Origin of the sequence: Caproiciproducens faecalis (genome assembly GCF_019448085.1) — a bacterium.
Lineage (GTDB): Bacteria > Bacillota > Clostridia > Oscillospirales > Acutalibacteraceae > Caproiciproducens > Caproiciproducens faecalis.
The window spans coordinates 57,672-282,493 of the sequence record NZ_JAGFNZ010000005.1; the positions used below are offsets into that span (position 1 = coordinate 57,672).

Sequence of the window (224,822 nt, forward strand, 5' to 3'; positions counted from 1 at the left end):
ACTAAGAAAGCGGAGCGTTATTTTAAAGAACGGAAAATAAAATATCAGAGTATTGACGTAGCGAAATACGGGATGAGCAAGGGCGAATTCAGCAGTGTGAAGGCGGCTGTCGGCGGCCTTGAGAAGCTGATTGAAGAAAATTCCAGGGACAGCGCCGCCGCGCTCATCAAATATCTTGCCGGGGATCAGGCAAAAGAGGAAAAGCTGCTTGAAAACCCAAAGCTGTTCAAAACCCCCATCGTCCGCAACGGAAAACAGGCGACCGTGGGCTATCGGCCAGAGGTCTGGCAAACATGGGAGTAGGAATCATCAGGAGTAGTGTTTCCCTTTGCGTTTCGGCCTGAAGAGGCCGCGCAAGCCCGAAAAAATTAAGTAGGCCAAAAGACAGCCAGCCGCATTCAGCAGAATGTCCTCCGTTTCCACAGCCCGAATTGCGGAGCCGTACAGAATATTGCCCAGAAGCTGCAGCCCTTCAATTGCAGTCGGCACCAGAAGGGAAAGGGCGAGCATCCGGCCAAAATGAAAATGCGGGTTGCTCAGCGGTACGAGTACCCCGAGCGGCATCAGCAGAATAAAATTTCCGCCGATGACGCGGAAAAACTCTTTGAAGCTGCCGATTCTGACGGAATTGTGAAAGATGTTAGCCGCGGACTCAAACGGAATCCAGTCAATCTGGCTCAAAGCCCACGCGGTTGATTTTGCGCTGATATGCCATTTCTGCGGCAGCGGAAGAGAAACGGTAAGGCTGAGCACGACGGCCAGATACATAAATAGAACAGCCAGAAAGAAATTTTTCAGCGGCTTGATATGTCTGAAAAACAGAATCAGGCAGATAAAGTATAAAATGAGCCCGATCAGCATCTGTAAAACAAAGCCGGGTAAAGAGCCAAGGATCGTTTTAGACATAAAACCCCTTCTTTTTTCGAAATTGATATCATTATAACCTACTCATTCTCAAAACACAACGAATAAAAGCGATATTTTATGTCAATAATTCCCTTGCAACATAAACAAAGAAGGGGCTTACGTACATGAAATTGTTTGAAAAATCGCTTTGTCTGGCACTGATTTTAACCGTGCTGTTTTCCTTTACCGGTTTTGCCGCCGGGTGTGAAGATATACCGAACCATGTGCTTCGCCTGCATGTTCTTGCAAATTCCGACTCCGAAGTGGATCAGGCGCTGAAACTGAAGGTGCGCGACCGGATTCTTGCCGAGAGTAAGGGACTGATGGACAATGTCAAGGACAAAACTGAGGCACAGGAAGCGGTGCGTGCCGCTCTGCCGCAGCTGAAAGCGGCGGCACAGGATGAAATTAGCAAACAGGGCTTTGATTATCCCGTCAATGTGGAAATGGTTCATATGTATTTTACCACCAGAGAATATCAGACGGTGACGCTCCCGGCGGGAGATTATGATTCTCTGCGCGTGACCATCGGGAAAGCCGCGGGCCACAACTGGTGGTGCGTGATTTTTCCGCCGATGTGCCTGCCCGCCGCCGAGGAGCCCAAGGAACTGGGCGACGTGCTTAACGCGAATCAGCTGGGTATCGTAGAGGGAAAAGGCGAGTTTGAAGTGAAATTCAAGTCGGTGGAACTTTACGAACAGTTGAAAAATTATCTGGAAAAGAAATAATTGGTTTCTGTCAACCACCTGTGCGTGCTTTCTTATGCGCAGCATCTATGCTATAATGTTCAGTAGAAAATCAGGATACTGAATGTTTGGGGGCATATGATGCTGCGTTTTATTTTAGGCCGCGCGGGCAGCGGGAAAACCGAACTGCTTCGCACAGAACTGAAAACCATGGCTCAGGCCGCACAGAAAAAAATTATGCTGATTGTACCGGAGCAGTCCTCGTTTGAAAACGAGCGCGCCATGCTTCGGCTTCTCGGCGCAAAAGACGTGCAGCGCATTTCGGTTACCAGCTTTTCCCGTCTTGCGGATCTGGTGTTCCGCAGGTACGGCGGGGGGGCGGGGCGCCGGCTGGACGACGGGGGCCGCAGCATTTTTATGAGCCTCGCGCTGGAGCAGGTGAAGGATCAGCTCAGCTTTTACCGCAAAAACGCGGAAAGCACCGAGCTGGTGGGTCTGATGATCTCCGCTTCCACAGAGCTGAAAATGTGCGATGTGACCCCGCTCGATATTGAACGCGCGGCGGGGGATATGCCGCAGAGTACGCTCCGGCAGAAGATGACGGAACTGTCGCTGATCCTTTCTGCGTACGACGCGCTGGTTGCCCAAAGCTTCGTCGACCCTCTGGACGACCTGACAAGGTTGAAAAACACCCTGCAGGAACATCATTTCTTTTCGGAATATACCGTGGCGCTCGATTCTTTCCAGAGCTTTACGGTACAGGAATATCATATTATCAGCCTGATTCTCTCTCAGGCAGATGACCTTTCCATTACGCTCTGTACCGATCAGCTTGACGATCCGGAGCACGGCATGGGCTTATTTTCGCTTGTCCGCCGAACCGGCAAAAATCTGATGCAGCTTGCCCGCCGGAACGATGTGAAAATTGCTTCGCCGGTTGTTTTAGCGGGCGGGGCGCGCTTTCAAAGCAAAACGCTTGCCGGTATTGAAGCGGGAGTTTTCCGCTGCGGGCATGCGGCGCAGGAGTGTGAAAACGACGGGGATGTTGTTTTGTATGAGGCGAACAATTTGTATGATGAGTCCGCCTTTGTCGCCGCCACCATTCGCCGTCTGGTAATGGAAAAAGGCTTTCGCTACCGTGATTTTGCCATAATTACCCGTTCGACCGACCGCTACAGGGGGGTTCTGGATCTGGCTCTTGAACGCTGGGAAATTCCGTATTTTATGGACAGGCCGCAGGCAATCGACGCCGAACCGCTCATGCGCCTTGTGCTTTCCGCGTTTAAGACCGTTCAATCGGGATTTTCTTCGGATTCTGTTTTTTCGTATCTGAAAACCGGCTTGACGGCGCTTAGAACCGATGAAATCTCCCAGCTGGAAAACTATGTTTTCGTGTGGGGGATAGAAGGAAAGCAGTGGAAAGAGGATTGGACGGAGCATCCGCGCGGATTTGCCGAAACAATGACGGACAGCGACCTGCAAAGGCTGACGGAGATCAACGAAAGCCGGAAAGCGGTAATGAAGCCTCTGCTTCGGTTTTCGTCCAAGCTTCGCGATACCGACGGGGAAGGCATGGCGGCGGCAGTATATGAGCTGCTGCAGGATGTCGGAGCCGCCGAGCATCTGAAAAATCTTGCGCAGCATCTGGCTGAGTGCGGGGAGCCGGAACTTGCCGACCGCCAGCTGCGGCTTTGGGATCTTTTGATGACGATTCTGGACCAGACGGCGCTGGTGCTGCAAAAGAATCCCGTTACCGCCGCGCGTTACGCGGAGCTTTTGCGTCTGGTTATTCTGGCGAACCGAATGGCAAGTATCCCGCAGGGGCTGGACGAAGTGACGGTCGGAGCCGCAGACCGCACCAGAACCGGCGCGCCGAAGGTGGTCTTTCTGATGGGCACCGTACAGGGCGAATTTCCGCTTTCCCCCGGCGGCGACTGCGTTTTCAGCGACGGCGAACGGCGGGAGCTCATCCGTTTGGGGCTTCCTCTGAACGATACTCTTGAAGGCACGGCGGTGCAGGAGCGCTTTCTTGCCTACGCGGCAATGAGCGCCGCGTCTGAAAAATTATACATAACATATCCTCTGACCGGCCCTGCGGGGGAACCGAACACGCCTTCCTCCATTCCGAACGAAGTATGTTCGGTTCTGAAAAATACATCGGTCATCAATGAGCTCATTCTGCCGCAGACCTATTTTGCGAACGCCAAGGAGCCCGCCTTTGAACTGATGGCGCAGCAGTGGAAGCACAATACCGTGTTGTCCGCCACGCTGAAAGACCTGTTCGGCAAACGCGGCTGTGAACACCGCCTGTCCGCGATTGACCGCGCGGCGCAGAACCGCCCCGCCGTTTTTGCCTCTTCGGAAAAGGCAAAGGCGCTTTTCGGAGAAAACCTGCATGTTTCCGCAACACAGATTGAAAAATTCTATCTGTGCCGTTTCCAGTATTTCTGCCGTTTTGGCCTGAATGCGAAGGAACGCCGGGCGGCGGAGCTGGACGCTCTGGAGTACGGCAGTTTGATGCATTTTCTTTTGGAAAAGCTGTTCCGCGACGCCGGCAGCGCGGCGATTCTGCAAATGAGCCCGGAGGAGCTAAAAAAGGAAATCCTTCGTCTTTTAAATCTCTATGTGGAAACCAAAATGGGCGGCGCTCAGAACAAGTCGCCGCGTTTTGTGTATCTTTTTCTGCGTCTTGCCGATTCCGCACAGATTATCGCGTCCCATATTGCGAAAGAGCTTGCCCAGAGTGAGTTTCATCCTGTGGATTTTGAACTTGCCATCGGCGCGGACGGAATTCCCCCGCTGTGCATCCCACTTCCGGACGGAGGACAGGTGGAAATCGACGGAAAAATTGACCGAGTCGATCTTCTCGACCGTGACGGAATCAGCTTTGTCCGCGTCATCGACTATAAAACCGGACATAAGGAATTTAAATTATCGGATATTCTTTACGGCGTGAATATGCAGATGCTGATTTATCTGGCGGCGCTTCTTGAAAACGGCGGCGACCGCTACGGAGAAGTGCGGCCTGCGGGCGTACTCTACATGCCCGCAAACCGCCCTGCTGTTTCCGCTTCCCGCAGTACGGATGCGGAAAAAATTGAGCAGGAGGCAGCGAAAAAACTGCGGATGGACGGCTTGGTGCTGGACGACCCGGCAATGATAACGGCGATGGAACACAGCGGACAGGGAAATTACCTGCCGGTTGCGCTGAAAGACGGCGTACCAGCCAAACGCGACCATGTGGTTTCCTCCGGGGAACTGGCCAGTGTGATGAAACATATTAAGGAGCTGGTCGGCGCGATGGCCAAAGAACTTCACGGCGGCGACGTTTCCGCGGTACCGCTTTCCGGTACCTACGACGCCTGTGCGTGGTGTCCCTATGCCTCCGTCTGCGGTCATGAAAGGGATGACCCAACGCGGGAGATGCAGCAGTGGGACAGGGACGAAGTCATCAAAGAGCTTACGCAGGCAAAGGAGGGAATGAGCAATGAGCGCACGCACATGGACGAAAAGTCAGCAGGACGCGATTGAGGCGCGTGGCGGTACCCTGCTTGTTTCCGCAGCCGCCGGTTCCGGAAAAACAGCCGTTTTGGTACAGCGCGTGATTGAGCGAATTACCGACCCTCAAAATCCCGCCGATGCCGACCGACTGCTCGTCGTTACCTTCACCAAGGCCGCGGCCGCCGAAATGAGCAGCCGTATTGCGGCGGAAATTGCAAAGCTGCTGGAAGCCGACCCCATGAATGTGCGGCTTCAGCGCCAGCAGATTTTGCTGACGCGCGCTCATATCAGCACCATCCACAGCTTTTGCAGCGAACTGATCCGCGAAAATTTTTATAAACTGGGAATTTCACCGGATTTTCGCATTCTGGACGACAGTGAAATGAAGCTGCTGCGTGATGATGCGGTCTCCGCAGTGCTGGAAAAGTTTTATGCTCAAAACGACCCGGACTTTTACGCTCTGGTCGATGCGTTTTCCTCCGGCAGGGACGACGGGCGAATGATTCAGACCGTCAATACTCTTTACGATTTTGTCCGGTCGCATCCGTTCCCCAGCTGCTGGCTTCGGGAAAAATCCGCCATGTACGAGAAAGATGTTTCCGCTTCCCGCACCGTGTGGGGGCAGACTGTTTTAAGGTACGCGGCGGACGCGGTGGACTACTGTATATCCCTTACACGCAATTCCCTTGCCTTAATGCAGGAGGACGAAAAAATTTCCGGTGCTTATGCGGACGGGTTTAATGCCGATCTGGCGGGACTTTTGGCGCTGAAAGACGCGGCGGATTCGGGCGGATGGGACGCCGTTTCCTTCCAGACCGGCGGCTTCGGCTTTCAACGGTTAAAACCCCTGCGCGGCTACAGTGACGACCCGCTGAAAAACAAGCTTTCCGCGGGACGTAAGGAAGTACAGGAAACCGTCAAGAAGCTGGCGGAGCTTTTCAGTGCCGATGAGCGCGAATGCGGGGAAGAGATTGCCCGTATCGCTCCTTTGGTTAAAAAGCTTTTTGAGGTCACGCAAGCCTTCGGTGAAGAGCTGGACAGATTGAAGAAGGAGCGCCGCGCGGCGGATTTCAGCGATCTGGAGCATTACGCTCTGAAATTGCTTGTGAGGGAAACGGATGGCGGCTTTGTCCCGACGGAGGATGCCGCGGAAATATCGGCCCGGTTCGACGAAGTGATGGTCGACGAGTATCAGGATACCAACGAAGCGCAGGATATGATTTTCCGTGCCGTTTCTCAAAATGAAAGTAATCTTTTTATGGTCGGCGATGTGAAGCAGAGCATTTACCGCTTCCGTCAGGCGATGCCGCAGATTTTCCTGCGCCGCCGTGCGCAGTACCCTGATTACAGCAGAACAAAAGACGCATATCCCGCCTGTGTGGTGCTGGACAAAAACTTTCGCAGCCGGCGCGGGGTGACCGAAACGGTAAACTTTGTGTTCCGTCAGCTCATGAGTGAGCAGACGGGCGAACTGGATTATACAAAATCGGAGGAGCTGACCGCCGGGGCGGATTACCCACCTTGTGACGAACCTGCGGCACAGCTCGATATTATTGATCTTTCGTCATCCGAAGACGATGAGGAAATGATTACGGCGGAAAGCCGCCATATTGCGGAACTGATTTATCAGATGACCGGGGACGGCACCACCGTAACGGATCATGGCCGCCAGCGGCCCGTTGTGTACCGGGATATCTGCATCTTGCTGCGCAGCGCGAACCAGTACGCCCACGAGTACGCGCGGGAGCTGGCCGCACTTGGAATTCCAGCTTGGGCCGATACGGCAGGCGGCTTCTTCACGGCGGCGGAAGTGGGGGTGGCGGTCTCACTTTTACGCGTGATTGACAATCCCATGCAGGATATTCCTCTCCTTTCCGTACTGATGAGCCCCATTTACGGTTTTACAGCGGACGACATGGCGGATATCCGCATCCCGTCGCGCAGCACGGCGCTGTATCTTGCGCTGGTTTCCGCGGCGCAGGGCGGCAATGAGCGCGCGGCCGGATTCCTGAAAGATATGGACGCCTACCGCACGCTTGCGGCGACCATGCCGTCCGACAGGCTGATTCAGGCGGTCTACGACAAAACGGGTTATCTCAATTTGGTACAGGCAATGCCCAACGGCGAACTGCGGCTCGCAAATCTCCGCTTGCTGCTGGAATACGCGAAAAAATACGAAGCCTCCGGCTACAACGGACTTTCCGGTTTTATCCGGTTTATCGACAGGCTTCAAAAGAGCAGCGCCGACCTTGCTCCCGCCTCCACCATCAGCGAGGCGGCCAACGTTGTAAAAATCATGAGTATTCACCGCAGTAAGGGGCTGGAATTTCCGGTCTGCATTCTTGCCGGGTGTTCCCGGCGGTTCAACAGGGAACGGGGCGACGTGCTTTTGCACCCGTCCCTCGGGCTCGGAGTGAAGCTCAAGGATGACGCCGGACTCTGCCGCTATACCACCATGCCGCGCGAAGCGGTTGCGCTGGAGCTGGACCGCAATGAAATGAGTGAAGAACTGCGCGTGCTGTATGTCGCCATGACAAGGGCAAAGGAAAAACTGATTATGGTGACGACGGTCAAGGACGCAGGAAAGACGCTCGGAAAACTTGCCGCCCGGCTGACGGAGGAAAACAGGATTCAGCCTTATGTTGTCCGCAGCGTTTCCAGTATCTCCGACTGGCTCCTGCTCTGTGCGCTTCGGCACCCGGGCGGCGCCCGCCTGCGCGACCTTGCCTGTGCCCTGCCGGGGATCACCGTGGGTTCCGACGAGCCCTGGAGCATCAATTTGGTTTACCCGCCAAAAGGGGATACGGCCGTCCTGCAGCCGGAAGAGATCCTGCCCGAGCAGCCGGATAAAAAGCTTGAGGAAGAAATCTGTGCCGCTATGGATTACAATTATCCGTTTGCCGCCTTAAAGGGCATACAGGCCAAGGTTGCCGCCTCCGATCTGGCCGCGCGTGAATTTTCCGCGCAGTACGCCACGGTTTCCCGCCCCGCGTTTCTGAGCAGGACGGGCCTGACTCCCGCCGAGCGCGGAACGGCGCTGCATACCTATATGCAGTTCGCGGACTACGAAAAAGCGCGGGAAAATCCTCAGGGGGAGCTTTTGCGCCTTGTTGCGCAGGGATTTCTGACAGAAGAACAGGGTCAGGCGGTGGAGCTAGCCCGCGTACGGTCTTTCTTTGAGGGCTCGCTCGCAAAAAGAATTTTTGCCTCGGAAAACGTACTGAGAGAATATCGCTTTACTGTGGAGATTACCGCCGGTGATGTCCGGCCCGAACTGCCGGAGGAACTGAAAAATCAGCCTGTGGTTTTGCAGGGTGCGATTGACTGTGCGTTTGAAGAAAACGGAAAGCTGTTCATTGTCGACTATAAAACGGATAAAACGAATCATCCCTCGCAACTTTGGGAACGCTACCGCGCGCAGCTTGCGCTTTACCGACTGGCCATAGAGCAGTGTACGGGGAAAAAAGTTGCAGGGTGCCTTTTATATTCCTTTTACCTGAATGCAGAAATCACCAATTAATGCTTGACAAACGGTGAAATCACTGGTAGAATAATTCAGTAAAACAAAGCGGGGCACCATTGTGCTCACACCTGTGGGGTTTCGTCCGCCATGGGTCAATACGGAAAACGGCTTATATGAGCTGTCATTTTGTGTATTGTTGCGCGGGCGGATAATCTGCCCGCGCTTTTTATTGAAACTGACAACGTGTTTTGGAGGTGCTTAACAATTAGCAACAAGGAACTGCAGATTAATGAGGAAATTCGTGACAGGGAAGTGCGTGTCATCGGTTCGGACGGTTCTCAGCTTGGCGTCATGAGTTCGGCTCAGGCTATGGAAAAAGCGTTTGAACAGAATCTTGATCTTGTCAAAATCGCGCCGCAGGCAACGCCGCCGGTGTGTAAGATCATTGATTACGGCAAATTCAGATTTGAACAGGCAAAGCGCGATAAGGAAGCAAAGAAAAATCAGCGCATTGTCGACATTAAGGAAATCCGTTTGTCTTTGAACATTGACACTCACGACTTTAACACAAAAGTCGGTCACGCAACCCGCTTCTTAAAGGATGGCGATAAGGTCAAAGCTTCCATCCGCTTCCGCGGACGTGAAATGGGACATCCGGAGCAGGGTTACAGCATCATGCGGAATTTTGCTGAAGCACTCAGCGAGATTGCCAATGTTGAAAAACCGGCAAAGTTAGAGGGACGTAATATGCTCATGTTCCTTGCATCCAAACCCGCTAAGTAATCATCATAAGGAGGACAATACCATGCCTAAAATTAAGACACATTCCGGCGCGAAAAAGCGCTTCAAGCTTTCCAAGAACGGGAAAGTTATCCGCGGCCATGCAAATAAATCCCACATCCTCAACAAAAAGACAACCAAGCGCAAGAGAGGCCTTAGACAAACCACTGTTGCCGACAAGACAAATGTGGTACAGGTAAAGAGATTAATTCCTTACAAATAAGAGTTAATCGTAATCATTAAAATAACCATTTCAATGGAGGTAATAGAATGGCACGTGTAAAAGGTGCGTTAATGACACGCAAGAGAAGAAAAAAGACTTTAAAACTTGCGAAGGGCTACTGGGGTTCCAAGAGCAGACATTTTAAAATGGCCAAACAGGCCGTTATGAAATCCGGAAACTATGCATTCATTGGCCGTAAAGCGAGAAAGAGAGATTTCCGCCGCCTGTGGATCACCCGTATTTCCGCCGCATGCCGCGCGAACGACGTCAGCTATTCCGTATTTATGAACGGGCTGAAAAAAGCGGGTATTACGCTGAACCGTAAAATGCTTGCAGAAATCGCTGTTGCCGACGAAGCTGCATTTAAGAGTTTGATTGAAAAAGCAAAGGCAGCGCTTTAAAAAGCTGTAATTGCGCCCGGAAGAAACCCGGGCGCAAATTTTATATGGAGAAAAAATATGCCGGAACTGATTACAAGCCGTCAGAATGAAATCATCAAACGCGCTGCCCGCCTTTCCTCGGCTGCCGATTTTCGCCGGGAACAAGGCCTTTTTCTGGTGGAGGGCGCGCGGCTCTGCCGTGACGCGGCACAGAGCGGGGTCTGCATCAGAACTCTGTTCTATACTGCTCAGGCAAGTGAAAAATACACGGAATATCTCGGTGAAATCCAGCGGACGGCGCAAGAAATCTATATTGTCGAACCGCATGTCGCGGCGCTTTTATCCGACACAAAAACGCCGCAGGGCGTTTTCTGCGTCTGTCAAATGCGTGCCGGCAGTGATAAATTGGAAAACATAGAGCCGGGCTTTCACTATCTGGCACTTGAAAATATTCAGGATCCGGCAAATCTGGGCGCGGTGCTTCGTACGGCGGAGGCACTGGGCATCGGCGGCGTTATTTTGGGCGGCAGCTGCTGTGACGTCTATTCGCCGAAGGTACTGCGTGCCAGTATGGGCGCGGTTTTCCGTCTTCCGTTTTACCTGCAGGCAGATCTGGTTTCGGCCATCGGGCTTTTTAACAAACGTGGGTTTGTCACTCTTGCCGCGGTTCCGGATTCCGCCGCGCAGAAAATAACGTCGGTTGACTTCCAGAAGCCGACGGTGCTTTTTGTGGGCAACGAAGGAAACGGCTTGACCGCCGCGGTCATCGCCGCATGCTCCGGGTCGGTGACCATCCCCATGCTCGGCAGAGCGGAATCTTTAAACGCGTCGGCTTCCGCTGCGATTCTGATGTGGGAAATGATGCGCGAAAAATCTGGAGGCGCTTAAGAATGCCTGTTGACCAAAGATCATACTGGGTGTGGCTGCAGCACGCGCTTGGCGCGGGCAGTTCCAAGCAGAACCGTATTCTTTCCGGCTACCGTTCTTTAAGCGACTTTTATGCCGCAGGGATGGAAAGCTGGCTTCTTGAAGGCTGCTTTACGCAGAATGAACTGGGAAAGCTCGGTTCGTACTCTGTGCAGGACGCTGAAGCGTTGATGGAGTATTGTGAGAAAATCGGCCAGAAGGTTCTTACTCCTGACTGCGCCGACTATCCTTTGCTGCTGAAAGAGATACATAACGCACCCTGCGCGCTGTATGTCAAGGGAACCCTGCCCGATTTTTCAGCGGTACCCGGTATTGCCATCGTAGGTACCCGCAAGGCGACCGCGACGGGCGTGTCGGCAGCACGCAGTTTTGCATTTGAACTTGCCAAGCAGGGCGCCGTGGTTGTCAGCGGCGGCGCGCTGGGAATTGATACCGCGGCGCACAAGGGCGCTCTGCAGGCCGGCGGAAAAACCGTCTGCGTGCTCGGCTGCGGCATTGATTATAATTATCTGATGGGAAACGCGTCTCTGCGCGAAGCTGTCGCGCTTTCCGGCGCGGTGATTTCGGAGTATCCCCCGAACACCCCGGCCGTCAATTCCAATTTTCCAATCCGCAACCGTATTATCTCCGGTCTGACGCTGGGCACCCTTGTGGTGGAAGCCGCCGGAAAAAGCGGCTCGCTGATTACCGCACAGGATGCTCTGGACCAGGGACGGGACGTTTTTGCCGTTCCCTCCGGAATTTTCAGTCCTGTTTCTCAGGGGGTAAACGGTCTGATTAAAAGCGGAGCCAAGCCTGTGTCCAACGCGGGGGAGATTCTGGAAGAGTATCTTTACCGGTTTCCCGGAAAAATCAACTTGGACGATGAACAGACAAACGTGGTTCTTTCACCGGAACCGGAACCGGCAAAATCGGAATCGGCTCAGCTGGACGAAAAAGAATTCTCGCGGGACGCCGTACTTTTATATTCCAGCCTGACGGACTTGCCGAGGCACCTTTCGGAGCTGGAGCGCCTGACAGGGATTCCTGCGCCGCGCCTTTTAACTGCGGTGACGGAATTGGAGCTTGCCGAAAAAATCCATTCGCATTCCGGGCGGCGCTATAGCCTTCCAAACTAAATATTGTTAAAAATTGCCGAATGTTCGGCAAATTTTAAAAATGTTTAATATTTTAAGTGAAATCGTTATAATATTGAATACATTTAGAACTTAAGTAATGGGAAAACAAATATAGGACTGATGAGGTGGTTTTCATGTCAAAGCTAGTGATCGTTGAGTCACCGGCCAAGGCCAAGACAATTAAAAAATTTTTGGGCTCCGGCTACGACGTGATCGCGTCCATGGGACATGTACGCGATCTAGCGGAAAACCGTTTGAGCGTTGACGTAAAAAACAATTTTAAACCCAAGTATGAGATTATTAAAGGAAAGGAAAAACTGGTTCAGGAGCTGAAGGACAAAGCCGAGAAGAGCGACGGCGTCCTGCTCGCGACCGACCCCGACCGCGAAGGAGAGGCCATTTCCTGGCATCTGGCATACATTCTTGGGCTGGATACTGAAACAGACAACCGCATTACCTTTAATGAAATTACAAAAACCGGCGTAACCAAAGGAATGGAGAATCCCCGCAACATTGATATCGATCTGGTAAACGCACAGCAGGCCCGCCGTATTCTGGACCGGCTTGTGGGTTATAAACTGAGTCCTTTCCTGTCACAGAAGATTCGGCGGGGACTTTCCGCCGGTCGCGTACAGTCCGTTGCGGTGCGTATTATCGTTGACCGCGAAGAGGAAATCCGCGCGTTTGTTCCCGAGGAGTACTGGACGATCGACGCTAAATTCATTCCGCAGGGTTCCCGCCGTGTTTTCGGAGCCACCTTTTACGGTGACACCAACGGGAAAATTAAAATTTCAGACAAGGAACAGACAGACAAGATCCTTGAAGAGCTGAAAGATGCGGAATACCGTATTGTTAAAATGAAAAAGGGCACGCGCAAGAAATCCCCCGCACCGCCGTTTATCACCTCCACTCTTCAGCAGGAGGCTTCGCGCAGGCTGGGTTTTCAGGCCCGCCGTACTATGAAAGCCGCCCAGGAATTGTATGAAGGTATTGAAATTCAGGATATGGGCGCCGTCGGTTTGATTACTTATATGAGAACGGACTCCCTGCGTATTTCCGAGGACGCTATCAAGGATGCGGGCGACTATATTTTAGAGCGCTGGGGCAAGAAGTATCTGCCCGAAACGCCGCGCCATTTTAAAACGAAGGCAACCGCACAGGACGGCCATGAGGCTATCCGTCCGTCCATGCCGGGGCTTTCTCCGGATAAAGTGAAGGACAGCCTAACCAGCGACCAGTATAAGCTGTACAAACTGATCTGGGAACGCTTCATTGCCTGCCAGATGTCCAACTGCCTGCAGAGTACCACACAGGCCGACATTCAGGCGAAGGACTATATCTTTAAGGCTTCGGGCTATACCGTTACCTTCGACGGCTTTACCGTGCTCTATGAAGAGGGCAGGGATGAGGAAGCGGAGCGGGAAGGCTCTCTGCCGGTACTGGAAAAGGATATGCTGCTGAAACTGAAAGAAATCATAGGCAATCAGCATTTCACTCAGCCGCCCGCCCGTTACACGGAAGCTTCCCTGATTAAAGCGCTGGAGGAAAACGGAATCGGGCGTCCGTCCACCTATGCCGCAACTATTTCCACAATCACCGGGCGCGAATATGTAACGCGTGAGGGAAAGGCCCTGAAGCCGACGGAACTGGGAGAGGTATCTACACAGCTGATGCGGGAACGGTTCCCCAAAATCGTAAATATCAAATTTACCGCTCAGGTGGAAAATGATCTGGACAGCGTACAGAGCGGAAAGACCGACTGGATACAGACGCTGCATGATTTTTACGGCGATTTTGACAAAACGCTCAAACAGGCAAAGGAAGATATGCAGGGCGTAAAGATTCAGCTCAAAGAGGATGAAACAGACATCATCTGTGAAAAATGCGGCCGCAGGATGGTGATTAAGACCGGGCGGTACGGCAAATTTATTGCCTGCCCGGGCTATCCGGAGTGTAAGAACATTAAGAAGCTGGTGCAGGAAACCGGTGCGGAATGCCCCAAATGCGGCGGCAAGGTCATTGTGAAAAAGTCCAAAAAAGGCCGGGTTTTCTACGGATGCTCCGAATACCCGAACTGCGACTTTATTTCTTGGGACGAACCGAGTACGGAAAAATGTCCCCGCTGCGGAAAGACCCTGCTGAAAAAGAAGGGAAAGCATCCGAAATATTACTGCATTACGCCTGACTGCGGCTATGAAAAGACGGAGGAAGAATGAGTATCAGAGTCATAGGCGCGGGCCTTGCGGGATGTGAGGCCGCGTGGCAGATTGCCCGGGCCGGAATTCCGGTTGAACTTTATGAAATGAAACCCGCCCGGTATTCCCCGGCACACCACAGTCCGAATTTCGCTGAGCTGATCTGTTCCAATTCCCTGAAGGCGGAGCGCGTGGAAAGTGCCGCCGGGCTTTTGAAAGAGGAAATGAGGCAGCTTCATTCCCTGCTGATGCAGTGTGCGGATGACTGCCGTGTTCCGGCCGGCGGTGCGCTTGCGGTTGACCGCGAGCGGTTTTCACAGACGGTCACACAGAAGATATCCGTTCACCCGCTGATTCATATCCACCGCGAAGAAATCACGGAGATCCCGCAAGACGGAATCACCGTAATCGCCACGGGCCCCCTTACCGCAGACACGCTTGCAGCGAAAATTGCGGCAAGCTGCGGCGGCAGTTTGAGCTTTTTTGATGCCGCCGCACCGATTGTATCCGCGGAAAGCCTAAACATGGACAGAATTTTTGCCGCTTCCCGCTATGATAAGGGCGGGGATGACGCCTATTTGAACTGCCCGATGAACAAAGAGGAGTACGAGCACTTTTACGCTTCGCTGGTTTCGGCTGAACGCGCGCCCGTACACGATTTTGACGTAGCTGACCCGAAGGTCTATGAAGGCTGTATGCCGGTGGAGGTCATGGCGCAGCGCGGGGCGGATACCCTGCGATTCGGCCCGCTCAAGCCGGTCGGTCTGCGTGACCCACGGACAGGCCACCGCCCGTGGGCGGTTGTGCAGCTCCGGCGGGAAGACAGCCTGGGAACGCTTTATAATCTGGTGGGTTTTCAGACCAATCTGAAATTCGGGGAGCAAAAGCGTGTGTTCGGTATGATTCCCGGACTGGAAAACGCCGAATATTTTCGTTATGGTGTTATGCACCGCAACACCTTTCTGAATTCGCCCAAGGTTCTTTGCGCCGACTACAGTCTGCGCGAACGGCCCAACCTCTTTTTCGCCGGACAGATTACCGGTGTGGAGGGATACATGGAATCCGCTTCATCCGGGATCCTGGCGGGAATCAACGCCGTGCGCCGCAGGAACGGTCAAGATACGCTGGTTCTGCCGAACACGACCATGATCGGTGCGCTGAGCAATTATGCGGCCAACGGCAGTGAAGCTGATTTTCAGCCAATGGGTGCCAATTTCGGTGTAATCCCGCCGATTGAACCGCACATTCGTGATAAAAGGGAACGTTACGCCGCTTTTTCAGCCCGTTCCCTGCAAGATTTACAAAAGATCATTACAGAAAAGCAACTGTAATGAATGTCTAAAACAGAGGTGTTTCAAATGAAAATCATAGTTGATGCATTTGGAGGCGACAACGCCCCCCTCGAAATTTTAAAAGGCTGCGCAAAGGCCGTTGCCGAACTGGATATGGACATTTTGCTGACCGGACGCGAGGAGGAAATCCGCCGCGTTGCGAAGGAAAATGAAATTTCACTGAACCGAATGCAGATTATTGACGTACCGGACGTAATTACCATGGAGGAACATGCAGGGGAAATCATGAAATCAAAATCCAATTCCTCTATGGCGGAAGCCCTCCGGCGCCTGGCCGCGGGGGAAGGCGACGCCTGTATTTCCGCGGGAAACAGCGGCGCACTGGTAGTCGGCGCGACCCTGATTGTCAAACGGATCAAGGGAATTAAGCGTATCGCTTTTGCGCCGGTTATGCCGAAAAAAGAAGGCTGCTTTATGCTGATCGACTGCGGTGCGAACGTGGACTGCAAAGCGGACATGCTCCGTCAGTTTGGCGTGATGGGTTCCATTTATATGCAGAAAGTGATGCAGATCAATAATCCGCGGGTCGCTCTCGCCAATATCGGCACAGAGGATCACAAGGGCGGAGACCTCCAGCATGAAGCGTTTGCCCTGCTGAAAAAATCCGGTCTGAATTTTATCGGCAATATTGAAGCGCGCGACATCCCGCTCGACGCGGGCGACGTGATCGTTGCAGACGGATTTACAGGGAATTCGATTTTAAAAACATATGAGGGTGTAGCCATTCTTTTGATGGGTAAGCTAAAGGAGATCTTCACCAAAAATACTCTGAACAAGCTTGCGGCGGCCGTTGTCTTAAAGGACATCAAAGCGCTTCAAAAGACCATGGACTACAACGAATACGGCGGGGCTCCGCTGATGGGCTGCGCCAAACCGGTCTTTAAGGCACATGGCAGCGCAAAGGCAAAAACCTTCTACAACGCGCTGCGTCTGCTGAAATCTTATGTTTCCGCCGGAGTAGTGGATGAAATTGCAAGTTCCGTTGAGAGCTACAACAAAAATACCGCAAAAGAATCCGGCGATGAAGATGCACAAGAATGAGTTGAAATTCGCCTTACTGGAGCGTGAGTCTATGAAAGAACTGGAAGATAAACTGCAATATCATTTTAAAAATCAAAGCTACCTAAAAACGGCGCTGACCCATTCGTCCTACGCCAATGAAACCCGCGTGCAGGGCGGCAGCAACGAGCGGCTGGAGTTTCTGGGCGACTCCATTTTGGGTCTGGTCGTGGCTGATTACCTCTTTAAGCAGTTTCCCGATCTGCCGGAGGGTGACCTTACCAAAAAGCGGGCCGCACTGGTTTGTGAAAAAGCCTGCTGCGGATTCTCCACACAGCTGGATGTCGGGAAGTTTCTGCTTCTAAGTCACGGGGAACAGAATTCCGGCGGCCGTACGCGTTCCTCCATTCTGGCGGACGCGTTCGAGTCCATTATCGCAGCAATCTATCTGGACGGCGGTATGGAGGAAGCCCGCAAATTTATCCTTCGTTTTGTGCTTCCCCTAATGCAGGCGGCAAAACCGAAGGCCTTCAAGGATTATAAGACTGCCCTGCAGGAAATCATCCAGCAGAATCCGGAGGAGCATCTGGAATATGTTTTGACCGGCGAAAGCGGCCCCGACCACGACAAGCATTTTACCGTGGAGGTTCATCTGAACAGCAATGTAATCGGTAAGGGCGGCGGACGCAGCAAAAAAGAAGCCGAGCAGCAGGCTGCCCGCGAAGCGATGGAGCTGATGGGTTATTGAAACACGCCAACGTAGCGATTTTTGTTCCCCACAACGGCTGTCCGCACCAGTGCAGCTTCTGCAACCAACGCACCATTACCGGCCAGATGACACAGCCCTTGCCGCAGGATGTGCGAAACGCGGTTCAGATTGCAAAAAACAGTCTGCACAGCGATACGAAAAATGCTGAGATCGCCTTTTTTGGCGGCAGTTTTACGGCCATAGAACCGGGCTATATGGTTTCACTTCTGGAAGCGGCGGCGCCTTTTGTAAAAGACGGCACCTTCGCGGGAATTCGCATTTCCACCAGACCGGACTGTATTGACGAAGACGTATTAAAACTGCTGAAGGGATATGGCGTTACCGCAATCGAACTCGGTGCGCAGAGCATGGACGACCGTGTTCTTCAGCTGAACAAACGCGGCCATACCGCAGAGCAGGTTGCAGCGGCGTCTGAACTGATTCGATCCCATGGCTTTACGCTCGGGCTGCAGATGATGACCGGGCTTTATGGGGATACCGTGCAGGGCAGCAAATTGACCGCAAGAAAGCTTTCTGCGCTTCACCCGCAAAATATGCGGATTTATCCGACCATCATTATGCGGGGGACGGAACTGGGGGAAAAATATCTCAGGGGAGAGTACCAAACGCTGAATCTGGAAGAAACCGTGCAGCTCTGCGCCGAACTGCTAGATTTCTTCGAGGAGCAGGGCATCAGGGTCATTCGCCTGGGACTGCACAGTTCGCCGGAACTGGAATGGGACATGTTAGCCGGCCCGTGGCATCCGGCTTTCCGGGAGCTTTGCGAAAGTGCGCGCATGCTTCGCAATATCACCGGGTACTTAAAGCAAAATCCGCAGCTTCAGGGAAGTATTATGATTAAGGTGAACCCAAAAACGGTATCAAAGGCTGCGGGACAGAAAAAATGCAATTTAACCGCGCTTGCTCAGATGGGCTATTGTGTAAAAATAGTGCAGGATGCGGACGTTTTGGAAAATTGCTTTACGATAGAATAATGAGGTGAGAATATGCTGTTGAAGTCACTGGAAATTCAAGGGTTCAAGACATTTCCGGATAAAACAACTCTCAGCTTTGACCACGGAATCACCGCAGTGGTAGGCCCGAACGGAAGCGGAAAAAGCAATATCAGCGATGCCGTCCGTTGGGTTCTGGGCGAACAGTCCACCCGGGTGCTCCGCTGTACAAAAATGGAGGACGTTATTTTCAGCGGCACTCCTGTGCGCAAAGCGCAGGGTTTTGCCGAAGTAACCCTGAACATTGACAATACTCTTCGTCAGCTTCCGTTTGATGCCGACAATGTGGCTGTTACCCGCCGCTACTACCGTTCCGGGGACAGCGAGTACTTAATCAATAAAGTTTCGGTGAGGCTTAAGGATATTAACGAGCTTTTTATGGATACGGGTCTTGGTCGCGACGGGTATTCCATTATCGGGCAGGGCAAAATCGACAGTATCGTGGCAGCCCGTTCGGAAGACCGCCGCGAGATTTTTGAAGAGGCCGCAGGAATTTCCCGCTTTCGCTACCGCAAAGAAGAATCGGAGCGCAGGCTAAATCAGGCTGAGGACAACCTCCTTAGATTAAGGGATATTCTGACGGAACTGCAGGACAGGGTCGGCCCTTTAAAGGAACAGTCCGAAAAAGCGCAGCAGTACCTTTCTTATGCCGGTGAAAAGCGTACGCTGGAAATCGGGCTCTGGCTCAACACGCTCGATAAATCCGGCCGGATTCTGCGCGAGCACGACGATAAAATCCTGATTGCCCGTAACCAGCATGAAACGGCGGAGCGGGATCTGCAGGAAATCGATGAAAAAATCGAGCAGAATTTCAGGGAAGCCGGTGCCTGCACCGCAAAGGTGGATGAAATCCGTCAGGAAGCGGCAAAGCAGGAGGAAAGCGCGGTCAAAAAAGACGGCGAAGCATCGGTTTTACAGAATGATATTCAGCATAATCAGGAGAACATCGAGCGTATCCGGCGGGAAATTGAGCAAAGCACCGTTTCCAGTCAGGATATGGAAAAAGAAATCAGCGAGAAAAAAGCTCAGATTCAGCAAAAAACAGAGTACATAAATGAAAAGGATAAACTTACCCGGACATATACGGAAAAACTGGAAGAAATTCGCCGTGGCATGAGTGAAACCACCAGGAAAATCGATGGGTATACGCGGGAACTTTCCAATTGCGCCAGTCAGGCGACGGAGGCCAAGGTTGCGGAGATGACGGCGGTTTCGTCCATCACCGAAATACAGCTTCGCCTGACCGATATTGCTCAGACCATTCAATCAAAAAAGAAACAGGCAGAACAGCTCCAAAAGGAGTCCGGCGATTACGCCAAGATGCTTTCCGATACGGATGAACGCATTGCCGCGCTGACCAATTCGTCAAAGGGCTATGAGCTGCGTCTCAATACGCGCCGCCAGCGGATGGAAACCATGAAGCAGCAGTGCGACACACTCCGTCTGGATGCACAGGAGCACGCGCGCCGGGCGCATCTGCTGGAAGATCTGGAGCGAAATCTGGAAGGCTTCTCTCACAGTGTTAAAATTGTAATGAAAGAAGCCGGACGGGGTACTGTCAGCGGAATCCACGGACCGGTTTCCCGCCTTATTACCGTGCCGCCCCAGTACGCCGTCGCTATTGAAACGGCGCTTGGCGCGGCGATGCAGAACATCGTTGTCGGCAATGAGCAGGACGCGAAAAACGCGATCCGCCTTTTAAAACAGAAGGATTCCGGTCGGGCGACCTTCCTTCCCCTGACGACGATTAAGGGAAATGTTTTGCAGGAAAACGGCTTGGACGACTGTCCCGGTTTTGTCGGAGTCGCGGGCCGTCTGTGCGGCTGCGATGAAAAATATAACGGAATCCTGAATTCCCTGCTGGGGCGCATTGCCGTGGCGGAGGATCTGGACAGCGCCGTGGCAATTGCCAAGCGCTACAATTACCGCTTCCGTATCGTTACGCTGGACGGTCAGGTCGTCAATGCGGGCGGCTCGCTTACCGGCGGTTCCCTTGCCAAAAATTCCGGACTGCTCAGCCGCGCGGCGGAAATTGAGCGTATCCGGGCAGAGGCGGCCGAACTGCAAAAGAAAGCGGAAGCGGCCGCAGTTACACTGAAAACCGCGGCGGAAGAGGTTTCTTCCTGTGAAGCGGAACTTGCGGCGGCAAAAGCAGAACTCTCCTCCGCTCAGGAAGAGCGGGTGAATATCGATGCTGAGTACCGGCGGGCGACTGCCGATATGGCTGCCGTTTCCCGTGATTGTGACGCTCTCAATGAGGAAAACAAAACAGCCGGAGCAAGGCTCAGTGTTCAGCGGGAAGCGCAGCAGGCCGCACAAGCCCTTTCAAAAGAAATCGCTGAAAAGCAGGCCGCCCTGCAGGCGGAGCTCAGCGAAATCAGCGGCAGCCGCACGGAACTGAATCAGGCCAGCGACGACTTGGCTGCACAGCTGCAGGAAATTCGCATGGTCTGTCTCTCAGCGCAGAAAGACATAGAGTCTCTGCGTGCGGGCGTTGAAGACATGGAACGCAGAAAACAGGACCACGAGGGCCGGACAGAGACACTCAACGGAGAGATCATGGCTGTTCAGGCCGCAAGCGCCGCACTAACCGTTCGGGTGGAGGAACTGAAAAGTCAGGCAGCCGCTTTGCGCGAAGCCGCGAACCAGTGCGGCAGTCAGATTGAAGAACTAAACGCAAAACGGTTGGAGTACGAGCGCCTTTCCGTGGAACTGCGTGCAACAGAACATGAAAAATTATCCGAAAAAGAAAAAATAGGCCACGAGCTTGCCCGTCTGGAGGAACGCAAGGCCAACCTTCAGAAAGAATACGATGAAATAATCAGCCGCTTATGGGAAGAATACGAACTGACACGCCGTGAAGCGGAAGAAACAGGCGCAAAAATAGAAAACCCCGCACTGGCACAGAAACGTCTGAACGAGCTGAAAAATAAGATCAAGGCGCTCGGCTCCGTCAATGTGGCTGCGGTTGAGGAATACAAGGAAGTTTCCGAGCGCTATGAGTTTATGAAAGCGCAGATTGAGGACGTTGAAAAAAGCCGCGACGAACTCAAAAAGCTGATCGGAGAACTGACCCATCAGATGCGCGGTCTGTTTGTGGAACGCTTCGGGCAGATCAACGAAAACTTTAAGCAGACGTTCCGCGAACTGTTCGGGGGCGGGACTGCTGAGCTTGCGCTGAGCGCCCCGGACGATATTTTGAATTCGGGTATTGATATTTCCGTACAGCCGCCGGGCAAAATCATTACGCATCTGGAATCCCTCTCCGGCGGAGAAAAGGCGCTGGTGGCAATTGCGCTGTATTTTGCCATTATGAAGGTCAATCCGCCGCCGTTCTGTGTACTGGATGAAATTGAAGCCGCTTTGGACGACGTGAACGTCGATCGGTTTGCCGCGTATCTGCGCCGTATGAACAAGAACACGCAGTTTATTGTCATTACGCACCGCCGCGGCAGTATGGAGGAAGCGGACGTGCTTTACGGCGTGACCATGCAGGACGAGGGCATTTCCAAACTGCTGGAACTGCATGTGTCCGAAATTGAAACGAAGTTGGGCATAAAGGAACAACATTGATGAAGGAGACAATCAAATGGGTTTATTCTCAAAGATAAAAGAGGGATTAAAAAAGACAAGGGATAAGATGAGCTCCTCTGTGGAGACCATGCTCCACTCTTTTACCTCCATTGACGAGTCGCTTTTTGAAGAACTGGAAGAGCTGCTTGTGATGGGCGACGTCGGCGTATCTACTGCGGAACATATCTGCGATGCGCTTCGCAAAAAAGTAAAGGAAAAGGGCGTTACCGACCCTGAAGCGATTTATGGAATGCTGCGTGAAACCGTAGCGGAAATGCTCCGCGGCGGCGAAGAGCTGAACATTTCCACCAAACCCTCCGTGATTCTGGTCATCGGCGTCAACGGCGTCGGCAAAACGACCACCATCGGAAAAATCGCGTCCCGGTTAAAGGGCGAAGGGAAAAAAGTTGTGCTCGGCGCGGCGGATACTTTTCGCGCCGCCGCCGTGGAGCAGTTGGAGGTTTGGGCACAGCGTTCCGGCGCCGAGCTGGTGAAACAGCCGGAGGGCAGTGACCCCGCTTCCGTTGTCTATGATGCGGTTGCCGCCGCCAAAGCCAGAGGGGCGGACGTGGTGATCTGTGACACAGCCGGGCGGCTTCATAATAAAAAGAACCTGATGGACGAGCTTTCCAAAATCGGCCGCGTGATCGACCGGGAACTGCCGGATGCGGACAAAGAAGTGCTGCTGGTGCTCGACGCCACTACCGGCCAGAACGCCGTGAATCAAGCGCGCGAATTCCAGAACGCTGCGGGGATCACTGGGATTGTACTGACAAAGCTGGACGGTACCGCACGCGGAGGCGTGGTGCTTGCAATCCGCGAAAATCTGGGCATTCCGGTCAAATTCATCGGGGTAGGCGAGAAGGTAGACGACCTTCAGCCTTTTAACGCCGACGAATTTGCAGAAGCTTTATTTGCAAGGGAGAATCAGGAATGAAATTTGTCATGGCTACCCATAATCAAAAGAAGCTAGATGAGCTTGAACGGATATTAATGCCGCTTCACATCTCCGTTTCGGCGCCCTATTTGTTGGAAGTGGAGGAGACGGGCACTACTTTTGCAGAGAACGCGTTTCTCAAAGCGGATTCTGCTTGTCGGGAAACGGGACTGCCCGCCGTTGCGGACGACTCCGGTCTGATGGTGGACGCGCTAAACGGCGCTCCGGGCGTATATTCGGCCCGGTATGCCGGGGAGGACGCAACTGATCTTGACCGTATCCATAAGCTGCTGGATGCTCTAAAAGATGTTCCGGAGGAAAAACGCACGGCGAAATTCGTCAGCGCAATCTGCTGTGTTTTCCCGGACGGAAGTCAGATTACCGCACAGGGTGAATGTGCGGGAACCATCGCATTCGCTCCCGAAGGAGAAGGCGGCTTCGGTTACGACCCGATATTTCTTGTAAACGGAAGATCCTTTGCTCAGCTGACCGCAGAGGAAAAGGATGAAATCAGCCATCGCGGCCGCGCGCTAAGGGCGTTCGCAGAAAAATTACAGCACAGGAAGGAACAAAACGGATGACCAGTAAACAACGCGCATTTCTTCGCTCCCTTGCACACGATATCGATACGATTTTAATGGTGGGAAAATCCGGAGTCGGCCCTGACGTTGTCAAGCAGGCGGACGACGCTTTGACCGCACGGGAGATTCTAAAGGGAAAAGTATTGGAAACCTCTCCCGTCTCCGTCAGGGAAACCGCCGAGCAGATAGCCGCAGAGACGGGCTCGGAAGTCGTACAGGTGATCGGTTCCAAATTTGTACTGTACCGCAGGAACGAAAAGGATCCGAAAATCGCTCTTCCCAAAGCAGCAAAAAAGTAATATGATATAAGGTGGAAATATGCAGAAAATTGCCGTATTCGGCGGCACCTTCAACCCCATCCACAACGGGCACATTCATCTGGCAAAGCAGTTTGCACAAAGGATCGGCGCCCAAAAGGTACTGCTGATTCCGACTTATCAACCGCCGCATAAACGCGCGCCGGATCTTGCCCCCGGGCAGGACAGGCTTGAGATGTGCCGGCTTGCGTGTGAAGAAAGTAATTTTGAAGTCAGTGACATGGAGCTGAGACGGGGGGGCAGCAGTTACACTGCGGACACCCTGCGGGAACTGAAAAAGACCAACCCGGATTCCGAACTTTACCTGATTACCGGGGAGGATATGTTCCTTACGCTGAAGCACTGGTATGAGGCGCAGACTATTTTCAGGCTGGCTGTTCTCTGTGCGGCTCCGCGCAGCAGCGACGGGCTTCAGCCTCTTTTGGACTATGCGAAGATTCTGGAGAAGGAAGGGGCAAGAACCTTTATCCGGGATATTGAATATCTCCCAATTTCGTCAACAATGGTCCGCAATGCCGTTCGGGACGGACAAAATATCGCAGATCTTGTTCCGCCGAAGGTTGCGGATTATATAGCGGAAAATAAGTTGTATTTGGAGCAGAAAAATGAATAAAATCGATTATGAGGCGATTATAAAGCCATTTCTCAGCCAAAAACGGTATTATCATTCCCTTTGTGTCCGTGACGCTGCGGTGCATCTCGCTAAAAAGTATGAGGTCAATGAGGAAAAAGCAGAGATTGCCGGAATTCTCCATGATATTATGAAGGATGTTCCGCCGGATGAACAACTGAAAATGATGATGCGCTACGATATCATCCTGACCGATGTGGAGCGCAGTGCGCAGAAGCTGTGGCATGCAATGCTCGGCGAGGCTTATCTTGAAAAGGAACTGAAAATTACAGACGCTGAAATTTTAAGTGCTGTAAGATATCACACAACAGGGCGGGCCAATATGACCCTGCTGGACAAAATCATCTTTATCGCGGACTTTATTTCCGCGGACCGCGACTACGACGGCGTAGAAGAGCTGCGTAAAGCCGCGGAGGTCAGTCTGGAAGAGGCAATCATAGAAGGAATGGTCTATACGATTCAGGATCTGGCAAAAGACTGCCGGGCGATCCATCCCGACACGATTTCCGCTTATAATGAGGCAGTTCTGAAAAATAAATTTAGGTAAAAGAAAGGTTGTTGAGTATGACGTCGCTGGAACTGGCAAAGGAAACTGCTAAAATTTTAGATGTAAAGAAAGCCATGGACTTAAAGGTCATCGGCATTAAAGATATTTCTGTCATTGCGGATTATTTTATTTTTTCAACCGGTACCAGCAGCACCCATGTCAAGTCGCTTGCGGAAGAAGTTGAATTCCAATTAAAGCAGCTTGGTGTCAGCCCGGAGCATGTTGACGGCTACCGTTCCAACTCCTGGGTGCTTCTGGACTACGGCAATATCATGGTTCATATTTTTACGGCGGACGCGCGCGAATTTTACAATCTTGACCGCCTGTGGCAGGACGGCGAACAAGTCGATATTTCTGATATTGTAAAAGATTAATCAAAATATAGGAGCGAAGGAAAGATGAAATACGATCACAAGTCTATTGAGAAAAAATGGCAGGATAAATGGGAAGAAGCCGGTGTTTTCCATGCCTCCAACGCCAACAGCAAGCCAAAATACTATGCGCTGATAGAGTTCCCCTATCCGTCGGGGCAGGGGCTTCACGTCGGCCATCCGCGCTCCTACACGGCAATTGATATTGTAGCGCGAAAGCGCCGCCTTCAGGGCTACAACGTCCTGTATCCCATCGGCTGGGACGCGTTTGGCCTGCCGACAGAAAATTTCGCCATCAAAAATCATGTGCATCCGGCGGAAGTGACAAAGAAAAATATCGCGCGGTTTAAGCAGCAGCTTCAGTCTCTTGGGATCTCGTTTGACTGGTCGCGTGAAATCAACACCACCGATCCGGACTATTACAAGTGGACACAGTGGATTTTTCTTCAGCTGTTCAAACACGGCCTTGCCTATAAGAAGGAAATGGCCGTCAACTGGTGCACTTCCTGCAAATGCGTGCTGGCCAACGAAGAAGTCGTCAACGGCGTCTGCGAGCGGTGCGGCAGCGAAGTCGTGCGCAAGGTGAAATCCCAGTGGATGCTCAAAATCACCGAGTACGCCCAGCGCCTGATCGACGACCTTGACCTTGTCGACTACCCGGACCGCGTCAAGGCGCAGCAGAAAAACTGGATCGGCCGTTCCACGGGTGCTGAGGTAGATTTTACCGCCACAACGGGCGACAAACTCACCGTTTATACCACCCGGCCGGATACGCTTTACGGCGCGACTTACATGGTTGTTTCCCCGGAGCATCCCATGATTGAAAAATGGGCGGATAAGCTGAAAAATATTGACGAGGTGCGCGCATATCAGGCGGAGGCCGCCAGAAAGTCCGATTTTGAACGCACAGAGGTTGCCAAGGATAAAACCGGCGTCCGTCTGGACGGCGTAGCCGCGGTCAACCCGGTCAACGGAAAAGAAATTCCGATTTTCATTTCCGATTATGTCCTTGTTTCTTACGGCACGGGCGCCATTATGGCTGTTCCGGCACACGATACCCGTGACTGGGAATTCGCTAAAAAATTCGATCTGCCGATTATAGAAGTGGTTAAGGGCGGAGACGTGGAAAAAGAGGCCTTTACCGACTGTGCCACCGGAATCATGGTGAACTCCGGAATTCTGGACGGCCTGACCGTGGAAGAAGCCAAAAAGAAAATTACTGAGTACTTATCGGAAAAGGGACTGGGACATCCCAAGGTGAACTTCAAACTCCGCGACTGGGTGTTTTCTCGCCAGCGCTATTGGGGCGAACCCATCCCGATTGTATACTGCGAAAAATGCGGTTATGTTCCGCTGCCGGAAAGCGAGCTTCCGCTTAGGTTGCCGGATGTAAAATCCTACGAGCCGACCGACAACGGCGAATCTCCGCTGGCGCACATGACGGACTGGGTGATGACTACCTGCCCGCACTGCGGCGGAAAAGCCAAGCGCGAAACGGATACCATGCCCCAGTGGGCCGGTTCCTCCTGGTACTTCCTGCGCTATATCGATCCTCATAACAATGAGGCGCTTGCCAGTGAAGAAGCCCTGAAATACTGGACGCCTGTCGACTGGTACAACGGCGGTATGGAGCATACGACACTCCATCTGCTCTACAGCCGTTTTTGGCATAAATTCCTTTATGATATTAAGGTGGTTCCCACTCCGGAGCCGTACGCCAAGCGCACCAGCCACGGTATGATTCTGGGCGAAAACGGCGAGAAAATGAGCAAATCTCGCGGCAATGTCGTCAACCCCGATGAAATTGTCAACGAATACGGTGCGGACACCATGCGCCTTTACGAGATGTTTATCGGCGACTTTGAGAAGGCCGCCCCGTGGAGTTCCGCCGGCATCAAGGGCTGCCGCCGCTTTATAGAGCGCTACTGGAACCTGCAGAATGTTCTGTGTGAGGACAAGGGTGTCCGAAAGAGCCTTGAAATTTCCTTCAATAAGGCGATTAAAAAAGTCGGCGAGGATATTGAAGCGCTCAAATTCAACACTGCCATTGCCACACTGATGGCGCTGATGAATGATATTGCAGACGCAGGCACCATTACAAAAGACGAACTCAAAATTTTCACCGTTCTGCTCAATCCGTTTGCGCCACATGTTACGGAAGAAATGTGGGCACTGATGAAATTTGACGGCGCGATGGCCTGCCAGCAGGCGTGGCCGGAATACAACGAGGCGAAATGCACCGAGGATACCATTGAAATTGTTGTTCAGGTCAACGGAAAAGTACGCGCGCGTCTGAGCGTTGCGGCGGATATCGCCAAAGACGCGGCAATTGCGGCAGCGAAAGCCGACGAAAAGATTGCCGCCGAGCTCAGCGGGAAAACCGTTGTCAAAGAGGTCTACGTCCCCGGAAAACTGGTCAATATCGTCGTAAAATAATTTAATGAAATCAGCAAACGGCACCGGTAAAACCGGTGCCGTTTATTTGTTTGTTTTACTATTTGTTCTGGAACAGAAATGGCATACTGTATAAAAAACCAAGAAACGATTTATACAACATCACAAATTTTAAAAAGCTTGGGAAAAACTGTAACAAAACGCGGTTTGAATCGTTATATCTATAGGAAAGAAAGCTGGCTTTCGTTATTTACTGTGTTCATTGTGTCGGATTTTCAGAGGGATAGCCGATCGGCATGAGATGTGCGGGCAATCATACATTGTGTTGGCAATACCGGATTAAGCAAGAGAAAGGTCGATAGAGTTGCAGAAGCTTTTAAAACAGAGGAATGCATCCGGTGAAAATAATCCATCCGCTCTGGTACCGTTTGTATTGTTTGGGGTCGTGATGTTCAGTGTCAATATCATCCAATATAGTTATCGGTTTTATTCGCGTCAGGTATTTTTGGCACTTTTGTCTCTCCAAGAGCAAAACATTAAATCGCCGGAGTTGGACAATCTTTGGAAGACAATCAGCCATGCGGCAACGATGACTGAGATTATTTACTACATTACCGGAATTGCTTTCTTTATCTGGATAGGATATCAGTTGGTCAAATCTAGAATCTCAATTCAACAAGTGCTGTTATGTACTGTCCTTATGTATGCTCTTTCCATTGCCATTTTTTTGCCGCTCCAAATCAGTCATCAGGAAGGGAATCTGCTGGCTCCTGTGTTAATTTCTTTTGCATTCTCTTTATTGCAAATATTTTTTGCATGGATAAGACACAGAAAATGCCGGACATTGTCCGGGAACTAAAAATTAGACAAGGGGCTGTTGCAAATTCTTTTGCAACAGCCCCTAAACATTTTTATGAGGATGGATATCTGCCTTTCTTTCTTATCATCCAGACACGAATCTGAGGAAAGTGGAAGATTCGGGAACCCAGCCATCTCAGCAGGCGCGAATATAGAATTCCCAAAAACAACAGAACTGCAATGAGCTTGAACGCAGCCCAAACGTTCATACGAAATCCTTCCTTCAAACAGCTTCACCTGAAAAACAGGTAATATACAAAACAAACCTGCAGCGTGATAATCATGGGAATGCCGAGCATAAATTTTTTATGCTGGGTTTTATGACGGATTGCGTACATGGTGAGCAGCATGGCGGGGGATCCGCCGAGTGCCGCAATTAGGAGCAGCGTGTTTTCCGGAATGCGCCAGCGGTGCTTTTTGGCGTTGTGTTTATCCATCACGGTTGTGATGATCGCAATAAAATTAATAATAATTAAGTACCAAATCCAATATATATAACTAGGCATGTCTTACTCCTCCTCACATCAGCCGGGTGCCACAGTTTGGGCAGTACCTGCTGTTGGGATCAACCGCACACCCGCAGCTCGGACAGGTTTTGCGGCTGGCTCCCTGTACGACATACATTTTATCCGGATTGATTTCCGTCATGGGGTCCTTCTCAATTTTCCGACCCTCATCCTTTGCCAGTTCGTACACCGCGCCGCAGCTTGGACAGGTCACAAAGTATCTTTTTCCGAAGCGGAAAAGGGGAATAAAGAAAAGCGTGAATTGCTGGAATGTACAGGTAACTGCCGCCATTGCACCCCCGCCGGAGCAGCAGGGAAAGTAACCGCATCTCCGTAAGCCAAGGTCGTGTGCGCCGCTGGCTATTCCGACAATGAAGAACATCACACCGCCCCCCAAAAATGAATTTATTAAATTGTATCGTACACTATTCGGACGGGTCTGTCAAATATGTCACAAAATTACGGAATTATGACAAAAGGAAAGGAAGGGTCTCTCTATGGTGATTAAGCTTTTTGACAGGCACAGTATTTTTATCTGCGCCTGTATTCTGGCGGGAGTGATTGCTGTTACAATGTTGATAAACATTGCGCATAGCCGACCCGGTGAACAGCCGGTTTCATCAACGCAGGAAAATTCAGCTCCAACAGCCGCTTCCGTACCGGCTTCTGTCGGTGCCGCCGTTCCTGCTTCTTCCAATGAAATGCGGGCGGTGTGGGTACCGTATATGAATCTGAATATGAGCGGGGAAGAGGACAAGAGTGAAAAAGCGTTTCAAAAGAAGTTTGACGCGATTGTTGCCGGGGCGAAGCAGTACGGGATGAATACTCTGATTGTGCAGGTACGTCCTTTTGGAGACGCCCTTTACAAATCCGCCTATTTTCCGTGGAGTCATCTTGTGGGCGGAACCCAGGGAGTGAACCCCGGGTATGACCCGCTTGCCTATATGGTTACGGCCACTCACAAGGCGGGGCTGAAGCTTCACGCGTGGGTGAATCCGCTGCGTATTCAGGTGTCCGGAACACCGTCCATTCTGGCGCAGGGCAATCTTTATAATACATGGAAAAGTGATGCTTCCAAAGCGGGCTGGGTCGTGGACAGCAACGGCGGTAAATACTATAATCCCGCTTATGCGCAGGTACGCAAACTGATTGCGGACGGAGCGAAAGAAATCGCACAGAATTATGACGTTGACGGCATTCAGTTCGATGATTATTTTTATCCGACGCAGGATGGAGCATTTGATAAAAGTGCCTATGATGCATACTGCGCCTCCGCCTCTAAAAACGGTACGCCGCTCAGCCTGCTGGAATGGCGGTGCGGCAACGTTAACGCAATGGTTTCCCAGGTCTACAGCGAGGTTAAGTCAGTAAAACCGAATCTGCCGTTCGGCATCGCACCTCAGGGCAATGTGCAGAACGATAAGAATATGGGTGCCGACGTTGCCTCCTGGTGCAGCGCGCGGGGCTACGTCGATTATATCTGTCCGCAGCTGTACGTCAACTTTGAAAATCCCGTTCTTCCGTTTGACACCGCCGCCCAAAGCTGGCGCAAGCTGGTGGTCAACACAAACGTAAAGTTTTATCTGGGTCTTGCCGTTTACAAAAGTGGCTCCGACGCAGACAGCGGCACCTGGAAAAAATCGAACAATATCCTTGCGCAGCAGGTGGAGGTCGGGCGCAAAAGCTCCTGCGACGGGTTTATGTTTTATTCCTGGGACTATCTGAACAATGCACAGACAAAAGAGGAGGTACAGAATGTGATGAAGGTGCTGAATTCATGACATTCGCCTGTTCCCTCCAAAAATACAACTAGATAAAAAGGAAGCGCTTTGAAACGGTTTTTGCAGCCGTTCAAAGCGCTTTTTCTGTTATTATCCGCCTATGATTCCAACTCGGCAAGACAGCAGTCTGTCAGAGCTTCAGTAATGCGGGCGGAAAGGATTTCCCCGCTCAGGTTTCTGCCGCTGTGTGCTTTGACCGGCGTGTAATTCTCAGTATATCCCTCATAAACATTTTTATCGCATTCCCGTTCAAACAGCACCGGCTCGGTCAGCCCGATCTGTTCTTTGAAAAACGCCTCTTTGGTCTGCTGTGTTGCTTCAATCATCAGGCGGCTGCGCTGTTCCTTCACTGCCTGCGTCACCTGGTCGGGAGCGTCGTTGGCTTTTGTGCCGGGACGGCGGGAATAGGCGAAAACATGTACTTTCGCAAAAGCGATTTCTTTGGCAAAGGCCAGCGACTCCTGAAATTCCTCTTCGGTTTCACCCGGGAACCCTACCATGATATCGGTGGTGATGGCCGTGTTGTCAAAAGCTGCACGCAGGTTTTTCACGATCGTGCGGTATTCCTCCGTACTGTAATGCCGATTCATGCGCTTCAGTGTGGCGTCAGAACCGCTTTGCAGGGAGAGATGGAACTGGGCACACAGCTTTTTTTGCCGGCTCAGACGGGCGATGACATCCTCGCTCAGCTGTTCCGGTTCCAGAGAGCCCAGCCGCACGCGCGCAACGGAATCCGGTTCGCACGCGGCTTCCACCGCGTCGCAGAGATGCAGGCCGATCTCCTGCCCGTAAGCGGAAAGGTTGATGCCGGTCAGAACAATTTCCCGGTATCCGTTCGCGGCGATTTCCGCAATTTCTTTTTTCAGTTCTTCCATCGGCTTGGAGCGTACCCGTCCGCGCGCGTAAGGAATAATACAGTAGGAGCAGAAGCGGTTGCAGCCGTCCTCGATTTTAATGAAAGCGCGGGTGCGCTCAAAAAAGCTGCTCACGTTCATCGATTCAAAGCCGGGAGCTTTGTCGTGGGGAACAATGTCAACCACGCGGTGCCGGGACGACAGATACTTCATAATGTCCGGCAGAAGCGACGCTCGGTTGGAGTTTCCCAGCACAACGTCCGCGTCGTGCAGCTCTGCCGCCGCTTCCGGAAAAGCCTGCGGCATACAGCCGGTCAGGACAAGAACCGCGTCCGGGTTCTTCCGCCTTGCGCGATGCAGTGTCTGACGGACTTTGTGGTCGCTCATGGCGGTAACGGTGCAGGAATTAATTAACACCACGTCGCTTTCTTCAGCGGCGTCGCATACCGTAAATCCCGCAGAGGCAAGCTGAGCCAGCATTGCTTGTGATTCGTATTGGTTTACCTTGCATCCAAGGGTAATAACAGAGACTTTCATCTTTTCACCTTTTACAATTTTAGATATTTAAAATTACTTATTGACATAATGTATAGTAATATTTGATATTGAAAAAATTCCTGCTGTGCTATATCATGGGTTATGAATTTTGTAATACGGAGGTATCTTATGTATACAACTTCTATTTTACTTTCCAGCATTGAGGCTGTCAAAAAGTTTGTAACTCTGACAAACAGCTACACTTTTCCGATTAACCTGACTACAGATAGATACAAAATTGACGCGAAATCAATTATGGGAGTATTTAGCCTGGATCTGTCCAAACCGGTTACAATAGAGGTTCCGGGTGAAGAAGGAAAAGAGTTTATCTCCCAGCTTGAACAGTTTAAGCCACAGACACAAAACTAAATCATTCCTAAGCAGTTCGGTTTTCCGGGCTGCTTTTTTTATTCCTGATATTTTTGCGCAAGAACGCTCCAGCGCTGAAACAGTTCTTCGCTTTCTCTGGTGAGACAGTCTATTTTTTCTGTGATTTCCATTGCGGCCGCATAGTCACTGGCCACCTCCGGTTTGGAAAGCTCCTCTTTCAAGGCGTCGATTTCCGTTTCAATTTCGTCAATCTTTGCTTCGCTGCGCTTTAGTTCCGCCTTTTCCTTGCGAATGAACGCCTCACGTTCCTTCTGCAGCTTATATTCATTCGGTTTTGCCGCCGCGGGTTCCGCTGTTTCCACAGCCTGTACGCGGATTTTTTCAAGGTAGCTGTCATACCCGCCGATATATTCTGCAGCGCCGTCCTTATCAAGGTAATAGATACGGTCGGCGATTTTATTAATAAGGTAACGGTCATGCGATACGATCAGCAAAGTGCCCTCGTAGCTCTGCAGAGCCGCTTCCAGCGCTTCACAGGAACCGATGTCCAAATGGTTGGTAGGCTCGTCCAGCAGCAAAAAGTTGTCCATAGACAGCATCAGTCTCAGCAGCAGCACGCGCGCCCGTTCTCCGCCGCTTAAAGACTCCACGGATTTGAACACGTCGTCGCCTTTGAATAAAAAGACCGCCAGCGCGTTGCGAATATCGGTCTGGGTCATTTTCGGGTACGAATCCCAGATTTCGTCGATCACGGTTTTTTCCGGGTGCAGTCCGGCCTGAATCTGGTCGTAATAGCCGACGTCAATTCCCGCGCCAAAACGGAATTCTCCTTCGGAGGGAGTATTGATTCCCAGAAGCGTCTTTAGTAAAGATGTTTTTCCGCAGCCATTCGGCCCGATCAGAAAGATCCGTTCTCCCCGGTGAATTTCAAGGTCCACATTCCGAAACAGCTGGTTGCCGTCAAACTGAAGGGCAAGGTGTTCGGTGCTCAGCACGTCATTGCCGCCTCTCTGGCGGATCCCAAAGTCAAAATGGATGCTGTCCGGTTTTTCATCCGGCTTTTCCAGCGTTTTTTCCAGCCGGTCGATCACCTTCATTTTGCTTTCCGCGGTTCGGATACTTCGCTCCTTGTTCCATTGGCGCTGCTGAGCCACGATTCCTTCAATGCGCTTGATTTCCTTCTGGGTATTGTCGTATTTCCGCTGCGCCGCCAGATTATTTTCATCTTTTTGCGCAAGATAGGTGCTGTAATTCCCTTTGTAAAGCGTCAGACGCTGATTTTCCATTTCAAAGGTTCGGTTGGTTACCCTGTCCAGAAAATAACGGTCGTGGGAAATTACCACGAAGGAACCGCTGTAAGAACGCAGAAAATCCTCCAGCCATTCCACGGAGGAAATGTCCAGATGGTTGGTAGGTTCGTCCAGCAGCATCAGATTGGCACCGCACAAAAGCATTTTTGCGAGTTGAAGCTTTGCCTTTTGCCCGCCGCTCAGAACCCCGATCGGCAGTCCCATCTGTTCGTCGTCAAAACCCAGCCCCAGCAGCGCCGAACGGGCGCGGCTTTTACAGGTCAGACCGCCCTGCGCGACAAACCGGTCGTTCAACGCCGCCTGTTTTTCAATCAGACGGTCAATATCCTTTGGCTTGGTCTGGAGCTGCAGGCTGATGTTTTCCAGCTCTTTTTCCATTTCCAGCAGGTCGGAAAAAACAGTCAGTACCTCGCTGTAAGCGCTTCGCTCCAGATCCCGGCAGACGTGCTGTTCCATATAGCCCAGAACGGTGGCGTTTGCCTTAAAAATATCGCCGCCGTCCGGCAGCATTTCGCCGGTCAGCAGTTTCAGCAGCGTGGTTTTGCCCGATCCGTTGATCCCTACAAGTCCTATGCGGTCGTTTTGCTGTATTTCAAAAGAGACACCGCTGAAAATCACATCGGCGCCGAAGGATTTATTCAAATTGCTTGCACTCAGCAAACCCATAGCAGTAAAAACCCCTTATATGTAAAGTGCGGAGCGTTTGGGCCCCGCTCCCATATTATAATGAAATAGTACGGATAAATCAAGCGGTTCAAAGATGCTTCTTTAATTCGTCAATGTTTTTCTGCTCACTCATGATATAGTTTTCTGCCAGCTTCTTCACTTCCGTGTCGGCGCCGTCAAGACGGTTCAGGTTTTTAGTAATATCAGAAATTCCCATGTTCGTTCCGTTAATCATTAGTTTGGCAATGTGTGAAGAAGACTGGTTCATCATGGTGTTCAGCTGAATGGAGCCGTGAAGGATTGCTTTCTGCACCGCTTTTTCCGGCCGGGGCATCCGGCCGTCACTGCGGAGCATCTGTTTTGCTTGCGTACCGATATTACGATACTCCGCAGCCTGATCTTCTATTTTATTGCGCAGCAGAGGATTTTGAACTTTCGGTATCATCAGCTGTGTTGCCTCCAGGCCCATTCTGGTTGTTTTATAGATCTCTTCCAGCAGAGACGCATTTTCATTCATCATATTTCTACTCCTGTTATATATTGTAAATTTGTTTTCTGACACGGTAATAATAGAATATCCAGTTATGCTTTGATTAATCTGGACTTTTTTCCTGTGACGGGATATAATCTTAAAAAAGGGGTGATACTATGCGTTCCGGCATTTCTACGGCCTGCCTTTATCCTATGGAACTGGAACAGGCCCTTCCTGCATTAATCGCGCTTGACTTCCACCTTTTTGAGGTGTTTATCAATACAATCAGTGAATTAAAGCCGAAGTATATCAAAGAATTGAAAAAGATGGTTGACGACAGCGGCAGTACTGTAAAATCCGTCCATCCTTTTACCTCCGGTTTTGAAAGCTTTCTTCTTTTTTCGGATTATCAGCGCCGCTCCAAAGACGGCCTTGAGTTTTATAAACTGTATTTTCATGCCGCGAACCTTCTGGGCGCGGAAATTCTGGTGCTGCACGGACAGCGCAACGACAAACGCAGCAGAATCAGCGAGAAAGAGTATTTTGAGCATTACGCGCAGCTTTATGCACTGGGGAAAACGTTCGGTGTTACAGTGGCGCAGGAAAACGTCAACCTGTTCCGCAGCGACGAGCCTGCGTTTATTGAAAGAATGAGGGAATATTTGGGAGATGACTGCGCGTTTGTGCTGGATGTCAAACAGGCGGTACGCGCGGGGGAGGACCCTTATCAGATGTGCAGAGCCATGGGGGAGAAACTGGTGCATGTCCATATCAATGACAACAAACCGGGAGAAGACTGTCTGCTGCCCGGCAGCGGAAATATGGATTTCGCCGCACTGAAACAGCTGATGAGGAATTTCGGTTACGACGGTGACCTGATTATTGAAGTCTACCGGCGTAATTTTGGAGAACTGAACGAATTATTAGGGGCAAAAAAAGTTGTAGATAGTCTTATTTACTAATATTTTGTTTATTAAACGCTTGCTAATGGCTAAAAAAATATGCTATAATTATACAAATAGTTTACAGAGGTGATCTTACAATGCGGTGCCCCTATTGCGGCCATGAAGAATCAAAAGTGATCGATTCCCGCCCGACCGATGAAGGCGAGAGAATTCGGCGGCGCAGAGAATGCTTGAAATGCGCAAAACGCTTCACAACCTATGAGGTGATAGAAACGGTGCCCATTGTTGTGATTAAGAAAGATAAATCGCGCGAAACCTTCGACCGCAACAAGCTGTTGAACGGTCTTCTGCGCGCGTGTGAAAAGCGGCCGGTGTCCATTGACACTCTGGAGCGGATTGTGGATGAAATTGAGAACATGCTTCAGAATTCTCTTGACCGTGAAGTACCGTCCAGCTTAATCGGAAAGTATGCCATGGAAAAGCTAAAGGATATTGATGAGGTTGCCTATGTCCGTTTTGCTTCGGTTTACCGTCAGTTCAAGGATATCAACACCTTTATGGAAGAACTGAACCGAATGATTAAGAACAGATCCTGAAAAACAATGATAAATATGGAGAGCGGCAGGCGTACACCTGCCGCTCTTTATCTTAAAAGATATTTTCAAGAGTGGGAAGCTGAGCTTCGTTCAGATACATAATCTGTGTAATACCGCGGTCGCAGTCCGCCCCAAACTGATCCATTCCTTCAAAATAGCAGAGCATCGGCAGCCCGGAAAGCGTCTGGTCAATGGCCTCCAACTGGGCATGCGGCATAAAGGTGCAAAGCACCTCGTGGTAATTGTGCCAGTCATCCGCCGCTTTCTCACTCAGTTTCTGTGCTTTTTCAAGGTCACCCGCCTGTGCTGCCTGTCGGGCGCTTTCGATTGTCTGGGCCATTTGTTCGCTGACCTTTTTGGTTTCGACTGTTCCGTAGGTGCAAATCGTAATGAGCAGGACGAGTATGACCACACATGCCCATAAGCGTTTCATTGTTTCGCATCCTTCTTGATAATATTAAAATCTCCCTTTCTGTTTGCAGTCATAATAAAGATCTGGTCAGCACTGATGTTTTTTCCGCGAAGAACTCCTTCCAGCCATTCCCGGCCTTTATTACAAAGCTGGAGGGAAAAATCAGAAATAACGCCGTCACTGATTACGACCGTTTCCAGCCCGGTGTCAGGCAGCGCCACGCCCAGCATTCCGGCGGTCGGCTGTTCCTTGTCCGGCTTTTTGATGACGCTCATCTTGCCGTTGGTTTCCACAATTGCGTAGGCGACATCCTCAAAGCTGAATACGTTTTTCTGGCGCAGTTGTTCCGAGAGATCCTCGGTACTCATACGCAGCCGGCGCATTTCCTTTTGGTCTACTTTACCGTCGTTGATGACGATAATGGGCCTGCCGCAGATGATTTTCCGGAATTTTGTGCTTTTCAGCATCAGTGCCGATACAACGATTTCACACATCACCAGTACGGCGATGGGGATGAACCCGCTGGCTAGCGGCTGCCCCGTGTCCTGCATCGGAATTGCGGCAATATCGGAAATCAGAAGGGTTACAACGAGTTCGCTTGTCTGCAGTTCGCTGATCTGCCGTTTACCCATTAACCTTACCGCTAAAATAATAATGGTGTATAGAAGTAAAGTCCTAATAAATGAAATGGTCATTTTTTTATCACCGCAGATAGTATGTTCCTCCTGTTGCGGCTTATTCATTTGTCACGCAAGCAAAGAATCGCCGCAGAGCCAGAATCTGGAAAAATTCTTAGCAAAAAGAAAAGCGCCCGACAAACGCTGTTCCCAGCTCTGTCAAAGCGCATCGTTCATGCAATATTTTGTTATATCGGTTTGATCTGATTTGCGAAAGCGGCGAAATTATCCTGTGCGCAAAAGGTGCTCAGATAAACCGAGCGGCAGTTTTCCCGCAGCTTCTGTTTTTCCTCCCATGGCATTTCCGCCACCGAACGGATGGCATCAGCCAGCCTGCCAGGCGTGAAGTCCGCCTCGATCAGAAAACCCGTTTTGCCGTCGCATACGATCTCTCCGGTTCCGCCAACGTCTGTTGCAATCGTGGGAATCCCAAAAGAGCATGCCTCCATTACGCTGACCGGCAATCCTTCGGTGCTGCTCGTGTTGACAAACAGGTCGACCGGATGGTTTTGGTAGTAGGTCATCAGGTCGGAATTTTTGATTTCTCCCTGAAAATCACATTCCATGAACTGCAGATTTTCCGCGGCGTATTTTTTCAGATCCTCCAGCGCGTCGCCGCCACCGAAATGGGTCCATTTCAGTTGAAGTCCGCTGCCATTGAGTTTGTTCAGGGCTTTGGCAAGCATGTCCACGCGTTTAAGAGGGACGATATGGCAGCAGCTGGCAATATGAAAAGGCCCGTTTTCATCCGCTTCTGTTGTTCCGTAATCGCGTGTTCCCAGATAAGAGACCTGAATTTTATCCGCGTGCTGGGGGTACAGGCCAGTTAAATAATCTTTCCCGTTTTGGGAACAGGTGTAAACCTTGTCGATGTTTTTCAGAAGGTAGTTCCTGAGCGGCAGATAATTCATGGAATTGCGGTAGGCGTAAAGGTCATAGCCGTGCGCGCGGCAAACGGCCAGCTTGACTTTTGCCTGACAGTACCGTTTCAGCCTGACGGCCGCCATGGCAATGTCGTAGAACCAGTAGCTGTAAAACGTGACTCCGTCGTATTGCTGCAGCGAATATGGAGCCAGGATCTTCACCGTTTCATCGTATACAATTTCCGATTTTGCTATAAAATAACTCAGATAAAGTTTCTTTTTCAGGGAACCCTTTACGGCGGCCCGCTCGTCTTTCCCGGAATATCCCTTGTAGTCCTTAAAGGGGAACTGCCGTGCTACCGCACCGGCAAGACTGTGTTTGACTTTGGAAGCACAGATATGGTGAACGCACACATTTTCCGGAACGTCCCTTGTCTGCACGGGAACATCCGCGGTGCTTGTGGCCACGATGATGACCTGATCGAATGCATTGGCCAAAAGAGGAAGTTCGTCCTCTATAAATTCTTCCCCCTTGTCAAAGGGAAAGGTTTTTGTTAAAAATACCAGGCAGTTCTTCATCGGAACACAGCCTCCTGATCGATTAATATATAAAAGAATAGCATACAAAATGCTGCATTTCAACACGCTGCTACAAAATAATCTTGTATTGGTTCACAGGAAATGGTAATATAAGATGTATTTTTATATGCGAATATATTTAACTGACGAAGAAAAGGAGGTTCGATTTTGCCAAAAGTAAGTGTGATTGTACCCGTATACAACGTGGAAAAGTATTTGGCGCAGTGTGTCGAAAGTATTTTGGCGCAAACGCTGACGGATATAGAAATTCTTTTAGTGAACGATGCATCGACCGACGAATCGCTGAAACTTGCGCGTTCGTTTGAGAAGGATTCCCGTGTGAAGGTGCTGGACAAGCCCCACGGCGGGCTGGGCGATACGCGCAATTATGGAGCCGTCCGTGCCACGGGGGAATATCTGTCTTTTGTGGATTCCGACGACTGGCTTGCCCCGGAGGCACTTCAGAGTTTGTATTCTTCCGCGGAAAAATGTTCCGCTGATATCGTCGTCTTTAACTTTGTGCGTGAAAATGTCAAAGAAGACGAGCACCGTGTCTGTAAGCTGCCGGTAAGCTTTCCCGCCTTTGATCAGGAAACAAGGGACACCCTGCTTCGGGAACTGATTGGTCCCGACCCCACAGACAGTCCCTGGCGGCAGGTAGAAATGCTTGGCTGCGCGTGGCGCAGATTTTTCCGCCGGGAGTGGTTTTTGGAAAACCACCTTTCTTATTTCAATGAGCAGGAAATTATGCTGGAGGATCTTCCGGTGTCCATTATGGCACACTGCCTGACAGACAAAGTGCTTGTTCTGGGAGGAGCCTATTATCACTACCGCTATAATCCCGAATCGTTAAGCACCCGTTACCGTCCCCGCAAAATGGAGATGATGACTGCCTGCTACCATGTAGTACGCGAATTTCTGCAGAAAAAAGGACTTTACGGGCAATACGGGGAGCGCCACCTTGCGTGGCTTCTGCGCAGCGCGGCCCATTCCTCTCTGGTCAATTGCTTCAGCCCCAACAATGATGCCGATTTTGCAAAAAGGTACAAAGAGGTGCGCGGCATTCTGCGCAATCCGGTGCTCAGGGTCGCCGCCCATTCTGATTACCTCAAGAACGGCACCCGTGCGGACAGGATTATCCTCCGGCTGCTCCGTTTCAAAAACACACCGGCTGTTTATATGTTCTATCAAATATACTCCAATATGCTATTTAAAAACGCGGGGAAAAGATAATGTCAAAAAAACGAGTTCTTTTTATAAATTACAGTCTGCACAGCGGCGGTATTGAAAAAAGTCTGGTGACAGTGCTGTCCTTATTTGATTATGAGAAATATGAGGTTGACTTGCAGCTTTTCGCAAACGACGGGTTGTTTCTGAGCCGTGTTTCGCCGAAGGTGAATTTACTGCCGCCGCTTTTTCCGGCGGAGTATAAATTAAATATCCGTCAGGCTTTTTTTGCCCTGATAAAAAAAGGATATCCACGGATTGCGCTTTGCCGCCTGCTGGTTACCTTTGCGGGATTGCGCGGAACCATGGGTGACCGTTTGACGCGCATGTGGAATGTGGAAAAGTGCTTCATCAGACCCGCTCAAAAAGAATATGACGCGGTAGTGGCCTTTATGGAAGGCCAGCCGATTTATTACGCAGTCACAAAGGTGAAAAGTCCGATTAAGATCGGTTTTATTCACGGCGATTATACGGCGATGGGGTTATGTAGGGATTTTGACCGCGCGTTTATAGGAAAACTGAATGCGCTCTGTACGGTTTCCGAATCCTGTAAGACCGCGCTTGAGGATAATTTTCCCGAGTATTCCGATCGCTTTCATGTGGTTTACAATATTATTTCCTCCACCTTTATGCGCCAGATGGCCGAAGAACCGGCTGACTTTGAAGATGATTTTATCGGAGCGCGCGTGCTGTCCATTGCCCGCCTTTCACACCAGAAAGGGCTGGACATTGCGCTGCCTGCCATTGCGGCCTTAAAAAACAAAGGCCTGCGCTTCAAATGGTATATCATCGGGATCGGCCCGGAAAAGGAAAGTCTGGAAGCAATGATCCGGGAACTCGACATTGGCGATTACGTTCAATTTATGGGGGAACGTCCCAATCCTTATCCGTACTTAAAAGCGTGCGATATTTATATGCAGCCTTCACGGTTCGAGGGCAAGTCCATTGCCGTCGACGAAGCAATGGTGATGTGCCGCCCGATACTGCTCACCGATTTCTCTACCGCCGCCGATCAGATCGACTCCGGTAAAAACGGACTGATTGTCCGCATGGACAGCGAAGGTGTTGCGGCGGGGCTGGAAGATTTGCTGCTTCATGAGGAAAAACGCACGGAATTTTCTCAGGCTCTGGCACAGTGCGATTATACCAATGAAGACGAAATTCAAAAACTGTATGCACTGATCTGTGGCAGATGACAAAAAGGCTCTTGCTTTGATACCAAAGCAAGAGCCTTTTCTATATAGGATTTTCAGCCCGCGTTTTCCTGTTCGACGGGATGAGATTCCTCCCAGAGCTTTTCCGCGACCGGTGCCCAGTTTTCCGCGGCGTCAGCGCATTTGGCGCTCAGTTCCTCAACATCTTCGGGATGTGTCATGTCCGTGGATTTCGCGCCGGATTTGTGTACGATGTCGGTCAGCCTGCCCGGATTGTCAAGCAGGGGGCAGGGACGCAGATGATTTTCGTTGAAAGGCTGGTTTTTGCGGTACTGCATGAACAGCGGGGACTGGTACGCTTCCAGAAGTGTTTTGTCTTTGATGTTGGAGTCGGCGTAGTGGATAAACGCACACGGTTCTATATCCCCATTTGCGTTAATATGAAGGTAGCAGCGTCCGCCCGCAATGCATCCCTGTACATACTCGCCGTCGTTCCAGAAGTCCATGGTAAACAGCGGCTTTGTTTGCCGGAATTTGCGGATTTGGTGATACATGAATTCTCTCTGCTGTGCAGAGGCCATCAGCTCTGGTACTGCGTCGGCCCCGACCGGCATATAGGTAAAGAACCACGCAAATTTCGCACCCTTTGCGATCATGTCGTCAAAGTATTCCTCACTGCCGATTACATCTGTGTTTTTGCTGGTGTAGCAGCAGGAAATGCCGAACGGAAGTTTTTTCTCCTTCAGAATTTCCATTGCTCTGACCACTGCCTGGTAAGTGCCTTCTCCGCGGCGGAAGTCGGTGGCTTCTTCAAAGCCCTCTACGCTGATTGCGGGTACAAAGTTTTTGACCCGCAGCATTTCGTCCGCAAACGTCTCGTCAATGAGCGTGGCGTTTGTAAAGGCGAGAAATTCACAGTCGTTATGCTTTTCGCACAATTTGATGATGTCATTTTTACGCACCAATGGTTCGCCGCCGGAATATATGTACATATAGGTGCCGAGTTTTTTCCCCTGCTCGATGATACTGTCGAGCGTTTCAAAGCTCATGTTCATCTTATTGCCGTAATCCGCCGCCCAGCAGCCCTTGCAGTGGAGATTGCACGCGGAGGTGGGGTCCATCAGAATGGCCCACGGGATGTTGCAGTCATATTTATCTTCGTTCTGTTTTTTACGCTGACAGCCTACGATAGCGGAATTAATCAGGAAATTCTCAAACATTTTTTTCCTGACACCGGAATCAATATCGTCATAAAGGCTCATAATCAGTTTGTACCAGTTGTTTTCCGGGTTTTTCAGCGCTTCTTCAACCAGATCATAAGCGCTTTGATAATAGTTTTCTTTATCAAATCTGCGTACCCAGTTTAAAACCTTCGGTACGTTTTCCTCGGGATTGCTGTCCAAATAGCTCAGTGCTTTTTTTAGCCCGTAGGCTTCCAGTTTTTCATTTACAGTTCCCATTACGCATTGCTCCCTTTCATAGTTTGAAGTGCGGGTACGCTGTTTGACAATATGTTAACATGTTCGGGTACGGATGTATCTATACAAAACGGTGCCACAGTCCAATAATCATACACAACGGGGAAAGTGTCCTATAGCCCCGATGCAGGTTGCTTATCGGCTAATCTAATTGACTTTGCCAATGCTTTATTGTATCATCAGAAGAGTTTCTAATTTATGGATACGGAGGCTGGATTATGCAATTAAAAAATATGCTGGAAGGATTAAAATATACCTGCTCCGGCAGTGTGAATATGGAAATTACCGATATTGTCTACGATTCGCGCAAGGTGGTCAAGGACTGCGTGTTTGTCTGTCTTTGCGGCTCGTCCGTCGACAGCCACGACTTTGCGCAGCAGGCGGTAGATGCCGGCGCGGCAGCCGTTGTTGCGCAGCGCCCGGTAACCGTGCGGAACGCAGCGCTGATTACGGTGGAAAATACCCGCTACGCCATGGCGGTGATGGCGGCGGCCTTTTTCGGACACCCCGCCGATCAGATCCGGGTGGTAGGAATTACCGGCACGAAGGGGAAAACGACGGCTTCCTATATGATCCGTTCGATCCTTGAGGCGGGCGGGATCAAAACCGGGCTGATCGGAACCATCGGGACGGTTATTGGCGACGAAGTGATTCAGACGAACAATACCACGCCGGAATCCTACGACGTGCAGCGTTTTTTGCGCCTGATGGCGGACAGCGGCTGCAAAGCGGCCGTCATCGAAGCCTCTTCCATCGGACTTAAGGATCACCGCGTATCCGGCTTTGCTTTTGACATCGGTTTATTCACCAATTTTTCGCCCGATCATATCGGCGGCAGTGAGCATAAAACGCTGGAAGAATACATGCAGTGCAAGAACATGCTCTTTAAACAGTGCCGAACCGGGATTATCAATATTGATGATGAAAATTATCCGGGAATTATAGAGGGCCATACCTGTAAGATCGAGACCTACGGATTTTCTCAGGAAGCCGGTCTGCGTGCGTGCAATGAAAAGCTCATATCGCGTCCCGGTTATCTTGGCGTTCACTTTGACCTCTGCGGTCAGCTTGATTTCGGCGTGGATGTGGATATTCCCGGCAGATTCAGCGTTTACAACGCGCTCGCGGCGGTTGCTGTCTGCCGCCATTTTGACGTAACCCCGCAGGCGATTGCACAGGGGCTGAACACCGTCAAAGTCAAAGGAAGAGTGGAACCGGTCAAGGTTCCCGGAAATTATACGCTTCTGATCGATTACGCGCACAATGCGCTGAGTATGGAAAATATATTGGAAACCCTTCGTGAGTATCAGCCGAACCGTCTGGTCTGCCTGTTCGGCGCGGGAGGAAACCGTGCGCGCTCCCGCCGCTACGAAATGGGAGAAGTCAGCGGAAAGCTTGCCGATCTTTCGGTCATTACCGCGGACAATTCCCGTTTTGAGGATGTCATGGATATTATTGAAGATATCAAAGTCGGAATTGCAAAGACGAACGGAAAATATGTGGTGATTCCCGACCGCAAAGAAGCGATCAAATACTGTATGGAAAACGCACAGGACGGCGATATTGTTGTTCTTGCGGGCAAAGGCCATGAGGATTATCAGGAAATACAGGGCGTCAAATATCATTTGGATGAACGCGAGGTTATTGCGGACATTATTGATGGAAAAATATAGGTGATATGATGAGAATGAGAGTTGGAGAGATTGTCGCAGCCTGCGGGGGGAAACTGCTCTGCGGTGATCCCAATACCATTATTACGTCGGTCAGCACCGACAGCCGAAAAATCCAATTCGGAACCCTCTTTGTCCCGATTGTGGGGGAAAAGACGGATGCCCATTCCTTTATCAGCGCGACTTTCGCGGCGGGAGCCGCCGCAACGCTGACACAGGAGCACGACGGGATGAACGACACTCACGCGTGGATCCGTGTGCAGAATACGGAGCAGGCTCTGCAGAGAATCGCCGCCGTTTACAGGAAACAGTTTCATATTCCGTTTGTCGGGATTACGGGAAGCGTAGGAAAAACGACCACAAAAGAGATGGTTGCCCTTGCGCTTTCGGGTTCGCTCAATGTAATGAAAACCGAAGGCAATTTCAACAGCCAGATTGGACTCCCGCTGACTATGTTCAATGTTGCCGACCGGCATCAGGCTGCCGTGGTGGAAATGGGAATGAGCAATTTCGGCGAGATGAGCCGTCTTGCGCAGGTTGCCGCACCGGACTATGCCGTTGTAACCAATATCGGTATTTCCCATATAGAGCAGCTGAAAACGCAGCAGAACATACTCAGTGAAAAGCTGCATATCACCGATTGCTTTCACAAGGATTCCATCCTGTTTTTAAACGGGGACGATCCCCTTCTGGCGGGACTGCGCGGGAAACCGGGAATTAGAATCTCATGGTTCGGAACCGCTCCCTGGTGTGATTTCCGTGCCGAAAACATTCGTTCCGCGGAATCATCCACGCAGTTTACTTTTCTCATGCCGGGTGCATCTTACGAAGTGACGCTTCCCGTACTTGGCCTTCACAATGTCACCAATGCGCTGGCCGGACTGGCCGTTGCCAAAACGCTCGGCGTGCCTATGGAAAAGGCCATTGCAAAGCTGACGGAGTACCGGCCTCTTGCCATGCGCCAGCAGATTCATCACATCAACGGGATTACGGTGATTGACGATTCCTACAACGCCAGCCCGGACGCGATCAAAAGCAGTGTGAATGTCCTTTGTGAATTCCATACGGGTAAACGGATTGCGGTACTGGCGGATATGCTGGAGCTGGGTGATTTTTCCAGACAGGCGCATTTTGATGTTGGCGTGTACGCTGCCCGCACCGGCGTAGATCTGATTTTGACGGTCGGCGAGCGGGCCAGAGAAATTGCCGAAGGGGCGCACAGTGTCAATCCGGGCTTTGCCTGCTATTCCTGTGGGGACAACACAGAAGCAATTGCAAAACTGAAAGAATTGCTGACTGGGGGAGATGTGGTGCTGGTTAAGGGTTCCCGTGGGATGAGAACTGATCAGATTGTGAAATCCCTTCTGTAAAATGATTTTCTATAATAAGGCGGCGGATATTCCGTTGCCTTTTTTACATTATTGGGATGATAATTAATTAACAATTTTATGTTGAAAAATCTGTCTTGAATTGTGAATTTTTTCATAATTCTGCCCTTTTCCTGTTGCGTTGTGTGAAAACTTATGATAAAATGTTACTAATTTGTAATATATGTAACGAATGTGTATCATTTTTATAAGCAGGAAGTAAAAATAACGGAAGTGCAGCAGGAGGGTAACAATGAAAAAGGGGTTCGGATTTGTTTCAGCGTTCATCGCCGTAGTTCTGGTGGCCATACTTTCCATGAATGTCTCTTCAGCCGTCAGTGCGGCAGACGCGAAAACGGGTGCCGGTCTTTCCGAGCATGTCCTCAAAGCGTATAAGGAAGGGTGGAAATACCGTGCGGGCGGATACGGCCAGTTTTCCGGCGGAGTGCGCGGTACCGACTGTTCCGGTCTGATTAAGTCCTACCTGTGGTGGACCGGTGATTCCAGTGATCCCAGACCCAGCCTGGTTTCCGTAGCGGGCAGCTCTGGCGGGATGCTCGACTCTGCCAGTTCAAAAGGCAAAATCAATTATTCCGATTCCTCCTCACTGCCGCGAATCCACGGGCTGATCCTTTATCAGCCGGGGCATGTCGGCGTTTATGTCGGCAACAACATGGCGGTGGACAACCGTGCAACGGGCGTCAATATAAAATATGAGCAGGTTTTCGGACGGAATACGCCGAAATGGACCATGTGGTTCAAACTGCCTCAGATTACATATCCTACCACTGGCTTTGTTACTTTTAACGGCCAGAAATATTATTATGAAAACGGCCAGTATGTTGTAAGTACCACCCGAACAATTTCCGGCGTGACCTATACGTTCGGCGCTTCCGGCGCAATGACCGCTTCTTCCGCTGCGGCGGTGCAGAGTGCGGCCGGTACTGCGAATGGGAATACCGGTTCCTTTATAACGCTTCAGGCAGATTCCAAAGGAGCTGACGTTGAGAAGCTGCAGCAGCGTCTGAAGGATCTTGGGTATTATTACGAGTCGGTAAATAACTATTATGATTCTTGTGTGTCTGACGCTGTCTGCGGGTTTCAGAGCGCGGCGGGACTGACTTCCACCGGAATTGCGGATCAGGCGACGCAGGCAAAGCTGTTTGCTTCCGGCGCTGTGAAAAACCCGGAGCCGGGAACCATTACCCCCGGCATGCATTCTTCCCTGGTACTTTCTTTACAGAAAAGGCTGATTGCGTTAGGCTATATGATCGGCGATCCGACTATTTATTACGGTGAACTGACCAAAAAGGCTGTTCTGGCGTATCAGAAAGCTGCCGGTCTTGCTCAGACCGGAGTTTTGGATCAGGCTGCCCTGACCGTCCTGTATTCAGACACGGCAGTGAAAGCCCCGGCGCCGTCTGCTTCTTCCGTTGCGGAAAAGAATCTTTCTTCCTCTGTAACCGAAGAAAGCAAATCCCAAACAGTGGTTTTCAGAAACATGCTTCCTGCAGTTAATGCTGCTGCGGCCGAAAAAAACACGGCGGAAACCGCCGCTCAAAACGGTGATACGGCGTTCAGTGTCGTACTGCTTTCGGTGTTTCTGTCCGGTGTCTTTATGACAGGGAAAAGAATTCTGAGTATGCGGAAAAAAATGGCAGTGGCTATTGTCAAAAAATAAAGTACACTCAATAATATTATTGCAATCCCGCAGGGTACTGCGGGATTTTTTCATCCATTTAGCAATTATTTTGTACGGCGAAAAACAGAGTATTTCAGCGGAAATCAGAGGAAAATTAATTAAATTCATATATAATTTGAAAAATCAATAGAAATTTGATGAAATATTCAAAAAAATCTTGACAAACCATGTTTATACCACTATATTTGATATGTTGCGTTTGCATCTAATTCTATATTCGGCGACGCTTCACTGCCGCAGTCAGCAATGACCGCGAAAAATCCTTTGCGGAGGGCAGTGGCAACGGCGTGGCTGGGATTGCGTTTAACCGCTTGGCTTAACGTAACTAATTTTACCGCAAAGGGGATGCACTATTTGGGAAATCCATCTATCATTTCATTGAACAACATCGCAGTATCGTTTGACGGAGAAATTGTGCTGAAGGACTTTAACCTCAGCATCAGAGACGGTGAATTTGTCACCCTGCTCGGACCTTCCGGCTGTGGAAAAACTACAACCCTTAGGATCATCGGCGGCTTTGTCAAACCTGACACAGGCGATGTTTTTTTCAATGGCAAAAAAATCAACGATCTTCCGCCGCATAAAAGGGAGGTCAATACCATCTTTCAGAAATATGCCCTGTTTCCGCATCTGAACGTCTATGACAATGTCGCGTTCGGGATGAGGGTACACGGCAAGAGTGAAAGCCAGATTAAAACCACAGTAAAGGAAATGCTCAATCTTGTTAACTTGAACGGTTTTGCGCACAGAAATGTCAATCTGCTTTCAGGCGGTCAGCAGCAGCGCGTCGCCATTGCAAGAGCGCTTGCGAATGAACCGAAAGTTTTGCTCCTTGACGAGCCATTGGGTGCGCTGGATTTAAAACTGCGAAAGGATATGCAGGTCGAACTTAAAAAGATACAGCAGCAAACCGGCATTACCTTTGTTTTTGTCACCCACGACCAGGAAGAAGCGCTTTCCATGTCCGACACCGTCGTGGTGATGGATAAGGGAGCCATTCAGCAGATCGGCTCTCCCCGTGATATTTACAACGAGCCGAAAAATGCTTTTGTTGCTGATTTTATCGGCGAAAGCAATATTCTTGACGGCGTTATGCATAAAGATTACCTTGTGGAATTTGCGGGTCACCCCTTTAAATGCGTGGATAAAGGCTTTCAGCCGGACGAGCCGGTGGACGTGGTCATCCGTCCTGAGGACATTGACGTGGTGGAACCGGATACAGGACATTTGACCGGCGTTGTCACCAGCGTGACCTTCAAGGGCGTTCACTATGAAATTATCGTAGATGTGAGGGGTTTCAAATGGATGATTCAGTCGACTGATTTTCAAGAGGTCGGCAAAAAAATAGGAATGCTGCTTCAGCCCGATGATATTCATATCATGCACAAATCGGAATATTCCGGTATGTTCGGCGATTACAGCACGTTCAGCGATGAGATGGACGAGGACAGTCAGCCTCTGCCCGAAGAAGGGGAGGTTGAGAATAAAGAATGAAAGCAAAATCAGCTGCGGCTCCTTATGCTGCGTGGATGTCCATCTTTATTATTGTCCCGATGATTCTGGTGGTCATTTTTGCGTTCACCGATAAAAGCGGTGCGTTTACCTTGAAAAATATCGCCGAAGTCGGCCAGTACTCCAACGTGTTTCTGCGTTCTATCTGGCTGGGCGCTCTGGCTACCGTGATTTCTCTGGTGCTGGGGTATCCGCTCGCTTATATTATTTCCCACATCAGCGCACGCAGACAGAGTATGATGATTATGCTTGTCATGCTGCCCATGTGGATGAACTTTCTGCTCCGTACCTACGCATGGATGACTCTTCTGGAGGACAACGGCATCATCAACAGCCTTCTTGCCTCTTTCGGCATTGGCAAGCTGCATTTAATCAATACGCAGGGCGCGGTCGTACTCGGCATGGTTTACAACTACATCCCATATATGATCCTGCCGCTCTATTCGGTACTGACCAAAATTGATTCCAGCGTGATTGAAGCGGCACAGGATCTTGGCGCCAATCAGGTAAAGGTATTTTCAAAAGTTACATTCCCTATGAGTATGCCCGGGGTTATTTCCGGAATTACCATGGTTTTTGTGCCCGCGGTCAGCACCTTTATTATCTCCAAAATGCTTGGCGGCGGTGCTAATTTGATGATCGGCGACCTGATCGACATGCAGTTTTTGGGAAGTGCGTACAACCCGAATCTGGGTTCCGCCATTTCTCTGGTGCTGATGGTGCTGATTCTCATCTGCATGGGAATTATGAACCAGTTTGACGACGGGGAAAGCAATGGAGGAGGAATGATGATATGAAAACAATTTCAAGAATTTATTCCGCTATCCTGTTTTTATTCCTTTATGCGCCGATTTTTGTTTTGATTGTGTTTTCCTTCAATAATTCCACCACCATGAGCCGTTCGGTCTGGTCCGGCTTTTCATTCAAATGGTACGCGCAGCTGATTCAGGACGGAATGCTTTTGAATGCGCTGAAAAATACGCTGATTATTGCGGTCGTGGCAGCCATTATTTCCACCGTGCTGGGGACTGCCGCAGCCATCGGCATCAACGGCATGAACAAATGGATGAAGCGCATGGTGATGAATGTGACCAACCTGCCCATGGTGAATCCGGATATTGTTACCGGCGTTTCGTTGATGCTGCTTTTCGTTTTTGTCGCGAAAAGCATGGGAAATGTATCACTTGGAATGTTTTCCCTGATCCTTGCCCATATTACTTTTTGTCTGCCCTATGTGATTTTATCGGTGATGCCGAAGCTTCGCCAGATGGATTCCCATCTGTACGAGGCGGCTCAGGATCTGGGGTGCAGCCCTGCTTTGGCTTTTTTCAAAGTCGTTCTGCCTGAGATTGTACCGGGCGTTGTTACGGGCATGATTATGGCTTTTACCCTTTCCATTGATGACTTTGTTATCAGCTATTTTACAAGCGGAACCACACAGACACTTCCTATTTTTATTTATTCCATGACAAGAAAGAGAATCAGCCCGGAAATCAACGCACTGTCCACACTCCTGTTCGGCACAATCATGGTGCTGCTCATCATTGTCAATTTCCGTCAGTCAAAGGATAAAAAGGCGGAAGAAAACCTGATGGAGGAGGCGTAAGATTTGAAAAAAACGATTGCAGCTCTGGCAGCTGCCGTACTGCTGGCTACCTCTGTCAGCCCATTGGCGTTCGCATCCTCGGAAGAACCCGAGCAGCCCGCGGTACCGAACACTGGGGTGACCATCAATGTTTACAACTGGGGAGAGTATATCTCGAACGGCGTTGACGATACGCTGGATGTCAACAAGGAGTTTACCAAGCGCACCGGGATTAATGTGAACTACACCACGTTTGACAGCAACGAATCCCTTTATTCAAAGCTTGCCAACGGCGGAGCAAACTACGACATTATCATTCCTTCGGATTATATGATTTCCAAGTTAATTGACGAGGGAATGATTGAGAAGCTGGATTTCAGTAACATTCCGAATTTCCAGTATATTGACGAACAATTCCGCAACCAGAAGTATGACGAGACGAATGCGTATTCCGTGCCCTATACATGGGGCGTGGTCGGTATTTTTTACAACAAAAAATATGTAAAGGAGCCGGTAGACAGCTGGAAAATCCTGTGGGACAAAAAATATGCGGGGAAAATCCTGATGTTTGACAACCCGCGCGATTCCTTTGGTATTGCACAGAAAATTCTCGGTTATTCCTACAACAGCACAAATGTGGAAGAGTGGGAGAACGCGGCCAAGCTTTTAAAAGAGCAGAAGCCGCTTGTCCAGGCCTATGTAATGGATCAGATTTTTGATAAAATGTCCAGCGGCGACGCATGGCTCGCGCCGTATTACGCCGGGGACGCCGCCACCCTTGTGGAAGATAACCCGGACATCGGTTTTGCGATTCCGACTAAAGAAGGAACCAATTTCTTCGTGGACGCAATCTGTATTCCTACCGGCGCTCAGCACAAAAAGGAAGCCGAAGCATATATCAATTTTCTCTGCGACCCGGAAATTGCTGCCGCAAATATGGATTATATCGGATATTCCACGCCGGAGACAGCTGCAAAAAAACTGTTGCCTGAGGAAACTGTCAACAATCCCATTTATTATCCGGAAGAGTCGATCCTGAAAAAATCGGAGACCTATGTAAATCTTCCAGATGATACCAATATGTTATTGGATACCCTCTGGGCGGAAGTGAAAATGGGCGGCCCCGGCCAGACCGCGACACTGGTTGCCGTGCTGCTGGGATTCCTTTTACTCTACATCGGCATTGTGATTTATAAAAAAGTAAAAGTAAAACGAGAACTGCAGTAAAAATGCATTTTTAAAATTAAAATCATAAAAACCCGCGGCACTTGGTTGCAGCGGGTTTTTGCGATTTAATCCCATCTCATGTAAATCAAGGTATTTTTCTCCTAAAACAGCCTGATTGGAGAAAATAATTCCAAATAGTCCCAATATTCAAGAGAATTGTCATAATATTTTCACCGCCCCGTGGCAGATTAATAGTGCGGCGCAAGGGAGGTGAAAATTTGAAAAAATTTCTGAAAGGATTCACCGCATTCGCAGCTGTCCTGACTGTTTTGTATGCCGTCAGTATCGGCATGGCTGATTATTTCACACCTGATTCCTATAAAATTACTGCCGGAAGCAGTCTGCAATGGGGTTCGGACGCAATTACGGCGGTGGCCGAAAATGGCGCCGATATTTCCACCGGCGTATGCTCATCACCAAATAGAAGCTACAAGGCAAAACTAATGCTCTATCATGTTTTACCCATTAAAACGGTCAATGTTGACGTTGTCAAAGAAACACTGCTGGTACCGTGCGGCACACCGTTTGGAATTAAAATGTTTACCAACGGCGTTGTCATTGTCGGTGTGGCAGACATCACCACTTCCTCCGGAACTGTAAATCCCGCGGCAGTCGCGGGGTTAAGGGTAGGGGATATCATAACGGAGGTAGACGGGATAAAAGTTAACACTAACGCGGAGATTATCGACGCCGTTTCCGGCAGCGAGGGGAAAAGCCTCGTATTTACCGTTAACCGGGAAGGCGAAAGCTTTACAACAACCGTGCAGCCTGCAAAATCCGAGGTCGACTCCGTTTACAGGGCCGGCGTATGGCTGCGCGACAGCACCGCAGGAATCGGTACTCTCACTTTTTACAATCCCGTGACAAGATCTTTTGCCGGTCTGGGCCACGGCGTCTGTGATACGGACACCAACGAGCTGATGCCGCTGCTGAACGGTGAGATCGTTCCGGTTACAATCAGCGGAATTACCAAAGGCGAAAAAGGAAATCCGGGAGAATTACGCGGCTACTTTGCTACCGACACCGCAATGGGCACGCTGGACGCCAATGTACCGGCCGGCGTTTACGGTACTTTGAACACCGCCCCCAAAGGGGAAGCGCTTGAAGTGGCTATGAAACAAGAGATCAAACAAGGTCCGGTCAAAATACTTTCCACTATAGATGGTGGCAGGCCACAATACTTTACAGCAGAAATTGAAAAAATTGACTATCGTGAAAATATACAAAGTAAAAATATGGTTTTGCACATTACCGACAAAAACCTTTTGAATGCGACCGGAGGCATTGTGCAGGGAATGAGCGGCAGCCCAATTATCCAAGGCAACAAAATCATCGGTGCCGTCACGCATGTTTTTGTCAATGATCCGACACGAGGATATGGCATTTTTGCTGAAAATATGCTGTCGGTTTCTCAGAGTATTGGTTCAAGTGCAAAAGAAAAGGCTTCTTAAATTTACTGCGACACCTTTATATTTCCCCTTTATAGCAAAAAATATTTTTACAACCTATTGCCATTTTTTCCAATATATGGTAATATAACGTTAAATTAAATCTATTAGGGGGACTCAGAATGGAAAAGCGTATCAAACTTCTCATAGCAAATGACAGTGCAGAATTTAACCGTGATTACGGTCGAATTTTTGAACAATCAGGCATGGAAATAATCTATACGCAGAAGGATGGCATGAAATTGCTCGAAAAAATAGAGTCAGTCCATCCCGATGTCGTACTTGCTGATTTGTTTATGCCCCGTCTGGACGGTATAGGTGTGATGAAGGCGACGCAGGCAAAAGCTCCGGACATAGGGCCGATGTTTGTAATTATTTCCAATTTTACCAGTCCTGCTTTGGAGCGTGAAGTGATGATGTCGGGGGCGGCTTATTTTGCGATTTCCCCCTTTAACGCCGCTGACTTGTCTGACAGAATCATTCAGTTGTGTTCCCTTTCCGGTTTAACCCAAAAAGCGCCGGTCAGGCAGCAAACGCCTGCCGCGGCGGAGCCGTCGCTTGAGATTCAGGTGACTGAAATACTCCATCAGATAGGAGTCCCTGCACATATTAAAGGATATCACTATTTACGCGACTCAATTATTATGGCAATAGAAACACCGGATATTATCAATGCGGTAACCAAACAGCTTTATCCCAGTGTCGCAAAGCAGTATGATACAACAGCTTCACGCGTAGAGCGTGCGATTCGTCATGCAATAGAGGTGGCGTGGGATCGCGGTGATGTGGATATTCTCAATTCCTATTTCGGTTATACGATTCACAATACACGCGGAAAACCAACCAACAGTGAGTTTATCGCCATGATTAGCGACCGGCTCAGACTGCACATGAAGAGCGCAAGCTGATTTTCACTTTTAGATTCTTATGGACTCCTTTACTTTATCGGATGTGAATTTGATTCTGCCTTTAAAGTAAAGGAGTTTTATTTAACTTAGGCGGTGAATGCGATGAAACGTAAAATTTTGATATTCGGAATCATCTTGTTTATGCTTCTGCTGAATTTTTTCGGATGTAAAAACTCTGTGCCGCAAAACACGGCAAGCAAAGCAGTTGATGCCGGGAACCAAAGCAAAGTACCGGATAATCTGAAACTGGTCAGTTTAACCAAAATTGACGCGGACGATATTTTGTATGTTTACGTCGATCAGGCTTATCATACGGAAGTTTATATCTGTAAAAACATAAAATCAAATACGGTCAGCATATCTACAAACAAATAAAAAGGTGGATCAGTTCGATCCACCTTTTTGATAATCAATGACATTTGTAAAATCAATGGCCAAATCATCCGGTTCTCCTGCCAACAGGTCCGCTTGAACATCTTTGGGTGATTTCCCGCGCAGGGTAATCTTTTCTGCGCTGAAGGAACTGTCCTTCTGTTGGTCCGGCCAGTTTACCATACCCTTCACTCCTTTCGGTTTACAGGTTTAGTATAACTCCGAACACAATTATTCATTCATAAAGTTGCAGAAAAAAATAGAATCGGAAAATGAAGCTGTAAATCTCAATACGCTTCCAACCGGCGTTGCTGGCGCAGTTTACGCCGCTTTTCACCGGATTCCCATTCCATTTTTTCCTGGAATGTTTCGCAGATCAAACCCGGAACAGCGGTGGGCTTTTCATCTTTGTCAAGTGCCACAAGAACCAGGTACGCTGTGTTGACAAGCTTACGCTGCCCCGACAAATCCTCGGAAAAGCTGTCGACACGTACCTCCATGGACGTCGTTCCCACAAAGGTGATTTTTCCGTGTAAAACCACCAGATCCGTTGCGTAGACAGGCCTTTTGAAACGCAGAGTATCTATTTCCGCCGTGGTGACATTGCGGTTGGAGTGTCTGCGCGCCACAACGCCCGCGACAATGTCAATCCAGGAAGCAAGCTGGCCCCCAAAAACACGTCCCTGTCCGTTCAGGTCGTTTTCAAAAACAACCTGTATCTGTTCCGTTTCAGAATCCGACACTTTTTTTGCCGGTAACTCGCTCATAGTTTCACCAGTCCTTATCTCAGTTTATACATTCAATATAACCTAAGATCCGGCAAAATACAATAGATAAGATTCCTGCGAAAGAATTGTTAACACAGTTTTAATTTTTCAATTAGTGACAGGATTGTAATTGCGTACCGGAGAATAAAATATTATAATTATAACCATTCGATTAAAATTCGATCAAAAAGGAAGGAATGGATCAAATGGGACTAAAGCCTCACTGCTGTGCCGTTGTAGTTGCCGCTGGAAATTCCACCCGTATGGCTCTCGGCTTTTCAAAGCAGTTTGTTTCACTGTGCGGGGTGCCCGCCATTGTGCATACTCTTTCCGCTTTTGATGCCGCCGAGTTGATTCAGTGCACGGTTGTGGTTTGCAGAAAAGAAGATATAGATCAGATTCAACATGAGATTCAGGAATATAAAATCCAGAAAGTAACGGCTATCACCGAAGGGGGAACGACCCGGCAGCAGTCCGTTGCGGCCGGAATTTCGGCAGCGCCGGACGACGCCGCTTATTTTGCCATTCATGACGGCGCAAGGGCGCTGATTACTCCCGAAGAAATCAACGTTTCCGTGGAAGATGCCTTTGAGTGCGGCGCGTCCGCGCTTGCAGTTCCCGTCAAGGATACCATTAAGATCGTTGGGAAAAATAACTATATTGTTTCCACTCCGGAACGCTCCACGATGTGGGCGGTTCAGACCCCGCAGGTTTTTGAGCGCGGATTGTACCTTCGGGCAATGAAGCAGGCGGACAAGGACGGGGGAGACTATACGGACGACTGTCAGCTTGTGGAACATATTGGCGTAAAAGTGCATTTGTGCATGGGAACATATAAGAATATCAAGCTGACCACCGTTGAAGATCTTGAAATTGCACAGGCCGTCTTAAAAAGCAGGGAGGTTGAGTGATGAGAATTGGTCACGGCTACGATGTACACCGGTTGACAGAGGGAAGAAAGCTGATTTTGGGCGGAGTGGAGATCCCGTATGAAAAGGGGCTTCTGGGCCACTCAGACGCAGATGTGCTTGCCCACGCCATCGCCGACTCGCTTCTGGGCGCTGCGGCCCTTGGCGATATTGGAACTCATTTTCCGAATACGGACCCTGCGTTTAAAAATGCGGACAGCCTTGTTCTGCTTTCACGCGTATGTACAATTCTTGCACAAAAGCATTATAAAATTGGGAATGTTGATGCCACGGTGATTGCACAGGCGCCGAAATTAAAGCCCTATATTCAGTCCATGCGGGAGAGAATTGCCACTGCATGTGGGGTTTCCGTCGATCAGATCAGCGTAAAGGCTACCACCGAGGAAAATCTGGGCTTTACCGGCTCCGGAGAGGGAATCGCGGCACACGCGGTATGTCTTATTGAGTCATAATCAATAAGCAAAAGGCATGTTTCCGGCATACTCTGTAATAAAAACAGAGAGGTGATTATCATGGGCAAACCGATGATTTTGATTAGCTCGATCACTTATGCCATGAAGAGCCGCGATATCTTATTCAGCTACGGTATCAAAGCGTATGTTGAAAGAAAATCGGGCGGCAACACAGCCGGCTGCGGTTATAGTATATATGTTCCCGACCGAACGGATGAAGCAGAGAGAATATTAAGAGATGCAGGAGTTAAAATTCTTGGACGCGCGGAAAGAGACGGGTCTTCATGATTTATCTTGACAATGCCGCGACTACGTATCCAAAGCCGAATTCCGTTCAAAACGCGGTCAATACCGCCCTGAAAAAATATGGAGCGAACCCCGGGCGTGCCGGCCACAGCATGTCGCTTGCAGCGGCTGAGGAAATTTACCGCTGCCGTACGGCAGCAGCCGGCTTTTTTAATGCGCCGGGTCCGGAGTGCGTTGCATTTACACTGAATTGTACGCACGCGCTGAACTATGTGATAAAAGGATTGCTGAAGCCGGGTGACCATGCGGTGGTATCCTGCCTTGAGCACAACGCCGTGATGCGGCCCCTTCAGAAGCTGATGGAATCCGGAGTGACCGTTACCAGAGTACGGGTTTTCCCGGGTGACAACGATGCCACTGTGGACGCTTTTCGAAGCGCACTCCGGGAGAACACCAAACTGATTGTCTGTACGCACGCATCCAATGTCTGGGGGATCCGTCTGCCCGTGGAGCGAATCGCCGCTTTGGGCCATGTTTACGGTATCCCGATTGCCGTTGACTGTGCGCAGTCGGCGGGCATACTGCCGATCGACATGGCAGACAGCGGTTTTGACTACCTATGCGTTGCCGGCCACAAAGGACTTTACGGCCCAATGGGAACCGGTATGCTGATTACGCCGGACGGCTCTGAGCTCAGTACGATGATTGAGGGCGGAACCGGCACGAATTCTATTTCTCTCGACCAGCCGCAGACAATGCCGGACCGCATGGAAAGCGGTACCCAGAACATGATGGGTATTGCCGGACTGCGGGCGGGAATCGAGTTTGTAAAAAGCCGCGGGGTCAAGACAATTTATCAGCATGAAATGTCACTTGTCCAAAATTTATACAGGCGGCTGGCGGAAATGAAAAATGTAAAGCTGTATACCCCTGAACCCGATGCACCGTATTACGCACCGGTGCTTTCCTTCAACGTAGGCGATATTCCCAGTGAAACCATTGCGCAGAAACTGAATGACAGTGGCATTGCGGTGCGTGCGGGCCTGCACTGCTCGCCGGCCGCCCACGACTTTATGGGTACCCTTACTCAGGGCGCGGTGCGCGTTTGTCCATCCGCTTTCAGTAATTTGGGCGAAATGAACAATTTTGTCGCTGCTTTACGGAAAATAATCTGAAAATAAAGATAAAAGGATTGCATATCAAATTATATATGTTAAAATTATATGGGATGTGTTTTATTCTAATGGAAGGAAGTAAGTTATGGATGTCGTTGTAACCATATGGAATTCGTTTATCGGTATTGTGAAACTGTTTCGTGTTTCCGATGCGTTAGACGTCATTCTGGTTTCCTTTATTATATACAGTGGAATAAAACTGGTCCGTGAAACAAGAGCGGAACAGCTGATTAAAGGAATTATCGTGCTTCTGGGTGTGTGGGGTGTGTCCTATGCCCTGAAGCTTTATATGATGAAAAATCTGCTGACCTATTTCTTTCAGTTCAGCGTCATTGCCATTATGGTCGTTTTTCAGCCGGAAATCCGGCGCGCACTGGAGCAGATAGGACGCAGCGGAATGGGGAATAAGCACTGGTTTTTCGGCGCTTCGTCGGATGATCTGGAAACGCTCCGGCAGCAGAACCTTCGGGGAATGAATGCCGTTGTGGATGCCGCGGCGGTTCTTCAGAAACAAAAGACCGGCGCCCTGATTGTGATTGAAAGACAGACAAAACTGGGCGATATCATTGATACGGGTACGGTGGTGAACGCCATTCCGTCTTCGCCGATTATCTGCAATATCTTTTTCAATAAGGCTCCGCTTCATGACGGCGCCATGATTATGCGTGACGGTATGCTGTATGCCGCGGGCTGTATTCTGCCGCTGACAAAGAGCGACAGCGTCAGCATTGAGCTTGGTACCCGCCATCGCGCCGCTATCGGTATGAGTGAGAACTCTGACGCCGTTGTGGTTGTGGTGTCCGAAGAAACGGGTCAAATTTCTGTTGCGGTTAACGGCGTGCTTACACGCAATTATACCCGTGAAACGCTCAAAAGCGAGCTGGAGGGCCTGATTCTGGTTCATGAGACGGAACCGGGCGAAAAGCGCCAGAGCATTATCCCTTCGATCAGGAGGGCAAAAAAGAAATGAAGCATGTAAAATTCAATGTTGGCCGTTTATTTTACGATGATAAATTTGTCATGCTGTTTTCCGTACTGTTTTCCATTATGCTGTGGGTTTTTATGGCCAGCGGAAATACGGAAGAATTTCCAAGACAGATTACCGATGTGCCGGTTGTTATCAGCCTTTCGGATTCCGCGCAGGAAGACGGGCTAAAGGTGTTCAGCCCGGTGGAACAGACAGCGACCGTTTCCATTAAGGGCAACAGCCTGATTGTTAATCAGATCAAGGCTTCCGATATGCAGGTCGTTGCGCCTTTAGCGTCCACCATCACCAGTCCCGGAAACTATACGTTTAATCTGTCGGTGCAGAAAAAGGGGACTCTTTCCGACTACGAGTGGGTCTCCATTTCTCCAAGTCAGGCGATTATTACGGTGGATCGGTATGCGGAAAAAACGTTTACTATCCAAAATGATATTAAGTACAAATCCGGCTATCAGTCGGACCCCTCTTTCTTCGTCAGCGCGCCTACTTTCAGCAGCGACACGGTTACTATTTCGGGTCCCGAAAAGGAAGTCTCACAGATTAACAAAGTGTCCGTGCAGTACGAAATCAGCGACACATTGAGAGAGTCCAAGAGCTTTACGACGGATCTTGTTATGTACGACGCAAACGGAAATAAAATTACCAGCAATAAATTGAAGATGAGTGAGCAGAAAGTGGATGTCACCATTCCTGTCCTGGCAAGGCAGGTGCTGCCCCTCAGTGTCAGCTTTACCAATCAACCGCTTGGACTGTTGCTTACCTCTGACCAGATAGCGATTGATCCTCAGAGCATTGAAGTAGCCGGCCCGCAGGATGTGCTTGCCAATTTAACGGAGATCAGTCTTGCTCCGCTGGACTTTTCGGGGATCAGCCCGACAAGAAATTCCTTTGATGTAAATGTGACCCTTCCGGCAACCTGTAAAAACCTTAGCAATGTTCCGGTTGCCAAAGTTACGCTGGATCTGAGTTCCATGACGACAAGGCAGATGGTTGTCAGCAATTTTGCCGTTAAGAATCTTGCTTCCGATAAAGCAGCCAACGTTTATACGAAAAGTCTGACGGTTACGGTCGTAGGGCCGGAAAGTGAGATTTCCAAACTGACGGAAAACAGCCTTTCCGCCCAGATTGATATGTCTGGCAAGGAAAATTTCACCGGACATACGGAAATGCCGGTCAGCATCAGCGTAGGAAATTCCGTCAGTACCTGGGTTTACGGAAGTTATATGGCCAATATCGGAGTCACGTCCAAAAACGGATAGCTATGATACGAGTGATAATCGCCCCCGGCTTCAGAAAAACTGCGGCCGGGGGCATTCCATGTTTGTATCAAATAATCTTTCCGGCAGAAATTACAGGATATTATTTAATTATTGACTTTAAACTTTTCGCCGGTTGAGATATAATGAATATATCATAAAAATAGGGAAGCAGGTGTTTTTTTGACTAGCAATTTTACGGTGCCTCTGTCCAAGGTAATCAGCGAATTGGCGCTGGAAACGATTTATATGCCCGGAGACGCTGGAAAGATTTTGATTTCTTCCACGGACGTGAATCGACCGGGACTGGAACTGAACGGGTTCTATGATTATTACGATACCAGACGGATTATAATCTTCGGCAATGCGGAGGCTTCCTTTTTAAGGTCAATTTCTTCGGAAAAACGCAGCATGGTTCTAAACGAAATCTTTTCTCAAAAGCCGCCTGCCGCCATTATTGCGCGCAGCATAGAACCGATGCCGGAACTGCTGAATGCCGTAGAATCCAATGAAATACCCCTTTTAACTACCCCGGAGACAACCTCCAGCCTAGTTGCTTCCCTTGTCTCTTTCATGAATGTGGAGCTGGCTCCGCGGATTACGCGTCACGGGGTGCTTGTTGAGGTTTACGGCGAAGGAATCCTTCTGGTCGGCGACAGCGGCGTCGGTAAAAGTGAAACCGCCATTGAACTGATTAAGCGCGGCCATCGGCTGATTGCGGATGACGCGGTGGAAATCCGCAAAGTGTCCGCAAAATCACTTGTCGGACAGGCTCCGGATAACATTCGGCATTTTATTGAACTGCGCGGCATAGGCATTATTAACGCACGCCGCATTTTCGGTATGGGTGCCGTCAAGCTGACAGAGAAGATTGACATGGTGATTAACCTGGAAATCTGGGATAACAACAAGGTTTACGACCGCATGGGAATTGACAGCGAATACACGGAAATCCTTGGGATCAAGGTTCCGGTGCTGACCATTCCGGTCAAACCGGGCAGAAACCTTGCCATCATCATTGAAGTTGCCGCTATGAATAACCGTCAGAAAAAGATGGGCTACAACGCGGCACAGGAACTGATGCAGAATCTGGGCATGGATATTTCCGTGCTGCAGGAATCAGAGAAAAAGCTGGATCTGGATTTTTAATTTGAAATATGGAAATAAAAACAGGGAGTAAACATGAATATCATTGCAGATACACACACGCATACAATTGCATCCACACACGCCTACAGCACGTTACAGGAAATGGTACACGCAGCGTATTTAAAGAAGCTTTACGCAATTGCTGTCACCGACCATGGGATCACGATGCCGGGTGCGCCGGGCCGCTGGTACTTTCATAATTTGCGGATCATTCCTCATCTTCTGGAAGGGGTGCTTGTCCTGCGCGGACAGGAAACCAACATCATTGATTTTGACGGCAATATCGATATTGAGGCGGACTGTGTCGGTACGATGGACTGGGTGGTTGCTTCCATCCATGCGGAAGCGATTCCGAAGGAAAGGCCGACGGTTGAAGAAGTCACAAATGCGTGGATGAATATTGCAAAAAATCCGCATATTAATGTTATTGGACACAGCGGTACAAACAAATACCGTTATGACTATGAATCCGTTATTCCGGAGTTCGGCCGGCAGGGAAAACTGGTGGAGCTGAACGAAAGCAGCTTTTTCGGGAGGGAATCCTCCATTCCCAACTGCAAAAGAATTATGGAAATCTGCAAAAAACGCGGCGTTCCCATTATTGTCAACACGGATTCGCACTTTTCAAGCCTGGTGGGCTGTTTTGACCACTCGCTGGCGCTTCTGGATGAATTGGATTTCCCGGAAGAGCTGGTGGTAAACTCCAGCACTGAGCGCTTTCAAGCGTATCTCAGAGAGTATTCTCAAGTTTTCAACGATCCGTTATTGCAGTAGGAAATCATATCGAACGTCAGAATGGCCTTACATTCTGCTGAATGCTACGATTGAAATAGCCGGAGGAAACAATGAATCATTTAGAACAGCTTGCCCTGGAAGCGGAAAATCTGGGATGCAAAGTCAGCCGTAACGAGCCGATGAGCCGTCATACCACCTTTAAAATCGGCGGACCGGCGGACTTGTTTATTACGGTGTATACCCGTGCGGAGCTGCAGAAGCTGTACCATGCGGCAAACGAGCTGAACGTACCCCTGATGCCCATCGGCAACGGGTCCAACATGCTCGTGAGCGACAATGGAATACGGGGAGCGGTCATTGCGCTGGACGGCGAATTCCGTGAGATTAAGCAGAATGCGGACGGAACGGTTTCCTGCGGCGCCGGAGCGTCTTTGGCGGGAGCCTGCGTATTTGCCAGAGAGCATTCGCTGACCGGCCTAGAGTTCGCGTGGGGCATTCCCGGAGCGGCGGGCGGGGCGGCGTTTATGAATGCCGGCGCCTACAATAAGGAAATGAAGAGCGTGCTTGTCGCCTGTACTCATGTTACAAAGGACGGGCAGATCGGCACCCTTTCCGGTGAAGCGCTTCAGCTGGGTTACCGGCACAGCGCATACACCGATAACGGCTGCACGATCCTGTCACTCAGACTGGGTTTAAAGCCGGGCGACAAGGATGAAATAGCAGCGGAAATGGATGACCTTTACAGCCGCAGAAAATCAAAACAGCCGCTGGAGCTGCCAAGCGCCGGAAGCGTGTTTAAAAGGCCGGAAGGCCACTTTGCCGGTTCGCTGATAGAAGGCTGCGGCCTGAAAGGCAGGGCAGTGGGGGGAGCGATGGTCAGCCCCAAGCACGCGGGCTTTATTGTCAACACCGGAGGAGCAACCTGTCGGGACGTAACGGAACTGATTAAGATCATTCAGGACACTGTTTACCAACAAACGAATGTGATGCTGGAATGCGAAGTAAAAACCATTGGCTGTTAGGGAGGAAATATGGAGTTCTTAATTATTACGGGCCTTTCGGGCGCGGGGAAATCCCGCGCCATTGACGCGTTGGAGGATATTGGGTTTTATTGTGTGGATAATATTCCCCCTAAACTGATTATCGCTTTTTATGAAATGGCCAAACAGGCAAAGGGCACCCTTTCCCGAGTAGCGGTGGTCACCGATATTCGCGGAGGGGACATGTTCTCCAGCTTGTTTGAAACGCTGGATCAGATGAAAAGCGAAAATAAGGAATATAAGATTCTGTTCTTGGACGCCAATGATTTTGTGCTGATGAACCGTTTTAAAGAAACCCGCCGAAAGCATCCTCTGGTGGAAAACTGTCTTGGTTCGCTGGAACAGGCCGTCAAACTGGAGAGGGATGTCTTAAAGCCGGTTCGCGAATGTGCGGATTATATCATCGATACCTCGTATCTTTCGCCCGCACAGCTGAAGGAACGCATCTCGAGCCTGTTTTTAGGGGATTCTTCGGACGCGCTGATGATTCACTGTGTTTCCTTTGGGTTTAAGTACGGGATTCCCGCGGAATCCGATCTGGTTTTTGACGTGCGCTGTCTGCCCAATCCTTACTATGTTGAGGAGCTGCGCAATCTGACCGGGCTTGACGAGCCGGTACGCAGCTATGTGATGAAATGGGAGCAGACACAGGGCTTTATCGAGCGGTTTCTGAATTTGATTGATTACATGATTCCGCTTTACTGCAACGAAGGAAAAAGTCAGCTTGTAATCGCAATCGGCTGCACCGGCGGGCATCACCGCTCCGTTGCGCTGGCACAGCTTTTGTACAATCATCTGCTGGAACAGAATATGAGGACAAGCGTAAACCATCGAGATATTCAAAAGCAATAAGATCGGGAGCGTACGAAAATGTCATTTGCCTCTGAAACGAAAACAGAACTTTGTCAGGCTGTGCCGCAGAATTCCTGCTGCCGAAAAGCGGAATGCTACGGCATGCTTTTATTCGGTCGCAGCTTTTCCGGAAACTCCGTTTCTCTGACCACCGAAAACAGTTCCGCCGCTCACAGGGCGGCGCAGCTTACCGCGGAAACCGTGGGGGTGTTCGTAGATATTTCCACCTCTCTTCTGCGCCGCAAGGAACGAAAAAGCGCCTTTACCGTTTCCGTATCCGGCGACGGCCAGAGAGAAACCGTGCTTGCGTACTTCGGTCACACGGACAAGGAAATTCATCTGCGGATTAACCGTGCCAATATGGAGAATGATTGCTGCGCCTGCGCGTTTTTGCGGGGCGTTTTTCTTTCCTGCGGCACCGTTTCCGACCCACAGAAGGACTATCATCTGGAGTTCGTGGTGCCTTTTATGAATCTTGCGAAAGATTTATCTTCCTTTATCAGCGAAATCTATGAACTGGATCTGCAGCCGGGTCTGCTGAACCGAAAAGGCTCCTATGTGGTTTATATTAAAGGGAGCGAACATGTAGCGGATTTTCTGACCTATATGGGCGCCGGAAAAGCCGCCATGAGTCTGATGCAGACAAAAATGCTCAAAGAGGTTCGCAATAACGTAAACCGAAAAACGAATTTTGAAACGGCCAATCTTGACAAAACCGCGTCGGCGGCCGCCGAGCAGATTGTTGCGATCGAAAAAATTATCCGTTCGGCGGGCGGACTGTCCACTTTGCCGGAAGAATTGCGGGAGCTTGCGGTGCTGCGCTGCCGCTATCCCGAAATGTCGCTGCGCGAGCTTGGAGCAATGCTCTCTGACCCGCTCAGCCGGTCGGGAGTAAACCACCGTTTACAGCGCATTATGGATATTGCAAGAGTGCTATAACGAAACTGACAGGAGGGTACCGCACATGTTTGTTCACCTGCATCTGCACACCGAGTACAGCCTTTTGGACGGCGCGTGCCGTATCACGGAGCTGCTCAGCACCGCCGCCGAAAGGGGAGACACCGCCGTGGCCATTACCGACCACGGGGTCATGTACGGCGCGGTGGATTTTTATAAGGAAGCCAAAAAGCGCGGAATCAAGCCGATTATCGGCTGCGAGGTCTATGTAGCGCAGCGCACGCGCTTTGACAAGGTACACGAGCTGGATTCAGAGCACCGCCATCTGGTACTGCTCTGTGAGAATAATACGGGTTATCAGAATCTGATTGCTATCGTGTCCAAAGCGTGGACGGAGGGCTTTTACAGCAAGCCGCGCGTGGATTTTGATCTTTTGAGGGAGCACCACGAGGGGCTGATCGCCCTGTCCGCCTGCCTGGCGGGGGAAATCCCGCGCGCTCTGACCGCGGGCGACTACGCCGGCGCCAAAGAGGCTGCCCTGCGTTACCGTGAGATTTTTGGAGAGAACAATTTCTTTCTGGAGCTTCAGGATCACGGTTTGAGAGAGCAAAAGCGCATCAACCCGTCCGTCATCAAGCTGTCGGAGGAAACGGGCATTCCCCTTGTTGTGACCAACGACTGTCACTATATTAACTGCGAAGACAATAAAATGCACCATATTCTCCTTTGCATTCAGACCAACCACACCGTTGAGGATAAGGATGGTATGGAGTTCGGCAGCGACCAGTTTTATTATAAGAACGAAGAGGAAATGCGCGCGCTGTTCCCGAATCATCCGGAGGCCGCCGACAATACGGTGTTGATTGCTCAGCGGTGCAACGTGGAGTTTGAATTCGGTAAAACCAAGCTACCGCATTTCGACACGCCGAACGGGCAGGAAAACACGGCATTTTTCCGTGACAAATGCTATGAAGGCCTTTACAGAAACTACGGTGAAAACCCCGGGAGCGAATTGGTTAAGCGGCTGGAGTACGAATTAAACACCATTGAGCATATGGGATATGTCAACTACTATCTTATCGTTTACGACTTTGTGCGCTATGCAAAGGAAGCCGGTATTCCGGTGGGACCCGGAAGAGGCTCTGGCGCGGGCAGCCTTGCGGCGTATTGTATTGGGATTACGGGAATTGATCCTATCCGATACAACCTGCTCTTTGAGCGCTTCCTCAATCCGGAGCGCGTCAGCATGCCGGATTTTGACATCGATTTCTCTGACGAACGCCGTCAGGAAATGATTGAGTACGTCGTTCGCAAATACGGAAGCGACCACGTTGCCCAAATCGTTACCTTCGGCACCATGGCGGCGCGGGGTTCCATCCGTGATGTCGGCCGTGCGATGGCCGTGCCGTACGCAACGGTGGACGGGGTAGCGAAGCTTGTGCCGATGGAGCCGAACATCACGCTGGAAAAGGCACTGAAGACCTCGTCCGATCTGAAGCAGCGCTACGATACCGACCTGCAGATCCATGAGCTGATCGACATGGCAAGAAAACTGGAAGGAATGCCGCGCAACGCCTCTACCCATGCGGCCGGTGTCGTCATCACGGACAAGCCGGTAATGGAATATGTTCCGCTTGCCAAAAACAACGATTCCGTGGTCACACAGTACACCATGACTACGCTGGAAGAGCTTGGTCTGCTGAAAATGGACTTCCTTGGCCTGCGCAACCTTTCCGTTATCCGTGACGCACAGGATATGATTGCCACACAGAAACCGGGCTTTCAGATTGAAGATATTCCGCTAGACGACAGAAAAGTGTATGCCATGCTTTCCACCGGCGCAACGGACGGCGTGTTCCAGTTTGAATCCGCCGGTATGCGCAGTGTGATTATGCAGCTGAAGCCGGAATATATTGAAGACCTCATTGCGGTTATTTCTCTTTACCGCCCCGGGCCAATGGAATCCATTCCGCGTTATGTCGAAAACCGCCATCATCCCGAAAGGGTGTCCTACCGTCATCCGCTTTTGAAAGACATTCTGGAAGTTACTTACGGCTGTATCGTATATCAGGAACAGGTCATGCAGATTTTCCGTACGCTGGCGGGTTATTCGCTTGGCCGCGCGGATATCGTGCGCCGTGCGATGAGCAAGAAAAAAGCTGCCGTGATGGAGCGGGAAAAAGAAATCTTCATCTATGGGCTAACAAACGAAAACGGCGAGGTTGAAGTGGACGGCTGCATCCGCCGGGGTGTGGACGAGCCCACGGCACAAGCTATCTACGGGGAAATGGAAAGTTTTGCGTCCTACGCCTTCAACAAATCACACGCCGCGGCCTATGCACTTCTTAGCTATCAGACGGCGTGGCTGAAATGCTACTATCCGCGCGAATACATGGCGGCGCTGATGACCAGTGTACTGGACAACAACAATAAACTGGCGGCTTACATCGCCGAGTGTATGCGTTTGGGCATCCGTGTACTGCCGCCCAACGTCAACCAAAGCGGTGTCGGTTTTACCGTTGCGGGGAAAGATATCCGCTTCGGTTTGCTTGCCGTTAGAAATCTGGGCAGGGGATTCATTGTCGATACTCTGCGTGACCGTAAGGAAAACGGGCAGTACACCACGTTCTACGGTTTCTGCAAACGCATGTACGGCGAACTGAACCGGCGTGCGCTGGAGAGTCTGGTCAAATGCGGCGCATTGGACGGCCTTGGCGTCAACCGCAGGCAGATGCTGACCAGTATCGGCAATATTATGGATCACCTTGATGACGATAAACGGCGCAACGTTGACGGTCAGATGGGATTTTTTGATACCCCCGCACAGCAAGATGACGAGGAATACGTCATCGGCGCAATGCCGGATTTCAGTGTAAGCGATAAACTGGCTATGGAAAAAGAAGTGACGGGCATGTATCTTTCAGGCCATCCTATGGCAGAATATATTAATCGGTATGACGCGATTCACGCAAGCCGTACCGGTGATATTCTGGACGACGCCAGAGAGGGCGGAGGACGTTTTCATGACGGCGACACGGTGACGCTCCTCGGGATCATTGTCAGCGTAAAAATGAAAGTGACAAAAAGCAACAGCACGATGGCGTTCGTTTCTTTAGAGGATATGTTCGGCTCCATGGAGGTGCTGGTTTTTCCGAAGATCCTGGCTCAGTACGCCGAATGGATTTCGGAAGGCAAAATCGTGAAAATGTTCGGCAGAGTCAGTATGAGGGAAGACGAAGAGGCAAAGCTGGTCTGCGAATCGGTCGGCCCCGCCCCGAACCCGCACGGCGAGCCCGACAGGAGCGCTCCTGCCGCAAAGTCGCCGACTCATCCCGGCCTTTACATCAAAGTGCCGGATGAGGAATCGGAACTGTATGACCGGGCAAAAAAATACCTTGCCATTTTTGACGGCAGAACACCGCTCTATATCTATTTTGTCAACGGCAAAAAACTGGTGCGGGCTCCTTTTTCCATGTATGTCAGCGTGAATGATATTTTGGTGAGGGAATTAAAAAGGCTGCTGGGGGATAAAAATGTGGCGGTTGTAAAAGAATTGCAACAAGAATCCATATAGCAGATACTTTTATCCATATTCGCCGGTTGATTCTTCTTTGTCGAATATACTATAATCTAGGTATGGCAAAGCAACGAATTTAGGGGGTATCATCATGAATGCAAAAACTATTGCGGTGTTAACCAGCGGCGGAGACGCGCCCGGTATGAACGCCGCCGTCCGCGCAGTGGCAAGAACCGGTATTTCTTGTGGGATGAGGGTCATGGGTGTACGCAGAGGATACAATGGCCTTTTGAACCGTGATGTGTTTGAAATGAATCTGCGCAGTGTTTCTGACATTATTCATCATGGCGGTACAGCTTTATTTACTGCCCGCAGCCCGGAATTCAATACTCCGGAGGGTGTGAAAAAGGCTGCTGACAATTGTCGTGACATGGGGATAGAGGGCATTGTTGTCATTGGCGGAGACGGTTCTTTCCGCGGTGCCCGCGACCTCACAAAGGAAGGTATTCCCTGCGTAGGTGTACCGGGTACCATTGATAACGATATTGCCGCCAGTGAATATACCATTGGATTTGATACCGCTATGAATACAGCGGTAGAAATGGTTGACCGTCTGCGTGACACCACAGAGTCACATGACCGCTGCAGTGTGGTAGAGGTGATGGGCAGACGCTGCGGGGATTTGGCACTTCAAACCGGTATTGCAGTTGGCGCAACGACGATCCTTGTTCCGGAAGTTCCCTTCGATTTTCAGACGGATATCATTAACCGCATGATGTTTACTCAAAAAACCGGCAAGAAGCACTTTATCATTGTGGTTGCTGAGGGAGTCGGCGGTGTAGACAAGCTGGCAAAGGATATTGAAGCAAAAACCGGAATTGAAACCAGAGCCACAGTTCTAGGCCATGTTCAGCGCGGCGGATCGCCGACACTGCGTGACCGTGTTGCCGGAAGCGTAATGGGCTTCCACGCAGCAGACCTTCTGTACAGAGGACATGGCAACAGAGTTGTTGTCATGCAGAAGGGGAAGGTAGTTGATTTGGACATTACAGAGGCGCTGGAGATGGAGCGTGTGTTTGACAAGCATCTGTATGACATTGCATTGAGAATTTCCATCTAATAAGATCAAAAAAGGAGTTCCGATTCATTCGGAACTCCTTTTATTTTTCTGTATTTTCATCATGGGGGCAATCGACAGACAAGTTATGGTGAGGATTTTCCGAAACCACTTTTGCGGCTTGAAACAACGCGTTCAGCAGATCTGTTTCATATTGCGTGGACAGCGTATCTAATTTGGAATAAACCTCTCCTTCATAAGTGGCGACATATTTTGCAGGAAGCCTGTTCAGTGCGTAGGAGGCAATGTCCATTCGACACTTTTCGCATTTACAACAATCAAGCTTGTCGATGACCTCATCCATTTTAGTCAAGAGCAAAGATTCCATTAAATTTTTCAGTTTTACCCCCATATGTACCTGCCTTTCTTACAAATTGCCTTTTGTGACCTACACTATCTTACCATCGTTGATAAGGTTTGTAAATGATTTTTGTGGAATATGCAACCTGTTATTTTTCTCTTTGACCGTTATAAGCCGCTATTCATATTTCCTTACGCCGACAATATGTAAAAAACGAGCAGTACTGTAAAGGTAACTGCTTAACGGCCGCATATAAGCGTCATAGGTGTGCGCGGCAATAAAGATATCTTCCGGAGTAATGTCCACGATTACCGGGGAGTGGTAAAAGTGATTCTCCACGTTGCCAAGCTGCACAATGTCGCCTACTTCCACGGAATTTCTATCGGTTTGCTCCGCGTAAGGACCCGCCGCCTTGTTTGTCGTAAGAAAATTGTAAAGATATTCCACTCCGCTCCAGGAGGGTGTGCGGTCATTGCTACCTTTATAGTACCAGCCGAAAACGGGGGTGTAGTTCATAATTCTGCTTCCGGCGTAGATGCACTGGGAAGCAAAATTGGTGCAGTCTCCACCCATTTTATCAAAATTCATGAAAGCACGGTTTCTTAGTAACGCCCATGTTTTAGCATACTCGGAGACCTGTTCGCGGTTATACGGTATTTCCATCAGCATAAAAATGCACCTCTTCCGTTTTGATTCTTTAAATTTTATGATGCATTTACCGGTGGCATGACAAATCAGGCTGATTCCAAACGAAGCTGAAGAACTTCATTCTTTTTTACAAGCGCGAAGTTTACAGTAGAAATGGAAAATAATCTGCAGCAGAGTGCCCGCGCAAAGCCCGATGGCCATCCAGGTGAAAAGGGAGAGAAGTCCCACCAAATCTTCCCAGCCGCTGCGGCTTTCCAGAAATGCTCGGTACATTTCAATGAATCCCACAAGAAGCCCCAGCGCAAACACGGAACTCATAATTTTCAGTTTCAGAAAATACAGAGTGGAAGAGATTGCACCGAAGATCAGCGAAAGAATGATATAAGCCGCAATGTTTTGAATGGTGACCGGATTTCCCAGCAGATACTTAACGCCGAAGAAAAGAAGCGCAAAGGACAGGATCGCCACGCAGAAAAAAATAAGCCCGATGTATTTGCTGTTGCTTTTCATCCCGTTTTCCTCCCGAAAGATAGGTTCATAAGTTCAGTCTAACAAAAATATGCCCGCTTTTCCACATTTTTAGACGGGGAAAAGGCGGGCTTCCAAGACAAAAAAGGAACGCAGCTTTTGCTACGCTCCCTGATAAGAATCATCCCGCATAAACGTTTCAACGAATAGATGCAGTCCGTCGGCGGTTGTGATTTCTTTTGTGTGCTGCTTTGCCGCTTCCTGCGCATATTTTGGCAGGGACTCAAAATAATGCCGTGCCTGTGTGTCCGCCTGTAAAAGACAATGTAAATCTTCCGGCAATGTAATCACCTCTTTGATAATAGTATGGGCGGATTTCCCAAATTTAGAACGTGGGAAATTTTACCATGCTGTCATAAAAAGTCGATTTCTTGTATTATTGATAGAAAAATGCTATAATTTACCAAACAATAATTATGGAGATTGGTATCATGGATTTTAATGTAAATGAATTATTGAATTCTCTTTCTTATACACTGGATTATGTTGAGAAGGACTTAATCAGCGACGTTACCAATCACGGAAGACGGGTTGCCTATATTGCCGCAAGAATCGGACAAAAAATCAGGTTATCCAATACGGAACTGTTTGACCTGATTTCGTATTCGCTTCTGCATGACAACGGTGTGACGAAGTCGTTGATCCAGATGCCGGATCCCGGAAATTACCAGAAAGCGGAACTCAGCAGAATGCACTGTGTGGAAGGCGAGAAAAACATTGTCTTTTTTCCGTTCTTTCATAAAGTGCCGAATGTGATTCTTTATCATCATGAACATTATGACGGCAGCGGATTTTTCGGAATTTCCGGAAAGAAAATCCCCATGTTTTCAAGAATTATTGCTTTGGCGGATTCCATTGCCATCTGTTTTTCCGAGGGAAAGAAAAAAGCAGATATAGAAATATGGATCAAGAGGGCCTGTATTTTTGACAGGGATTTCGTCGATGTCTTTCTGGAACTGAGCCGAAATATAGAATTTTGGCTGAACATGGACGACAACTTTGTGTTTCAGGCTCTGCGTGCTATTATGCCCAGTTTCCACCGGGAATCCAGCTATCAGGAAATGCACACGGTTTCCAGTATATTCAGTAATATCATCGATGCTAAGTCGCCGTTTACCGGTTCTCATTCCCGCGGAATCAGTGAAAAAACCGGAATTCTGTGTGATTACTATCAGTTTGACCGGGATACCTACTGGAAAATGCGGATTGCCGCCGACCTTCACGACCTGGGAAAGCTGATGGTGCCCAATGAAATTCTGGACAAGCCCGGTACCTTGACACCAAGTGAAATAGCAGTGATTCAGTCCCACACTTTCTACACCCGCAAAACTTTGGAAGGAATCACAGGGTTTGAAGAAATTGCCGACTGGGCGGCCAATCATCACGAAAAGCTGAACGGAAAAGGGTATCCGTACGGATTTGACGCGGACAGACTGGACTTTAATTCCCGCCTGCTGGGCTGTGTGGATATCTATCAGGCGCTCACGGAAGACAGACCGTACCGCCCGCCCATGTCACATCGCAAGGCGATTGCCCTAATGAGAAATATGGCAGGGCAGAATCTGATTGACTCCTCTATCGTGGAAGATATTAACCGCGTATTTGAATCGGCGTGTGCCACCGCTTAAGCATTGCCGGTTTTTATCATTGTTTCCAGCAAACGCTGGGTTTTCAGCGCTTCTTCGCCGTTTACAAGCGGCTGGGTGTTTCCTTCAACAGAATTTATAAAGTGGAGAATGGCGTCTTCAAACCCCTTGCGCTTCAGAATGGTTTCCCACGCGGGAGGGGTTACTGTTTCCGTTGTACCGCCCGTTTCCGTTTCAAAGGTATCCAAATCCCTGACCCGAACCAGCGCCCCTTCTGTAATCAGCTCCATTCTTTCCATATTAGTGCCGGCTTTCCGGTGCATGCTCAGAAAAACGGACGATCCGTTTTCCGACTGATAACCGTGCTGAGCGAAGATCAAACCCAAATTTTCATTTGTTTTTAAGGCACCATTGATTATGGCGCCTTTTTTTGGTTCCGCCAGCCAGCGCGCAGTGTCCACCAGATGAATATAGTCGTCCAGCATGGTTAACTGATAATTTTCCGGTCGGATAGAATCTGTTCTATGCTTTTCCAGACGAATGATTGCTGTTCCTGTATTCAGGATGTTTTTTGCTTTAACATACATCGGCGCGAATCTGCGGTTAAACCCAACCATCAGCTTCCTGCCGCATCGAAGGCTGAGTTCCGTCAGCTGTTCCGTCTCATCACCTGTGGCCGCGAGCGGCTTGTCTACATAGACGTCCTTGCCGTGTGTCAGGGCTTCGGTAACAATTTCAAAATGGGATTCTGTTGAACTGGAGACAAATACGGCGTCAGTTTCCTGCAGTAAATCCGTTATGCTCGAAAACGATTTGATACGGTACATGCCGCAGAGCTGGCTCCTTTTGCTTTCCGTAGGGCTGAATCCGCCGACAAATTTCCAGTTTCTCTCAGCGGAGAGATACGGCAGATAAACCTTTTGCGCGATATTTCCAAGTCCGATGATCCCAATACGAATTTTTGACATAATTGCCTCCTATGATGAATTTTTCTTATTTTATTATAATGCGGAAGTGATATCTATGTAAACAAAAACCTCCGGCTGGGTATAAAACAGGCGTGCTTTTCAAACCGCACCTGTTTCTATCCAGCGGAGGCAGTATTATGGGTGAACAGCCGTTAACTGGCTATTAGTCTGTACCGTCGATTTCTTCCTGGAGCTCGTCTATGAAAACTTCAATCTGATCCATCCGTTTATGGTCCTTCTGTTTTTCTGCCTGCTGATAACAAACCTTGTATACCAACAATTTACTCTTCAGCATCGCTTTTTGCTTTGTATTCAATAGAGCACCTCCTAAATATTTTGATTTTATTATAACACAGAATTATAAATATATAGTGTGATCTTAGAAATAGAAATATTAACAAAAAAGTACGCCTTGAAAGGCGTACTCTAAAAATCAATGCTAAAGGACTAACCCTTTGTAACAATGGAATCCAGGCATTGGATCAAATCCTGAATGGAGTTTATCTTAACATCCTGCTTCATAATCGCTTCCTGAAGATCCCTGGAAAGGGAGTCAAATTTATTTTTTACTGCCGGCCCTATATAGGACATATCATCACCTCGCCATTAGGATTCTCTTTTTGAGGAAAATCATACGGAACAAGGATGATAAAAAGCCGTCCCACCATCGGGGACGGCTTTTTCAATTCTGTTGCTTTGCGTTGTTCTGAACGGAATTTTTGTAAGAATTCCATTCTTCACTGCCGTTTTTACTTTTATCCTTATCGTTGTACTCCATAAAATCATAATCTCCGGTTTCAGCCGAATCATCTTTGTCGTTCTTGTTCCAACCGCAATACGGACTGTTCATAAAAATTAATCACCTCAGGATTAATTTTTACAGAATCGTTCAATTTTATGAATGGAAAATTATTTTAAATGCGGGACGTTGTTGCCCGCTCTGCACTTTAGCGTCCGTGCGGACGACCGGATCTGCCTGCTCCCGGAGGATGGGGCGGTCCCGGCGGATGGGGCGGTCCCGGCGGATGGGGCGGCCCCGGCGGATGAGGCGGTCCCGGAGGATGAGGCGGCCCCGGAGGATGAGGTGGCCCCGGTGGATGAGGCGGTCTCGGTGGATGAGGCGGCCCCGGAGGATGGGGCGGTCTCGGCGGATGTCTTCTTGGGTGGAACCACCACCAGAAGGGAATGAATCTTCTTGCCATGTTTTATTCACCTCCTTACCCTCTATAATATGCAGCATACGGTGGAAAGAAGGTTCTGCTCAAAAATAAAAGCAGCCCAAACCGAATACGGTATGAGCTGCCGATAGAACACGCCTGTTTCACAGGCAAATCAAAAAGAGGGAAGGAAAAATGAAAGAGAATATATGTGAATCCCCAAAGGGGAACCTGCTGTTAGTCTGCCCGCCCGCTGGTTCGGTATTCCGTCAGCACCAACAGGCGTTCGGCAGTAAATATTCTTTATTCAAAGGAGGAGCAAAACCTTTTTGGTATGACTAAAGTATAGTGCCCTCTTATGACTGTACGGTGAAGCAGCTTTTAAAATTCTAAGAAATTAATGTTAACAAATTAAAAACGGCATCAATATTTTCCTCATTTCTTATTTGGATCATTCTTTTGATCTGCATTTTTTGAAGGGGTCAGTTCTTTTGAGAATTCAGCGGAAAGATCTTTCTGAAAGTTTTTATTGATCGTATCGGTGTGTGCGGTTTCAGAATGATGGGACAGGTAATACAGTCTGACTGCAATATAACACAAGGAATAGAAAATTACCATAAAAATACCCGCCATCAGTCCGGATGCCTGGCCGGGGACAAACGGCATGCTCATCATGATGATAATTAACGCGAACAAAACCAGCAGGGAGGTATAAGGATATCCCTTTACCTGGCACTTTCCGCATGGAGGGCAGCCGTGCCGCCTGCGAAAGCGAATATGGGTCGCCATGATAATGACATAGGTAAAAAGAAGGGCAAAGCCGCCAGAACTGATTAGAAAAAGATAAACTCTGGGAAACAGAAGGCCAAGTCCCAGCCCCACCAGCATGGAGAAGCCGGAAAACAGAATTCCGCGGCGCGGGACATCCTTATTGTCCTTCAGCCAGATAGGCGCAAGCCCCTCTTCCGCAAGTGAGCGCATCATTCGGCCGAGCCCGAACATCGCAGCCAGCATAGTGGACAGGATGGCGGTAACCAGAACCAAATTCATAGCGGTGCCGGCCCAGCCGATGCCGCTTCTGTTAAGCGCCGCAACCAAAGGACTCATGTCTTCGTTAATTTCGGCAGTGGGAATCAGGGGCAGGAGCACGGCAACGGAAAGAATATAAAATCCTACCAGACAGATCACCGTATAGTTGATTGCCTTTGGAACGGTTTCCTGCGGATTTTCCGCTTCCGAAGAAGCAAGACCAATAATTTCAAAGCCCGCGTAGGCAAACATGACAATCAGCATGCTTCCGGCAATCCCTTTGATTCCTCCCGGCATCAGTGATTCGGTTGCAAGGACTCCCGTACCGACTGCCGGGCTGCCGGGGAACAGGCCGGAAATCAGGAATGCGGCGATCACAACAAACAAGACGATCGCCAATAGCTTAATGGCCGCCAGACCGCTTTCCAATTTGCTGAGTTTGTCCGCCCCCAGCAAATTCAAGACGGTTACAACAATAATAATTGACCCTCCGAACAGCGGAATGGAAATGTTTGGAATCCATTCGCGTACAAGAATGGAGACGGCGGTAGCTTCGCTGGACATGGCAAGGATCATGCCCGTCCAGTACACCCAGCCTACCACAAATCCCGTCCCCTGTCCGTAAGCCTGAGCCGCAAAGGTGCGGAAGGAACCCGAGTCCGGATTGGCGACCGTCATCTCAGACAGTGCAAACAGGATAAAATAAACCAATATTCCCGCTAAAATGTACGATAGTAAAATTGCCGGGCCCGCCGCGTGAATGGCCACTGATGAGCCGAGAAAAAAGGAACCTCCGATTACTGTTCCCAGCGCCATCATGGTCAGCTGCCACGCAGACAGTCCTTTTTCTTTTTTGTCCATATAATCATTGCTCCGTGCGTAAAAATTTGACATTGCTGCAGTAAAGATAGTATGTCCGGTTTTTTCTTGTATTGCGGCTGTCAGCTTTTTCCACTGCGGAGGTTCTGATGAACCGTTCAGCAGATTTCACAGAATCAGGGGGATGAAATCCAACGGATTCCATCCCCCTGTGTATTATTTGATATTTTTTTTATAAATGATGTATAGGCCTTTCAGGGTCAAATCATTGTCCAGGATGATTTTTCGTTTGCAGTAGGGTACAATGTGGCGCGCAAGCCCGCCCGTCGCAATTACGGTGACTGTCTGCCGAAGTTCTTCCTCAATCCGGTCGATGACCCCGTCCAGCATGGCGGCATTCCCGAAGATAGCGCCGCTCTTCATACAGTCCACGGTGTTCGTCCCTGTGATCCTTTTGGGAGCCTCCAGGCTAATGTGAGGCAGCTGCGCGGTCTCTCTGGACAAGGCTTCCATCGCGACACGGACACCCGGCATAATCATGCCGCCAATATAGTTTCCGCGTATGTCCAAAACGGAGAGCGTAGTGGCGGTGCCCATGTCGAAAATGATGGCGGGTTTGGGGTATTCGGCGTAAGCGGCTACCGCGTCCACTACAAGGTCGCTGCCGAGCTGTGCCGGATTGTCAATTAAGATATTCAGCCCGGTTTTTACACCGGAACCGACAATCAGTGAGATTTTACCGGTGACTTTTTCAATCGCATCCTGCAGAACTAACGAAAGCTCCGGAACAACCGAAGAAATGATTCCGCCTTCTATCTTAGAAAAAGTGCAGCGGTTGACCATGAAAAGATTCTGCACAAGAATGGCGTATTCGTCGCTTGTCTTTGTTCGATCCGTGGCAAAGCGGGCGGTAAAATGAATTTTATCATCATCCATGCAGCCCAGTACAGTGTTTGTATTGCCAACGTCAATGGCAAGAATCATGAAAAAGCACCTACTTATTTTCTATTTGGAACATCCTGTACTTTTGCGTACTCTTTTTTTCTCAGCTTCAGGAGCGGTTTACAAACCGCGACGGTAATCACGGCGGCCACCAAAGCCTCCGGAAGGCCGTTTGTTCCTACAATGCCGAGCACGACGCCTGTTACCGCGCTGACCGGGATGGACTTCGCGGTTGCATAGGCCTCTTTAAACAGAAAATAAATCAGGCTCATCACCAGAATCGTATTGGTAAGAGCACCTGAAATTCCGCCAAGTGTCAGGGAAAGGTATTCTCCCTTCGGGTTGTTCTTTGAAAGCCTTTGTGCCAACTGATACACATAATACGGCACTATGCCCACCAGAATACGGGGGATAAAGCAAATGACGAAAGCCAGAGGGCTGCCGTGCGGAGTTCCCGGAACCGGAATGAAGGGACAGAACGCAAACGACAGAACGGACGGAGTCATATAGTTGCTTATCAGGCTTGTCAGCCCGAAAATTCCGCCCAAAATTGCCCCGCGCTTCGGGCCCAGTAAAATAGAGCCGATGATGACCGGGATGTGGATGATGGTGGCTTTGATGATTACCAGATTGATAAAACCAATCGGTGTGAAAGCCAGTACCAGAATGATGGCGGCGAACAGAGCCGTCAGGACAAAGTCCCCAAACTTTGCGGATTGTTTATTCAATTCTATTACCTCCTGCTGCTGTTCCATTGCTGGATACAACGCAAATTTCCTGTTTATTATAATCAGCCGCTGAAAAAAAGTCAACTGTTTACGCCGTTGACGCTGCTTCGGGTGTGGATGGATCAAAAAAGCCGCCGATGAATCAAATATCAACGGCGGCGGAAAGATAAAGCTGTTAGCGGCGGCCGCGTGACCACATCCATCTGCGCAAACGCTGCGACCTTGGAACTCTTGGATAACGCGGAGGGAACCACCACCAGATATATGGTACTCTGAACATAATATCCACCTCAACACTATGATATGCAGGAACGGTGGTGGTTGTAATCGTTTTTCCAGTACTATTTATTCGTGTTGCAGTCCGTTGTTCTCGTCGTTTTCCGGTTTTGGAACATGGTAAATCTGCGTATACGATTCCGCCTCTTCTTCAGAAATCGGTGGGGTCTGTATCAGACCGGTGCATTCCGTTGCGGAGATAACTTCGTCGCTAGTGAAAAAGGAATCTACATCTTTCAGTTTTAACTTACGTTTCTGTATATCGCTCATGAATTGATACCTCCTTAATTTATAAAATATAGTGTACCCAATTTATTTGATTTCTTACAAATACAATGCACCCCTGCCGTCAGTGTAAATACTGTTGAAGTACGGCAATGGGGTGCGTAGAATTTCTTATTTCCGGGATTTGCCTACGAGCCTTGGCGCGGCTGCGAGATGTTTTTCAGAGCTTCCTCGGCATTGTCCTGCTGGGTAGGTTGTACAGAGATATCTCCCAGAGCCACGATTCCTACCAGGCTGTTGCGGTCTACAATCGGCAGTCTGCGTATCTGCTTTTCACTCATAATTTTCGCGGCATCATGAACATCCATGTCGGGGCTGCCGACAACCGGGTTAGCACTCATAATGTCACGGACGGTTTCCTTGGAATTTTGTCCGTGAGCGGTCGCCCGCAGAGCAATGTCCCGGTCGGTGACAATGCCGATAATCTGTTCGTGATTACAGACAGGGATGGACCCCACATCGTATTGCTTCATCAACTGTGCGGCCTTTTCAATAGAATCATCTGAATTCAGGCTCGCAACGTCTGTGGACATGATTTCCTTAACTTTCAAAATAATCACCTCATACATAGATTCCCCTTTCTGAATCCGGATTATTACAGTTTGTTTGAAATGATACTTATAAATTCCAATCCGAATTTTTCCAGAACGAATTCAGCTGTAAAGCACACCCCCGAAATCATGTTCATATAATGATGTACAGGTATTATGAAGGAGCTGACTGAAAGTGAACAGAAGATACCCTTGTGTGGGTAGCACAAATTCAGACGCTACGGCGTTAATAGATTACGGGCCGGAACCGTTTGTTATCAATATCGATCAGGCAACTTTGCAAAACAATTATTTTCGCAGGGCGCTGTGGACGGGAACCCATTTGCAGCTTACCTTAATGAGCATTAATGTCGGTGGAGAAATAGGGCTGGAGATCCATCCCAACGTTGACCAGTTTCTGCGCATTGAGCAGGGCCAGGGACTTGTGAAGATGGGGAACAGAAGAGATGACCTGGATTTTCAGAAAAGAGTATCGGAAGGATACGCCATTATCATTCCCGCAGGAACATGGCACAATCTCATTAATACCGGCCGCGTGCCTATAAAATTATATTCCATTTATGCGCCGCCGCAGCATCCGAAAGGTACGATTCACAGAACGCGTGCAGAAGCCATGGCTTCTGAGTGACATTCGGAAAAAGTGCCGCTGCTGGCAATGAGATTAATATCAAAAACCAGGAACTTTTGGCTCCTGGTTTATTTTATAAAGAATGCTTCATGATTTGTGGCTTAAATGCATCCTATCGCCAACAGCATGGCAGTCTTTTCTTTGAACAAATTGTGTGGTATGATGGTTCTGTTAAAAAACTCCACCATCCTACGGGGCTTCCGGAAGATGGTTTCAATAACAAAGGAGCAAATATGGAAAATGTGAAAATTCGTGTGGCAACGGAGCAGGACGCAGAGGAACTTTTGGCGATTTATGCCCCGTATGTGCGTGATACTGCGATTACCTTTGAATATGAGATCCCAACTGCCGAAGAATTCAGAAGTCGGATCAGAAATACCCTCAAACGTTATCCTTACCTTGTTGCAACAGCAGACGGCGTCCCGATAGGGTATGCCTATGTGTCAGCATTCCATAAAAGGGCAGCCTATGACTGGGCGGTTGAAACATCCGTTTATCTGAAAATGAATTGTAAAAAGCAAGGTATCGGAAAAAAATTATATCTTCTCTTGGAAGAAATTGCAAAGGAACAGCATATTTTGAATATGAATGCCTGTATTGCGTTTGCAAATGTGGAAGACAGACATCTGACGAATGACAGTGTCAGATTCCATGAGCACCTTGGGTACAAGGTCATAGGGCATTTTACGCAATGCGGATATAAATTTGATAAATGGTATGATATGATTTGGATGGAAAAGATGATTGGAAACCATACCGTTCACCCGGAAGCTGTGATTCCGTTTTCAGAAGTCAGACAAAAATTTGGATTGTAGAAATGGATTCTCATATAGCGGAATTTTGTGAAAATAGGAAATAGCGTTGGGGTGTTGAAGTGGAGCTGTCAAATCTTTACTCGGAGATACAGACGCGGGGAATTACCTGCATCGGGGACTGCCGGGAACAAAGGGATAATTTCTTAAAGCATCCGGCGAGCGATACCCGGATGGGAATTTCCTTGCTCATCCGCGTCCCTAATGAAGTGGCAGAACAAATCGTGAAAGTTGAACATAAGCTTTGCAAGGCAGAACCGGGTCAATACTATTATCCCACACCCGACTTACATATCACGGTACTGGATGTTCTTGCTGCAAAACCGGATTATGTTTATACCAGCTCTCTGGTAGACAGCTATAACAATGTTCTGACTAAAGTATTATCTTCGTTTCCTTCATTCAGCATATTCCTAAAGGGGATTATACCCAGCCCAAATGCAATTCTGGTCAAGGGTTACTATCAGAAAACACTTGCACAGATCCGCCAAAGTATCCGGAAAGAGCTTCACAGTGAACGCCTGCCCTTGGATGAGCGATATGAAACGATATCCTCACACATCACGATATCGCGCTTTTCAGATAAGCTCCAGAACAGAACGGAATTGCTCCGAGTCTTATCGGAATACGCGGAATACGATTTTGGAGAGTTTGAAGTAAAAAGGCTGCAGCTTGCCTATCATAATTGGTACGATTCAAAGAAAACAATTTTAGCAGAGTATCCGTTATCGGGCGCGGTCAGTTAAATCCAGACAGTCAAAACCTTCGGCTTAGTGAACTGGTGAATAGACAGAAAAAACAAAACTTTTTTATGCGCCCCTGTCCAAACGAAACTGGACAGGGGTTTTGTAGTTCAGTCAAATGGTAACCTGCAGGCATAGTGTGGGCACCTTACATATAGTACAAACATATTATAAAAGTGATTCCATATGCAATTAGCAACATGAAATTTTTATATGGGAGACTAGTTTATGTCTGACAAATATTTTTCCTTGCAGGATCAAAACATGAATATATATCAAAATGGAAGTCTAATAAACTGTGATTGCGATGATCACAGACACGATTGTGACCGTGGATGCGATTGCGACCACAGATGCGATTGTGATTGCAGATGTCGTTGTATTGGCCCAACGGGCCCAACGGGTCCGACCGGTCCAAGGGGAGGCACAGGAGCGACCGGACTGACAGGTCCAACGGGAGGCACAGGAGCAACCGGTCCGACAGGCCCGACGGGAGCAGGCACAGGCCCAACAGGCCCAACAGGTCCAACAGGTCCCACAGGTCCGACAGGGCCCACAGGGCCAACGGGAGACACAGGAGCAACCGGTCCCACAGGAGCGACCGGCCCAACAGGTCCGACCGGTCCCACAGGTCCAACGGGAGACACAGGAGCAACAGGTCCGACCGGTCCGACAGGGCCAACAGGAGACACGGGAGCAACCGGTCCGACCGGTCCGACCGGTCCCACAGGGCCAACGGGAGACACAGGAGCAACTGGTCCCACAGGTCCAACAGGCCCGACAGGGCCAACGGGAGACACGGGAGCAACCGGCCCGACAGGTCCCACAGGGCCAGGCGGCTCAACAATCTATTTAGCGACGGACCAATCAATTAGTAGTGGAGGATGGGTTGGATTGGGAACCTCTTCAGGTGGCCCATTATTTACTACAAGCTCGGTAACATTGCCGGTGAACGCTACGATTGTCGGATTAGTGCTAAATATCAGAGATAATCCATTAGTAGATGGAGATACGGTTACAGCTACAATTTTTACCAGCCCATGTGGATTTGAAACCCCAACAAGCACAGGTATAACTGCTACAGTTGACGGACCAAATGCTTTGGCTACACCCAATTGTTTTGCAACTGGCTTTGGAAGTGTTCCTGTGTTGCAGGCATCACTTTTATCAGTGCAAATTACCACAAGTCAAGGAGTAGGAGCGTTAAGTCGAGGAGTTGCTGTTACTGTTTTCATAACCATCCCTTAAAACAAGATAAAGTCTTATTTCTTTGCTAAGCTGTAGACGGATGCCAATCTAATCATGGGTGAGGAGCAGGCATAAGACGAAGGAAACATTCCAGCACAGGCCAAATATTCATTTAGGTGCCTTGCACAGCAACGTGCAAGGCACCTTTTTTGAGAGCGGACATATTATGAAAGTAAAGACATACAATTCAGCGCGATAAATTTATAATATGGGAGATTTGCCTATGTCTGACAAATATTTTTCCTTGCAGGATCAACACATGAATATATATCAAAATGAAAGTTTAAAAAATTGTGACTGCGATGGTCACAGACACGATTGTGACCACAGATGCTGCTGTATTGGCCCAACCGGTCCGACAGGCCGAACAGGTCCAACAGGCCCAACGGGTCCAACTGGTCCAATCGGAGGCACAGGTCCAACCGGCCCGACAGGTCCAACGGGAGGCGCAGGAGGCCCAACCGGCCCGACAGGCCCAACCGGTCCGACAGGTCCAACTGGAGGCACAGGCCCAACTGGAGGCACAGGTCCAACCGGAGGCACAGGCCCAACTGGAGGCACGGGTCCAACCGGAGGCACAGGCCCAACCGGAGGTACAGGTCCAACCGGAGGCACAGGCCCAACGGGAGCCACAGGGGCAACAGGAGATATAGGCCTAACGGGAGCCACAGGCCCAACGGGAGGCACGGGTCCAACGGGAGCCACAGGCCCAACGGGAGCCACAGGGGCAACAGGAGATATAGGCCTAACGGGAGGCACAGGCCCAACCGGAGCCACAGGCCCAACGGGAGCCACAGGCCCAACGGGAGCCACAGGCCCAACCGGAGCCACAGGGGCAACAGGAGATATAGGCCTAACGGGAGCCACAGGCCCAACCGGAGATACAGGTCCAACCGGAGCCACAGGCCCAACCGGAGCAGCAGGTCCAGCCGGAGTGCAGGGCCCGGCAGGAGCAACTGGAGCAACTGGTGCCACTGGTGCAGGAGCAATTATTCCGTTTGCTTCTGGCGCAGTGACAACCGTAACTACAGTTCTAGGTGGGCTGGCAGGTACCAATGCACTTGTGGGATTTGGAAGCAATGATACTGCTCTGATTGTAGGCGGCCTGATTGATATTGGAGGAAGCTCAAGTCTTGCATTCTCAATGCCACGAGATGGTACAATCACATCGATGTCTGCATATTACAGTGTTGCAGCAGCAGCGTCTCTCATTGGCAGTACTGTTACAATAACGACACAGTTGTATAGTTCAACAACTCCAAACGATAGCTTTGCTCCTGTTGCCGGAGCACTCGTTACTCTCACTCCGGCATTGACGGGGTTAGTGAATATCGGCCAAACTTCAAGTGGATTAGTGACTGGACTTTCAATCCCGGTAACGGCGGACACTCGTCTGATGTTTGTTGTCTCCGCCAGTGTCACAGCGGGTATTGATATTGCCACAACATTAACCGGGTTTGTCAGCGGAGGCCTTGGAATTGATTAGGTTCAGAAAATGATCGAAGTGTTTAAAGACTTTTGAGAAACACGGTGGATTTGCCGCATATATTAATCCGGAGCACCCGCGTCATGCAGGTACTCCGGGTTTTAATATAGAATTAGAATTACAGCACGAGGATTTCTCGCCGGAGCCTCGCTGCACTTTTGGTGGTATATACCGCAGCGCGAATTTACCAGCTATCAGCCGGCGATACAGTTTATGGAAGAGGGCGATGAATTGAGCTATAAAATTTGTGCCTATGCAATTTGCAAAAATGAAGAGAAGTTTGTTGACCGCTGGATGGATCATGTCAGTGAGGCTGACAGTGTCATTGTGGTAGACACGGGTTCCACCGACCACACTATAGAAAAACTGCGGCAGCGTGGAGCGACTGTTTACAGCTATGAGATTGATCCGTTCCGGTTTGATTACAGCAGAAATTACTGCTTGGAATTGATTCCCGATGATGTAGATATTTGTGTTTCCTCTGATTTGGATGATGTAATTGAACTTGGCTGGAGAAAAAAACTGGAAAGCGCATGGCAGAAGGATACTACCAGAGGCTTATACTTATATAATTGGAGTTTTAATGCAGATGGTACTCCTGCTGTTCAGTACACACACCAGAGAATCCATGCACGGCATAATTTTCACTGGATTTATCCTACTCACGAGGTATTGGAGTACACCGGACCCGGTAAAGAAAAGCAGGTTTTCGTGGAAGGGCTTGTTTATAATCATTTTCCCGATGCCACGAAAGATAGAAGCCTTAATCTGCCCTTGTTGGAACTTGCGGTAAAAGAAAATCCAAATGATTCACGTAACCTTCATTATCTGGGCAGAGAGTACATGTTTCATCAGGATTGGGAAAAGTGCATCGAAACCCTGACAAAATATCTCGACCCCAACATCTCTTCTTGGGATGAGGAACGCTCCGCCTCCATGCGCTTTATTGCAAGGGCGTACGGAGCATTGGGAAATTCATATGAACAAAAGAGATGGCTGCATAAAGCCATAGCCGAAGCCCCATTCTTACGAGAACCATATATTGAACTGGCCCAAATTGCATATCATGAAAAGGATTGGCTGGCAGAATATTTTTATGCGGAGGAAGCTTTAAAGATAAAGAATAAAACTCTAAAGTATCTTAATGAGGCTTTTGCATGGGACTACACGCCCGATGATTTATGTACCATCGCCTGCTACTGGCTTGGTTTGTACGAACAGGGAGTAGCTCACGCCAAGGCAGCCCTTGCCCTTAACCCCACTGATGAGCGCCTAATAAGAAACCTAAAGGTAACGCAGGAAAAGCTTGATATATCCATTCCTGTTGAGTAAGTAAAGTCAGTTACCATCGATGAAACCATTCTGTTTTCAATCCTGCAACCCTAGTGCAACAACAAATCCCCCTGCAAACTAATTAAAGTTTACAGGGGGAATTTGTTTACCGCTGGCTATGCGGCCTTTTAACGATTACCGCGAACCAATTCGCCGAAAAGACGAAGTTCGGATAATCTTGCTTTGGTGGAGCATAGCGGGATCGAACCGCTGACCTCCACACTGCCAGTGTGGCGCTCTCCCAGCTGAGCTAATGCCCCATATGTTGTTTGAAACAGCTTTGTTATAATATCATATTTTATAGGAGAATGCAAGTACTATTGTAAAAAAATGTGATTCATTTTCGGCATATTGAAAAAATATGATAATACTGATAAAATGAAATAAAACAATGGTTCGGGGCGTAAGCCGCATTACATAATCGTCGAACGGATTTCGGGAGAATATATTATGTCTGATTCACTTATTACCAAAAAGGCGATTGCTGCTTCCATAAAAGAACTGATGAAAAAAAGAACGCTGCAGAAAATATCGGTTGCCGATATTGTAGAACACTGCGGGATTAACCGTCAGACCTTCTACTATCATTTTAAGGACAAATATGATTTGGTGGACTGGATTTATTATAATGAGGTGGTCTCTGCCGTTACACAGCACAGATCTCTGGAAGAGTGGAACAGCGTAGTGCTTGATGTCCTGAAAACGATGAAGAATGAGCAGTATTTTTACACAAACGCCCTAAGCGTTACCGGGCAGAACGCTTTTCAGGATTACTTTTTCAATGTGACCAAGAATCTAATCAGCGAAATGCTGGATACGGTGTCACAGGGCAGTGGGATCGCCGCGGAAGACAAGGTGTTTATCGCGGAATTTTATTCCTACGGGCTGGTTGGAATGGTGATCCAGTGGGCGCGCTGCGGCATGAAACAGTCGCCGGAAGAAATCGTTCTTCGTCTGACTCATTTTATCGATGACAGCAAGATTTATACGGCTGGGCGTTACTTTAAAGAGCATCCGGAGGACGAAAAAGCGAATATCACTGAAAGAAATTCGAATTAGGGAAAGATAACTGTCAGTTTTCATCTTTTCTATTCTTCACAATATGATATACTGGTTACAGATTCAGTAAAGGAGGTTCGGTAATGCAGATTACAAAGCTTTCCATTATTGTTCCGGTAAGAAATGTTGAACAGGAAATCTCAGGAGTATTACGTTCGATTGCCGCGCAGGCGGCCGGGCTGGAAGCAGAATTTATCGTGGTGGATATGGGCTCTGCAGACAGAACGGTCTGGGAAGCCGTTCAGCTAATCAAAGAACTGAAGCTTCGTGGTTTTGTCATTCAGAACGGCGACGGAACCGTTGCCGCGGCTTTAAATACAGGAATCCAGAAATCCGGCGGGGATTACCTCACGTTTATCTTTGCCCGCAGGCTTTACCGCGATTTTATCAGCGGATATCTGGAAACCGCGGCGCGTACTTCGGCGGATTTTGTGTTCGGCAGCATCAGTGAAGAGGAATCCCATGCCGCGGAGCGCCGGCTGATTAGCAGGGCAATCCGTCAGGAGAGCGGTGCTCAGTATTTGAAAAGCATTCTAAACGATGCCATTCATATCGATATTTCCGCCATCATGCTCCGGAGAAAGTTTTTACTGGACAGGCAGATTTACTTTTTCGATTCCTGCAGCCACGGTTACGCGGAGGAGTTTGTTTTCCGCTGCCTTCTGTCTGCGGAAACGATTGCGCAGTCTCCGACGATTATTAAACGTGATACCGTTTATGAACTGAAGCGCGGCAAACAGAAATCGATCGGTAAGAATATTTTTCAGCATACCGACGCCATGCTCCGCATTTTTGATATGATTAAAGCCGCCCGGCGGGATGACGCGGAGCTTATACAGCTGTTTGAACATCAAAAGCTGCCGTTGACTGTGATGAACGGGATAGACGTGATGCTGAAGGAAGGCGCGGGTTATAACGCGGTGCGCGGCTATCTGCGCGTTGCGGGGTACGACAAACTGCTTAGTACGGGCAGACAGACGGACAAAGCGCTGAAGCGCCGCATCACGGTCTGGCGCACCATCCCGTGGATGTATAAAGCAAAATAAGCCTTTCTCTTTTTCCCTGCCGCCGTTTCCCCGGAGGCAGGGCTTTTTGCGTCTTTTTCTTGAAGTAACCACAGCAACATGATATAATCAATTCATACCATACAATATAGGAGGGCTATCCTTTTGGCAGATCAATTTCCGGCCCGGACGCAGCCGGTGCGTCCTCAGGCTGAATTCATCAGCGACGTTTCGCAGATCATGGCAGTCAGAGCGCGCGGCGCCGTACCAATGGCGCTGGTGCACACTTATGGCTGTCAGCAGAATGTTGCCGACGGTGAAAAAATAAAGGGTCAGCTTGAGGAAATGGGATTTTCTTTTACTGATCGAGAAGATGAGGCGGATCTCATCATTTTTAATACCTGCGCAGTGCGCGAACATGCTGAAGACAGGGTGTTCGGCAATGTGGGAGCGCTGAAAAATGTAAAACGGCGGCATCCGTCTCTGATTATCGCTCTTTGCGGCTGCATGATGGAGCAGGAGCATGTCGCCGAACGTATCCGAAAAAGCTTCCCTTTCGTCAATCTGGTATTTGGCACCCATGTCATTCATAAACTTCCCGAGCTTTTGTTTACTACCATTACTCAGAGCCGCCGTGTGTTTGAGCGGGGCGACGACAGCGAAGACAAACAGATTGTTGAAGGCTTGCCGGTTCACCGCGACGGAAACACAAAAGCTTGGCTTACGGTTATGTATGGCTGTGACAATTTTTGCTCATACTGTGTTGTACCCTATGTACGCGGCAGGGAGCGCAGCCGAACGCCGGAGGCAATTGTGGAGGAGTTCAAAGGTCTTGTGGACGCCGGGTATAAGGATATTACCCTTTTGGGACAGAATGTCAATTCCTACGGTAAGCATCTGGACGAGCCTGTGAATTTTTCTCAGCTTTTAAAAATGCTTGACGCGGTGGACGGCGATTACCGCATCCGCTTTATGACCTCGCACCCGAAGGACGCAACCCACGAGCTGATTGATACGATTGCGCAGGGCAGGCACATCAGCCACCATCTTCACCTGCCGTTCCAGTCCGGAAACAACAGGGTGCTTAAGGAAATGAACCGCGGGTATTCCCGTGAAAAATATCTTGACCTGATTGCTTATGCCAGGGAAAAGATCCTGGATCTTTCCCTGACTTCCGATGTGATTGTCGGGTTTCCGGGGGAAACCTACGAGGAATTCCTCGACACAGTCAGCTTGATTCAAACGGTGGAGTTCACTTCGCTGTTTACCTTTATCTATTCCCCGCGCGTGGGGACAAGAGCGGCAAAGATGCCGGACCCGATTCCCGCCAAGGAAAAGTCAAAATGGTTTGCAGAGCTTTGCAGTGAGCAGGAAAAAATTGCCGCTTCGCGCTGCGCCGGGATGGTCGGCACAGTCCAGCGGGTGCTGGTGGAAGAGCAGAATGAAAAAACCGGTCTTCTTTTCGGGCGAACCGACGGCAATATTGTTGTGGATTTCCCGGGGGATGAAAGTCTGATCGGCGGTTTTGCCGATGTAAAAATCACTTCCGCCCGCAACTGGATTTTAAATGGAGAGCTTAATCAATTATCATAAATAAAAATTTAAGGAGTTACTAAAATGGATATTATCAGCTTAGCAAGAGAAATCGGCAAGGAAATTCAGAAGGATCAGCGTTATTTGAATATGAAGCTTGCACAGCAGAACAGCGACGACGACCAGAAGCTTCAGGATTTAATCGGCGAGTTCAACCTGAAAAGAATGGCAATCAACAATGAGACACAAAAGTCTGAGCAGGACACCGACAAAATGCAGGCGTTGAATCAGGAACTGCGTCATGTCTATGCCCAGATCATGCAGAACGAAAACATGACCGCTTACAATAAAGCCAAGGAAGAAATGGATGCTCTGCTTCAGCGTGTCAGCGCCATCATCGGCCAGTCCGCAGACGGCGAAGACCCGGAAACCACCGACTATGAGCAGTCCTCTTCCTGCGGCGGAGACTGTGGTTCCTGCGGAGGCTGCCACTAATTTCGCTTAAAGACATGAACGGGAGATGAAACGCAGGTTATGGCAAATCTTTCACCAATGATGCAGCAGTATTTTGAAATCAAAAAACAGAATCCCAATACAATATTGTTTTTTCGCCTTGGTGATTTTTATGAAATGTTTTATGAAGACGCCAAACTTGCGTCGAAGGAACTGGAACTGACTCTGACCGGACGCGACTGCGGGCAGGAAGAGCGCGCGCCCATGTGCGGCGTTCCCTTTCACAGCTATGAAAGCTACGTCGCGCGCCTTGTTGCGAAGGGCTATAAGGTCGCCATCTGTGAACAGATGGAAGATCCCGCGCTGGCAAAAGGTCTTGTGAAGCGCGACATTATCCGCGTGATTACGCCCGGTACGGTGCTGGAAAGCAGCATGCTGGACGAGGCTCGCAACAATTTTATCTGTTCACTCTGCATCGAGGGGACGGATGCCGGAATCTGCTTTGCGGATATTTCTACCGGTGCGCTGCACGCAACCGCTCTTTCGGGCGGGGATTTGACGGAGCAGATCAAAAATGAGCTTTCCCGATTTTCACCGCGAGAGATTCTGGTCAACCAAAATACGCTGGAACTGAAAGAGCTTCCGAAATTTATTCGGGAGCGTCTTTCCGCCAGTTTGGAATTGCTGGACGACACTGAGTTTGAGCCGCATAACTGTTCTTCGATGGTACTGGAACAGTTTCATTCCAAAAGTCTGGGTGATCTGAACCTTTCCGACAAAACCGGAATCGTGCAGTCCATCGGTGCGCTGCTTTCCTATCTTAAACGCACACAGCGCGTGGGAATTGAGCGCATTAATGGCATAGACCTTTACACTGGGGCACAGTTTATGCATCTGGATTTAAGTGCGCGGCGCAATCTCGAACTGCTGGAAACGATGCGCAACAAGGAAAAGCGCGGCTCCCTGCTCTGGGTCCTTGATAAAACACGCACCGCAATGGGCAAGCGCCTGATCCGCAGCTGGATTGAACAGCCGCTGTTAAGTCCGGTACAGATTAACCGCCGTTTAAACGCGGTTGAGGAATTGGCGGGGGACGCCATACTGCGCGATGCCATCGCCGAACAGCTGACCGGAATCCACGATCTGGAGCGACTGATGTCCCGGATTGTGTACGGTTCCGCCAACGGCAGGGAACTGCGTTCGCTGTCGTCCGCAGTCATGCGGCTGCCCGCACTGAAGACTTTGCTGCAGAGTGTAAAGTCAAACCTCCTTACAGAGATTGAACAGCAGATTGATCTTCTGGAGGACGTTTATCAGATGGTTGACCGAGCGATTGTGGAAGAACCTCCGTTTTCCATTCGGGAAGGCGGGATGATTCAGCCCGGTTACAATGCGGAACTGGACCTTTTGAAAGGCGATATGAGCGACGGGCGCGGAATTATTGCCCAGATTGAGGCGCAGGAGCGGGAAAAAACGGGGATTCCGAAACTGAAAGTCGGCTACAACCGGGTGTTCGGATATTACATTGAGATCAGTAATTCCTATAAGGATCAGGCGCCGCCGGAATACATACGCAAACAAACCCTTACCAACTGCGAACGCTTCATTACCCCCGAGCTCAAGGAGCTGGAGGGAAAAATCCTCGGTGCGCACGAAAAGTCCGTACAGCTGGAATTCCAGCTGTTTGACGCTGTCCGAAACAATGTGGCCGCCCAGCTGACCCGTGTACAGTCAACAGCCGACGCGATTGCAAGGCTCGACGTACTGACCTCTTTTGCACAGGTTTCGGCGGTACAGCATTATGTACGTCCGATTGTAAATCTGGACGGAAAAATCATTTTAAAAGAAAGCCGCCATCCGGTTGTCGAGATTTTGCTCGATGCTCCCTTTGTGCCGAACGACGTTACGCTCGACAGGGACGAAAACCGGGTCGCCATCATTACCGGCCCGAACATGGCCGGAAAATCCACTTACATGCGCCAGACCGCACTGATTGTGATTATGGCTCAGATCGGGTGTTTTGTCCCTGCTTCCTATGCGGAAATCGGGATTACGGACAGTATTTTTACCCGTGTGGGAGCTTCGGATGATCTGGCCTCCGGCCAGTCGACTTTTATGGTGGAGATGTCCGAGGTTGCGGATATTATCAAAAATGCTACAAACAAGAGCCTTCTAATTTTGGATGAAATCGGGCGGGGAACCTCAACCTTTGACGGGATGAGCATTGCCCGCGCTGTTCTGGAATATGTCGCCAACAAGCAGCTTTTGGGCGCAAAAGCCCTTTTTGCAACCCATTATCACGAGCTGACGGAACTGGAAGAGCTGGTTGACGGTGTGAAAAATTATAATATCGCTGTCAAGAAGCGCGGCGACGACATCACCTTCCTGCGCCGGATTGTGCGCGGCGGTGCGGATGACAGCTTCGGGATTGAAGTTGCAAAGCTTGCCGGTGTGCCGAATAAAATTGTGAACCGAGCCAAACAGGTACTTGCCGAGCTGGAAAGCGGGCAGCAGGTGTCTATGCCGAAACGGCGCGGGCACAAAGAAGAAGCGCAGGAGGACTTGCAGCTGATGATTACCCCGCCCAACGAGACGGACATTATGGACAGGCTCAAAAAGCTGGACGTCAATACCCTGACGCCCATTGAGTGCATGAATACGCTGTTTGAGCTGGCCACGCTGGCGAAAGGGTGATTATTTTCGAGGGAGCAGAGAAGTTATGTGCCGTCTTATGAAATTGAATCCTTCCATGGAGCTGGAATACAAGAATTATATGAAGGAATGGCTGTGCAGCGGAGAAGTCATTGTTCCAATGTCCTCTCGCTCAGACAACAAAAATTTTTCAGATTACCTGCGGTTACAAAAAGAGTGGGAAACCGAGGAAGGGTGCCCGGAGAATTTTGTCCCGGGAACCACATGGTTTTATGTAAATGAACAGGGGAGAATTCTTGGGGCGGTGAACCTTCGGCACAGACTTAACGATTATCTTTTTTCAGTGGGGGGACATATCGGCTACGGTGTGCGTCCTTCCGAACGCCGAAAGGGTTATGCTTCCAAGATTCTTTCCCTTGCTTTGGAAAAAGCGAAGGGACTTGGGCTTCATAAGGTGCTGATAACCTGTGATAAAGATAACTGCGGATCGGCGCGGACTATCCAGAAGAATCACGGTATTTTAGAAAATGAAGTGCAGGATGAAAATAGCATTACGCAGCGGTACTGGATTAATTTGGACAACAGTTTTTAATTTGCCTTTTAGAAAAGGAGGCGTTTCATGAGTAAAATCAACGTTTTGGACAAACATATAGCGGAGCTGATTGCTGCTGGTGAAGTGGTGGAACGCCCCGCGTCCGTGATAAAAGAGCTGGTCGAAAATTCAATCGATGCCGGGGCCACCGCAATTACCGTGGAAATAAAAAACGGCGGAATTACCTATATGCGGGTTACGGACAACGGCAGCGGAATTGCCCGCGACGACGTCGCTGCTGCTTTTTTGCGCCATGCCACCAGTAAGGTACACAGTCAGGATGATTTGGAAAGCATTTCTACCCTCGGCTTCCGCGGAGAGGCTCTGGCCTCCATTGCGGCTGTGGCCCGGGTGGAGCTTTTGACCGCCACGCAGGGCGAGCTTGCGGGGACGCGCTACGAAATCGACGGCGGGGTGGAACAGGACTGTGAAGATGCGGGCTGTGCGCAGGGAACCACCTTTGTGGTGCGCGACCTTTTCTACAATACACCCGCGCGGATGAAGTTCCTGAAAAAAGATGTGGTGGAGGCAAATGCCATTGCAGCGGTGATGGACAGGCTGGCGCTTTCCCATCCGGAAATTTCGGTGCGGTTCATCCGTGATTCCCGCGAAACGCTGAACAGCCCCGGTGACGGAAAACTGAAATCAGCCGTATACGCTGTTTTTGGAAAGGAATTTACCGCAGGACTGATTCCTACGGAATATGAATGGAACGGTGTAAAGCTTTGGGGCTTTATCAGCAAGCCTTCCGCTGCGCGTCCAAACCGGAGCATGCAGCATTTCTTTATCAATGGACGATATATTAAAAGCCGCACTGCGATGGTTGCCCTGGAAGAAGCCTTCAAGGGTTCGCTGATGGTGGGAAAGGTACCCGCCTGTGTGCTTCACATGGGAATTTCTTTTCAGGCGGTGGATGTCAATGTTCATCCTTCGAAAATAGAAGTTCGTTTTATTAACGAAAAACCGGTGTTTGACGCGGTGTACCACGGCGTTAAAACGGCTCTTCACAGTGGGGACGTGCCAAGTGTGATGGCCTTCCAAAAGCCGGAACCGCCGGTTTTTGAACAGCCCAAGGCGTCGGTTCAAATTCAGTTTACCGCTCCCGCCAAACCTGCGGATTCCCAATCGCCGCCGGTTATCCCCGCGGTACGGCCCGCGGCGGCACCCGTTCACGGCTTTGCCGTAAGCGACGCACACCGGCCGACATTCCATACAAATTTTTCCGCAGCAAATATTGAATTTACCGAACCGGTTCCGGTGCCGGAGGACGATCACCCGTCTGCCTCTGTTATGCCGGAACCAGTTGCCGGGGAACCCGTACAATCTGCGGTACTGGGTGTCACACCGATTGAAACTCCTGCTTCCGAGGAAGCGGAAAAGCTGGTGGGAGAAGCCTTTAACACCTATATGATTCTGGAACGCGGAAACGAACTGATCTTTATCGACAAGCATGCCGCACACGAGCGGATGCTCTACGAAAAACTCAGGGCACAGGAAGGACAGGCCGACCAGCAGATGCTTTTGGAGCCGGTTGCCGTTACCCTTGAAAAAAACGAATACGCCGCAGTTATGAATTCTTTGGATCTTTGTGCGGCCGCCGGGTTTGAAATTGATGATTTCGGTTCCGGTACGGTTCTTGTCCGGAGTGTACCGTTGATTCTTGGCGACGATGACGTTGCGGGAACGGTGATGGAGATTGCGGGCTATCTGCAGTCAGCAAAAAACGATATTACAACGGAAAAGCTCGACTGGCTTTATCACAATGTCGCGTGCCGCGCGGCGGTAAAAGCGGGGGACGTAAGCTCGCCGATGGAACTTTCCGCACTTGCCAAAAGAATCGAAAACGAGGATATTCGTTACTGCCCGCATGGGCGCCCGGTATCCATCGTGATGAAAAAGAAGGATTTGGAGCGCCAGTTTGGGCGTATACAATGATGAATAAGAAGGATAAAATTCCGGTGATTGCTGTCGTCGGCCCGACCGCTTCCGGTAAAAGCCGTTTGGCCGTGGAACTTGCGCTTGCCGGAAACGGTGAAGTGATTTCGGCCGATTCCATGCAGATCTACAAAGGAATGAATATCGGCACGGCAAAGCCTACTGTGGAAGAAATGCGCGGTGTGCCTCATCACCTGCTTGATTTTGCACCGCTTACCCAGCCGTTCAGCGTGGCGGACTATGTTTCGCTTGCCTCTGACTGCATTTCTCAGGTATCTGCACGCGGCAAACTGCCGGTTATCGCGGGAGGAACCGGGCTTTATATTCGATCCCTCCTGCAAAACATTCAGTTTACTGAAAACGATAAGGATGAAACGCTCAGAAAGCAGCTTGCCCAAAAGGCAGAAGAGCAGGGCGTACAGTCGTTAATGGAAGAATTAAAAAGCTTTGACCCCGAATCGGCAGAAAGAATTCATCCGAACAATCTTAGCCGTGTGATCCGTGCTATTGAAATTTACCGTACGACCGGGTTCACGATGACCGAGCAGCTGGAACGGTCCAAGCAGGCTCCTACTCCGTACGATGCGTGTATGATCGGCCTTGATTTTCGGGATCGCCAAAAGCTCTACGACAGGATTAATCGACGGGTGGATCTGATGATACGGGACGGACTGCTTCACGAAGCGGAAGAAATTCTGAACCGGCCGGGTTCACAAACGGCAATGCAGGCAATCGGCTACAAAGAGCTTTTGCCGTATTTTCGTTCGGAGTGTTCTCTGGAAGAGGCGGTCGAGTCCATTAAACGGGAAAGCCGCCGGTACGCCAAACGACAGCTTACCTGGTTCCGCCGCGACGAAAACATTCACTGGATCATGGTGGATGAGTACCGTGACTTTGAGGAAATTTCCAATCAGGCATTCAGACTAGTTGACCGGAAAGGGTGGTAATATGAATAGCCCGCTGCTGAGAAGAATTGCATCGGCTGTTGTAGCCATCCTTCTGTTCATTTATATGGGGTATCAGATTTATAACGCCCATTTTGCAAAGATTCAGACGGAGACGGCTTCCTACGCCAGTACGGCGGACACCGTTCAGGTGACCGGTACAGCTATCAGAAAAGAGAAATTGATGGCATCCAAGGTCAACGGAGTCATTACTTATGTGATCGGTGATGGCGGTAAGGTGGCGAAAGGCGGCACCGTCGCAAAAATTTACCCGAATGAGCAGAGTGCCGCGGCGCAGCAGCAGGTTGCCGACCTTGATTACCAGATTTCCAAGCTGCAAAAGCTTAGTACGCCGGGGGATACTTACGCCGCCAGCATTGGCTCGATCAGTGCCCAGACCAATCTGAAGCTGGTGGATTTGCTCGATTGTATCCAGTCAGGCGAATACTCGGAGCTTTCCAACAGCCGCGAGGATTTACTGTACCTGATTAACGAGCGCCAGATTGTAACGGACAAATCGGCAAATTTCAATACAAGGATTAACGCCTTGAAGGCGGAGCGTGAAACGCTGACCAAATCCAATAGTGCGGCGATCGGCTCCGTGACCGCACCCGCATCGGGCTATTTTATCAGCGCTGTTGATGGGTACGAATCGGTGTATGATTATGATAAAATCCTGACCATTACCCCTGCGGAATTCAAGGAAAAGCTGACGGAAAAGCCGGTGGGACAGACCGGTTCCATTGGGAAGATCTGTGAAGCGTATGACTGGTATTTTGCCTGCCCGGCTGCGGCGGACAAGGCCGCCAAGTTTAAAGAAGGCGACACCGTTTCCATTCAGTTTCCGTTTGCCTCCAATCAGACGGTTCCGGCGACTGTTGCCGCGGTGAATCAGGCGGACAAAGATACGGAGGCAGTGGTTATTTTGCGGAGCAGCAGTATGAATTCTTCCCTTGCGCTGATTCGCAGCGCTACAGCTCAGATTCAGGTGGAGAAATACACGGGAATCCGGGTGAGCCAGAAAGCAATCCATTTTGCCAAGGTAACCAAAACGGGGAAAGACAGCAACGGGAAAGCAACCTCAGTAACCAAAGAAGTGCAAGGCGTCTATGTGATGCACGGCAGCGAAATAGAGTTTCGGCAGGTTTTCCCGCTGTTCAGTACGGGAAATTATGCCATTTGTCAGACGGATCCGCCAAAAGAAGACCTCATGACGGATTCGACCGTTAAGCTGTTTGATGAAGTAGTTGTGGAAGGGACTGATTTATATGATGGAAAAGTCGTCAAGTGAATTTGACCGCCGGTTTCTGGATGTGGAAGAGAATCTGAAAGTGATTCGCAGCAATATTGCCGCCGCCGCCCTAAAGTCCGGACGCCAACCGCAGGATATTACAATGCTTGCAGCCACGAAAACCGTACCGGTGGAAGTGATTAATCACGGAATCGCGCTCGGAATTGACCATATCGGCGAAAACAAAGTGCAGGAGCTCTGTGAAAAGTACGAATCTTATGATCTTGCACAATGCGAGCTTCAGTTTATCGGGCATCTGCAGACCAACAAGGTGAAAAATATCATAGGCAAGGTTTCAATGATTCAGTCGGTAGACAGTGTCAGGCTGGCAAACGAAATTTCCCGCCTTTCCCTTTCCAAAGGCGTCACAACGGATATTCTGATCGAAGTGAATATCGGAAATGAACCAAACAAGTCGGGGGTGCTTCCAACGGAACTGTATGATCTGATTGAGCAGACGGCGCTTTTGCCGTCGCTTCGTATCCGCGGTTTAATGGCGATTCCGCCCGCAGAGGCAAAAATGGCGGAAACACAGGGATATTTTTCAAAGATGTCTCAATATTTTATTGACATCAAGGGTAAAAAAATAGATAATGTTACCATGGACTACTTGTCCATGGGTATGTCATCGGATTATTCCCAGGCAATATTATCGGGAGCCAATATGGTTAGAATTGGTTCTGCACTGTTTGGCCCAAGAATATACAATTAATCATCATTACAGGAGGGTTAGCTATGGCAGGAATTGTAGAAAAAATCAAGGATATGTGGAATCCGCCGGAAGACGAGTACGACTACGACTATGACGGTGTTCAACAGGAGGAAATTTCTTCCCGTCAAAACGAAGAACCTGAAATCCGTGAACGTGACACGGTTAAGCGCGCACCCACGCAGAGCAGCGGAAACAAGGTTGTGAATATCCATGCAACCGCTCAGCTTCAGGTCGTTCTGTTTAAGCCGGAACGTTTTGGGGAAGAGACCTGCGCAGTTGCGGACGAGCTTTTGAAAATGCATACGGTAGTGTTAAACCTTGAAAATACAAACAAGGATGTTTCCCGCCGCATCATCGATTTTTTGAGCGGTGTTGCTTACGCAAACGGCGGAAAGATCAAGAGAGTTGCCACCAGCACTTTCATTATCACACCTTATAACGTTGACCTCACCGGTGACGACGTTTTAGATGAGCTGGAAAACAACGGCGTTTATTTTTAATGGATAAACAGTCGGCCAATGCAATTTTTGAAGCCAAAATTTGTGATGCCGTACGTCTTGCACAAAGCGGAGCGAAGCCCCGCTTTGTGGGCTTTTTGGACGAGTGCCAGGCGCTTACGGCACAGAAAATCATGAATCGTCTTTCCTTTAAAAACTATATGCTCTGGGGCGGATATAACGGCTCGGAGCGTGTGGTTTTTGGTGCGTTTCCGGACTTTACGGAGCCGGATACCGAATCGTTTCCCATTACCGCGGTGACCGCAGGCTACCGTGCCTGTGATCTGCTTACCCACCGCGATTTTCTCGGCGCTCTCCTTGCAAACGGACTCCAGAGGGAAACGCTCGGAGATATCCTTGTTGAGGAAGGCCGCTGTGTGATTTTTTCCCGCAGCGAGGTAACAGATTACATTCTGTCTCAAACACAAAAAATCGGCAGAGTCGGTGTCCGTTTGGAGAAGGACGCTGCGCTGCCGCTGCCGGTCGGCAGGAACTTTGAAGATTTTTCCGCGGTTGTTGCCTCTTCGCGGCTGGACTGCATTGTTGCGGCTGCCATAGGTACAAGCAGGGAAAAGTCATCAGAGATAATTCGCGCCGGTCTGGTAATGCTGAACCACGAAGTGAACACTTCCGTGTCAGCGGTTGTTACGCCGGACAGCAAACTTTCAATCAGGGGAAAAGGCCGCTTTGTTCTTGACCGCTTAGGGCCCATGACAAAAAAAGGCAGATTGAGTATTGCAGGCAGGAAATATATTTAACGGAGGGCTCCAACATGCTATCAATGAATGACATTATTAACGCCAGTTTCAGAAAATCCGGTTTCTCCGGGTATCGTACCGAAGATGTGGATCAATTTATCGATCAGGTAAAGGAATCCTATGATACGCTTCTCAAAAAAGACCTGGATCAGAAAGAGTCATATGAAAGACTAAAGGCGGAGAACGAACAGCTTCTTGAAAAAATTAAAATATTGGCCGAAAAAGTGGAAGAATATCGTAAGGAAGAGGACGAAATCAAAACCGCTCTTGTCAGTGCACAGAAACTGGGAGATGCCTCTATCCGCGAATCCCGCCACAAGGCGGAAATTATTGTCAAAGACGCCAACATTAAGGCGGAACGCATTATTTCCGGTGCAAAGCAGAGTGTGGTTGAGCAGGAAAAGGAAATGGAGCGTCTTCAGCAGACCGTTTCGGATTTCCGTTCCAAGCTTCTGAACCTCTACAAAGAGCACCTGACCTTAATCGACGCTTTGCCGTCGCACAAGCCGGAGGTTAAACCGGCGCCTGCACAGAATCAGGATGTTTTGGTACCGGAACCGGCTGCTCCCTCCACTGTCCCGGAAGAAGTGGCACAGCCTGCACAGGAGCAGATTTCTGCCGGTCAGCCGGACTCTGTGTTCAGTGCAGAGGTTTCCAATTTTGACGAGAATGAAATTCCCCCGGAAGGAAAACCGCAGCATTTCAGTTCCATTCAATTCAGCGATGATGACGAAACTGCTGGAGACGGTGATTCTACTGACGGAGTCTACAGCCACCATTCTTAAGAGCGTTTTGCCGTTGCGCATGGGCTGTTAACAACTACAGAAAGGGCGGGCTGACTGGTTCGCCCTTTTTCAATCATACCATACAAAAGGAGAGATTCTGTTGGCAATTATTGCACTATTGCTTGCAGCGGCGGCGGTTGCAGCTGACCAGATTTTAAAGCTTCTGGTTACGTCCAATTTGCAGCCAAACAGCGGTTTTAATGTTATCGATGGCTTTTTTAAGATCTTTTATATCCAGAACAGGGGAGCGGCGTTTGGAATGCTGCAGAACCAGCGGTGGTTTTTTATTTTGGTAACTTTGTCCATTTCCGCCGTCATCATTTATGCTTTATTCAAATACAGACAGCATAATTTCTTTTCCTATGCGGCCAGCGTTCTGATTATCGGCGGGGGCATCGGCAATCTGATTGACCGGGTGCTGTACGGATATGTTGTCGATTATATTTATGTTACCTTTTTTCCTCCGATTTTTAATTTTGCCGATTGCTGTGTGACGGTCGGAACCGTATTCTTAATCATTCATATCCTGTTTTTTTCCGATCTGAACAGCAATGCTGAAAAAGTTATCCGATCAAAATAATGCAGAATATTATTAAAATTGAGATACAGCCGGAAGATTCCGGCGTGCGGCTGGACAAACTCATCAGCCTCAAAGTGGATAATATGACGCGGTCTGCGGCCGAAAAGCTGATTGCGGACGGCAACGCGGAGATCAATGGAAAAATCCTTACCAAAAGCTACCGTGGTGCGGTTGGCGACTGCATTGACCTGGTCATTCCGGAACTGAAAAAACTGGATGTCCGGTCAGAAGAGATTCCTTTGGAAATCATGTATGAGGATGAGGATCTGCTTGTTGTCAACAAGCCCAAGGGGATGGTGGTGCATCCAGCCGCAGGCAACGCTACCGGTACGCTGGTGAATGCCCTTTTGGCGCACTGTGGCGATTCGCTTTCCGGAATCAACGGAGTTGTCCGCCCCGGGATTGTCCACCGGATAGATAAGGACACCAGCGGGCTGCTGATTGTGGCGAAGAATGACTTTGCGCATCGGAAACTTGCCGAACAGATAAAAGCGCACAGCTTTACCCGCCGTTATGAGGCGGTCGTACACGGCAATCTGAAAGAAGACGACGGGACGATTGACGCACCCATCGGGCGGCACCCCCTTCACCGGAAGATGATGGCGGTGACCGAAAAGAATTCCCGCAATGCCGTTACGCATTACCATGTTCTTGCGCGGTACAATGGGTTTACCCATGTGCAGTGCCAGCTGGAAACGGGGCGTACCCATCAGATCCGTGTGCATATGGCGTACATCGGGCATCCGATAGCGGGTGACCCGGTTTACGGCCCGAAGAAGCCGGTTCCGAACTTAAACGGCCAGTGCCTGCACGCCAGAGTGATTGGGTTCCTCCATCCGCGTGACGGCCGGTATATTGAAATTACCAGTGATCTTCCGGAATATTTTGTTCGCTTTCTGAAAAAGTTAAAGCAGACTTAACGCAGGATAAGGTGGCGTTCGGCGTGGATGATGAAACTTTGCATGTACGGTATCTCACGGTTATCGCGGCCGTTCTGTGCGCGCTCATTATCGGCTACAATGCTTTTTATGTGCCGGAAGTATCTCTTTCCGACATTATTGTAAAAACAGATACTTCCTCTTCCTTTGATGAGACCTATATCCCGAGAACCGCATCGGAAGCTTCCCTTTCCGCACCGTCCGCTGTTTCATCCAAGCCGGAAAAAACCGCCGGCGGAACTTCGGCGCCGAGCGGAAAGATCAACATTAACACCGCTACGGCTCAGCAGATGAGCGACGGCCTTGACGGCATCGGGGATGTGATTGCGAAACGCATTGTGGATTATCGCGAGAAAAACGGCGCATTCAAAAGTGTTGAGGAAATTAAAAACGTCAGCGGCATCGGCGATAAAATTTTTGCGAATCTGAAGGATCATATTACGGTATCATAACAGAAAAACCAGGTTATACATCCATATAAAAGGCCGGAACAACGTAATCGCTGTTCCGGCCTTTTGCCTGTTTTGTAGATTATTCTTTTGTCTGTACGCTGCCGGTTTCTTTTTCCGTATTGTTTTTTCGGTAAAGGCGTGCGGCTTTTTCAATTTCAGGAAGTGATTTCTGAACCGTGTTGGTGCATCGAACAATCTTCAGAAAAGCGCAGATGTTCAGTACGGCTGTAAAAGCCATCATCGCGGCGGAAACAGCACCAACCATCATGGTTACCGCCATAAAGGCGGGCTTACCGTTTTTTATCGATTTCATTTTACTACCTTCTTTCTTAATCTCCAAAACTGATCCCGATATCGCGTGCGGTTTGAATGATCTCACAATCCTTGGGGACGCCTTTCAGCTTTCCGGCAACGTCGCACAGCGGAACGGGAACAATACTGCCGTTTTGCAGAGCAACCATATTGCCGTAATTTTTATTGGCAATGAGTTTTGCCGCCGCGGTGCCGAACCTTGTCGCCAGAAGCCTGTCGTAGGGGCAGGGACTTCCGCCGCGCTGAAAATGTCCCGGGACGGTCACGCGGATTTCCTGACCGGTTCTCTCGCTGATTTCCTGCGACAGCCGATAGGAGATGGACGGGTAGGGCATGTCGGCCCTTGCGGCTTTAAACTCTTTCTTGCTCATTTTTGCTTCCTGCTGAGAAATGGCGCCTTCCGCGACTGCCAGAATGGAAAAGCGCTTTCCGCGTTTATTCCGCTGATCGAGCGTCTGAGCAATGCTGTCAATATTGTATGGGATTTCCGGCAGCAAAATGACATCGGCACCGCCGGCGATCCCGGCGTGCAGGGTCAGCCATCCGGCCTTGTGACCCATAATTTCCACGATGAATACTCTTCCGTGGGAAGTTGCGGTTGTGTGGATGCAGTCCAGCACATTCGTAGCAATTTCCATTGCACTGCTGAAGCCAAAGGTCATGTCGGTACCCCAAACGTCGTTGTCGATTGTTTTTGGGAGCGTGACGACATTCAGTCCCTCTCCGCTCAGCAGATTGGCTGTTTTATGGGTACCGTTGCCGCCTAAAATCACCAGGCAGTCAAGCTTCATCTTTTTATAATTGTCTTTCATGCATTGGACTTTGTCAACGCTGTTTTCGTCTACTATGCGCATCAACTTGAAGGGCTGACGGGACGTGCCCAGAATGGTGCCGCCAAGGGTCAGAATGCCGGAAAAGTCGTCCGGTTTCATCCGCTGGTAATTGCCCTCTATCAGGCCGCGATAGCCGTCATTAATTCCGTAAATCTCAACATTTTCCTTAAACTCCACATATAACGCCTTTGCGACACCGCGGATGGCTGCGTTTAATCCCTGACAGTCTCCGCCGCTTGTCAAAATTCCGATTCTTTTCATACGTTCCCTCTTTCCCTGAGTTTTTTCTCTTTACTTCCTGAGTTCGGAACTGTAAATTGGGTGGAAAGGCTTATTTCCGTCCTGTTCAATAAATTTGCTTACCGCCGCCCGAGCCAGACGGGAAAACTCTATCTGACAGTTACAGGGGGCTTTCCCTCTTTTGTCTATATGGGTGTACACCGTGTCGGACTGCATCATCCGTGTATTGATATTGTCACTCAGCATCAGATCCAGAATGGAAAATGCCCGCTGCCTGAGATCCTCCTCTTCAATGGGGAATATGAGTTCTACGCGCCGGTCAAGATTCCGCTGCATCCAGTCGGCGCTTCCCATATAGATTTTCGGATTTCCGGCGTTTTCAAAGCGGAAAATTCGGCTGTGCTCCAAAAGCTGGCCGACAATGCTGTGAACGGTAATGTTTTCGCTGATTCCCGTCAGCCCGGGAATCAGGCAGCAAATGCCGCGAACCAGCAGCCTAATCGGAACATTGGCCTGAGAAGCTTTGTAAAGCAGCATAATGATTTCGGGGTCAACAAGAGAATTTACCTTGGCCGTAATTCCGCAGGGCAGGCCCTGCTGGGCATTTGCAATCTCTTTCTCAATCATCCGCTGAAAAAAGTTTCTCATTCCGTGCGGCGCCACCACGAACCGGTTGTATTCCGGCGGGCGGGAGTATCCGGTCAGCACATTAAACAGAGAAGAGGCGTCGGTGCCGTAGGGTTCCTTACAGGTAAACACACCGATGTCGGTATAAATTTTTGCAGTGGAATCGTTGTAATTTCCGGTGCCCATATGAAGGTAACGCCGGATTCCGTCCTCGTCGCGCCGCACCACCAGCAGAATTTTGCAGTGGGTCTTTAGTCCCGCCAAACCATAGATAACATGGCAGCCCGCTTCCTCCAGCTTTTTCGCCCAGAGGATGTTATTCTCTTCGTCAAACCGTGCTTTCAGCTCCACCAGAACAGTGACCTGTTTGCCGTTTTCCGCCGCCGTAATCAGCGCCGCAACAATCGGGGAATGACCGCTGACACGGTAAAGTGTCTGCTTGATTGCCAGCACATTTTTGTCTTCCGCAGCCCTTCGTACAAAGTCCACAACGGTTTCAAAGCTTTCATAAGGGTGGTGAACCATCCTGTCTTTTTCACGGATCGCCTCAAAAATATTGTCATACCCCCAGAAATCGGCGGGGGGATAGACCGGTTCAATCGGTTTAAAGCACAGGTTTTCATATTCCGGAATAGAAGCAAATTTAGAAAAGAAGGTTAAATCGAGCGGGCCGGGCAGTTCATAGATTTCATCTTCGCTGATATCGAGCATATCGATCAGAAATTTCCGTGTTTCCGGGTCACATTTCTGCAGCAGCTCCAACCGCACGGGTTTGCCGCGCTTTCGTTTTTTAATGGATTTCTGTATTTCAATCAGCAGGTCTTCCGATTCCTCATCGATGTCAAGATCCGAATTACGGGTCATGCGAAATGGGCAGGCCGACCGTATATCGCTGAGTTCAAACAGTTCCTCCAGCTTGTACATGATAACATTTTCCAGAAGAACATAGACTTTTCCGTGGTCTGACGGAACTTCCAGAAAGCGGGAAAGGATGGACGGTACCTGTACGACGGCAAAATAGGAATCCTCCTCACCTTTAAGTCGTACCGCAATATTCAGGCTTTTGTTCGCCAGAAGCGGAAACGGGCGGCTTGTGTCCACTGCAAGCGGAGTCAATACGGGGAAAAGCACCTTATCGAAATAATCGGAAATAAAATGCAGCTGGTCGGGGTTCATTTCGTCGGGAAAGATAAAACTGATATTGCTTTTTCTCATTGCGGGGAAAATGGAGCGGTGCAGGCAGGAGTACTGCTTTTCGGCAAAAGTATGAATTTTATTGGAAAGCAGGGGCAGAAGCTGTTTCGGCGTCAGTCCGGAGGGGTCCTCCGCACGGTAGTCGGAATTCACCTGTTCTTTTACTCCCGCAACGCGCACCATAAAAAATTCATCCAGGTTAGAGGCGGAAATCGCCAGAAAACGGATGCGCTCCATAATCGGATTTTCCCGTTCAAAAGCCTCTTCCAGTACCCGGGCGTTGAAATCCATCCAGCTCAGTTCACGGTTGATATAGGGGAATTTCATTTTTTCGGTTTTATCGTTCATGTCAACCTCACAGCCTTTTTATATGAGTGATGATTTGATGGTAAGCACCGGATTGTATCCGAAAACCTCCTTGAAGAAGGGGGCACATTGTTCAAATGCCCATCTCTCAAGATAAACGTTGTCGTTGCTTTCCGCGGTAATCAGCAGTTTGTCGTTATCCAGCTTGACCTTAATGTCCTTGAGCTTTTGTTTTTGGGATTTATCCAGCGCGTTTGCAAGCCGGAAAATCGCCACAAGCTTGGAAACAATCAGCCGGTTTTTGTCGCTGATGCGCAGAAATTCAACATCGTCGTAATTCGGCACATCATATTCATTATAGCGGGAGACGTATGCTGTAATCAGCATTTCATCGTCGGTCATTCCGTAAACATCAATATCTTTAATCAGGTCAAACGCGCTTAAAAGGTGCTGTTTGGCGGTGACGTAGTGTCCACTGTCATGCAGAATGGCCGCCAGTTCCAGAAGGAGCCTTTTCCGGTGGTCAAGTCCGTGCGCACCTTTCATTTTATCGAAGATACGGCAGGCAAATTTTCGGATGTTGTCGGAATGCTTTTGATTGCAGTTGTAGGTTTTGGCGATTTCCTGCGCGCAGGAGATCGCATTTTCACGAACATGCTCAAAGTATTCATCCCCGCTTTTCGGGATCAGCATCAGGCGCATCAGCGCGTCCCAAAGCTCGACTTTGGGAGAGATAATATAATCTGAGGTGGTGAAATCGATGAGAGAAATATAAATTGCTAATGCGGAATACAGCAGTTCCGCGGTCTCTTCGTTGATACCGTACTGTAAGCTGATTTTTTCCTGGGACATGGAGCGGATCTTCTTAAACAGATCAGTGAGCATTTCCGCAGGAATGGTGTAACAGTCGTTTACCGGTTCCACTGAGCAGATTTTTGCAATCAGCTGAATTTCGTTTCCGGTCAGAATCAGATTCGAAACAATTCCCTTGTTGAAGGGGATGCTGATATGGCCGATGATGGAGTGCAGGTATTCTTCCACGACGGTGTAGAAATCTTCTGTCAGCTCCTGTATATTTCCCAGCATGTCATGCAGCTTTAACGCGCCCATCGGGATATTCTGAGAAAAAACCATATGCTTGCCGTTGTAAACGGAGAATCCAATGGTTCCCGCGCCGATATAGGAAATCAGCGCATTTTCGCTTTTTTTGTTTTCAATCTGATTCAGAAAATTCAGTATTTCGGAATAAATGAGCGTTTTTTCCTGATCGTCTTCCAGAACCTGGACAGTGATATCATTTTGAATTTTCAGCTGGTCAAGAACATAGGATCTGTTTTTGGCGTCTCTGAATGCGGTGGTTGCAACAACTTTGCACTGGTCAACTCCATATTCATTCATGATGGAGGAGTAACCGTGAAGAACACGGGAGAGCTCACGCAGGCTTTCAAACCGGATTTTTCCTTCGGTAAAAACCTCATGTCCAAGACTCAGGGGATACTCCAATACATCAATGTCAACGATTTCGCCTTTTTTTAATTGCGAGATTCTCATTTTCAGCATATTCGAACCAATGTCGATTACCGCTGCCACTTTGTTATTCTTTTTTCTGTTCAAAACGCCACACCACCAGTCGGTTTTATAAATCGATTATAACAAATATTGGCTGCTACATCAACATTTTCAGCTTTTTAAGTGAACTTTATTATTCTATTGAGTCCCGTAGAAATTTATGTATTCATAAAGAGGTTTACCAAAAATCCGTATGTGCATGGCAGATGCATGTGAATTATTTTCAGGTTGACATTTGCATGCCCCTGAGATAAAATAATACTAAACCTATAGGAATAGATATAATAGTACATTAGCAGTAAATTTTGAAACAGAATAGGATTGATGGAGAAGATTATGGATTTATTAGAGATAAAGTACGAAAATCTGAAAGAGTATCTGAGGAGTCTGAAAAGCGTTGCGGCGGCTTTTTCCGGCGGGGTTGATTCCACTTTTCTGCTGAAGGTGGCACATGATGTTTTGGGGGACAAGGCGATAGCGGTTACGGCGCGTTCGCTCAGCTTCCCCAAAAGAGAGCTGGACGAAGCTACCACTTTTGCGTTTGAAAACTCCATTCAGCATATGATTGTCGATTCCGAAGAACTGGACATTGACGGATTTTCAACGAACCCGACAAACAGATGCTATTTATGTAAAACCGAACTTTTTACAAAAATCAAGGCGATTGCACAGACAAAAGGAATTGAAAATGTCATTGAAGGTTCCAATTCAGATGACAACGGGGATTATCGCCCGGGTCTAACGGCTGTTGCCGAGCTGGGCATTAAAAGCCCGTTAAGAGAGGCTGGCCTTACCAAGGCGGAGATCCGCCAGCTTTCCAAGCGGCTGGGTCTTCCCACATGGAACAAGCAGTCCTTCGCCTGCCTGTCCTCCCGATTCCCATACGGAGAAAGCATTACGCCGGACAGACTGCGCATGATCGATCAGGCGGAACAGTATCTGCTCGATTTGGGTTTCCATCAGGTGCGTGTCCGTTTTCACGGCAATCTTGCCCGTATTGAAACGGACGAAAACGGTTTTAACGCGATGATGGACAGACAGACCCGTGATAAGATTTATACAAGGTTCAAAGAGATAGGATTTACCTATATCGCGGTGGATATCAGAGGCTACCGTACCGGCAGTATGAATGAAACACTGAAAAAATAAGCCATTTCTCTATTTTTATATACGGGAAACCCCCGGCCGCAGTTCATTTTGCAACGGCCGGGGGTTTTGTATCATCATTGAATAAGCCTGTCTATTTTACCAGCATGTCCCACGCCACTTTGGAAAACAGCAGGATCAATACGAACATCATAACGGGCCGGATAAACCGGGCACCTTTTTTAATCGCCAGTCCGGAGCCAATCCAGTGACCGGCAATGGAACAGACCGCAGCCGGTACTGCTACGGAGTATTGAATCGTGCCTGCCGCAACAAAGGTAATAAGCGCGGCTACATTGGAAGCCAGGTTTACGACTTTTGTATTTCCGCAGGCTGTTTTATAGTCAAATCCCAGAAAAGCGGTGAAAGCAATAATCAGAAAAGTGCCGGTACCCGGGCCGAAAAATCCGTCGTATACGCCGAGCAGCAGTCCAATTCCCGCCGAAAGCGCCATGGCACGCCGTGTGGGAATGTGGTCGAAAGTACTGATGTCCGCGCTATCTTTTTTTCGCGACAGCAGGATGACAACGGCGGCCAAGGGGAGAAGCACCAGCATGGCGACCCGAAGAAAATGGTCGTCCAGCACAAGAGCCAGCCTTGCTCCGGCGTAGGAACCGCCGAGGGCAAATCCAGCGGAAACGAGAGCGACGCGCAGATGAAAACTGCCGCTTTTTAGAAATCTCCCGGTAGAAAATATGGTGCCGATACAGGAAGAAAACTTATTGGAACCGGTGGCAAAATGAGCCGTCATTCCCGTCAGATAATACGCGGGCAGTGAGATCAGTCCGCCGCCGCCCGCAACTGCGTCCACAAAGCTTGCCAGAAATACCAGAGGGCACGCGATAAGAATTTGCTGATACACTTTCATAAGTAGACTCCCCCTGCAATTTTAAATAAAGTTCTCATATTTATGGAAATATCAATGGTACCGCACGATGATTACAGAACCAAAGAAGAAAAATAGGAAGTTAAGACAGCCAACAGAGAGTAAGATCCGTCACGGAAAAGTTCAGCTTTTCATGCAGCTTCAGAGAAGCTTCGTTTCCGGCTATAATTTGAGCGAAAGGAATTCGCCCTTCTGAAAGAAAACGGTTGACGAGAAAGGTTTCCAGTACGGCGGCAACACCCTGACGGCGGAATTCCGGAAGTACCTCCAGCATGCCCATGGCACCTTCCGCATGTGTTCCGATGAATCCGGCGAGCCTGTTTTCTATATAGGCGCCGAACATCGCACCGGATTTTAAGCGACCCAGAACATATGGCTCGTTATCCTCCGCGTGGGTATAATGTTTTAAAACAAAAGGCAGGCAGGTTTCGTCCAGCGGGCGGATTACCGCCCCGGTTTTCGGTACGGGAAGCGGTACTTTTTTTAGATACGCCGTCTGGTGGCAAATCGTTTTTCTTTGCAACGAAAATTGCTTTTGAAGTGTTTTGACATAGCAATTCTGATGCGTAACAATCACTTGAGGATTTCTAAAGATAGAGAGCATTTCAGCGACGGTCTGGTCATCCTGCGCACTAATCATATAAACATCGCACGCTTTATTATAAATCAGAATCCCTCGGCCTGTAGAGTATAATATTTCTGTATCTTTTCTTCTTAAGATTTCCAGCATATCAATATGTAAGAGGTTATTCCTTGCTAAATAGGAAATGGCTTGTGATCTGTCCATCAATACCCCGTATCCTTTCCGACAAACTGAAGAACTGGTTCTTTAACCGGCAGCTATGAAAAAGAGCACCCGCAAACGCGGATGCTCTTTCTTGGCGGAGAGGATGCGACTCGAACGCACAATGCCTTGCGGCACACCACATTTCCAATGTGGCTCCTTACCATTAGAATACCTCTCCAAATGGTAACCGTGTTGCCCGTACATCAGGCAACTCTGATATTATATCGGATGTTACAGGAAAAATCAACCCCTAATTTGAAGATATTTGAAGTTTTACAGAAATTCCTGTATTTTGGTATTGCACACGGTAGGTTCGTGTTATAATATAAGAATAATTTATTGTTGCTAATATTTAGGAGGTATCAGCTTGAAAAGGACTGAAATAGCCGAACTATATTCAAAAAAGGCGGAACTTGGCGGTAAGACCGTTACGGTTTGCGGCTGGGTGCGCACGATCCGGGATTCAAAAGCGCTTGGTTTTATTGAACTGAACGACGGAAGCTGCTTTAAGGGAGTCCAAATCGTCTTTGAATCAGATAAAATTCCTAATTTTACAGAGGTCGCAAAGCTGAACGTCGGTTCAGCCGTTGTGGTGACAGGCGAGTTGCTTTTAACGCCCGAGGCAAAACAGCCTTTTGAAATTCATGCCGCACAGGTGGAAGTGGAAGGACAGTCCACGCCGGATTATCCTTTGCAGAAAAAGCGCCATTCGTTGGAGTATCTGCGTACGATTGCACATCTGCGCCCTCGTACCAACACTTTCAGCGCTGCATTTCGCATCCGTTCCGCTGCAGCGTATGCGATTCATAAATTCTTCAACGAGAATGATTTTGTCTATGTCCATACTCCGCTGATTACCGGAAGCGACTGTGAGGGAGCGGGGGAGATGTTCTCTGTAACCACACTGGACGCGGACAACCCTCCCCGTACGGAAAGCGGAGCGGTGGATTATTCACAGGATTTTTTCCAGAAACACACTTCCCTGACGGTTTCGGGACAGCTGGAAGCAGAGTGTATGGCAATGGCGTTCGGTAAAGTCTACACCTTCGGCCCGACTTTCCGCGCAGAAAAGTCCTACACCCAGCGCCATGCTGCGGAATTCTGGATGATAGAGCCGGAAATCGCGTTTGCCGATCTACAGGACAATATGAAGCTTGCGGAGGCAATGATTAAATTTGTCATCCGTTATGTCATGGAAACCTGCCCGGACGACATCGCGTTTTTCAACCAGTTTGTAGACAAGGGCCTTGTAGATCGTCTGCAGAATGTAATTGATTCCGATTTTGCACGCGTAACCTATACGGAGGCAATTGAGATCCTGAAAAAGAACAACGATCAGTTTGAGTATAAGGTGGATTGGGGAACCGACCTTCAGACCGAACACGAAAAATACCTGACAGAGAAGGTTTACGGCAAGCCGGTCTTTGTAACCGACTATCCGAAAGAGATTAAAGCTTTCTATATGCGTATGAACGATGACGGTAAAACGGTGGCCGCAGTGGATCTGCTGGTACCGGGTATCGGTGAAATTATCGGCGGCAGCCAGCGTGAAGAGCGTATGGATGTTTTGCTGCAGCGCATGAAGGATTTCCATCTTGAAGAGGAAAATTACTGGTGGTATCTTGACCTTCGGCGTTACGGCGGCACAAAGCACGCCGGATACGGCCTTGGGTTTGAGCGCTTGGTTATGTATCTGACAGGAATCGCCAATATCCGCGACGTACTTCCGTTCCCACGGACAACCGGTACGGCTGAATTTTAATAGGAAACAGAGAAAGGATGTGTCTTTTATGGCAATGTGGAAAGAAAACCTGAAAATCGGTGTTCCCCTGATTGATGGGGAACACAAGGAACTCTGTGACAGGATTGACCAGCTCTTTGCCGCCTGCAATCAGGGAAAAGGGAAAGAAGAAATATATAAAACGCTGGAATTTTTGGAGGGCTACACCATCAAGCACTTTTCGGATGAAGAAAAGCTGCAGAGAAGCAGTACTTATCCAAAGTGCAAAGAGCACAAGGAGCTGCACGACTATTTTACAAAGCAGCTTGCAGATCTGAAAAAAGATCTTTCCAAAGAGGGCGCATCGATTGCACTGGTGTCCAAAACCAACTATTTTCTGATGAACTGGCTTCTGAATCATATTCAGAAGGTTGACAGCGAACTTGCCCAGTACATAAAATAGATTTATACAAGAGTTATGAGCAATCCCCTTGACGAGATAGACAGAAATATGCTTGTATTATTGTGATTTTATAATCAAAGATTAAAAAATGCAGGAATTTTATTTTAGACTTGCATTTAATCACGGGTTATATTAGAATAATAGGAGTTTACATATGTATTTTGCATATTATGATAGGGAGATGCTCATGTTGCAATTTTTATCCATGTCAGAATCCGAGCTGTTAAAAGTGAAGGCAGACTTGGAGGACCGCTACAATCAATTTAAAGCACAGGGCCTTAAACTGAATATGGCGCGCGGAAAGCCAGCGACGGATCAGTTGAATCTTTCCATGAAAATGCTGGACACCCTGAATTCCGGGTCGGATATGCATTCTTCAACAGGAGATGACTGCCGCAATTACGGTTTGCCGGATGGCCTGCCGGAGCTGAGAGAGTTGTTCGCGGAACTGATGGGAGTGGACGACAACAACATCATTGTCGGCGGAAACTCCAGCCTCAACATGATGTTTGACGCGGTATCCTGTGCCATGACGCATGGCTTTGCGGGCTGCGAACCCTGGGGCAAACAGGGTCATATCAAATTTTTGTGTCCTTCCCCCGGCTATGACAGACATTTCGCCATCACCGAATATTTCGGTTTTGAACTCATTGCGGTACCGATGCTTGCTACCGGACCGGATATGGACGTTGTTGAAAAGCTGATTCATGACGATGCTTCCGTCAAGGGAATCTGGTGTGTACCGAAATATTCCAACCCCACCGGAATTACTTATTCGGATGAAACTGTCCGCCGGTTTGCAGCGCTGAAGCCTGCGGCGAAGGACTTCAGAATCTTCTGGGATAACGCCTACTGCGTTCATGACCTGACGGATACCCCAGATACCCTGCTGAACCTTTGGCAGGAATGCCGGAAGAACAATACCATTGATTTACCCATCTTCTTTGCATCTACCAGCAAAATTACGTTTCCGGGCGCCGGCATTGCGGCGATGGGAGCAAGCGAAAAAAATCTCTCCGTCCTAAGAGAGCACTATTCCTTTCAGACAATTGGGCCGGATAAACTCAACCAGCTGCGCCATATTTATTTCCTCAAGGATCTGGATGGCGTCATGGATCATATGACAAAGCACCGTGCTTTGCTGGAACCGAAGTTCCGCACCGTTCTCGGAAGGCTGGAATCCGAATTGGGGGGCAAAGGGGTTGCCGAGTGGACCAGTCCCAACGGTGGTTACTTTGTCAGCGTGGACGTTCTGAACGGCTGCGCAAAGCGTGTGGTTTCCCTCTGCAAGGAAGCGGGAGTCACTCTGACCGGCGCGGGCGCAACTTATCCGTACGGCAAGGACCCCAACGATCAAAACATCCGTGTTGCGCCGACTTACCCGCCTGTGGCGGAACTGGAGCAGGCGATGGAATTGTTCTGTATCTGCGTACAGCTTGCGGCTGCGGAAAAGCTCTTAAATAAATGAGGAAAGGGAGCAGTGCTCCCTTTCTTTTTTTAACGCTTTCTGTTAATAATCTTGCCAAATTGATTGACTTTTTAAGGCAATAACAATATAATAAACTTTGTTACGTCTGCGAGGATTCACAGAATACCGAAATTGGAGGATTTACGAATGAAGCGAGTAGCAAAACCAGTTTTTTTCATCGTCGCCCTCCTCATACTGTTTTTAACTTATACCGCCACCTTTGGTATTAAGGGACAAAACGGGGATAATTCGAACACCTACATAAAAGGTGTAAGCGACATTAGATGGGGAATTGACATTAACGGCGGCGTCGAGGCTACTTTCAGCCCCGCAACTTCGACTAAGGCAACTAAGGAACAGATTGATTCCGCCAAATCCATTATCGAAGTTCGCATGACCAGCAAACACATTACCGATTATGAACTTTATACGGATTACGATCATGATCGTATTATTGTGCGCTTCCCATGGAAGAACGACGAAACCACTTTTGATCCGGAAGGCGCAATTCAGGAGCTTTCCGCAACGGCAATGCTTACCTTCCGCGAGGGCGGCGAGTATACAACGACGGAAAACGGCTCCGATGGACAACCCGTCTATAAAACCCCGAAGGGTACCACCGCAGATTCCATCATTCTGCAGGGCAGCGACATTAAGAGCGCCAAAGCAGAAATGTCTCAGGATCAAACAAGCGGTACATCCAAGTATCTGGTCGGCCTTGAGCTGAACGACAGCGGAACCGAAAAATTCGCAGAGGCGACCGAGCGTCTGCAGGGCAAAGTCATTTCCATCTGGATGGATGACGTGATGATTTCCAGCCCGACGGTCAACGCGGTGATAACAGACGGAAAATGCACCATTGAGGGTAACTTTACCGCAGCGGAAGCGTCTGCTCTGGCGAACAAGATTACCGCCGGTGCGCTTCCCTTTAAACTTACAACTACCAACTTCAGCACAATCAGCCCCCTGCTGGGAGCTTCTTCCCTGCACGCCATGCTGATTGCCGGCTGCATTGCATTCGCTATCATTTGTATCTTTATGCTTTTTGTTTTCAGACTTCCCGGCTTTGTGGCGATTATTGCGCTGCTTGGCCAGATCGCACTTTCCTTTGCGGCTGTTTCCGGTTACTTCCCGTTTGTAAACAGCTTCACCATGACCCTTCCCGGTATTGCCGGTATCATTCTTTCCATCGGTATGGGCGTGGACGCAAATATTATTACCGCATCCAGAATCAAAGAGGAACTGTGGGCGGGCAAAACGCTTGACGGCGCAATCCAGAAGGGTGACGACAACAGCTTCTGGGCGATTTTCGACGGCAATATTACCGTTATTATCGTTGCATTGATCCTGATGGGTGTATTTGGGCCTACCAATATTCTTTCCATGATCTTTGGGCCATCCACCACCGGTTCTATTTACTCCTTCGGTTATACTCTGCTCATTGGTATTATCGGCAACTTCGTGTTCGGCGTAACGGCGACCCGCCTAATGACAAAGTCCCTTTCCGGGTTTAAGTTCGCACGCAGCAAATGGTTATATGGAGGTGCCGCAAAATGAGAATCTTTAACATCAAATTCTTTGAAAACAGGAAAATCTTTTTTGGCATTTCTCTTGGTATTATGGCGATTGGCCTGATTTTCAATATCATTTTCGGAACCCAGCTCGACATTCAGTTTACCGGCGGCGCGGTTATCAAATATTCCTACTCCGGATCCATTAAGCAGGAAGATGTAGAGAAAATTGTACAGGATACCGCCAAAAAGGATGTTACGGTTCGTATTCTTGAGAACGTAAAATCGGCAGACGGCGCTGAAGTCAAAAACAATGTGTCCATTTCCTTTGCGGGAACGGATTCTATCACAATTGACAATCAGCAGGCAATCGCAAAAGCCCTTGCGGCAAAATATCCGGATGCCGGCTTCCAGGTTGTCGAATCCAGTTCTGTCAATCCGTCTATGGGCCGCAGTTTTTTTGCAAAATGTATCGCGGCGGTTGCGATTGCTTCTCTGCTGCTGATTCTTTATGTTGCATTGAGATTTAAGAAAATCGGCGGCATGTCCGCCGGTATTATGGCTATTATTGCCCTTTTGCATGACGTTTTGATGGTTTACTTTACCTTTATTATTTTCAGAATGCCGCTCAATGACAGCTTTATCGCCGTTGTTCTGACCATTTTGGGATATTCTTTGAATGATACCATCATTATTTATGACCGTATCAGAGAAAACCGCAGACTGCTTGGGCCAAAAACTCCGTATTCGGTTTTGGTTAATACAAGCATCAATCAGACCTTTACACGTTCCCTTTATACCGCCGGATGCACATTCTCTTCTATTGCGACGGTATATGTAGTCGGCGCTGTTTTCGGTCTGACCAGCGTCACCACCTTTGCACTGCCGATGATGGTCGGTGTTGTAACCGGCTGCTATTCCTCAGTCTGCATTGCCGGCCCGATGTATGTCATGTGGCAAAACCACAAGGCTACCAAAAGGGCGGAAGCAAAGGCCTGAAATCCTGCGAGCTAAAGCCAATATAAATCTATGCCACCGATCTGTTCGGCTGACCTTACGGCTGCCGGCGGTCATCGGTGGCTTTTTATTATCGTATGCAGGATTTTTGACTCCTTTACCCGCACATGATGCAGATTAAATATTGAATATTTTTTGTCAAAATGATACAATAAGCAATTATGGGGTAGGTGTAGTGCGTGAGTATAAAAAAGTGGCAGGTCTTTTCGTGTGACGCTCGGTCGGCGGAAAAAGTAACGAAAGAAACCGGTATTCCCGAACTTTTAGCAATTTTGCTTCAGGCCAGAGGAATCACAGAGCCTGAACATGTCCGTGAGCTCTTTCAATCAGAATTGCATTTTTCTGATCCGTTTTTGATGGCAGATATGCGTCAGGCGGCTGACCGTATTTTAAGTGCGGTGGACGGATTTGAAAAAATAGCGATTTACGGGGATTATGATGCGGACGGCGTAACTTCTACCGCGATGCTGTATTCCTATCTGGAATCCTGCGGCGCAAATGTGCTGTACTATATACCGGAGCGCGAGGGCGAAGGCTATGGCCTTAACAAAAACGCTATTCAAATACTGCACGAACAGCAGGTTAACCTGATTGTTACGGTTGACAATGGAATCTCTTCTATTGATGAAGTCGATTACGCAAACAGTCTTTCTATCGACGTTGTGATTACGGATCATCACCGGCCGCGCGCGGAACTGCCGCGTGCCTGTGCTGTGGTAGACCCTTACAGAACCGACTGCAAAAGTCCGTACAAGGATTTTTCTGGGGTCGGTGTCGCCTTTAAGCTGATTATGGCTTTGGAAGGGGAAGACTGTGACATTACAGCACTGCTGGACAACTATGCCGATCTTGTCGCAATCGGAACAATCGGTGATATTGTTCCTCTGACGGGAGAAAACCGCAGCCTTGTCAAAGCAGGACTCAGAATCATATCCCACAATGACCGGCTTGGACTCCGTTCTTTATTGGAGCAGGCAGGTATGGAAGGACGCAAACTGACTGCCGGAAATGTCGCATTTACTATTGTACCGCGAATCAACGCAACAGGGCGTATTGGTTCCCCCGACAGGGCGGTTCGCCTTTTGCTGACGGAATACCCGGAAGAGGCGGGAGAGCTTTCTTCCGATATCAATGATGACAATGAATATCGGCGCCAAATTGAGAAAGAGATATATGAAAAAGCGCTGCAGCAGTTAAGCGAGGAGCCGCAGCGGCTTTACGACCGTGTTTTGGTGATAGAAGGCGAAAATTGGCACCACGGAGTCATTGGAATCGTTTCTTCCAGAATTACCGAACAGTTCGGCAAACCGAGTATTATTATTTCGTATTCCGGAGAAGAGGCGAAAGGTTCCGGCAGAAGTATTGAGGGCTTTTCCCTTTTTGAAGCAGTGCGTTCCTGCGATAAGCTGCTGACTCGCTACGGCGGTCACCCCATGGCTGCGGGTCTCACCTTGCCGACGGAAAATATAGCGGCTTTTCGAAAAACGATCAATGACTACGCCGCTTCGCTGAACGGCCCGATGCCGGTACCCGTCATCAAAATAGACTGTCTGTTAAAACCCCAGCAGCTTACGCTGGATGTCCCAGAATATGTTCAGGCTCTGGAACCGTTTGGAATGGGGAATCCGTCGCCGCTTTTCGGTCTGTATCATATGAAATTGTCCGACATTACGCCGGTCGGCGGGGGAAAGCATCTGCGCGTTACGGTGTCACAGGGCTCCGCAACGGTACGCTGCATGAAATTCGGTACTACGCTGGAACAATTCCCTTATCTTCCCGGCGATATCCTAGACCTTGCGGTCACGCTGGAAGCAAGGGAATATAACGGTAAAAATACGCTGTCCGTATTCATAAAAGATCTGAAACGGTCGGATGTGGATGTAGAAAGCGTCATTTCCGGTCTTGCTCTTTATGAAAAATCCAAAAGACAGGAACCGTTAACACAGCAGGAAATTTCCGACCTGATTCCGGATCGTGACGAATTTGCCGCTGTTTACCGTGCAGTACGCGCCGGCAACGGTTTCTGCGGGGAAGCGGAGGGCCTTCTGGTAAAGACCGGTTCGGATCGGCTGGGTTTTGGAAAGCTGCTGACAGCGCTGGATGTACTTTCCGAACATCATTTGATTAAGCTGGAGAAATCCGGCAATATCTGTATTATAGAAATGTTACATACGGAAAAGAAAGTCGATTTGTTCCGTTCCGACATACTCGATCAATTAAAACGACTTGGAAAGGCGGGTGAATAATATGGCGTGGCCGTTGATGACTTATGATAATCTGGTCGCATTAATCAAAGAGAGCGAACATGACTACGACATGGATGTAATTGACCGCGCCTATCAACTCGCGGTTAAATCCCATGAGGAGCAAAAACGCCTTTCCGGAGCACCCTATATTTCCCACCCGGTAGCGGTTGCGTGTATTCTTGTGGAATTGGGTATGGATACCGAATCCGTTGCGGCCGGTCTTTTGCACGATGTTGTGGAGGACACACCGGTCAATCTGGAACAATTGAAAAAGAGCTTTGGCGCAGATATTGCCAATCTGACGGACGGCGTAACCAAACTCGGCCGCATCCCGTATTCCTCCAGAGAGGAACAGCAGGCAGAGAATCTGCGTAAAATGCTGATTGCCATGGCCGAGGATATCCGCGTTATTATTATTAAGCTTGCTGACCGTCTGCACAATATGCGTACGATTGAATTCATGCCTCCACAGAAACAGCGTGACAAAGCGCTGGAAAATATGGAGGTTTACGCGCCGATCGCGCACCGCTTAGGTATCCGAGCCGTTAAAGAGGAACTGGAGGATCTTTCCCTTCGTTGCCTGGACCCTGTCGCGTATGAGGAAATTGAAAGCAGTCTGGAATTAAGAAGCAGTGAGCGGAAGGCGTTTATTGACCGCACTAAAAAGTGCATTTTTGAACGCGTATCGCCGCTGATCCCCAACGTTTATCTGGAAGGAAGAGTCAAGAGCATCAACGGCATTTTCCGGAAGACGTTTATTCAGGGCCGCTCTATGGATGAAATTTACGATATTTACGCTGTGCGTGTGATTGTCGATACGGTAAACGACTGCTATAACGTTCTGGGTGTAATCCATGATATGTACCGTCCCATTCCGAACCGCTTCAAGGACTATATCTCCACCCCGAAGCCGAATTTATATCAATCCTTGCATACGACGGTGATCGGGAAGGACGGAATTCCGTTTGAAGTTCAAATCAGAACGTGGGAAATGCATCATACCGCCGAATACGGAATTGCGGCCCACTGGAAGTATAAGCTCGGTCTTGGCGGGAAGAGCGGCGATACGCTTGAGCAGCGTCTTGCGTGGATTCGCCAGATGCTGGACAATCAGAAGGATAATGAGGACGCGACCGACCTGGTGCGCACCATCAAGTCGGATCTGGCTCCGGAAGAGGTCTTTGTCTTTACCCCGCGAGGCGATGTAATCAACCTGCCGTCCGGCTCAACGGTAATCGACTTTGCTTACGCCATTCACAGTGCCGTTGGCAACCGAATGATCGGCGCCAAAGTGGACAAGCGCATTGTCCCGATTGATTATAAGGTGAAAACCGGTCAGATCATTGAGGTTTTGACTTCCAAAGAGACCCGTGGGCCAAGTCGTGACTGGCTGAAAATTGTTAAGACGAGTGAAGCCCGCAATAAGATACGCGCATGGTTTAAGCGTGAAAAGCGTGATGAAAATATTGTTGAGGGCAAAGCTGAACTCGAACGGGAATTCAGAAGAAACGGCATTGATCTGAGCGAGTCGGAGCTTGCAGCCCTGCTGGAAAAGATCGGTGCCAAACAAAACTGTGCCACGGCGGACGATGTATACTCCGCCATCGGCTACGGCGGAATACAGCTCTGGAAGATCATGCCGAAAATCAAAGAAGACTATATGAAGGAAAAGCGTCCGCCGGTTGCTGCCCCGGCGCAGCCGACCTCTAAACCGGGCCCGAAAAAACCGGTCGGCGGCGTGACGGTTGACGGTATGGACAACTGCCTGATTAAGTTTTCACGCTGCTGCAATCCTCTACCCGGGGACGATATCATCGGCTTTATTACCCGCGGCTTCGGCGTTTCCATTCACAAGCGTACTTGTTCCAATGTTCCGCAGAATCTGCAGGAAGCGCCGGAACCCGAAAGATGGATTAAGGCGCACTGGACGGGTGAAGTGAAAGAGGAATTTAAATCCACACTGGAAATTGTGGCAAATGACCGCTCCGGCCTGCTTGCCGATGTGACCCAGCAGCTTTTCAACATGCATATCTTCATCCATTCGCTGAATTCCAGAGAAACCAAGGATGGCAGCGCCGTGATCTCCGCGACCATTACCATTAATGGGCTGGATCACCTGAACAGTATTATTAACCGCCTCAACAATATTGAGGGGATTGTTTCGATTAAGCGTTCCTAATACCGACCGGATGGGCGGAGCCATTGGGAATTAACAAGAAGAAATTGGAGTCTGCTATGAAAGTAACAAGAATCACCGGCGGGCCGCTGCCCACCAACTGCTATATTTTAACAGATGATGAAACCGGCCTTTCCGCGGTAATCGATCCCGGGTTTGAGGACCCGAAGCTGACGCAGGCGGTTTTGAGCCTGGGCACAGAGAATGTCAGTGCTATTCTGTTAACTCACGGACATTTCGATCATATTATGGGGGTAAGTTCTTTAAAACGGCTAACCGGCGCCAAAATATATATCTATTCCGATGATATGCTGTTTACCGGCGACAATTCTCTGAATTTGTCCACTATGGTTTCCCCGATGGGATCAGAGCCCTTTACGGCGGATGTATCGCTGAATGACGGGGACGTCATTGAGCTTGGCAGCCTGAAAATTCGGGTGATGCATACGCCCGGACATACGATCGGCAGCTGCTGCTATCTTGTGGAGGATGCTCTTTTTTCAGGCGACACGCTGATGAAATGCAGCTGCGGCAGGACGGATTTCCCCACCGGAAGCTATCCGCAGATGATGGATTCCCTGAAGAAGCTGGAGAATCTGGAAGGGGACTTTCATGTTTACCCCGGGCATGAATGGGAAACCACGTTGGAGTACGAACGAAAGAACAACCCGTATATGGGGAACGGCGGCTTATGATTCTGGTTATCGACGGTCACTCGTTCCATTACGAAATGGAGAATCTGTGCCGGGTGTTTTTTCCGTACCAAAGAATAAAAGTGGTTCCCGAACTACCCGCCGCCACAGAAGATGATATTTTGATTTATACCGGTCTGGAGCCCCGACCGGACGGGCTAAAACTCACTGTGCGTGTCAGGATTGGTTCTTATCAAAGTGAGAATTCCGAAATACTGACCGGTGCCGAAAGCAAACAGGAAAAAGAAAACGAGCGCCGTATGGCGATCCTGCTGTTTGGGTTTCTGACACAATACTGTGGTTTTACCCCCAAATGGGGCATCCTGACGGGAGTACGGCCGGTGAAACTGCTGCGCCACCTGATTGCTGAAAAAGGCGAACAGGAAGGACTGGATTATTTCCGCAGCGAGTATCTTGTGTCCGCCCCCAAAGCAGAGTTAAGCTTTCTGACCATGCGCAATGAAGAAAAAATTCTGGCGCAGTCCAAACCGGAGTCCTTCAGTCTTTATGTATCCATTCCTTTTTGCCCGACACGCTGTTCTTACTGCTCGTTTGTTTCTTCATCAGTCGAGAAAACGGCAAAGCTGATTCCTCAGTATCTTAGACTTCTCTGTGAGGAAATCCGTTATACCGCAAAAGTTGCCGCCGGTCTTAAACTGCGGCTTGAATCTGTTTACATCGGCGGAGGGACGCCCACAACCCTGAGTGCGGAGCAGCTGGAAAGCCTGCTGACGGTCATTCGTGAAAGCTTTGACCTGTCGGTCTGCGGTGAATTTACTGTGGAAGCCGGCAGACCGGACACCATCACCGGCGATAAACTTGATGTGATGAAAAAGCACGGTGTTACACGCATCAGCATCAATCCACAGACACTGAATGACGAAGTGCTGAAAACAATCGGCCGCCGCCATACGACCGCGCAGACTCTTTCTGCTTTTGCTCTGGCGCGCGAACACGGCTTTAATAATATCAATATGGATCTCATCGCCGGTTTGCCGTGGGACAGTGTGGAAAGCTTTGCAGCCACATTGGATGAAGTCATCCGCCTTGCGCCGGAAAGTATTACGGTGCATACGCTGGCTCTGAAGCGCTCGTCCAGAATTTTTCAGGAGGAGAGCGAACCTTTTGTCAGCGGAGTACAGGCGGCGCAAATGCTTGACTACGCCGACACCCAGCTTCTTCAGTACGGTTACTCACCCTATTATCTTTACAGGCAAAGCCGGATGGTTGGGAATCTGGAAAATACCGGCTGGGCTAAACCCGGCTTTGAAAGCCCGTACAATGTTGTGATTATGGATGAATCCCAAACGATTCTTGCCTGCGGCGCGGGGGCTGCAAGCAAGATCAAAGATCCGTATTCGGATGAACTTACACGCATCTTTAATTTTAAATATCCCTATGAATATATCAATCGCTTTGAGGAAATGATTATTAGAAAAGATCAGGTGAAGACTGTTTATGATCAATTTTGTGGAGTATCAGAACGAACTTAGTAAGATCAATACTGCGGCATCCACACAGCCGGAAGCTTTTGTTGTACGGACAGAGGAATCCTATCACCAGAGCATTAGAAATATAGCCAGAAGTATTGCCGGGCAAATGCGGGACTGCAGGCTGATTATGCTTTCCGGCCCGTCCAGCAGCGGAAAAACAACCACCTCACATCTTTTGAAAAATGCATTCCAGTCGATCGGAATCGGTTCTACCATTATCTCCCTGGATGATTTTTACCGGGGGGAGCGGCAGGCGCCGGTGCTTGCCAATGGCCAGCACGATTACGAGTCCGTGGACGCGTTGGATGTTCCCGACGTTGAACGGTGCCTTCTTTCACTAATTGAAAACCATCATTGCACAATGCCTGTTTTCAATTTTGAAATCCATATGCCGTATCCGCATAAGCGCCATGTTTCACTGCGGGAACATGACATTGCGATTGTGGAAGGAATTCACGCGCTCAATCCGATTTTTCTTGACAAGCTGCCTAAAGAAGGCGTATGCAAAATCTATATCAGTGTAAAGCAGGGAATTTACGAAGGATCCAGAGAGTTGTTTAACGCAAACGAGATGCGGCTGGTGCGAAGGATTGTGAGGGATTATAATTTTAGGGGCGCTAAACCCACGCGGACCCTTGAAATGTGGCCGATGGTAATGGATGGGGAGAGGAAATACATCAAACCCTACCGCAGTGGCGCCGACTATACGATCAATTCGCTGCATACCTATGAAACCTGTGTTCTGGTGAATCAGGCCATCCCCCTCCTGAAAACTGTTCCCGCAGACTGCGGCCAGTATCCTTTGACCAAGAAGCTGATCGAGAGTCTTGAAAAATTTACTCCGGTCAGCAGTGAATTTGTTCCCCAGGATTCCATTATCCGCGAGTTCATCGGCGGCGGGATATATTGATGAAATTTATTGCAATTCCTCTGATGTTGGAATATAATTTTAGTAAGAAAATCTAATTAAAGGAGTGTGCTATTATGGGACTGTTTGAAGATGTCGTTGTTAACGCCAAATCCGCGGTGAATGTCGTCGGTAAAAAAGCGGGTCAGTTTGTTGATATCTCAAAGCTTAGAATAAACGCTGCCGATTTGAACAATGAAATTTCAAAACGCTATGAATCGCTGGGCAGAACGGTTTATGAAGCTAAAAAGACGGATAACGACTCGTCTGACCTTGTCAGCGAATGCATTACCGCAATAGATGATCTATATGAGCAGCTGGATGCTGTCAACGAGCAGCTGGTCGCCATGAGAGCCAGAATGGTCTGCAAAAACTGTGGAGAGGAAAATCCGCAAAATGCGGAGTATTGCAGCAAATGCGGCCATAAGCTTTCAGATGACTGAAATTGTTCCGCGTTTTAAAAAGAGGGGCGTAGTCCCCTCTTTTTCAATGCTTGGAATTATGTTCATAATATTTTCATTTATTTAGTATACTATTTATTATGAGAAAATGTGTGAAATAGGAATTCCTCTTTCTTTTCGGCTTGATGCAGTGGGGAAGAGGGGTTTGTTGTTATGCTTAAACAGAAAACAATGTGATTATTTTGGAATGGATGTGTCGCAATGGATAATAAGAGGACCGCAACCGTTGGCAAACAGAGCTTTTTACACGGTGCTTTAATTCTGATGGTAGCGATTGCTCTGGTTAAAATTATTGGAGCGCTGTTTAAAATCCCGCTTGCCTGGATTCTGACCCCTGTCGGAAACGGTTATTTCGGGAACGCTTATTCCCTTTATTTCCCGATTTTCAGCCTTGCAACGGCCGGTTTTCCAATTGCTATTTCCAGGCTGGTATCAGAAAATTCCGCCCGCGGCCGGTATCGCGACATCCGCCAGATTCACACGGTTTCCGTAAAAATCTTTTTGTTTTTGGGCATTGTAGCTTTCTCCATTATGTTTTTTGGTGCAAAGCCCTATGTTGCCTACGCGGTCAGTAACAACCCACAGAATGCGCTCCCGGCCATTTATGCGCTGGCTCCGGCCATTTTCTTCAACAGCCTGATGGCCATTTACCGGGGATACTACGAAGGCCTTCGCAACATGTATCCCACCGCTATTTCCGAAATTGTGGAAGCGCTGTGCAAGCTTGTGTTCGGACTCGCCATCGCCTCTCTGATTATCCATTCCGGTTTGCAGGAATTTGCGGCGAGCGGTACGGTCTACGGTGAAAAAATGGCCTCTGCTGAGTACGCCAAGATTGCTACGCTTCCTTACGCGGCAGCCGGCGCGATCTTCGGTGTTACCATCGGTTCTGTTTTCGGTTTTGTTTATCTTTTTGTTTACCACAAGAGGCACAGTGACGGGATCACCCAGGAGATGCTTCATGCGTCGCCCCGTCCCCTGCCTATGAAACATACGACCGTCCGGCTGATTAAGACCGCCATTCCGATTGCGCTCGGTTCCCTTGCGGTCAATCTCTCTACTTTTATTGACAGTACGTTTCTGCAGAAACGGATCAATGATATTATGGTGGACCATTCTCAGATCCTGATCGGTATGTACGCAAATGTTATGCCGGAGTCGGTTGTCAAACTGAACAATGTCCCAACGTTTCTGTTTGGCTGCTTTTCCAACGCTTCCACTTTGTTCATGTTAGTGCCCGCCATCACACAGGCATTCGGCGTAAGCGCGCTTCCAAACGTTACGGAAGCCTGGACAGGCGGAAATCCGAAAAAAATAAAGAGAAGCATTGAATCGGTACTCCGACTTGTGGCAATGCTAACCATACCGGCTGGATTGGGGCTTTCTGTACTTTCCACGCCGATTGCGTCCCTGCTGTATGGTTCACAGAATGCCCCGACCGTGATTGGCAGGATTCTTGTCCTGCTGGGTCTGGGCGCGATTTTCGCGGCGATGAGCACGCCAATTAACAGTATGCTTCAGGCTGTGGGCCGGGTTGACCTTCCGGTCAAGCTGCTTGCGGTCGGTCTGGCGATTAAGCTTGTGTTAAACTATACACTGGTCGGGATCCCCGAAATCAATGTGATGGGTGCAGGAACCGGTACTTTGGTCTGCTATATTTTCATTATGGTTTTTGCGCTGTTCTTCCTTTGCCGCGAAGCGAAAATCACCATCAACTTCGTGAGCATCTTTCTCAAACCGCTTCTGGCTTCCGTTATCTGCGTAACTGCTGCGTTTTTTGTGCAGAAAGCCGGAACCATGTTGGGATTGGGCAAGCTTTCGACTTTATTTGCGATTGCCGCTGCGGGAGTAATTTATATTGTTTGTATGCTCTGGTTTAAAGCGCTGAACACAAACGATGTGCTAATGCTTCCTAAAGGACAAAAAATTGTGAAAATACTTGAAAAACATAATTGGATAAGGTAAAATGATAGCAGTTTATCCGATACTTTCTTTCACAGGAGATATTCATTTTGGATTTTGAGTTCAAAGAAAAATATAGCATGCAGGATTTGCTGGACATCATGGCAATTCTCCGCTCTCCGCAGGGGTGCCCATGGGATCAGGAGCAGACCCATCAAAGCATAAGAAACTGTTTTATTGAAGAGACTTACGAAGTTGTTGAAGCAATTGACAATCAGGATACGGATCTTTTAAAAGAAGAACTGGGCGATGTCCTTCTTCAGGTGCTGTTTCATTCTCAGATGGAAAAGGAAACGGATCGTTTTGATTTTTCGGACGTAGTGGACGGCATCGCTAAAAAGATGATTATCCGTCATCCCCACGTTTTTGGCAACACGGTTGTCAACAGTTCCGACGAGGTTCTTGTCAACTGGGACGCAATTAAAAAGGAAACCAAAAACCAGGCAACCCAGACGGAAGTTCTGAAAAGCGTTTCAAAAGCCCTGCCCGCTTTGATGCGAAGCGCCAAGGTGCAGCACAAAGCCGCAAAGGTCGGGTTTGACTGGCCCGACGTTTCCGGTGCGCTTGATAAGGTTGCGGAAGAATTCTGTGAATTAAAAGAAGCGATAGACAATGGAAGCTGGGAAGACCGCATGGAAGAACTGGGCGACCTTTTGTTCTCTGTCGTGAATGTTTCGCGGTTTTTAAAAGTGGAGCCTGAGCAGGCTTTAAGCTTTTCCTGTAATAAGTTTATTTCGCGCTTTGAGAAAATGGAAAGCCTTGCAGAGAAGCGCGGAGCCGATATGACTTCAATGTCACTGGAACAGCTTGATTCACTTTGGAATGAAGCTAAGACAACTTAATCATTCTCAGCTTTCTGCTGTTGAATAATAATTAAAAAAACGGAGGTCAAATATTATGAACAAAACAGAATTAATTGCTGCTGTTGCTGAAAAAGCAGGTATGTCCAAGAAAGATGCCGATAATGCTGTCAACGCAATGATTGACACAATCGTTAAAGCTGTTTCTGAAGATGAGAAAGTACAGATCGTAGGGTTTGGTACTTTTGAAGTACGCAGCCGCAGTGAGAGACAGGGCCGTGACCCGAGAACAAATTCTCCTATCACCATTCCCGCTTCCAAAGTACCTGCTTTTAAGGCAGGAAAGGCCTTCAAGGACGCTACAGCGAAATAAAAATATATAATGTTTTTTAAAAGGGCTGTAACTGACCGCAATGTTACAGCTCTTTTTATGTAGAAGGGAAATACTATGCGACTGGACAAATATCTGAAAATATCCCGTATCATTAAGCGCCGCACGATTGCCAACGAAGCTTGTGATGCCGGGCGGGTGCTTGTGAATGGAAAACCGGCCAGAGCCTCCTACGACGTAAAGGTAGACGATGTTCTTGAACTGCAGCTTGGTTCACGCAGCATAAAGGCGCAGGTGCTCAGTGTAAACGAATATGCGAAGAAGGAAGCGGCCGCGGAAATGTACCGTGTTCTGTCGGACGGCCCGGCTAACCTTTAAGTATATGTCCCTCCGTTTATGCATACAAATTGGTATGAATGAATAGGAGGGTCTTGAAATGGCTGAAGAAAAAAAGTCTGTGAAAGTACCGCACAGCCTGATCCTTGAAAATCGCCGTGCGCTTACTGCGACCGGTGTTTCCAATGTTGACAGCTTTGATGAACAGACCATAGTGGCGTATACCGATTTAGGTCAGCTGATTATCAAGGGTACCAAGCTTCAGATTAATAAATTGAATATTGAAACAGGCGAACTGACACTGACCGGGGACATTAGCGCGATGTCGTATTCTGAAAACCAGCTCTCGGGCGGCTTTTTCTCGAGGCTGTTCAAATAGGGGAGTGAGGTTGTTTGAACTTATCTCTCACCGCTCAGCTTCAGGGGTTTGTACTTGCAATTGCGGTCGGTGTATTTTTGGGTGCTTATTACGATGTTTTCCGCATCTTTCGCACTGTGTTCCAGTCGGAACGCCGCGCTGTGTTTTTTCAGGATCTGTTCTATATGATTACGGCGGCGTTTGTTACCTTTTTGCTCGCTCTGGGCGTGAATTACGGCGAAGTCAGATTCTATATTCTTGCTGGGGAAGGAATCGGCTGGTGCCTGTATTTTTTAACGGTAGGTACGGTTACTTACCGGATGTTTTGTTTGATTGCAAAAATTGTCCGGAAATATATTATTGTTCCGGTTAAGAAAATAATTGCTAAAATATCCCATTTTTCTCTTAGCGTCGTAAAGAAAATTGTTAAGAATACAAAAATAGTCGCTTCAAATCAGAAAAAACGCTTGAAACATCACCGTGAAATAGTGTATAATCATTTCAAAGTAAGAAGTAATGCCAAGAGAAATGCAAAAAAGAAAAAGAGACGTAAAAAAAACGGCAAAGCTTAGGGGGCGCTGCTGAGCCATGAAGGTTATCAAGAGGAAAAAGCGAAAAGGCAGTTTTTTATTGCATACGGCTATCTTTGCTTTTGCAATCTATATTATTGTTGCGCTTGTTAACCAGCAGGTACAGATCAGTCAGAAGCGGCAGGAGCTTGCAGCGGTTAAACAGAAAATTATTATTCAGCAAGTGAAAAATGAAGACATTAAACATGCCCTTAGCACAGGCGCAAACGGAAACAGCGATTATATTGAGCGCGTTGCGCGTGAGAGCCTGAATTTTGCAAAGCCAGGGGAACGTGTTTTTGTTAATATTGCAGGTAATTAATCGCTCTATATTAAGGAGGAAATCACTTACATATGCAGCTTGAGGTAGGAACGATCCTGGAAGGAAAAGTTACGGGAATTACAAAATTCGGCGCTTTTGTAGAGCTGCCGGGCGGCAGAACCGGCATGGTGCACATTTCGGAAGTCGCACCCACCTTTGTTAAGGAAATACGCGACTTTGTGACCGAAAACCAAGTGGTGAAGGTCAAGGTAATGAGCATCAGCGAAGACGGCAAAGTCAGCCTTTCTATGAAAAAGGCCATTCCGCCTGCACCAAGAAGCAACTCTCCCGCTCCGCGTGTATCCAGACCGGGCAGCTACGAGTGGCAGGGCAGAAGAAACGAAGCGACAAGCTTTGAGGATATGATGTCCAAATTCAAGCAGACAAGTGATGAAAAAATGTCGGATCTGAAAAGATGTATGGAGTCAAAGCGCGGTGGCTTTTCCAAACACGGCGGTTCCGGTCAGTCGAAATAGTTTCAGCGGAGTGCGCGCACTCCGCTTTTTTTGTTGGAGGAAAAACAATGCTGATTATTCATGCAAAAATATTCACGATGGCGGACAGCGTCATAGAGGACGGCTGGATTCGTACGAAAGACGACCGGATCGAAGCGCTTGGCACAGGGACCGTACAGCCCAAACAAGGTGAGGAGGTACTCGACGTTCAGGGCGCCGGCGTTTATCCGGGCTTTGTGGACGCGCATACTCATTTGGGAATGTGGGAAGACGGTCTTACATTTGAAGGAGACGACGGAAACGAAGAAACAGACCCTGTTACGCCGCAGTTGCGAGCGATAGACGCGGTGAACCCCATCGATCGCTGCTTCAGCGAAGGTTTGGCCGCGGGTGTGACAACGGTCATTACAGGCCCCGGAAGCGCAAACCCCATCGGGGGGCAGCTTGCCGCGATTAAAACCTGCGGAGGACGGATTGACGATATGCTTGTCAAAGCGCCGGTTGCGATTAAAATGGCTTTGGGAGAAAACCCGAAGTCCGTTTATCACGGAAAAAATCAATCGCCTTCCACCAGAATGGCGACGGCTGCGCTGATTCGGGAGGAACTTTTTAAAGCACAGCGCTACCTGCAGGATCTGGAGCGCTCAGAGACCGACGAGGACTTTGACGCGCCGGAATTTGATATGAAGTCTGAAGCGCTGATTCCCGCCCTTAGGGGTGAAACTGAGGTGCATTTCCACGCGCACCGCGCAGACGATATTTTTACCGCCATTCGCATTGCCAAAGAATTTGATTTAGATTATGTCATTGTGCACGGAACGGAGGGACATCTGATTGCGGACGCCTTGGCAAAAGACGGAGTGCGGGTGCTGGCCGGACCTTTCCTCTGTGACCGCTCCAAACCGGAGCTGAGAAATTTAACGCCGCAGAACCCGGGAATTCTTGCGAATGCGGGAATACTGACAGCAATTATAACCGATCATCCCGTTGTTCCGCTGCAGTACCTTCCTACTTGCGCGGCGCTGGCAGTGAGGGAAGGCATGCATTACGAGGACGCTTTAAAGGCCATTACCATCAACCCGGCGAAAATCTGCGGAATCGACGCGAGAGTCGGTTCTGTCGAACCCGGTAAAGACGCCGATCTGGTCGTTTTTGACGGCAATCCTCTGGAGATGACTTCCAAACCGAAATATGTGATCGCCAACGGGAAAATCGTATCAGAAAGGGAAAAGTGCTTATGAGAGAGATTCCTGTTTCACAGATTACCGAAGCGGTAAAGACTCTTTTTATTGACGCCAACCGCGTTTTGCCGGAAGATCTTGAAACTTGCATTGCAGCTGCGTCGAAGACCGAGACGTCCCCAATCGGCAAAGCCGTTTTATGTGACTTGTGTGAAAATATGAACGCCGCCCGCGAACTGAAAATCCCCATTTGTCAGGATACGGGCATGGCGGTGGTATTCGCCGAAATCGGACAGGAGGTTCACCTGACCGGCGGTTCTTTTGAGGACGCTGTGAACGAAGGGGTGCATCAGGGGTATCTTGAAGGCAGGCTGCGGTGTTCGGTAGCCGCCGACCCCATTCGCAGGGGCAATACGGGGGATAACACACCCGCCGTTATCCATCTGCGTCTGGTTCCTGGGGACAAGCTTGTCATTACGGCGGCACCAAAAGGGTTTGGCAGTGAAAATATGAGTCGGATCAAAATGTTTACGCCGTCCGCCAGCGCGGAGGACATTATCGATTTTGTGGCAGAGACGGTTCAGATTGCGGGCGGTAATCCTTGTCCGCCGGTTGTGCTGGGAGTCGGGATCGGCGGCGATTTTGAAAAATGCGCGATTTTGGCAAAGAAGGCGCTCTGTCGTTCGGTTTCACAGAGAAATTCCGATCCGTTTTACGCCGATCTGGAGGGACGTATGCTCGAAAAGGTCAATGGGCTGAACGTGGGCCCACAGGGCTTTGGCGGGAACACAACGGCGCTTGCGGTGAATATCGAGCAATTCCCCACGCACATTGCCGGGCTGCCTGTTGCGGTAAATGTCGGCTGTCATGTGACCCGTCACAAGAAAATAATAATTTAAATTCCGGACGCTTTTATTTCCCTTATGATTATGGTATATTATAGGTAGGCGATATCCTTTCTTAAGAATGGAAAAAGGAGATGTTCATATGAAGATTACTGTTACTGGCAGGAAGGTCAATCTACGGGATAATTTTAAGGAATTGGCTGCAAAAAAGCTGTCGCGCTTTGACAGGGTTTTCGATGAAGATGCGCAGGCCGGCGTGGTGGTAACTTTGGAGAGAAACCGCCAGACCGTCGAAATTACGATTAAATCGCGGGGAATGATTTATCGTGCGGAAGCAACGGATTTTGAGATGAATGACGCGTTGGATCAGGTTATCAGTGCGCTGGGCAGACAAATCCGCAAGAATAAGACAAGGCTTGAGAAAGAAATCCATTCTGCCGCGCTCGACCAGTATGTACAGGATTATCTGCATACTGCCGAAGAAGACGACAGCGAATATAAGATCGTGCGCACCAAGCACTTTTTTGTAAAACCACTCAGCACAGAGGAAGCGATTCTCCAGATGAACCTGCTTGGGCATCAGTTCTTTATGTTCCGCGATGAAAACAGTGGGGAAATCAATGTGGTTTACAAGCGCAAGGACGGGAATTACGGATTATTGGAACCCGATGCGGAATAATAGAATATTCGCACCCACATGTTTCTATAACAAAACATGGTGCCTGATAGATAATAGTTTTCTATAATGATTGGGGCTGCGTATTGTCGCAGCCCCTTATTTTGAGTTTGGAGTGTAATATGGATAATTTTAAACTGGTGTGCCCCTGCCTTCTTGGAGTAGAAGGGCTTGTTGCAGATGAATTAAGGGCAATGGACGCCCAAAATGTGGAACCGCAGAACGGAAGGGTTATTTTTGACGGTTCAGACGAAATGCTGGTCAGGGCAAATCTTTGGTCACGTTACGGGGAACGTGTGCTCATTCAGATGGCCAGCTTTCGTGCGCTCAGCTTTGAAGAGCTTTTTCAGGGAGTAAAGTCCCTGCCGTGGGAGCGCTGGATTGGAAAAAACGACCGTTTTCCCGTGAAGGGGCGCAGTCTGAGTTCCAAGCTGTCAAGCGTTCCCGACTGTCAGTCGATCATCAAGAAAGCGATTGTAGAGAGACTAAAGCAGAAATATCACGTCAGCTGGTTTGAGGAAACGGGACCGCTTTTTCAGATCCAGTTTCTAATTATGAAGGACAGCGTCAGCATTATGATTGATACTTCCGGCGAAGGACTTCACAAGCGGGGGTACCGTGCCAGTTCCACGGAAGCGCCGATCAAAGAGACGCTGGCCGCCTGCATGGTGCATCTTGCCCGCGTACGGCATGATGCAAATTTTATTGACCCGTTCTGCGGTTCCGGAACGCTTTTGATTGAAGCCGCTATGTATGCGCTGAATATTGCGCCCGGACTGCAGCGCCACTTCTCCGCCGAGCGCTGGGACTGCATTGACAAGAGTCTTTGGCAGAAAGAGAAAATGCGCGCGCAGGGTCTGGTTCTGCGTGACGCGCAATTTACTGCTCATGGGTACGATATTGACGGCGCGGCGGTCACGCTCACATTGGAAAACGCAAAAAAAGCAGGAGTCATTTCGCAGATACACGCGGAAAAACGTGGGATTGGCGATTTCAAGGCGGAGGGTGAATACGGCTGCGTGATCTGCAACCCGCCTTACGGAGAGCGTTTGTTGGACATGCATCAGGCGGAGGATCTTTACAGAGTGATGGGCAGCGTATTTGAGCGCAGACACGGATGGAGCTATTCGATTATCAGTCCGGATGAGACCTTTGAAGAATGCTTCGGTCGAAAAGCGGACAGGCGCAGAAAGCTTTACAACGGAATGATAAAATGCCAGTATTATATGTACTTTAAATAACACTCATAAAATTATTTCAGCTGGAGGCCATCATGCGCTATGTTTTTATTGTGAATCCCGTCGCCGGCAAAAAGAATGCTTATTTTACCTTGTTCCCGGCTATCCGGCAGTATTTTGAAAGAAAAGATCTGCAGTTTTCCTGTCATATTACAGAGAAACCGGGACATGCCATGGAGCTTGCCGATGAGGAAAGCCGGAGAGGGGATGAGGTGCGGATTTACGCCATCGGAGGCGACGGTACGCTGAGCGAAACGGCAGCCGGCATCATTGGCAGAAAAAATGCTGAGATAGGAATTTTTCCCTGCGGTTCCGGAAATGACTATATCAAAACTTTCGGCGAATCAGGGAATTTTCTGTCTTTGGAAAAGCAGCTTAAAGCCCCGTCCCGTCCGGTGGACATGATCCATTCGGCGGGAAAGTATTCTATAAACCTCTGTTCCGTGGGGCTGGATGCGAGAGTTGCCTTTGAAATGTTGAAATTTAAAAAAATACCTTTTATCAGCGGCCCCATGGCCTATAATCTGGCGGCTGCAAAAGTACTCACCGGCAAGCTTGGCGAACAGCTGGAAATTGTGATCGATGGCGTTAACAAATTCAGCGGCACTTATCTGTTTGCTTTGGCGGGCAGCGGAAAATATTACGGCGGCGGCTTTTGCGGCGCGCCTTGGGCTGTTCCGGACGACGGTCTGCTGGATTTTGTCCTTATCAGAAAACCGCCCGTATATAAAATTCCCCTGCTGATTAAGACCTATAAAAACGGCGGCCATCTGGAATCGGAAAGGTTCAAGAGCATTCTGACGTTTTGCCGGGGAAAGAAAATGGAAATTCAGGCTCCCGGTCTGGCTGTTGCAAATTTTGACGGCGAGTGTGCAACCATTACAAGGATACAATTCGAGATCGTTCCTAAAGCGGTTAATTTTATTGTTCCGGTTTAACAACAGATAAAGTTTGCGATAATTGTAAATAATTTATTAAATTGCATTTTTTTAGTAAAAAACCACTTGATTTTCCTGACGTAAGTATATAAAATATATCTTAGCACTCGAGGATAATGAGTGCTAAAACAAAACAGCTATTTGAAGGAGGACATATTATGACTATTAAACCATTGGCAGACAGAATTTTAATTAAAATGGAAGAAGCTGAGGAGACAACAAAGAGCGGTATTCTTCTTGCCGGTTCTGCAAAAGAGAAGCCCCAGATCGCAGATGTTATTGAAGTAGGCCCGGGCGGCGTAGTGGACGGCAAAGAGGTTAAAATGTATGTGAAAAAAGGTGACAAAGTCATAACGAGCAAATATTCCGGAACCGAAATCAAAATTGACGGCGAGGAATATACGATTGTTCGTCAGAGCGATGTTCTTGCAGTCGTAGAGTAATAGGTACAGAAAATAATTTGATATTGGAGGAAATATACGATGGCTAAACAGATTATTTACGGTGAGGATGCCAGAAAAGCTCTTTTAAACGGCATTAATCAGCTTGCTGATACAGTAAAAATTACACTGGGACCGAAGGGCAGAAACGTTGTTCTTGACAAAAAATTCGGTGCTCCGTTAATCACAAACGACGGTGTCACCATTGCCAAGGAAGTGGAACTGGACGACGCCTTTGAAAATATGGGCGCTCAGCTGGTAAAAGAAGTTGCTACCAAAACAAACGATGTTGCCGGTGACGGTACCACCACAGCTACTCTGCTTGCGCAGGCTATCATTCGCGAGGGAATGAAGAACGTAACCGCAGGCGCAAATCCGATGGAGATTCGCAAGGGTATTCAGAAGGCCGTTGACGCTGCCGTAAAATCTTTGGCCGATCATTCCAAAAAGGTAACCGGCTCTGAAGATATCGCCCGCGTTGCAACGATTTCCGCTTCCAGTGATTTCATTGGCAAGCTGATTTCCGAAGCAATGGAAAAAGTAACCTCCGACGGTGTGATTACTGTTGAAGAATCCAAGACGGCTGAAACATATTCCGAGGTCGTAGAGGGTATGATGTTTGACCGCGGCTATATTACTCCTTATATGGTGACCGACACCGAGAAAATGGAAGCCGTTATTGATGATGCATATATTTTGATTACAGACAAGAAAATTTCCAATATTCAGGAAATTCTTCCGCTGCTGGAGAAAATCGTACAGTCCGGCAAGAAGCTTGTTATCATTGCAGAGGATATTGAGGGCGAGGCTCTTACAACTCTGATCCTGAACAAACTTCGCGGCACCTTTACCTGTGTCGGCGTAAAAGCTCCGGGTTTCGGCGACAGAAGAAAAGACATGCTCCGTGATATTGCCGTTCTGACAGGCGGTCAGGTTATTTCCGAAGAACTCGGACTCGATCTGAAAGAGACCACCGTTGAGCAGCTCGGCCGCGCGCGCCAGGTAAAGGTTGACAAAGAAAACACCATCATTGTTGACGGTGCAGGCGATAAGGATGAGATCAAATCCAGAATTTCTCAGATTCGTTCTCAGATTGCGACCACAACTTCTGACTTCGACCGTGAGAAGCTGCAGGAGCGCCTTGCAAAGCTTTCCGGCGGCGTAGCTGTCATTAAAGTCGGCGCTGCAACCGAAGTAGAGATGAAAGAGCAGAAGCTCCGCATTGAAGACGCTCTTGCTGCTACAAAGGCTGCCGTAGAGGAAGGCATTGTAGCCGGCGGCGGCGTTGCCCTGATTAACACCTACAAGGATGTTGAGAAGGTTGTGGAAGATACAGAAGGCGACGCAAAGACCGGTGCCAAGATTATTCTGAGAGTCCTTGAGGAGCCAATCCGTCAGATCGCTGCTAACGCAGGTCTTGAAGGCTCTGTCATTGTCGAGCATATCAAGAACGCTAATAAGGTTGGCTACGGTTTCAACGCTCTTACCGAGGAATACGGTGATATGATTTCCTTTGGTATCGTTGACCCGACCAAGGTAACCCGTTCTGCACTGCAGAACGCATCTTCCGTAGCAGCCATGGTACTGACCACGGAATCTCTGGTAGCAGACAAGAAAGAGCCTGCTGCTGCTCCCGCAATGCCGGCAGATCCGGGTATGGGCGGCATGTATTAATTTCTTTCAAAACAATTTTAAGGCGGACGCTTTTCAGCGCCCGTCTTTTTTATTGCCAATTGTCAATATATTAACAAGGCAACGCGAGCCGACTCGCCCTGTTCAGCGCCGATTCGAGCCGCAAAGAAGGACTCAGCCGCTCAGTAAAAACGGGCTAAAACCGTCTTTTTTGGCATTTTGGCGCTGTTGTTTTCATATTGGAATTGTGGTAAGATAATTGCAACACCGGGAAGGAGTGAAAACATGGAGACATATTTGCCTTACTTTTGGCTTGCGGTAATTATTATCGCGGCGGTTGTGGAAGGTTCCACCGCCCAGCTGGTTTCAATTTGGTTTGTAGCGGGCGGGGTGGGAGCGTTGATTGCAAACCTCTGCGGCGCTGAACTTTGGACTCAAACGGTGGTGTTTGTAGTGGTAACCGCTCTTACGCTGGTCGTTACCAGGCCGCTCGTAAAAAAGCTAATGAATTTTAAAAAGGTAGAGACCAACGTTGACCGGTATATCGGTAAGGATGGTATCGTAATTGCAGAAATCAACAACACGATAGGCGTGGGACAGGTCAATGTTCTTGGAAGTGTCTGGACCGCGCGCAGTGAAGACGGTTCGATCATTAAGATTGGTGAACATGTGCTGATAAATGCAATCGAAGGGGTTAAGCTGATTGTAACAGTACATAACGAATCAAAGGAGGATTCATAAATGGGTATTAATTTTGCAGCGATTTTTCTTGTAGCGCTTATCATTGTGGTTCTTTTCATTTTAATCAGCAATATCAAAGTGGTCCCTCAGGCTCACGTATATGTGGTTGAGCGTCTCGGCGCCTATCACAGCACCTGGACAACCGGACTTCACTTTAAAATTCCTTTCATTGACAAAATCTCAAAAAAAGTTTCTTTGAAGGAGCAGGTTATCGATTTTCCCCCACAGCCTGTTATCACCAAGGATAACGTAACAATGCAAATTGACACAGTCGTGTATTTTCAGGTTTCCGACGCAAAGCTTTATGCTTACGGTGTGGAGCGGCCGATTTCCGCAATTGAAAATCTGTCCGCCACTACCCTGAGAAATATCATCGGTGATTTGGAACTGGATCATACCTTGACTTCCCGTGATGTTATCAACACCAAAATCCGCACGATACTCGATGAAGCCACGGACGCCTGGGGCATTAAGGTCAACCGCGTGGAATTGAAGAACATTATTCCGCCGAGAGAAATTCAGGAGTCCATGGAGAAACAGATGAAAGCCGAGCGTGAACGCCGTGCGCAGATTCTGACGGCTGAGGGTGAAAAACGCAGCGCGATCCTGATTGCCGAAGGTGAAAAGGAATCTGCAATCCTGCGTGCGGATGCAGAAAAGGAAACAAAAATCCGTGAAGCACAGGGTGAAGCGCAGGCAATCATGCTGGTGCAGCAGTCTTTGGCCGACAGTATCAAGCTGTTGAACGAGGCCAATCCGGGCGACAACGTAATTGCAATCAAGAGTCTGGAAGCATTTGCTAAGGCCGCGGACGGCAAGGCAACAAAAATTATTATTCCGTCCAACATTCAATCTTTTGCGGGTCTTGCCACGTCCCTGAAGGAACTGGTGACAAATGATTCGGGAGAAACAAAATAAAGTGAGTCATACTATACAAATTATGTTACCTTAAGCTTCATTCCGCATGATAACTGTACAAAAAAATTTTTTCGTGAATACAACTATTGAATTTGTTGCTATAATCACCTACAATAATACTATTATGTGTTGTCGGAGGCGAATGCTATGACAGTATCTTCCGTTCATTGGTTTAAAGGAATCGGGATCGTTTACTGTCAAACTGCGCCAATATTCCGGATGTTATAATCTCACAGGCTGTGCCATCTGCTGGTGCAGCCTGTTTTTTATCGTCCCGGCCGACAGAAAATGATAGGAGAGTGTAATGATGGCAGATAAAAAAGTAGCGATCATCATGGGGAGTGACAGTGACTTCCCGGTAGTTTCAGCTGCTGTAAAGCGGCTGAAGATATTGGAAATCCCAATGGAAGTACATGTTATGTCTGCGCACAGAACGCCGCAGGCGGCCGCAGAATTTTCCGCATCCGCCGCTGAAAACGGATTTGGAGTAATCATTGCGGCGGCGGGCAAAGCTGCGCACTTGGCGGGGGTACTTGCCGCGCATACCGTTTTACCGGTCATTGGCATTCCGATTAAATCCTCCACTCTCGACGGACTTGATGCTCTTTTGGCAACGGTACAGATGCCGAGCGGCATCCCCGTAGCGACCGTGGCGATTGACGGGGCGGATAACGCCGCGATTCTGGCGGCTCAGATGCTGGCGCTTTCGGATGAAACGCTTGCAGCAAAGCTGCGGGCGATGAAGCAGACAATGGCTGAGGGTGTTGCGCAGAAAGATGCGGCGCTTCAGGCAAAAATTCAGGAACTGTGATAAAAATTTTGGAGGATAAGACATGAAAAGCTTTAGCGAAAGTTATAAGGCGGCCGGAGTCGATGTTACCGCCGGATATAAAGCGGTTGAGTTGATGAAAAACCATGTGGCGCGCACGAAAATTCCCGGCGTTGTTTCGGGAATCGGCGGGTTCGGCGGGCTGTTTCAGCCGGATCTTTCCGGTATGAACACCCCGTTGTTTGTCAGTGGCACAGACGGCGTGGGTACCAAATTAAAAATCGCTTTTTTAATGGACAAGCACGATACGATTGGCATTGACTGTGTTGCCATGTGTGTCAACGACGTCGTTTGCTGCGGAGCAAAACCGCTCTTTTTCCTGGATTATCTTGCGGTTGGGAAAAATTATCCCGAAAAGATCGAACAGATCGTTTCCGGCGTTGCAGACGGCTGCGTTCAGTCGGGCTGTGCGCTTGTCGGCGGGGAAACGGCGGAGATGCCCGGTTTTTATCCTGTTGATGAATATGATCTGGCGGGTTTCTCCGTGGGTATGGTAGACAGGGACCGTATGATTGACGGAAGTAAAATAGAGGCCGGCGACGTAATTATCGGCCTGCAGTCCAGCGGCGTTCATTCCAACGGCTTTTCGCTGGTACGAAAAATCTTTAATATCAGCGAAAAAAATATTAATATGCAGATCAATGAATTCGGCCATACTCTTGGAGAAGAGCTTTTGACCCCTACGAAAATATATGTGAAGCCGGTGCTGGCGCTGATGGAAAAAGTCGGCATCAAGGCAATTTCTCACATTACGGGCGGCGGATTCTTTGAAAATATTCCGCGTATGCTCAAGCCAAATACAACGGCTAAAATTGAACTGGCCTCCCTGCCGAAGCTTCCGGTATTTTCTATGATGCAAAGACAGGGGAATATCCCGGATCGTGAAATGTACAATACCTTTAATATGGGTATCGGCATGTGCATGGTCGTTCCCAAAGATCAGGCGAACACAGCGGTTGCTGAATTGAATTCCATGGGTGAACATGCCTATGTGATGGGAAGTGTGGTGACCGGCGAAGAAGGTGTCGTTTTATGCTGAATATCGCCGTTCTGGTTTCCGGCGGCGGGACAAATCTGCAGGCATTGATTGACGCTCAGCACCGAGGAGAGATCAGCGGCGGAAAGATTACCCTGGTTTTGTCCGGAAAAGCGGACGCCTTTGCGCTGCATCGTGCGGAAAAAGCAGGGATTCCCACTGAGGTCTTGCTGAGAAAAAGCTTTTCCGCGCAGGAGGAATATGACCGTTCTCTTCTGGAAATTCTGAGTCGGTACGAAATTGATCTGGTCGTGCTTGCGGGCTTTATGACCATCATCAGCAATCATGTTGTACGGCACTATGAAAACAAAATTATCAATGTCCATCCGGCTTTGATCCCCTCCTTCTGCGGCGAAGGCTTTTACGGACTGAAGGTTCATGAAGCGGCACTGGAAAAGGGAGTCAAGGTAACGGGTGCGACGGTGCACTTTGTCAACGAGGTCTGTGACGGAGGCCCGATTATTCTGCAAAAGGCGGTAGAAGTTCTGCCGGGGGATACTCCGGAAATCCTTCAGCGCAGGGTAATGGAGCAGGCGGAATGGAAACTGCTGCCCAAAGCGGTTTCCCTGTTCTGTGAAGGCAGAATTAAAGTAGCCGACGGAAGGGCAACGATTAAGGAGGACTGATTATGGAAATACAGAATATAGAAAGCAATCTGGCAGCCAATCAATATCCGGGACGCGGGATCATTCTCGGAAGAAGTGAGGACGGCCAAAACGCGGTGATCGCGTATTTTATTATGGGGCGCAGTGAAAACAGCCGCAACCGTGTGTTTGTTGAGGACGGAGAAGGAATCCGCACTCAGGCGTTTGACCCGGATAAACTGAGTGATCCTTCGCTGATTATCTATTCTCCGGTCAGAGTTTGCGGTGATACCACCATCGTGACAAACGGCGATCAAACCGACACGGTCTACGATTTTTTAAAGGTGGGAAAAACCTTTGAATCTGCGCTGCGCACACGCACGTTTGAGCCGGATGAGCCCAATTTCACACCGAGAGTTTCCGGTGTTGTAGAGAAAGATGGAAGTTACCGCCTGTCCATTCTGAAAAGCGCAAATGGGAATCCTGCTTCTGCTCAGCGCTTTTTCTACGAATACTCTTCTCCCGTCAGCGGGGAAGGACATTTTATCCATACTTACCGGGGGGACGGCAGTCCGCTTCCTTCCTTTGAAGGGGAGCCGACCCGGGTCGGTATTTCCGGTGATATTGACAGCTTTACGCAAAAGCTTTGGGAACATCTCTTCTTTGACAATAAAGTTTCTCTTTTTACCAGATTTATCAATCTGAAAACCGGACTGACAGAAACGAGAATTATCAATAAAAATCATGATTAATGGAGGGCGCTGAAATGTCAAATGAGCTTACATTAAAATATGGCTGCAACCCGAATCAGAAGCCGTCGCGCATTTTTATGCAGGATGGCGGTGATCTTCCGATTGAGGTACTCAACGGAAAGCCGGGCTACATCAATTTTCTGGATGCCTTTAACAGCTGGCAGCTTGTCAAAGAGCTGAAAGCCGCTACAGGCCTGCCTGCTGCAGCTTCATTCAAGCATGTCAGCCCTGCAGGCGCGGCGGTTGCCGGCAAGCTTTCCGATACGCTGAAAAAGATCTATTTTGTGGACGACCTTGAGCTTTCTCCGTTGGCCAGCGCTTACGCAATGGCCAGGGGCGCAGACAGAATGTCCTCCTATGGCGACTGGATTGCCCTTTCAGATATCTGCGATAAAGAAACGGCGACTTTGATCGCACGCGAGGTTTCCGACGGCGTGATTGCTCCGGGCTATACGGACAAAGCGCTGGCCATTCTGAAATCCAAGCGCAAAGGCGGCTACAACATTGTCTCGATTCAGCCGGAATACAAGCCTGCTCCTGTTGAACATAAAGATGTCTTTGGCATTACGTTTGAACAGGGAAGAAATGAAATTTTGATTGATAACAATATGCTTTCGAATGTTATTACGCAAAATAAAGAAATTCCTGAAGACGCGAAACGAGACCTGTTGATTTCCCTGATTACCCTGAAGTATACCCAGTCCAATTCCGTCTGCTACGCTAAGGGCGGACAGGTAATCGGCGTCGGCGCCGGGCAGCAGTCCCGAATCCACTGCACCCGTCTTGCCGGCAACAAAGCGGACATCTGGTATCTGCGGCAGCATCCGAAGGTGCTTGGCCTGAAATTCAAAGAGGGAATCCGACGTCCTGACCGTGACAACACAATCGACGTCTATATTTCCGACGATTGCATGGACGTATTGGCGGACGGAATATGGGAGAACTTCTTTGCGGAAAAACCGGAACCGCTTACCCGTGAAGAAAAACGTGCCTGGCTGGATACCATGACAGACGTCGCACTGGGTTCGGATGCCTTCTTCCCGTTCGGGGACAATATTGAACGTGCTCATAAAAGCGGCGTAAAATATATCGCCCAGCCCGGCGGCTCTATCCGGGACGACAATGTCATTGATACCTGCAACAAATACGGAATCGCCATGGCCTTTACCGGCATGAGACTGTTCCACCATTAATCAATGTAGGAGCGGATAAAAATGAAGATACTGGTCATCGGCGGGGGAGGCCGCGAGCATACCATTGTGCGGAAAATTAAAGAAAGTCCGAGAGTGGAAAAGGTTTATTGCGCTCCCGGCAACGGCGGAATTTCGCGTGACGCTGAGTGTGTGGATATTTCCGTAACAGATATAGATGGAGTAGTTCGGTTTGCGGCGGAGCATCAGATTGATCTGGTTTTTGTCGCCCCGGACGATCCGCTTGCCGCCGGGATGGTGGACGCGCTGGAATCGGCGGGGATCCGTGCGTTTGGCCCGCGTGCCAACGCGGCCGTCATTGAAAGCAGCAAGGTGTTCGCAAAGGATTTGATGAAGAAATATCATATTCCCACCGCGGGATATGAAGTGTTTGACGAACCGCACAAAGCATTGCAATATATTCGGGAAAACAATCAATATCCCATCGTCATCAAAGCGGATGGTCTGGCGCTTGGGAAAGGTGTAATCATTGCCGCTGATTATGCGGAAGCTCACGACGCGGTAAAATCCATTATGGAAGATAAGGTGTTTGGGTCCTCCGGCAACCGGGTGGTTGTGGAAGAATTTATCACCGGGCCGGAAGTTTCGGTACTGGCGTTCACGGATGGAAAGTCCCTGAAACCGATGGTTTCCTCAAAAGACCACAAGCGTGCGCTGGATGGAGATAAGGGCCTGAATACCGGCGGAATGGGTACCATCAGCCCGAATCCGTACTATTCCGAAGAGATGGCACAGCTGTGTATGAAAACCATCTTTCTGCCCACCGTTGAGGCAATGAACAAAGAGGGCAGAACATTTAAGGGATGCCTGTACTTCGGCCTGATGCTTACAAAAGACGGGCCGAAGGTGATTGAATATAATTCCCGTTTTGGCGATCCAGAAACACAGGTAGTGCTGCCCCGGCTGAAAACCGATTTCGTAGACATTTTGGAGGCAGTCGTGGAGGAACGTCTGGAGTCCCAAACGATCGAGTGGAGTCAGGACGCCTGTGCCTGTGTCGTGATGGCTTCCGGCGGTTATCCCGGAAAATACGCCAAAGGGATTGAAATCAGCGGCCTTGATGATTTTGGTCAGGTAGAGGGCGCCACCGTTTATCACGCGGGAACACTGTACCGGGATCATCGGTTTTACACCAACGGCGGTCGGGTACTGGGTGTTACCGCATTAGGCGGTACTCTGGACGAGGCGCTCAAAAAAGCTTACGCAAGTGTAGAGAAGATCAATTTTGAAGGAGCCCATTACCGGTCTGATATTGGAAAATAAAGAAGCATAACAAAAAAGGCGATACGGAATTTTCCGTATCGCCTTTCAATTATATGCCTTATTCTGCGAGTGCCCTTGTTAACCAGGCATCTGCTATATCCATAGCCAGATAAAGTCCATTTTTCTCACTGGACTTTACGATCTGTTTGCGTGAGCGGATATTCTGATCCGTATACATCAGTTGTACGGTAACCCGGTCGGCAACATCAATATCCTGAACTTTCTTTTTACTTTTGATTTCGAGCTTTACAACATATTTATCCTGCATGCTTCCGTAATAAATCACATCACCGGAGCGCACCAACGGCTTTCCCTTGTAGGTAGGAAATTGGGGTGTGCTTTCGTCTAAATCATTCATTCGTATGTCGTCCTCCTTCTGTTCAATTCATAAGTGCTTCTGTAGCAGTGCGTGATTTACTCACCTAAATAAGATTTCAACAAGACCTGCAGCAACTCATCGCGGTCGATTCTGCGAATCAGACTGCGGGCATTATTGTGTGTCGTAATATAAGTCGGATCCTCGGAAAGAATGTAACCGACAATTTGGCTGATGGGATTGTATCCTTTTTCTTTCAAAGCATCATATACCAAGGTGAGTGTTTTTCTAATATCCTCTTCACGGTCGGTGCCAAGTGAAAAGGTCATTGTTTTATCAAGCATGGAAACACCTCCGATACTGACATCATACAACATACATCCAATAATTTCAAGAACTAATTTGTGAACAGAAGCTTACGAACGTAAAATAGCACCGGCCTTTTCAAGCTCTTTCATAATTTTTTTCATCGTGGCGGCAATGCGTTCATCCGTCAGCGTACTGTCGCCGGAGCGCAGAATAATGCTGAAGGCAACACTCTTTTTGGTGGAATCGATTTGTTCTCCTTTATACACGTCAAAGAGCTTAATCTTCTCCAGCAGGTTTCCAGCTCCCCGCACAATTGCCTTTTCAAGAGTCAGTACTGGCGTACTGTCCTCACACAGAAGGGCAAGGTCACGGGTTACAGCGGGGAATTTCGGCAGAGGAGTATACGTTTTTTCGGTTTTTGCGTATTCGTACATCATATCCACATCCAGCGAGAAGCAGTATACTCGGTCGCTGATGCCATAGTTTTCAGCAACCTTGGGGTGAATCTCTCCGATGATTCCCAGGCGATTTCCCTCAATGCTCAGTACGGCACAGCGTCCCGGATGATAGCTTGTTTCTTCGAAAGCAGCTTCAATTTCCCAGCCGTATACGCAAAGTTTTTCCAAAATCTGCTCTGCCATTCCTTTTACGGTAAAGTAATCTGACTGATTGCCGTACATTCCAACGATTAGCTTCGTTTTTTCAATCGGAAGCTTATCCTCGCTGGTTGGAAGATACTCGCTGGCAAGTTCAAACAGGCATGCGTCCGCGTTGCGGTTATTGTAGTTGCGGGAGAGTACTTCCAGCATAGAGGGCAGGGCGGTCGTGCGCATAATGCTGGTGTCTTCGCCAAGCGGATTGGAAATGGTGATGGATTTGCGCAGCGGTGAGTTGGCCGGCATTAGGATTTTATCGTAATATTTGGGACTGATAAAAGAATAAGTCATGATTTCACTGGCGCCCAGCGCAAGCATGGTGTCGTTGATCGTGTGCTCGAATTTCTGTCTCTCGGAATACTTGCCCTGCGCGCCGCCGCCCAGCGCGGTACCCGGAATCCTGTTGTAACCGTAAAATCTTGCGATTTCTTCGGCAATATCGGCTTTGTGCTGCAAATCGGGGCGGAAAGTCGGTACCAGGATATCGTCTCCGTCAAATTCACATTCCAGCTTGCTTAATATCGCTTTCATCTCGTCTGCAGACAGCTGAATGTCAAGGAAGCGGTTGATCCACTCCGCGTCCAGCTGGATTCTTCTACGTTCCTTGCTGGAATGGTCGTCCACTATTTTATCATCCAGCACGTCGCCCGCGTCCAGCAGTTCCACCAGTTCACAGGCGCGTTCCAGCGCGGGAAGGCAGTTGTTGGGATCCAGCCCTTTTTCGTAGCGGGAGGACGCGTCGGTTCTCATTCCCTGGTCTCTGGCAGTTGTGCGGACGGATGCACCGTTAAAGCAGGCTGACTCAAACACGATGGTGGTGGTGTCGTCAACAATCCCGCTGTATTCGCCGCCCATGACCCCGGCAATGGCTATCGGCTTGTTTGCATCTGCTATGACCAGATTTTTTACAGTCAGCTTATGCTCCACGCCGTCCAGTGTGGTGATGCTTTCGCCGTCCTTTGCACGGCGCACGCGGATTTTGCCTTCCTCAATAAAACGAAGGTCAAAAGAGTGCATCGGCTGGCCGTATTCGAGCATGACATAGTTTGTAATATCAACGATATTGTTGATTGGGCGCACGCCCATGGCACGCAGTCTCTCACGCATCCAGCGCGGAGAAGGTTTTACGCGGACATTTTTTACAATGCGAGCGGAGTAAATGGAGCACAGATCCGGAGCTTCCACTTTTACGTCCAGCATGTCTGCGCAGGAACCGTGTCCCGCTTTTACCGCCGGGGCGTGTACGCTGAAAGACTTGTGGAAGGTTGCGGCAGCCTCGCGGGCAAGACCGATGACAGAAAAACAGTCCGGCCTGTTTGACGTAATTTCAAATTCCACCTTGGTATCGTCAAATCCGATTGCTTTGCAGATGGGCTCACCCAGAGCGCACTGTTCCTGTATCACAAAGATTCCGTCTTCAATTGCATAGGGGAAATCATGCTTGGTCAGACCAAGTTCACTGAGGGAACAGAGCATACCGTTGCTTTCCACACCGCGCAGCTTGCCCTTTTTGATTTTTTTGCCGCCGGGCAGAAGGGAATTGTCCATCGCGACCGGCACGATATCGCCGACCTTTAAATTCTGCGCCCCTGTTACAATTTGAACCGGTTCACCGGAGCCCGTGTCGATTTGCGTAATCCACATATGGTCGGAGTCCGGATGCTTTTCCAGCGAAAGCACCTTCCCGACAATCACGTTGTTAATTTCGCTGCCTTCCGTCTCCCAGCCTTCCACTTTTGAGCCGCTCATGGTCATTGCTTCTGTGAAATCGCGCATCGGCATATCGTCAAGTGTTACAAATTCTTTTAACCATCTCATTGAAAGATTCATTCTTCTGCGTCCCCCTTAAAATTGCTTCAGGAATCTTACGTCGTTTTCATAAAACAGGCGTAAGTCGTCAATGTTGTATTTTCTCATTACAACACGTTCAAGGCCCATACCCAGCGCAAAGCCGCTGTAGATTTCCGGGTCAATGCCGCAGTTGGAAAGTACCTTGGGGTGTACCATTCCACAGCCGAGAATTTCAATCCAGCCCTCGCCCTTGCAAAGGCGGCAGCCTTCCCCGTGGCAGTTAAAGCACTGCACGTCAACTTCGGCGGAAGGTTCGGTAAAGGGGAAGTGATGGGGGCGGAACCGTACTACGGAATCCTCGCCGTACATTCGTTTTACAAAAGTTTCGAGGGTACCCTTTAAGTCTGCAAAGGTAATTCCCTTGTCAACTACAAGTCCTTCAATCTGGTGGAATAAAGGGGAGTGCGTGGCATCAACCGCGTCCGAACGGTAAACTCTGCCGGGGGAAATAATACGGATCGGCGGTTTTTGCTTTTCCATAACGCGTACCTGAACCGGGGAGGTCTGCGTGCGGAGCAGAATATTGTCATTAATATAAAAAGTATCCTGAGTGTCTCTTGCGGGGTGGTCTTTCGGAATATTCAGCGCCTCAAAGTTATAATAGTCGTATTCGACTTCCGGCCCTTCAACAATCTCAAAGCCCATACCGACAAAGATTTCCTTGATAGCGTCCAATTCAATGCTCAGCGGATGCTTTGCGCCAAGCTCCCGGCGAACACCCGGAAGCGTAACATCAATTTTCTCTTTTTCCAGTCTCTTTAGTGTTTCTTCTTCTTTTAATTCCGCGGCGCGTTTGACCAGATCCGCTTCAATGAAGGCTCGGACTTCATTGGCCAGCTGACCGATTTTGGGGCGCTCTTCCGCAGAGAGACCGCCCATCTGCTTTAAAATGGAGGTCAGTTCACCCTTTTTGCCTAAATATTTAATACGCAGATTTTCAAGTATCTGCTGTCCTTTCGCCTCATCCAATTCGCGCATCGCTTTTTCGCGGATTGCTTCCAGCTCCTGCTTCATCGCGTTATCATCCTTTCTATTATTGAACATGAATCACAATAAAAAACGCCTCCGTCCCGGAAAGGGACGAAGACGAAAACTCCGTGGTACCACCCTAATTGATTACTCTTTACGGCCTTTAACGAAGCCAGCCGTCGCAGCCTACTGAACGTTCAGCCGCGCCACTCCAAAGGGAACTTCGCCTTTTAAGCCTACAGGCACGCTTTCAGCCGTGACATGCCCTCTCTGAATAAGCTTGGGAAAAGGGTACTTCCTTTATCATCGTGTTAACACTACATAATATATCACCTTATAAAGCTAATTGCAAGCAGGTTTTTCTTAATTGTAAGAAAGGCTTTTTTACGGGCAGGTTCCTGTTGAATTTCGAATAATCAGTTCCGGCTTCAGCAAAAGCTTACTAATGCTAACTCCACCGATCAGTTCGTCCAGCATCATAAAAGCGCTTTTCCCAATGGCAACTCTGTCCTGACGGATTGTAGTCAGAGTTGGTGTCAGGTGCTGAGCAATGGGAAGATCATCAAAACCAATCACGCTCATGTCCAGCGGAACGCATTTTCCCAGCCGGTTCAGTTCGGCAATCACTCCGGAAGCGATGAGGTCGCTCGCGCAGACAATTGCGGTTGCACCGTTTTTGATAAAGGAGCCTACATAGTCTTTTGCACATTCCGGTACATAATAACCATTGGCAATTAAATTGGGATTGACTTTCAGCGAATAGTGTTCCATGCTTTGGGTAAAAGCCTGATAGCGTTCATTTGTTACCAGACTGTTTTTGGAACCGTTCAGCAGAGCGATGTTTTTATGACCGTATTCGTAAAGATGTTTTACCGCTAAGTCAATGCCGTTATAGCCGTCTGTGCCTACATAGCCAACGTGCTTATTGGGAATGTAGTTGTCCAGCAAAACTGTTGGAACCGAAGTCTTACAAAGCTGATTGATATAATTGTCATGAAGGGCAAATCCGAGTAAAAAAGAACCGCTGTACCCGTGTTTCAGCATGTAAGAGTCATATTTTTCCTGCGTTTGCATGTTCAGGTTTGTGGGAATGACCGTTACGTCGCAATGATGTCTGGCGGCACTTAGCTTAAACCCAACAACAATTTCATAGCCAAATTGGTCGATGTTATCATATTCCATGGTTTCGACAAGAATGCAGACTTTGCGTTTGCCCGGTTTCTGTACTTTTTTTGAAGCGTATCCCATCTCTACTGCGGTATCCAGAACTAACTGGCGTGTTTTCTCGCTGATATCATTGGCTCCGTTCAACCCTTTTGATACGGTACTGACAGCAATTCCAAGTTTATCTGCAATATCTTTAATCGTAGCCATTGAAATCCCTCTTTTCCTGTTCAACCACAGTATATACTTTGCCCAAGCAATATTTCAAGACTTATTTTTATTTATATGAAATATAAGGAAACAATTTTTAAATTATTAACAAGAAAAATTAAAGCCTTTATTATAAAAATACGAAAATAAACGAAATATTTATTTTTGATAAAAGAAAACTCATAAAAATTTTCTTGTATCATCTTACCGTTATGTACATTTTGACTTCAGTCATTGCATAAATATCCTCAAATATTATAATTAAAAATATAAAATACTTACATATAACTTCATTTTTACTTATTGACATTCAGAAAATCCTTTGCTATCATAATGTCATATTTTCGTGATTTTTCGTAACGAGGTGGATAAATTTGCCAGTTAGAAATCAACTTGTCCGCGGCGCTGGGGTCTTGCTGCCAATTAGCAGTTTGCCCTCCAATTACGGAATTGGGACATTTGGCAGTCAGGCATTTCGATTCATTGATTTTCTGAAAAATGCCGGGCAAAAATACTGGCAGGTGCTTCCCATCGGACCTACAAGTTACGGTGACAGCCCCTATCAGTCTTTTTCCGCTTTTGCGGGGAATCCGTACTTTATTGACCTGGATATTCTGATAGAAGAGGGACTTTTGACCGCTGATGAAGTATGCTCTGTTTCCTGGGGTGTCAGGGACGAAAATGTGGACTACGCCGCGTTGTTTCAGTCAAGACTTTTCATTCTGAAAAAAGCTTTTTTCAGAAGCAGACATATGGACACAGCTGAATACACAAATTTTTGCTCAGAAAATGCGTATTGGCTGGATGATTACTGTTTATTTATGTCCCTGAAAAATCAATTTGATAATCAACCGTGGAGCCTATGGCCGGAAGACATACGCTTTCACCGTTTCTCTTCTATCTGTTGCTATTCTGAAAAACTGAGCTCAGACATTGATTTCTGGAAATTTTGTCAGTATAAGTTTTTCGAGCAGTGGAACAGGGTCAAGACTTACGCCAACCGGCTCGGAATACAAATCATTGGTGATGTTCCGATCTATGTAGCCCTTGACAGCGCGGACGTTTGGGGAAACAGCGAGCTTTTTCAGCTGGACGCCCAACGGAGGCCGACCAAGGTTGCCGGGGTGCCTCCAGATCTTTTTTCCAAGGAAGGGCAGCTTTGGGGAAATCCGCTGTATGACTGGGATGCCATGGAGCACAGCGGGTTTGATTGGTGGAAGAAGCGAATGGGCTTTTCCACCAAAATATATGATAGGATCCGAATTGACCATTTTATCGGTATTGTTCGCTATTATGTGATTCCGGCGGAAGAAACAACAGCGGTAAACGGCTGTTGGCAGCCCGGACCGGGGAGAAAGCTGACGGACGCAATCAATGCTTCCGTTGGAACTGGGAAAATCATAGCCGAAGACTTGGGTGAAGTTGTTCCTGAGGTGAAAAAGCTTCTGGAGAAAAACGGGTATCCGGGCATGAAGGTTCTGCAGTTTGCTTTTGACGGAAATCCGGCTAATCCGCATCTTCCTATGAATTATATACGCAATACGGTTGTTTACGCAGGAACACATGATAATGAGACGCAGGTAGGGTATTTCAACAAACTGCCTGCAAAAAAAATCAGATATGCAAAAGAGTATCTGAATGTGAAAAGAAGAAAGGATTTGCCCGGGGCGGTTCTTCGCGCCGCCTACGCCAGCGTTGCCGATACGGTGATTTTTCAGGCACAGGATATCTTGTTTCTTCCGGCGGAAGCAAGGATGAATTATCCATCAACGGTTGGCACCAACTGGAGATGGAGACTAAAAAAAGGTCAACTTACCGATGAGATTTCCAAAGAACTCTGTGACTTGGCAAGAATATATGGAAGATAGGTTCCTTACTTAAAGGAGTAGATAGAATGAACACATTTAAGAGTGATGTAATGACTCTTTTGGAATTGGAAAGCGGTAAAACAATTCATCAGGCAGATGTTTTTGAGCTTTATCACGCTGTTTCCAAAGCGGCGATGAAACAGGTAAAGTCCAAGTGGGAAGCGCCGCAAGTGAGTAAAAAGGCGTGCTATTTTTCCGCTGAATTTTTAACAGGCAGGCTCATTTACAGCAATTTGCAGAATTTAGGCCTGATGAACCAGCTGTCTGAGCTATTTCATGAAAATAATATTGATGTTGCAATTTTTGAGGATATTGAAGACGCTGCACTGGGTAATGGCGGCCTTGGAAGATTGGCTGCCTGTTTTCTGGACTCTGCGGCTACTCAGGGAATCACTCTGAACGGTTATGGCATCCGTTATAAATACGGCCTATTCAAGCAGTATTTTGAAAATGGATTTCAGAAAGAAGCCGTAGATGACTGGCAGCAGTTCGGCGACCCTTGGTCACAGCGAAATGAAGGAGAGAAAGTAACGGTTAAATTTAAAAATCAAACTGTTTATGCAGTTCCCTACGATACTCCGGTAATTGGGTATGGTGCAAAAACAGTGAATACCCTTCGCCTGTGGCAGGCAGAACCGCTTGTCCCTTTCGATTTTCAGCTTTTTAACGACCAGAAATTTGAGCTGGCTGTCCGGGAACGGGATGATGCGGAAGCAATCTCCAGTGTCTTGTACCCGAATGACACGGCGGATAAAGGAAAAAAGCTTCGTTTAAAACAGCAGTATTTTTTTACAAGCGCTTCCCTTCAGGATATTATTAGAACCTACAAAAGAAGATACGGAAACGATTTTACTCATTTTTCAGCAGAATACGCAATTCAGCTGAATGATACTCATCCGGTGGTTTCTATTCCTGAGTTTATCCGCCTTCTTGTTTCAGAAGAGGGAATATCGTTTGGGAAAGCGCTGAAAATCGCCAGACAGACCTTTGCTTATACCAATCATACGATTATGGCGGAAGCACTTGAAAAATGGGACGCAAAACTATTTAAAAGCGTGATCCCCAATGTTTACCGATATGTGGTTATGATCCAGAAAGCGCTGCTGAAGGAGCTTTCCGGTATGGGGATTACGGGCAGCGACCAAAAACCTTATTTGATTATTGATGAAAATTCGGTCGTACATATGGCACGGCTGGCTGTGTTTGCCACTCATTCCGTAAACGGAGTAGCAGAAATTCATACCGAAATTTTGAAAAAATCTGTATTGAAAGAGTGGTATCGGATTTATCCGAAACGCTTTAATAATAAAACCAACGGAATTACCCAGCGACGCTGGATGGCGCTGTCCAATATGGAACTTTCCGGCTTTATTACCGATAAAATCGGAAGCGGATGGGTTACGGATCTTGAAAAGCTTAGAAATCTGGAGCGTTACAAGGACGACAAAAATGTAATTTGCCAATTTGCGCATATTAAACAGATCAAAAAGCAGCAGCTTTCCGACTATATGGAAAAGCATGACGGAATCAGGCTGAATCCGGAATTCATCTTTGATGTTCAGGTGAAGCGGCTGCATGAGTATAAGCGCCAACTCTTAAACGCACTTTCTATCGTTGATATTTATTTCGGCCTGAAAAACGGAAGAATCCAGAATTATCATCCAACGGTTTTCCTGTTTGGCGGAAAGGCTGCACCGGGGTATTTGAGGGCGAAAGGGGTTATTAAATTTATCAATGAAATTGCCAACATGGTAAACAATGACCCGGAAGTAAATCAACAGATGAAAGTTGTTTTCGTTTCAAACTACAATGTTTCCTATGCGGAGAAGATTATGCCGGCCGCTGATATTTCAGAACAGATCTCCACAGCGGGCACGGAAGCCTCCGGTACAGGAAATATGAAGCTGATGCTTAACGGCGCCGTTACGCTTGGCACACTGGACGGAGCCAATGTAGAAATTATCCGTCAGGCTGGGGAAGAAAACAATTATATTTTCGGGGCGCGCGTGGAAACACTGGAAATGATCGCAGATTCCTACAACCCCCGGGAAATTTACGAACAAAATGAGCGGGTGCGTGCGGCTGTGGATACTTTAGTCAACGGAATGCTTGACGACGGCGGTACCGGAATGTTCCGGGAACTGTATCATTCCCTGCTCGATGGAGCCAGTTGGCATAGACCGGACAATTATTTTGTTCTGTATGACTTTATTTCTTACTGCGATACCAGGCTTCAGGCTATTTCGGACTACAGCGACCGATTGGCTTTTTCCCGCAAATGTTTTCTAAACACAGCCGGGGCCGGAAAATTTTCGAGTGACCGGACAGTCAGAGAGTACGCGATACAAATCTGGGGAATGTAAGAAAGAATCGTTCGGCAGTTTTCTCTCTGTGGAGCACAATCCCTTGTAAAGCAGGAACCGATATGTTACAATATTCAATAAATCAACATTCGGTTGGAGAGATTGAAAATGGATATCTTTGTCGAACAGATTATCAAAAAGAAAATGAGTAAAACCGATATTCTAGTTTTTATCGGAGTACTTTTGGTCAACTTTTTAATCATTGCGCTTTTAGCGGTGTACATACCCATGATTTTACTGCCTGCTCTGGTCGGTATATTTGCTTTGGATTATTATCTGATTTCCTCGCGCAGTCTGGAATACGAGTACAGCGTGACAAACAGCGATCTAACGATTGACAAGATCATTAACCGCCGGAACCGGAAAAAGGTAATTTCCATAGATGCGCACGATATTGAATCACTGGGAAAATACCGAAGGGAAGACCACGCGAAGCAGTCCTACTCGGCGAAGTTCACCGCTTCCAGATGCGAAAGCGGCAAAGACGCTTGGTGTATTGTTGCCAGGCATGCCCAGAAGGGGAATGTTCTGGTGCTGTTCAGCCCAAATGAGAAAATTTTGGCCGCGATGAAACCATATCTTTCAAGGCAGGTAGCAGTCAATGCTTTTGGCAGGAATTGATTTAGTTGAAATAAAAAGAATAAAACATTCCATGAAAAATCCGCGCTTTTTACTGAGGATACTCGGCCCTGCTGAGTACACTCAGCTTGAATTGCGCGGATTTCCTGTTCAGAGCGTTGCCGCCAGCTTCAGTGCCAAAGAGGCGTTTTCCAAAGCGGTCGGAACTGGAGTGCGCGGATTTTGGCTCAGTGAAGTGGAACTTTTAAGAGAAGAAAACGGTAAGCCGTATCTTAAATTGAGCGGCAGCGCGCTTAAAATTGTAAAGGATAGAAAAATCTCACTTCAGGTAAGCGTAACTCATACCAAAGAATACGCCTCAGCGGTGGTAATAGGGGAGGAATCGGGCAATGAAGGTGTTGGACTGTAAACAGAGCAGGGAACTTGAACAGAGTGCTGTTGATTCCGGAATCAGCTATCTGGAGCTGATGGAAAACGCCGGAGCCGCAGCAGTTCGTTTTCTGCGCAAAAAATTCAGCTTATCCGGCCGAAAAGTAGTGATCCTCTGCGGCAAAGGGAATAACGGCGGGGACGGTTTCGTTGCTGCGAGGAAACTATCCGAATTAGGCGTGGCGGTTATGGTGGTAATCGCGGATGGCCTTCCGCACACGGATCTTGCGAAAACGGTATTTTCCCGCCTCAAGGACACGTCCGTTAAAATATTGGACGGTGCAGAGAACGGCGAACGCGTGGAAGCCGCTGTTTCTTCTGCCGATTTTATTATGGATGCGATTTACGGGACAGGATTTCACGGTTGTGCTCCCGACCATATGCTGCCTCTGTTTCATGCGGTGCAAAATTCTGCCGCGGTTGTTGTTTCACTGGACATTCCCAGCGGTGCGAACTGCGATTCCGGCGCAGTTGACGGGGAGTGCATCAATGCAGACTATACAATCACTTTTTCCACCCTGAAAAACGGACACCTGATTTACCCGGCGAAGAAATACTGCGGTCAGGTAGCCGTTGCCCCCATCGGTATTGATGCAAATCTCATCAGCAGCCAAAAGTCTTCGCTTGAGCTGACAGAGCTTTCACAGGCACAGTCTCTGATGAAGCCGCGGGACCCGCTCAGCAATAAAGGAACATACGGCCGCCTGCTGTGTATTTGCGGCAGCGAGGGAATGGCAGGGGCGGCGGTCATGAGTGCGAAAGCGGCGGTAAGGTGCGGCGCTGGTATTGTGGATGTGGCGCTGCCCCGTACCATTTATCCGATTGTTGCTTCACAGATTGTGGAGCCAGTCCATACTCTGCTAGACTATTTGCCCGACGGGACAATGCTTTCCGACAGCCGGTCGGCACTGCAAAAAGCGCTGCAAAAAGCGAAGGTGTGCCTGATTGGATGCGGGTTGGGGTGCGGGAAGGAAACGGCGCGGATAGTCTGCGAAATTGTTTCTGATTCAAAGGTGCCTCTTATCATTGACGCGGATGGCATAAACGTTCTGGCTGAGAATATAAATATATTAAAAACAGTCCGTGTTCCTGTTGTTCTTACCCCGCATCCCGGCGAAATGGCGCGTCTGATGAAGACCACCGTTGAAGATGTGCAAGCCCATCGTTTTGAATATGCGCGCAGCTTTGCGGCACAATACAATGTCATTCTGGTACTGAAAGGGGCAGGAACATTGATTGCGGAGCCAAACGGAATGGTACATCTCAATCCCACGGGAAATGCCGGAATGGCTAAGGGAGGAAGCGGGGATGTTCTTGCGGGAATGCTTGCATCCTTCATCGCACAGGGAAACGACCCAGTGGCGGCGGCGGTCGGCGCGGTCTATCTTCACGGTGAAGCGGGAGACCGCTGTGCCAGAAGGTTTTCCCAGTATGCCATGCTGCCCACCGACATGATTGAAATGCTTCCGGGACTGTTTTTGGAGCTTGAGCGGTAAAACCGTATTTTTTGTGCGGGAGTGAAAAGCGATGCGCCGGACAGTCTTATGCCTGTTTTCTGTTTTTATGATTTTCTCTTTTTTTGCCTGCGCGGCGCAGGAAATTCAGGCGGAAGATCTTGTATTTTGTTTTCACTGTAATGCAGATATTAATTACGACGGTGAAAAAATACAATGTGCTTTCAGCCGTGACGCTCCCGGGCGGGCCAGTGTGCAGTTTCTTTCCGGGAATCTGAACGGTCTTACCTATGATTGGAGCGGGGAAAACTTTTCCATTTCCTACAGCGGAATTTCGGCGAAAAGCGAGGAGTGCGTTTTACCGGATACCTCTTTTGCGGTCATTCTACTGCAGATTTTGGACTACTCGGAGAAAAGCGAAACTCTTGTAAAAACACACGGTGACGAAGTTTCCGGTTCCATGAACGGTGTTGATTTTACAATGACGGCCGATAGAACCACGGGGCAAATTCAAACCATTTGCGTTCCCCAGAGGAATTTAGAGGTTCAGCTGCATGATTTTACACAGTAAGGGTGTAACGAATGTTACACCCTTTTTTCTTTTGAATTTTATGTCAACCCCTGCCTCTAAATAATATTATGTGTTAGGGACTGCTTGCGAATAAATCGTTTTGACAATGTCAACAATATTTGCAGACCCTATACCATAAATTATTCGGAGTGTGAAAAATGTGAACATTAGAAGAGGCGATATTTATTATGCCGACCTGAGCCCGGTTGTTGGTTCGGAGCAGGGCGGTGTCCGGCCTGTGCTGATTGTTCAGAATGACGTTGGAAACCGGTTCAGTCCGACCGTGATTGCCGCGGCAATTACAAGCCAGCGTGCAAAGGCAAATCTTCCAACGCATATTATGCTCAATGCCCAGACCACCGGACTTGCAAAAGATTCTGTTGTTCTGCTGGAGCAGGTTCGCACAATTGATAAACACAGACTGAAAGAGCGCATGGGGCGCCTTGATAATATGTCAATGACACAGGTCAATCAGGCTTTATCTATCAGTTTTGGCCTTGACCGTGACGAAGAGGAACGTGAGGCTACATAGAGTTGCCTGAAATCAATAAAAATATGTATATTTCAATCGGCAGTGAAAATAATAAAAAAAAAGAAAAGGAAGTGCTTTCATTGCCATTAACAGAAAAGGAGTTATCCGCCATTGAAGATCAGCTCAGCGGAGAAAAGCTTCTAATTACTAAGTTCAAAGCCTATTCACAGATGTGTTCAGATTCCGAAATCAAACAAAAATGCGACACAATTGCATCTCAGCATCAGGCACATTACGATAAGCTTCTGAGCTTTTTGAATTAAGGAGTGAGAAAAATGAATAATTCACAGACGAACAATTCACAAATGCAGGACAAAGAAATTCTTGAGGATGTTCTGACCTCTCAAAAAGCTGTTACCGGCGCTTATAACAATTTTGCAAATGAATGTGCGACTCCGAATGTCAGAGATGAGTTTATGAGAATTCTCACAGAGGAGCATCAGATTCAGGCCGATGTTTTCGATACAATGAAACAGCGCGGCTGGTACCCGACCCCTACAGCGGAGCAGCAGAAAATTCAACAGGCCAAGCAAAAATTTCAAAATGCAAATCAACAGTAAAGCACAACGCCGGTTCTTGTGAGAACCGGCGTTTTTATTGTAAACTTACAATTTTAATTCTGCATCGAATACAATTTATGACACAATGTTTAACCGTGCACCGCTATAATTATTTTTAGCGCAGGGAGGGATCTCTTTGAAGCAGACAATTTACATAGATGTATTAGTCGGAATCAACTTATTTATCAATTATTTTTTACTGCTTGCCGTTTCAAAATTTCTTTCGCTGCCGGTAAAACGTCCCAGAATGGTTGCCGCCGCGGCATTGGGAGCGGCAGCGTCACTTTCTATTCTGTTGCCCGAGGCCAACACTTTTTTGTGCTTTGCATTTAAGCTGGCGGTGTCGGGACTGATTGTTTTATCGGCGTATCCCTATTATGGATTAAAGCAGTTTTTAAGGGAATTGGCTGCATTTTATATTATGAGCTTTGCCTTTGCGGGATTCATGCTTGCACTATGGTATTTTATTTCTCCGCAGGGATTGATTATCAAGAATTCAGTAGTCTATTTTAACGTGTCTCCGCTTCTTTTGATCGTTTTGACGGTAATATGCTATTTTATCATACGCCTGATACACCGGATTACGGGCAGGCAGGCCCCGGAGAATCTTTTCTGCCGGATTCAGATTGATTTTAATGGAAAATCTGTTTCCTGCGCGGCAAAGGTGGACACTGGGAACACGTTGACCGAACCGTTTTCCAACGCTCCGGTTGCCGTTGTCTGTGAGGAGTGCTTAGAAGGCATCATACCGCAGCAGGATAGCGGCAAGATAAGGCTGGTGCCGTTTCAGGCGGTGTCCGGCGGGGGACTTCTCCCGGCATTCAAGCCGGATAAGCTGACCGTGATGAATGGAAACAATAAAATCGAAGTTCATGAGGTATACATAGCGGTAACCAAATCGAAATTTGGAGCGTTCAGCGCGCTCTTAAATCCGGATTTACTGCAAAAAACGCCAGCCTAAATTTGGCCGTAGGCAGGCGCGTTTCTCAGCCGCGGCGGCAGCGGCAAAAGGGAAAGAGTGAAAATGGGAATGAACAAACTGATAAGGGAACTGGGAAATAAGCTGTCATTACTATGGCTGCGATTCGGTCTAAACGGGCAGATACACTATATAAACGGGCCAGAGACTCTTCCTCCGCCGCTGACGAAGAAAGAAGAGGAAAAGGTGATGATGAACATTCTGAACAATGTTCCTAATGCGCGGGAGCCGCTTATCACCCACAATCTCAGGCTCGTTGTGTACATTGCCAAAAAGTTTGAATCCAGCAGTGCCGGCGTGGAGGATTTGATCTCAATTGGAACGATCGGACTGATTAAGGCAGTAAACACCTTCTGTCCCGAACGCAACATTAAGCTTGCAACCTACGCATCGCGCTGTATTGAAAACGAGATTCTGATGTACCTTCGAAAAAGTTCCCAGTTAAAAAACGAGGTTTCCATTGACGATCCCCTGAATGTTGACTGGGATGGAAACGAGCTTTTACTTTCCGATATTCTGGGCAGTGACCAGGATACCGTGAACCGCAATATTGAACAGGAGGTAGAGCGGAATCTTTTGCTGACCGCTGTCTCTCATCTTGCTCCGCGGGAGCGGGAGATTATGCAGCTTCGCTTCGGTCTGAACAATACTAAAGAGCATACACAGAAGGAAGTAGCCGACACTCTTGGTATTTCACAATCATACATATCGCGTCTGGAAAAACGGATTATTGAAAGACTAAAAAAAGATCTGGAGCGCGTTAGCTGAGAAAGGGGGCATTGTAGAATGCCCCCTTTTCTGATGTTCGATGTTATTGATTGGTCTGTGTGTATTCCAGAATCATCCGATACGCTTCTTTCAGACTTTCATAGTTGTAATTCCGGCAGTTAGCCGGGCTGGTCGAGGGCAGAGGGAAGGCGCGACATCCGGCATCTTTTTCACAAAACTTGTGGTACAAAACAGCGGCCTTCGTTCCCGTTGTAAAAACCGCCTGAATATTGGTTCTTTTCAATAAGCCGCCTACGTCGTTAGCCACCGGATTGCGGATACTGCTGTCATCCGCCCCGGTAATACTGCAGCTTTTCAGAACATCCCAGAGTGCAATACGGTTTCTCAGCAGAAAATTTGTCTTTTCACTGTTACTTTCGGGAAGCTTTTGTCCATATAAATCCGATACGATTCTCCAGAAACGGTTTTGCGGATGGGAATAATAAAAGCCGTATTCCCGTGATTTTGGCGAAGGCATCGTACCTAAAATCAATATTCTTGAATTTTCATCATAAACCGGCGCAAACGTATGCTCAACAATTTCAGACATCGTATTCATCCTTTATTTTAAGTGCATATTTCAGTAGCTGATCGCGGCTGTTGGGGCATTTTCCATCCAATACCGCTTCTAATAGCAGGGAAAGAATCTTTCCAATTGCGACACCCTGCGGGATATTCAATGCTATCAGGTCGGAACCGTTCAGCTGCAAATCCTTCAGAGAAAAACAAAGTCCGCGGTCGAGAATGCTATCGAGCACAGCTTCCGCTTTTTGCAGTTCCTCCAGTCTGCCGATGTAAACGGGATTTTGCGCTTTTATATCGGCCGCTTTCACTTTGATAAGAAAGCGTAGTGTTTTTTCGCCGTGTTTATTCAGAAGCCGTAAAAGGGACTTTTCATCTGCATGAATTGGCAAATCATGCAGATTTATCAGCTTCCATATCATGCAGACGGTATCGCCGTCATAACGAAGTTCTTCCAAAATTTCTTTTGCCATTTCGGCGCTTTTTTTTTCATGATTATAAAAATGACAGATTCCACTTTGGTCCCGTGTACAGCACAAAGGCTTGCCGATATCGTGCAAAAGCATGGTCAGCCGAAGAACAGGAGTTGCCTCTACGGAGGAAACAGCTTTCAGCGTATGCTCCCATACATCATAAATGTGATAGGGATTATCCTGCTGAAAACCGGCCATCAAACTGATCTCCGGTATAAACTGCTCAAAAACGGGACGATATTCTCTCAAAATGTTTTCCGCGTTGCCGCAGAGGAGCTTTGTGAATTCGGAATTGACGCGTTCGCGGGCAATATGGTCAAGCAGGCTACGGTTTTTAAGAATGCTGATTGAGGTGTCCCGTTCAACCGCAAATTCAAGGACGGAGGAGAAGCGCAGTGCCCGCAGAAGTCTGAGTCCGTCTTCCTGGAAACGTAAGTCGGGTATTCCAACGCATCGGATGATTTTGTTCTTCAGATCGTTTATTCCGTCAAAACAGTCGATTACACCGTGCTCAGGATGATAGGCAAGAGCATTCATGGTAAAATCTCTTCTGGACAAGTCATCTTTTAGGCTTCTGGTAAACTGAACACTGTCCGGGTGCCGGTTGTCGGAATATCGGCCATCTACACGGAACGTGGTCACTTCTACAGAAAAGTGATCGACGAGTACCGTAAGAGTTCCGTGTTGGATCCCGGTTTCCACGCATGGATAATCACTGAAAATCTTCACCGTTTCTTCGGGCAGGGCGGATGTGGTAACATCCCAGTCGTTCGGTGTCAGCCCGAGGATGGAGTCGCGTACGCAGCCTCCGACAATATAGGCTTCATAGCCTGACAAATTCAGTTTTTGCAGGATCGTCTCCACCTGCGGTGGTATCCGGATTTGCATGTTTCCGCCTCGTTTGCAAATATTTTCTATTTTACAGGATGCTTAATGATTATAGTATATACGACTTTATTATAGAAAAGCAATTCCCTTTCCCCATAATATTTTTACTGTTCCTGCCGCATGAATCACTATGGCTATGGTAATAATGGTAGTAAGTTATTCCATGGAAATGAGGGAACGGCATGCAGTACAATAAAGTCGAAATATGCGGGGTCAACACTTCGAAATTAAAAGTACTTACCGAAAAGGAAAAAATGCAGCTGCTGCGCCGTGTAAAAGAAGGGGATATGAAAGCGCGGGATGAACTCATTAACGGGAACCTGCGCCTTGTTTTGAGTGTGATTCAGCGCTTTACAAACCGAGGGGAAAATCTGGACGACCTTTTTCAGGTAGGATGCATCGGGCTGATTAAGGCAATAGACCATTTTGATATTAATCAAGGCGTTCGTTTCAGCACTTATGGGGTGCCTATGATTATCGGGGAGATCCGGCGTTATTTAAGAGACAACAATTCCATACGCGTCAGCCGGTCACTGCGCGACACGGCTTATAAGGCCATGCAGGCCAAAGAAAAAATGACGGCAGAAAACAGCCGCGAGCCTACCATTGATGAAATCGCAAAAGAGCTAAACTTGCCGCGTGAAGACGTAGTGCTTGCACTGGAATCCATCGTTGAACCGGTTTCGCTTTTTGAACCGGTTTTTTCAGACGGAGGCGATACCATTTATGTGATGGACCAGGTGGGCGACAATAACGACGATTCCAACTGGCTGGATGAAATTGCGCTGAAAGAGGCAATTCGTGATTTGAACAGCAGGGAAAAACGGATTCTTTCCATGCGCTTTTTCCAAGGAAAAACACAGATGGAGGTCGCTTCGGAAATAGGCATCAGTCAGGCTCAGGTTTCCAGGCTGGAAAAAGCTGCGCTTGATAAAATCAAGAAAGACATTTAGCTGTTGTTCCCTTTTCCATCACGTCACCTTCACAATCAGCAATTATACTGAGCGCTGTAATAGATTAGCGATGGAATCGGAGGACATTCTATGCAGCCTATAATTGCGAAGTTCAGAAAAAAGAGTTACATCTTTGCGCTGGTGTTGATTGCGGCACTGTCGTTTACTTTAAACTTCTATGCCATTTCAAATTATGGAACCGGAAATGAATATTATGCGGCATGTATCAAAAGCATGACGCTGAGTTTTAAAAATTTCTTCTTTGTGTCATTTGATCCCGCCGGAATGGTTTCTGTGGATAAACCCCCGCTCGGTTTGTGGGTGCAGGCGATTTCCGTACTTATCTTCGGGTATCACGGCTGGGCGATGCTTCTGCCGCAGGCATTGGCGGGAGCCGCTTCCACCGTGATGATTTACATTTTAACCGCCCGGTATTTCGGGCGGCCCGCAGGACTGATATCGGCATTGTTTTTTGCTATCACTCCGGTTGTTGTTGTTGCTTCGCGTAACAACACCATGGATATGCAGCTTGTTTTTGTGCTGCTTGTGACAGCATGGTTCCTTTTCCGTTCCATTGACAGCGGAAAATGGAAATACCTGTTTTTGGCGGCACTGTTTGTCGGGCTTGGATTTAATATTAAAATGCTGCAGGCATATATGATTTTGCCCGCCGTTGCCCTGACTTATCTGTTTTTTGCGAAAGAAAAAATCGGAAAGCGCATTCTGGCCGGAATTTTGAGCATGGTGATCGTAATGGCTGTCTCTTTATCATGGGTACTGATCGTAGAGTTTTACCCCTCTGAAAGCCGCCCTTATGTCGACAGCACCAGCAACAATTCCATGTTGGAGCTGGTTTTTGGGCATAACGGAACCGAACGACTTTTTGGACAAAGCATGGGCGGCGGAGCGGGTCGTCCGTCCGGCGGAGATAATTCCGGCTTTGCCCCCCGGTTGAATGATGACGGAAACGGTATGGCTCCCGACGGTTACGGTCAGGTTGCGCCCGATGGGAACGCGGATGGTGGTACTGGTCAGGGCATGATCGATGGCAATACAGGCCGGGACGCGCGCAGCATGGACAATTCTGATGGAAACAGGCGGGACGATGGCCGTAATATGGGCGGAAACGGAATGGGAGGTTCTGAAATCGGCAATGCGTCCCCTGTTCGCCTGTGGACATCTAATCTATACGGACAGGGTTCCTGGTTCCTGTTGTTTGCCATTTGCAGTATGCTGCTCTGCGTGAATAAATGGAACCTCAAACGGAAAAATGTGCGTCAGGGTGTCTTCATCTTCTGGTCTCTCTGGTTGATTACCACGGCGGGTTTCTTCAGCTTTGCCGGATTCTATCACCGATATTATCTCTGTATGATGGCGCCTGCCATCGCTGTTCTAAGCGGTATCGGCGTCATTACGATCTTTAACGGATTAAAGCATAAGTGGGAGAAAAAAACAGATTATTTCCGTCCAATTCTTTTGCTGGCGGCTTTTCTCATTAATTTTGCTTTGCAGGTCGTTTGTGTACTGAGATATTCCGAACTGAAGACATGGCTGGTTCCTGTTATGCTTGCCACGGCGGGGTTGGGGATCCTTTTGCTGGCTGTGTATTGCGTAAAAAATAAGCGCGGTATTCTGGTGGCTTCTCTGGCGGTGATTGTCGTGTCCTCAATGGCCGCTCCCTTTTACTGGGCTCTCACACCGGTAATGGGAGTCACAAATTCCACAATGCCGTACGCCGGGCCGGAGCTACTGCAAAGCGGACAGGGAAACCGGAACGGCGGCTTTTCGTTGGATAACGGCAGTTCCCAGAACAGCTCTCTGGAGGATTATCTGGTGAAAAACTATCAAGAAGGAAGCTTCCTTGTTACCGCACAGCGTTCCAGCAGTGTGGCTCAGTTTATTATCAATACCGGACTTCCCTGCTACGCTTACGGAGGCTTTTTAGGTTCAGACAATTCTTTGACGGTAGAAAAACTGAAAACGCTGGTCGCGCAGGGAAAAATAACCTATTTTTTGTTATCCCAAAACGGCGGATCAGGAGGCTCTGATTCCGATATTGAGTCGTATGTAAAAGAAAAGGCGGTCTTGGTGGATTCCAGTGAATATAGCTCTAAGACCAGCAATGTCGGTCAGATGGGCAGTTTGGGCGGCACCCTGTATTTGTTTCAGTGATAGCGGATTTTATATACAATTTGATTGAGACACAAAAAATCCTCTGTGAAGCTCACAGAGGATTTTTAAAAGGCTTAGATGGATTATTTGCAAAATTTTTCAATATAATTATCAATGCAATTCTGAATAATTTCTTTCGCATCAGCAGGTCCCTTGACTTCATCAATGGCTGTCACTTTTCCTTCCAGCTGCTTGTAAACAGAGAAGAAGTGGGACATTTCGTCAAAAATATGTTTCGGCAAATCCTTAATGTCATGGTAGCTGTTATAGGTGGGATCATTAAAGGGAATCGCAATGATTTTTTCATCTTTCATCCCGTTGTCCACCATAATAATCACGCCGATTGCGTAACACCGTACCAGGGAAAGAGGACGGATATCCTCCGAACAAAGGACAAGCACGTCCAGAGGGTCGTTGTCACTGGCGTAAGTACGGGGAATGAAGCCATAGTTGGCAGGGTAATGGGTGGAAGTGTAAAGAATTCTGTCCATGATGAGCAGACCGGTTTCCTTGTCAAGCTCATATTTGATTTTACAGCCTTTTGGTATTTCTATAACAGAGCAAAAGTCTTCAGATTTAATTCTTTTCGGTGAGATATCATGCCAAATATTCATATTAGCCTCCTGATTATTTTATCGGATAATTATACCATTTTATATTTGATTAATCAATTAATTAATTATATAACAAAGATCGGCATATATTTTTAGGGGAGGTGGAAGCGTGAACTGCCGAATCATCGATATGCGCCATAAAGAAGTTATCAATGTAAAGGATGGAACACGGATAGGATGTGTCTGTGATGTGGAGATAGATACTGTGGACGCCAGAGTAATTGCAATTGTAATTTACGGCCGCCTGCGCTGCTTTGGCTTGCTCGGCAGGGAAGATGATATTATTATAAAATGGCAGGATATTCAGGTAATAGGTGACGATACTATTTTAGTGAGTTATAATAACTGTTGCCGAATAAAAAAAAGAGGGCGTGGATTTGGCGGATTCTTTAGCAATAACTGAAAAAGTCTTGAATTCCGCCTCTTGATATGATATAATAATCGGCGCAATAAAAACACACGTTTCAGCTATGACGATCTGGTGCCCGGTGCCCGGGTGTTGCGTCTGTTAAAGCGGAACGGAGGAAAAACCAAGGAGGATTATTATGTCAGTAGTATCAATGAAACAACTTTTGGAGGCCGGCGTTCACTTCGGTCACCAGACCAGAAGATGGAACCCGAAAATGGCACCGTATATCTTTACGGAGCGCAACGGTATCTACATCATCGACCTGCAGAAAACCGTTAAGAAGCTGGAAGACGCGTACAGCTTTGTCCGTGACCTTTCCGCTGAAGGAAAGTCCGTACTGTTTGTCGGAACCAAAAAACAGGCTCAGGATTCCGTTAAAGAAGAAGCGGAACGCGCAGGTGCTTACTTTGTCAACGCACGTTGGCTGGGCGGCATGCTGACCAACTTCCGTACCATCCGCCGCAGAATTGACCGTTTGAACCAGCTCAAGAACATGGAAGAGGACGGCACCTTTGATCTTCTGCCGAAGAAAGAAGTAATTAAGCTTCGCCTTGAGATTGAAAAGCTTGAGAAATTCCTTGGCGGTATTAAGGACATGAAACAAATTCCCGGCGCACTGTTCATTGTTGACCCGCGCAAAGAAAGAATTGCCGTAGCAGAAGCAAAGAAGCTCGGAATTCCGATTGTCGCTATTGTCGACACCAACTGCGACCCGGATGAAATCGATTATGTTATCCCTGGCAACGACGACGCTATCCGTGCCGTTAAGCTGATTTCCGCAACTGTTGCAAACGCAATCGTAGAAGGCAAAGAAGGCCAGATGGGTGCAGCTGCAGCAGAAGAAAAAGTGAATGAGGCAGAAGCCGCAGAATAATCGGTATAATGCGTAAATACTAAATACAACGAATATAAGAGCGGAGGAAATAGAATGGCTTTTACAGCTAAAGATGTTGCAGCACTTCGTGAGAAGACCGGCTGCGGGATGATGGACTGCAAAAAAGCACTGGACGCGTCCAATGGAGACATGGAGGCTGCCATCGACTTTTTAAGAGAAAAAGGCCTTGCGGCCGCAACGAAAAAGGCTGGACGTATCGCAGCAGAAGGTGTTGCATTTGCCTGCCTGAATGAGGAAGGCACAGTCGGTGTTGACATTGAAGTCAACGCGGAGACAGACTTCGTAGCGAAAAATGCTGACTTCCAGCATTTCGTGAAAGTTTGTGCGGATACTGTTATTGAAAACAATCCTGCCGATGTAGAAGCTTTGCTCCAGTGCAAAGCGTGCGGTTCGGATCAGACCATTGACGGTATGCTCAAGGATAAGATTCTGACTATCGGCGAAAACATTAAGATTCGTCGCTTCAAGCGTTTTGAAGGCGTGGTTGCAGCCTATATTCATGCGGCCGGAAAAATTGGCGTTCTTGTTAAATTCGATACTTCCGCGGAAGTTGCGTCGAAGGAAGAGTTTAAGGAGTACGCAAAGAATATTGCCATGCAGATTGCGGCTATCAGCCCGCAGTATCTCAATCAGAATTCGGTTCCCGCCGAAGTGGTTGAACATGAAAAGAGCATTCTGAAAGAGCAGATTATCAACGATGGCAAACCTGCTGCAATTGCTGATAAGATTGTTGCCGGCAGACTTGGAAAGTTCTTCAAGGAAATTTGCCTCTTGGATCAGTCCTATGTCAAAGACGGCGACCTTTCCGTACAGCAGTACACCGATGCTACAGCGAAAGAGCTCGGCGGCTCCATTTCTATTGTGGACTATGTCCGCTTTGAAAAAGGTGAGGGCCTTGAGAAACGTGAAGATAATTTTGCTGAAGAAATCGCCAGCATGGTTAAGTAAGAATTCATTGATTAATAGCGCAGGAAAACAATCCTGCGCTATTTTTATGCCTTCTTTCCGTTTGTCTTTTCGGGCAAATGTTTCTAAATTATAAAACTTGACAATAATAACTATATTTAGTTATGAAAGCCTTTACTTTACACAATGCTTATTGTAGAATAATATAAAATGAAAACAGGGGTGTTTTATTTGCAACCTAAATATAATAGAATTCTTCTCAAGCTGAGCGGCGAATCTCTTGCCGGAAGCGCAACCCACGGAATTGATTTTGATACGGTTCTGAAGATTTGTGAACCAATCAAAAAATGTGCGGATATGGGAATTCAGGTCGGGATTGTTGTTGGCGGCGGCAATTTTTGGCGCGGCCGCAGCAGCGGAAAAATGGACAGAACCCGTGCGGATCACATGGGGATGCTTGCCACTACCATCAATGCGCTCGGTGTTGCCGACGCGCTGGAGCAGCTCGGGGTACAAGTACGTGTGCAGACTGCTATTGCCATGCAGCAGATAGCCGAACCGTACATTCGCAACCGTGCCGTACGGCATCTTGAAAAGGGAAGAGTTGTTGTATTTGGCTGCGGTACCGGCAATCCGTTCTTCTCAACCGATACCGCGGCAGCTCTGCGGGCAGCGGAAATTGACGCAGACATTATCCTGAAAGCCACAATGGTTGACGGCGTATACGACAGTGATCCTAAAAAGAATCCTGACGCCGTAAAATTTGACACCCTGTCCTTTATGGACGTACTTAACCGGAACCTGCAGGTGATGGACAGCACGGCTGCTTCATTATGCAAAGATAATAAAATTCCGATTCTGGTTTTCAGCATTGACGAGCCTGACAATATTATCAAAGCCGTTTGCGGGGAATCGATCGGAACACTTGTGAAGGAGGACTAATGATGAAAGAAGTATTGGAACACACAGAGGACCACATGCAGAAATGTGTCAGCGCTCTGTCGGATGATTTTGCGTCCATCAGAGCGGGCAGAGCAAATCCGGCGGTACTGGATAAAATAAGGGTCGATTATTACGGCACACCGACCGCCATTAACCAGCTTGCGGCGGTAGCGGTAAGCGAAGCAAGAATTTTGACCATTCAGCCATGGGATATTTCCGTATGCCGCGCGATTGAAAAGGCAATTCAGACATCGGACATCGGCATTAACCCCCAGAGTGACGGCAAAATTATTCGCATTACCTTCCCCCCCCTTACGGAGGAAAGACGCCGCGATCTGGTAAAAGAAATCAGTAAAATGGCGGAAGAACGTAAGATTGCGATCCGTAATATGCGCCGTGACGCAATGGAAAAGCTCAAGGGTATGAAGAAAAATTCTGAGCTGACAGAGGACGAACTGAAGCAGGCGGAAAAGAAAACACAGGATTTGACCGATAAATACTGCAAGCAGGTTGACGGTGCCTTTGAGAAAAAGCAAAAGGAAATTATGGAGATATAGGTAATAAAATGGAACAACAATCTCTTCCAAAGCATCTGGGAATCATTATGGACGGCAATGGCCGGTGGGCGAAAAAGCGCGGCTTGCCGCGTTCCGCCGGTCATACCGTGGGCGCGGCTGTCTTTAAAACCATTACGCGCTACTGCAGTTCGATTGGAATTAAGTATCTTACGATATATGCTTTTTCGACGGAGAACTGGCGGCGTCCTAAAGAGGAAATCGGGGCTTTAATGAAGTTGTTCAAGCAGTACCTTGAAGATGCTTTACGCGATTTTTTAAATGAAAATATTAAAGTGCGTTTTATCGGGGATGTGTCGGCTTTTCCGCCGGAACTGCAGAAGCTGATTCGGGAAACGGAGAAAGTTTCAGAACAGCGAACCGGCATGGTTTTGAACATTGCCATGAATTATGGCGGCCGTGCGGAAATTACACACGCGGTCAAAGTGCTTGCCGAGGATGTGCAAAAGGGAAAGCTGTCCCCTGAACAGATAGATGAAGCCGCCATTGCAAAACACCTCTACACAGGGGGACAACCTGACCCGGATCTGATTATCCGGCCAAGCGGAGAAAACCGGATTTCTAATTTTTTGCTGTGGCAGTCGGCTTATGCCGAGTATGTAGTAATGGACATTTTGTGGCCGGACTTTAAGCCAAAGGATTTAGATCGCGCATTAAGTGAATACGCGAGCCGCAATAGGCGCTTTGGAGGGGTTTAATTGAAAGAAAGGGTTGCTTCGGGAGTATCTCTTGTCCTTTTTCTGGCTGCAATCGTAGTATTTAACAGCACCATTCCGGCAGCTTTGAACATTGCGATTGCGTTGATTTCTGTTTTGGCTGTATTTGAAATTATTTCTGCTTTGGGATTGTCCAAGAATTTTGTTCTGCTGGTCCCAAGTCTTATTTTTTCGGCTGTGATACCGCTTATGCAGTTGGTTACTCCGCAGCAGCTGCAGGTAGACATGCTGCAGCAGACCGCCTATTTTCTTTATACGGTGGTGATTTTCGGAGCGCTCATCCTGTACCATCAGGTCATTACCTTCCGTGAAGTAGGCGTGATTTACAGTATGTCGCTAATGATTCCTACCGCACTTGAAACCATCATCAGTCTGCGGAATTTTGGCGGGAAGCATGGAATGTTCTATGTGATTATCGCGATTTTTTCCGCATGGATTGCGGATACCGGAGCTTTTTTTGCCGGCAGCCGTTGGGGAAAGCACAAGCTGTGCCCGAACATCAGCCCGAAAAAGACGGTGGAGGGTGTAATCGGTGGTTTTATCCTGAACATTGTCGCTATGATTGTTTTCGGCTATATTTTCCATGCGATTTATTATGCATACAAAGTGGAAATCTCCTATTTGACACTGGTAGTCATTGGATTTTTTGGAACGATTATGTCCATTTTGGGGGATCTTAGCTTTTCCCTTATCAAGCGCAGCTGCCATATCAAGGACTTTGGTGAAATCATTCCAGGTCATGGTGGCATACTGGACCGCTTTGACAGCGTGATTTTTGAAGCGCCGTTTGTATACTTACTTGTTCAGTTTATGCCCCTTGTCTTTCAATAAAAACTCGAGTTAAACGCAATAAAACAGCAAAATGGTGAATAATAATGAGAAGATGCCTTTCTATTCTTGGTTCGACCGGTTCCATCGGAACTCAAACGCTTGATGTTGTACGCGGCTTGAACCTAAAGGTTTGCGCTTTGGCGGCAAACGCCAATACTGCGCTCTTAGAAGAACAAATCAGAGAATTTAAACCTGAATTGGCTGCGGTATTTGATGAGTCCGCAGCAAAAAAACTGAAGATTGCCGTAGCCGACACTCCCGTCAAAATAGTGTCCGGTATGGAGGGTCTGTGCGAGGCCGCGGCAATGGAAAGTGCCGACTTGATCCTGAATTCCGTTGTCGGTATGGTTGGGTTGGTACCCACCTTAACCGCTATCGGAGCGGGAAAGGACGTGGCGCTTGCAAACAAAGAAACGCTGGTTGCGGGTGGTTCGCTTGTAATGGAAGCAGCAAGAAAGAACTCAGTGAAAATTATCCCCGTGGACAGTGAACATTCGGCTGTTTTTCAATGCCTGCAAGGCTGCCCGGAGAAAAAGGCGCTCAAGCGCATTATCCTCACGGCTTCCGGCGGGCCGTTTTTTGGAAAGAGCAGGGATGATCTGGTTCAAGTTACTCCCGAGCAGGCACTGAAGCACCCAAACTGGAATATGGGTGCCAAGGTAACGATTGATTCAGCAACCATGATGAACAAAGGGCTGGAAATTATAGAAGCATCCTGGCTGTTTGACATGCCGGCTTCCAAGATTTCCGTGGTCGTCCATCGGGAAAGCGTCGTACATTCCATGATTGAATACGAAGATAACTCCGTCATTGCTCAGCTGGGACTGCCGGATATGAGAATTCCCATCCAATACGCGATCACCTGGCCGCAAAGATTTCCTTCCCCGGTGGGGCAGCTTAGCCTGACGGATTACGGTAAACTGACCTTTTTTGAGCCGGATTTGCAGACTTTTTCCTGTCTTGCTGCCTGCAAGAATGCGATTGAGCGCGGCGGGCTCGCGCCGGCTGCGGCAAATGGAGCAAATGAGGTAGCGGTGAAATTGTTTCTGGATGGACGGATCTCCTTTTTGCAAATTGGCGATCTGGTGCACCGTGCAATGGAAAATCAACCGGATATTCAAAGCGTTTCTTCCGTTGACGATATTTTAAATGCCGATCGCAGTGCAAGAGATTATGTCTTAAACGCAGTCGGCTGACGATGAGGTGATTATATTACGAAAGCAATTTTGATAATTATTGCAATTCTTCTATTTAGCTTTATTATTTTTATCCACGAATTCGGTCATTTTTTTATGGCGAAGCTTTCCGGAGTTCGTGTAAATGAATTTGCCATCGGTATGGGTCCCAGACTGTTTCATTTTACAAAAGGGGAAACAGACTATTCTTTGCGCGCATTTCCAATCGGCGGATTTTGCGCAATGGAGGGGGAAGATGAGGACAGCCCGGACGATCGTGCATTCAACAATAGGCCGGTCTGGAAACGGATGCTGGTCGTGGTGATGGGCGCTGTCATGAACGTCATTCTTGGGTTAGTCATTATGATGGTTCTTTTATGCCAACAGCCCGCTTTTTCTTCCACAACCATTTCGAAATTTACCGATCATTCCGCTCTGCAGTCCGCGGGTCTGCAAGTTGGCGATGTTTTTAAAAGTATTAACGGATATAAAGTAAACGGAGACCGCGATTTGAGCTTTGCGCTTGCTATGGCGGATCCAATGAAGACGGATATTCAGGTTTCCCGCGGCGGCAAGCTGCTGACTTTTGATGATATAAAGTTCAACACAAAGGAATCAGATGGCAAGAAAATTCTGGCACTTGATTTTTATGTGCAGCCGATAGAAAAAAATCCGGGTACCCTGATCGTTAAATCCGTTCAGGACACGGTTTCAACTGTGCGCATGGTATGGTACAGCCTGGTAGGACTGGTCACGGGCAAGTTCGGATTCAATGATGTTGCGGGCCCTGTCGGCGCAGCCAACGCGATCGGGCAGGCGGCTTCCATTGGCTTGCAGCAGAATTTTGTCGCTGCACTCAACAATATTCTGATGATGATGATGGTCATTACCGTAAACCTTGGCGTGGTGAATCTGCTTCCACTCCCGGCGCTGGATGGGGGCAGACTTCTGTTCCTGATTGTGGAAGCAATCTTCCGTAAACCGATCAATCCGAAATACGAGGGTTGGGTCAATACAGCAGGGTTCTGCCTGTTAATGGGTCTCATGGTGATCATTACTTTTAATGATATTCTCCGGTTGATTACCGGCAAGGGGTTGGGTTCTTAATGCGAAAATCAAGGACGGTTTATGCGGGAAAGCTGCCCATTGGCGGCGGTTCAAAAATATCTGTTCAATCCATGCTCAATGTGCCCTCCACGGATGTGGAAGGCAGTGTTCATCAGGCAGTGGAACTGGAGAAAGCCGGATGTGACATCATCCGTGCCGCCATTCCGAACATGGACGCAATTCGGCTGATACCGTCAATTAAAAACGCCGTACAGATACCACTGGTAGCGGATATTCATTTTGATTACCGTCTGGCGCTGGAAGCAGTTGAAGCGGGAATTGACAAAATCAGAATCAATCCCGGCAACATCGGTTCCGACGACCATGTAAAGGCGGTTGCAGATGCTTGCCGCAGAAAAAACATCCCGATTCGCATCGGCGTTAATTCCGGCTCTCTGGAGAAGGAAATCCTTGCGAAATATGGCAGCCCAACACCGCAGGCACTTGTGGAAAGCGCCCTGTACCACGCATCCTTACTGGAAAAATTCGATTTTCATGATATTGTACTGTCCATTAAATCTTCGGACGTAAACAGGATGATTCAGGCCTATGAACTGGCTGCGCAAAGCTGCGACTACCCGCTGCATCTGGGTGTGACAGAGGCCGGAACCGAACGGATGGGCCTGATTAAGTCGGCTATTGGAATCGGCTCTCTTTTACAGCGCGGAATAGGGGATACCATCCGTGTTTCCCTGACTGCCGACCCGGTAAAAGAGGTAGCCGCCGGATTTGATATTTTGCGGGCGCTTGATCTGAACACCGAAGGCGTTCAGTTTATTTCCTGTCCGACCTGCGGCAGAACACGGATCGACTTAATCGGTATTGCAAACGAGGCCGAGCAGCGCCTTGCAGGGTGCAAAAAAAATATTAAGGTCGCTGTCATGGGCTGCGCGGTTAACGGCCCTGGAGAAGCCCGTGAGGCCGATATCGGCATCGCCGGAGGCGACGGGGTAGGTCTGATTTTCAAAAAAGGCCAAATTATCCGTAAAGTGCCGGAAGATCAGCTTTTGGACTGCTTAATGCAGGAGATAGACCAGATGTAAAGGACGGAATTCCATTGAAGACTTTTGGAGAATTTTTTAGCGCATATATAGAAGCTTCACAGCTGCCGCCTCCTGTGTGCAACGGAAGTATTTCATCGTTACAGATCGATACCAATAACAGAATGATTACTGCTGACGTGGCGTTTCCATCTTTGGTGGAACGCCGCGTGCTTTATGATGTGGAAAAACGGATTGTGGCTTGCAAAGAGCTGAAGCTTGCAAAAGCCTGTATTCTGCCGTCTTTCCCGTCCGAAACATTCAGTGTTGACTACTACCCCAGCCTGGTGATGGAGCTGAAACGCCGGGAAGCCAGCATAAACGGTACCCTTACCGATTCCTCCGCACGGGTGGAAAACGGGAAGCTGATAATTTCTCTGACACACGGCGGCAGGGATTTGCTGGTATCCCGCCACATTGACCGTTTAATTTCCAAGATGATTCATGAAGAATTCGGAATCAGTCTGACAGTGGAATTTGATGGATTGTTGACCGTGGACAGTGAGAATCCGGTTTATATTGAGAAGAAAAAGAAACAGCAGGAAACACTGAAGCGCGAAGCGATTGTTGAGCAGGTGGAAGCCTACGAGACCAATCTCAACCATGTGAAAACGCCCAAAACGATTCAAGTGCGCTCGGGCGAGACACTGCTTCCCTGTATGATTCCGGAAACGGTTCGCGAGCTGTACGGACACGCTCCCAAAGCAAAGCCGGTTCCCATCAGCAAGGTGACCCCGGACATTGGCAGCGTAACGATTTGGGGCGAGATTTTTCAGATAGAAGAAAAAATTACGAGAGATCAGCAGCGAAAGATCATTACCATTAATATCACGGACTACACAAGTTCCATGACGCTGAAAATCATAGAAATGGTCCCACAGTGTAAAGCGCTGGACACGCTGTCTAAAGGAATGTCGATTATCGCCCGCGGGGATGTGGAGTACGATAAATACGATCATGAAATCGTCCTTCGTGCAAAGAGCATCAGCACGGTTCAGCAGATGAAAGTAACGGATAAGGCTGATGTCAAGCGGGTGGAATTGCATTTACATACCAACATGTCGAGCATGGATGGAGTAAACTCCGCAAGCGACCTGATTAAACGTGCGGCAGAGTGGGGACAGAGTGCCATTGCCATTACTGACCACGGTGTGGCACAGGCTTTTCCTGATGCCATGAACACGGCTCTTGATCTGAAAAAGAAGGATATGGATATTAAGGTCATTTATGGGGTGGAAGCCTATTTTGTCAATGATCTGGTACAGGCTGTAAAGGGGGAATCCGTTAAATCTCTGGACGATGAATTCATTTCTTTTGATATTGAAACGACAGGACTTAGCCCGAACAAGGATAAAATTACGGAAATCGGTGCGGTAAGGATTAAAAACGGCGAAATTGTAGAGAGCTTTGATACCTTTGTCAATCCGCAAATCCCGATTCCGGTAAAAATAACAGAGCTTACAGGAATTACGGACGACATGGTAAAAGACGCGCCGTTGGAAAAGGAAGCTATTCAGGCATTTTATGAATTTTGTGGTAAGGACGCCGTTCTGATTGCCCATAACGCCGAATTTGATACCTCTTTCATCCGCATTGCAGCACAGCGAAACGGGATGGATTTTTCTTACCCTTACATAGATACGGTTCCCATGTGCCGCTCCATGCTGAAAGATATTAAGAACTGCAAGCTGGATACCGTCGCAAAATATTTAAAGCTTGCTCCCTTTAACCATCACCGCGCAAGTGATGACGCCACTGTGCTCGGTAAGATCTTTATGGCACTGTTAACCCGATTGAAAGAGGATACCGCAGCAAAGAGCGTGATGGATATCAACTCTTCGCTGGCCGGCGGCGACCCTAAGAAAATGAAATCCTACCATCAGATCATTCTGGTGAAAAACAAGATTGGCCTGAAAAACCTATACAGACTTATTTCCAAATCCCATCTGGACTATTTTTACAGAAATCCCCGCATTCCCAAAAGTGAGTTGATGAAGTACAGGGACGGATTGATTATTGGCAGTGCCTGTGAAGCTGGAGAACTTTACAGAGCTATTTTCAATGCTCAGCCGTGGGAAACACTCTGTGAAATTGCGAATTTCTATGACTATCTTGAAATTCAGCCTATTGGAAACAATCGCTTTATGGTTCGGGAGGGTCTGGTACCCGATGAGGAAAAATTGCGTGAATTTAACCGTACTATCGTAAAGCTTGGCGAACATCTCAACAAACCCGTAGTAGCAACGTGTGACGTTCACTTCAGGGACCCGAAGGACGGGGATTACCGGAAAATTCTGATGGCCGGTCAGGGATATAAGGATACTGATGAGCAGGCTCCGCTCTACATGCGTACTACCGCGGAAATGCTGGAGGAATTCTCTTATCTCGGCAAGGAAAAGGCATATGAAGTCGTGGTGAAAAATACGAATCTGATCGCTGAGATGACGGAGGAAATCCGCCCGATCCCCGAAGGAACTTTCCCTCCGTTTATTGAGGGAGCAGAGGAGCAGCTGACCAGCATCACATGGGCAAGAGCCAAAGAAGTATACGGTGACCCACTGCCGGATATTGTGAAAAAACGTCTTGACCGTGAGCTTGGCTCCATTACAAAGCATGGTTTCTCTATTCTGTATATGACCGCGCAGAAGCTGGTTGCGGACTCGGAAGCTCACGGGTATCTTGTTGGCTCCCGTGGTTCCGTTGGGTCATCCTTTGTTGCAAACATGTCGGGGATTTCGGAAGTAAATCCGTTGGAACCGCATTATGTATGCCCCAACTGTAAACATAGTGAATTTATTACCGACGGCAGCTATGGCAGCGGATTTGATCTTCCTCCCAAGAAATGCCCCGTCTGCGGTACGGATTACAATCGTGACGGACATACGATTCCGTTTGAAACCTTTCTTGGATTCGACGGCGACAAAACGCCGGATATCGACCTGAACTTTTCCGGAGAATATCAGACCAGCGCTCACCGCTACACAGAAACACTGTTTGGAAAGGACAACGTTTTTAAAGCCGGGACCATTGCCACTGTTGCGGATAAAACCGCGGTGGGTTTCGTAAAGAAATATGCGGAAGAGAGAGGCGTAGTGATGCACCGCGCCGAGGAGCAGCGTCTGGCGGTCGGCTGTACGGGTATTAAACGAACGACCGGCCAGCATCCTGGCGGTATGGTGGTTGTGCCGAAAGGCATGGAAATTTACGATTTCTGCCCGGTACAGCACCCGGCGAATGACCAGAAATCGGACAATATCACCACTCACTTCGACTTCCATTCCATCCATGACACCATCTGTAAGCTGGACGAGCTTGGACACGATGTTCCTACCATATATCGATATCTGGAAGATTATACCGGAATACCGGTTATGAAGGTGTCCATGAGCGACCCCGATGTCATGTCGCTGTTTACCTCCACGGAGGCGCTCCATGTAAAGCCGGAGGATATCGACTCACAGACCGGGACTTTTTCCCTGCCGGAAGTCGGTACCAGCTTTGTACGGCAAATGCTGATTGATTCCCAGCCCAAAACCTTTTCCGATCTTTTACAGGTTTCCGGCCTGTCACACGGTACGGATGTCTGGCTTGGCAACGCGCAGGATCTGATTAAAAATAAGACCTGCACAATTGCGGAGGTAATCGGAACCAGAGACAGCATTATGACCTATCTGCTGCTCAAAGGACTGGAGCCGAAAATGGCTTTTAAAATCATGGAGATTACCCGTAAAGGCAAAGCCACAAAACTTTTAACGGAAGAACATATTAAGGCAATGAAGGATCATAATGTACCTCAATGGTATATTGATTCCTGTATGAAGATCAAGTATATGTTCCCCAAGGCTCACGCAGCCGCATACATGATTTCCACGCTCCGGCTAGGGTGGTATAAGGTGCATACACCGGTCGAATATTATGCCGCCTATTTTACCGTACGCGGAGAAGATTTTGACGGTGCCACTGTCATTAAGGGAAGAGAAGCAGTCCGCCGCCGTATGAATGAGATCAGTATGAAAGGCAAGGAAGCAAGCGCCAAGGAAGAAGCGGCCTATTCCACTTTTCAGATCATCAACGAGATGCTTGCCCGGGGAATTGAAGTCCTTCCGGTTGACCTTTATAAATCCGACGCAAAGAAATATTTGGTGGAGGATGGAAAAATCAGGCTTCCGTTTTCTTCCCTGTCGGGTGTAGGGGAAGCGGCGGCGAACAGTCTGGCTGCCGCAAAAGAAAAAGGCGTCTTTATTTCCGTAGATGATCTTCAAACCCGCTCAAAGGTTTCAAAATCCGTCATTGAAACTCTGGCGGAGGCCGGAGCGCTTGCGGGACTGCCGCAAAGCAGCCAGATGACATTATTTTAGTTGACAAAGTGTGCTTTAGTATGCTATTATATTAGCATACTAAAGTGTTTGACTGAAAGTCTATAGGAGCACATTCAATGAAAAAGTATAACAAAGTAACCCCGGAAGGAACTAAGGATCTGCTTTTTGAAGAATGCCTGGTTCGCAGAAATGTGGAGAAAACGCTCAAAGATGTCTTTTCTTGCCGGGGATTTAATGAAGTAGTTACTCCCGGGTTGGAGTTTTATGATGTGTTTGACCCGAATTTTTCCGGCATTGGCCAAGAGGTCATGTATAAAATGTCCGATCACCGCGGAAGACTGATTGTGATGAGGCCGGACTCCACAATGCCGATTGCCCGCCTGGCCGCGACAAGACTGCAGGGGTTACCGAAGCCAATTAGACTTTTTTATACTCAGCCCATCTACCGCAGCAATCCCGCTTTGACGGGCCGCAGCGACGAAACCGTCCAGACCGGAATTGAGCTTTTAGGGGCAGACGGGATGCGGGCGGACCTTGAGGTAATTGTAACGGCGATTGAAGCTCTGGGGAAATGCGTTCCCGATTTTCGATTTGAGCTGGGCCACGCCGGGCTCTTCCGTGCATTGGCTGAGCAGCTGCCAATTACGGATGACCAGCGTGAAGATATTCGCAGCGCCATAGAATCGAAAAATTATGCGGCTTTAAATGGAATCCTTGACGGTCTTGAGGAATCGAAGCAGGTAACGGCGATGCGAACCCTTCCGCGTCTTTTCGGTGGCGAAGAGGTTTTTGCGCGTGCGGAAGAGTTTTGTTCCGATGAAAAGTCCGGCGGGATGCTGGAGTATCTGCATGAGCTCTACCGCTCCCTGAGCGGCCGGGGACTGGACGATAAAATGATTGTCGACTTGGGCCTGGTACAGCGCAACGACTATTACACCAATATCGTTTTCAGTGCTTATGTAGAGAACTGCGGCGACGCTGTGCTGCTCGGCGGAAGGTATGACCGCTTGCTGGGATATTTTGACTTTCCGATGCCGGCGATCGGATTTGCCATGAATGTGGATGCGATTTCTAAAATTATGTTGGAACGGGGTAAAAACTGCACTGTTTTACCGGCGGATGTTCTGGTGCACGGAGAGGCCGGTTTTGAAATGGAAGCTCTAGACTACGCTTCCACGTTAATTGAAAAAGGACTGAAATGCGAAAACAGTATTTTTGATACCAAAGAAGAAGCTATGGGATACGCCAAAACACGCGGAATCAGGCGTTTCGACTGTGTTGGAAATCGTATTCAGACCATAAATCTGACATAAGGTTGGTAATCATGAAGTCTCTTAGAATTGCCCTTACAAAGGGAAGACTTGAAAAAGATACGGTTGCACTTTTTGAAAAAATAGGCTTTGACTGTTCTGCCGTCAAAAATAAAGGACGCAAACTGATCCTGCCCGTGGGAGACAACCAGTTTGAGGTGGTTCTTGCCAAGGCTGCCGATGTCATCACCTATGTAGAACATGGTGTATGTGATCTGGGTGTTGTTGGGAAAGACACCATACTGGAGCATGGCAGCGGTTTTTATGAAGTGCTGGATCTTGGCTTTGGCAAATGCAAATTTGCGCTTGCCGGTCCGAAGAACAAAGAATTTTTTAGCGGATATTCTTCTAAAACCATTGCGACAAAGTACCCGAATGTGGCCAGAAATTACTTTGAAAACAAAGGTATGGATGTCAGAATCATAAAAATAGAAGGTTCCGTAGAACTGGCGCCGCTGCTTGGACTTTCCGACGCAATTGTAGATATTGTTGAAACTGGCTCCACCTTAAAGGAAAACGGTTTGGAAGTGATTGAGAGTATCTGCAATATTTCCGCTAGACTGATTGTCAACGCTGCAAGCCTGAAAATCCGAAAGGCGGAGATCGAAAGTCTGGCGGAACGGATGGACAGGGCAAAGGAGGGAACGGAATGATACAGCTTGTTAAAAAGGGGGGCAGCTTCGGCCGTGATTTTATCCGCCAGCTGAAGCTGAGAAATGAGGAGTCGAACCGGCAGGTTGAAACGGCTGTCTCTGAAATCATTGAAAATGTTCGCCTTGGCGGCGATACTGCGGTTCGCGACTATACCCTGAAGTTCGACGGTGCTTTACCGGATCAGACGGAAATTTCCTCAGGGGAAATGAAAGGGTTTCTAAGTCAGTGCGAACCGGATTTTTTATCTGCCCTTAGCAGAGCGGCAGAAAACATCAAAGATTTCCACTCCCGTCAGAAACAGCAAAGCTGGTTCAATACCGATGAAGACGGAGTGATGATGGGGCAGCGCATTCGCGGCCTGTCAAAAGTCGGTATTTATGTGCCGGGCGGAACGGCGGCTTACCCCTCGTCCGTCCTGATGAACGCCATTCCCGCCAAGATTGCCGGAGTGCAGGAAATTATTATGGTTACGCCCCCCGGAAAGGACGGGAAACCCAACCCGGACATTATGGCGGCTGCTTTGACCGCCGGAGTCGACCGTGTTTTTCTGGTCGGCGGAGCGCAGGCTGTCGCGGCGCTCGCGTTCGGAACCGAAACCATTCCCAAGGTTGATAAAATCGTTGGCCCGGGAAATATTTATGTAGCCACCGCAAAAAAGCAGCTATACGGCACGGTCGATATTGATATGATTGCCGGTCCCAGCGAAATTCTGATTATCGCCGATGAAACCGCTAAACCGGAATTTCTGGCAGCTGATTTAATGTCTCAGGCAGAACATGATGTGCTTGCCTCCGCCATTTTGCTGACCACGTCGGAAGAAATTGCGGAGCAGACGGTTGCTCAGATAGACCGGCAGATGCCCGGACTCTCACGCAAAGAGATTATTGCCCGGTCACTCGACCGGTTCGGCGCAATTGTTGTCTGCGAAAGTATGGAAGAGGCCGTCGCATTTTCGAATGAGCTGGCACCGGAACATCTTGAGGTTTGCGCCGCAAATCCAATGGAATATATTGGGAAAATTGATAATGCAGGTTCTGTTTTTCTTGGCAACTATTCACCGGAACCGTTAGGGGACTATTTTGCGGGTCCCAACCATGTTTTGCCCACCAGTGGCACAGCACGCTTTTTCTCTCCGCTTTCGGTGGACAGCTTTATTAAGAAATCCAGCTTTATTTATTATACGGAAAGCGCGCTGAAATCGGCGCAGAAGGATATTATTCAGCTCGCCGAAACCGAGGGTTTGACCGCTCACGCGAATTCGATTAAAGTGAGGCGCTGAAATGGCTTACCAGTTAAATGAAAAAATCAGGGATCTGCGTCCGTATGACCCGATTACCGGAACGTATCCGATTCGTCTGGATGCTAACGAATCCTTTTTGCCTATTCCAAACCGGATTGCGCTGAAGATTATGGAATCCGCGGCGTTTACCGCTTATAACCGGTATCCGGATCCACTGGCATCAGAGCTTTGTAAAAGCTTTGCGGAATTTTACCATGTCAATGCTGCCCACGTTACAGCCGGAAACGGCTCCGACGAACTGATTTCTGTCATCTGTAATGCTTTTTTAATGAAGGGTGACACAATACTGACGGTTTCTCCGGACTTTTCCATGTACCGTTTTTATGCTTCCATAGTAGAGGCAAAAAGTATTGTTTATGCTAAAAATCCCGATCTGACGATTGATGTGGATAAGATGATCGAACTTGCTCGTGCCAATGACGTGAAGCTGATCCTGTTTTCCAATCCGTGCAATCCGACTTCTCTGGGTCTGCAAAAAGAAGAAGTCCGCCGGCTGATTACGTCGGTAAAAGCGCTGGTGGTGCTTGATGAAGCGTATATGGACTTTTGGGATCAGTCCCTGCTGGACGAAGTGGAACAATATGATAATCTGATGATTCTGAGAACCTGCTCCAAGGCTTTTGGCATGGCCGGGATCCGGCTGGGATTTGCCGTAGCCAATCCAACGCTGACAAATGCGCTGAAAGCGGTCAAATCTCCGTATAATGTCAATTCCCTCACCCAAAAAATCGGGTCTCTCATTTTAAGTGAACAGGAGTTAATTCACTCCGGTATTGAAGAAATCGTTTTTTCCAGAAGTATGCTGTACTCGGAAATGATGCGCATAGAAGCAAAGAACAGGGAAAGAATGCATGTGTATCCCACTGCGGCAAATTTTGTGTTTATTCAGATTGCGCAGGCGGAGGAAATTTTTCTCGCTTTACTCAAGTCCGGTATTGCCGTTCGCTTTATGGGCGATTTTTTACGGGTAACGGCGGGTACGATGGAAGAAAACAAAGAATTTATCAAGGTTTTTGAAACCATTATGCAGGGATAAAAGGAGGCGGAAAAATGAGGACGTCGGTACAAAAACGCAAAACCAAGGAAACGGATATTGCTGTTTCGCTTTCACTTGACGGCGGCGAAGTGAGCATTTCAACCGGAATCGGTTTTTTTGACCATATGCTCAACGCTTTTGCCGTACACGGGGGATTTGGGCTTACTGTAGAGGCGGTCGGAGATCTTACGGTTGACGGCCACCACACGGTCGAGGACGTAGGCATCGTATTGGGAAAAGCTTTTGCTGAAGCATTGGGCGATAAGTCCGGGATTGCCCGATTCGGTTCATTTTTTGTACCTATGGACGAAGCGCTTGCCTTTGCTTCTGTTGACATCAGCGGAAGACCCTACCTTGTTTTTCAGGCTGAATTTGAGCAGGAGAGGGTGGGGGAATTTGACACCTGCCTGACGGAAGAATTTCTGCGCGCGTTTGCGTTCAACGCGGGAATCACTCTGCACACTCGCATTGAATACGGGAAAAACGCACACCATGAAATAGAAGGAATATTTAAGGCGGTCGCTCACGCCATGCGGCTGGCAGTTATGAAAACTTCCGCAGGGATACTCTCAACAAAGGGTTCTTTGTAATTTTACGAGTAGGAGACGGGCTATGATTATTTTGCCTGCAATCGATATCAAGGACGGCGAATGCGTGCGCCTGGTAAAGGGCGATTACAATACGGCACATAAAGTGGCGGAGAACGCAGTGTCCACTGCCAAAACCTTTGAAGCCGCGGGCGCTCAATGGCTGCATATCGTCGATTTAAACGGCGCAAAAGCAGCCCAGCCTGTCAATTCGGATATTATTTTCAATGTATTGCACAACACCGGAATGAAAATAGAAATCGGCGGCGGAATCAGGAGCATGGAAACGATCGATTTCTATCTTTCCCATGGTATTTCCAGGGTGATTCTGGGTTCCTCGGCGCTGAACGACCCGCAACTGGTTAAGGATTCCATTAGGGAATACGGAGAACGCATTGCGGTGGGGGTCGATGCCTTAAACGGCAAGGTTGCCGCACAGGGTTGGACAGAAACTTCAAGCATTGATTATCTTGAGCTTGCGGCGCAGATGGAACAGTATGGTGTAAAGAACATTATCTTTACAGACATTTCGCGCGACGGAACTTTGACCGGACCAAATCTGAAAATGTTGGACCAGCTGAATCATGCGGTATCCTGTAACATTATTGCGAGCGGAGGAGTCAGCAATCTCAAAGATATTGCGGATTTACTGGATTTGAAGCTCTATGGGGCAATTTGTGGGAAAGCTCTGTATACCGGTGCGCTGGATTTGGAAGCGGCAATTGCACTTTGCGGAAAGGAAAAAGCAGATGAAACGTGTTGATGTAAAGGGAAATGCCTTTATAGACCGATTCTTTCAGAAATCCGATTTGCTTCCGGCAATCGTTCAGGAATACGGAACAAACGAGGTTTTAATGCTGGCCTATATGAACCGGGAATCCATGACGAAAACATTGGAGACAGGATATACCTGGTTTTACAGCCGTTCCCGTCAGGAGCTTTGGAACAAGGGCGCGACTTCCGGACATTTGCAGAAAGTCGTAAGTATTCACGGTGACTGCGACGATGACACCCTCTTGGTTGTTGTCAAACAGACGGGCGCTGCCTGTCACACGGGAGCACACAGCTGCTTTTTTAATGAGATTTGGAGGGATAACGATGCTTGATACCTGGCAGGAGCTTTATAAAACCGTACAAAACCGAAAAGAAACTTACACAGAAGGGTCCTATACCTGCTATCTGTTTGAGAAAGGGCTGGATAAGATTTTAAAAAAATGCGGGGAAGAGTGCAGCGAAGTCATTATCGCCGCAAAGAACCACAGTAATTCCGAAACCGTACTTGAAATATCCGATCTTCTCTATCATCTCACGGTTCTAATGGTCAATGAAGGGATTTCTCTGGAAGAGGTTCAGGCGGAACTGGATAAACGAAGCGAAAAAACGGGAAACCTGAAAATCTTTCATCAAGTGGATAAAAACAGCTGAAAAAGCCGGCGCAAACGCGCCGGCTTTTTCAGCAAACAGAGCTGCGGGTTTATGACCAGCTGTGGAAATCCTTTAAAAACCAAATATCCTTTGCTTCATATTCCGAGCCGTTCAGGTAATTCAGAATTCCGGCATCCATGTCAAACGTAAATTTGAGCTTATAGGAGTAAAGCGCCTGATACGGAAACCCGGTTTGCTTATTAATCGCATTGGTACCGTATTTTCCGTCCCCCGCAAGCGGGTGGCCGATGGAAGCAAGGTGCGCGCGGATTTGATGAGTGCGTCCAGTCAAAAGCTCTACCTCAAGCAGGCTGAAATTCCCGCGTTCTTCTAAAACACGGTAGCGTGTTTTGATGGATTTTGTATCGGCGGTAGGCCTGTGAGAAATATAAACACGGTTCTGGCTTTCGTTTTTTTCCAGGAAACCTTCCAGCACAGCTTCTTTTTTCTCCATTTTTCCGTGAACAATACAAAGATAAAGCTTCTGCATTTCGCGCAGTTTTACTTTTTCGTTCATAATACGGAGCGTTTCTGCGTTTTTCGCAGCCATGACGATGCCTCCGGTATTGCGGTCAATTCGGTTAATCAGGGCCGGAGCAAATGAATTTTCGTTTTCCGGGACGTATTCCTCTTTTTTATATAAATAATGCTGCACACGGGCAATCAGCGAATCAAAATGGTAATTTTCATCCGGGTGTACGATCAGCCCCGGTTTTTTATCCAAAATCATGATGTTTTCGTCCTCATAAATGACCGTGAGCTTGTTCGGCGCTTTTAGAAAGTCGTATTCTTTTTGCTCCTGCTGAAAGAATTCGTCCTTCAGGTACATGGTAAGGACGTCGCCTGCGTTTAGCCGGGTGGAAATTTCACACCGTTTGCCGTTTATTTTGATATCTTTTTTCCGAATACTTTTGTACATCATGGATTGGGGAAGGTTGTTAAAGGATTTCGTGAGAAACTTGTCCAGCCTTTGTCCGGCATCGTTTGCGCCTATGATAATTTCTTTCATATGGAAAGGTCGCTCCTCTTTATACATCTTGCTGTCTATAAACAAAAGCAGAATCGACAGGGAATTCCGCTATTCTAAGATTATATCATGGTTTGAGGTTCAGCAACAGTCGGAAATACTTTTCAAAAGAGTTTTTTTAGTATATAATAATATGAAATATGCACGAAGGAGAACGGAATATGATAACACAGCAAAGAGTAATGGAGATATTGAAAGAGGCTGGGGTTTTGCTGGAGGGGCATTTTAAATTGACATCCGGCAGACACAGCAACAAGTATCTCCAATGCGCCAAGATTTTCCGCAATACAAGGTACAGCGAGGAGCTTTGCGCGGCTCTTGCGGAACAGTATTGTCATGACAACGTCCAAATCGTCATCGGACCCGCGATGGGAGCGGTGCAGATGGCTTACGAAGTCAGCCGCGCGCTTCAATGCGAAAACTTTTTCACAGAGCGCGGGGAAGACGGTAAAATGGTTCTGCGGCGTGGTTTTGCCGTGAATCCCGGGGACAGGGTACTTGTCGTAGAGGATGTAGTGACTACCGGCGGCTCGGTTCGCGAAGTAATTGAACTGGTCAAAGAAGCCGGTGGAAATGTCGTTGGAGTCGGTTCCATTGTTGACCGTACAGGCGGAAAGATTGATTTCGGTGTTCCCTTTAAGGCGGTCATCTCTGTGGATGTGGAATCCTGGGAACCGGAAGAGTGTCCTTTGTGTAAGTCCGGTGCTCCGGCACCCGTCAAACCTGGTAGCAGAAAAATCTAAAAGAGGATGGGAGATGAGGCTGCGTTGAAGCAAAATAAAGCACAGTTTAAGGAACAGCCCCAGAAAATAAAAAACGCAGCCCAGCCTGTACACAGTGGCCACAGGGATCGTATTAAAAACAGATTTTTAAAAGATGGACTTGAAAACTTTGAACCTCATGCGGTTTTGGAACTGCTCCTTTTTTATGGAATTCCTTTAAAGGATACGAACCCCATCGGTCACGCTCTGCTGCAGAAATTCGGATCATTATCCGGAGTTTTTGATGCACCTTATGAAGAATTGATAAAAGTGGAGGGAGTGGGAAAATCAGCCGCAACACTGATTAAGCTCATCCCTGAAATTTGTCGCCGTTACCAGGAAAATTTGGACAAAGACAAAAATGTAATTTTCAGTTATAATGAAGCAGGCAGGCATTTGATTCACAAATTTATCGGCCGTTCCGACGAAGTCATCGTTCTGATGCTTCTTGACAGCAAAAACCGGATGATTTACTGCGGCGTGGTCAATGAAGGAACCGTTACCACCGCCAATATTTATATTAAGAAAATCGTGAAGCTGGCAGTGCAGTACAACGCAGTTTATGCGATTCTGTCGCACAACCATCCAAGCGGCGATTGTATGCCGTCGAAACAGGACATAAGTTCCACCCAATGGGTATATGAAGCACTTAACATCGTGGAAATAAAGCTTATCGACCATATTATCGTGAGTGGAAACGACTATTTTTCCATTGCGAAGAGTGGGATAATGCCGGAAATTTTTGATGTCGGATTTGATACGGAGTAAAATATGGATTTTAAATTAGTTTCGCAATATCAGCCGAAGGGCGATCAGCCAAAGGCAATTCATCAGCTTGTAGAGGGATTGCAGAGCGAATATCGGGAGCAGACGTTGCTTGGTGTAACCGGCTCCGGAAAAACCTTTACAATGGCAAACGTGATTGCGCAGATGAACCGTCCCACTTTGGTTCTTGCTCACAATAAAACGCTTGCCGCGCAGCTTTGCTCCGAGTTCCGGGAATTCTTTCCGGAAAACGCGGTGGAGTATTTTGTGTCTTATTATGATTATTATCAACCGGAGGCTTATATTGCAACAACGGACACCTATATTGAAAAGGATTCTGCGATAAACGATGAAATAGACAAGCTTCGCCATTCTGCTACGTCGGCTCTTTCTGAACGCCGGGACGTCATTATCGTTGCCAGCGTATCCTGCATTTACAGCTTAGGTGACCCGATTGATTACCGTACGATGGTTATTTCTCTGCGTCCGGGGATGCAGAAAAGCCGCGACGATCTATTGAGAAAACTGGTTGAAATTCAATATGAGCGCAATGACATTAATTTTATCCGTAATAAATTCCGGGTGCGAGGCGACGTGGTGGAAATATTTCCTGCTCAGTCGAACGACACGGTGGTTCGCGTGGAGTTTTTTGGGGACGAAATAGATAGAATCAGCGAAATTAACGCACTTACCGGTGAGCTCAAGGCTGTATTAAAGCACGTTGCCATTTATCCGGCTTCCCATTACATTGTCCCGCGCGAAAAAATGCAGCGTGCCATCAATGAGCTTGAGCGCGAAATGGAAGAGCGGGTTGCGTTTTTCAAAGCCAACGACAAACTGATTGAGGCGCAGAGAATTCAGGAGCGTACTCGGTACGATATGGAAATGCTTGCAGAAATCGGATTTTGCAAGGGCATTGAAAACTATTCGCGTGTTTTGTCGGGGCGCGAACCCGGCAGTTCGCCGTTCACCCTTTTGGACTATTTTCCTAAGGACTTTTTGCTGTTTGTGGACGAGTCCCATGTGACTCTGCCGCAGGTACGTTCCATGTACGCGGGTGACCGGGCCAGAAAACAGTCACTGGTTGATTTCGGGTTCCGACTTCCATCTTCGTTTGACAATCGGCCACTGAATTTTGATGAGTTTTACAGCCATGTAAACCAGGCTATCTTCGTCAGTGCAACGCCGGGCGACCTGGAAAAAGATAAGTCGGCTCAAGTTGTGGAGCAGGTGATCCGTCCGACCGGACTGGTTGACCCGGAAATTATAGTGAAGCCGACGGATGGGCAGATTGATGATCTGATCTCTGAAATTAATCTGAGGACTGCCGACGGAGAGCGTGTACTCATTACTACCCTGACCAAGAAAATGGCGGAAGACCTGACTTCTTATCTGGAAGGAATGGGCATCCGTGTCCGATACATGCATCACGATATTGATACCGTGGAAAGGATGGAAATCCTTCGGGACTTACGTCTGGGAGAATTCGACGTGCTGGTGGGCATCAACCTGCTGCGTGAAGGACTGGATATTCCGGAGGTTTCGCTGGTAGCCATACTGGATGCGGACAAAGAAGGATTCCTGCGTTCCGAACGTTCGCTGATTCAGACGATCGGCCGTGCTGCGCGAAATGCGAAAGGACAGGTCATTATGTATGCCGATACGGTCACGCCGTCCATGGAATCGGCTATCCGCGAAACGGAACGCCGCCGTTCTATTCAGACCGAGTATAACAGGGAACATGGGATTACCCCGAAAACGATTATAAAAAAGGTTTCCGACATTTTGGAAATCTCTTCGCATAAAGACGACGAAAAGGGCAAGAAACAGAAACGTCTAAGCCCGATCGAAAGAAGGCAAATGATCGAACAGCTCACAAAGGAAATGAAAGCGGCAGCGAAGCTGCTTGAATTTGAACATGCTGCCTATCTGCGTGACAAGATCAAACAACTGAACGGTGAATAATAGCCGGCGAATCAATATGGAGGAAATTATTATCAATGACAGCAAAGAACATTTTTGTCAAAGGTGCAAGAGAACACAACCTGAAAAATATCGATATTGAAATTCCCAGAGACAAACTGATTGTTTTCACGGGACTTTCCGGCTCCGGAAAGTCTTCTCTCGCATTCGACACCATCTATGCGGAAGGCCAGCGCCGTTATGTGGAATCTCTGTCTTCCTACGCACGCCAGTTTCTTGGACAGATGGAAAAGCCGGATGTGGATTACATCGAGGGGCTCTCCCCGGCTATTTCTATCGATCAGAAAACCACTTCAAAAAATCCGCGCTCCACAGTTGGAACGGTAACGGAAATATACGATTATCTTCGTTTGCTGTACGCCAGAATTGGAGTTCCGCACTGCCCGATCTGCGGACGGGAAATCAAGCAGCAGACTATTGACCAGATTGTTGACCGTATCCTCAATCTGAAGGAGGGTACGAAAATTCAGGTGCTTGCTCCCGTAGTACGCGGGCGCAAGGGAGAACACACCAAAGAATTTGAAGCCGCCCGCAAGAGCGGTTTTGTCCGTGTACGCGTGGACGGCAACCTCTATGATCTGTCAGAAACCATTCAACTCGAAAAAAATAAGAAACATACGATCGAGATCATCGTGGACAGGCTGGTCATCCACCCCTCCATTCACTCCCGGCTGTCCGATTCCATTGAGACGGCTTCTTCGCTTTCCGGCGGAATTATTGTGATTAATGTTGCTGGGGGAGAAGACATCACTTTCTCTCAGAATTACGCCTGCCCGGAACACGGAATCAGCGTAGAAGAACTGACCCCGCGCATGTTTTCCTTTAACAATCCGTTCGGCGCGTGCCCCAAATGTACGGGACTGGGAGTCTTTATGAAAATTGATCCCGACCTTATTATCCCGGATAAGTCCCTTTCCATCAGCAAAGGCGGCCTGAAAGCCAGCGGATGGGCAATGGAAGGAAGTACGATTGCATCCATGTATATGACAGCGCTCTCCAAACGCTATCATTTTTCTTTAGATACGCCGATTGGCAAACTCCCGCCGGATATTATCGATATTCTCCTTTACGGAACAAAAGGAGAAAAAATACAGATTGAACGCAGCAACGAATACGGAAGCGGGATTTACAAAACCGAATTTGAGGGGATCATCAACAACCTTGAGCGGCGCTTCCGCGAAACGCAGAGCAACTGGATTAAAGAGGAAATCGAGTCCTATATGAGTGCGATTCCCTGCGACGCCTGCAACGGCAAGCGTCTTTCTCCAATCAGTTTGGCTGTAACCGTTGGCGGGATTAATATCAGTGATTTTTGTGACAAATCGGTCACTCAGGCACTGGATTTTATCAATCATCTGGAGCTCTCCGAGCGAGATTCTATGATCGCCAGCGCAATCTTAAAGGAAATCAGAAGCCGCCTTGGATTTCTTCAGAGCGTAGGGCTGGAATATCTGACTCTTTCCCGCTCCTCCGGTACTCTTTCGGGCGGAGAAAGCCAGCGAATCCGTCTTGCCACACAAATTGGCTCGTCACTGATGGGGGTTCTTTACATTCTTGATGAACCGAGCATCGGTTTGCATCAGCGCGACAATGATAAGCTGCTCGCCACGTTGAAACGTCTGCGGGATCTTGGCAACACTGTCATTGTTGTTGAGCATGATGAAGACACCATGCGTGCCGCCGACCATATTGTTGATATCGGCCCGGGCGCGGGTATTCACGGTGGCAATGTCGTGTTCAATGGGAAAGTAGAAGATATTGTCAAGTGCGCGGAATCCATCACCGGACAGTATTTGAGCGGCGTCAAAAAGGTGGAGGTTCCCGCGCAGCGCCGCAAAGGCAACGGGAAAAAGCTGAAAATTATCGGCGCGTCGCAGAACAATCTGAAAAATGTGAACGTGGATATTCCGCTTGGAGAGTTTGTCTGTATTACCGGAGTATCCGGTTCGGGAAAATCCTCTTTGATTAATGAAATCTTATATAAATACCTTGCCGCGGAACTGAACGGCGCAAAGTCACGCCCAGGAGCTTTTAAAGAAATTAAGGGCTTATCAGAGCTGGACAAGGTGATTGAAATCAATCAGTCGCCCATCGGAAGAACTCCTCGTTCCAACCCGGCAACCTATACCGGCGTTTTTACGGATATTCGCGAGTTGTATGCGTCTACTCAGGAAGCAAAGCTGCGCGGCTTTAATTCCGGCCGTTTTTCATTCAATGTAAAGGGCGGAAGGTGCGAAGCCTGCCAGGGCGACGGAATTATCAAAATTGAAATGCATTTTCTTCCGGACGTTTACGTTCCCTGCGATGTCTGTAAAGGCAAACGCTATAACCGGGAAACGCTGGAGATCAAGTATAAGGGTAAAAGTATCTATGACGTTTTGGAAATGACGGTGGAAGAAGGGTTGGAGTTCTTTTCCAGCATCCCGCGGATTGCGCGGAAGCTGCAGACGCTTCAAGACGTGGGGCTCGGCTATGTTAAAATCGGCCAGCCGGCAACGACTCTTTCCGGCGGCGAAGCCCAGAGGGTCAAGCTGGCCACAGAGCTTTCCAAGCGTTCTACGGGAAGAACGATTTATATTCTTGACGAACCCACTACCGGACTTCATATTGCGGATGTCCATAAGCTGATCGAAGTGCTGCAAAAACTGGTGGACAGCGGAAACACTGTGGTCGTGATTGAACACAATTTGGACTTGATTAAAACTGCCGACTACATCATCGACCTTGGCCCGGAAGGCGGAGACGGCGGCGGTGAAATCATCGCAAAGGGGACTCCGGAACAAATTGTAAAAGTGAAGGAATCCTACACAGGAAAATATCTGAAAAAGCTGTTGTAATATAAAAAAGCCTTTCGCAAAGGACATCAGTCCCGCGCGAAAGGCTTTTTTCTTTTCATAGCTGTTTCTATTTTAAAATGTCTTCCTGCAATTGCGTTTTTTTCTGGCTCAGTCTGAAGAATGACGGCTTTGTTTCTGAAATTAGAATTGACAGTAAAATCAATAAAGATCCAACGAAAATTTTCGGAGTAAGTGCCTCGTGTAAAAAAATGATGCCGAAAATGGACCCAAACAGCGATTCCAGCGACATAATCAAAGAGGCTCTGGCCGGCGGCGAATACTTTTGGCAGACCGTCTGCAAAACAAGAGCAATCAGGGTGCTGAACACGCCGATGTATAAAAGAGACAGGACGGAGTCGGTTCCCAGGCGGGCGGGAAATGTTTCCGTACAGAGGGCAACCACCAGAGAGATCGACCCTGTGACAACAAATTGCGTATAAGACAGCAGAATAGGATCATTCTTTTCGGTTAAAATACTGGTGGCTACGATCTGGGAAGCAAAGCCAACGCCGCACAGAAGGGACAGAATATCTCCAATATTCATAGTAAATCCTGCGTGCAGTGATAAAAGACCGATCCCTACAATGCATATTAATGCAGCCGCAATATTGTATAAGTCCGGCTTTTGACTGCGCAGCAGCCAATATAGAAACGGTACGACAACGACATAAATCGCTGTTAAAAAAGCGTTGTTGCCGGCCGTAGTATATTTTACGCCAATCGTCTGTAAATAATAGGATACAAAAAGCAAAACACCAAGAATAGCCCCCGATTTTATACAGTGAGCGTCTATTTTTCTGAGACGTTTGAAAAAGAAAATACTCATCAGAAAAACGGCAATGGCAAAACGGATAGCGATAATGTAGCTTGCAGGAACGGTGCTGGTAGCGTTTTTTACAACAACAAAGGCACTGCCCCAGATAATTGTGACAAAAACCAACCCTAAATCAGCAGAAAGCGCCGGGTTTTTAAATTTCAATGGTGACACCTCATTTTCATATTCCCGCATATTATAACATTATTGCGTTTTTACCGCAACAGAAAAGCGACAGATAACGCCAAAACAAATAGCAATTTTTGTATGTTCATCAATAATTTAGAATATTATTTCTTTGCTAAAGCAGAGGATTGTGATATAATAAAATTTGATTTTAACTGAGTTTAATATGGAGATGAATAATCGAATGACAGAGATAGAACAGCGCTCCGTTTGCGACGGTGTCAACTTCCGAAGTGTCAGAGATACCAAGTTTAAAACGGTGCGCATGTCCGTTAATTTTTTGCTGCCCCTCAAAGAGCAGACCGTGGCTTCCAACGCTATTCTGCCTTTCCTTCTCAGCCGCGCCAGCAGGGAATACCCTGATTTTACAAAATTAGGGGAACGTCTGGCGGAGCTTTACGGAGCCGATTTAAGCGCCGACGTACAGAAAATCGGCGATGTCCAGATGCTTTCTCTGTATGCTTCCGGTATTGCTGACAGATATACCCTGAAGGGGGAGAGCACTTCCACTGAACTCTCCAGACTGCTGTGCAGCGTGATGTTTGACCCGCCGTTTGAAGACGGTCTTTTCCCGAAGGAAGGGTTTGAACAGGAACAGCGTCAGACCATTGAAATGATTGACTCCGAATTCAATGACAAACGTACCTATGCCAGACAGCGCTGTGAAGAAATTATGTGTAAAAACGAGCCCTATGGCATCAACCGTTATGGCAGCAAGGAAGATATTAAGAACCTGGAGAGAGAGGAACTGACCGATGTTTGGCGTTATCTGATTCAAAATGCCAGAATCGAGATCATGGTTTTGGGCGACTGCGACCCTCAGCCTGTTTTTGATGGGTTTTATCATGCTTTTCAAAAGCTCGGCAAGCGGTCGACCGAATCTTGTCAGACCACCAATGTGAAAAAGGCCGATCAGGTCAACGATTTCACAGAAAAAATGGATATTGCCCAGTCCAAGCTTGTACTCGGTTTCCGCACCGGGGTTTCGCTGCAGGATGAGCAGGCGGAAGCGGTCAAGCTGATGGTCGCCCTTTTTGGCGGTACCCCCAACTCCAAGCTGTTTTTAAATGTTCGCGAGAAACTCAGCCTCTGTTACTATTGCAGCGCGCTTTATATTTCCATGAAAGGCATTATGCTGGTACAGAGCGGTGTTGAGACAAAGAATATTGAAAAAGCAAAGGATGAAATCCTTTTTCAGCTGGACGAAATAAAAAAAGGCAATTTTAGTGACGATGAAATCAATGCGGCAAAACTAAGCATGTGCAACAACTACCGTTCTCTGTCTGACTCCCTGGGCGGACTTGAAGCGTGGTATCTGTCACAGACTTTTGCAAATTATGTCAAACGTCCGGAAGAAGCGGCGGCGCTGATTAGCTCCGTTACACGTCAGCAGATCATTGATGTTGCTAACAATATCACTCTTGACACAGTGTATCGCTTGGTCGGAAACGGGGTGGAAGAAGAATGAACGTAATGAAGGAAATTAAAAGCACTCGGATTGGGGATCGCTACTTTGAGATCAGCCATTCCTCCGGTTTAAAAATCTTTGTGTATCCGAAAGAAAACTATAGTTCTACCTACGCTGTGTTTGGTACAAAGTACGGTTCTATTGATACTTGTTTTAAAACATCTGAAGAAACCGAGCCAAACTGCGTTCCGAACGGGATTGCCCATTACCTGGAGCACAAGCTGTTTGAGAGCGAAGACGGGGACGCTTTTGCGCGATATGCGAAAACGGGCGCGTCCGCAAACGCTTACACCTCCTTTGACAAAACCTGCTATTTGTTTTCCTGTTCAGAAAAGGTGTATGAATCATTGGAAATTCTGCTGGACTTTGTTCAATCTCCTTATTTTACAGAACAGACCGTCCAGAAAGAACAGGGCATCATTGGTCAGGAAATCAGAATGTATGACGACGATCCGCAGTGGCGTGTGATGTTCAACCTGCTGCGTGCCATGTACCATAAACATCCGGTCAGAATTGATATAGCCGGAACTGTTGAAAGCATTGCGGAGATTACACCGGAATTGCTGTATAAATGCTACCATACTTTCTATAATCTCAATAATATGGTATTATGTGTAGCGGGAAATGTCGATGTCTACAAAGTGCTGGAACTCTGTGACAAAATGTTGAAGCCCTCAAAGGATGTCGGCATTGACAGGATTTTTGAAGGAGAGCCGGACGGGATTGTGGAGAGCAGGGTGGAGCAAAGGCTTTCCGTTGCCGCACCGATCTTCCAGCTTGGGTTTAAGGAAAAGGCGGGGAAAAGCCGTCTGTCCGCCCGGGAAATCGCGGATACGGAAATTCTGCTAGAAATGCTGGCTTCTGACGCGTCTCCTCTGTTCCGCAGACTGCTGGACGCCGGTTTAATCAATCAGTCTTCCTTTTCGTATGAATATTTTGAGGGGCCGGGCTATGCATCGGTTATCTTTTCAGGAGAATCCAAAGATCCGGACGCTGTCGCGGAAGAAATCAAAAAAGAAATTGCCGGCATGCGTGAGCACGGACTTGATCCCGCGGCTTTTGAGCGCTCCAAAAAGGCGGTTTACGGCCGCATGGTGTCCTCCTTCAACAGCGTTGACAATATTGCCAACACGATGGCGTCTCTGGCCTTTACCGGCCATGAACTTTTTAACTATATCGATACAATTGCTTCGGCGGAACTGCAGTCCGTACAGAACAGGCTCAATTTCCAGCTTCGGCCGGAGTACTGCGCCCTTTCTGTTGTCAGACCGGTTGAAGCATAAGTATTTGCACAATTCTTCCGGCCAAAACATCCCACGCGAAGTTTTGGCCGGGGTTTAATCTGTTATTGCGCGTGGAGAAATGGTGGATTATATGTTAAATGTTCAGTTTCCGGGATTAGGTATTCATTTTACAATCAATCCAATCGCGTTTTCAATCGGTTCGCTGACCGTCAGATGGTACGGCGTAATTATTGCGGTTGGTTTTCTTCTTGCATTTCTTTATGTGATGTCAAGCTGTAAGAAGTTTAATATGGATCAGGATAAGCTTATTGATGCGGTGATCGTCGGCATTATTGGCGGAATCATCGGTGCCAGAGCTTATTATGTTATATTTGATACCAGTGACCAGTATCTGAGAAACCCGATCAGCGCCCTCTATATCTGGGAAGGCGGGCTTGGTATCTACGGCGGTATCATCGGCGGACTGCTCTGCGGCGCGCTGATAGCCAAACTGCGTAAAATCAGTATTCCCGCTATGCTGGATCTCGCCTCGCTCGGTTTCTTAATCGGACAGACCATCGGCCGCTGGGGCAACTTTGTCAATCAGGAGGCGTTTGGCCGCGAGACAACTTTGCCGTGGGGCATGGTCAGTGAGAACACCTCCGCCATTGCCAACGGCCCTGTGCATCCTTGCTTCCTGTATGAATCCCTGTGGTGCCTCCTTGGATTTGTTCTGCTACATATTTTCAGCCGCAAATTCAGAAGGTATGACGGGCAGGTTTTTCTGGGCTATCTGATTTGGTACGGCGTCGGCCGGTTCTTTATTGAAGGGCTGCGTACAGACAGCCTGATTACTCCCATTCTGCCTCTTCGCGTTTCACAGGTGGTAGCAGTGGCAACGGTACTTACCGGTGTTGCCTTAATGGTTGTTTTCCGCAACAGAACTACTCTTGCCGGATGCGGTTCACCGAAGGTGATGGCGTTGAACGCTGTGGTGGATGAGGTACCGGAAGAATTGATTGACGACGGCACAAGCACTATTTTTGACCAGAGCGCTGCTGAAGACACAACAGAAAACACCGTTCAGGAACCGGTCGAGACGGAGCCTGCCGCTGAAGAGAAGGAAATATCCGACAGAGCATCTTCCGAAGATGCAGTGAGCAAAGATACAGAAGAATAATTTTGGAGGCAGGTTATGGCGAAATTAATAGATGGAAAAGCGGTTGCCGCTGAAATTCGGGTACAGCTTGCCCTGGAAGTTGATAAATTGGTACAGCTTGGCGTTACGCCGGGCCTTGCCGTTGTGATTGTGGGGGACGACCCCGCTTCAAGAACCTATGTAAACAATAAAAAGAAAGCGTGCGCGGACGTCGGCATTTATTCCGAAGAATACGCGCTGCCCGCGACCGCATCTCAGGAGGAAATCATGGGAGTGGTCGCGAAACTGAACGCCAAAATGGATATTGACGGTATCCTGGTTCAGTCTCCTCTGCCGGACGGACTTGATGAGAAGGCGGTGGTGGATGCCATTGATCCTGAAAAGGATGTAGACGCTTTTCACCCTTCCAATGTCGGCAGAATTATGATCGGAGACTATCATTTCCTGCCCTGCACTCCCGCGGGGATTATTGAATTGCTGCATCATGAAAAAATAGAAATAGAAGGCAAAAATTGCGTTGTTGTCGGCCGCAGCAATATTGTCGGCAAGCCGATGGCTATGCTGCTCCTTCATCATAACGGGACGGTTACTATTTGCCACAGCAAAACCAAAAACCTGAAGGAAGTCTGCGCACAGGCGGATATTCTTGTAGCGGCGGTCGGAAAACCGAAGTTTATTACAGCAGATATGGTCAAGCCGGGCGCAGTGGTCATCGACGTTGGCATGGATCGCGATGAAAACGGGAAACTTTGCGGAGATGTGGATTTTAACGGTGTAGAAGAGACTGCGTCTTACATAACCCCGGTTCCGGGCGGTGTAGGTCCTATGACGATTGCGATGCTCCTTAAAAATACAGTAACCGCGGCAAAACGTCAGAATGGGATGATCCGGTGAAGACGGAAATCCGGATCATGCGCGCGGCACTGCCAATTGAGGTGAAGAATGGACAACCTTTTAAATACGATTAATTCCCCGGAAGACTTGCAGAAGCTTTCCCTTGATGAACTCTATGAATTATGTGATGAAATTCGCGAAAAAATTATAAAAACCGTTTCCAACAACGGCGGACATCTGGCTTCCAACCTTGGAGTCGTCGAATTAACGGTCGCACTGCACCGAGTTTTCAGTTCTAAAGACGACAAGATTGTCTGGGACGTCGGACATCAGGCCTATACTCATAAGATCCTGACCGGTCGGCGTGACTCTATCGCTACCATACGGACAAAGGACGGTCTGTCGGGTTACCCCAACCGTATGGAAAGCGAATACGACGCTTTCAATGTGGGGCACAGCAGCACATCCATTTCCGCGGCGTTTGGTATTGCCAATGCTAAATTACTTTCCGGAGAGCCCGGCCATGTGATCTCTCTGATTGGCGACGGCGCCCTGACGGGTGGACTCGCCTATGAAGGACTGAACAACGCGGGGCGCTTTAAAAAGAATTTTATTGTAATTTTAAATGACAATAAAATGTCTATTTCGCGCAATGTTGGGTCAATGGCGCGCTATTTGGCACACATCCGTACAAAACCCGGCTATTTTAAAGCGAAGGGCAACATTGAAAGCGCCCTGAACCGGCTCCCTCATGTTGGGAAACCGCTGCATCATTTTCTTTCGAAATCAAAGGCTGCTTTAAAGCAGATATTATATAACAGTACCATTTTTGAAGATATGGGCTTTTATTATTACGGGCCATTCGACGGTCATGATCTGGGAAAGCTGATTGATGTCCTGGAAAATGCCAAGAATATTAATCATCCGGTTTTGCTTCATGTACTTACCTGTAAGGGGAAGGGATATCCTTTTGCAGAGCAGAACCCGGGCGCGTTCCATGGAATTTCCAGTTTTGATATTAAAACGGGAAAGACTGCTCCCGCCGGTGAAAATTTTTCCAGTGTTTTCGGGAACAATCTTTGTGCGCTGGCCAATAAAGATGAAAGAATCTGCGCAATCACCGCTGCTATGCAGATGGGTACCGGGCTGGTTGGTTTTGCAAAGCAGTTTCCCGGTCGTTTCTTTGATGTCGGGATTGCGGAAGAGCACGCCGTGACCTTTGCCGGTGGTCTTGCCGCAGGCGGGATGCTTCCCGTCTGCGCGATTTATTCCACTTTTTTACAGCGCGGTTACGATCAGATCATTCATGACGCGGCTATTCAAAGGGTGAAAGTAACGTTTGCCATAGACCGTGCAGGGGTGGTTGGGGATGACGGGGAAACCCATCAGGGCATCTTCGACGCAGCATTCCTCAATACGGTTCCCAATATTACCGTTTATTCTCCTGCTTTCTATGACGAGCTTTATACCTCGTTCCAAAAGGCTCTGTATGAGTGTGAAGGGGTTTCTGCCGTACGCTATCCCCGCGGCAAACCGATGTTTAAACCCTTTGACTTCGTAAGCACGGGAAAAGCTTATGACACTTACGGTCAGAATGGGGCAGATCTGGTCATTGTGACCTATGGACGCCTGTTTTCCTTTGCCTGCAAAGCCCTTTCCTCATTGAGAGAGTCCGGCATTTCAGTCAGAATTATCAAACTGAACCGGATTACCCCGGTGGATACTGACGTGGTCGCAGAGGCTGCTGCTGCAGGAAACATATTTTTCTTTGAAGAAGGGATTCAGCAGGGAGGTATCGGGGAACATTTCAGCTTTCTACTCGCCCAGAGCGGGTATCGAGGTGAATTCCGTTTACGCGCAATTACAAACTTTGTCCCTCACGCAACTATGCTGCAGTCGCTCAGCTCCCTTGGTCTGGACGACAAGGGAATGGTAAATATGATATTGACGGAGTACAAAAAGTGATAGAGAAAAAAAGACTGGATTGCCTGCTGTTTGACCGGGGGCTTGCCGAAAGCCGTGAAAAGGCTAAGGCTATGATTATGATGGGCAATGTCTATATTGATAATCAAAAATCCGACAAGCCCGGAACGATGCTTCCGGTTGATACGGAAATAGAGATTCGTGGGGAAACGATGCCCTATGTGAGCCGTGGCGGCTTAAAGCTGGAAAAAGCAATGGCGGTTTTCCCAATTGAGCTGAAAGATAAAATCACGATGGATATCGGCGCTTCCACCGGCGGCTTTACCGACTGTATGCTGCAAAACGGCGCGAAAAAAGTCTATTCCATTGACGTCGGCTACGGCCAGCTTGCGTGGAAACTGCGCACGGACCCCAAAGTAGTGAATCTGGAACGCACCAATGTCCGTTATATTACGCAGGATCAGGTGCCGGACGAGATTGACTTCTTCAGTGTGGATGTTTCTTTTATTTCACTTTGTCTGGTTCTTCCGGTCGCAAGGAATTTTATGGCGGAAAGTGCTCAGGCGGTTTGTCTGATAAAACCCCAGTTTGAAGCCGGGCGAGAAAAAGTAGGCAAAAAAGGTGTCGTACGCGATCCAGCTGTTCACCGGGAAGTCATTGATAAAATAGTGCGCTTTGTTCTGGAGCACGGTTTTTCTGTTTTAGGACTGACCTATTCTCCTGTAAAAGGACCGGAAGGCAATATTGAGTACCTGATTTACCTTCAGAAAGCGGAAAAAACGGAAAGCGTGCCGCTGGATATTAAAGCATTGGTAGAAGAATCCCATAATCAATTAAGTGGTGGTGAATAATTTGAGAATAGCGATTATGCCGAATTTAAGCAAGCACAACGCACAGCTTCATACCGCTAGAGTAGTGGAAACGCTTCAAAAATTCGGCGCAGAGGTCTGCATGAGGCTGAATCTGAAAAGCTGTTTTTCAAATTCCAACATTCACTTTTACGATGATTTTGACAGAATGATGTCGGACAGCGACGCTGTCATTGCCGTCGGTGGCGACGGAACGATTATTCATTGCTCCAGGCATGCGGCGGCGGCGGAAAAGCCAATCTTGGGGATTAACGTGGGAAGACTCGGCTTTGTTGCCGGACTGGAAACGGACGAGCTTGATAAACTCAAGAAGCTGATTGACGGAGATTACACCATTGAAAACCGTATGATGCTGGAAGTCCAACTTGAAAATCAAGGGAAGACAGAAACACATTTGGCGCTGAATGACGCGGTAATCGCACGGGGTACCCTTTCCAGAATCTTAGATATTTCGGTACATTTCAATGACAAAAATGTCTGTGAGTACAGGGCGGACGGCCTGATTATTTCCACCCCGACCGGTTCCACGGCGTACTCTCTTTCCGCCGGCGGCCCCGTCATTGACCCAAGCATCAGTTGTATCCTGCTTTCACCCATCTGTCCGCATTCCTTGCTGACCAGACCGGTTGTTTTCGGACCGGACGCAAAGCTGAGCGTAACAGCTTGCTCCAATTATAAGAGCGAGATGATTCTTTCCATTGACGGAGATACGTTTATTCAGATATCGGATAATCAGAAAATTAATTTTTATTGTTCGAAACGCATGGTAAGAATTATTAAATTAAAAGACAATAATTTTTACGAGGTAGTCAACGAAAAATTGGCCGAAAGGAGAAATTGATTTGAAAACAAGACGACACGCAAAAATTCTTGAACTAATCAACGAATACGCAATTGATACACAGGAAGAACTGCTGCGCCGCCTTCGAGAAGACGGGTTTGAAGTCACTCAGGCTACGGTTTCCCGCGACATCAAAGAACTCCGATTAATAAAAACCTTGTCTCACGACGGAAAGTACAGGTACTCCACCGGCAGAAACAGTACGACGGACTATTCCTCTAAATTTTATTCTCTTCTTGCAGATTCAGCAATTCAAATTGATTATGCTTGTAACCTCGTAGTAATCAAATGCCATGCAGGGATGGCTCAAGCCGTCTGCGCAGCGATGGACACGATGCACTGGCAGGGCGTTGTCGGTACCTTGGCAGGGGATGACACTATTTTTATTGCGATGAGAAACGAAGACCATGCACAGCAGCTGGTAGCTGAACTTAAAAAAATGGTTGGGTGATTGCAATGCTGTCTCAGCTTTACATTGAGAATATTGCTGTGATTGAAAAGACCGGAATTGATTTTCACTCCGGTCTGAATGTCCTGACCGGAGAAACCGGCGCGGGAAAATCCATTGTTATTGATTCCATCAACGCAATTCTTGGGGAAAGAACTTCGCGTGAGCTTGTCCGAACGGGAGCGCGCTCCGCTTTTGTTACCGCCGTTTTTAACGATTTGGGAAAACAGGCGCTGAATAAGCTGGAGGAGCTTGGCTATGTGCCGGAAGAGGACGGTTCAATCATGATCCAGCGCGAAATTCACACCGACGGCAAGGGCGTGTGCCGCATTAACGGCCGCCCCGCAACGGTATCCGTCTTGAAAGAAATCGGGGTGCTGCTAATCAGTATTCACGGGCAGCACGAAAGCTACGATTTGCTTTCTCCCGACTTACATATCCGGTATATAGACCGTATGGGCGTACCGGAAAAACTGCTGGCAGAGTACCGTTCGGCTTTCAGCCATATGCAGCACGTCAAAAGTGATCTTGAGGCCTTTGACATGGACGAGGCGCAAAAGGCCAGACAGATTGATCTGCTTACCTACCAGATCAATGAACTGGAAGCTGCCGATCTGCGAATCGGAGAGCAGGAAGAACTGAATCAAATAAAGTTAAAATATCTAAACAGTGAAAAAATAGCGTCTTCCATCAATACGGTGAAGGTTGCATTGAATGGAGAAGAAAATTATGACGGCGCTTTGTCCGCAATTGCTTCTGCCTCGGATGCACTGATGGATGCGGAAAAATATCTTCCTGAAATCCACGATCTTTCCGAAAGAATCCAAAGTATTCGCTACGAGCTGGAGGACTGCGGAGAAGAAATCCGTAGTTTTTCCTCAGAATTGGAATATGATCCCGCTGATATTGAAAGAATAGAGGACAGGCTCGACATTCTTTATCGGCTTGGCCTGAAATACGGCGGCTCCGTGGAAAAAATGATCGGTTTTTTGGAAAAATCCAAAGAGCAGCTGGAAGATATTCAGCTTTCGGATGAAAAGATTCTTCAGATGACAAAGGAGTATCAGAAATCCAAAACAGAAGCGGAAAAGCTTGCAAAGGAAATTTCCGGCTGCCGCGCAAAGGCGGCCAAAGCATTTACGGTCAGAGTAAAGGAAGAACTGCGCTTTCTCGATATGCCGAGCATTGATTTTCAGGTTGAGCAGGAGGACTGTCCGCTCAATCCGCTCGGCTGTGACAAAATGCAATTTCTGATTTCTGTGAATGCCGGAGAACCCGCCAAACCGATAGCGAAAATTGCTTCCGGCGGGGAGCTTTCCCGCATTATGCTTTCGATTAAAACAGTGCTTGCCGGCAAAGATGATATTGACACGCTGATTTTTGACGAGGTTGACACGGGCATCAGCGGCAGCGCGGCGCAAAAGGTCGGTTTAAAACTGCACGAAGTAGCCGGGAACCGTCAGGTAATCTGTGTAACCCATTTGGCGCAGATTGCCGCTTTGGCAGATACACAGTTCTTAATCAAAAAGCAGGTGAAAGAAAATAAGACTTTCACCGACGTGAGGGAGCTTGACTATGAAGGCAGAAAACAGGAGCTGGCCCGTATCATGGGCGGGGCGCAAATTACACCGCTCCTGCTGGAAAATGCCGCCGAAATGCTGAAGCTGGCTCAAAAACAATGATTTTCTTGACAACGCAGAATCAATTGGGTATAATGCATTATAATGACTTTGAAGGGAAGAAGTAAGCCAAAAAGCCGTCAAAGAGAGCCTGCGGCTGGTGTAAGCAGGTGCGTAATTTGGTTGAAATACATCCCGGAGTCGCCAGATTGAACGGTTTCTATTAGATCTGGCCGCGCAGCGCACGTTACAGCGCTTGGGTATTTTTGTACCCGTAAGGCCGTATCCGTGAGGTTACGGTGAACTGAGGTGGTACCGCGGTTATTCCGCCCTCTGCAAATATGCAGGGGGCGTTTTTTATCCCCCTGAAATGGAGGAATTCTATATGGGAGTTTTTGAAGAACTGAAAGCAAGGGGCTTAATCGCCCAGATGACGGACGAAGAGAAGATTCAGGATCTTCTCAACAATCACAAGACCACATTTTATATTGGCTTCGACCCTACAGCCGACAGCCTGCATGTTGGCCACTTTGTGCAGATTATGGTCATGGCACACATGCAGAGAGCCGGCCATACGCCCATTGCGCTTTTTGGCGGCGGAACGGGCATGGTAGGCGACCCTTCCGGAAAAACAGATATGCGCAAGATGCTGACGAAAGAAGAAATCGATCACAATATTGCCTGCTTCAAAAAGCAGATGTCCGGTCTGGTGGATTTTTCCGAAGGGAAAGCAATCATGGCCAACAACGGCGACTGGCTTCTGAACTTGAATTACATTGAGTTTTTACGCGATGTCGGCGTTCATTTTTCCGTCAACCGGATGCTTGCCGCAGAATGCTATAAGCAGCGCCTGGAAAGGGGTCTCTCTTTCTTTGAACTGAACTATATGATTATGCAGAGCTACGACTTTTTAGAGCTGAATCATCGCTACAACTGCCAGCTGGAGCTTGGCGGTGATGACCAGTGGAGCAATATTATCGGCGGCGTTGAGCTGCTTCGCCGTAAAGAGGGCAAAGAAGCTTACGGTATGACGTTTACTCTGCTGACCACCAGCGAGGGTAAAAAGATGGGTAAGACCGAAAAAGGCGCCGTATGGCTGGACCCCGAAAAAACCACGCCGTTTGATTTTTACCAGTATTGGCGTAACATCGGCGACGCTGATGTTATTAAATGCCTGAAAATTCTTACGTTCCTTCCCATGACTGAAATTAATGAGCTTGCAAAGCTGGAAGGCGGAGAGTTGAACAAAGCCAAAGAAATTCTTGCGTTTGAGGTTACAAAACTGATTCACGGGGAACAGGAAGCTTACAAAGCGCAGGAGGGTGCACGAGCACTTTTCGGAACCGGTGAAAACACGGATAACATGCCTTCCACAGATATTACCGCCGCCAATTTTGTTGACGGAGAAATCGGAGTACTTGACCTGCTGGTTCTGACAAAGCTGGCTCCTTCCAAAGGGGAGGGGAGACGCCTGATCGACCAGGGCGGTATTTCGGTAGACAACGCTAAAGTTGTTTCCAGTACGGAAAAACTTTCCCTAAACCATTTTAAGAAAAAATATGTGGTCATCAAAAAAGGGAAAAAAGTGTTTCATAAAGTTAATCTGGCTGATTAATGCGAAAGTATTTGCCCGCTGCCGAAAATTCGGCGGCGGGCAGTTTTGATTGATTTTCACTTTGCAATTCCTTATAATAGGTACATTGACGAGTGTTGGAGGATATATGCAGATGAAGAGAACCGCTTCTTTTCTGTTGGCGCCTGTATCGGTAATGTTCATAATGCTGTCGGTCTTTTTTGTCGGCAGGATGTTTCCTTTCGGATACAACACCCTTTCATGGTGTGACATGAACCAGCAGGTTATCCCATTTCTGATGGATTTTAAAGATATTCTGTCCGGAAAAGCGAATATGTTTCTGAATATGCAAAATGCCGGAGGTATGAGCTTCTGGGGCGTATTCCTGTTTTTTATCAGCAGCCCGTTCAGCCTTTTGGTCGCATTTGTAAATAAGGCTGATTTTTATCTTTTCATGAATATTCTGGTCCTGCTGAAAATGATGACCTGTGCTTTAACAGCGAGCGTTTTTTTTCATTTTCGTTTCAAGCACCTTGGCATGCTGCAAAATACGGCTATATCGGTTATGTACGCATTTTGCGGCTATACCATGTTTTATTACCAGAATCAGGTTTGGCTCGACGTTATGTATCTTTTTCCTATTCTTCTGATTGGCCTGATTAAGCTGACCGAAGAGGGAAACATCCTGCTGTATGTTCTGTCTTTTTCAGCGATACTGACCGTGAACTTCTATCTAAGCTATATGGTATCGGTTTTTCTGATGCTGTCAGCTGGCGTGTATGTCTGTTTCTTTGCCAAAAAGGGAATTCGCCGGAAAAATATATTGCTTTTGGGAATTTCCACACTGATTACCGCCTTGATTACCTGCGTGGTCTGGCTGCCTTCGCTCATGCAGTATGTCGCCTCTGCCAGAACCGGAAATCTGTTTACCAGTTTAAGGGTGGGCGGGCTGATTTCCAGATTGGATACCACATTTCCTGTCATTTTATGCTCTGGTGCGATTTTTTCCGCGCTGATCCTTTATTTGCTTTTTGCCAGTCAGCTACGTCCAAAGATAGGCTTCCCCTTTATCATATTTCTCCTAACAGTCATACCGGTCTTTATAGAACCGATCAACAAGATGTGGCAGACCGGAAATTATCAGGCATTTCCGGTGCGATATGGATATATTACCATCTTTTTCGGCTTGATTCTATTTGCCGCTCTACTGTCGGAAATTAATCAGGAAAACCGCCTTGCTTCCAGCAATTCGATTTCCGTATTTGGCGGAATGCTGGCGGTCAGCGCCGTGTTTCTTGCGGAATGCCTGATTTTTTACAAGGAATACGATGTTGTCACAGTATACACAGAGACTCTTTGGGGGAATAGTGCCAGTTTCCGGTTTATCCTTCTGTTTTCTCTGGCTGCGGGGCTTGCTTATCTTGTTTTGCTGCTGCTATACAAATTCAACCTGATGAGCCGAATCGCTTTTTCCGTTTTGCTGTGTGTGATGGTTGTTCTGGAATGCGTATTTAATTCCGGCATTTATATTGCTTCGTCCGCCAATAATGGGGAAGCGCAATCATCCGTTATCGATCTGAGCGAACGGATTCCGGATGATTCCTTTTACCGTGTTAAAACGGAAGAAAAATATTTTGACGTAAACCTGATGGGCAGTCTTGGATACAACACACTGAGCCATTACACATCCTTGACGGGTCAGGATTTCATGTTTACCATGAAAAAGCTCGGTTATTCATCCTACTGGATGGAAGTGAACTCTAACGGCGGAACTAAACTGACAGACGCGATTATGGGAAACAGATATACCATCCTTCGCAAAGGAACGGCAATCAGTGGAGAGAAACAAATTTATCAGAATGAAAAATATGAGATCAGGGAAACAGACGATACGCTTCCTGTCGGATTTGTCATCCATGCCGATCAGATCGGGGCTTTCAAAACTTTACCGGACACCACTCGCCTGAAAACACAGCAGTTTCTCTTTGAATCCCTCTTTCATACGAAGGACAAGCTCTTCACTTATTACGAGCCAACCGTCTTCAACAATATAGCTTATTCTTCCGATAACAAGTATTCTCTGACTTATCCCGACAACAGCGCAGAAGGATCCATTGTTTACCGAATTCCGGTAGAGGGGACGGAAACATTGTATTTTGATTGCTTTGACCGCCTTTCAAACAGCCTGATCGAACATATCAATTCCAGTTTTAACATCTTGGTAAACGGGCTGACCGTTCAGGACGATTATCCCAATCAAAGCAATAACGGAATTTTAAATCTTGGTACCTACCGTAACCAGACAGTCGAAGTGGAAATTCAGGTTTTAAAAGAAGTTAACGCCAAATCTTTTGGAATTGCAGGGCTACAGGACGATGTTCTGAAAAAAGCAGTCGGTACTACTGCAACGGCACAGCTGAAACAGTCGGGAAATAAAATCATAGGGACGGCGGATGCCGCGGATGACCGGTCTTATCTGTTTCTTCCGGTAACAGACGACAAAGGGTACACGGCGACTGTGAACGGGAATCAGGCTAACATTTACAGCGTATTGGATTCTATGATGGCAATCAAGCTGAACAAGGGTAAAAATGAGATTTCCGTTTCTTATATTCCGCCCGGATTTCAACTGGGGATTAGCTTATCTGTTTTGGGAATAGTGATATTTATCCTATTCTTAATTTTGCTCAAGAGGGGATTTTATCAAAAAATACAGTTTCTTGAAATTCCTGCCACTGTCTTATTTGCTCTTCTTTGCATCGGCGTTTTTGCGGCAGTCTATATTTTCCCCCTTATCATCTTTTATTGGAGATAAAAACAGCCCGCATCTTTTTGATGCGGGCTGCAACTTTATTGTTCTATTTCAGGCACTTTTCAATCTCACTGAGCGTCTGATCGAAATCCGCTGCTGTAACCAGCAACGAAATATCCACTTCAGAGGTGGTAATAATCCGTATGTCTGTGTCGCTTTTGGCCGCCGCCGCAAAAACTTTAGCCGCTACGCCGGGAGTGTCTTTCATTCCCTGATCGTACACAGAAATCTTGCAGTTGCCGCTGCTGACAATGGTCTTAATATTCGAATTATCATGAAGGTCGGATGTAAAGGCAAGAATTTTATCCAGATCATTGTCACAAATGGTAAAGGAAATGGATGTGAACGCACCGTGTGTCGGCGCCAGTGAAATCATATCCACATTGACCCCAAAACCTGAAATTTTCTGGAAAACATCAGCAGTAAAGGTCAGTTCGGAAGGACAATTCTGCAGCGTAATCAAGGTAATGTCATTTGTAGTGGTAATCATCGGTTCCATACTTATCATGCTACCTCCTATTTTAATAGATCAGACATGTTATATAGTCCTGCGGACATCTTCGCCAAATAAATGCCGGCATTAATTGCGCCGACCGCAAACACCTCTTTGGACTGGGCGGAATGAGCCAGAGTAATTACCTCATGATGTCCAGCAAAAATCACTTCATGCTCACCGACAATGGTACCCCCGCGAATGGAGTGAATTCCGATTTCCGTAGACTCACGCTTTTTTCGCTGAGAATGACGGTCATAGACATAGTGCACATTTTCATTCATGACGGAGGAAATTCCGTCGGCTATCATAAGAGCGGTACCGCTGGGTGCATCGATTTTTTGATTATGGTGCTTTTCTACAATTTCAATATCGAAGCCGTTACCTAACACTTTCGCCGCTTTTTTGGAAAGTTCGATCAACAGGTTGATTCCAAGCGACATATTGCCCGAATAAAAGACGGGAACTTCTTTGGAAACACGGGTCAGCGCTTCTATCTGCGCTGTGTTGTAACCGGTGGTGCATAGCACAAGCGGCGTTTTATGAATCTGTGCATACTGAAGCAGAGAGGGGAGGAGGGCGGGATTGGAAAAATCAATGATGACGTCTGCTGCAACATCAATGTCCGCCGGTTTTGTAAAGACCGGATAGTCGCATTTTACTTCCGTATTCATATCAATTCCGCCGACAACCCGGCAGTCGGCTCTCAGCGCCGCACAGGCTGAAACCTCGCGGCCCATTTTGCCGTTGCATCCGCAGATGATGATCCTTGTCATTTTAACATTCCCTCCGAAAAGGTATCTTTATTTTAACAGTTTATATTTCTTTAAAATCATTGCAAGCTTGACTTCCGCTTCTTCACTCATAGAAGTGAGCGGCAGGCGGCAGTCACCGCTTTGATATCCAAGCATCTTCATAGCTGTTTTGACAGGAATAGGATTTACATCCATAAACAGCGCATCCATCAGTTCAATGCTCTGCAGGAACCGTTCACGGCTCTTGGCAATGTCACCGGAAAAGAAATCTGCGCAAATCTGATGCATTTCCTTTGGCATGATATTGGCGAACACGGAGATAATGCCTTTTCCACCCAAAGAAAGGATTGGCAGGGTCTGATTATCTTCACCGGAATAGATATAAAGGTCGTCACCGCAGAGAGAAATGGTTCTTGCAAGCGCAGAAATGTCTCCGTTTGCCTCTTTGGCGGCATTGATATTCGGATGCTTTGAAAGCTCCAGATAGGTTTCCGGCTTAATATTACAACCCGTTCTGGATGGTACGTTGTAAAGAATAATGGGAAGGTCTACCCGATCCGCCACATAATGATAATGCTTTACCAGACCTGCCTGAGACGTTTTATTATAGTATGGGGTAACCATCAAAAGAGCGTCCGCTCCAAGTTCCTGAGCAGTCAGGGAAAGTTCCGCCGCGTAGCGTGTGTCGTTGCTGCCGGAACCCGCAATAACCGGGATTCTTTTGTCGGTTTTCTTAATGATGTATTCAATCACCTTACAATGTTCGTCATGGTCCAACGTTGCGGATTCCCCTGTTGTGCCGCAGGCAATAATCGAGTCTGTTCCGTTGGCGATATGAAACTCAACCAGGTTACCCAAAACGTCATAATTAACGGAACCGTCCTGATTCATCGGCGTGATAATTGCAACACCGGAGCCGCTGAAAATAAGCTTTTTCAAGAAACACTACCTCCAAATTTGCAAATTAATCAATCAATGTATCCTTTTGCGCAAAGAAGTTCCGCCATTAAAACAGCCCCTCCCGCTGCTCCGCGCAAAGTATTGTGGGAAAGACAGACAAATTTTACGTCGTACTGTGTATCCGGGCGCAGCCGTCCGATGGAAACCGCCATGCCGTTTTCCAGGTTACGGTCAAGTCTTGACTGCGGACGGTCATCTTCACGGAAATAATGTAAAAATTGCTTCGGAGCGCTGGGAAGCTGAAGCTCCTGTGGAACCCCTTTAAAGTTTTCCCATTTTGCAATAATTTCTTCCATCTCAACCTTTTTCTCATAGGAAAGGAAAACTGCGGCGGTATGACCGTCGGAAACGGGAACACGCAGACACTGGGACGTAATGGATGGGGAAGTGGCGTTGACGATTGCGCCATTTTCTACATGGCCCCAGATTTTGAGCGGTTCGTTTTCAGATTTTCCTTCTTCTCCGCCGATAAAGGGAATAACATTATCAACGCTTTCCGGCCATGTCTGAAAGGTTTTTCCGGCGCCGGAAATTGCCTGATAGGTGCAGGCGAGTACTTTTGTAACATTCAGATCCATCAGCGGGTGAATTGCCGGAACATAGCTCTGCAGCGAGCAGTTCGATTTTACGGCAATAAATCCGCGCTTTGTGCCAAGTCTTTTGCGCTGTGCCACGATCACGGAAGCATGGTCGGCGTTAATTTCCGGAATAATCATTGGAATGTCCGCCACCAAACGGTTTGCGCTGTTGTTGGACATAACCGGGCATTCCGCTTGGGCATAGGCTTCTTCCAGTGCTTTGATTTCCTCTTTTTTCATATTGACCGCACAGAAAACAAAGTCAACGAGAGAAGTAACTTTTTCAATATCCTTTTCCGCGTTGAAAACAACCATATTTTCCATTGATTTCGGCATCGGCGTGGTCATCAGCCAGTGATCTCCAACAGCCTCTTTATATGTTTTACCGGCGGAACGCGCGCTTGCAGCAAGTGCGGTAACCGTAAACCATGGGTGGTTCTCGATCAGCGTGGCAAATCTCTGACCAACCATTCCGGTTGCGCCAATAATCCCTACATTATACTTTTTCATTGGGTAGCCCTCCTGTAATATATATATGGTTTAAATGATGGAAAAATATAAATATAACAAAAAAACCGGTTGAAAACCGGTCATCAAGCAAATATAATAGATACTGTTCGACATTGATAGGGGTCCGGTATTCACCAAAACCGCTCTGTAAGCCGATAGCGCTCCATCATACCACATGATGACAGTTGTTCTGCTGTTGACAAAAACAACCAGATGGTTTCCTGCCTCGAAACCACCTTCGGCGAGTTTACCTTTCACGGATGATAAACAGCTTTGGCAGCCTGTAATCCGTTACTTTTTAAAATCGCACCTCTATCTTTGAATTATAATAACATGGGTTGCTATTACTTGTCAATTTATTTATAATAAAGATTCGGTAGTATATTATGTAGGAGATATTAAAATGACATTGGATTTAAAAAATTTGCAAACCAAAGATTTTTTCTATGACTTACCCAAGGAACTGATTGCGCAAACCCCGCTGGAACCGCGTGATTCATCCAGACTTTTGACATTGAACAAGGAAACGGGCGAAATATCCCACAAACATTTTTTCGATATTCTTGACTGTCTCAACCCCGGCGACTGTCTTGTTCTGAACGATTCCCGCGTTCTGCCGGCGCGTCTTTACGGGATTAAGGAGGGAACAGGGGCAAAGGTAGAATTCCTTCTTTTAAACCACCGGGAGGGGGATGTATGGGAAGTACTCTGCGGCCCCGGAAAGCGCGCGAAACCCGGTGCTCGTTTTATTTTTGGCGACGGTCTTCTTCAGGCGGAAGTACTGGAAATCATAGACGAAGGCAACCGCCTGGCCCGATTTACTTATGAAGGAAATTTTTATGAAATTCTGGATAAAATAGGTGAAATGCCGCTGCCCCATTACATTACGGAGCACTTAAACGACAATGAACGCTATCAGACGGTGTACTCCAAAGAAATCGGTTCTGCGGCGGCACCAACCGCCGGTTTGCATTTTACACCGGAATTACTGGAGAAGGTAAAGGTAAAGGGTGTGAAAGTGGTGTTTGTAACGCTGCACGTTGGGTTGGGTACGTTCCGTCCTGTCACGGCGGAAAAAATACTGGATCACAAAATGCATTCCGAGCATTACTACCTGCCAAAGGAAACGGCCGATGCCATCAATGAAACAAAGCGCAGCGGCGGACGAGTGATTGCGGTGGGAACCACAAGCTGCCGCACGCTGGAATCGGTCGGAACTGCAGAGGGATGTATTAAAGAAAGCGCCGGTTGGACGGATATCTTTATCTATCCGGGCTATCGGTTCAAAGTACTCGACGGACTGATTACCAATTTCCATCTACCGGAAAGCACGCTGATTATGCTGGTTTCCGCATTGGCCGGCTACGAGCATATCATGAACGCATACCGGGTCGCTGTTCAGGAAAAATATCGCTTTTTCAGTTTTGGCGACGCGATGTTCATTTACTGAAAGGAACACAAAATATGTACAAGCTAATCAAAAACTCCGGCGCTGCCAGACGGGGAGAATTCACCACGCCGCACGGTACGGTTCAGACTCCGGCGTTTATGAATGTGGCTACCTGCGGCGCGATAAAGGGAGGCCTTTCCGCACTGGATCTGAAAGATCTAAAATGCCAGGTGCAGCTCTGCAACACCTACCATCTTCATCTGAGACCGGGCGACGAAAATGTGAAAAAGCTGGGCGGTCTGCATCAGTTTACCCGATGGGACGGGCCGATTCTGACCGACAGCGGAGGATTTCAGGTGTTTTCCCTTGCAAAGCTCAGGAATATAACAGAAGAAGGCGTTACCTTCGCCTCCCATATTGACGGCCATAAAATTTTCATGGGACCTGAGGAAAGCATGAGAATCCAGTCTCATCTCGCTTCCACCATAGCCATGGCGTTTGACGAGTGTGTGGAAAATCCGGCGGAATACGATTACGCGCGCAGCTCCTGTCAGCGGACAGTTCGCTGGCTGTATCGGTGCAAAGCAGAAATGGACAGACTGAATTTGCAGCCGGACACGATCAATCCCCGCCAGATGCTGTGGGGAATCAATCAGGGCAGCACTTTCGAGGATCTGCGTATCGAAAATATGAAACAAATCCGCGAGCTGGATCTTGACGGTTACGCCATCGGTGGGCTGGCGGTGGGGGAGACCGCAGAAGAGATGTACCGCATCATTGAGGCGGTAGAACCGGAAATGCCCAAAGACAAGCCCCGCTATCTGATGGGAGTAGGTACCCCTGCTAATATTCTGGAATCAGTCAAGCGTGGTGTGGATATCTTCGACTGCGTTATGCCGTCCAGAAACGCCCGTCACGGACATGCGTTCACATGGGACGGCTGCCGGAACATGATGAACGCCAAGTACACGCTGGACGAGAAACCTCTTGACGAGCACTGCGATTGTCCCGTTTGCCGCAACTTTACCCGCGCCTATATTCATCATCTTTTTAAAAGCGGGGAGATGCTCGCCATGCGGCTTTGCGTCATGCATAACATTTATTTTTACAACTCTCTTCTGGAACAGATTCGTTCTTCTCTTGACCAGAATTGCTTTGAAGAATTCTATAGCAATAATATCTTGAAATTAGGCGCAAGAATATAAGAAATCCTTGCAAGACGACGAATAAGTTGATATAATCATATTATTAAAATGGAGGTGCAGTTCTATAATGAATTTTAACACTTTGACAGGAACCACTGCTGCGTCCGGAGGCAATATGTGGACAATCGTCCTCCTTTACGCGGCTATTATCGGCGCTTTTTATTTTTTTGGAATTCGTCCTCAGTCCAAGAAAAAGAAGAATGAAGAAAAAATGCGCAATAATGTGCAGATCGGTGACGAAATTACCACAATCGGCGGAGTTGTCGGACGAGTAGTCGGCATTAAAGATGATTCTGACACAATTGTGATTGAAACGGGTACGGACCGCGTGAAAATGCGTATTAAGCGTTGGGCAATCGGCAGCATCGATACGATACACGCAGACGCTGAATAAGCTGAAATATTAGTATATCTTCACGGCTCTCTGAATATCTATTTATTAGATATTTGAGGGGGCGCTGGTAATGAAAAGCAAAAAACATTTGAAGCACTTAAACGAGAATCCGGTATTCGGAGCGCTGCGCTCCATCATCCTTGGCACTGTAGTCGGAGCAGTTTTGTGTGCTGCCCTTCTGGGTGCTTTTGCCTTGGCTTTCGTATCGGCAGGACATATCCCGCAGAATCTGATTTCACCCATGATGCTTGGATTGTCCGTACTCAGTTCTTTCGCAGCCGGTTTTGTTACGGCCAAAATCTCTCACAAACGCGGTTTGGCTTACGGTGCTTTGTCCGGCCTGCTGCTGTTTGCGTTATTTCTCGTTTCCGGCTTAATTGCTTCTCATGAACCGGTTTCCTTAACGGCCGGAATCAGAATGCTTGTAATGGTTATTTCCGGTGCAATCGGCGGGCTGCTTGCAGTCAGCAAGAACTCAAAAGTAAAATAACACTTTCATTATTCCTGTTAGTGTGATATAATCGTGAAGCAAAAGAAATATTTAAATGGAGGTTTCAAAAATGAAACAGATTAAAACTTTGAATAAAGCCAACTTAAAGGAAAGCGCAGTAAAAGGCGGCTGCGGTGAATGTCAGGCGTCCTGCCAGTCCGCTTGCAAAACTTCCTGCACTGTTGCAAATCAGAAGTGCGAAAACGCCGGCAGATAAATTAATTTGGAATTCAATTTCAAACCTTAAGGGACAGAAATGTCCCTTAAATTTTGTGTAATGGAGAAAATACATGATTCACAAGTATTCCTTGAACGGTTTTCATATCGTACTTGACACCAACAGCGGAGCAGTTCATCTCTTTAATGATGCGCCATATGATATGCTGGACTACTTAAATGACAGTGTACCGGAAAATCCGCCGAAAGAACTGCTGGACGCTGTGAAAGGCAAATATGATGAGGAGACAATTCATGAAGCCTACGAAGAACTGAAAGAGCTGTATCGGATCGGTCAGCTGTTTTCTTCCGACGAATACGGAAAATTCGCTGAAATGATGAAAGATGCTCCGGTAAAGTCCTTGTGCCTGAATATTGCACACGACTGCAATTTACGGTGCGAGTACTGTTTTGCCGCGAAGGGCGACTTTGGCCGCGGCAGGATGCTGATGCCTTTTGAAGTGGGTAAAAAAGCGATTGATTTTTTGATTGAAAAATCCGTTGGAAGACATAACCTTGAGGTCGATTTCTTCGGCGGAGAACCGCTCATGAACTTTGAGGTTGTCAAGCAAATTGTAAATTATGCCCGCAGCATAGAGAAGGAACATAACAAAAATTTCCGGTTCACGATAACGACCAACGGCATTTTATTAACGGATGACAAGATCGATTTTATTAATAAAGAAATGTCCAACTGTGTGCTTTCCATCGACGGCAGAAAGAGTGTGAACGATTTCCTGCGCGTCAGAGCTGATGGTACGGGAAGTTACGATTCGATTGTGCCAAAGTTTCAAAAGCTGGTCGCTACGCGGGGAGATAAGGATTACTACGCCCGCGGAACTTTCACAAAACACAATCTTGATTTTACAAATGATGTGTTACATATGGCTGACCTTGGCTTTGACCAGATTTCCGTTGAACCCGTTGTATCGGACGTGAAACTGGATTATTCCATAAAAGAAGAGGATTTACCCCGCGTGTTTGAAGAGTATGATCGTCTTGCAAATACGATCATTGAAAAGAAGAAGGCAGGAAAGGGATTTAACTTTTTCCATTTTATGCTGGATTTAGACCAGGGGCCGTGCGCAATTAAACGTCTTCGCGGCTGTGGCTGCGGCAATGAGTATGTTGCCGTAACGCCTGAGGGAGATATTTTCCCCTGTCATCAGTTTGTGGGGGATGACAGCTTTAAGATGGGCAATGTCATGGACGGTACTTTGGATATTGGAATGAAGCATTCCTTCGCGCTTGCCAACGTGTACTCCAAACCGGAGTGCAGAAACTGCTGGGCCAAATTTTATTGCAGCGGCGGCTGCAACGCTAACAATCAGCAGTATGAAGGGGATATCCACAAGGCCCATAAAATTTCATGTGATCTTGAGAAAAAGCGTTTGGAATGCGCCATTATGATAAAGGCGGCTATGGCCGATTAACAACTGAACAGTACAAAAGCGGCGCACGCTTGCTTCAAAAATGTAAGCGTGCGAATTTTTATGCATTAAGTTAACATAATATTATTTACATAATATTTATTCAGTTTACATAATGCAATCCACATAAATTTACTCAAAAATGCATAAAAATGGGTTTCGTGTATATTTTTGTATTGCTATGCGAAGCAAAATGTATTATAGTATATAGTTACAAGGCAGGTGTTTTTTTTGAGTAATAAAATACTGGGATTTATTGGCGCCGGCAATATGGCAGGCGCTATTATTAACGGTATTGTTGCAACGGGCACCTTTCCGGCACAGCAGATTTACGTTTTTGATATCAACCCGGAAAAGTGTGAAGCCCTGAAGCAAAAAGCCGGCATTCAAGCCGCGGATTCCATCAGACAGTTGATTGAGAAATGTAATATTGTTTTTCTGGCGGTCAAGCCGCAGAATTTTGCAGAAGTACTGACTGCTGTGAAACCGGCTGTAAATGAGAAGATTCTATTCGTTTCCATTGCGGCGGGCATCTCAACCCAATACATCGTTCGCAGCCTTGACTGCGGCTGCCCGGTAATCAGAACCATGCCCAACACGCCGCTTCTGATCGGCAAGGGTGCTACTGCGTTGAGCAGAACTGCCAATGTTGCAGATGAAGATTTTCAGCTGGTTTTATCGTTATTCAGTGCCTGCGGCACGGTCACTGTTTTAGATGAAAGTCAGATGAACGCTGTCATTTCAGTTAACAGCAGCAGTCCTGCTTATATTTACCTGTTTGCCAAAGCAATGCTGGACAGCGCCGTCAAACAGGGTATCGCCGCCGACACCGCTTTGCAGCTGATCTGCCAGACACTGGAGGGCAGTGCGGAAATGCTGAGACAACCGGAGCTGACACCGGATGATCTGATTAAAATGGTTTCTTCTCCCGGCGGAACGACCTTAAAAGCGCTGGATGTTTTTTATGAGCATCATTTTGAACAAACGGTGGACGAAGCCATGAGGGCCTGTACAAAAAGAGCGGAAGAACTGGGCAAGTAATCATATAACACAAATCATTCTCATACATTTATAAATATATCCTTATATTGTTAAGGGGATGTTTGAGTATGATTGTTGTAAAACATAGTTTCCGGCACAGACCGGTTATAAACAGCAGACTTCTATTGAACGCACTGCGTGAAAATTATGTTCTGGTGCTGTTTTCGCTCTCTCTGATTATTGGGATGATTTTTGGAGCGGTTTTTGCCAGAAATGCGGATTTCACCGCATTGAATAAATTGGATTTTCTGTTTTACAGCAATTATAAAGCAAGGGCGGTACAGCCGATTATCTCCATATTTTCCGCCTCTTTTGCATCATCCTTTATTTTTATACTGGTTTGTTTTCTCTGCGGCCTTTCGATGTGGGGGATGTTTCTCATCCCTGCGGTTCTTTTTTTTCGCGGTTTTGGCCTTGGGCTGACATCCGGATTTCTGTACGCTGCGTATGGGTTTTGGGGTGTACTGTTTAATCTAGTGGTTATTTTGCCCGGGGCGTTTGTGTGCTGCCTTGCAATTCTGCTTGCGGCCAGAGAGGGAACACGGTTTTCCCGGATGATTGCATCGTGCAGTGTTGCGTCCCAAAGAGGGACAATCAGCCCACCCAAAATGAAACCGTATCTGCTGAATTTCGGCGTGATTCTGATGATTGCCTTTTTAGCTGCGGTTATTGACGTTGTTTTTTCAGGATGTTTTGCGGGTATGTTTTCTTTTTAAAATAGAGGGGATAGAACAAATGAAGGACTATTGTTCGGAGTTCAGCAATTATCTGATTAACAGAAAGGCTGTATCTGCAAATACATTGGATTCGTATATCCGAGACGTTGGGCATTTTTTATTATTTCTGGATGAAAACGGGGTCGATGACCCAACCAAGGTGGACTCCGACTTTATGAATACATATGTTGCAAAACTGACGGAATTGAAAAAGTCAAACGCCACCATTACCAGGAACATCGCTTCCATCCGGTGTTTTTATCAGTACCTGATTATCAGCGGCCAAACTGACTGTAATCCTGCAAAAGCTGTAAAACTGGAGAAAACGGTAAAAAAACTGCCGCAGATTCTGACTGGCAAGGAAATTGAACTTTTACTGTCCCAGCCGGATACGCAGGAATCGAAAGGCTGCAGAGACAAAGCAATGCTCGAATTGCTTTATGCCACCGGAATCAGGGCGTCCGAACTGGTGGATCTGAATATACAGGATATTAACATCCACACAGGAATGCTGAACTGCAAAAACGGAAAAAATGAACGGCTGATTCCTGTTTATTCAACGGCAGTCAGCGCAATATCGGAATATATTATCAGAGTCAGAAACTTAATTATTACGCCGGATGGGGGACAGGCACTGTTTACAAATCTAAACGGCCACCGGCTTACCCGTCAGGGTTTCTGGAAAATTGTAAAAGGGTACGCGGAAAAGGCGGGAATCGTTAAAGAAATTACGCCTCATACACTCCGTCATTCCTTTGCTTTGCATCTGCTGGAAAACGGAGCGGAACTGAAGGACATTCAAATGATGCTGGGCCACGCCGATATTTCTTCCACACAGGTCTATGTACATCTTCTGAACGATCATTTTAAAAAGGTGTATAACAACTGTCATCCGCGGGCTAAATTGGGTTAACCATAAAAAAAGAACCGGTTATTCCGGTTCTTTTTTTATTGCCTTTTTTAAATCAACGGAGCTGCGCTGCTTTACTTTTGACAGAGGATTTGCCTTGGCCGCATTGGCCATTTGTTCATCAGACAGATGCGTATAAATTTCGGTGGTGCCTAAATTCTCGTGTCCCAAAATATCCTTTAGAACCCGGATATCTACATGACCGTGCTGATACATTAATGTGGCGGCAGTATGGCGGAGCTTATGTACGGAAAGATTGCCCAGCTCAATTTCCGACAGATATTTTTTAACCAAATACTGTACGGTCTTGGGACTAATGCGTTTCTTCTGCTTACTGATGAACAAGGCGTTTTTATCAATCAATGCATTGTTGGGCCGAACTCTAATGTAACGGTCAATCGCATCCAGACAGGCGTCGTTCAGATAGACAATCCGTTCTTTGTTGCCTTTACCGACAATCCGAACCGTCGAAGTGCCGCGCCGGACATCGCTCAGATTCAGGCTGACAAGCTCGGACAGACGCATGCCGCAGTTCAAAAACAGCGTTAAAATGCAGTAATCCCGTTCTTTGGTGGGTCCGTCTACTTTTGATAAAAGCTCCAGACTTTGCTCCAGTGTCAGATATTTCGGAAGAGATTTTCTTTGCTTTGGAGTTTCCAACTCTTCCACCGGGTTGAAAGCCAGTTTCCCGGTCTTATTTGTCAAGTACTTAAAAAAAGTACGCAGGCTGGAAACTTTTCTGGACCTGGTGGAAGCTTTGTTGTGGCGCTCCGTTGACAGATAGTTCATGTACTCAAAAACATGCGTCAATGTAATGGTTTTAATGAAATCGAGATCGACATCGGAGATTCCGATCTTTTCAAAATCGGTCTCCGGCGGAACAAGATCCCGCGATTTTTTAATATACCTGAAAAATGTACGCAAGTCAAGATAATATTCATCAACGGTTTTCGGAGATTTACCTTTGATTGTTCCAACATATCCTAAGAATTCTTTGATAATTGGCGGCGCTTCGGACATCCATTCGGATTTTATTTCTGATTTCATAAGCTTCAACAAATCCTTTCTTTGATTTTTTTAGTCCCCTTAATTATACAAAATTTTTATTTTGTATAATTATATTGTTTTTTCAGGGGATCGTCAAGGATTTCTTTTTATTTTCTGCTTTCATACGGTTTTTAACGGAAGGATTCCTCCAATATCCAACAACGGGCCTTCTACTAAAGAAACCAGTTCCACATTCTTTTGATCGCAGAATTTTTTTATTTCATCATAATTCGGATGGCTCTGAATACTGCCGGTAAACGCGAGTTTTCCTTTTGCAATCATTCCGCATGTTCCGCCCAGAAAACCGTATTTGTATCCTTCTAACTTTACATAGCCAGGCGTAATTTTCAAAACGTCTATTCCCGCATTTGTTGCTGCCTCTGCAATGGACGGATCTGCAGTAATGATGGAATTATTATCTACAACAACCGTGGAACATTTTGCGTACCCCTGTTTTACATTTATCATTTCTATTTGATTGCAGGCACAAAATTCCTGAATCGCTGCGTCCATCGTTTTACGATTGCCTATCATCTGGCGGCTGCCAATTCTGGCGCAGTTTAATTTGACATCCTGAGGATAAAGCTTTGAAATACATATGTTCGAATATATCACTTGAAAACCCAATTGTTCCAGTTTCCTTTTTAAATCCTCTTCCCCTTTTGCCACTATGATTCGATTTTCGCCAAGATGATGCAGAAGCATGTCAGCGTGATCGAACACCGGCTCACTCAGTGCCTTGCACGGCATTACGTTGATGATTTCTATTTTCCGCGCTCTGAGCGCGTCGGTGATGGTGGGATATGTACCGGACATGGCCGATAAAGCCACGTCCAACTCCGGCAGATTCGGAGTGTTAATAAAACGCATGTTCTTACTCCTGTCTGAGTGCATCAACGGGTTTGAGCCGTGATGCTTTATACGCCGGATAAACGCCGAAAATTGTGCCGGACGCAACAGAAAACTCCACTGCAAGAAACATAATATCCGTTCTTGTACTGAGCTGCATTCCAAAATACTCAGCACCGGCAAAAGAAACAATATATCCGACCGCAATGCCGCATATGCAGCCAATCAGCGAAATCAGTACTGCCTCGAACATAAATTCCAGCATAATATAACTCCGCTTGGCTCCAATTGCTTTTTTGATTCCGATTTCTCTGGTTCGTTCATTGACTGAAACCAGCATGACAGTCATAATGCTCAGACTGGCTACAAGCAAAGATACAGAACCAACCGCAGACAGGATTAAGGTAATAATCCCCAGCATATTGGTAAGGCTGTCCTTTTGCTTGGCGAGATTATTGGATACAAACGCATCCGTTGTACCGTTGTTACGGTTCAAGGTTTCCACAATTGTTTTTCCGATGCTTTCCACATTCCCACCCGATTTGATTTTGACCACAATCTGGTCAAAATCATCTCTTCCGGACACAGTCTGAACCGTGGTATACGGAACATAAACAAAGGTAGGAATATAATTTCCAATAATATTCTGCAAGAGACCGCTTCCGGTTTTAATAATACCGATTACCTTGTAGTTTTCTTCCACTCCTCCGTTCATAATGGACACTGTTTTTCCAATAATATTGCTTCTCATATAGGTGCTTTTCGAAAAGGCTTCATCTACCAAACATACGTTTGCGCTTGTGCTGATATCTTCCGTGTTAAACAGACGGCCATATAGAAGGTTAATGGAAATAATCTGACTTGCATTGGTATCTATTCCCCACACCAGAGCTTTGGTGCTGAGCTTTCTGGCAGAAATATCCGTGCTTTCCACCATCACGGGAGCCGCCTGCTCCACCTCTTCACAGTGTTTGATGATGCTGAGATCATTTTCATTTAAAGAAACCGCAGCCGCAGTTTCCGACGACGAAGAAATGGTCAGACCGCTCAATCCAAGACTTTCCAGCTCGTTGTTGAGGGCGGCTGTTCCACACTGGCTGATATTCCCAATGATAACAACGGAGGCCACGCCAATTGCTATCCCCAGTATCGTCAGGGCCGTCCTCACCCGTTTTCTTCCCAAATTCTGAAACGCGGATTTCACATAATCAACCATTGGAACTCACCGTTCCTTCTTCTTTTAGGATTACATGAGTCCCGTTTGAAACGGAATCCGGGTTTGCAATGACTTCTTCATTTCCGGACAAACCACTTGTAATTTCAAATCCATCATCAAACTCTCTTTTTGTTATCACAGGGGTCTTCTGTGCCTTTTTATCCTTTAATGTAAATACATACTCATTTCCTTCTTTATCTGCTCTGACGGCGTCATAGGGCGCAATAAGCACATTCTGATTTTGAGAAGTAATGATTTTCGCTTTTGCGGTATATCCGGGTTTTATATCGCTTCCAGGCTTTTCAACGCTGACGATTACCTCTACCACCGTTTCCTGCCCCGTAGTGGACACTACCTGTTTCGCTTCAGAGGAAATGCTTTTGACGGTTCCTGCATAAGCGGTATTTTTAAAACCTACTCCGGTAATCACCGCCTTTTGTCCCGGCTTTATTTCGGAAATCTGGGATTCATTTACTGAAAGTCGGATCTGAAGCATGTCCGAACTGTCAGAAATAACGGCTACCGGCGTACCTGCCTGAACATAGCCTTGATTGGTGACAGATAAGGATGTAATTTTTCCTTCGTAAGGAGAGGTAATTGTTTTTGTGGTAACCTGATTTTGTCCGCTGTATTGATTCAGAAGACTTTCATATGTTCCGTCCGAATCAGAATCGGAGGAATCGCTTGCGCCGGTATTGGCTGAAGGTACCTGGATTTCCATTAACGGCTGTCCCTGAGCGACCTTGTCCCCCAATTGTACAAATACCCGACTGACAAAAGCCGCAGACGGTGTATAAACATTCCGCATAGACACCCGTTCTACCCTGCCGCTGCAAGTTACAGAATTTTCGACTGTAACTGGGTTTACCTTTACAATGCTGACCGGAACCACGGAATTTCGAGAAAAAATACCCCATGTGAGAATTCCCACGGCCATTATAAGCGTAAAGGTAAATAGCATTACATACTTCTTCATTCTCATTCCCCCATTCCTGTTTATTCTGTGATGGAAGAGGGAAAATATTAGTTCATTTTTAAGCAATGCAATGAATAATTTTCACGCATATCCCTCAAAATATAATTGAGGTGAACATAAATGAGTATCATTCAATGTGATGAAGACTGTATTTATCAGCATGACGGCTATTGCAGTCTGGAAATGCCCTCTGCAATTACCAATTATACCGGCGATGGCTGTGTGCACTGCATCAAGGTAACTCCGCGGGCTCCTGTCAGCAACCAGATAAAGCCTCAAACGCCTCCCGCACGCTTTTGACGCCGATCAGCTTAATGTCGTTTCCTTTGACATTCACCTGTTTTAAGCTGTGATAGGGCAAAATGCATTTCGTAAAGCCCAGACGGGCGGCCTCACTGATTCTGGCATCTATATGGGTTACGGAACGGATCTCCCCGGCAAGCCCAATTTCGCCGAATACAATGGCGTCGTCGCTGACGGGTGTATCTTTCAGGCTGGACACGAGCGACATGGCTACCGCAAGATCAGCCGCAGGCTCGTCCAGCCTTAACCCGCCAACAACATTGACATAGGCGTCCAGATTTGAAAAATAGTATCCTGCCCGTTTTTCCAGCACGGCAAGCAGCAGGGACATTCTGTTGTAATCGAATCCGGTTGACATTCTTCTTGGATTTCCAAATCCGGTTGTGGTTGCAAGACCCTGTATTTCTGCCAGAATCGGACGGGAGCCTTCTATTACGCAGGTGACGCAGGTTCCCGAAACATTCTTGGGCCTTCCGGAGAGAAGGGCGAGTGAAGGATTGTCCACCTGATGGAGTCCATTGTCCCCCATGTCGAACACACCGATTTCATTTGTGGAGCCGTATCTGTTCTTTGCCGCCCGCAAAATCCGATAGGACATCTGACGGTCACCTTCAAAATACAGCACAGCATCTACGATATGCTCTAACACCTTTGGACCAGCAATGGCTCCATCCTTGTTGACATGACCGACGAGGATCGTCGGGATCTCCAATGCTTTTGCGGTATGCATCACGGCATTGGTGCATTCCCGTACCTGTGTGACACTTCCGGGGGACGAATTCAAATCGGTGTTATTCATCGTCTGTATAGAATCGATCATAACCAAGTCAGGTCTATGGGTTCTCATTTGCTCTATAACACATTGAATATCCGTTTCGGTTAAGATATAGAGATTATCGCTCTGAACGCCTAGACGAGCCGCGCGCAGCTTTATTTGCCGGCTGGACTCTTCTCCCGATACATATAGGATTTTCAGGGATTTCCCCAGGTATTCGCAAATCTGCAGGAGAATCGTGGATTTACCGATTCCCGGTTCACCGCTGATTAAAATTAAAGAGCCTTTCACAATTCCGCCGCCCAGCACCCTGTCAAGTTCGCTTAATCCGGTGTGGTAACGAGCTTCCTCGGCGGTACTGATTTCATTAATAGAAACGGGAGCAGTACTCTTGTGCGCCGATCCCGCCGAATTCTTCTGGACGGCTGGTTCCCTGATTTCTTCATTCATACAGTTCCACTGCCCGCAGCCCGGGCATTTTCCGAACCATTTTGCGGATTCAAATCCACATTCGGAACAGATATAAATACTTTTTGATTTGGAAGCCATTTTTATTATTCCTCTTATTTCCTCTGTTTTTTAAATTATAGCCTAACCGGTTGACGAATACAAGATATTACTCTGCGGAATGAAGGTAATCGAGCAATCCACAGTATATGGAAAATGCCATTTGCTGCTGATAGACTTTATCGTTCAGTTTTGCCGCCTCGGAATCATTGGAGAGAAATCCGCATTCGACCAGAACCGCGGTCACTTTTGTATTCCAAAGCAGATAGATCGAACTGGTAGCCGGCTTCGTTTCCCGTTTATTTTCCGGCTGAATCAGCTCAACCACCCGACTTTTAATATTTTCGGCCAGAACTTTGCTTTCGTCGGTTTTTTTGGAGTAGAAAATCTGCGCACCACTGTAGCGGCTGTCGGTAAAATGATTCTGATGGATGCTGATAAAAATACAGTCTCCCTGCTGCTCAATTATTTTCAGACGGTTGTGGATGTCGCTGACTTTACGTTCTCTGATGGTACCAAGATGTTCGTCACAGACTGATATGTCTGTGGTTCTTGTCATCACCACCCGGGTTCCGGAGCTTTGCAGGAGCTTTTCAAGCTGAAGGGCAATTGCCAGATTAATATCTTTCTCCAATGCGGAGTTTTTCCCCGCGGCTCCGCCGTCTTCCCCACCGTGCCCGGGGTCGATCACAATAGTCGGGTTCTGTTTTTGCGCCAATGCCAAAGCCATCTTATCAATTTTATTGTAAGAGATATAGGAAAGCAGCAAGAAAGCAAGGCAGCATAAAATTAGAACAGTTATCGGTATAAAATATGTTTTTGCTTCTTTCTCATTCAATGCAATCACCCCATGCAATCTATATGCATGGGGTGATATCGATATTAAAAAAGTCCGTAAAACAGAAAACTGCTTTACGGACTTCTTCATGTCTTTTGGAGGCGTCACCCAGATTTGAACTGGGGAATCAGGGTTTTGCAGACCCATGCCTTACCACTTGGCTATGACGCCAAAAA

At 48.1% G+C, this 224,822-nt stretch carries 216 protein-coding genes, 3 tRNA genes, 1 pseudogene, 1 riboswitch and 2 other annotated features (1 of these 223 only partly in view); of the genes and pseudogenes, 166 read left to right on the plus strand and 54 right to left on the minus strand.

Annotated elements, in window-relative coordinates; translation table 11 throughout:
- A protein-coding gene (locus J5W02_RS12140) for an arsenate reductase family protein (protein ID WP_219965968.1) crosses the window boundary here: on the plus strand, positions 1 to 303 show its 3' portion. 39 nt of this gene lie to the left of the window's left edge; 303 of the gene's 342 nt are visible here — the last part of the coding sequence; the start codon falls outside the window, past its left edge; its stop codon occupies positions 301 to 303.
- A gap of 6 nt (positions 304 to 309) precedes the next feature.
- Here the strand turns inward: J5W02_RS12140 and J5W02_RS12145 are convergent, their stop codons facing one another.
- Positions 310 to 906: a VanZ family protein gene (locus J5W02_RS12145; RefSeq protein WP_219965969.1), complete on the minus strand. Its 597-nt coding sequence runs from the start codon at positions 904 to 906 to the stop codon at positions 310 to 312.
- 125 nt (positions 907 to 1,031) lie between these two features.
- On the opposite strand from J5W02_RS12145, the gene spoIIR reads away from it, so the two are divergent.
- The 22 genes from spoIIR to J5W02_RS12255 all read left to right on the plus strand — a co-directional run bounded on the left by spoIIR (position 1,032) and on the right by J5W02_RS12255 (position 28,501).
- Positions 1,032 to 1,634 (plus strand): stage II sporulation protein R, encoded by a 603-nt coding sequence (gene spoIIR / locus J5W02_RS12150; protein WP_219965970.1) that lies wholly within the window; start codon positions 1,032 to 1,034, stop codon positions 1,632 to 1,634.
- Positions 1,635 to 1,730: 96 nt separating this feature from the next.
- Positions 1,731 to 5,123 carry a PD-(D/E)XK nuclease family protein gene (locus tag J5W02_RS12155; RefSeq protein ID WP_255575736.1) on the plus strand — a complete coding sequence of 1,131 codons (3,393 nt, stop codon included), beginning with the start codon at positions 1,731 to 1,733 and terminating at the stop codon, positions 5,121 to 5,123.
- Entirely contained in the window at positions 5,080 to 8,613 is a 3,534-nt protein-coding gene (gene addA, locus J5W02_RS12160; RefSeq protein ID WP_219965971.1) for a helicase-exonuclease AddAB subunit AddA, read from the plus strand. Before J5W02_RS12155 ends, addA begins: the two co-directional genes overlap by 44 nt.
- Before the next feature lie 186 nt (positions 8,614 to 8,799).
- The gene (infC, locus tag J5W02_RS12165; RefSeq protein ID WP_219966163.1) at positions 8,800 to 9,339 is read left to right on the plus strand and encodes a translation initiation factor IF-3; all 540 of its coding nucleotides are present in this window, start codon (positions 8,800 to 8,802) and stop codon (positions 9,337 to 9,339) included.
- 22 nt (positions 9,340 to 9,361) lie between these two features.
- Complete coding sequence (gene rpmI, locus J5W02_RS12170) at positions 9,362 to 9,559, plus strand: 50S ribosomal protein L35 (protein WP_219965972.1); 198 nt, start codon at positions 9,362 to 9,364, stop codon at positions 9,557 to 9,559.
- A 47-nt stretch (positions 9,560 to 9,606) separates the two neighbouring features.
- Positions 9,607 to 9,960: a 50S ribosomal protein L20 gene (gene rplT, locus J5W02_RS12175; protein ID WP_038324616.1), complete on the plus strand. Its 354-nt coding sequence runs from the start codon at positions 9,607 to 9,609 to the stop codon at positions 9,958 to 9,960.
- Positions 9,961 to 10,017: 57 nt separating this feature from the next.
- Entirely contained in the window at positions 10,018 to 10,827 is an 810-nt protein-coding gene (locus tag J5W02_RS12180) for a TrmH family RNA methyltransferase (RefSeq protein ID WP_219965973.1), read from the plus strand.
- A 2-nt stretch (positions 10,828 to 10,829) separates the two neighbouring features.
- On the plus strand, positions 10,830 to 11,984 hold the full coding sequence (gene dprA / locus J5W02_RS12185; protein WP_219965974.1) for a DNA-processing protein DprA: 1,155 nt from the start codon (positions 10,830 to 10,832) through the stop codon (positions 11,982 to 11,984).
- 134 nt (positions 11,985 to 12,118) lie between these two features.
- A complete protein-coding gene (gene topA, locus J5W02_RS12190) occupies positions 12,119 to 14,200 on the plus strand; it encodes a type I DNA topoisomerase (RefSeq protein WP_219965975.1) in 2,082 nt (693 codons plus the stop codon).
- Positions 14,197 to 15,510 carry a methylenetetrahydrofolate--tRNA-(uracil(54)-C(5))-methyltransferase (FADH(2)-oxidizing) TrmFO gene (trmFO, locus tag J5W02_RS12195; protein ID WP_219965976.1) on the plus strand — a complete coding sequence of 438 codons (1,314 nt, stop codon included), beginning with the start codon at positions 14,197 to 14,199 and terminating at the stop codon, positions 15,508 to 15,510. Before topA ends, trmFO begins: the two co-directional genes overlap by 4 nt.
- Before the next feature lie 27 nt (positions 15,511 to 15,537).
- A complete protein-coding gene (gene plsX, locus J5W02_RS12200; protein ID WP_219965977.1) occupies positions 15,538 to 16,572 on the plus strand; it encodes a phosphate acyltransferase PlsX in 1,035 nt (344 codons plus the stop codon).
- A 31-nt stretch (positions 16,573 to 16,603) separates the two neighbouring features.
- Entirely contained in the window at positions 16,604 to 17,278 is a 675-nt protein-coding gene (gene rnc, locus J5W02_RS12205; RefSeq protein ID WP_219965978.1) for a ribonuclease III, read from the plus strand.
- Positions 17,275 to 18,273 carry an elongator complex protein 3 gene (locus J5W02_RS12210; RefSeq protein WP_219965979.1) on the plus strand — a complete coding sequence of 333 codons (999 nt, stop codon included), beginning with the start codon at positions 17,275 to 17,277 and terminating at the stop codon, positions 18,271 to 18,273. The genes rnc and J5W02_RS12210 overlap by 4 nt, the downstream gene beginning before the upstream one ends.
- A gap of 12 nt (positions 18,274 to 18,285) precedes the next feature.
- Positions 18,286 to 21,864 carry a chromosome segregation protein SMC gene (gene smc / locus J5W02_RS12215; protein ID WP_219965980.1) on the plus strand — a complete coding sequence of 1,193 codons (3,579 nt, stop codon included), beginning with the start codon at positions 18,286 to 18,288 and terminating at the stop codon, positions 21,862 to 21,864.
- A gap of 16 nt (positions 21,865 to 21,880) precedes the next feature.
- The gene (ftsY, locus tag J5W02_RS12220; RefSeq protein ID WP_219965981.1) at positions 21,881 to 22,801 is read left to right on the plus strand and encodes a signal recognition particle-docking protein FtsY; all 921 of its coding nucleotides are present in this window, start codon (positions 21,881 to 21,883) and stop codon (positions 22,799 to 22,801) included.
- Positions 22,798 to 23,382 (plus strand): RdgB/HAM1 family non-canonical purine NTP pyrophosphatase, encoded by a 585-nt coding sequence (gene rdgB / locus J5W02_RS12225; RefSeq protein WP_219965982.1) that lies wholly within the window; start codon positions 22,798 to 22,800, stop codon positions 23,380 to 23,382. The genes ftsY and rdgB overlap by 4 nt, the downstream gene beginning before the upstream one ends.
- Positions 23,379 to 23,681 (plus strand): YhbY family RNA-binding protein, encoded by a 303-nt coding sequence (locus J5W02_RS12230; RefSeq protein ID WP_219965983.1) that lies wholly within the window; start codon positions 23,379 to 23,381, stop codon positions 23,679 to 23,681. Before rdgB ends, J5W02_RS12230 begins: the two co-directional genes overlap by 4 nt.
- A gap of 19 nt (positions 23,682 to 23,700) precedes the next feature.
- Complete coding sequence (nadD, locus tag J5W02_RS12235; protein WP_219965984.1) at positions 23,701 to 24,312, plus strand: nicotinate (nicotinamide) nucleotide adenylyltransferase; 612 nt, start codon at positions 23,701 to 23,703, stop codon at positions 24,310 to 24,312.
- Positions 24,305 to 24,877, plus strand: coding sequence for a bis(5'-nucleosyl)-tetraphosphatase (symmetrical) YqeK (yqeK, locus tag J5W02_RS12240; protein WP_219965985.1), 573 nt, complete (start codon positions 24,305 to 24,307; stop codon positions 24,875 to 24,877). The genes nadD and yqeK overlap by 8 nt, the downstream gene beginning before the upstream one ends.
- A gap of 17 nt (positions 24,878 to 24,894) precedes the next feature.
- On the plus strand, positions 24,895 to 25,251 hold the full coding sequence (gene rsfS, locus J5W02_RS12245) for a ribosome silencing factor (protein WP_219965986.1): 357 nt from the start codon (positions 24,895 to 24,897) through the stop codon (positions 25,249 to 25,251).
- 24 nt (positions 25,252 to 25,275) lie between these two features.
- On the plus strand, positions 25,276 to 27,684 hold the full coding sequence (leuS, locus tag J5W02_RS12250) for a leucine--tRNA ligase (protein WP_219965987.1): 2,409 nt from the start codon (positions 25,276 to 25,278) through the stop codon (positions 27,682 to 27,684).
- Between the two features lie 322 nt (positions 27,685 to 28,006).
- Positions 28,007 to 28,501: a hypothetical protein gene (locus J5W02_RS12255; protein ID WP_219965988.1), complete on the plus strand. Its 495-nt coding sequence runs from the start codon at positions 28,007 to 28,009 to the stop codon at positions 28,499 to 28,501.
- Positions 28,502 to 28,733: 232 nt separating this feature from the next.
- Here the strand turns inward: J5W02_RS12255 and J5W02_RS12260 are convergent, their stop codons facing one another.
- A complete protein-coding gene (locus J5W02_RS12260) occupies positions 28,734 to 29,006 on the minus strand; it encodes a DUF1294 domain-containing protein (RefSeq protein ID WP_219965990.1) in 273 nt (90 codons plus the stop codon).
- Positions 29,007 to 29,019: 13 nt separating this feature from the next.
- Positions 29,020 to 29,388, minus strand: a complete 369-nt coding sequence (locus tag J5W02_RS12265) for a zinc ribbon domain-containing protein (RefSeq protein WP_219965992.1) — start codon at positions 29,386 to 29,388, stop codon at positions 29,020 to 29,022.
- Between the two features lie 115 nt (positions 29,389 to 29,503).
- On the opposite strand from J5W02_RS12265, the gene J5W02_RS12270 reads away from it, so the two are divergent.
- Complete coding sequence (locus tag J5W02_RS12270; protein WP_219965994.1) at positions 29,504 to 30,787, plus strand: glycoside hydrolase family 10 protein; 1,284 nt, start codon at positions 29,504 to 29,506, stop codon at positions 30,785 to 30,787.
- Between the two features lie 98 nt (positions 30,788 to 30,885).
- Here J5W02_RS12270 and mtaB read toward each other — a convergent pair whose 3' ends face one another.
- Positions 30,886 to 32,178 carry a tRNA (N(6)-L-threonylcarbamoyladenosine(37)-C(2))-methylthiotransferase MtaB gene (gene mtaB / locus J5W02_RS12275; RefSeq protein ID WP_219965995.1) on the minus strand — a complete coding sequence of 431 codons (1,293 nt, stop codon included), beginning with the start codon at positions 32,176 to 32,178 and terminating at the stop codon, positions 30,886 to 30,888.
- Between the two features lie 129 nt (positions 32,179 to 32,307).
- On the opposite strand from mtaB, the gene J5W02_RS12280 reads away from it, so the two are divergent.
- Positions 32,308 to 32,547 carry an HPr family phosphocarrier protein gene (locus J5W02_RS12280; protein WP_219965996.1) on the plus strand — a complete coding sequence of 80 codons (240 nt, stop codon included), beginning with the start codon at positions 32,308 to 32,310 and terminating at the stop codon, positions 32,545 to 32,547.
- Between the two features lie 38 nt (positions 32,548 to 32,585).
- Here J5W02_RS12280 and abc-f read toward each other — a convergent pair whose 3' ends face one another.
- Both abc-f and J5W02_RS12290 read right to left on the minus strand, forming a co-directional pair.
- Positions 32,586 to 34,484 (minus strand): ribosomal protection-like ABC-F family protein, encoded by a 1,899-nt coding sequence (gene abc-f / locus J5W02_RS12285; protein ID WP_219965997.1) that lies wholly within the window; start codon positions 34,482 to 34,484, stop codon positions 32,586 to 32,588.
- An 88-nt stretch (positions 34,485 to 34,572) separates the two neighbouring features.
- Positions 34,573 to 35,004 carry a hypothetical protein gene (locus J5W02_RS12290; RefSeq protein ID WP_219965998.1) on the minus strand — a complete coding sequence of 144 codons (432 nt, stop codon included), beginning with the start codon at positions 35,002 to 35,004 and terminating at the stop codon, positions 34,573 to 34,575.
- Between the two features lie 164 nt (positions 35,005 to 35,168).
- Between J5W02_RS12290 and J5W02_RS12295 the strand changes: the two genes are divergently transcribed.
- Both J5W02_RS12295 and nrdR read left to right on the plus strand, forming a co-directional pair.
- Positions 35,169 to 35,918, plus strand: coding sequence for a sugar phosphate isomerase/epimerase family protein (locus J5W02_RS12295; RefSeq protein WP_255575737.1), 750 nt, complete (start codon positions 35,169 to 35,171; stop codon positions 35,916 to 35,918).
- A gap of 80 nt (positions 35,919 to 35,998) precedes the next feature.
- Entirely contained in the window at positions 35,999 to 36,457 is a 459-nt protein-coding gene (gene nrdR / locus J5W02_RS12300) for a transcriptional regulator NrdR (RefSeq protein ID WP_219966000.1), read from the plus strand.
- Positions 36,458 to 36,509: 52 nt separating this feature from the next.
- Here the strand turns inward: nrdR and J5W02_RS12305 are convergent, their stop codons facing one another.
- The 3 genes from J5W02_RS12305 to J5W02_RS12315 all read right to left on the minus strand — a co-directional run bounded on the left by J5W02_RS12305 (position 36,510) and on the right by J5W02_RS12315 (position 38,988).
- Entirely contained in the window at positions 36,510 to 36,890 is a 381-nt protein-coding gene (locus J5W02_RS12305; protein WP_219966001.1) for a DUF4363 family protein, read from the minus strand.
- Positions 36,887 to 37,501 carry a DUF421 domain-containing protein gene (locus J5W02_RS12310; RefSeq protein ID WP_255575738.1) on the minus strand — a complete coding sequence of 205 codons (615 nt, stop codon included), beginning with the start codon at positions 37,499 to 37,501 and terminating at the stop codon, positions 36,887 to 36,889. Before J5W02_RS12310 ends, J5W02_RS12305 begins: the two co-directional genes overlap by 4 nt.
- A gap of 233 nt (positions 37,502 to 37,734) precedes the next feature.
- The gene (locus J5W02_RS12315; protein WP_219966002.1) at positions 37,735 to 38,988 is read right to left on the minus strand and encodes a glycosyltransferase; all 1,254 of its coding nucleotides are present in this window, start codon (positions 38,986 to 38,988) and stop codon (positions 37,735 to 37,737) included.
- A gap of 168 nt (positions 38,989 to 39,156) precedes the next feature.
- On the opposite strand from J5W02_RS12315, the gene J5W02_RS12320 reads away from it, so the two are divergent.
- Together J5W02_RS12320 and J5W02_RS12325 are read left to right on the plus strand one after the other, a co-directional pair.
- Positions 39,157 to 40,221 (plus strand): glycosyltransferase family 2 protein, encoded by a 1,065-nt coding sequence (locus J5W02_RS12320; protein WP_219966003.1) that lies wholly within the window; start codon positions 39,157 to 39,159, stop codon positions 40,219 to 40,221.
- The gene (locus J5W02_RS12325; RefSeq protein WP_219966004.1) at positions 40,221 to 41,411 is read left to right on the plus strand and encodes a glycosyltransferase; all 1,191 of its coding nucleotides are present in this window, start codon (positions 40,221 to 40,223) and stop codon (positions 41,409 to 41,411) included. Before J5W02_RS12320 ends, J5W02_RS12325 begins: the two co-directional genes overlap by 1 nt.
- A 53-nt stretch (positions 41,412 to 41,464) precedes the next feature.
- Here the strand turns inward: J5W02_RS12325 and J5W02_RS12330 are convergent, their stop codons facing one another.
- Positions 41,465 to 42,829, minus strand: coding sequence for a radical SAM protein (locus tag J5W02_RS12330; RefSeq protein ID WP_219966005.1), 1,365 nt, complete (start codon positions 42,827 to 42,829; stop codon positions 41,465 to 41,467).
- A 236-nt stretch (positions 42,830 to 43,065) separates the two neighbouring features.
- Here J5W02_RS12330 and J5W02_RS12335 point away from each other — a divergent pair, with 236 nt between their 5' ends.
- From J5W02_RS12335 to J5W02_RS12380, 10 genes are all read left to right on the plus strand, one after another.
- Positions 43,066 to 44,520 (plus strand): UDP-N-acetylmuramoyl-L-alanyl-D-glutamate--2,6-diaminopimelate ligase, encoded by a 1,455-nt coding sequence (locus tag J5W02_RS12335; RefSeq protein WP_219966006.1) that lies wholly within the window; start codon positions 43,066 to 43,068, stop codon positions 44,518 to 44,520.
- A gap of 5 nt (positions 44,521 to 44,525) precedes the next feature.
- Positions 44,526 to 45,887: a UDP-N-acetylmuramoyl-tripeptide--D-alanyl-D-alanine ligase gene (locus tag J5W02_RS12340; protein WP_255575739.1), complete on the plus strand. Its 1,362-nt coding sequence runs from the start codon at positions 44,526 to 44,528 to the stop codon at positions 45,885 to 45,887.
- Between the two features lie 250 nt (positions 45,888 to 46,137).
- Positions 46,138 to 47,565, plus strand: a complete 1,428-nt coding sequence (locus J5W02_RS12345; protein WP_219966007.1) for a C40 family peptidase — start codon at positions 46,138 to 46,140, stop codon at positions 47,563 to 47,565.
- Between the two features lie 366 nt (positions 47,566 to 47,931).
- Complete coding sequence (gene potA / locus J5W02_RS12350; protein ID WP_219966166.1) at positions 47,932 to 49,080, plus strand: spermidine/putrescine ABC transporter ATP-binding protein; 1,149 nt, start codon at positions 47,932 to 47,934, stop codon at positions 49,078 to 49,080.
- The gene (locus J5W02_RS12355; RefSeq protein ID WP_219966008.1) at positions 49,077 to 49,895 is read left to right on the plus strand and encodes an ABC transporter permease; all 819 of its coding nucleotides are present in this window, start codon (positions 49,077 to 49,079) and stop codon (positions 49,893 to 49,895) included. Before potA ends, J5W02_RS12355 begins: the two co-directional genes overlap by 4 nt.
- Positions 49,892 to 50,704, plus strand: coding sequence for an ABC transporter permease (locus tag J5W02_RS12360; RefSeq protein WP_219966009.1), 813 nt, complete (start codon positions 49,892 to 49,894; stop codon positions 50,702 to 50,704). Before J5W02_RS12355 ends, J5W02_RS12360 begins: the two co-directional genes overlap by 4 nt.
- 3 nt (positions 50,705 to 50,707) lie before the next feature.
- Positions 50,708 to 51,910, plus strand: coding sequence for an ABC transporter substrate-binding protein (locus J5W02_RS12365; RefSeq protein ID WP_255575740.1), 1,203 nt, complete (start codon positions 50,708 to 50,710; stop codon positions 51,908 to 51,910).
- Between the two features lie 218 nt (positions 51,911 to 52,128).
- A complete protein-coding gene (spoIVB, locus tag J5W02_RS12370; protein ID WP_255575741.1) occupies positions 52,129 to 53,361 on the plus strand; it encodes a SpoIVB peptidase in 1,233 nt (410 codons plus the stop codon).
- Positions 53,362 to 53,480: 119 nt separating this feature from the next.
- On the plus strand, positions 53,481 to 54,266 hold the full coding sequence (gene spo0A / locus J5W02_RS12375) for a sporulation transcription factor Spo0A (protein ID WP_219966010.1): 786 nt from the start codon (positions 53,481 to 53,483) through the stop codon (positions 54,264 to 54,266).
- Between the two features lie 102 nt (positions 54,267 to 54,368).
- Positions 54,369 to 54,641, plus strand: a complete 273-nt coding sequence (locus J5W02_RS12380) for a hypothetical protein (RefSeq protein ID WP_219966011.1) — start codon at positions 54,369 to 54,371, stop codon at positions 54,639 to 54,641.
- Between the two features lie 9 nt (positions 54,642 to 54,650).
- On the opposite strand, the gene J5W02_RS12385 is transcribed toward J5W02_RS12380, so the two are convergent.
- Positions 54,651 to 54,821: a hypothetical protein gene (locus J5W02_RS12385; RefSeq protein ID WP_219966012.1), complete on the minus strand. Its 171-nt coding sequence runs from the start codon at positions 54,819 to 54,821 to the stop codon at positions 54,651 to 54,653.
- Positions 54,822 to 54,925: 104 nt separating this feature from the next.
- On the minus strand, positions 54,926 to 55,405 hold the full coding sequence (locus J5W02_RS12390) for an acyl-CoA thioesterase (RefSeq protein WP_219966013.1): 480 nt from the start codon (positions 55,403 to 55,405) through the stop codon (positions 54,926 to 54,928).
- 206 nt (positions 55,406 to 55,611) lie between these two features.
- Between J5W02_RS12390 and ispD the strand changes: the two genes are divergently transcribed.
- The 13 genes from ispD (at position 55,612) to pfkA (ending at position 69,758) form a co-directional block, all read left to right on the plus strand.
- Complete coding sequence (gene ispD, locus J5W02_RS12395) at positions 55,612 to 56,316, plus strand: 2-C-methyl-D-erythritol 4-phosphate cytidylyltransferase (protein WP_219966014.1); 705 nt, start codon at positions 55,612 to 55,614, stop codon at positions 56,314 to 56,316.
- Positions 56,316 to 56,786, plus strand: coding sequence for a 2-C-methyl-D-erythritol 2,4-cyclodiphosphate synthase (ispF, locus tag J5W02_RS12400; protein WP_255575742.1), 471 nt, complete (start codon positions 56,316 to 56,318; stop codon positions 56,784 to 56,786). Before ispD ends, ispF begins: the two co-directional genes overlap by 1 nt.
- Before the next feature lie 60 nt (positions 56,787 to 56,846).
- A complete protein-coding gene (locus tag J5W02_RS12405; protein ID WP_255575743.1) occupies positions 56,847 to 57,074 on the plus strand; it encodes a DUF3343 domain-containing protein in 228 nt (75 codons plus the stop codon).
- Positions 57,071 to 58,207, plus strand: coding sequence for an aminotransferase class V-fold PLP-dependent enzyme (locus J5W02_RS12410; protein ID WP_219966016.1), 1,137 nt, complete (start codon positions 57,071 to 57,073; stop codon positions 58,205 to 58,207). Before J5W02_RS12405 ends, J5W02_RS12410 begins: the two co-directional genes overlap by 4 nt.
- Positions 58,208 to 58,292: 85 nt before the next feature.
- Positions 58,293 to 59,177 carry a diadenylate cyclase CdaA gene (gene cdaA / locus J5W02_RS12415; RefSeq protein WP_219966017.1) on the plus strand — a complete coding sequence of 295 codons (885 nt, stop codon included), beginning with the start codon at positions 58,293 to 58,295 and terminating at the stop codon, positions 59,175 to 59,177.
- Entirely contained in the window at positions 59,174 to 60,451 is a 1,278-nt protein-coding gene (locus J5W02_RS12420; protein ID WP_219966018.1) for a CdaR family protein, read from the plus strand. The genes cdaA and J5W02_RS12420 overlap by 4 nt, the downstream gene beginning before the upstream one ends.
- 180 nt (positions 60,452 to 60,631) lie before the next feature.
- Entirely contained in the window at positions 60,632 to 61,597 is a 966-nt protein-coding gene (gene hprK, locus J5W02_RS12425) for an HPr(Ser) kinase/phosphatase (protein WP_219966019.1), read from the plus strand.
- Positions 61,598 to 61,630: 33 nt separating this feature from the next.
- Positions 61,631 to 62,371, plus strand: coding sequence for a phosphatase (locus J5W02_RS12430; protein WP_219966020.1), 741 nt, complete (start codon positions 61,631 to 61,633; stop codon positions 62,369 to 62,371).
- 71 nt (positions 62,372 to 62,442) lie between these two features.
- Positions 62,443 to 63,354 (plus strand): UDP-N-acetylmuramate dehydrogenase, encoded by a 912-nt coding sequence (gene murB, locus J5W02_RS12435; RefSeq protein ID WP_219966021.1) that lies wholly within the window; start codon positions 62,443 to 62,445, stop codon positions 63,352 to 63,354.
- A gap of 9 nt (positions 63,355 to 63,363) precedes the next feature.
- A complete protein-coding gene (gene rapZ, locus J5W02_RS12440) occupies positions 63,364 to 64,224 on the plus strand; it encodes an RNase adapter RapZ (RefSeq protein ID WP_219966022.1) in 861 nt (286 codons plus the stop codon).
- Between the two features lie 18 nt (positions 64,225 to 64,242).
- On the plus strand, positions 64,243 to 65,163 hold the full coding sequence (gene whiA / locus J5W02_RS12445) for a DNA-binding protein WhiA (RefSeq protein WP_219966023.1): 921 nt from the start codon (positions 64,243 to 64,245) through the stop codon (positions 65,161 to 65,163).
- Between the two features lie 25 nt (positions 65,164 to 65,188).
- Positions 65,189 to 68,695 carry a DNA polymerase III subunit alpha gene (locus J5W02_RS12450; protein WP_219966024.1) on the plus strand — a complete coding sequence of 1,169 codons (3,507 nt, stop codon included), beginning with the start codon at positions 65,189 to 65,191 and terminating at the stop codon, positions 68,693 to 68,695.
- A 94-nt stretch (positions 68,696 to 68,789) separates the two neighbouring features.
- A complete protein-coding gene (gene pfkA / locus J5W02_RS12455; RefSeq protein WP_219966025.1) occupies positions 68,790 to 69,758 on the plus strand; it encodes a 6-phosphofructokinase in 969 nt (322 codons plus the stop codon).
- Between the two features lie 40 nt (positions 69,759 to 69,798).
- On the opposite strand, the gene J5W02_RS12460 is transcribed toward pfkA, so the two are convergent.
- From J5W02_RS12460 to J5W02_RS12475, 4 genes are all read right to left on the minus strand, one after another.
- The gene (locus J5W02_RS12460; protein WP_219966026.1) at positions 69,799 to 70,107 is read right to left on the minus strand and encodes a late competence development ComFB family protein; all 309 of its coding nucleotides are present in this window, start codon (positions 70,105 to 70,107) and stop codon (positions 69,799 to 69,801) included.
- A 126-nt stretch (positions 70,108 to 70,233) separates the two neighbouring features.
- Positions 70,234 to 70,725 (minus strand): amidase domain-containing protein, encoded by a 492-nt coding sequence (locus J5W02_RS12465; RefSeq protein ID WP_219966027.1) that lies wholly within the window; start codon positions 70,723 to 70,725, stop codon positions 70,234 to 70,236.
- 96 nt (positions 70,726 to 70,821) lie between these two features.
- The gene (locus tag J5W02_RS12470) at positions 70,822 to 71,214 is read right to left on the minus strand and encodes a hypothetical protein (protein ID WP_219966028.1); all 393 of its coding nucleotides are present in this window, start codon (positions 71,212 to 71,214) and stop codon (positions 70,822 to 70,824) included.
- Between the two features lie 120 nt (positions 71,215 to 71,334).
- Positions 71,335 to 71,514 (minus strand): YdeI/OmpD-associated family protein, encoded by a 180-nt coding sequence (locus J5W02_RS12475; RefSeq protein WP_219966029.1) that lies wholly within the window; start codon positions 71,512 to 71,514, stop codon positions 71,335 to 71,337.
- Positions 71,515 to 71,663: 149 nt separating this feature from the next.
- Between J5W02_RS12475 and J5W02_RS12480 the strand changes: the two genes are divergently transcribed.
- A complete protein-coding gene (locus J5W02_RS12480) occupies positions 71,664 to 72,860 on the plus strand; it encodes an HD-GYP domain-containing protein (protein WP_219966030.1) in 1,197 nt (398 codons plus the stop codon).
- On the opposite strand, the gene J5W02_RS12485 is transcribed toward J5W02_RS12480, so the two are convergent.
- The 9 genes from J5W02_RS12485 to J5W02_RS12525 form a co-directional block, all read right to left on the minus strand.
- Positions 72,857 to 73,786: a Gfo/Idh/MocA family protein gene (locus tag J5W02_RS12485; protein WP_219966031.1), complete on the minus strand. Its 930-nt coding sequence runs from the start codon at positions 73,784 to 73,786 to the stop codon at positions 72,857 to 72,859. The two genes, J5W02_RS12480 and J5W02_RS12485, sit on opposite strands and share 4 nt — an antisense overlap.
- 163 nt (positions 73,787 to 73,949) lie before the next feature.
- Positions 73,950 to 74,102, minus strand: a complete 153-nt coding sequence (locus J5W02_RS12490) for a hypothetical protein (RefSeq protein ID WP_219966032.1) — start codon at positions 74,100 to 74,102, stop codon at positions 73,950 to 73,952.
- Positions 74,103 to 74,233: 131 nt separating this feature from the next.
- The gene (locus tag J5W02_RS12495; RefSeq protein ID WP_219966033.1) at positions 74,234 to 74,377 is read right to left on the minus strand and encodes a hypothetical protein; all 144 of its coding nucleotides are present in this window, start codon (positions 74,375 to 74,377) and stop codon (positions 74,234 to 74,236) included.
- 91 nt (positions 74,378 to 74,468) lie between these two features.
- A complete protein-coding gene (locus J5W02_RS12500; RefSeq protein ID WP_219966034.1) occupies positions 74,469 to 74,636 on the minus strand; it encodes a hypothetical protein in 168 nt (55 codons plus the stop codon).
- A gap of 742 nt (positions 74,637 to 75,378) precedes the next feature.
- Complete coding sequence (locus J5W02_RS12505) at positions 75,379 to 76,833, minus strand: amino acid permease (protein WP_219966035.1); 1,455 nt, start codon at positions 76,831 to 76,833, stop codon at positions 75,379 to 75,381.
- A gap of 174 nt (positions 76,834 to 77,007) precedes the next feature.
- Positions 77,008 to 77,775: a type III pantothenate kinase gene (locus J5W02_RS12510; RefSeq protein ID WP_219966036.1), complete on the minus strand. Its 768-nt coding sequence runs from the start codon at positions 77,773 to 77,775 to the stop codon at positions 77,008 to 77,010.
- Positions 77,776 to 77,789: 14 nt separating this feature from the next.
- Positions 77,790 to 78,461, minus strand: a complete 672-nt coding sequence (locus J5W02_RS12515; RefSeq protein ID WP_255575746.1) for an ECF transporter S component — start codon at positions 78,459 to 78,461, stop codon at positions 77,790 to 77,792.
- A 345-nt stretch (positions 78,462 to 78,806) separates the two neighbouring features.
- Positions 78,807 to 79,007: a hypothetical protein gene (locus J5W02_RS12520; protein WP_219966038.1), complete on the minus strand. Its 201-nt coding sequence runs from the start codon at positions 79,005 to 79,007 to the stop codon at positions 78,807 to 78,809.
- A gap of 143 nt (positions 79,008 to 79,150) precedes the next feature.
- A complete protein-coding gene (locus J5W02_RS12525) occupies positions 79,151 to 79,573 on the minus strand; it encodes a CBS domain-containing protein (protein ID WP_219966039.1) in 423 nt (140 codons plus the stop codon).
- Between the two features lie 226 nt (positions 79,574 to 79,799).
- Between J5W02_RS12525 and J5W02_RS12530 the strand changes: the two are divergent.
- The 6 genes and pseudogenes from J5W02_RS12530 to J5W02_RS12560 form a co-directional block, all read left to right on the plus strand.
- A pseudogene (locus tag J5W02_RS12530) lies at positions 79,800 to 80,201 on the plus strand (cupin domain-containing protein); the annotation flags it as partial.
- Positions 80,202 to 80,434: 233 nt separating this feature from the next.
- On the plus strand, positions 80,435 to 81,016 hold the full coding sequence (locus J5W02_RS12535; protein ID WP_219966171.1) for a GNAT family N-acetyltransferase: 582 nt from the start codon (positions 80,435 to 80,437) through the stop codon (positions 81,014 to 81,016).
- Between the two features lie 59 nt (positions 81,017 to 81,075).
- Positions 81,076 to 81,759 carry a 2'-5' RNA ligase family protein gene (locus tag J5W02_RS12540; protein WP_219966040.1) on the plus strand — a complete coding sequence of 228 codons (684 nt, stop codon included), beginning with the start codon at positions 81,076 to 81,078 and terminating at the stop codon, positions 81,757 to 81,759.
- A gap of 891 nt (positions 81,760 to 82,650) precedes the next feature.
- Positions 82,651 to 83,004, plus strand: coding sequence for a hypothetical protein (locus tag J5W02_RS12550; RefSeq protein ID WP_219966186.1), 354 nt, complete (start codon positions 82,651 to 82,653; stop codon positions 83,002 to 83,004).
- Positions 83,005 to 83,938: 934 nt separating this feature from the next.
- Positions 83,939 to 84,490, plus strand: coding sequence for an exosporium glycoprotein BclB-related protein (locus tag J5W02_RS14840; protein ID WP_330659760.1), 552 nt, complete (start codon positions 83,939 to 83,941; stop codon positions 84,488 to 84,490).
- A gap of 213 nt (positions 84,491 to 84,703) precedes the next feature.
- Positions 84,704 to 85,822 carry a tetratricopeptide repeat-containing glycosyltransferase gene (locus J5W02_RS12560; RefSeq protein ID WP_219966042.1) on the plus strand — a complete coding sequence of 373 codons (1,119 nt, stop codon included), beginning with the start codon at positions 84,704 to 84,706 and terminating at the stop codon, positions 85,820 to 85,822.
- A gap of 184 nt (positions 85,823 to 86,006) precedes the next feature.
- Here the strand turns inward: J5W02_RS12560 and J5W02_RS12565 are convergent.
- A tRNA-Ala gene (locus J5W02_RS12565) sits at positions 86,007 to 86,082 on the minus strand.
- Between the two features lie 190 nt (positions 86,083 to 86,272).
- Between J5W02_RS12565 and dhaS the strand changes: the two genes are divergently transcribed.
- From dhaS to J5W02_RS14780, 16 genes are all read left to right on the plus strand, one after another.
- Positions 86,273 to 86,881, plus strand: a complete 609-nt coding sequence (gene dhaS, locus J5W02_RS12570) for a dihydroxyacetone kinase transcriptional activator DhaS (RefSeq protein ID WP_219966043.1) — start codon at positions 86,273 to 86,275, stop codon at positions 86,879 to 86,881.
- A gap of 83 nt (positions 86,882 to 86,964) precedes the next feature.
- On the plus strand, positions 86,965 to 87,927 hold the full coding sequence (locus J5W02_RS12575) for a glycosyltransferase family 2 protein (protein ID WP_219966044.1): 963 nt from the start codon (positions 86,965 to 86,967) through the stop codon (positions 87,925 to 87,927).
- Between the two features lie 123 nt (positions 87,928 to 88,050).
- Positions 88,051 to 89,478, plus strand: a complete 1,428-nt coding sequence (gene miaB / locus J5W02_RS12580; protein ID WP_255575747.1) for a tRNA (N6-isopentenyl adenosine(37)-C2)-methylthiotransferase MiaB — start codon at positions 88,051 to 88,053, stop codon at positions 89,476 to 89,478.
- 24 nt (positions 89,479 to 89,502) lie between these two features.
- Positions 89,503 to 89,913 (plus strand): YlbF family regulator, encoded by a 411-nt coding sequence (locus tag J5W02_RS12585; RefSeq protein ID WP_219966045.1) that lies wholly within the window; start codon positions 89,503 to 89,505, stop codon positions 89,911 to 89,913.
- A gap of 39 nt (positions 89,914 to 89,952) precedes the next feature.
- Positions 89,953 to 92,565, plus strand: coding sequence for a DNA mismatch repair protein MutS (gene mutS, locus J5W02_RS12590; protein ID WP_219966046.1), 2,613 nt, complete (start codon positions 89,953 to 89,955; stop codon positions 92,563 to 92,565).
- A 37-nt stretch (positions 92,566 to 92,602) separates the two neighbouring features.
- Positions 92,603 to 93,115, plus strand: a complete 513-nt coding sequence (locus tag J5W02_RS12595) for a GNAT family N-acetyltransferase (RefSeq protein WP_255575748.1) — start codon at positions 92,603 to 92,605, stop codon at positions 93,113 to 93,115.
- A 27-nt stretch (positions 93,116 to 93,142) separates the two neighbouring features.
- Entirely contained in the window at positions 93,143 to 95,050 is a 1,908-nt protein-coding gene (gene mutL / locus J5W02_RS12600) for a DNA mismatch repair endonuclease MutL (RefSeq protein ID WP_219966048.1), read from the plus strand.
- Positions 95,050 to 95,997 (plus strand): tRNA (adenosine(37)-N6)-dimethylallyltransferase MiaA, encoded by a 948-nt coding sequence (gene miaA / locus J5W02_RS12605; protein WP_219966173.1) that lies wholly within the window; start codon positions 95,050 to 95,052, stop codon positions 95,995 to 95,997. The genes mutL and miaA overlap by 1 nt, the downstream gene beginning before the upstream one ends.
- 1 nt (position 95,998) lies before the next feature.
- Positions 95,999 to 97,285 (plus strand): HlyD family efflux transporter periplasmic adaptor subunit, encoded by a 1,287-nt coding sequence (locus J5W02_RS12610; protein ID WP_219966049.1) that lies wholly within the window; start codon positions 95,999 to 96,001, stop codon positions 97,283 to 97,285.
- A complete protein-coding gene (locus J5W02_RS12615) occupies positions 97,263 to 97,997 on the plus strand; it encodes a YggS family pyridoxal phosphate-dependent enzyme (protein ID WP_219966050.1) in 735 nt (244 codons plus the stop codon). The genes J5W02_RS12610 and J5W02_RS12615 overlap by 23 nt, the downstream gene beginning before the upstream one ends.
- Positions 97,998 to 98,020: 23 nt before the next feature.
- Positions 98,021 to 98,497 carry a cell division protein SepF gene (locus tag J5W02_RS12620; RefSeq protein ID WP_219966051.1) on the plus strand — a complete coding sequence of 159 codons (477 nt, stop codon included), beginning with the start codon at positions 98,021 to 98,023 and terminating at the stop codon, positions 98,495 to 98,497.
- The gene (locus J5W02_RS12625; RefSeq protein ID WP_219966052.1) at positions 98,497 to 99,252 is read left to right on the plus strand and encodes a YlmH/Sll1252 family protein; all 756 of its coding nucleotides are present in this window, start codon (positions 98,497 to 98,499) and stop codon (positions 99,250 to 99,252) included. The genes J5W02_RS12620 and J5W02_RS12625 overlap by 1 nt, the downstream gene beginning before the upstream one ends.
- Positions 99,253 to 99,266: 14 nt before the next feature.
- Entirely contained in the window at positions 99,267 to 100,037 is a 771-nt protein-coding gene (locus J5W02_RS12630; RefSeq protein ID WP_219966053.1) for a DivIVA domain-containing protein, read from the plus strand.
- A gap of 100 nt (positions 100,038 to 100,137) precedes the next feature.
- Positions 100,138 to 100,617: a signal peptidase II gene (gene lspA, locus J5W02_RS12635; protein WP_219966054.1), complete on the plus strand. Its 480-nt coding sequence runs from the start codon at positions 100,138 to 100,140 to the stop codon at positions 100,615 to 100,617.
- A complete protein-coding gene (locus J5W02_RS12640) occupies positions 100,617 to 101,537 on the plus strand; it encodes an RluA family pseudouridine synthase (protein ID WP_219966055.1) in 921 nt (306 codons plus the stop codon). Before lspA ends, J5W02_RS12640 begins: the two co-directional genes overlap by 1 nt.
- A 23-nt stretch (positions 101,538 to 101,560) precedes the next feature.
- On the plus strand, positions 101,561 to 102,007 hold the full coding sequence (locus J5W02_RS14780) for a ComEA family DNA-binding protein (protein WP_330659762.1): 447 nt from the start codon (positions 101,561 to 101,563) through the stop codon (positions 102,005 to 102,007).
- 79 nt (positions 102,008 to 102,086) lie between these two features.
- Here the strand turns inward: J5W02_RS14780 and J5W02_RS12650 are convergent, their stop codons facing one another.
- Genes J5W02_RS12650 through J5W02_RS12665 form a run of 4 tightly spaced genes read right to left on the minus strand, consistent with a single transcriptional unit; the run spans position 102,087 to position 107,133 of the window.
- Positions 102,087 to 102,320, minus strand: coding sequence for a hypothetical protein (locus J5W02_RS12650; RefSeq protein WP_219966056.1), 234 nt, complete (start codon positions 102,318 to 102,320; stop codon positions 102,087 to 102,089).
- 16 nt (positions 102,321 to 102,336) lie between these two features.
- Positions 102,337 to 103,413 carry a 6-phosphofructokinase gene (locus J5W02_RS12655; RefSeq protein ID WP_219966057.1) on the minus strand — a complete coding sequence of 359 codons (1,077 nt, stop codon included), beginning with the start codon at positions 103,411 to 103,413 and terminating at the stop codon, positions 102,337 to 102,339.
- Positions 103,414 to 103,443: 30 nt separating this feature from the next.
- Entirely contained in the window at positions 103,444 to 105,561 is a 2,118-nt protein-coding gene (locus J5W02_RS12660; RefSeq protein WP_219966058.1) for an RNA degradosome polyphosphate kinase, read from the minus strand.
- Between the two features lie 18 nt (positions 105,562 to 105,579).
- Positions 105,580 to 107,133, minus strand: coding sequence for a Ppx/GppA phosphatase family protein (locus J5W02_RS12665; protein ID WP_219966059.1), 1,554 nt, complete (start codon positions 107,131 to 107,133; stop codon positions 105,580 to 105,582).
- A 291-nt stretch (positions 107,134 to 107,424) separates the two neighbouring features.
- Here J5W02_RS12665 and larE point away from each other — a divergent pair, with 291 nt between their 5' ends.
- Positions 107,425 to 108,237 (plus strand): ATP-dependent sacrificial sulfur transferase LarE, encoded by an 813-nt coding sequence (gene larE / locus J5W02_RS12670; RefSeq protein WP_219966060.1) that lies wholly within the window; start codon positions 107,425 to 107,427, stop codon positions 108,235 to 108,237.
- Positions 108,238 to 108,328: 91 nt separating this feature from the next.
- On the opposite strand, the gene J5W02_RS12675 is transcribed toward larE, so the two are convergent.
- The 3 genes from J5W02_RS12675 to J5W02_RS12685 all read right to left on the minus strand — a co-directional run bounded on the left by J5W02_RS12675 (position 108,329) and on the right by J5W02_RS12685 (position 110,085).
- Positions 108,329 to 109,102 (minus strand): sulfite exporter TauE/SafE family protein, encoded by a 774-nt coding sequence (locus J5W02_RS12675; RefSeq protein WP_219966061.1) that lies wholly within the window; start codon positions 109,100 to 109,102, stop codon positions 108,329 to 108,331.
- Positions 109,103 to 109,202: 100 nt separating this feature from the next.
- On the minus strand, positions 109,203 to 109,760 hold the full coding sequence (locus J5W02_RS12680; protein ID WP_219966062.1) for a GNAT family N-acetyltransferase: 558 nt from the start codon (positions 109,758 to 109,760) through the stop codon (positions 109,203 to 109,205).
- Between the two features lie 239 nt (positions 109,761 to 109,999).
- A tRNA-Ser gene (locus J5W02_RS12685) sits at positions 110,000 to 110,085 on the minus strand.
- Between the two features lie 189 nt (positions 110,086 to 110,274).
- Here J5W02_RS12685 and asnS point away from each other — a divergent pair.
- The 34 genes from asnS to purD all read left to right on the plus strand — a co-directional run bounded on the left by asnS (position 110,275) and on the right by purD (position 143,478).
- Positions 110,275 to 111,669 carry an asparagine--tRNA ligase gene (gene asnS, locus J5W02_RS12690; RefSeq protein WP_219966063.1) on the plus strand — a complete coding sequence of 465 codons (1,395 nt, stop codon included), beginning with the start codon at positions 110,275 to 110,277 and terminating at the stop codon, positions 111,667 to 111,669.
- Positions 111,670 to 111,697: 28 nt separating this feature from the next.
- Positions 111,698 to 112,090, plus strand: coding sequence for a bacteriohemerythrin (locus tag J5W02_RS12695; protein ID WP_219966064.1), 393 nt, complete (start codon positions 111,698 to 111,700; stop codon positions 112,088 to 112,090).
- Positions 112,091 to 112,277: 187 nt separating this feature from the next.
- Positions 112,278 to 113,558: an aminotransferase class I/II-fold pyridoxal phosphate-dependent enzyme gene (locus tag J5W02_RS12700; RefSeq protein ID WP_219966065.1), complete on the plus strand. Its 1,281-nt coding sequence runs from the start codon at positions 112,278 to 112,280 to the stop codon at positions 113,556 to 113,558.
- A gap of 147 nt (positions 113,559 to 113,705) precedes the next feature.
- Positions 113,706 to 115,115, plus strand: coding sequence for a preprotein translocase subunit SecD (locus J5W02_RS12705; RefSeq protein ID WP_219966066.1), 1,410 nt, complete (start codon positions 113,706 to 113,708; stop codon positions 115,113 to 115,115).
- The gene (gene secF / locus J5W02_RS12710) at positions 115,112 to 116,068 is read left to right on the plus strand and encodes a protein translocase subunit SecF (protein WP_219966067.1); all 957 of its coding nucleotides are present in this window, start codon (positions 115,112 to 115,114) and stop codon (positions 116,066 to 116,068) included. Before J5W02_RS12705 ends, secF begins: the two co-directional genes overlap by 4 nt.
- 197 nt (positions 116,069 to 116,265) lie before the next feature.
- Entirely contained in the window at positions 116,266 to 118,332 is a 2,067-nt protein-coding gene (gene recJ, locus J5W02_RS12715; protein WP_219966068.1) for a single-stranded-DNA-specific exonuclease RecJ, read from the plus strand.
- A 1-nt stretch (position 118,333) separates the two neighbouring features.
- Entirely contained in the window at positions 118,334 to 120,511 is a 2,178-nt protein-coding gene (locus J5W02_RS12720) for a RelA/SpoT family protein (RefSeq protein WP_219966069.1), read from the plus strand.
- 56 nt (positions 120,512 to 120,567) lie between these two features.
- Positions 120,568 to 121,203, plus strand: coding sequence for an MBL fold metallo-hydrolase (locus tag J5W02_RS12725; protein ID WP_219966070.1), 636 nt, complete (start codon positions 120,568 to 120,570; stop codon positions 121,201 to 121,203).
- Entirely contained in the window at positions 121,200 to 122,693 is a 1,494-nt protein-coding gene (hemZ, locus tag J5W02_RS12730) for a coproporphyrinogen dehydrogenase HemZ (protein ID WP_219966071.1), read from the plus strand. Before J5W02_RS12725 ends, hemZ begins: the two co-directional genes overlap by 4 nt.
- Positions 122,659 to 123,603, plus strand: a complete 945-nt coding sequence (locus tag J5W02_RS12735; protein ID WP_219966072.1) for a uridine kinase family protein — start codon at positions 122,659 to 122,661, stop codon at positions 123,601 to 123,603. The genes hemZ and J5W02_RS12735 overlap by 35 nt, the downstream gene beginning before the upstream one ends.
- A 74-nt stretch (positions 123,604 to 123,677) precedes the next feature.
- Positions 123,678 to 124,043 carry a zinc ribbon domain-containing protein gene (locus tag J5W02_RS12740; protein WP_219966073.1) on the plus strand — a complete coding sequence of 122 codons (366 nt, stop codon included), beginning with the start codon at positions 123,678 to 123,680 and terminating at the stop codon, positions 124,041 to 124,043.
- A gap of 219 nt (positions 124,044 to 124,262) precedes the next feature.
- The gene (locus tag J5W02_RS12745; protein ID WP_219966074.1) at positions 124,263 to 126,026 is read left to right on the plus strand and encodes a putative polysaccharide biosynthesis protein; all 1,764 of its coding nucleotides are present in this window, start codon (positions 124,263 to 124,265) and stop codon (positions 126,024 to 126,026) included.
- Between the two features lie 47 nt (positions 126,027 to 126,073).
- Complete coding sequence (gene mazG, locus J5W02_RS12750) at positions 126,074 to 126,865, plus strand: nucleoside triphosphate pyrophosphohydrolase (RefSeq protein ID WP_255575749.1); 792 nt, start codon at positions 126,074 to 126,076, stop codon at positions 126,863 to 126,865.
- 55 nt (positions 126,866 to 126,920) lie between these two features.
- Entirely contained in the window at positions 126,921 to 127,196 is a 276-nt protein-coding gene (locus J5W02_RS12755) for an HU family DNA-binding protein (RefSeq protein ID WP_038324296.1), read from the plus strand.
- Positions 127,197 to 127,271: 75 nt separating this feature from the next.
- A complete protein-coding gene (locus tag J5W02_RS12760) occupies positions 127,272 to 127,532 on the plus strand; it encodes an RNA-binding S4 domain-containing protein (RefSeq protein WP_219966075.1) in 261 nt (86 codons plus the stop codon).
- Positions 127,533 to 127,590: 58 nt separating this feature from the next.
- Entirely contained in the window at positions 127,591 to 127,869 is a 279-nt protein-coding gene (yabP, locus tag J5W02_RS12765; protein WP_219966076.1) for a sporulation protein YabP, read from the plus strand.
- A 14-nt stretch (positions 127,870 to 127,883) separates the two neighbouring features.
- Complete coding sequence (gene yabQ / locus J5W02_RS12770; RefSeq protein WP_255575750.1) at positions 127,884 to 128,420, plus strand: spore cortex biosynthesis protein YabQ; 537 nt, start codon at positions 127,884 to 127,886, stop codon at positions 128,418 to 128,420.
- Between the two features lie 16 nt (positions 128,421 to 128,436).
- Entirely contained in the window at positions 128,437 to 128,739 is a 303-nt protein-coding gene (locus J5W02_RS12775) for an FtsB family cell division protein (protein ID WP_219966077.1), read from the plus strand.
- A 32-nt stretch (positions 128,740 to 128,771) separates the two neighbouring features.
- Entirely contained in the window at positions 128,772 to 129,215 is a 444-nt protein-coding gene (locus tag J5W02_RS12780) for a S1 RNA-binding domain-containing protein (RefSeq protein WP_219966078.1), read from the plus strand.
- Positions 129,216 to 129,262: 47 nt separating this feature from the next.
- Entirely contained in the window at positions 129,263 to 130,435 is a 1,173-nt protein-coding gene (locus tag J5W02_RS12785) for an amidohydrolase (protein WP_219966079.1), read from the plus strand.
- Positions 130,432 to 131,274, plus strand: coding sequence for a fumarate hydratase (locus tag J5W02_RS12790; RefSeq protein WP_219966080.1), 843 nt, complete (start codon positions 130,432 to 130,434; stop codon positions 131,272 to 131,274). The genes J5W02_RS12785 and J5W02_RS12790 overlap by 4 nt, the downstream gene beginning before the upstream one ends.
- 88 nt (positions 131,275 to 131,362) lie before the next feature.
- Positions 131,363 to 131,899: a ribosome hibernation-promoting factor, HPF/YfiA family gene (hpf, locus tag J5W02_RS12795; protein WP_219966081.1), complete on the plus strand. Its 537-nt coding sequence runs from the start codon at positions 131,363 to 131,365 to the stop codon at positions 131,897 to 131,899.
- 119 nt (positions 131,900 to 132,018) lie between these two features.
- Positions 132,019 to 133,137, plus strand: a complete 1,119-nt coding sequence (locus J5W02_RS12800) for a THUMP domain-containing class I SAM-dependent RNA methyltransferase (protein WP_219966082.1) — start codon at positions 132,019 to 132,021, stop codon at positions 133,135 to 133,137.
- Between the two features lie 32 nt (positions 133,138 to 133,169).
- The gene (locus J5W02_RS12805; protein ID WP_219966083.1) at positions 133,170 to 134,072 is read left to right on the plus strand and encodes a diacylglycerol/lipid kinase family protein; all 903 of its coding nucleotides are present in this window, start codon (positions 133,170 to 133,172) and stop codon (positions 134,070 to 134,072) included.
- A 158-nt stretch (positions 134,073 to 134,230) separates the two neighbouring features.
- A complete protein-coding gene (locus J5W02_RS12810; RefSeq protein WP_219966084.1) occupies positions 134,231 to 134,515 on the plus strand; it encodes a co-chaperone GroES in 285 nt (94 codons plus the stop codon).
- A gap of 39 nt (positions 134,516 to 134,554) precedes the next feature.
- A complete protein-coding gene (gene groL / locus J5W02_RS12815; RefSeq protein ID WP_219966085.1) occupies positions 134,555 to 136,186 on the plus strand; it encodes a chaperonin GroEL in 1,632 nt (543 codons plus the stop codon).
- Between the two features lie 243 nt (positions 136,187 to 136,429).
- Positions 136,430 to 136,885: an NfeD family protein gene (locus J5W02_RS12820; protein ID WP_219966086.1), complete on the plus strand. Its 456-nt coding sequence runs from the start codon at positions 136,430 to 136,432 to the stop codon at positions 136,883 to 136,885.
- Positions 136,886 to 137,803 (plus strand): SPFH domain-containing protein, encoded by a 918-nt coding sequence (locus J5W02_RS12825; protein WP_219966087.1) that lies wholly within the window; start codon positions 136,886 to 136,888, stop codon positions 137,801 to 137,803. It abuts the gene before it with no gap.
- A gap of 304 nt (positions 137,804 to 138,107) precedes the next feature.
- Positions 138,108 to 138,614 carry a 5-(carboxyamino)imidazole ribonucleotide mutase gene (purE, locus tag J5W02_RS12830; protein WP_219966088.1) on the plus strand — a complete coding sequence of 169 codons (507 nt, stop codon included), beginning with the start codon at positions 138,108 to 138,110 and terminating at the stop codon, positions 138,612 to 138,614.
- Positions 138,615 to 138,636: 22 nt separating this feature from the next.
- Positions 138,637 to 139,671 (plus strand): phosphoribosylformylglycinamidine cyclo-ligase, encoded by a 1,035-nt coding sequence (gene purM / locus J5W02_RS12835; RefSeq protein ID WP_219966089.1) that lies wholly within the window; start codon positions 138,637 to 138,639, stop codon positions 139,669 to 139,671.
- The gene (gene purN, locus J5W02_RS12840) at positions 139,665 to 140,294 is read left to right on the plus strand and encodes a phosphoribosylglycinamide formyltransferase (protein ID WP_219966090.1); all 630 of its coding nucleotides are present in this window, start codon (positions 139,665 to 139,667) and stop codon (positions 140,292 to 140,294) included. The genes purM and purN overlap by 7 nt, the downstream gene beginning before the upstream one ends.
- Positions 140,295 to 140,296: 2 nt before the next feature.
- Entirely contained in the window at positions 140,297 to 141,004 is a 708-nt protein-coding gene (locus J5W02_RS12845) for an IMP cyclohydrolase (RefSeq protein ID WP_219966091.1), read from the plus strand.
- Positions 141,005 to 141,018: 14 nt separating this feature from the next.
- A complete protein-coding gene (locus tag J5W02_RS12850; protein WP_219966092.1) occupies positions 141,019 to 142,197 on the plus strand; it encodes a phosphoribosylaminoimidazolecarboxamide formyltransferase in 1,179 nt (392 codons plus the stop codon).
- 21 nt (positions 142,198 to 142,218) lie between these two features.
- Positions 142,219 to 143,478 (plus strand): phosphoribosylamine--glycine ligase, encoded by a 1,260-nt coding sequence (purD, locus tag J5W02_RS12855; protein WP_219966093.1) that lies wholly within the window; start codon positions 142,219 to 142,221, stop codon positions 143,476 to 143,478.
- A 58-nt stretch (positions 143,479 to 143,536) separates the two neighbouring features.
- Here the strand turns inward: purD and J5W02_RS12860 are convergent, their stop codons facing one another.
- The 5 genes from J5W02_RS12860 to J5W02_RS12880 all read right to left on the minus strand — a co-directional run bounded on the left by J5W02_RS12860 (position 143,537) and on the right by J5W02_RS12880 (position 148,953).
- Entirely contained in the window at positions 143,537 to 143,836 is a 300-nt protein-coding gene (locus J5W02_RS12860; RefSeq protein ID WP_219966094.1) for a hypothetical protein, read from the minus strand.
- Positions 143,837 to 143,892: 56 nt separating this feature from the next.
- Positions 143,893 to 144,138 carry an IreB family regulatory phosphoprotein gene (locus J5W02_RS12865; protein WP_219966095.1) on the minus strand — a complete coding sequence of 82 codons (246 nt, stop codon included), beginning with the start codon at positions 144,136 to 144,138 and terminating at the stop codon, positions 143,893 to 143,895.
- 72 nt (positions 144,139 to 144,210) lie between these two features.
- Complete coding sequence (gene pheT, locus J5W02_RS12870) at positions 144,211 to 146,589, minus strand: phenylalanine--tRNA ligase subunit beta (protein WP_219966096.1); 2,379 nt, start codon at positions 146,587 to 146,589, stop codon at positions 144,211 to 144,213.
- A gap of 15 nt (positions 146,590 to 146,604) precedes the next feature.
- Entirely contained in the window at positions 146,605 to 147,624 is a 1,020-nt protein-coding gene (gene pheS, locus J5W02_RS12875; protein WP_219966176.1) for a phenylalanine--tRNA ligase subunit alpha, read from the minus strand.
- A 59-nt stretch (positions 147,625 to 147,683) separates the two neighbouring features.
- Positions 147,684 to 147,895: a binding site (T-box leader), on the minus strand.
- Between the two features lie 68 nt (positions 147,896 to 147,963).
- A complete protein-coding gene (locus tag J5W02_RS12880) occupies positions 147,964 to 148,953 on the minus strand; it encodes a LacI family DNA-binding transcriptional regulator (protein WP_219966097.1) in 990 nt (329 codons plus the stop codon).
- A 374-nt stretch (positions 148,954 to 149,327) separates the two neighbouring features.
- On the opposite strand from J5W02_RS12880, the gene malQ reads away from it, so the two are divergent.
- The 11 genes from malQ to sigE all read left to right on the plus strand — a co-directional run bounded on the left by malQ (position 149,328) and on the right by sigE (position 159,056).
- Positions 149,328 to 150,821, plus strand: a complete 1,494-nt coding sequence (gene malQ, locus J5W02_RS12885; RefSeq protein WP_219966098.1) for a 4-alpha-glucanotransferase — start codon at positions 149,328 to 149,330, stop codon at positions 150,819 to 150,821.
- Between the two features lie 26 nt (positions 150,822 to 150,847).
- Positions 150,848 to 153,184: a glycogen/starch/alpha-glucan phosphorylase gene (locus J5W02_RS12890; protein ID WP_219966099.1), complete on the plus strand. Its 2,337-nt coding sequence runs from the start codon at positions 150,848 to 150,850 to the stop codon at positions 153,182 to 153,184.
- A gap of 108 nt (positions 153,185 to 153,292) precedes the next feature.
- The gene (locus J5W02_RS12895; protein WP_219966100.1) at positions 153,293 to 153,805 is read left to right on the plus strand and encodes a DUF6106 family protein; all 513 of its coding nucleotides are present in this window, start codon (positions 153,293 to 153,295) and stop codon (positions 153,803 to 153,805) included.
- 31 nt (positions 153,806 to 153,836) lie between these two features.
- On the plus strand, positions 153,837 to 154,172 hold the full coding sequence (gene acpS, locus J5W02_RS12900) for a holo-ACP synthase (protein WP_255575751.1): 336 nt from the start codon (positions 153,837 to 153,839) through the stop codon (positions 154,170 to 154,172).
- Positions 154,153 to 155,688 (plus strand): NAD(P)H-hydrate dehydratase, encoded by a 1,536-nt coding sequence (locus J5W02_RS12905; protein ID WP_219966102.1) that lies wholly within the window; start codon positions 154,153 to 154,155, stop codon positions 155,686 to 155,688. Before acpS ends, J5W02_RS12905 begins: the two co-directional genes overlap by 20 nt.
- Before the next feature lie 67 nt (positions 155,689 to 155,755).
- A complete protein-coding gene (locus J5W02_RS12910; RefSeq protein ID WP_219966103.1) occupies positions 155,756 to 156,217 on the plus strand; it encodes a hypothetical protein in 462 nt (153 codons plus the stop codon).
- Positions 156,218 to 156,377: 160 nt separating this feature from the next.
- Positions 156,378 to 156,749, plus strand: coding sequence for a type II toxin-antitoxin system PemK/MazF family toxin (locus J5W02_RS12915; RefSeq protein WP_219966104.1), 372 nt, complete (start codon positions 156,378 to 156,380; stop codon positions 156,747 to 156,749).
- 2 nt (positions 156,750 to 156,751) lie between these two features.
- Positions 156,752 to 157,012 (plus strand): hypothetical protein, encoded by a 261-nt coding sequence (locus J5W02_RS12920; RefSeq protein ID WP_255575752.1) that lies wholly within the window; start codon positions 156,752 to 156,754, stop codon positions 157,010 to 157,012.
- 12 nt (positions 157,013 to 157,024) lie between these two features.
- Positions 157,025 to 157,309, plus strand: a complete 285-nt coding sequence (locus J5W02_RS12925) for a spore coat protein (RefSeq protein ID WP_219966105.1) — start codon at positions 157,025 to 157,027, stop codon at positions 157,307 to 157,309.
- 136 nt (positions 157,310 to 157,445) lie between these two features.
- Positions 157,446 to 158,270, plus strand: a complete 825-nt coding sequence (locus tag J5W02_RS12930; protein WP_219966106.1) for a sigma-E processing peptidase SpoIIGA — start codon at positions 157,446 to 157,448, stop codon at positions 158,268 to 158,270.
- A gap of 69 nt (positions 158,271 to 158,339) precedes the next feature.
- Entirely contained in the window at positions 158,340 to 159,056 is a 717-nt protein-coding gene (sigE, locus tag J5W02_RS12935) for an RNA polymerase sporulation sigma factor SigE (RefSeq protein WP_219966107.1), read from the plus strand.
- 43 nt (positions 159,057 to 159,099) lie between these two features.
- On the opposite strand, the gene J5W02_RS12940 is transcribed toward sigE, so the two are convergent.
- Positions 159,100 to 159,606: a DNA-deoxyinosine glycosylase gene (locus J5W02_RS12940; RefSeq protein ID WP_219966108.1), complete on the minus strand. Its 507-nt coding sequence runs from the start codon at positions 159,604 to 159,606 to the stop codon at positions 159,100 to 159,102.
- Positions 159,599 to 160,939 (minus strand): CCA tRNA nucleotidyltransferase, encoded by a 1,341-nt coding sequence (locus J5W02_RS12945; RefSeq protein WP_219966109.1) that lies wholly within the window; start codon positions 160,937 to 160,939, stop codon positions 159,599 to 159,601. Before J5W02_RS12945 ends, J5W02_RS12940 begins: the two co-directional genes overlap by 8 nt.
- A gap of 182 nt (positions 160,940 to 161,121) precedes the next feature.
- On the opposite strand from J5W02_RS12945, the gene sigG reads away from it, so the two are divergent.
- The gene (gene sigG, locus J5W02_RS12950; protein ID WP_219966110.1) at positions 161,122 to 161,892 is read left to right on the plus strand and encodes an RNA polymerase sporulation sigma factor SigG; all 771 of its coding nucleotides are present in this window, start codon (positions 161,122 to 161,124) and stop codon (positions 161,890 to 161,892) included.
- A gap of 90 nt (positions 161,893 to 161,982) precedes the next feature.
- Entirely contained in the window at positions 161,983 to 164,064 is a 2,082-nt protein-coding gene (locus tag J5W02_RS12955) for an ArnT family glycosyltransferase (RefSeq protein WP_219966111.1), read from the plus strand.
- A gap of 83 nt (positions 164,065 to 164,147) precedes the next feature.
- Here the strand turns inward: J5W02_RS12955 and J5W02_RS12960 are convergent, their stop codons facing one another.
- The gene (locus J5W02_RS12960; protein WP_219966112.1) at positions 164,148 to 164,678 is read right to left on the minus strand and encodes an inorganic diphosphatase; all 531 of its coding nucleotides are present in this window, start codon (positions 164,676 to 164,678) and stop codon (positions 164,148 to 164,150) included.
- 130 nt (positions 164,679 to 164,808) lie between these two features.
- Here J5W02_RS12960 and J5W02_RS12965 point away from each other — a divergent pair, with 130 nt between their 5' ends.
- From J5W02_RS12965 to hisE, 19 genes are all read left to right on the plus strand, one after another.
- A complete protein-coding gene (locus tag J5W02_RS12965; protein WP_219966113.1) occupies positions 164,809 to 165,081 on the plus strand; it encodes a YlmC/YmxH family sporulation protein in 273 nt (90 codons plus the stop codon).
- Between the two features lie 142 nt (positions 165,082 to 165,223).
- Positions 165,224 to 165,961, plus strand: coding sequence for a 30S ribosomal protein S2 (rpsB, locus tag J5W02_RS12970; RefSeq protein ID WP_219966114.1), 738 nt, complete (start codon positions 165,224 to 165,226; stop codon positions 165,959 to 165,961).
- A 54-nt stretch (positions 165,962 to 166,015) separates the two neighbouring features.
- Positions 166,016 to 166,930, plus strand: a complete 915-nt coding sequence (tsf, locus tag J5W02_RS12975) for a translation elongation factor Ts (RefSeq protein ID WP_219966115.1) — start codon at positions 166,016 to 166,018, stop codon at positions 166,928 to 166,930.
- A gap of 189 nt (positions 166,931 to 167,119) precedes the next feature.
- Positions 167,120 to 167,830: a UMP kinase gene (gene pyrH / locus J5W02_RS12980; protein ID WP_219966116.1), complete on the plus strand. Its 711-nt coding sequence runs from the start codon at positions 167,120 to 167,122 to the stop codon at positions 167,828 to 167,830.
- 2 nt (positions 167,831 to 167,832) lie between these two features.
- Positions 167,833 to 168,387 carry a ribosome recycling factor gene (gene frr / locus J5W02_RS12985; RefSeq protein WP_219966178.1) on the plus strand — a complete coding sequence of 185 codons (555 nt, stop codon included), beginning with the start codon at positions 167,833 to 167,835 and terminating at the stop codon, positions 168,385 to 168,387.
- 8 nt (positions 168,388 to 168,395) lie between these two features.
- Positions 168,396 to 169,103 (plus strand): isoprenyl transferase, encoded by a 708-nt coding sequence (locus J5W02_RS12990; RefSeq protein ID WP_219966117.1) that lies wholly within the window; start codon positions 168,396 to 168,398, stop codon positions 169,101 to 169,103.
- Positions 169,104 to 169,952: a phosphatidate cytidylyltransferase gene (locus J5W02_RS12995; RefSeq protein WP_219966118.1), complete on the plus strand. Its 849-nt coding sequence runs from the start codon at positions 169,104 to 169,106 to the stop codon at positions 169,950 to 169,952.
- Between the two features lie 44 nt (positions 169,953 to 169,996).
- Entirely contained in the window at positions 169,997 to 171,148 is a 1,152-nt protein-coding gene (locus tag J5W02_RS13000; RefSeq protein WP_219966119.1) for a 1-deoxy-D-xylulose-5-phosphate reductoisomerase, read from the plus strand.
- A gap of 30 nt (positions 171,149 to 171,178) precedes the next feature.
- Positions 171,179 to 172,234 (plus strand): M50 family metallopeptidase, encoded by a 1,056-nt coding sequence (locus J5W02_RS13005; protein WP_255575753.1) that lies wholly within the window; start codon positions 171,179 to 171,181, stop codon positions 172,232 to 172,234.
- On the plus strand, positions 172,234 to 173,277 hold the full coding sequence (ispG, locus tag J5W02_RS13010; RefSeq protein ID WP_219966120.1) for a flavodoxin-dependent (E)-4-hydroxy-3-methylbut-2-enyl-diphosphate synthase: 1,044 nt from the start codon (positions 172,234 to 172,236) through the stop codon (positions 173,275 to 173,277). Before J5W02_RS13005 ends, ispG begins: the two co-directional genes overlap by 1 nt.
- Positions 173,278 to 173,291: 14 nt before the next feature.
- Positions 173,292 to 177,632, plus strand: coding sequence for a PolC-type DNA polymerase III (locus J5W02_RS13015; protein ID WP_219966121.1), 4,341 nt, complete (start codon positions 173,292 to 173,294; stop codon positions 177,630 to 177,632).
- Between the two features lie 77 nt (positions 177,633 to 177,709).
- Positions 177,710 to 178,906 carry an ATP phosphoribosyltransferase regulatory subunit gene (gene hisZ / locus J5W02_RS13020; RefSeq protein ID WP_219966122.1) on the plus strand — a complete coding sequence of 399 codons (1,197 nt, stop codon included), beginning with the start codon at positions 177,710 to 177,712 and terminating at the stop codon, positions 178,904 to 178,906.
- A gap of 11 nt (positions 178,907 to 178,917) precedes the next feature.
- Complete coding sequence (gene hisG, locus J5W02_RS13025) at positions 178,918 to 179,556, plus strand: ATP phosphoribosyltransferase (RefSeq protein ID WP_219966123.1); 639 nt, start codon at positions 178,918 to 178,920, stop codon at positions 179,554 to 179,556.
- Entirely contained in the window at positions 179,553 to 180,836 is a 1,284-nt protein-coding gene (gene hisD, locus J5W02_RS13030; protein ID WP_219966124.1) for a histidinol dehydrogenase, read from the plus strand. The genes hisG and hisD overlap by 4 nt, the downstream gene beginning before the upstream one ends.
- Position 180,837: 1 nt before the next feature.
- Positions 180,838 to 181,893: a histidinol-phosphate transaminase gene (hisC, locus tag J5W02_RS13035; protein ID WP_219966125.1), complete on the plus strand. Its 1,056-nt coding sequence runs from the start codon at positions 180,838 to 180,840 to the stop codon at positions 181,891 to 181,893.
- 14 nt (positions 181,894 to 181,907) lie between these two features.
- Positions 181,908 to 182,483 (plus strand): imidazoleglycerol-phosphate dehydratase HisB, encoded by a 576-nt coding sequence (gene hisB, locus J5W02_RS13040; RefSeq protein ID WP_219966126.1) that lies wholly within the window; start codon positions 181,908 to 181,910, stop codon positions 182,481 to 182,483.
- A gap of 22 nt (positions 182,484 to 182,505) precedes the next feature.
- A complete protein-coding gene (hisA, locus tag J5W02_RS13045; protein ID WP_219966127.1) occupies positions 182,506 to 183,243 on the plus strand; it encodes a 1-(5-phosphoribosyl)-5-[(5-phosphoribosylamino)methylideneamino]imidazole-4-carboxamide isomerase in 738 nt (245 codons plus the stop codon).
- Positions 183,230 to 183,586 carry a phosphoribosyl-AMP cyclohydrolase gene (gene hisI / locus J5W02_RS13050; RefSeq protein WP_219966128.1) on the plus strand — a complete coding sequence of 119 codons (357 nt, stop codon included), beginning with the start codon at positions 183,230 to 183,232 and terminating at the stop codon, positions 183,584 to 183,586. Before hisA ends, hisI begins: the two co-directional genes overlap by 14 nt.
- On the plus strand, positions 183,579 to 183,905 hold the full coding sequence (gene hisE / locus J5W02_RS13055) for a phosphoribosyl-ATP diphosphatase (protein WP_219966129.1): 327 nt from the start codon (positions 183,579 to 183,581) through the stop codon (positions 183,903 to 183,905). Before hisI ends, hisE begins: the two co-directional genes overlap by 8 nt.
- Before the next feature lie 49 nt (positions 183,906 to 183,954).
- On the opposite strand, the gene J5W02_RS13060 is transcribed toward hisE, so the two are convergent.
- A complete protein-coding gene (locus tag J5W02_RS13060; RefSeq protein ID WP_219966130.1) occupies positions 183,955 to 184,914 on the minus strand; it encodes an RluA family pseudouridine synthase in 960 nt (319 codons plus the stop codon).
- Between the two features lie 179 nt (positions 184,915 to 185,093).
- Here J5W02_RS13060 and pyrE point away from each other — a divergent pair, with 179 nt between their 5' ends.
- From pyrE to uvrA, 4 genes are read left to right on the plus strand one after another with little or no spacing between them, the layout of a single operon-like run.
- On the plus strand, positions 185,094 to 185,675 hold the full coding sequence (gene pyrE / locus J5W02_RS13065; RefSeq protein WP_219966131.1) for an orotate phosphoribosyltransferase: 582 nt from the start codon (positions 185,094 to 185,096) through the stop codon (positions 185,673 to 185,675).
- Positions 185,676 to 185,699: 24 nt separating this feature from the next.
- Positions 185,700 to 186,461, plus strand: a complete 762-nt coding sequence (locus J5W02_RS13070) for a JAB domain-containing protein (RefSeq protein WP_255575754.1) — start codon at positions 185,700 to 185,702, stop codon at positions 186,459 to 186,461.
- 3 nt (positions 186,462 to 186,464) lie between these two features.
- Positions 186,465 to 188,423, plus strand: a complete 1,959-nt coding sequence (uvrB, locus tag J5W02_RS13075) for an excinuclease ABC subunit UvrB (protein WP_219966133.1) — start codon at positions 186,465 to 186,467, stop codon at positions 188,421 to 188,423.
- A 35-nt stretch (positions 188,424 to 188,458) separates the two neighbouring features.
- Positions 188,459 to 191,278, plus strand: a complete 2,820-nt coding sequence (gene uvrA, locus J5W02_RS13080) for an excinuclease ABC subunit UvrA (RefSeq protein WP_219966134.1) — start codon at positions 188,459 to 188,461, stop codon at positions 191,276 to 191,278.
- Between the two features lie 67 nt (positions 191,279 to 191,345).
- On the opposite strand, the gene J5W02_RS13085 is transcribed toward uvrA, so the two are convergent.
- Positions 191,346 to 192,257, minus strand: a complete 912-nt coding sequence (locus tag J5W02_RS13085; protein WP_219966135.1) for a DMT family transporter — start codon at positions 192,255 to 192,257, stop codon at positions 191,346 to 191,348.
- 205 nt (positions 192,258 to 192,462) lie between these two features.
- Between J5W02_RS13085 and yfmF the strand changes: the two genes are divergently transcribed.
- The 11 genes from yfmF (at position 192,463) to J5W02_RS13140 (ending at position 207,050) form a co-directional block, all read left to right on the plus strand.
- A complete protein-coding gene (gene yfmF, locus J5W02_RS13090; RefSeq protein ID WP_219966136.1) occupies positions 192,463 to 193,746 on the plus strand; it encodes an EF-P 5-aminopentanol modification-associated protein YfmF in 1,284 nt (427 codons plus the stop codon).
- Positions 193,747 to 193,751: 5 nt separating this feature from the next.
- A complete protein-coding gene (yfmH, locus tag J5W02_RS13095) occupies positions 193,752 to 195,029 on the plus strand; it encodes an EF-P 5-aminopentanol modification-associated protein YfmH (protein WP_219966180.1) in 1,278 nt (425 codons plus the stop codon).
- 91 nt (positions 195,030 to 195,120) lie between these two features.
- On the plus strand, positions 195,121 to 196,149 hold the full coding sequence (lgt, locus tag J5W02_RS13100) for a prolipoprotein diacylglyceryl transferase (RefSeq protein ID WP_219966137.1): 1,029 nt from the start codon (positions 195,121 to 195,123) through the stop codon (positions 196,147 to 196,149).
- Between the two features lie 15 nt (positions 196,150 to 196,164).
- A complete protein-coding gene (folD, locus tag J5W02_RS13105) occupies positions 196,165 to 197,022 on the plus strand; it encodes a bifunctional methylenetetrahydrofolate dehydrogenase/methenyltetrahydrofolate cyclohydrolase FolD (protein ID WP_219966138.1) in 858 nt (285 codons plus the stop codon).
- Between the two features lie 48 nt (positions 197,023 to 197,070).
- Positions 197,071 to 198,927 (plus strand): 1-deoxy-D-xylulose-5-phosphate synthase, encoded by a 1,857-nt coding sequence (gene dxs / locus J5W02_RS13110; RefSeq protein WP_219966139.1) that lies wholly within the window; start codon positions 197,071 to 197,073, stop codon positions 198,925 to 198,927.
- Positions 198,924 to 199,736 carry a TlyA family RNA methyltransferase gene (locus J5W02_RS13115; protein ID WP_219966140.1) on the plus strand — a complete coding sequence of 271 codons (813 nt, stop codon included), beginning with the start codon at positions 198,924 to 198,926 and terminating at the stop codon, positions 199,734 to 199,736. The genes dxs and J5W02_RS13115 overlap by 4 nt, the downstream gene beginning before the upstream one ends.
- Before the next feature lies 1 nt (position 199,737).
- The gene (locus J5W02_RS13120) at positions 199,738 to 200,595 is read left to right on the plus strand and encodes an NAD(+)/NADH kinase (RefSeq protein WP_219966141.1); all 858 of its coding nucleotides are present in this window, start codon (positions 199,738 to 199,740) and stop codon (positions 200,593 to 200,595) included.
- 1 nt (position 200,596) lies between these two features.
- Entirely contained in the window at positions 200,597 to 201,046 is a 450-nt protein-coding gene (locus J5W02_RS13125; RefSeq protein ID WP_219966142.1) for an arginine repressor, read from the plus strand.
- Between the two features lie 5 nt (positions 201,047 to 201,051).
- Positions 201,052 to 202,725, plus strand: a complete 1,674-nt coding sequence (gene recN, locus J5W02_RS13130) for a DNA repair protein RecN (protein WP_219966181.1) — start codon at positions 201,052 to 201,054, stop codon at positions 202,723 to 202,725.
- A gap of 39 nt (positions 202,726 to 202,764) precedes the next feature.
- Positions 202,765 to 202,999: a binding site (T-box leader), on the plus strand.
- Between the two features lie 48 nt (positions 203,000 to 203,047).
- Complete coding sequence (tyrS, locus tag J5W02_RS13135) at positions 203,048 to 204,277, plus strand: tyrosine--tRNA ligase (protein WP_219966143.1); 1,230 nt, start codon at positions 203,048 to 203,050, stop codon at positions 204,275 to 204,277.
- A gap of 106 nt (positions 204,278 to 204,383) precedes the next feature.
- Positions 204,384 to 207,050: a YfhO family protein gene (locus tag J5W02_RS13140; protein WP_219966144.1), complete on the plus strand. Its 2,667-nt coding sequence runs from the start codon at positions 204,384 to 204,386 to the stop codon at positions 207,048 to 207,050.
- Between the two features lie 43 nt (positions 207,051 to 207,093).
- Here the strand turns inward: J5W02_RS13140 and J5W02_RS13145 are convergent, their stop codons facing one another.
- Genes J5W02_RS13145 through asd form a run of 4 tightly spaced genes read right to left on the minus strand, consistent with a single transcriptional unit; the run spans position 207,094 to position 210,343 of the window.
- On the minus strand, positions 207,094 to 207,555 hold the full coding sequence (locus J5W02_RS13145) for an ACT domain-containing protein (RefSeq protein WP_255575756.1): 462 nt from the start codon (positions 207,553 to 207,555) through the stop codon (positions 207,094 to 207,096).
- 8 nt (positions 207,556 to 207,563) lie between these two features.
- Entirely contained in the window at positions 207,564 to 208,316 is a 753-nt protein-coding gene (gene dapB, locus J5W02_RS13150) for a 4-hydroxy-tetrahydrodipicolinate reductase (protein WP_219966145.1), read from the minus strand.
- Positions 208,317 to 208,343: 27 nt separating this feature from the next.
- Positions 208,344 to 209,234 carry a 4-hydroxy-tetrahydrodipicolinate synthase gene (dapA, locus tag J5W02_RS13155; RefSeq protein ID WP_219966146.1) on the minus strand — a complete coding sequence of 297 codons (891 nt, stop codon included), beginning with the start codon at positions 209,232 to 209,234 and terminating at the stop codon, positions 208,344 to 208,346.
- Between the two features lie 29 nt (positions 209,235 to 209,263).
- Positions 209,264 to 210,343, minus strand: coding sequence for an aspartate-semialdehyde dehydrogenase (gene asd / locus J5W02_RS13160; RefSeq protein WP_219966147.1), 1,080 nt, complete (start codon positions 210,341 to 210,343; stop codon positions 209,264 to 209,266).
- A gap of 148 nt (positions 210,344 to 210,491) precedes the next feature.
- A riboswitch (Lysine riboswitch) is annotated at positions 210,492 to 210,666 on the minus strand.
- 80 nt (positions 210,667 to 210,746) lie between these two features.
- Here asd and queA point away from each other — a divergent pair.
- The 9 genes from queA (at position 210,747) to J5W02_RS13205 (ending at position 218,138) form a co-directional block, all read left to right on the plus strand.
- Positions 210,747 to 211,793, plus strand: coding sequence for a tRNA preQ1(34) S-adenosylmethionine ribosyltransferase-isomerase QueA (gene queA / locus J5W02_RS13165; protein WP_407928387.1), 1,047 nt, complete (start codon positions 210,747 to 210,749; stop codon positions 211,791 to 211,793).
- 14 nt (positions 211,794 to 211,807) lie between these two features.
- Entirely contained in the window at positions 211,808 to 212,938 is a 1,131-nt protein-coding gene (gene tgt / locus J5W02_RS13170; RefSeq protein WP_219966148.1) for a tRNA guanosine(34) transglycosylase Tgt, read from the plus strand.
- 115 nt (positions 212,939 to 213,053) lie between these two features.
- On the plus strand, positions 213,054 to 213,332 hold the full coding sequence (gene yajC / locus J5W02_RS13175) for a preprotein translocase subunit YajC (RefSeq protein WP_255575757.1): 279 nt from the start codon (positions 213,054 to 213,056) through the stop codon (positions 213,330 to 213,332).
- A 70-nt stretch (positions 213,333 to 213,402) separates the two neighbouring features.
- Complete coding sequence (locus tag J5W02_RS13180; protein ID WP_219966150.1) at positions 213,403 to 213,822, plus strand: TIGR04086 family membrane protein; 420 nt, start codon at positions 213,403 to 213,405, stop codon at positions 213,820 to 213,822.
- 70 nt (positions 213,823 to 213,892) lie between these two features.
- Entirely contained in the window at positions 213,893 to 214,039 is a 147-nt protein-coding gene (gene scfA, locus J5W02_RS13185) for a six-cysteine ranthipeptide SCIFF (RefSeq protein WP_081928276.1), read from the plus strand.
- Positions 214,040 to 214,112: 73 nt separating this feature from the next.
- Positions 214,113 to 215,471, plus strand: coding sequence for a thioether cross-link-forming SCIFF peptide maturase (gene scfB / locus J5W02_RS13190; RefSeq protein ID WP_219966151.1), 1,359 nt, complete (start codon positions 214,113 to 214,115; stop codon positions 215,469 to 215,471).
- 228 nt (positions 215,472 to 215,699) lie between these two features.
- On the plus strand, positions 215,700 to 216,509 hold the full coding sequence (proC, locus tag J5W02_RS13195; protein ID WP_255575758.1) for a pyrroline-5-carboxylate reductase: 810 nt from the start codon (positions 215,700 to 215,702) through the stop codon (positions 216,507 to 216,509).
- A 68-nt stretch (positions 216,510 to 216,577) separates the two neighbouring features.
- Complete coding sequence (locus tag J5W02_RS13200; RefSeq protein ID WP_219966152.1) at positions 216,578 to 217,225, plus strand: stage II sporulation protein M; 648 nt, start codon at positions 216,578 to 216,580, stop codon at positions 217,223 to 217,225.
- Positions 217,226 to 217,244: 19 nt separating this feature from the next.
- Positions 217,245 to 218,138, plus strand: a complete 894-nt coding sequence (locus J5W02_RS13205; RefSeq protein WP_219966153.1) for a tyrosine recombinase — start codon at positions 217,245 to 217,247, stop codon at positions 218,136 to 218,138.
- An 18-nt stretch (positions 218,139 to 218,156) separates the two neighbouring features.
- Here the strand turns inward: J5W02_RS13205 and J5W02_RS13210 are convergent, their stop codons facing one another.
- The 7 genes from J5W02_RS13210 to J5W02_RS13240 all read right to left on the minus strand — a co-directional run bounded on the left by J5W02_RS13210 (position 218,157) and on the right by J5W02_RS13240 (position 224,817).
- Positions 218,157 to 219,182, minus strand: coding sequence for a tyrosine recombinase XerC (locus J5W02_RS13210; protein WP_255575759.1), 1,026 nt, complete (start codon positions 219,180 to 219,182; stop codon positions 218,157 to 218,159).
- A 120-nt stretch (positions 219,183 to 219,302) separates the two neighbouring features.
- Positions 219,303 to 220,052 carry a YvcK family protein gene (locus J5W02_RS13215; RefSeq protein WP_219966154.1) on the minus strand — a complete coding sequence of 250 codons (750 nt, stop codon included), beginning with the start codon at positions 220,050 to 220,052 and terminating at the stop codon, positions 219,303 to 219,305.
- A gap of 4 nt (positions 220,053 to 220,056) precedes the next feature.
- Positions 220,057 to 221,247: an ABC transporter permease gene (locus J5W02_RS13220; RefSeq protein ID WP_219966155.1), complete on the minus strand. Its 1,191-nt coding sequence runs from the start codon at positions 221,245 to 221,247 to the stop codon at positions 220,057 to 220,059.
- Entirely contained in the window at positions 221,240 to 222,223 is a 984-nt protein-coding gene (locus tag J5W02_RS13225; protein ID WP_219966156.1) for an efflux RND transporter periplasmic adaptor subunit, read from the minus strand. The genes J5W02_RS13220 and J5W02_RS13225 overlap by 8 nt, the downstream gene beginning before the upstream one ends.
- A 256-nt stretch (positions 222,224 to 222,479) precedes the next feature.
- The gene (gene radA, locus J5W02_RS13230; RefSeq protein WP_219966157.1) at positions 222,480 to 223,850 is read right to left on the minus strand and encodes a DNA repair protein RadA; all 1,371 of its coding nucleotides are present in this window, start codon (positions 223,848 to 223,850) and stop codon (positions 222,480 to 222,482) included.
- A 67-nt stretch (positions 223,851 to 223,917) separates the two neighbouring features.
- On the minus strand, positions 223,918 to 224,577 hold the full coding sequence (locus tag J5W02_RS13235) for an N-acetylmuramoyl-L-alanine amidase (RefSeq protein WP_255575760.1): 660 nt from the start codon (positions 224,575 to 224,577) through the stop codon (positions 223,918 to 223,920).
- Positions 224,578 to 224,742: 165 nt separating this feature from the next.
- Positions 224,743 to 224,817, minus strand: a tRNA-Cys gene (locus J5W02_RS13240).
- Positions 224,818 to 224,822: the final 5 nt, after the last annotated feature.

Bases quoted from the DNA above. Each gene is read 5' to 3' on its own strand.
- queA (WP_407928387.1), top strand. From the start codon at position 210,747: ATGACATTGGATTTAAAAAATTTGCAAACCAAAGATTTTTTCTATGAC.
- J5W02_RS12560 (WP_219966042.1), top strand. From the start codon at position 84,704: ATGGAAGAGGGCGATGAATTGAGCTATAAAATTTGTGCCTATGCAATT.
- radA (WP_219966157.1), bottom strand. From the start codon at position 223,850: ATGGCTTCCAAATCAAAAAGTATTTATATCTGTTCCGAATGTGGATTT.
- J5W02_RS12945 (WP_219966109.1), bottom strand. From the start codon at position 160,939: ATGCAAATCCGGATACCACCGCAGGTGGAGACGATCCTGCAAAAACTG.
- topA (WP_219965975.1), top strand. From the start codon at position 12,119: ATGTCAAAGCTAGTGATCGTTGAGTCACCGGCCAAGGCCAAGACAATT.
- hpf (WP_219966081.1), top strand. From the start codon at position 131,363: ATGAAGATTACTGTTACTGGCAGGAAGGTCAATCTACGGGATAATTTT.
- addA (WP_219965971.1), top strand. From the start codon at position 5,080: ATGAGCGCACGCACATGGACGAAAAGTCAGCAGGACGCGATTGAGGCG.
- J5W02_RS12725 (WP_219966070.1), top strand. From the start codon at position 120,568: ATGAAAGTAACAAGAATCACCGGCGGGCCGCTGCCCACCAACTGCTAT.
- J5W02_RS12280 (WP_219965996.1), top strand. From the start codon at position 32,308: ATGTATACAACTTCTATTTTACTTTCCAGCATTGAGGCTGTCAAAAAG.
- pyrE (WP_219966131.1), top strand. From the start codon at position 185,094: ATGATAACACAGCAAAGAGTAATGGAGATATTGAAAGAGGCTGGGGTT.
- ispF (WP_255575742.1), top strand. From the start codon at position 56,316: ATGAGAATTGGTCACGGCTACGATGTACACCGGTTGACAGAGGGAAGA.
- yabP (WP_219966076.1), top strand. From the start codon at position 127,591: ATGGCTGAAGAAAAAAAGTCTGTGAAAGTACCGCACAGCCTGATCCTT.
- rdgB (WP_219965982.1), top strand. From the start codon at position 22,798: ATGAAATTTGTCATGGCTACCCATAATCAAAAGAAGCTAGATGAGCTT.
- rnc (WP_219965978.1), top strand. From the start codon at position 16,604: ATGAAAGAACTGGAAGATAAACTGCAATATCATTTTAAAAATCAAAGC.
- J5W02_RS12910 (WP_219966103.1), top strand. From the start codon at position 155,756: ATGATTTTCTCTTTTTTTGCCTGCGCGGCGCAGGAAATTCAGGCGGAA.
- miaA (WP_219966173.1), top strand. From the start codon at position 95,050: ATGAATAAGAAGGATAAAATTCCGGTGATTGCTGTCGTCGGCCCGACC.
- asd (WP_219966147.1), bottom strand. From the start codon at position 210,343: ATGAAAAAGTATAATGTAGGGATTATTGGCGCAACCGGAATGGTTGGT.
- J5W02_RS12800 (WP_219966082.1), top strand. From the start codon at position 132,019: ATGGATAATTTTAAACTGGTGTGCCCCTGCCTTCTTGGAGTAGAAGGG.
- J5W02_RS12705 (WP_219966066.1), top strand. From the start codon at position 113,706: ATGAAGCGAGTAGCAAAACCAGTTTTTTTCATCGTCGCCCTCCTCATA.
- hisC (WP_219966125.1), top strand. From the start codon at position 180,838: ATGGCTTACCAGTTAAATGAAAAAATCAGGGATCTGCGTCCGTATGAC.
- acpS (WP_255575751.1), top strand. From the start codon at position 153,837: ATGAAAAATCCGCGCTTTTTACTGAGGATACTCGGCCCTGCTGAGTAC.
- J5W02_RS12890 (WP_219966099.1), top strand. From the start codon at position 150,848: ATGAACACATTTAAGAGTGATGTAATGACTCTTTTGGAATTGGAAAGC.
- J5W02_RS12610 (WP_219966049.1), top strand. From the start codon at position 95,999: ATGAATAGCCCGCTGCTGAGAAGAATTGCATCGGCTGTTGTAGCCATC.
- J5W02_RS12345 (WP_219966007.1), top strand. From the start codon at position 46,138: ATGAAAAAGGGGTTCGGATTTGTTTCAGCGTTCATCGCCGTAGTTCTG.
- yajC (WP_255575757.1), top strand. From the start codon at position 213,054: ATGTGGACAATCGTCCTCCTTTACGCGGCTATTATCGGCGCTTTTTAT.
- J5W02_RS12230 (WP_219965983.1), top strand. From the start codon at position 23,379: ATGACCAGTAAACAACGCGCATTTCTTCGCTCCCTTGCACACGATATC.
- dhaS (WP_219966043.1), top strand. From the start codon at position 86,273: ATGTCTGATTCACTTATTACCAAAAAGGCGATTGCTGCTTCCATAAAA.
- scfB (WP_219966151.1), top strand. From the start codon at position 214,113: ATGATTCACAAGTATTCCTTGAACGGTTTTCATATCGTACTTGACACC.
- J5W02_RS12960 (WP_219966112.1), bottom strand. From the start codon at position 164,678: ATGAATATTTGGCATGATATCTCACCGAAAAGAATTAAATCTGAAGAC.
- rpsB (WP_219966114.1), top strand. From the start codon at position 165,224: ATGTCAGTAGTATCAATGAAACAACTTTTGGAGGCCGGCGTTCACTTC.
- J5W02_RS13215 (WP_219966154.1), bottom strand. From the start codon at position 220,052: ATGCGTTTTATTAACACTCCGAATCTGCCGGAGTTGGACGTGGCTTTA.
- J5W02_RS12145 (WP_219965969.1), bottom strand. From the start codon at position 906: ATGTCTAAAACGATCCTTGGCTCTTTACCCGGCTTTGTTTTACAGATG.
- sigE (WP_219966107.1), top strand. From the start codon at position 158,340: ATGAACAAACTGATAAGGGAACTGGGAAATAAGCTGTCATTACTATGG.
- J5W02_RS12760 (WP_219966075.1), top strand. From the start codon at position 127,272: ATGCGACTGGACAAATATCTGAAAATATCCCGTATCATTAAGCGCCGC.
- J5W02_RS12405 (WP_255575743.1), top strand. From the start codon at position 56,847: ATGGGCAAACCGATGATTTTGATTAGCTCGATCACTTATGCCATGAAG.
- J5W02_RS12485 (WP_219966031.1), bottom strand. From the start codon at position 73,786: ATGTCAAAAATTCGTATTGGGATCATCGGACTTGGAAATATCGCGCAA.
- tsf (WP_219966115.1), top strand. From the start codon at position 166,016: ATGGCTTTTACAGCTAAAGATGTTGCAGCACTTCGTGAGAAGACCGGC.
- purN (WP_219966090.1), top strand. From the start codon at position 139,665: ATGCTGAATATCGCCGTTCTGGTTTCCGGCGGCGGGACAAATCTGCAG.
- mutL (WP_219966048.1), top strand. From the start codon at position 93,143: ATGAGTAAAATCAACGTTTTGGACAAACATATAGCGGAGCTGATTGCT.
- J5W02_RS12305 (WP_219966001.1), bottom strand. From the start codon at position 36,890: ATGAAACGCTTATGGGCATGTGTGGTCATACTCGTCCTGCTCATTACG.
- rplT (WP_038324616.1), top strand. From the start codon at position 9,607: ATGGCACGTGTAAAAGGTGCGTTAATGACACGCAAGAGAAGAAAAAAG.
- hisG (WP_219966123.1), top strand. From the start codon at position 178,918: ATGAAGTCTCTTAGAATTGCCCTTACAAAGGGAAGACTTGAAAAAGAT.
- J5W02_RS13225 (WP_219966156.1), bottom strand. From the start codon at position 222,223: ATGAAGAAGTATGTAATGCTATTTACCTTTACGCTTATAATGGCCGTG.
- J5W02_RS12810 (WP_219966084.1), top strand. From the start codon at position 134,231: ATGACTATTAAACCATTGGCAGACAGAATTTTAATTAAAATGGAAGAA.
- J5W02_RS12325 (WP_219966004.1), top strand. From the start codon at position 40,221: ATGTCAAAAAAACGAGTTCTTTTTATAAATTACAGTCTGCACAGCGGC.
- J5W02_RS12925 (WP_219966105.1), top strand. From the start codon at position 157,025: ATGAATAATTCACAGACGAACAATTCACAAATGCAGGACAAAGAAATT.
- J5W02_RS12575 (WP_219966044.1), top strand. From the start codon at position 86,965: ATGCAGATTACAAAGCTTTCCATTATTGTTCCGGTAAGAAATGTTGAA.
- J5W02_RS13205 (WP_219966153.1), top strand. From the start codon at position 217,245: ATGAAGGACTATTGTTCGGAGTTCAGCAATTATCTGATTAACAGAAAG.
- J5W02_RS12650 (WP_219966056.1), bottom strand. From the start codon at position 102,320: ATGAAATCGATAAAAAACGGTAAGCCCGCCTTTATGGCGGTAACCATG.
- scfA (WP_081928276.1), top strand. From the start codon at position 213,893: ATGAAACAGATTAAAACTTTGAATAAAGCCAACTTAAAGGAAAGCGCA.
- J5W02_RS12825 (WP_219966087.1), top strand. From the start codon at position 136,886: ATGGGTATTAATTTTGCAGCGATTTTTCTTGTAGCGCTTATCATTGTG.
- J5W02_RS12535 (WP_219966171.1), top strand. From the start codon at position 80,435: ATGGAAAATGTGAAAATTCGTGTGGCAACGGAGCAGGACGCAGAGGAA.
- J5W02_RS13180 (WP_219966150.1), top strand. From the start codon at position 213,403: ATGAAAAGCAAAAAACATTTGAAGCACTTAAACGAGAATCCGGTATTC.
- J5W02_RS12775 (WP_219966077.1), top strand. From the start codon at position 128,437: ATGAAGGTTATCAAGAGGAAAAAGCGAAAAGGCAGTTTTTTATTGCAT.
- murB (WP_219966021.1), top strand. From the start codon at position 62,443: ATGAATCATTTAGAACAGCTTGCCCTGGAAGCGGAAAATCTGGGATGC.
- tyrS (WP_219966143.1), top strand. From the start codon at position 203,048: ATGGGAGTTTTTGAAGAACTGAAAGCAAGGGGCTTAATCGCCCAGATG.
- J5W02_RS12695 (WP_219966064.1), top strand. From the start codon at position 111,698: ATGGCAATGTGGAAAGAAAACCTGAAAATCGGTGTTCCCCTGATTGAT.
- J5W02_RS12820 (WP_219966086.1), top strand. From the start codon at position 136,430: ATGGAGACATATTTGCCTTACTTTTGGCTTGCGGTAATTATTATCGCG.
- J5W02_RS12905 (WP_219966102.1), top strand. From the start codon at position 154,153: ATGAAGGTGTTGGACTGTAAACAGAGCAGGGAACTTGAACAGAGTGCT.
- J5W02_RS12335 (WP_219966006.1), top strand. From the start codon at position 43,066: ATGCAATTAAAAAATATGCTGGAAGGATTAAAATATACCTGCTCCGGC.
- J5W02_RS12410 (WP_219966016.1), top strand. From the start codon at position 57,071: ATGATTTATCTTGACAATGCCGCGACTACGTATCCAAAGCCGAATTCC.
- nadD (WP_219965984.1), top strand. From the start codon at position 23,701: ATGCAGAAAATTGCCGTATTCGGCGGCACCTTCAACCCCATCCACAAC.
- yfmH (WP_219966180.1), top strand. From the start codon at position 193,752: ATGAAGGAAATTAAAAGCACTCGGATTGGGGATCGCTACTTTGAGATC.
- groL (WP_219966085.1), top strand. From the start codon at position 134,555: ATGGCTAAACAGATTATTTACGGTGAGGATGCCAGAAAAGCTCTTTTA.
- J5W02_RS12850 (WP_219966092.1), top strand. From the start codon at position 141,019: ATGTCAAATGAGCTTACATTAAAATATGGCTGCAACCCGAATCAGAAG.
- mtaB (WP_219965995.1), bottom strand. From the start codon at position 32,178: ATGAAAGTCTCTGTTATTACCCTTGGATGCAAGGTAAACCAATACGAA.
- J5W02_RS12740 (WP_219966073.1), top strand. From the start codon at position 123,678: ATGGGACTGTTTGAAGATGTCGTTGTTAACGCCAAATCCGCGGTGAAT.
- J5W02_RS12460 (WP_219966026.1), bottom strand. From the start codon at position 70,107: ATGGGGGTAAAACTGAAAAATTTAATGGAATCTTTGCTCTTGACTAAA.
- J5W02_RS12465 (WP_219966027.1), bottom strand. From the start codon at position 70,725: ATGCTGATGGAAATACCGTATAACCGCGAACAGGTCTCCGAGTATGCT.
- dprA (WP_219965974.1), top strand. From the start codon at position 10,830: ATGCCTGTTGACCAAAGATCATACTGGGTGTGGCTGCAGCACGCGCTT.
- J5W02_RS12615 (WP_219966050.1), top strand. From the start codon at position 97,263: ATGATGGAAAAGTCGTCAAGTGAATTTGACCGCCGGTTTCTGGATGTG.
- J5W02_RS12480 (WP_219966030.1), top strand. From the start codon at position 71,664: ATGGATTTTAATGTAAATGAATTATTGAATTCTCTTTCTTATACACTG.
- trmFO (WP_219965976.1), top strand. From the start codon at position 14,197: ATGAGTATCAGAGTCATAGGCGCGGGCCTTGCGGGATGTGAGGCCGCG.
- pheT (WP_219966096.1), bottom strand. From the start codon at position 146,589: ATGAATCTTTCAATGAGATGGTTAAAAGAATTTGTAACACTTGACGAT.
- J5W02_RS12450 (WP_219966024.1), top strand. From the start codon at position 65,189: ATGTTTGTTCACCTGCATCTGCACACCGAGTACAGCCTTTTGGACGGC.
- J5W02_RS12360 (WP_219966009.1), top strand. From the start codon at position 49,892: ATGAAAACAATTTCAAGAATTTATTCCGCTATCCTGTTTTTATTCCTT.
- hisD (WP_219966124.1), top strand. From the start codon at position 179,553: ATGATACAGCTTGTTAAAAAGGGGGGCAGCTTCGGCCGTGATTTTATC.
- purE (WP_219966088.1), top strand. From the start codon at position 138,108: ATGATGGCAGATAAAAAAGTAGCGATCATCATGGGGAGTGACAGTGAC.
- uvrB (WP_219966133.1), top strand. From the start codon at position 186,465: ATGGATTTTAAATTAGTTTCGCAATATCAGCCGAAGGGCGATCAGCCA.
- yfmF (WP_219966136.1), top strand. From the start codon at position 192,463: ATGACAGAGATAGAACAGCGCTCCGTTTGCGACGGTGTCAACTTCCGA.
- potA (WP_219966166.1), top strand. From the start codon at position 47,932: ATGCACTATTTGGGAAATCCATCTATCATTTCATTGAACAACATCGCA.
- J5W02_RS12295 (WP_255575737.1), top strand. From the start codon at position 35,169: ATGGAACTGGAACAGGCCCTTCCTGCATTAATCGCGCTTGACTTCCAC.
- hisI (WP_219966128.1), top strand. From the start codon at position 183,230: ATGAAACGTGTTGATGTAAAGGGAAATGCCTTTATAGACCGATTCTTT.
- uvrA (WP_219966134.1), top strand. From the start codon at position 188,459: ATGACAGCAAAGAACATTTTTGTCAAAGGTGCAAGAGAACACAACCTG.
- rapZ (WP_219966022.1), top strand. From the start codon at position 63,364: ATGGAGTTCTTAATTATTACGGGCCTTTCGGGCGCGGGGAAATCCCGC.
- hemZ (WP_219966071.1), top strand. From the start codon at position 121,200: ATGATTCTGGTTATCGACGGTCACTCGTTCCATTACGAAATGGAGAAT.
- J5W02_RS13000 (WP_219966119.1), top strand. From the start codon at position 169,997: ATGAGAAGATGCCTTTCTATTCTTGGTTCGACCGGTTCCATCGGAACT.
- J5W02_RS12390 (WP_219966013.1), bottom strand. From the start codon at position 55,405: ATGAGCGAGTTACCGGCAAAAAAAGTGTCGGATTCTGAAACGGAACAG.
- J5W02_RS12180 (WP_219965973.1), top strand. From the start codon at position 10,018: ATGCCGGAACTGATTACAAGCCGTCAGAATGAAATCATCAAACGCGCT.
- tgt (WP_219966148.1), top strand. From the start codon at position 211,808: ATGTACAAGCTAATCAAAAACTCCGGCGCTGCCAGACGGGGAGAATTC.
- spo0A (WP_219966010.1), top strand. From the start codon at position 53,481: ATGGAAAAGCGTATCAAACTTCTCATAGCAAATGACAGTGCAGAATTT.
- J5W02_RS12495 (WP_219966033.1), bottom strand. From the start codon at position 74,377: ATGTCCTATATAGGGCCGGCAGTAAAAAATAAATTTGACTCCCTTTCC.
- J5W02_RS12470 (WP_219966028.1), bottom strand. From the start codon at position 71,214: ATGAAAAGCAACAGCAAATACATCGGGCTTATTTTTTTCTGCGTGGCG.
- J5W02_RS12700 (WP_219966065.1), top strand. From the start codon at position 112,278: ATGTTGCAATTTTTATCCATGTCAGAATCCGAGCTGTTAAAAGTGAAG.
- J5W02_RS12290 (WP_219965998.1), bottom strand. From the start codon at position 35,004: ATGATGAATGAAAATGCGTCTCTGCTGGAAGAGATCTATAAAACAACC.
- J5W02_RS13200 (WP_219966152.1), top strand. From the start codon at position 216,578: ATGATTGTTGTAAAACATAGTTTCCGGCACAGACCGGTTATAAACAGC.
- rpmI (WP_219965972.1), top strand. From the start codon at position 9,362: ATGCCTAAAATTAAGACACATTCCGGCGCGAAAAAGCGCTTCAAGCTT.
- J5W02_RS12420 (WP_219966018.1), top strand. From the start codon at position 59,174: ATGAAGCATGTAAAATTCAATGTTGGCCGTTTATTTTACGATGATAAA.
- J5W02_RS13210 (WP_255575759.1), bottom strand. From the start codon at position 219,182: ATGAAATCAGAAATAAAATCCGAATGGATGTCCGAAGCGCCGCCAATT.
- J5W02_RS12330 (WP_219966005.1), bottom strand. From the start codon at position 42,829: ATGGGAACTGTAAATGAAAAACTGGAAGCCTACGGGCTAAAAAAAGCA.
- J5W02_RS12965 (WP_219966113.1), top strand. From the start codon at position 164,809: ATGCGCCATAAAGAAGTTATCAATGTAAAGGATGGAACACGGATAGGA.
- J5W02_RS12940 (WP_219966108.1), bottom strand. From the start codon at position 159,606: ATGTCTGAAATTGTTGAGCATACGTTTGCGCCGGTTTATGATGAAAAT.
- yqeK (WP_219965985.1), top strand. From the start codon at position 24,305: ATGAATAAAATCGATTATGAGGCGATTATAAAGCCATTTCTCAGCCAA.
- frr (WP_219966178.1), top strand. From the start codon at position 167,833: ATGAAAGAAGTATTGGAACACACAGAGGACCACATGCAGAAATGTGTC.
- J5W02_RS12380 (WP_219966011.1), top strand. From the start codon at position 54,369: ATGAAACGTAAAATTTTGATATTCGGAATCATCTTGTTTATGCTTCTG.
- J5W02_RS12315 (WP_219966002.1), bottom strand. From the start codon at position 38,988: ATGAAGAACTGCCTGGTATTTTTAACAAAAACCTTTCCCTTTGACAAG.
- plsX (WP_219965977.1), top strand. From the start codon at position 15,538: ATGAAAATCATAGTTGATGCATTTGGAGGCGACAACGCCCCCCTCGAA.
- J5W02_RS12845 (WP_219966091.1), top strand. From the start codon at position 140,297: ATGGAAATACAGAATATAGAAAGCAATCTGGCAGCCAATCAATATCCG.
- ispG (WP_219966120.1), top strand. From the start codon at position 172,234: ATGCGAAAATCAAGGACGGTTTATGCGGGAAAGCTGCCCATTGGCGGC.
- lgt (WP_219966137.1), top strand. From the start codon at position 195,121: ATGTTAAATGTTCAGTTTCCGGGATTAGGTATTCATTTTACAATCAAT.
- J5W02_RS12720 (WP_219966069.1), top strand. From the start codon at position 118,334: ATGGCGTGGCCGTTGATGACTTATGATAATCTGGTCGCATTAATCAAA.
- cdaA (WP_219966017.1), top strand. From the start codon at position 58,293: ATGGATGTCGTTGTAACCATATGGAATTCGTTTATCGGTATTGTGAAA.
- J5W02_RS12755 (WP_038324296.1), top strand. From the start codon at position 126,921: ATGAACAAAACAGAATTAATTGCTGCTGTTGCTGAAAAAGCAGGTATG.
- J5W02_RS12745 (WP_219966074.1), top strand. From the start codon at position 124,263: ATGGATAATAAGAGGACCGCAACCGTTGGCAAACAGAGCTTTTTACAC.
- mutS (WP_219966046.1), top strand. From the start codon at position 89,953: ATGGCAAATCTTTCACCAATGATGCAGCAGTATTTTGAAATCAAAAAA.
- J5W02_RS12385 (WP_219966012.1), bottom strand. From the start codon at position 54,821: ATGGTAAACTGGCCGGACCAACAGAAGGACAGTTCCTTCAGCGCAGAA.
- J5W02_RS13220 (WP_219966155.1), bottom strand. From the start codon at position 221,247: ATGGTTGATTATGTGAAATCCGCGTTTCAGAATTTGGGAAGAAAACGG.
- J5W02_RS12675 (WP_219966061.1), bottom strand. From the start codon at position 109,102: ATGAAAGTGTATCAGCAAATTCTTATCGCGTGCCCTCTGGTATTTCTG.
- J5W02_RS12735 (WP_219966072.1), top strand. From the start codon at position 122,659: ATGATCAATTTTGTGGAGTATCAGAACGAACTTAGTAAGATCAATACT.
- J5W02_RS12790 (WP_219966080.1), top strand. From the start codon at position 130,432: ATGAGAGAGATTCCTGTTTCACAGATTACCGAAGCGGTAAAGACTCTT.
- secF (WP_219966067.1), top strand. From the start codon at position 115,112: ATGAGAATCTTTAACATCAAATTCTTTGAAAACAGGAAAATCTTTTTT.
- recN (WP_219966181.1), top strand. From the start codon at position 201,052: ATGCTGTCTCAGCTTTACATTGAGAATATTGCTGTGATTGAAAAGACC.
- J5W02_RS12625 (WP_219966052.1), top strand. From the start codon at position 98,497: ATGGATAAACAGTCGGCCAATGCAATTTTTGAAGCCAAAATTTGTGAT.
- J5W02_RS12520 (WP_219966038.1), bottom strand. From the start codon at position 79,007: ATGAGCGATATACAGAAACGTAAGTTAAAACTGAAAGATGTAGATTCC.
- dapB (WP_219966145.1), bottom strand. From the start codon at position 208,316: ATGACAAGGATCATCATCTGCGGATGCAACGGCAAAATGGGCCGCGAG.
- J5W02_RS12680 (WP_219966062.1), bottom strand. From the start codon at position 109,760: ATGATTAGTGCGCAGGATGACCAGACCGTCGCTGAAATGCTCTCTATC.
- J5W02_RS13140 (WP_219966144.1), top strand. From the start codon at position 204,384: ATGCAGATGAAGAGAACCGCTTCTTTTCTGTTGGCGCCTGTATCGGTA.
- ispD (WP_219966014.1), top strand. From the start codon at position 55,612: ATGGGACTAAAGCCTCACTGCTGTGCCGTTGTAGTTGCCGCTGGAAAT.
- J5W02_RS12510 (WP_219966036.1), bottom strand. From the start codon at position 77,775: ATGATTCTTGCCATTGACGTTGGCAATACAAACACTGTACTGGGCTGC.
- sigG (WP_219966110.1), top strand. From the start codon at position 161,122: ATGCAGTACAATAAAGTCGAAATATGCGGGGTCAACACTTCGAAATTA.
- pfkA (WP_219966025.1), top strand. From the start codon at position 68,790: ATGAATGCAAAAACTATTGCGGTGTTAACCAGCGGCGGAGACGCGCCC.
- J5W02_RS12430 (WP_219966020.1), top strand. From the start codon at position 61,631: ATGAATATCATTGCAGATACACACACGCATACAATTGCATCCACACAC.
- J5W02_RS12630 (WP_219966053.1), top strand. From the start codon at position 99,267: ATGCTATCAATGAATGACATTATTAACGCCAGTTTCAGAAAATCCGGT.
- J5W02_RS12880 (WP_219966097.1), bottom strand. From the start codon at position 148,953: ATGGCTACGATTAAAGATATTGCAGATAAACTTGGAATTGCTGTCAGT.
- J5W02_RS12860 (WP_219966094.1), bottom strand. From the start codon at position 143,836: ATGAATGATTTAGACGAAAGCACACCCCAATTTCCTACCTACAAGGGA.
- ftsY (WP_219965981.1), top strand. From the start codon at position 21,881: ATGGGTTTATTCTCAAAGATAAAAGAGGGATTAAAAAAGACAAGGGAT.
- J5W02_RS13060 (WP_219966130.1), bottom strand. From the start codon at position 184,914: ATGAAAGAAATTATCATAGGCGCAAACGATGCCGGACAAAGGCTGGAC.
- J5W02_RS12780 (WP_219966078.1), top strand. From the start codon at position 128,772: ATGCAGCTTGAGGTAGGAACGATCCTGGAAGGAAAAGTTACGGGAATT.
- rsfS (WP_219965986.1), top strand. From the start codon at position 24,895: ATGACGTCGCTGGAACTGGCAAAGGAAACTGCTAAAATTTTAGATGTA.
- smc (WP_219965980.1), top strand. From the start codon at position 18,286: ATGCTGTTGAAGTCACTGGAAATTCAAGGGTTCAAGACATTTCCGGAT.
- dxs (WP_219966139.1), top strand. From the start codon at position 197,071: ATGGACAACCTTTTAAATACGATTAATTCCCCGGAAGACTTGCAGAAG.
- J5W02_RS12595 (WP_255575748.1), top strand. From the start codon at position 92,603: ATGAAATTGAATCCTTCCATGGAGCTGGAATACAAGAATTATATGAAG.
- J5W02_RS12655 (WP_219966057.1), bottom strand. From the start codon at position 103,413: ATGAAAAGAATCGGAATTTTGACAAGCGGCGGAGACTGTCAGGGATTA.
- pheS (WP_219966176.1), bottom strand. From the start codon at position 147,624: ATGAAGCAGGAGCTGGAAGCAATCCGCGAAAAAGCGATGCGCGAATTG.
- larE (WP_219966060.1), top strand. From the start codon at position 107,425: ATGGATTTATTAGAGATAAAGTACGAAAATCTGAAAGAGTATCTGAGG.
- J5W02_RS12620 (WP_219966051.1), top strand. From the start codon at position 98,021: ATGGCAGGAATTGTAGAAAAAATCAAGGATATGTGGAATCCGCCGGAA.
- J5W02_RS12260 (WP_219965990.1), bottom strand. From the start codon at position 29,006: ATGCCTAGTTATATATATTGGATTTGGTACTTAATTATTATTAATTTT.
- J5W02_RS12155 (WP_255575736.1), top strand. From the start codon at position 1,731: ATGATGCTGCGTTTTATTTTAGGCCGCGCGGGCAGCGGGAAAACCGAA.
- leuS (WP_219965987.1), top strand. From the start codon at position 25,276: ATGAAATACGATCACAAGTCTATTGAGAAAAAATGGCAGGATAAATGG.
- J5W02_RS12990 (WP_219966117.1), top strand. From the start codon at position 168,396: ATGGAACAACAATCTCTTCCAAAGCATCTGGGAATCATTATGGACGGC.
- whiA (WP_219966023.1), top strand. From the start codon at position 64,243: ATGTCATTTGCCTCTGAAACGAAAACAGAACTTTGTCAGGCTGTGCCG.
- abc-f (WP_219965997.1), bottom strand. From the start codon at position 34,484: ATGGGTTTGCTGAGTGCAAGCAATTTGAATAAATCCTTCGGCGCCGAT.
- purD (WP_219966093.1), top strand. From the start codon at position 142,219: ATGAAGATACTGGTCATCGGCGGGGGAGGCCGCGAGCATACCATTGTG.
- J5W02_RS12805 (WP_219966083.1), top strand. From the start codon at position 133,170: ATGCGCTATGTTTTTATTGTGAATCCCGTCGCCGGCAAAAAGAATGCT.
- J5W02_RS12355 (WP_219966008.1), top strand. From the start codon at position 49,077: ATGAAAGCAAAATCAGCTGCGGCTCCTTATGCTGCGTGGATGTCCATC.
- folD (WP_219966138.1), top strand. From the start codon at position 196,165: ATGGCGAAATTAATAGATGGAAAAGCGGTTGCCGCTGAAATTCGGGTA.
- J5W02_RS12505 (WP_219966035.1), bottom strand. From the start codon at position 76,833: ATGGACAAAAAAGAAAAAGGACTGTCTGCGTGGCAGCTGACCATGATG.
- J5W02_RS12340 (WP_255575739.1), top strand. From the start codon at position 44,526: ATGATGAGAATGAGAGTTGGAGAGATTGTCGCAGCCTGCGGGGGGAAA.
- spoIIR (WP_219965970.1), top strand. From the start codon at position 1,032: ATGAAATTGTTTGAAAAATCGCTTTGTCTGGCACTGATTTTAACCGTG.
- J5W02_RS12660 (WP_219966058.1), bottom strand. From the start codon at position 105,561: ATGAACGATAAAACCGAAAAAATGAAATTCCCCTATATCAACCGTGAA.
- hisE (WP_219966129.1), top strand. From the start codon at position 183,579: ATGCTTGATACCTGGCAGGAGCTTTATAAAACCGTACAAAACCGAAAA.
- J5W02_RS12265 (WP_219965992.1), bottom strand. From the start codon at position 29,388: ATGTTCTTCATTGTCGGAATAGCCAGCGGCGCACACGACCTTGGCTTA.
- hisA (WP_219966127.1), top strand. From the start codon at position 182,506: ATGATTATTTTGCCTGCAATCGATATCAAGGACGGCGAATGCGTGCGC.
- nrdR (WP_219966000.1), top strand. From the start codon at position 35,999: ATGCGGTGCCCCTATTGCGGCCATGAAGAATCAAAAGTGATCGATTCC.
- J5W02_RS12895 (WP_219966100.1), top strand. From the start codon at position 153,293: ATGGATATCTTTGTCGAACAGATTATCAAAAAGAAAATGAGTAAAACC.
- J5W02_RS12585 (WP_219966045.1), top strand. From the start codon at position 89,503: ATGGATATTATCAGCTTAGCAAGAGAAATCGGCAAGGAAATTCAGAAG.
- J5W02_RS12955 (WP_219966111.1), top strand. From the start codon at position 161,983: ATGCAGCCTATAATTGCGAAGTTCAGAAAAAAGAGTTACATCTTTGCG.
- hisZ (WP_219966122.1), top strand. From the start codon at position 177,710: ATGAAAAAGTATAACAAAGTAACCCCGGAAGGAACTAAGGATCTGCTT.
- J5W02_RS12500 (WP_219966034.1), bottom strand. From the start codon at position 74,636: ATGAACAGTCCGTATTGCGGTTGGAACAAGAACGACAAAGATGATTCG.
- purM (WP_219966089.1), top strand. From the start codon at position 138,637: ATGAAAAGCTTTAGCGAAAGTTATAAGGCGGCCGGAGTCGATGTTACC.
- J5W02_RS12310 (WP_255575738.1), bottom strand. From the start codon at position 37,501: ATGGGTAAACGGCAGATCAGCGAACTGCAGACAAGCGAACTCGTTGTA.
- J5W02_RS12640 (WP_219966055.1), top strand. From the start codon at position 100,617: ATGCAGAATATTATTAAAATTGAGATACAGCCGGAAGATTCCGGCGTG.
- hisB (WP_219966126.1), top strand. From the start codon at position 181,908: ATGAGGACGTCGGTACAAAAACGCAAAACCAAGGAAACGGATATTGCT.
- J5W02_RS12865 (WP_219966095.1), bottom strand. From the start codon at position 144,138: ATGCTTGATAAAACAATGACCTTTTCACTTGGCACCGACCGTGAAGAG.
- J5W02_RS13145 (WP_255575756.1), bottom strand. From the start codon at position 207,555: ATGATAAGTATGGAACCGATGATTACCACTACAAATGACATTACCTTG.
- J5W02_RS12270 (WP_219965994.1), top strand. From the start codon at position 29,504: ATGGTGATTAAGCTTTTTGACAGGCACAGTATTTTTATCTGCGCCTGT.
- J5W02_RS12785 (WP_219966079.1), top strand. From the start codon at position 129,263: ATGCTGATTATTCATGCAAAAATATTCACGATGGCGGACAGCGTCATA.